Genomic DNA, 230,686 nt, shown 5'->3' on the forward strand with positions numbered 1-230,686 from the left:
CAAATCTCTGTCAGGTCTTTGAAGTTTTAAATAATGCAGGGCCATCTGAGTATAATTATCTATGTTTAAAAGAGCTTTTTTAATTTCAAAGATTTCATCTTTTGAAGAGTTCATATTTTGCAATAAAATATTTATGGAAGTAATAGGCGTTTTTATCTGATGAATCCAAAGAGAAAAATAATCGTTTTGATCGATGAGCATTTTTCTGTTTTCGTAAATGGCACCTTCTCTTTCTAAAAGTATTTTTTTTATTTTGCTTAGTGCAATAATCTGCGATAAAGATAAGTTTTGCATTGAATAGAAGTCTTCATCATTTAAAGATATTTCTCCTGAGTTTATTTCACAGTTTTCTAAAAGATCAAAATAATCCGTATTTTTACGGTAATAAAAAATAAATTTTAATATTACAAAAATAATTAAAATAGAAATACTTAATGAACTTATATAAGATGCGAGCCCTTTTTCGGCATTGCTTAAATATAGGATGAACACTTGCACAAGGATTAAAAGAGAGGGGGTAAATATAAAGAGGAAATTGTCTTTAAAAAAACTTTTTATAATTATGTTTATTTTTAATTTACCGGCTTCCGTGATTTTCATTTAGCTTATATCCTAAACCTTTTTTGTTTTCGATAAAATTAAAAAGTCCGATACCCTCCAGTTTTTTGCGTAGACGGGTAATATTTACCGAGAGGGTATTATCATCTACAAACTGATTGTTTTGCCAGAGTACGTCCATAATTTTTTCTCTCGAAACAAATTCTCCTTGAGCCAAGTAAAGGCATTTTAGAATTTTAATTTCGTTTGCAGTCAATAAAACGGTTTTTTTGTTGTATGCAAGAATGAGGGTGCTCAAATTTAAAACGGTTCCTGCAAAGTTGACTTCATTCATTGAAGCGGTAAATTGATATGTCCGCCTGATAACGGCCTGAATCTTTGCGATGGTTACATCTATGTCAAAGGGCTTTTCGATATAATCATCCCCTCCCATTTGCATAGCCATCACAATATCCATCTTATCGTTGCGGGAAGATAAAAAGATAATGGGAACCTGCGACTTGTTCCTGATTTCGGAACACCAATGATAACCGTTAAAGGCGGGAAGCCCTATATCCATTATGACAAGGGAGGGCGCATAGTCTTCAAACTCTTCCAAAATATTATTAAAATTTTTTGCACAGCGCACATCGAAGCTCCACTGTTCCAAATTCTTTTTTAAACCTAAAGCTATTGTTGAGTCATCTTCTACAATTAAAATTTTTATAAGCTGTTTCATTTGTTTGTTTATGTATTTTTAGGTTCTTGATAAGATAATACGAGAATATTTTTACCAAATACAAGAAGTTGCCTTGCCGAGCGAAAAATATTTTTTGTGTGTATGCAATATGTTGCGAATATAAAAAATATAGTTATAATAATTAAAAAAATCTTCTTTTTCACTGTGAAAAACCTCTTATTTTGTTATGATTTTTGGATAATAGTTTATCCATAAATTACTTCAAGTTTATTGCTAAAAAGTCTCCCCTTGTCTTTTTTGTTGATAACCCAATAAATCTTATACATCTTTCTTTCTCATCTTTCTGCCTCATAATTTTATAATTTTCCTATCAAACGTTTTACAAACATGAGTATGGCTATCATTAAGAAGAAACTCAATGCGAATAATCTGAAAACAGCAGAAAATTTTGTTTCTCCCGAATTAGATGTATATCTCCAGTTGAAATAAGCTTTTGGAATCATTTTTAGATATTTACGATAGCAGATTTATTTTTGCCTGTCAAGCTCTTGATCCCCTACTTGCAAAACTCCCAAAAATATGGTAAATTTAAAGACATTATGACGGAAAAACCGTATAATTATTTCAAGTTGTACTAACAACAGGAGGAAAAAATGAGTATTTCACTCGCATTGTATGCCGTGCTCGGAGGCGGGATTGCAGCCCTAGCCTATGCACTTGTAAGAACCTTATGGATTTATAAACAAAAGGTTTCAGATCAGGCTTTAAAAGAAATTGGAGGCCATATAGCCGATGGGGCTATGGCTTTTTTAAGAAGAGAATATATAACTCTTCTACCTTTCATCGCCATAGTTGCCGTTTTCCTAGCCATAGGAAATAAGGGAGCTCTTAAATTCCAATCTCTTTCATTCTTGCTTGGTGCTCTTGCTTCAATGTCAGCCGGATACATAGGTATGCGCGTTGCAACACAAGCAAACTCACGCACAACACAAGCCGCCAAGGATCAAGGCTTAAACGGAGCTTTAAAAGTTGCTTTTTCAGGCGGAAGCGTTATGGGAATGAGCGTTGTCGGTCTTGCATTTATAGGTCTTTTTATCGTTCTTATTCTCTCTACTTCAATGTTGGGAACTGAAGAAAATACCCTTAAAGATATTATTTTACCCTTAGCAACAGCTTTTTCATTAGGAGCTTCATCTATTGCCCTTTTCTCACGTGTAGGCGGCGGTATTTATACAAAGGCTGCCGACGTAGGAGCCGACCTTGTAGGAAAGGTTGAAGCAGGTATCCCCGAAGATGACCCCCGAAACCCTGCCACTATTGCCGATAATGTAGGTGATAACGTAGGTGACGTTGCAGGTATGGGTGCAGACCTCTTTGAGTCCTTTGTAGGCTCATTGGTAGGTGCTATGATTCTGGGTCTAATCGTAAACACTCCGGATTCTTCTTTAAAGATGAAGATGATGATACTGCCCTTGTTGGTTTCGGTTACAGGCCTTGCTGCTTCATTAATCGGAACTTTCTTTGTAAAGGCAAAACCGGGTTCAAACCCTCAAAAAGCTCTCAACACAGGAACATTCGGTGCCGCAATCGTTGCTACCATCTTTGTTTTCTTCCTAGTCAAATTCATAATGGGTGATGCAACATTTAACGGAACACAAGGCTATTTACATGTCTTTGCTTCTACGGTAATTGGTCTTGCGGCCGGTGTTCTAATAGGTATTATCACGGAATTCTACACAGGCACAGGAAAAAAACCTGTTAAGGGAATCGTAGATGCTTGCGAAACAGGAGCTGCAACCACAATTATTTCCGGGTTAGCCGTAGGTATGAGAAGTGCCTTCCCCGTCATGATTTTAATCGGAGCTTCAATCTTTTCAAGCTTTATGCTCGCAGGCCTTTATGGTGTAGGTATAGCCGCTGTAGGTATGTTGGTAACCTTAGGAATCCAGCTTGCAGTTGATGCTTACGGCCCCATCGCCGACAACGCAGGCGGTCTTGCCGAGATGGCAGAATTCCCCAAGGATGTCCGAAATATCACAGACAGCCTTGATGCTGTAGGAAACACCACGGCCGCTATAGGAAAAGGCTTTGCCATCGGATCAGCTGCTTTGACGGCCATCATCCTCTTTACCTCATTTAAAGAGCAAGCCGGTGTTGCAAGTGTAGATATTACAAACATTAACGTTCTTGTAGGCGTTCTCTTGGGAGGAGTTTTCCCCTTCTTGTTCTCAGCCCTTACAATGTCGGCTGTAGGAAAGGCTGCCCATAAGATGATTGAAGAAGTACGCCGCCAGTTTAAACAGCACCCCGGCATCTTGGAAAATACCGAAAAGCCCGATTACAAGAGATGCGTAGACATCAGTACTCAGGCTGCCTTAAAGGAAATGGTTATCCCCGGCCTTGCCGCAATTATTACACCCATCCTTGTAGGTTTTGCAGGAGGCCCCGCCATGTTAATCGGTCTTTTGACAGGTGTAACGGTTTCCGGCGTTGTATTGGCCGTCTTTATGTCCAATGCGGGCGGTGCATGGGATAATGCAAAGAAAATGATCGAAGGCGGAATCGCAGGCGGAAAGGGTTCACCCTCTCACAAGGCCGCTGTTGTAGGCGACACTGTAGGCGATCCCTTCAAGGATACTTCCGGCCCCTCCATCAATATATTGATTAAGCTTATGTCAATGGTTTCATTGGTTATAGCCCCGATGTTAAAACTATACTGGGGATAAGCTTTTGTTAGGTTTTCGGCAAGCGGAAATCGGATAAACACAAAAAAAGACGGTCTTAAAAATAAGGCCGTCTTTTTTTATTTTAAACAGGTTTTAAAGATCCAGTTTTAAATCCCCATCCTTAATCCAATTTATTTTTCGTAAAAGAAAGGTAAAGAAAAGAGTTAAAACAGCCGGCAGGATAAAGTGTAAAAGAAGAATAGCAAAATAAGTGTCCAAGCCGCCCCTTCCTATAGTTTCCATTGCAGTGATAGTACCGATTTGGCCGACAAGACCGCAGGTTCCCATTCCTGAACCGAGGGGTATATTTTCCATCTTAAAAACAATAGTAGCCAAGGGGCCCAAAAGAGCGGCCGCCAAGGTAGGCGGTATCCATATCTTAGGATTCTTAATTATATTGGGCATATGAAGCATACTTGTGCCTATGCCTACGGCAAAACTTCCGCCTATACCGTTATCCCGATAGCTCATAACTGCAAAGCCTATCATTTGAGCGGCACAGCCTACGGTTGCAGCTCCTCCTGCAAGCCCCCCAAGGGAAAGCATCATGCAGATTGCAGCACTGCTTATAGGCAAGGTAAGAATTACACCTACCAAAACCGAAACGGTAACTCCCATCCAAAAGGGTTGAAGAGTAGTAGCTTCCATTATAATTTGCCCGAGCCATGTCATAAAAGAAGACATTCCGGGGCCGACTAAGGCGGCAATTACGGCTCCCGAAATAATAGTTACCATCGGGGTAACTATGAGATCAATCTTAGTTTCGTGGGAAACGGCTTTTCCAAGCTCGGTACTAATTATCGTTGCTATAAAGGCCCCCACAGGCCCACCCAATTTATTTCCTGCAAAACCTACTATCGTTGCCGAAAAAAGCACAAAGGTATGGGCTTTTAGCGAGTGGGCTATGGCTATACCGATTGCGGCCCCCGTCATATCCCGGCAAATAGGCCAGACGGTTTGAGTTAAAAAAGTAATATTAAGTTTAAGGCCTATGCTGTTTAAAATAGTACCTACTAAGAGAGAAGAAAAAAGCCCCATGGCCATCGCGCTCATTGCGTCAATAAAATAACGCTTAGCCGATATTTCAATGTTTTTTTTAGCCAAAAATGCTTTAAAAGAGTTTTCCATTTAAAATGCTCCCGGAATAAAATAGTGTATTTTTAGAAGAAAAGATATTGGAGAATATGGGGATCGAACCCACGACCTATTGATTGCGAACCAATCGCTCTACCAACTGAGCTAATTCCCCAAAGTTGTAAATAAACTCATCGCAAGAAATTACGGTATCCAATGTTACATCAAATGAAAAAAAAAAGCAATCAGGTATCTTGCTTTTTTCGTTTTTTTCCGTAGAATGATAATTATGAAAAAAAATATATATTTTTTATTCCTTATTACGATTTTTCTTATTTTGACCATGTCATGTGAAACATTTAATTCGGCACAAGGCATAAAAACGTCAAAGGAGCACAAAAGAAAAGCAGATATCTCAATTCCCTTTGATGAATACTTAGCAGAAAGGGTTTGGAGATTGGCCGGATGTTATTTTGAAAACGGACACTATGTACAGCTTGATGCAAATTTGACAGAGTCGCGTATAAATTTTTTTAGCGATGGAAAATTTGAAGCCACAACAGGTATAACGAATTATAAAGGAACATGGAAGCATAAAAAAAATAGAACAGAAAGCCCATTTAGATTTCAAATAACCGAAAAAAAACTTGTAGACCCTTCAAATACTATAGGCAAGGCCTTTGATAAAGCTTTTGAGAAAAATTTAATAAATACCGATATAATTGAAATAAACGAAAACGAAATAAAATTTTATTCTAAAAAAGAAGAGCTTTTACTGAGCTTTGTAAGGCTGTAAAAACCATTTTAGACGGACTCTTCTTCAATATACAAAAAAAACCGTCCTTTCGGACGGTTTTTTTGAGTCTTGTAAAAACTAAAAACCGAATAGGCTCTCTTACGCTAAATTTTTAAGCAAATTCTTTGCCATAGCGATTTATGGCAGCAGCCATGTTATCAAGGCTTACCTGCTCCATTACACCGCCCATTTCCCATGCAACCCTAGGCATACCGTATACAACAGAAGAGGACTCATCTTGTCCTATGGTGCGAGAGCCTTCGCTGTAAAGTTTTGTAATATTTTGAGCTCCGTCCTTTCCCATACCGGTCATGATTATTCCTAGGGCATGGTTTTGGTATTCTTTGGCAACAGATTCAAACAAAACATCAACGCTGGGCTTATGGCCGCTTTGGGGTTCCGTATCTATAACCTTTGCAACTGCAGCAAGGGAGCGCTTTTCTACAACGAGGTGTTTTCCTCCGGGGGCAATAAGAATGCGGCCGGGTTTTATAAGATCTCCGTCTTCCGCTTCTTTTACTTCAAGAGGACAGATTTTATCCAAGCTGGCAGCAAATTCCTTTGTAAATCCGGGAGGCATGTGCTGAACGACAACTATCGGTTGAGGGAGGTCCTTATCAATAGATGCAAAAACTTGACGCAAGGCATTGGGACCTCCGGTAGAAATACCTATGGCAATAATCTGAATATTTCCGGGTTCCCGGTGAGCAATGGGTTTTTCTTCTTTTTGAGGTTCGGGAGCCGATGTTCTAACTGTAGGCTTAGGAAGAGAACTTGTAAAGGATTCTGAAAAAGATTTCCTTGTATCACCGCCTCTTGTACCTGTTTCAATTTGATGACGGCGGCCGTAGGCAAGCAGCATCTTTGAAAGAGTTTCCGAAACGGTATTTAGATTAGCAGATTCGGAGCCGGACGGCTTTGTAATAAAATCGCAGGCTCCAAGCTCCAAACAGTCCATAGTAATCTTCGCCCCTTCTTTTGCAATACTCGACAAAATTACTACAGGAATCTTTATATTTTGCTTTTTAAGTTCTCTTAAAAATTCAATGCCGTTCATTTCAGGCATTTCCAGATCTAAAACTATAACATCCGGGGCAACGCGGTCAAGCTTTTGAAGGGCAAAACGGCCGTTCATTGCCTTATCGGCTATTTTCAGACCGGGAGTGGCATCAACAATCTTACCTATAAGATTTCTCATCAATGCAGAATCATCCACTATTAAAACACGAATATCTTCCATAAAAAACTCCTTTAGAAGAATTATATAAAGCTTTTAGAATCAAAATCCTTTTTGATAAAAGCAGGCCCAATCCGTTTTTAAAAACTTAAATTGAGTCTCCATACCAAAAAGCGATTCGGAATGACCTATAAATAAAAAGGATTTAGGCGACATAGCACGCCAAAACCTATCAATAACTTCTTTTTGAGCAGGCTCATCAAAATAGATCAAAACATTTCGGCAAAATACAAGATCAAAATCGGTATGCTTTGAGTCATGTTTTAAGTTATGATAGTCAAAATTTACCATTTGACTTATATCTTTTTTTACCTGATAGCCGTCATTTAACTTGTCAAAATAAAGCTTCAAATAATCGTCAGGGATTCCTGCAACTCTGGATTCCTGATAAAAACCGGTCTTACCCACAAGAAGACATTTTAAGGATAAGTCTGAAGCTGTAATCTCAGCGGTAAAACCTATAGGAAGATGTTTTTTCATAACCATAGCTATGGTATAAGGCTCCTCTCCTGTTGAACATCCGGCACTCCATATTTTAAGCTTATTCTTTCCTTCAGCTTTTTTTACCTTTACAAGCTCAGGTATAACATAATTTTCCAATGCATCAAAGTGAGGCTGGTTTCTAAAAAACCTTGTAAGGTTTGTTGTAACGGAGTCTAAAAGGCTCTTTTGTTCTTCCGAATCCTTGATAAGCATCGCATAATAATCCGACACATTTTCAAGTTTCTTGTCCCTAAGTTTTTCTTTTAACCTGCTTTCCAAAATAGACCTATTAGTATCCGAAAAAGTAATACCGCTAGCGGTATATATTAAATCGCTGAACATACGGAATTCTTGATCAGTTAAAAAATCTGCCATACTCTAGGCTCCTGTCATCCTTAAATTTAATTTTTAAATATTCTATATAGTCTATGACTTCTACGATATTATGTCAATCGGCAGTCAAAGGCTTTTGACTAAGATTAAAAAAGATAGTATAATAAACTATGAATTTTAAGGAAGCTCAAACTTTTATCATAGCCTCCATTCTTGCTATTATATCATTTTCTTGCAGTTTAAACTATAGTAAAGAGGCACAAAATTTTGAAAAAAAACCGAATTTTGTATTTAAAAATGCAAATTTGGATCAATATGAAGATGACACCTTAAATTTACGTATAAATTTTATGGAATTAGAGATTTATGATTCGGACAGGATATGGGCCGGGAAAAATCTGCGTTTCTTTAAAATAGATAAAAAATCGCTCGGAAACGCCAAGCCGGAGGCAGAACTCAAGGGAAGAGCCGGAATTATCAAAATAGACGAAAAAAATAATCAGTACTTTTTAGGACAAAAGGTTTTTTTTGAGGATTTAAAAGAAGGGCTTATGATTTCGGGAGATGCATTTTTTTGGGATAAAAAAGAAAACCTCCTGTATGGAATAGAAGACGGTCAGGTAACAGTAAAAAGAGGAGATGAACTTTATATAAGCGGATCAGGGTTCATAGCGAACACTCTTTCAAAAGAATTCGAATTTTTAAACTCTATAGAAGGTAAGATTCAGACTAAAACTGAGGAGAATAAAAATGAAGAAAATTCAGACTAAGATTCGGAATCACAAGAGCCTTAGGCTTTTTCCCGTATATTTTCTTATATTCTTTTTTTTAACGGATATTACTGCTCAAACATCAACAATAAGTTTTAAAGCCGATAAGGTAACGGCTGCGGTAGCTGAAAATAAAAAATCGACCAATTTAATAGGAAATGCCGAAGTTAAGGTAGACAGCCTGACAATATCGGCAGACCGTATCGAAATTTTTGGGAAAGACTATAGATATGTAAATGCGACAGGTTCGGTTAAGGGTGAGGACACCGAAAAAGGATACAGCTTTAAGGCAGATTTAATCAATTTTGATAGAAAAACGGATACGGTTACAATGTTCGGAAAACTGGAACTTAAAGACACAAAAAATGATGTCAGTATCACTTCGGAAAATATTGAGTATAAAAAGAAGCAAGAAATAATTATAATGCGCTTTAATGTAAAGATAATAAATAAAGATATAAATTGCAATTCAATGTTTGCTTTGTATAATAGAAAAGAATCAAAGGTAGAATTAACCGGCAGTCCTGTTGTAAAAAAGGGAAAGGACGAATTTAGAGCAGGAAAGATTTCAGTTAACTTGGACACGGAAGATATAACCCTTGACGGCCGAGTCAGAGGCTCTGTAGAGCAGGGAAAGGAAGAAAAAGAAGAGGAAAAACCTAATGTTTGACGAAAAGAGTGTTTTAAAGGTTGAGGGGCTAAATAAATTTTTTAGAAAAAAACATGCCGTAAAGGATGTAAGTTTTTCAATGCATCAGGGAGAAATTGTAGGCCTTTTGGGCCCTAATGGAGCAGGAAAAACTACCACCTTTTATATGATTGTCGGATTTTATAAACCTAATTCCGGCAACATATATTTAGACGGTAACAGAATAACAACCCTGCCTATGTATAAAAGAGCCCACGCAGGAATTTCATATTTACCTCAAGAAGCTTCGGTTTTTAGAAAGCTGACCGTAGAGCAAAATATTTACGCAATTTTGGAAACAAGAAAGGATCTTTCCAAAGAGCAAAAAAAGGAAAAGCTTGAATTTCTTCTTGAAGAATTCGGAATTAAGGCAAACAGAAAACAGCAAGCCTATACCCTCTCCGGAGGAGAAAGAAGGCGTACCGAAATAGCCAGGGCCTTGGCTATTGAGCCTAAGTTTTTGCTTTTAGACGAACCCTTTGCAGGAATCGATCCGATTGCGGTACATGACATTAAAAGCATAGTCCGCATCTTAGCCGATCAGGGCATCGGGATTTTAATAACCGACCACAATGTCAGGGACACCTTGGAGATAACCGACAGGGCCTACATAATAGGCAGCGGAGAAATTGTAGAGCAAGGGTCAAGGGATGAAATTTTAAATTCCGAAATTGCCCGAAAAATATATCTGGGCGAAGAATTCAGAATGTAATTGGAGATGAGATGATAGACTTAATCGTTTTTTTAGGCAATTACGGAAAAAAATACGAAAATACAAGGCATAACGCAGCTTGGGTACTATGCGATTCAATAGAAATAGGCTCAAATGCTATATGGCAGGGTAAATTTAAGGGGCAATATGCAAAACTGCCTTCTTCTATGACCTGCGGAAGGGCAGTGCACATTCTAAAACCTGAAACCTACATGAACCTGTCGGGAGAAAGCGTAATAGCTGCCGCTTCTTTTTTTAGACTAAAACCTGAAAATATTTTAATCGTGCATGATGAGCTGGAATTAAAACCCGGTATTCTCAGCTTTAAGTGGTCAGGCGGTCTTGGGGGGCATAACGGTTTGCGGTCGATAAAATCGGTTTTAAACACGGCAGATTTTTTCCGTCTTAGGATAGGCATAGGCCGGCCCGATTTTTCTTCCCAAGGAGGAGAGGCCTCCCCAGATATTTCAGGCTATGTGCTTTCCCGCTTCGCACAATCCGAATTGGACGTTCTAAAAAGCCAAGTATCCAATGCAAATTCTTTTTTTAAAGAATTATTAGAAGCTGATGAGCCTCAAATTCTTATAAAAAAATGGGCCAAAGTGCCGCCTCCGCAGAGCTAAACTCTTACTTAAGATTTTTTTTATTTTTCCGAAACTAAAATGAGGATGAGTATGAAAAAATCACTATTCTTATTAGTTTTTATTGCTCTTTTTTTTCCAAGAGCTTTTTCGGAAAAAAGCATTGAGCCTGAAGTTTATCAAAAACTCGTAGAGTCTATTGTACGTATTGAAGCTCCTAAAATTAAGGACGGGCATATAATCTTTACTTCAACCGCTAAACGTCATGTAGGTATATCCTTTTCTCATGAAGATTACAAGCATATTCATTCCTTTCAAAAGCTCCCCCAGAGCGAATTATATGAAGGAAAAGAGCCCATCTTATTCTATATTTTTCCGATTCCCGATGAGCTGACTGAAATAAAATACAGACTTGTGATAGACGGGCTTTGGTCATCGGATCCGATAAATAGAAACATAGTTTTCGATCGGATACACAGCATGAGTGTTTCACGTATTGAAGTTCCTTACAAAAAAGAGTATAAAACCGAGGTGAATAATAAAAATTCCGTAAAATTTACCTACTTGGGAGAACCTAAAAAAACTATAAGACTTGCCGGGTCATTTAATAATTGGGACCCCTTTATGTATGATCTTATAGAGGTTTCTCCGGGGAGATATGAATTGAGTTTACATTTACCGCCGGGAACCTGGTTCTATGCTTATTTTTCAGGCGGAACAAGACTTCCTGATAACACAAATAAAAACCATGTTTATACTGTCGATGGACGAATCGCTTCGGTTATAACGGTTCAGTAAAGCGGAGGTTAAGTATGCACGAATATATTATACAAGGCGGATTTCCCGTAAAGGGAACAATAAAGGCAAGCGGAAACAAAAATGCAGCCCTACCCTGTATTGCTGCCGCCATCCTTTCGGAAGAACCCATTATCCTCAAAAACATTCCCGAAATTGAGGATGTGTTTGTAATGCTTCAAGTTTTTGAAGCTCTGGGAGGCCACTACGAAAAACTTGAAAAAAACGTATTTAAGCTACGGATGGAAAAGGTAAAAACGAGCAAGATACCGGAGGATCTTGCATCTAAGATAAGGGCCTCAATTTTATTTGCCGGGCCTCTTTTGGCAAGAACAGGCAAGGCCATTTTGCCTCCTCCGGGAGGAGACGTTATCGGAAGGCGCCGTCTCGACACCCATTTTTTAGCCTTGACGGAATTGGGCGCCAGAGTCGAAACAGATCAAAATTTTTCTTTTATTGCACACAAGCTGATGGGAGAAGATATCTTTTTAGATGAAGCATCAGTTACCGCAACGGAAAATGCTATTATGGCAGCAAGCCTTGCAGAAGGAACTACCATCATATCAAATGCTGCAAGCGAGCCCCATGTTCAAGAACTTTGTAGAATGCTGAATAAGATGGGTGCAAAAATCAGCGGAGTAGGCTCTAATATACTGACCATAGAAGGGGTCGAAAAGCTAGGAGGTACGGAACACCGCATAGGCCCCGACTATATGGAAATAGGCTCTTTTATCGGCCTTGCAGCCGTTACCCGCGGTCAGCTAAAAATTACAGATGTAGAACCGAGAGACATGCGGCCCTTACGTGTAGCCTTCGGCAAGTTGGGCATAGGCTGGACCCTGGAAGGGACAACCCTTACCGTTCCCGATAAGCAAAAGATGCAGGTAAACTGCGATTTAGGCGGAATGATTCCCAAGATCGATGATGCCCCATGGCCCGGTTTTCCGCCTGATCTTACAAGCATCATGACCGTAATTGCAACGCAGGTAGAAGGCACCGTTTTAATCCACGAAAAAATGTTTGAATCCAGAATGTTCTTTGTAGATAAGCTGATCGGAATGGGAGCCCGCATTACATTGTGCGATCCACACCGTGCAGTTATTTCGGGACCAAGCTCCCTCCATGGAGGCGAATTGGTTTCCCCCGATGTAAGAGCAGGCATGGCCATGGTAATAGCCGCCTGCTGTGCCCGAGGGGAAAGCATTATCCGGAACGTCTACCAGATAGAAAGAGGTTATGAGCATTTGGTAGAGCGGCTCAAATCTATAGGCGTAAAAATAGAGCGAAGCGAAAAATAGAAAGCATTTTTATTTTCTATACAAAAACTATTGACCATCCTTGGTTTTTTTTGTAAATTCTCACCTGGCTGTATATCTTTAATCGCAGTGTGCTGCTGTCTTTTTAACAAGATTTTATTCTGTAAGTATATAAAACTTTTCCTTACAGAATAAAATACTAATCTGCACTCACATTAAGCACATTTCAATTATTGAATTTTTTTTATAATATTTAGGAGGATAAATTTATGAATGAAATCAATGGGAAAAAAGTATCCAAAACTCAAGTAATACGCAGATATTCTAATTTAACGATAAGAAGAAAAATAATGATTTCCTTAGTTTCGGTTTTATCAATATTTTTGATTATTACAAGTCTGGTTCTTGTAAAAAAACTGGGAAATGCTTCAAAGCGGAACGCAATTGTAAAATTATATGATTCCAGTAAAAGCCTTGGAGGTTTTGTTGAAACGGTTATAAAGAATGTATACGATACAAATAAAGCCTTAGCAAAAACATTTGAATCGTTCCAAGATATTCCGCCGGAAAACAGAAGACCTTATTTTAATAATTTACAAAAAGAAATTTTAAGAGATTCGGAAAAATTTGTAGATGTATGGACAGTCTGGGAACCTAATGCCCTGGATAAACTTGACTATAAATTTAAAAATACGGAAGGTCATGATAATACCGGAAGATTTATTCCTTATTGGACAAAGATTAGCGGTAAAATTTCAATGGTTCCCCTAACCGAGTATGTAAGCAGTTTTTGGTATGAAATGCCTAAGACCTCACAACATGGTATCTTGATCGAGCCTAATAACTATGAGATCCAAGGGAACATGCTTTATGTAGCAGGTACCGCAATCCCAATACGCGATAAAACAGGAAAAGTCTTAGGAGTTGTAGGAATTGATTACTCTCTCGATTATATGCAGGAAAAACTCTCAAAAGAAATCTTCTTTGAATCAGGCTATGCAATTCTTATCTCAGCTAAAGGAACTGTTCTTGCGCATAAAAACAAAAACCTAATATCAAAAACTCTTCCCGAATTTGAAAACAAAGAAACGGCAGACTTGTTTTTTGATGCAAAGAGGTCTCTTGCTCCATTTTTACTTGAAACTCAAATAAACGGAAATAAGCATCTTGAAGTATTTACGCCTATCAAGATAGGACGTACAAATGAGATATGGTTTGTAGGCACTTCAATACCCGAAAAAGAAATCTATGAAGAAAGCAAAAATTTAATTAAACTTGTTTCAATAATTTTATTGGCAGGTTTTGTTGCATCAATAATCATTCTAACATTTATAATAAACGGAATCACAAAGAGAATTTCAAGCGTAGTTAAGGCCCTCAGAAATATTGCGCAAGGAGACGGGGACTTGACAGCCCGTTTAACAGGAAGGGGTAAGGATGAAATTGCAGATCTATCTCATTCCTTTAATCAAACAATAGAAAAAATAGGCTTTACAGTAAGGAATGTTGCAAACAGTACTTTGGACATGCAAAGGACAGGAGAAGCTCTTGCTGTAAACGTTTTTGAAACAGCAAGCTCAATAAGCCAAATAAGCAAAAATATTTTAAGGGTAAAAGAGCAAGCCGAATCTCAATCGGCAAGCGTGAGCGAAGCTACGGCAAACGTCGAACAAATTCTTCAAACAATAAAACAGTTAGACGGCCGAATTGAAAGTCAGGCTGCAAATGTAGCACAATCATCTTCCGCAATCGAAGAGATGGTTGCTAATATTTCTTCAGTCACAAGAATATTGGATCAAAGCGATTCGGCAATTAAAGAATTGGCAGATGCAACAGTCTACGGAAAAGAAGCCCTTCATCTTTCAAATTCGGTTACGCACAAAATTGCAGAGGAATCAGGAAGTTTGATTGAAGCATCAAATGTAATCCAGCATATTGCCAGCCAGACAAATCTTTTAGCAATGAATGCGGCAATTGAAGCTGCCCATGCAGGAGAAGCAGGAAGAGGTTTTGCAGTAGTCGCAGATGAAATAAGAAAGTTAGCCGAAGAATCCAGTATGCAGGGAAAATCAATATCGTCTGCCCTCAAAAAATTCTCGGAGGAAATTTCCATATTAGCAGCTTCTTCAAAAACAGTAGAACAAAAATTTAATGCAATATTTGAGCTTGCTGAAAATGTAAAATCAATGAGCAGCAGTGTAATGGCTGCAATGCGAGAGCAAGAAAGCGGAAGTCATGAAGTTCTATCGGCAATTCAGGATATAAACAACATAACTGTAGACGTTCAAGAAGGCTCAGGCGAAATGCTTAAGGCCGGTGAAGATGCCGTCAAAGAAATGAACAGGCTTGAGGGATTAACGCAGATCATAAATAACAGCATCCAAGAAATGTCGTCAGGAACAAGCCAAATACAAACCTCCTGTTCTGAAGTAAAGGGTATTTCGCAAAAAAATAAAATGAATATTGAAGCCCTGGCTCAAGAAGTCGGAAAGTTCAAAATATAATTAAAGCTTTAAGTTTTCAGAGCTTGTAGCTCTGAAAACTTTTTCTTTATGAATTTAAGTAAAAATTTTAACCCCTTCCTATTATGCCGAATTTGTGATATTCTGTATCTTCAGCTTAGCAAAAAAGGCTCATTTTAAAGATGCTTAACTTTATTTTTAAGAGAATTTTATACGGTATTCTTACAATGTTCATCGTTGCCAGTATTACCTTTTTTTTAGTGCATATTATTCCGGGCAATCCCATTGAAACCATAGCAGAAAATTTACCTGAAGAAAGGCGTAGTGAACTTTATTCTCAATACGGATACGACAAGCCTCTTTTTATTCAATACATAGTTTTTTGGAAAAATCTTTTGGCTAAGGGCGATTTAGGAACTTCTCTTTATTACAGAGGAAGACTTGTTACCGATGTAATAAAAACCCATGCACCTATTTCGGCAAGGCTGGGACTTCAAGCATTATTTTTCGGCGTTTCAGCAGGTTTAGTGTTCGGAATCTTAGCAGCCGTAAACCGAGGAAAAAAACTAGATTACGGTGTTATACTAATTGCAGTTATAGGTATCTCCATTCCCAACTTTGTGCTGGGACAAATGCTGCAATACTTTTTCGGCATTAAACATAACCTCTTTCCCATTACAGGCTGGGGCAGTTTTAAATATACCGTTCTGCCTTCCTTGGCTTTGGCTATAGGACCTGTCGCAAAATACTCACGATATATGCGTTCCAATTATTTGGATATTATAAATCAAGATTATATTTTAACTGCAAGAGCAAAGGGGGCTTCAAAGGTAAGAATTATAAAAAGCCATATCTTGCGCAATGCCTTTTTGCCTATCATAACCATGCTCGGCCCGCAAATAGCCTTTACCTTCACAGGAACATTTGTCATCGAAAATATTTTTTCGGTTCCCGGACTCGGCTCCTATTTTGTACGCTCAATTTCCGAAAGAGATTATACAATGGTAATGGGACAAACAATTTTTATTTCTTTTTTATATGTAGTATCTCTTATTCTGGTAGACATAGCTTATAACTTACTTGATCCGAGGATTAAGATTCAAACAAAAAATGAGGTTCTTTAAAAATGGATGAGAAAATAATAACGAGCTATGATAATCAAATTAAAGAACTCAATCTAAGTCTATCTGATTTTGAACCGGTTACAAGAACAAAAACAACACTTCAAACAACAAGAGTCAGCATAGGCTTTTGGCAAGATGTGCGGAGGAGATTTAAAAAAAGCAAACGCGCCCTTTTTTCTTGTGCAGTTTTAGGCTTGATTATTTTAATATGTTTATTCGGCCCAATTTTAAGCGGGTATTCTGCCGACAACGGAAACTTAAAAGAAAAAAATCTAAGCCCATCTTTTTCGCATTTTTTTGGAACCGATGAATTGGGCCGAGATATCTTTACAAGGGTATGCAAGGGCGGACGGGTTTCTCTTATAATTGCAATTGTGGGAGCTGCAATCGACATGAGCATAGGCTTAATTTATGGAGGAGCTTCAGCCTATGCAGGCGGAAGAACAGACACAATCATGATGCGTATAGTCGAAATACTTTCAAGCATTCCGTATTTAATTACGGCTATTTTAATTTCTCTTATTTTCGGCAAAGGAATTTTTTCGATTATCATTGCAATGACGATTACAGGCTGGTGTTTTACGGCTCGTCTTGTGCGCGGGCAGGTCTTACAGATAAAAAATCAAGACTTTATTTTGGCAGCACAAGCCTTAGGCACAAGCTCATTTAAAATCATCATAAAACATTTACTTCCAAATACTGTAAGCATTATGATAATAGCCTTAACATTTGATATTCCTTCATTTATTTTTGGAGAAGCCTTTTTATCTTATATAGGCTTAGGCATTCAGCCGCCTTATACGAGCTGGGGCGTTTTAGCTTCGGAAGCTCAAAAGACAATGCTCTTTTATCCTTACCAATTATTTTTTCCTGCCCTTTTTATAAGTCTCACAATTTTATCCTTGCAGATTATAGGCGATGCACTACGGGATGCAATGGATCCTCATTTAAGGAAGTACAAATGAAGCCTATTTTACAAGTTAAAGATTTGGCAGTTACCTTCAAAAATTACGGCGGAACAATTTATGCCGTGAACGGAATTTCTTTTAATCTATACGAAGATGAAACCCTGGTTCTTGTCGGAGAATCGGGCTGCGGAAAAAGCGTTACGGCTCACTCGATTTTAAAACTCCTCCCCGGAAAAAAAACGCGCATACACGAAAAATCACAAATTATTTTTGCAGATAAAAATATCTTGGAATATTCCGAAGAAGAAATGCAACACATAAGAGGAAACGAAATATCCATGATATTTCAAGACCCTTTGAGCTATCTAAACCCTACAATGCCCATAGGCAAACAGGTTATGGAAAGCATTTTAATTCATCAGAAGGTAAGCAAAAAAGAAGCCTTAGAGAGAACTATAAAAATATTAGAGCTGGCTCAAATCCCTGATCCGGAAAAAAGACTCAAGCAATATCCACACGAATTTTCCGGAGGCATGAGGCAAAGGGTTTTAATTTCAATAGCCCTTGCAAGCAATCCTAAAATCTTAATTGCAGATGAGCCGACAACGGCTCTCGATGTAACAATTCAAGCCGAGATCTTGGAGCTGATACAAAAAATTCAAAAAGAAACAAGGACGGCCGTAATGCTTATCACCCACGACCTTGGAATTGCAGCCGAAGTTGCAGACCGCATTCAGGTTATGTATGCAGGAAAAATTATAGAGCGCGGAAAAGCCGAACATATTTTTAAAAATGCCCGACACCCTTACACCAAGGCATTGCTCGCAGCCGTTCCTTCAATCGACCAATTGAAAGAAACAAAACTTTATGCTCCGGAAGGCAATCATCCCGATATGCTTTCTCTTTCAAAAGGCTGCGCCTTTGCCGACAGGTGCGAAAAATGTATGAAGGTTTGCCTTACACATAGGCCTCCCGAAATGAGGGTAAGCGAGGATCATCTTACTTCCTGCTGGCTTCAGCATGATTTTGCAAAAGGAAAAAACAATGGCTGACACTTTTTTAGAAGTTTGCAATTTAAAAAAATACTTCAAATTGGGCCGTAAAGAAATTTTACATGCAGTCGATGATGTAAGCTTTTCGGTAAACCGAGGAGAAACGGTAGGCATAGTAGGCGAATCGGGCTGCGGAAAAACCACTTTGGGCAGAACAGTCCTCGGCCTTTACCGCCCCAACGGGGGAAAAATAATTTTTGACGGAATCGAAATCGGTTCTGCATCAAAAAGAGAATTGCACGCATTTAAAAAAAGAGCTCAAATAATTTTACAGGATCCTTTCGCTTCTTTTAACCCCCGCATGACAATTTCGCAAATTATTTCGGAGGGCATGGAAGCACATAATTTGTATAAAACAAAAAAAGAAAGAGAGGATTCCGTATACTCTCTCCTCGAAACGGTCGGTCTCGTCCCCGAACATGCAAATAGATTTCCTCATGAATTTTCAGGCGGTCAAAGACAAAGGATAGGAATTGCAAGGGCCTTGGCTGTGCAGCCTGACTTTATAGTCTGCGATGAACCGATTTCTTCTCTCGATGTTTCGATCCAAGCCCAGATAATAAATTTATTGATAAGACTTCAGAAAGAATTTAAAATGACCTATCTATTTATTGCACACGATTTATCTATCGTAAAATATATTTCCGATAAGGTAGGCGTTATGTATTCGGGAAAACTTGTAGAGTTTGCAAAAAGTGCAGACCTATATAAAACCCCGCTTCATCCTTATTCACAAGCCTTAATTTCTGCAATTCCAAGTACCGATATAGATGCTCCCATGTCGGCACGGCGTATTCATATTAAGGGAGAAATAAGCAGTGCAATCAATCCGCCCCAAGGCTGCCGATTTTACAAACGCTGCCCAAAAGCCTTTGAAAAATGTAAGTTAATTCAGCCGGAATTAATCGAAACCGAAGAGGGCCATTTTACGGCCTGCCATTTAATTCAAGATTGATTTTATTTTATTATTTTGATATAATCAAAAGATGAACAGCGGTAATAGAGTAAAACTTGTCAGAATTGCCTCCCTTATTTCTCTTATCGGAAACATAATAATATGTATTGCAAAACTTGTAATAGGAATTTATGCAAACAGCCTTTCAGTAATCGGCGACGGACTTGACTCTGCTGCCGATGTTATCATAGCTGTTATGACTCTTGCAGTGAGTTTTATAATAAGCCGGCCTTCGGATAAGGAGCACCCATGGGGTCATCAGCGCGCAGAAACCATGGCCTCACTCATCTTAGCCTTTATAATTACGATCGCAGGCTTTCAGCTCTTTATTACGGCAGGAGGCAAGCTTATAAACGTTTATAAAAATTCCGTTATTCTTCCTATGCCTCACATTCTTGCTATCATAGTTACCCTATCTTCAATAACAATTAAATTGCTATTGGCTTTAAGCCAGCATATTTTAGGCAAAAAGGCCGGCAGCATGATAATTCAAGCCAATGCAAAAAACATGACAAATGACGTAATCCTTTCGGCTTCGGTTTTAACAGGCCTTGCAATTTCCCATTTTTTTAAGGCACCTTTTTTTGACGCAATTACAGCCCTGCTGGTAAGCCTTTGGATTATGAAGTCCGGCATAGAGCTTTTTATGGAACTGAATGTCGAATTGATGGATGGAAACACAAACGATATTTTGTATAAACAATTATTTGAGGCCGTGAATTCGGTTGAAGGAGCTCATAATCCTCACCGTGCAAGAATAAGAAGGATGGCCAGTCTCTTAGATATAGATCTGGATATAGAGGTTGATGCAAAAATGAGCATTTGCGAGGGCCATTGTATAGCAGAAAAGGTAACTTCTGCAATCAAAGCAAAAATAGAAAATGTTTATGATGTGATGGTACACATTGAACCTTATGGAATTCATAACTGTGAGGAAGAAGGATTCGGGCTTTCCGAAAAAGATATAAACAACTAATTTAGCTTTGCTTTCTCTTTTTTCCAAAGGTCAATAAATTCCAGCATATATTGTTGAATATCGCCAAACCATTCCTTTTGAAACTTGCAAGCCTCAACACCCAAATACCTGTAGTGCCAGCTTTCCCATTTATAGCCCGTAATATGTTCCATATCTTTAGGATAAGATAGAGACCAGCCGAATCTCCACGCATTATTAAACATCCATTTACCGGCTGCGGTATCGGCATAAGAATTCGAAATACTGCCGAAATCTACAACAGTACCCAGCTGATGCTGACTTGCCCCGGGAGGTGCTGAAAAAGATAAGGCTTTCTTTTTACCGTATACACGAACATATCTTGCAAAAAGTTTTGATTGATAATTATAAGGTCTATAAGCCGAACTTACCCATATTTTTATTCCATCTTTTTTTGCAGCCTCTGCCATCTTTTGTAAAGGCCGTTCTGCAATTTTTGCCAGATAAATATCGAATCGATCGAGAAGATATTTTCTGTCTTTCATATTGAACAACAATATAACGTTTTTAGGCTTATAAGTATTATCAAGAAGATGCTTTTTATCGACCAAAATCAATTCTCCTTCTTTTTCTGCAGCCAAAACTTTATTTAAGTCTTTAAAAAACTTTTTTTTATTTTTGTTTATTTTATCGCGTATATTTTGCGGAAGAATTTTTGAAAATTCAACATAATTTTTTTTATATACATTTTCATCCGAATCTGTTTTATCATTTGGATAGATGCAAAGTATTAAAATAAAAAAGAAAGAGAGAAAAAAATACTTCTTTAGAGTAGAATGCATACTTTAATATTTATAAAAATTATTTATATCTCATCAACAGAATGGATAATATTGAATACATCCGAAAAACCGGTTGTGTCCAAAGCCATTTTAACATCCTTAGCCGGATTCAATACATACATTTTGTGTCCGTTATCTTCACTATCGTTATGGGCAGACATAAGCACTCCAATTCCTGACGATGACAAGGATGTTACCTTTGATAGATCCAAAATTGTATCATGGTCTTTAATTGCTGAATATACTTTTTTTTCAAAATCACCGGATGTATAAAGATTAACAGTGCCTTCGATAGTTAATAACAAACGTCCGGATACATGCGATTCATTAATAATTAAATTCTCCATAAAACTTCCTTATATATGTTTAAATGTCATAATAGTGATATCATCTTCAATTTCATGGGCAATATAATCCAAAAAAGTTTTATATATTGCATTGGAAATCTCTTTAGCAGACTTAGTCTTATTCGCTGCAATTAAGCGGCGTACTCTATCATTTCCGAATTTATCGCCTTTTAAGTTTTTAGAATCCAGAAGACCGTCAGTCGTAAAGACTATAACATCATTACGGTTCATTGTAATTTTTCTGACCTTTAAGAATGGTCTGATATTTTTTACAAAGCCTAATACCCTTCCCTCTCCCTGTATTTCGATAACATTTTTATAAGAATCAATGTACATCGACATAAGAGGAATACCGCAGTTAAGATAGTATATTGTTGAGCTCTTAAAATCTATAATACCAAAAAGGCCTGCCAGAAATGTTCCTTTAGGAAGATTATTTTTAATAAATGAATTTATCTTTACTACAAGCTCTTTAAAATCGGGAGTTTCCGAAAGATAGGTATGCATAACAGACTTCAAAATAACCATCGACATACTTGCACTCAATCCCTTACCTGAAACGTCTCCTATCAAAAATAAATATCTATCTTCAGACAATCTAATAAAGTCTGTAAAATCGCCTCCCAACTGATGGGCTGAAAAGGCGACCGAATCCACATCAATAACCTTTTTTTCGACGATATCGATATTCTTTTGAATTGCTCCGATAATTTGGTCGGACATTTCTATTTCCCGGTCAAGGATTAGAACTATATCCTGTTTTGCAATATTTCGTAAATAATAAACAACCAAAAAGAAGTAAGAATAAAGACTGTTTAATACATCAAAGTCATATGTAGTATAAGCTTCTTTCCTTTTTTTAGAAGAAATGGAAATAACGCCTATCAGCTTTTGACCTTCACGTACACAAATCAATATTTCGGCATACGTGCTGTTCATAAAGCTGATTAACTCGCTCCTTACACCGAAAAAAGCAGGATTTGTCAAAACTTGAGATCTCATTACAACCTGAATATTTTCATTCAATAAAAATTCAAAGATACGCTGATTAGCATCAAAAGTAGAAGTTACGTTTATTGTCGAATAAACAGGTTCCAATATTTCGCTGTCACTAGTAATCAAAATATTGATAGAGCCGGCATTTAGCTGTTCCAACAAAATATTCGAAAAGTTTTCCATAACTTTTTCACGGCCTTCCGTATAGTCAACCTGTTGCAATTTTTCCTCTATGGCCTTTGCATATTCGGATGTATCTCCCAAGAACCATCTAAATTTTTGAGAAACAAAATTTCTAATAACGAGAAAAACAAGAGCACCTACAATCAACAAAAATATCTGAAGATAAAAATTTCGGACATAGGTAAGAACCCATGAAGCCCAAAATCCTGTTACGGCAGCAAAGACTAAAATAAAAATCAAAAACCTCAATAAGGCAAGGAACAGCTGTTTTCTATCATATACCATTGAGGTTGAAAACCCGAATGAAGTGAAGAAAACTAAAAGCAGATATCCAAGAGGTGTTATGGCTATTGCCCATGAAAAAATAGTAGAAAGATAATATACAAAGCTCCAAATAATTACGCTAAAAAGAAGAGCCATAAAATAAATTATCATCTGCTGCCTGTAGATTTTACTTCCTTCCTTAAAAATTTTATATATAGAAATCAACATGGCCAAAACAGGTACAAACAAAAGGAGGAGCCTTTCAAAGATATCTGCGGCAGGATTTCCCGCTATCATAGTTGACGTGAATTTAAAACCGGATAAGGGATTCCAAAAGAATCCTTTTACAAAGAAAATTGCCAATGAAGCAATTCCTAAATGTAAAATACCATTAAACACTGTAAAAGAAATATTTTTCTTAAGTTCAAAGTGCGGCATTTTAACGGTAAACTGTAAGGTAAAAAATGAAATTAAAACCATACCTATCATGAAAATTTTAGATACAATAAAAACCACACCTGAAAAGTTAAAATATAATGCCAATATCAAGGTCAAAAAGAGCAGGGTCGTTAATACTGTCGTTCCGGCAATCATAAAAAGATCTCTTGCATAAGGCTCTTCTTTAAAAATAAGACTTATAGCCAATATCGTTAAGACAACAAGAAAAAAGAATACAAAAACAATCAGGCCCATAGTTTTTACCCCTTAACCTTAGCACACATTATAGTAATATCATCTCTCATGGACTGATTACCTGCATGAGCATAAGCCATGCCGGCAACTTTTTGCACTATATCATCTGCACTATATTGAACAAAGGATTTTATAGACTCCATGTATGTGCCGGTCTCAGCTAATTCGACACCTTCAGCATTCATAGCCTCAGGAACACCGTCTGTCATCATTAAAATTACGTCCCCCCTATAAAGAGGCCTTTCATGCACTTCTATTTTATCGAACTCAATTATGCCTACAATACTGCAAGTAGATTCAAGCACTTTTACCTTGTAACCGTCCGGAGATTCAGTGAGAATCATAGGATCTTCCATTGAAGCATTAACATATTTTATAGTCATTTTTTCGGTATCAACCAATCCCAAAAATAAAACCGTATATTTATCCAAGAGCCCCATTCGTTTTATTGCGCTGTCCACCGCCAAAACAAGAGCAGGAAGATCTTCTTTATTTTTTGCTATTTTAATTGTATTTACAACAATACCCATAACCAATGCAGCTGAAAGGCCCTTACCGGAAACGTCTCCTACAACTAAGAGGGTCTTATGTTCATCAACCTTGATGGCATCATAATAGTCGCCCGATACGTTTACAAGAGGCTTAAAATAAGCTGCCAACTCAAGCATAGGCATCTCAGGAAGTTTTTGAGGTAAAAAAGCTTTTTGTGTGCCGGCAACCATATTCCATTCCTGACTTAATTCCGAGAAGTATAAAAGCTGTTCAAGAGTAGTAACCCTGTTTTGATAACTCAAAAATTCCGAAAACATGGTATTAAAAATTTCAGGTTCAACCTCGTTAAAATATCCGCAAATAATAAAAAATTGCATTTTTTCTAAGATTACCGCAGCAATACGGGCATTTTTCAGTTTACAATCCTGCATATCTGCATTAAAAAAATAAACTCCGGGCTTGTATTCTGCCGTAATTTCATGGAGAGAGGTAAAAGTTTCGGGAGAGGAAACAAATCTTGAAGTGCTATTGTATAATACTATATTTTCTATAGGATCTACAAGCATTACAGAACAATCGCCTGAATACTCAAGCTCACTTTGTACGGTGTCTATTAAATTTTCGATTGTGTAGCAAAACCTGATTTTTTTTAAAAATTCGGCAAAAATCTTAGTTTTAGGCTTATCGTATGCTCTAGTTTCTATTTTCTTATAAAAGGTACGTATAAGATAGTCTGCAAAGATTGCTACAATGACAAAGACCAAGGCACCTATGATAAAACGGTGAACCTGAGTTATCTCAGGGATCCTTGCCAAGCGGCTTAAAGCCAGAGTCATGTCATTAGCCGAATAAAATTTACCTAAAAACAAAAACCTTGGACTTATAAATATCAAGAAAAGAGCAAAAACACTACCCATCCCGATACTTATTAGAATATTAGAAAGTAATTTGCGTAATTTTATCATTATGACCTCTCCAGCTTAGGAGGTATTATACCATAAAATAAAATAAAGATAAAGTATAAAGTAAAAAAAATTCAAACTGTCTATTTTAAGGCAAATCCTTTAAGGCTATGAGATTCGGATTCTCGTTTTCGCCTTCAAGCTCGGAAATTTCCTGCAAAAGTTTTTTTGACTTTGAAGAAAGCCTTGAAGGAATTTGCACTTGTATTTGAATGTAAAGGTCGCCCTTTCGGCCTATTCCTGTAGGAACTCCTTCGCCCCGGATTCTCAAAAGTTTTCCGTTTTGAGTTCCGGCAGGGATTTTAAGCTTTAAGGTTTTTTCGTCAAGGGATTTGATGTTTATTTCTCCTCCCAAGGCAGCCTGTGTCATCGAAATAGGAACTGCACAGTAGAGATCTATTCCGTTTCTTTCAAAATGAGGATGAGCTTGAACAAAGATAAATACAAAGAGGTCTCCATAGTCTCCTCCCGATTGACCTGCATTTCCCTGACTTGGGATAGTAATGCGTTTTCCGTTTTCGACCCCGGCAGGAATGGTAACGATTATGCGCTGTTTTTTGCGCTCTAAGCCGTTTCCTCCGCATTTTTTACACGGTTTTTCGATTATAGAGCCTTCGCCGCCGCAGGTCGGACATGGCCTCGATATAGAAAAGAAGCCGGTACTTTGACGTACCTGTCCCGTACCCTTACAATCGGGACACATTCTCTTTGAGCTTCCGCTTTCACTTCCGCTGCCGTGACATTCGGCGCATTTTTCGTTGCGGGTATAGCTGAGCTCAGCTTTTTTCCCGTAAACGGCATCAACAAAAGAAATTTGAAGATCATAGCGCAGATTGGATCCGCGGATAGGGCCGGCATGACGGCCTCCGAAACCTGAAGCACGGGCAAAGCCGCCTCCGAATAGATTTTCAAAAATATCGGAAAAGCTTCCGCCGAAGATGTCTTCAAAACCTTGGAAAGCAGAAGGATCATAGCCTCCGCCGCCCGACATTCCGTCTACACCGGCATGGCCGAATTGGTCGTACATGCTGCGCTTTTTTTCGTCTATAAGAATTTCGTAAGCTTCAGTAGCTTCTTTAAATTTTTCTTCTGCTGCCTTATCCCCTTGATTTTTATCGGGATGATATTTGATTGCTAATTTTCGATATGCTTTTTTGATTTCGTCGTTTGAGGCTCTTTTATCTACGCCTAAAACCTCGTAATAGTCTCTTTTAGATGCCGGCACTAAAAACTCCCAGTATAAAAATTTAATAGGCGGAGAAAAGAGAAATTATAAAATCTAAAGTCTCTTTCTCCGCCGTTTCAATTCTTAAAATTTATTTATCATTATCATCATTTACGACTTCATAGTCAACATCATCGGCTGTACCGGTGTTGGGACCTGATCCGGAAGCGCCGTAATTGGGGCTGCCCTGCTGAGCTCCCTGAGCACCAGCGTTGGGGTCTCCTCCTGCCTGAGAGCCCTGCTGCTTGTACATTTCTTCAGCAATCTTATAGGCTGCCTGCTGGAGGCTTTCGGTCTTTGCCTTGATGTCGGCCGTATTATCCGAAGTAAGAGCCTGTCGTAAATCGGCTATTGCAGTTTCAATATTCTGCTTATCGGCAGCTCCTATCTTGTCTCCCATTTCTTTAAGAGTCTTTTCGGTTTGATAAATAAGAGAGTCTGCATTATTCTTTGCCTCAACCTTTTCTCTTTCGAGCTTATCGTTTTCGGCATTGGCTTCAGCCTCTTTAACCATCCTGTCGATTTCGCTCTCGCTTAGGCCGCTGGAGCTTTCGATGCGGATGTGCTGTTCTTTTCCTGTTCCCAGGTCTTTAGCCGAAACGTGAACGATACCGTTTGCGTCAATATCGAAGGTAACTTCAATCTGCGGAACACCGCGGGGTGCCGGAGGAATACCTACGAGGTCAAAGTTGCCGAGAGTTCTGTTCTGGCTGGCCATACCGCGCTCACCCTGCAATACATGGATGGAAACGGCAGTCTGTCCGTCGGCAGCTGTCGAGAAGACCTGACTCTTTCTCGTCGGAATCGTGGTATTTCGGTTGATAAGGGGAGTAAATACGCCGCCCATTGTCTCGATACCCAATGAAAGCGGAGTAACGTCCAAGAGAAGAACATCTTTAACGTCTCCGCCCAAGATACCGCCCTGAATAGCGGCTCCCATTGCTACGGCCTCATCGGGGTTTACGCTCTTAGAGCCTTCTTTACCGAAGATTTCTTTTATAATCTGCAAAATTTTGGGCATTCGGGTTGAACCGCCGACCAAAAGAATTTCATCGATTTTGTCGGGAGTGATGCCTGCATCCTTCAACGCTTTGCGGCAAGGTTCCTTTGTTCTTTCAAAAAGGTCTTCGGTCATCTGCTCGAACTTAGCCCTGGATAGGCTCTTTTGTAAGTGCTTAGGCCCGTTTGCATCGGCTGTGATAAAGGGCAAGTTTATATCGGCATTTGCAACGGAAGAAAGTTCAATCTTTGCCTTTTCGGCAGCTTCGCGCAAGCGCTGTAAGGCCATTCTGTCCTTAGAAAGGTCGATACCGGTATCCTTTTTAAACTCGTCAACGAGCCAGTTTACTATTCGGTTATCGAAGTCGTCACCGCCTAAGTGGGTATCTCCGTTTGTGGATTTTACTTCAAAAACGCCGTCACCCAGTTCAAGGATAGAAATATCGAAGGTTCCTCCTCCGAGGTCATATACGGCGATTGTTTTTTCTTTTTTGGAGTCCTTGTTAAAACCAAAGGCCAAGGAAGCGGCTGTGGGCTCGTTTATAATTCGCTTTACTTCCAAACCGGCGATTTTTCCTGCATCCTTTGTTGCCTGTCTCTGAGCATCATTAAAATAAGCCGGAACTGTAATAACGGCTTCGGTTACGGTTTCGCCGAGATAGTCTTCGGCTGTTTTTTTCATTTTCTGCAAGATAAAGGCGGAAATTTCCTGTGTGGAATAAAGTTTTCCGTCAATATCGATTCTTACATCGTCGCCCTGAGCTACAATTTTGTAGGGAACACGCTTTAACTCGTCTGTGAGTTCATTGTAGCGGTGTCCGATAAAGCGCTTTACCGAGTAAACCGTTCTTTCGGGGTTGGTAATCATTTGGTTTTTTGCAGGCTGTCCTACAACCCTTTCATCTTTTGAGGTAAAGCCTACGATGGACGGAGTTGTTCTTCCGCCTTCAGAGTTCGGTATAACGACAGGCTCGCCGCCTTCCATTACCGATACGCAAGAGTTTGTTGTTCCTAAGTCAATTCCTATAATCTTTCCCATTTTCAATATCTCCTATACCTATTTTTCGTTTGTTTTATCGGCGGATTCGCTTTCTTCCGCCTTTTTTTCATCCTGCTTTTGGGCAGGCATTAAGACCATTACCTTGGAGTGACGGATCACTCTTTCCTTTAGTTTATAGCCCTTTTGGAGCTCTTCTCCTACAACAGCCTCTTTTACATCGGGAGACTGAATCATCGAAACCGCTTCGTGAAGATTCGGGTCAAAGGCTTCTCCCTTTGCGGGGTAATAGCTAAGGCCGTACTTCGAACTCAGCATAGAAACCATTTGGTTTTTTATCATCACAACGCCTTCAACAAAGGCATTGTTTGCGGCTTCTCCGCCTTGATTTTTGCCGGCATTATTACCTGCATCGATAGCTCTGTCAAAATCATCCAGAACCTGTACAAGATCCAAAAGCAGATTGCTGTTTGCATAGTCGATAGCTTCCTGCTTTTCCCTAATCATGCGCTTGCGGTAGTTTTCAAAGTCCGCGGCCTTGCGCAAATACTGATCCTGCCAGTCCTTACATTGAGCTTCCAATTCTTCAAGTTTTTTTGCAAGCTCAGAAGCCTCATCATTTTCCGTTTCTTTTCCGCATGTTTCGCCGGTAGAAGCGTTTTGCTCTGCTTTTTCTTCTTGAGGATTTTCTTTTGAAGCTTCACAACAACATACGGCCCCTTGTTCATCTTTCACGGCAGACTCACCCTTAGGCTGAAGGTCTTTTTCAAGGTCTTCCTTCACCGCCTGTTTGTTTTCGGCCTGCTTTTCATGATTCTTACTCATTTGAACTCCAACAATAGCTATAACTTTATCTTATAAGAAGATACTAATAGAAAAAAAAAGGGTCAAGGGCTTTTCTAAAATCATACCGTATTTTTTAAGATTTTTATTGCAGAACCATGCAAGCACTATTAATTAAAATAATAATTAATCATACATAATACCGAAATAATCCAAATATTGCTTCATTAAATCCTGTCCGGTAAGACAAGTGTCTCTTAAATAACCTCTTTCATTTTTCCACTTTTTAATTCCTCTGTAATAGTAAATTTTTAGTTCTTCAGTAATTATGAAAGGGACAATATTATGTTTAAGACATTCCTTGAACATTATTAATCTTCCAATACGGCCATTACCGTCTTGAAATGGATGAATAGCTTCAAATCGGACATGAAAATCTAAGACGTCATCAAAAGTGATCTTGGCTTTTAAATTGTATTCCGTTAATAATGCTTTCATCTCTGCTGCAACATCCGCAGGTTTTGTAGTTTCATCACCGCCCACTTCGTTTTCCAGCATTTTATAATCCCCAACCTTAAACCATGATTTTCGGCTATCAGTTGTACCGTACTTTAGAACATAATGAAGCTGTTTTATAAAACTTTCTGAAAGTTTCGTATGTGCACCTTCTATTATTAAATCAATACAATGAAAATGATTGACTGTTTCAACAATATCATCAACTCTAACAACGTCATCTGTAACGCCAAGAGTTCTTGTTTCAAAAATGAATCGAGTCTGCTCGTGGGTAAGTTTTGAACCTTCGATGTGATTTGAATTATAAGTAAGGTCAATCTGAATTTTGTGATAAATTCCGCCTTTCAGACCGGCTTCTTTTTCACGTTTAAGAAATGATAAGAGAGTATCTTGTTTTGCTGTATGACGAGTTTTTCGATGAGGCTTTTTTGCATCGGAAGGGATTTTCCATGTTTTACCTTCTAATAGAGCCCCCGCAATTCTACCCTGCAAGCAGTAATTTCTTACACTACGTTCACTGATTTGCCAGCGCTTTGCAGTTTCTTTAACAGATATGTATTTTATCTTATTCATAGGTAATATTATAACACATTATCGGCAATATATAAAGCGGATTTATGTATTTAAATTCAATTTTATTTTGCCGACAATAAAACGGTTTATTTGTACATTTATATTACTTTACCGGCTCAGAGGGCTGTCGTCTAGCATTCGCTTAACCTGCATTTGCGGCTCCTCCGCAATGGCAGGTTGAATATGAGTGTTAGAACTGATTATTTTTTATTTATAAAACAAAACAATGAATTGAAAAGTAAATAATTATATATTCTATATCTTTCAGAATAAAACATATTGATATTTGAAAAATTCATTGATGTACTCATCAAATATAATCTTTTTTCTTTTTCATCATAAAGATATGCATTAAAGGTTGCTGAACTACCTTCCGGGTCACTTCCGAAAGCAATAATATATTTATCGGCTCCACAATTCCATAAAATTCCTTCACGCTCCAACTCTATTGACTGCCAATTATTTGGATGTCTGTTTTTATAATAGCCTTGGTTCATCGCAACATCCAAATCTTCTCTCTTTACTCCATTTTTCTCATAGAAATTAATTGTTATTGAGTTTGTACCACCTCCGTAAATCAGAAAAAATTTATCTTCGGAAGTCTTTTCTTTTTGACTAAAAGAAATTTGATTCCAATCATTATCAAAGAGCAGCATACCGAGTTTATTATTAAACACATTCGCTTCTCTAAAATTGAATAAATTTATATTCTCATCAAATTCCTTATCATCATAATTATATCTCCATACTTCTTTTTCTGATGTCTTTTGTTTTTCTAATTTTGAATCAATTTTCTTTACTATTGCTTTTGAAAATGATGAGTCAATTTTATTGGATTTTATATATTTTTTTAATTGCTGTTGTATCTTGGCATTTCGTGTATTTCTAAAAAAACTTTCAAGTAGTAGACTATTTATCGTTTCTTTTCCAATATTATTTTGATATATTTTATCGAAAGTTAAATCATCTACTACACGTTTGCCGGCATCCCATTCTGAAAGGTAATTCTTCATACTAAAATAAACCTGCATTTCTTCAGTTGACGGAACATAAAAAAAATATTTATTCTTTTCAGAAAACAGGCAATTAACTGAAAAAAATAAAACAATCACCAATACTACTTTTCTCATTCTTTTCTCCTCGCGCCGATAGGCGTCATTCTAACATACATTAAACCCGTCCAAATACTACCTCAAAAAATCATGTTTTTCAAGTCCGTAATTCCATAATTTTAGATTAAATTAAACATTTTTCCACTCTCATATTTCTCCATAGTTTGTAAACCAGATTGCAGCGGCGTTTATCTATGCATTATCTTGGAATTACGACCAATCTGTCGGATCTATTGATGATATCAGCTTCTATCTTATAGATGCTTAAAATATTTTGAGGGGTAAGAACCTCTTGGGGACTGCCTTGGGCAAAGAGTCGGCCGTCTTTCATGGCAAAAAGGTAGTTGCCGTAGCGGGCGGCCTGATTTAAATCGTGGAGAACCAAGACGGCCGTAACGCCCGTTTCCCTGTTTAGACGGTTTACCAGTTCCAAGAATTCTATCTGATGGGCCAAATCCAGATAGGTTGTAGGCTCATCGAATAGAAGAATATCGGGTTCTTGGGCAAGGGACATGGCTATCCAAGCTCTCTGCCTTTCTCCGCCTGAAAGTTTTTCTAAGGTTTTATCGCGCAAGGAAAGGGTATTTGTAAGCCGCATAACTTCTTCTATTATTTTTTTGTCGGAAGATTCAAAACCCTCAAACCATTTTTTCCGCGGATAGCGGCCGAAATAGACCAACTCTTCAACGCTTATATCGTCGGGAGTTCTGTTTTGCTGCAAAAGAATAGAAACCTTTTGGGCTAATCTTTTGGAATCCATTTTTGAGATGTCTTTTTCTTCGATAAAGATTTTGCCGCCGGCAGGTTTTATAATTCCTGCTATGCTTTTTAAAATGGTAGACTTACCGGAAGCATTCGGTCCGATTATCGAAACCACCTGCCCCTTTTTAACCCTCAAGTTTAGGTTTTGAACAACATGCTTTTCTCCGTAGGAAAGGCTTAAATTTTCTATCCTAAGCATGTCCATATTTTAAAACCTCATTTTTAAATTCTTCAAAGCCTTTAATGCCCTCTTCTTTTCCCCGCCTTAGAATTAAGGCCCTTATACCGAGGGTCTCACAGGCGGCGAGCTTTTCTTTTGTACCTCCGGCATCTCCGCTGTCCTTCATAACAACATAGGAGGCTCCGTATTCTTTAAACATAGCTTCATTTAAATTTTGAGAAAAGGGGCCTGTCATGGCAATTATGTCTTGAGTCGTCACTCCTGCATTTTTACATTTTTCGACACTGTCAACCGTGGGTAAAATTCGGTACACAAAGCGGTTTGAAGAACGGCACACCTCAAAATCGGCAAGGGTCTTGGAACCTGTCGTAAAAAAAACAACAGAAGATTTTAATTCTTTTAAAAACGAGCAAAGACCTTCCATATCATCAAAGGTATAAAAATTACTTTGGTCAAAATCGGTTGAGGATTGAGAAGCTCCGCGGGTAAAGCGCAAATATTTTATGTTCAAGTTTTGTGCGGTCTTTTTTGCGTTTTGAGAAACGATGAGGGCATAGGGATGGCTTAAATCGGCAATGAGGCTTATTTTTTCTTCAATGCAAAATTGTTCCATTTGAAGGGCATCCATTCTGCCGATTTTAAGTTTATGGTTTTTAAAAAAATCCCTGCTTTCTTCCGTTGCAACGCTCATTATATAGGGTGCATTTTTTTCCTTTAAAAAGTCTGCAAGGTTTCCGGCCTCGGTCGTTCCGCCTATAATCCAGATCATTTAATCTCGTAACCTCGGGGCGTAATCATTTTTCCGTTTTGGATATAGGTGTTGCTGTTCCCGATGATGATAAGGGTAAACATATCGATCTTCTCATAGTCTATTTTTTGAAGCTCGGTGACAATAACTTCTTCATTATTGCGGCAGGCATTTTTTGCTATGCCCGCAGGCGTTTTAGGAGACCTGAATTTTAAGATTATATTTACGGCTTCTTCGATATAACGGGTGCGAGTTTTAGATTTGGGATTGTAAAGGGCTATTACAAAGTCTCCCTCGGCCGCCAGCTCGAGCCTTTTTTTTATGATCTCGTAATCGGTGAGCCTGTCTGAAAGGCTGATAAGGGCCGTATCATGCATCAGTGGGGCACCCAGCCGTGAAGCCGCGGCAAAGGCTGCGGAAATGCCCGGAACTATTTCGACATTTAAATCGGGAGCAAGTTCCAAGATGGGGCCTGCCATTCCGTAAAGCCCGGCATCTCCAGTGCTTATAATGCTTACGGTTTTTCCTTCTTTTACCTTTGAAACCGCATACTTGCATCTTTCAATTTCGCCTGTCATTCCGGTTTGAAAAATTTCTTTTCCTTCGATAAGGGGTTTTACATATTCAATATAGCCCGAATAGCCTACGATAATTTCGGACTCTTTTAAGGCTTCGACAGCCTGAACCGACATCTGTTCCGGCCCGCCGGGGCCGATACCTACAACAAATAGTTTACTCAATTTTATTTCCTTTAAAATTTATTGGTTATCAAAAGTTTCATATTTCCAGTCTTTTATGGTGCGCTCCTTTTCGTCAAAGGATGAACCGATTAAGACTATTTTTTTACCGCTTGATTTAAAAGGAGAGGCATAGCCTTTTTCCTTTATCTGCGCTATTGCATCTTCCGAGCTTCCGGTCCCATCAAGTTTAAATTCAAAGATATAAATTGTATCTTTAGTGTGCACGATGGAATCAGCTCTTCCGGCGGCACAGTGCACCTCGGTTTCGATAAATTGCCCCATCAGTTTAAAAATTAGGTACACAGCTGTCTGATAATTTTGCTCCCTAAGTTTTAGTTTGTCTTTAGGAAGATTATCGTAGGGAACTCCGGCAATTATGGACTGCATCCTTTCCATAAAGCCGTCTACATTTCCGTTCTTCACATCTTCCGTAAAACGCCAAATGGAAGAGGCTGTTTGATCTGTACGCAAAGAAGTGTAGTCAGGTAAAAGATTTTTAAAAAACCCGTAACGGACCTCATCATTGGGAAAGCCTAATCTGTAAAGGGCAGCCTCCCTTATATATTCTTTAATTGTAAGATAGCCGGACTGAAACAAAATCGGCAGAGGGTTTTTTTTGTCGGCTCGGTAATCGGCAAGGCCGGCTTCGTCAAGTTCAACATTTCCGTCAAGGTCAGGAATATTATAATGAGCATCTTTTAGGTAGTTTACCAAGAATGTGGGCGTTCCCGTTGCAAACCAGTAACTTCCCACATCCTTTGCAGAAAAGGCATTTAAAAGACTAAACGGATTATAAACGCTCTTTCCTTCCTTTGCAAAAAGATATCCGTCATATCTTTTTTTAAGAAGGTTTAAACATTCTTCATAGCTTATTTTTTCTTTGTCGGCTAGTACCTGAATTTCGGGAGAAAAAACGGCCGTCAATTCTTCTTGGGTTATGCCGCAGAGGGCAGAGCAATCTTGGTGAAGGCTTATATCTTGCAAGTTATTTAGGTCGCTAAAAATACTTATCTTGCTGAATTTTGTTACACCTGTTAAAAAGGCAAAGCGTATGTACTTGTCGCAAGTCTTTATAACGGAATAAAAAGATTTTAGAGTGCTGCGGAATTCTTCGTTTAAGGCTTCATTTACTCCCATTGTCTGCAAAAGCGGCTTATCATACTCGTCTACGAGGATAACAACCTGTCTGCCTGTTTTTTCATAGGCTCTCTGGACTATACCCGCAAACCTTTGAGCTAATTCTTCTTCTTGTTTATAAGCTCCATATATTTGTTCAAATTTAGATAAAGCCAGATTTAGATGGCTTTTTAAAGAATTAGGTTCATCATATTTTCCGATATTGAAATCCAAATAAAGAACGGGATATTCTATCCAGGGTTCCGAGTTTTCAACCTTAGCTCTTTCTTCTTCCGCCTTTTCAATGTACAGGCCTTTAAAAAGCTCTTTTTTTCCTAAAAAATAGGCCTCGAGGGTAGAAAGAAAAAGGCTTTTTCCGAAGCGGCGGGGTCGGCTTAAAAAGTAGACTCTATTTGAATTAGTCAGCTTAAAAACAAATTCGGTTTTATCCACATACAAAAATTTATCATTCCGCATGACTTCAAAACTTTGTACGCCTATAGGCAGTTTTCTGTAAAGATTCAATCTTAAACCTCCTCAACCTTAATTATTTACAATTATATAACAAAAACCCCTTATGTACAAGCCGAGGCAAAATCTAAGCATATCTTGAAAGTACACTATTTTGAAGGTATAATATGTACGAGGAGATATTTATGGAATATGAAGGTAGAATTTGCAGACCTCCTATGGAGCGCGCTTCTTTTATGCTTCCGGTAATGGCAGGCTGCTCGTATAATAAGTGTAAGTTTTGTAACTTATTCCGCAGTATAAAGTATAGGGAGCTGCCTCTTTCGCAAATTGAAGAGGAGCTTATACGCGTAAAAAATTTAAACGGGAACCTTTCTAAAATTTTTTTAGGAGACGGAAGCGCCTTTAATTTAAAAACGGAACATCTTTTAAAAATCTTAAATTTAATTCATAAATATTTTCCCGATTGTAATTGCATAAACATGGATGCAACAATCACTGGCATTTTGCAAAAAACCGATGCCGAATTGGAAAGCCTATACACTCACGGAATTAGAACTCTTTATATCGGAATAGAAAGCGGCTTGGAGGATGTGCTTTTATTTATGAATAAGGATCACACAAGGACCGAAGCCGAAAGGGCAATCTCTAAAATACAAGAACACAGCTATTCTTTCGGGGCACACATTATGACGGGCATAGCCGGAAAAGACAGAAGCATAGAAAATGCCGAGGCAACGGCAGAGTTTTTAAATAGAACGAAGCCCATCCGAGTTGTAAATTTTTCTATGTTTCTCCACAAAGAAGTTCCGCTTTATAGTGATATAAGGGCGGGAAAATATGAGGCTGCAAGCGAGACGGAAAATCTTATAGAAGAAAAAAGATTGATCGAGCTTTTAGGAAATGAAACCTGCCCTATTTTTTATGACGGCTTCCATGACTATCTGGAGTTTAGGGTAAGAGGCTATCTTCCTAAGGATAGAGAAAAGATGCTTAAACACATCCAAGCCAAAATCGAAAGCTACAAGCCTCTGCAAAAAGATTACGCCTTTGTAAACGGAGAATGTACCCCCTCTCTCGAAAAATCGGACGGCACAGGCAAGGTGTGGAAAACCGCCTAAGCCGATCAAGCCGTCCGGCTTAGTACATTCTCAATATGTAGGATCTAGCTAAGGGTGTCATCAATCCGTCACGGAGCGCAGCCATTTACCTGACCGGATTCTCCAAAGGCCTAAAAGGGCCTTAAAGGGTTCTTCACTAAAAAGGCAAATATAAATTCCCCATGCAGGAATAGAAGTGTAGATCGATAAGGAATAGGCCAAGGGAATAGAAACACACCACATAACTGCCGTGTCGCAGATTATGCCGAAGCGTGTGTCGCCTCCGGCTCTCAGAATACCGACAAGCATACACATGTTATAGGCTTTTAAGGGATAACAGCAGGCTAAAATTATAAAAAGCTTCATTACGGTCTCTAAGACTATTTTTTCTACATTAAAGAAAATAGGAGTTAAATACGAAATGGGAATTAACATAGCTCCTACAAAAACTGCAACAAAGGGTACAAAGATTGAAACCTTCGCCGCATAAGTTTTTGCCTCATCATAATTTTTTTCTCCGATTTTTTTGCCTATCAAAACGCTGACTCCGTTTCCGAAGCCGATAAAGATAACCCAAGTCAGCATCGAAACGGTGTTTGTGATGTTGTAGGAGGCATAGGCAAAGGTTCCGATTCCTGCAAATATCTTATGGTGAAAGGTGATGCCCAAAGACCATAAGGATTCGTTTATTAAAACGGGCATAACTATCGTAAAATATTGTCTTATAAATTTAAGGTCAAAGTCAAAATGATTTTTGAGCTTTCCGAGTATGGGATATTTCTTTTTCTTTGTTACCGAAAAAAGAATTATAAGCTCTGCAGCCCGGGAAGCAACTGTTGCAATAGCAGCCCCCTTAACTCCGAGGGCAGGAAAACCGAACAAGCCGAAAATTAAAACGGCATTTAAGATTAAGTTTACAAAAAGAGAAACGAGAGTTGCCGCAACCGCTACTCTTACCTTTTCGATAGAGCGCAGGGTAATCATAAAAATAAAGTTCACTGCAAAAGGCAAAAAACAAAAAGCAGAAATACTCAGGTAGTCCACGCCCTTTTCGATTACCGCGGCATCCTTTGAGTAAAGGGATAAAATTTCTTTCGGGAAAATAGTGCAGACCAAGGTAAAGAGGGTGCTGAAAAAAACCGCAACAATTAGTGAGATTGCAAATGTTTTTTGTAAGCCCTTAAAATCTTTTTTGCCCCAAAACTGAGCGGTAAAAACCATTCCGCCCGAACCTATTCCGTATAAAATCAAATTCAATAAAAAGAATAATTGATTGCCGAGACCTACCGCCGCAAGTTCGACAGTGCCGAGCCGGCCTATCATTATGGTGTCTAAAATATTTACAAAGGAGCTTATAAAGTTTTGCAATATTATGGGCACGGCAATTATAAATAAGTTTTTTAAAAAAGATTTATCGGAAAATACCGATTTTAAATTTACAGCCGGTTTTAAATTCGTAGTCATAAGTCTTAAAGCTCCCCTGCATTAAAAATCTAAAATTTCTTTTCGATGTCTTATTCCTAAAAGAGATAAATTTTCTTCAAGGCTGATATTTTGATCATAATTATCTTTTAGATCAATCAAAAATCTGTTCATCGAAAAGTGCTGATAAAGATAAATTTGCGGATTCTTTGTATCGGCATATAGGTTCTTTATTTCATCTGCGTAAGATTGAAATAAGCCGCGGGGTTTAAGTTCGCTGTAACCCACAAGCCAAATCGGGCAGCCCAATTTTTTTTGAACCTCAGCCGTTTTTTGAGCCGTAAAAATCTGAGTCTCTTCATAAAATTTTTTAAAAGAACCGTCCCCGTCTTTTCTTAAAAGAAAATCGAGCTGTTTTGTCTTGGCAGTATGAATGGGCGTTTTGTTTAGGATAATGACATTCTTTCTAAAATCGATTCCGAATGAGGGATTTTTTTTAAAGAAATTATCCGCAATCTTTCCTGCAAGACCGACAAGGTACTTTTGGTTTTTATGCAGCTGCTCATTTTTCCCCGGATTATCGCCTATGACAATGAGCTTAATCTCATCATCTTGACCGATTAACTCCCAAGCGTGATTATACACTATCGGAGTTTCCACAGTATAGGGAGGAGTCTTAGCCGCTCGAGCCGCCTCTTCTTGAAGCTTGGCCAAGCCCTCCTTAAAAAATAAAGCATTTTCTTTTTTAAAAGATTGGGCGGCACAGTTTTCTAAAAAAGGTTCTTTATATTTATATCCCAAAATATCAAGGTAATGAATACATTCGGCTTTATACTCGCTTTTAAATTTACAAAAAGCATTCCACTTATCTTTTTCCATCGGCGGGGTATTATATCAGATTATCGAGGGTTTTGAAAAGAGGCGGTTAATTAGTATATTTTATTTTGTTTGAGCTATTTTTATATCCGCTAAAACCGCTTGATTTGTCAGCTTCTCTTGACCAAAATTTTTCTATATTAAAATTCTTTTCTTCGAGTTTTTTTAGGCAATTTTTTTCTTTTATAAAATCACTTTTAAATTCCCGCCGGGATTTACTGTTTAATAACTCTTTGATATCTTTTATAGATGTAGAAAAAATAAATTCTTCTTCAAGATTACGAATTTGAGGAATCAAGATTACATTAAGATTATTTCCATCTTTTTTCAATATTTCGATATTCTTTTTTATTGTACTTGCAGTAGATGAAATATCCGTATCAAATACGAGAATCACACTCGAATTAACCGGCAAGGTACGTAACAGTGTATGACTTATTCTCTTTTGATGCAAAATTCGAATCTTTCCTGAAATAATATATTTTTCTTTTAAAACCTTGATCGCCTTTGCTTCTGTTTCTCCTTCAACCAAATAAATATATGAATTAAATATCTTCATATAAAACCTCCGCGCAAGAGTCTTCTATTTCAAGAAGCTTTGTGATATCAGGCGAAATATCAAATACATCATTTTTAACGGCATTTCTCAATGACACATCATTTTTTTTGATTTTCTCTTCAGGATGTACAACTTGTATTTTATCGTCTTTTCGTAAAAACATAAAAGAATGAATAGGCAAATTCATTTCTAAAATATCCAAATTATGAGTTGTAAAAAAAAGTTGAGTGTTAGGCTTTAAAAGAGAAATCATCAAACTAAGTATTGTTTGCTCGATATCACTTTGTATAAAAGAAAATTGTTCATCACAGTAGTAAAACTCAAAGACACCTAAATAAATTGCACTAATCAAATAAGAAATATCAAGTCCCGCTTTTGTACCGCTTGATAAAATATTTTTATCAACAATTTGTCCGTTTTGAATAACTACATCTCCATTTTTACTTCTGATAATATAAGCATTTGCAAGTTCAGAACTTGCAATTACTTCGGTAATAGAAGTATCAAGCGTTTTTAAAACAGCGTTTAAAATATCAAGTTTTAATACATCTATATCATTCTCCATGAGATAGGTACTCGACTCATCTTTAGGAAAAGTAAAAAGCCATCCTATATTAGGAATAGCAGATAATTTTTGAATAAAGTCAGTTTGAGCATCCGGATAAGCTTTTTTTAGTTTTTGAACACATGATTCATACGAATCATTTTTTAATATCTTACAATTATAAACATCGAATTCCTGTATTTCTTTTAAAGAGAATTTACAACTGACTCTATATAGATATTCTTCATCAGTTAAAAAATCTATAGAAAAATAAGCAGATTTTGTTTTATCTAAAAAGTCATTCTGTAATAATTCAAATTTTCCTCTTTCAATAAAATTAAAAATATCTTTTAAAGCTTGGCCTAGAGATGTTTTACCGGAAGCATTAGCACCCATAAGTATATTTACCTTTTTATATCTAAAATTGGGCTTTGTTTTTAAATACTCTCCGATAATTGAAGTTTTTACAGGTCTTTTAGGATAGGAAAAATTGACTTTAAAGTCTCCAAAACCGAATAAATTATCCAGTTCTAAATTCATTATTATCATAAACACCTTCCTCTGTATTAATGATTACTTCCAATAATCAGAACTAATATAATTATATTATTTTTTTTGTTTTTGTCAAGTTTATATGTTCTAAATTATATGTCCTCCTCCGCAGCCGAAACCGTTACACCCTCATGTTTAAACTTATCTAAAATTATTTTGCCGCCGAGGAGGAAGGCGGAAGGGGCGGAGACATTGTAAACTCCGATTGTCTTTTTTACAAAGTCTGACTTTTCAAAATTATCTTCGATTTTTTCTATTTGGCTTTCAGAAAAAAAGACCGGGCTTATGTTTAGTTCTTTTGCAAAATCAAGCAAGCCTTTTTCGTTTTGTTTTAATTCTATCGAGGCTATCGCCTTAACGGCCTTTAAATCCTTGTTTATCGAATCAAGGGCAAGCTTTACCGTCTCGGCAACAGTTTCTTTGTCCACACCTTTTTTTAAACCTATCCCAAGGTTTAAATTTTTCGGCACCAAGTGTACCATTGGCAAAGAATCGCTTAAAGCAGATACCGTTTCTCTTTTTTTATTTGAAACGATGATAAGGCCTTCAAGTTTTTTTTCTTCTTTCACGGATTGTAAATTTGAAGTAAATTTTACGGTCGGCAAATTTGAATTAAAATTTTCCTCTTGTAAAACAAAAAGATGGGGATAATTTATAGGAGGCGCCTTATCCTCGGAATAAAAACCTACAGCCTTTCCATCCACCATGAGGGCTGTGATTATTTTTGCATCTTCCATGGACAAGATGGTGTAATTATTTTTTTGAGCAAACAAATCGATAGCTTCTATGTTGCGGCCGTCGGAAGCTGTTGTAATTACACTTGCAGCCCCTATCGCACTTGCAATTTTTTCGGTAAGAGCATTGGCTCCGCCCAAATGCCCCGACAGCAATGAAATTACAAAGCGTCCCATATCATCGATTACAAGCACGGCAGGGTCTTGGGTTTTATCCTGAATATAATCCTTTATCATTCGGACGGCAATACCTGTAGAAGAAATAAAAATAAGGGCATCTCTATTTTTAAAATCATCGGGAATAAGAGAGCGGATTCCGCCGGCTGTTTTTGCATTATAAAAATGCTCGATTTGCGAATCCAAGCCTGATAATTTCTCGCCCAATAAATTTCCTTTTTCGGTAAAGGAATAAACTGCTATTTTTTTCATTTTCCCGCTTTTCTAAATTCGTGAGAAAATTTAGGATTGTAAAGCTGCGACCTTTCATAAGACCCTGCAATAAAATTCCCCACCAAGATTTGAGCCGTTTTGTTTACTCCGGCCTTCTTCACTTTTTGAGCGATATCGCCGAGGGTGCCGGTTATTATTTCTTGATCTTCCCAAGTTGCCTTGTAAATTACCGCAGCAGGAGTCGCCTCATCCTTATAGCCCTTGAGAAGTTCTGCAACTACATTTTCTATATTTTGCACTGATAAAAAAATCGCCATCGAAGCCTTGTGGGCTGCAAGGTCTGCCAGCTTTTCATCTTGAGGAACAGGGGTGCGGCCTTCCATGCGGGTTAAAATAACTGTCTGGCTTACATCGGGAAGGGTAAACTCTTTTTTTATTGCCGCCGCCGCTGCCGTACAAGAGCTGACGCCCGGGACAACCTCGTAGTCTATTCCCAGCTTATCAAGTTCATCCATCTGCTCCCTGATTGCCCCGTAAATTGAAGGGTCTCCGGTGTGGAGCCTCACAATTTGAGCATTGCGGTTTTCTTCCATAACCTTGATAACTTCTTCAAGGGTCATTGAAGCCGAGTTATAGCTTTTGCAATTATGCCTTGCAAACATCAAATGAGCCTTTGAAACCAAAGAGCCTGCATAAATAATAACATCGGCCTTTTCAATCAGCTTGCGTCCTTTTATCGTAATTAAATCAGGATCCCCAGGACCCGCTCCTACAAAATAAACCATAATACTCCTTATAAAATAAACCTTCCTTTTATTGTTTTTAATCGAGAGCATTCTACTATTCTTTAAAGGGCTGTGTCAAGGTAAAAGATATTAGAAGTTTACCCTATCGTCGGCAATTTCTTTGAGGCGCTTATCATGTGAGGTAAAAATAACCGTTTTGGTTTTTAAAATTTTTATAAGTTCTTCTAGTGATTCGGTGTCCAAATTATTTGTAGGCTCATCTAAAATTAAAATACCTTTTGAGTTTAACAAGCTTCGTACAATATCCGTTTTTTTTATTTCTCCGCCTGAAAAATTAGTGTCATCTTTTTCGGCAAAAGTCCTTTCCGCAGGTTTTTCAAGTGAAAATGTTTTAAGCATTTTATTTATTTCGTTTTCAGGGATTTCATTGCCTAATGCGATGTTTTCTTTTATATCCGTATTAAATAAAAGTGAAGTTTGCGGGACATAACCCAGAGCTTCTTTTACCGGATTTGAAAATATGATTTCTCCTGTCTGAGGTTTAAGTTCGCCTGCAAGAATTTTTAAAAAAATACTTTTACCTGTTCCGTTTGCTCCCTCAATTAAAAGTTTATTATCTTTTTTTATTTTAATATCAGGGAATGAAAATTTTCTGCCGTTGATTGTGTAAACAAGATTTTTAGTTTCAAGATTTTCATAGCCTGTTTTAGGCATATTTGAATTATCAAAATTTAAAAAGAAATTTACACGCCCCTTTATAATCTTCATAAACGGAATTATCTGTACCCATTCAATAAGTAATTCTATTATTTGTCCGATAGGGTAAATTAAAAAAAGTGAAGCAGCCAGATTTTCAATGGTGACGGATTTAAACAAAAAAGAAAAACTTATAATAATTAACACTTGTATTGAATATTTACAAAGTCCTAAAATTGCTTTTGAAAGCGAGAGATTTATAATATTTTTTTCGGCATGTTTATTTATATAAGAGCTGTAATTCTTATTATATAATTCTAAAATATTTTCTTTAAGTGAAAATAAAATAAGGGGAATTTTATTGTTTACAATATTTTCTTCAAATGCAATACGGTCATTATTGTAAGCTGCAGAATGGGAGTAGTAAATTCCTTCCAAATGTGAATATAATTTATTAAATAAAATAGGGATTGCCGATACGCAAAACACTGTGAGTAAAAAAATTATATTGGTGCTTTGAATAAAAAGTACGGCAATTAATACGGTTACGACAATCGGTGTAACAATGAGAGTACGCAGTTTTAACCTATATTCGATTAAATCCGATTCAAAAAGCTGTAAAATGCTTCCGCTTCCCGAATTATGTACCTGGCTTATGTCTTTTTGCAAAATCGATTTTAAATTAACTCCATCATGTAAAACGGACTTTTTTAAAAACACCTTTGCACTTAAAAAAGCTGCAAATGGGGAAATAAGAGAAAGCAATAAAATTATAAGCAGGGTTTGTAAAATAATGCCGTCGGCAGAAGTTTTATTATAAATATGAGATACGATAATTCCAACCTGTGCAGAAAAGTAAACAGGTAAAAAAAGAGAGATAATTTGTGAGGCGCTTTCCAATAAAAAACTAGACCAAAATATTTTTACCGTTTTTAAATTCATTTATTTTCTCCGATATTTAATATTTTTGAAAAACAGGATTCAATATCTTTATCGTGTGAAATAACCATAAGGGTATTTTTATATTCCGTTAAGTCTTTTTTTAATGCCGAAATTCCTTGCGCGTCTAAATCATTTGTAGGCTCATCCAGTATAACTATCTTGTTTAACATAAATGCCAAGGGAAGTAAAAGTTTTTTCTTTTCACCGCCTGAAAGATCTTTAATTTTTGTGTACTTGTGTTTTTCAAATTCAAAATCGTAGACTTTAAATTTTTCTTTAAGAGCCTTAATATCGATATTATTTTTTTCGGCAACAGTATTTATAAAGTCTTCAGCCGTTAAAGAAAGCAAAGGAAACTCTTGAGTAAGGTAAATGCAGTTTTTTATAAAACAATTTTCGGAGACCTCTGCGCTGTTTTTACTTCCGGATTCTGTTTCAATTTCTATTATGCCTTCATATTCGATTCCGCAAAAAAGACATTTTATTAAAGATGTTTTACCGATTCCGTTTTCGCCCTTGATTAAAACCTTATCATTTTTATTTATACAAAAAGAAACAGGTTTAAGTTTTTCCTTTAAATAAGAAGGAAGAACATCTTTGTACTCTATTTTTGTAAATTCTGAATTTGATGACTTTATGCCTGTGCTTTTGTTTACAAGATTTTGAAAACGTTTTAAGCTTACGGTAAAATTATTTTTTGCTCCTATAATCGAAAACATCATTACTGCCCGTGAAAAAAAGACGGGCAAAATTGCGGCCGTGCTTATTGCTTCTTGTACCGTTATGATTTCTTTTGTTTTAAAATATGCAATTAAAAGATAGCTTAAAAGCGTAATAATTACTTCCGAAAAGCTGTGTAAAAAATCTTCAAGTTTTGCAAAGAGTTCCGCCTTGTTTCCGAGTTTATAAAATTCGTCCGTTATTTTATAAAAGCGTTTAAAAAACCAAGAGTGTACACGGTATAAATTTATCATTGCATTAAGATTAAAGGCTTCGATAAAATAATTGCTTAATCTTTTTTCAACCTCTCTCGTATCCCAATAAGTTTGCATAAAATATTTACGCAGGATTAAATCGGGAACGATACATAAAAAAGAAATTACCAAAATACAAAAAGCCAAATAAAGATTGGAACTAAAAAGAAAAAATAAAACGGCCCCATATAATATAAGATTGGAAATAAAAATCGGCTTTTCTGTTCCGTAAAACGAAGCAATTATTCTGCTGTCTTTGTTTAAAACGGAATTTACATTTTCGTAAGTATTTTTATTGTTTAAAAATAAGCATGAATCAAGCACCTCATTGCGTAAGTCTTGCATTTTTTCTAAGGTTACCAGCATACGCAGTTTGCGTGCATAAAAGCTGCAAAGGAAGAAAAGAAATGCAACAGCTAAAAACAAATAAATATAAGGAAGCGGTTTATGCAGCGAGGTAAGCAAAGCTGCAATTATTCTTAGTAAGGCATATTCTAAAATAACAGCGAGAGAGGTAAATATAAAATTAGCCGGAGAATGAAGTGCAGGGCTTTTCATTTTTGTAGAGTTATACATAAATTAATGCTTTGTCAACCCCATAGCCGATCTTCCCAAAAATAAAAATAGGACCAAAGATGCAATGCTGTAAATGGAATTTCCTGTAAAAAGCATCCTCCAGCCCGTATTAAAAGGTATTAAAAAGACCGGTGCTATCCCGGCTCCTATTATAATGGGCGAAAACACTGAGGCTATGGCGACGATAGCATTATATATACCCAAATTAGAGGTACGCTTATTTTCGTTTTCGCTGAGCAATACTAAAATCGCAGGAGGAACTAAACCGATAGATATGCCGAATAAAACTGTTCCGATAAACATCCAAGTCATGCTGCCGCTTTCAATTACCAAAATAAGGCAGCCGGCAGTAAACAGTATGCTTCCCAATATAATTTCCGTTCTCGCCTTTAAAAAATTCCATATTGAAAAAACACGCGTAAGCAGGAGAGAGCTTATAAATGTCATCATAATAATATTTATATCCCCTGTTTTTTTGTTGATATTAAATACTATTAAAGATAACAAAGCTGTCAGCATAGAAAAAATAAAATTTATAAAAAACGAAACAGTGAATAATTTTTTCTCGTTCATAAAAAAGATCATCCTTATTTGAGTATAGTAAATATAGTCTGTTCTGTCAATCAATTTATATCCGGGGGAAGACCGCCCGAGTTCATTGATTTTGAAGGAGATTTTCGAATTTGCTTATATCGGAACATCAGCACCTTCTACCCATTTCTTTAGTCTACCAGCCGAATCTATCGCAGATTTTGTATCATTATCATCTACTCATTATTTCTTCTAATACCTAAAAACTCATAAAGCTTAAAAACCCCTTACATAAATATTAAAAATCATGTATAATAAACCATTATGGGAAAAACATTTGTTTTTGTAAACCAAAAAGGCGGGGTCGGAAAGACGACTTCCGTGATTAATTTGGGTGCTTACATCGCACTGGCAGGAAAAAAGACTCTTTTAATAGACTTTGACCCTCAGGGGAATATGTCTTCAGGTGTCGGTATTCAAAAAAAGCGGCCGACCGTTTATGATGCCCTTGCCCAAAAGACCTCAATAAAAAACACCATCTACCCTACTACGGTAAAAAACCTGTCGGCGATCCCGGCTTCAATAGACCTTTCGGGAGCGACAGTAGAACTTGTAGAAGAAGCCGACAGAGAATTCTATCTTAAAAATATTATCGAAAGCGTAAAAAGCGAATACGATTATATCCTAATCGACTGTCCTCCGTCTTTGGGCATTTTAACCTTAAACGGACTCACGGCAGCCGACCAAGTGTATATACCGCTTCAATGCGAATACTTTGCCCTCGAAGGATTAACCCTCCTTTTACAGACCGTTCAAAGAGTACAGCAAAGCCTTAATCCTTCCCTTGAAATAGGCGGAATATTTTTTACCATGTTCGATTCAAGAACAAATCTTGCTCAAGAAGTTGTGCAGCAGGTATCTTCATATTTTAAGGATAAGGTTTTTTCGACCATTGTTCCGAGAAATGTAAGATTATCAGAAGCTCCGTCACATGGAGTGCCGATTTGCAATTATGACGCAAAATGTATGGGAGCAAGAAGTTACGAAAAACTTGCACATGAGGTATTAAACCGTGGCTAAAAAATCGGCATTAGGACGGGGCCTCGATGCCCTATTGGAAGAACAAGCTTCAAATCATGCAGTGCAGGAAACACTGAATATTTCCGAAGATTCGATTATCAATCTTGATCCAAAACTTCTTCAGCCCAATCCGTATCAGCCTCGAAAAACCTTTGATGAAGAAAAAATTATCGAGCTTGCAGAATCAATAAAAGAACACGGAATAATTCAACCGATTGTAGCCGAAAAACATGAGGACAAGGGTTATTTTATAATAGCAGGCGAAAGACGTACAAGAGCCGCCATCAGCTTAGGCTTAGAAACCATTCCGGTAATCCTTCGCAGCTTTGAAGAAAAAAAGAAGCTTGAAGTTGCCCTCATCGAAAATATTCAGCGGGAAGACCTAAACGCAGTCGATGAAGCCCTTGCCTATCAAGAGATTATGGAACTCACCCGCATAAACCAAGAGGAACTTGCAAAGCGTGTCGGTAAAAGCCGGTCGGCAATTACAAACAGTTTAAGAATATTAAAACTGCCCGACGAAATGAAAGATGCTTTGCGGGTAAATAAAATCTCGGCGGGTCATGCACGCTCTCTACTATCCATAGTAAACCCTGCCGATCAAAAAATTCTTTTTACAAGAATTTTAGAATCGGATCTGTCGGTACGCGAAGCCGAATCTATGGCAGCCGATCTTAACTCCGGAATCGGACGCATAACAAAAAAACAAAAAAAGGAAACAACATCTCTTTCCTCCGATGATTTTGAATTAAGAGATATTGAGCAGCAGTTTATAAATTCATTGGGAACAAAGGTGCAAATAAAGGGGAACTTAAAAAAGGGAGTCGTCGAAATATCATACTTTTCAAAAGATGATTTGGATATGTTATATAAAAAGATAAACTCATAGGGGAGGATGGTATGGCAAAAAAAGCAAGCGAAACAAAAAAAACGGAAACTACAAAAAAGGCTAAAACACCGGCAAAAACCGCTGCAAAAAAAACTAAGGCTCCGGCTAAAAAAACTATTTCAGCCTACAAACAATCGGCAGCCGAAAAAAAACTTGCAGCCGAATTAGCGGAACTTACAAAACAGATGAATGCTGAAGGCCTTTTGTTTTTAATAGAACAGGCCCGCGTTCACCTATACAATATGCAGGTGGAAACTCTTGAAGAGGACTTGCAGGCAATAGAAGAAAAAAGAGCAAAGACTGTCAGCGTAAAAAAAACACAGCCTAAAAAAGATTTTAGAATTGAAAGATCAAGTGACGGTTCCGTTTATCACATAATAAGCGGCGGAAAGTGGAAGCTCATTAATGCCGATGAACTTTTCAGCATTTTGAAAATCGTAAATGCAAAACTGGATGACAATGAAATAAGGCTCAATCTTATCCACTGGTTTTTCAAAGAGAGAGGGGATTTTGTTGCAGACCTCGGTCTTGCCGACACTCACGATCCCCGCTGGCTGGAACTTATAAAGCTTTTAAAAACAAATTTTAAGATAAAGATATAATGAGACCTCAATTTAAAGACCTAAAAAAAACTCTTGACAAGCTGGTAATAAAGTACGAAAAGCCGGCCTTTATACCTGCCGATCCGATAAGTATTCCTCACCGTTTTTCTAAAAAAGAAGACATAGAAATTGCAGGTTTTTTTGTTTCTATTTTTGCATGGGGAAACAGAACCGCCATTTTAAAAAGTGCGGATAAACTGATGGAACTTTTACAAAACCGGCCTCATGAATTTTTAACTCAAAGCACTCAGGCTCAGCTAAAAACGATAAGCACTTTTTATCACCGCACCTTAAACGGAGAAGACAGCCTTGCCATAGCAAAGGCTATAAGACGCATTTATTTATCGGGTTCAAATTTTGAGGAACTATTTAAAGCCAAAAATCCGGAAGAACCTTTGATAAACAGGATGAGCCGATTTAGAAAAGAATTTATCAAAAACATGGAGCCCCATAACATAAAGCACATCGCCGACATGGAAGGCGGCTCCGCAGCAAAAAGATTAAACATGTTTTTACGCTGGATGGTAAGATCGAATGATAAGGGAGTTGACTTCGGTTTATGGAAAAGCATTAAACCGTCTGAGCTCTACCTCCCCTTGGACGTTCACTGCGCCCGCAGGGGAAGAGCCCTCGGCCTCTTAACCCGAAAACAAAATGACCGCAAAGCAGTCGAAGAAATTACGGGATGCCTCAAAGAATTTTGTCCCGAAGATCCTGCAAAATACGACTTTGCTCTTTTTGCTCCCGAAGTCGAAAAGGCCTTAGCAGAAAGATAAAAATTCTATCTCCACAAGAATTCGGGATAGTAGCCTTCTTTTACCTTGCTTTCAAGTTCGTTTTTTACAATTTCTCTGTCTTCGGGATAGGTCATTCCGAACCATCTTTCGGTGGTAGTATAAACCTTAACCTTTCCTAAGCCCTTTTTCATCATAGTCCCTACACCTTCAGGCAAGAGACACTCGGCCTTTTCGCTTTCTGCATATTTATGAATAAAGTCTTTGAAATACTCGTTCATAAAATCGAAAATTTTAGGAGAAAAACCGAAGAGGTTCATCGAGACGGTTTCCTTGCCTGAAAACTCAACCTCTTTTCCTTCATGTTCCGAAATAATTTTTTCGACAGGACCAACCTTTTTATATGCGATATCCTTATGCTCGGTGATTCCGATAAGGTAACCGTTTCCAACCTGACAAACCCCTCTTGAAACGGAGCCGGAGCGGCTCAAGGTTTTATCCAAGATGTAACCGACCATAGCATGCTCGGTAGAATCGTTTGACAGGGTTGAAAGGTGGGTAGCTATAGTTTTATAAGCCGAGCGACCGTAATAGTCATCGGCATTTATAACCGCAAAGGGTTCATTTATTTTTAACTCCGCAGACAAAATGGCATGAGCCGTACCCCAAGGTTTTTTCCTGTTGACAGCTCTTTTTATTTGCTCATCAGTCAAAAAACCGTCCATAGATTGGAATACATAATCCGCATTACAGTTGCGCGCAATTCTATTAAAAAAACGTTCTCTAAAATCGTTTTCGATATCTTCTCTAATTATAAAGACAACCTTGCCGAAGCCGTTATTCATTGCATCGTAAACTGCATAATCCAACAAAGTTTCGTCATGCCTTCCAACGGCAGCTATCTGTTTGACTCCTCCATACCTGCTGCCCATTCCGGCAGCTAAGACTAAGAGAGTGGGTTTCATAAATAAACCTCCTAAGATTTTGATTTAGCTAAAATTCAATTAAATCATATAGTATCATATTATTGGAATAAATGAAAGATGTTTTTAAACCTCATTCTCAAATTTTCCCGTACAGTTGACATTATTATCAAAAAAATAATAAAATGATAAATTATCATATATAAAGCGAGAAAAATATGGCTATTATAATAAAGACAACAGGGAAGGCTATCCCCAAAAAGATAATGAACAACAGCGATTTTCCCGCTTCTCTGGATACTTCGGATGAATGGATCAGAAGTCATACAGGGATAGGAAGCCGCTACATAGCTTCCGAAGAGGACACAAGTGCATCCTTGGGAGCGGAGGCCTGTAAACAAGCCCTGCTTAATCAACACAAGGATAAATACAAAACTCTTCTATCAACCGAATCTCAGACCGCAGAAATTTCCGATATAGACTTGATTATTTGTGCTACCGCTACGGCGGAGTATCAAGGCTTCCCATCAAATGCCTGCCTTATTCAAAAAGAGCTGGATGCAAAAAAGGCAGTCTGTTTTGACTTATCGGCAGCTTGTTCCGGATTTTTATACGCAATTGATACGGCGGCCGCCCTTATGGAAAGGCACGGATGGCACTATGCCCTTGTATGCGGATCCGAGGTATTAAGTAAAATCGTAGACTGGTCTGACCGCTCTACCTGCGTCCTTTTCGGAGACGGGGCGGGAGCAGTTCTTCTTGAAAACACCTTCGAAAAAACAAAGGAAGGCATAGGCTCGGTCATCTTAGGTTCAGACGGAACAGGTTACGATGCCCTCTATATGGGAGACTATCTAAAAATGAACGGAAGAACCGTCTACAATTTTGCAGTCGGAGTTATAACCGAAACCGTAAAAAGCCTTCTTCAAAAAGAAAATATGAATATGGAAGATGTAGACCTAGTGGTATGCCATCAAGCCAATGCCAGAATTTTGGAAGCAGCGGCCAAAAGGCTTGGTGCAGACATGAGTAAATTCGTATGTAATATGGAAAACTACGGAAACACCTCCGCAGCTTCAATCCCTATAACCCTTGACGATCTTGTTCTGGACGGAAGGCTTAAAAAAGGAATGACAATTATTACGGCAGGTTTCGGTGCCGGGCTCACATGGGGCGGTGCCGTTATCAGGTTTTAATTGATTTGTGAATAAAGGAAGGATGATGATGAAAAACATATTTTTATTTTCAGGGCAGGGAGCCCAATTTAAGGGTATGGCCCAAGATATCGTTGAAAAATACGGAATTGCAAGGGACATAATTAAAAATATCGGCGATATAACCGGAGAGGACATTGAAGCCCTCCTATGGCACACCGAAAACGAGGTTTTGTCTAGAAGCGACAAGAGCCAGCTTGCAATAATTGCAGTTGAAACAGCTATTCTTGCCGTTTTAAAAGATAAAGGAGTTGCTCCCTCGGCCGTTGCAGGTTTCAGTTTGGGAGAGTTTTCGGCCCTCTATGCTTCAGGCATTTTGAGCTTTGAAGACATGATACGCATAGTCCAAAAACGAGGAGCTATTATGCAAGCCGCCTGCGATAAGATTGCAGCTAAGGCAACAGAGGCTTCAGGCTCCTTGGGCATGTCGGCCATTTTAAAGCTTGATCCGGAAAAGGTAATAGAGCTTTTAAAGCCTCATTCCGATCCCAAGAACGGAATAGTATTTGCAGCCAACATGAATAGTCCGGTTCAAACGGTTATTTCGGGAACGGCGGAAGGCCTCACTCTTGCAGAAGATCTTTGTAAAGAAGCCGGAGCAAAAAGATGTGTCCGACTTGCGGTTGCAGGCCCCTTCCACTCCCCTCTAATGGAAGAAGCGGCAAAGGAATTTGAAGAGGTTTTAAAAAGCTTTGAATTTAAAGACCCCGAAATCCCCATCTTCTCAAACGTTACGGGTAAAAAAGTAAAATCGGGAGAAGAAGCAAGGGCAAATGCAGTCCTTCACCTTACCCACCCCGTTCTCTGGACAAGCGAAGAAAAAGAGATAGCTTCTTTATGTGAAAACCTAAAACCTTGCCGCCTCTTGGAAGCAGGCCCCGGAAATACTTTAAGCAATCTTTGGAGAGACAGCGGCTTTGCATCGGATGAGCTAGCCTGTTCTCCGACAGGAACTTTGGAACAGCTAAATAAAATTATAGAATAGGAAAGGTATAAATATGATGTTATTACAAGGAAAAAAGGCATTGGTAACAGGCTCTTCGAGAGGAATCGGGAAAGAGGTTGTTAGAAGATTTATTGAAGAAGGTGCAGAAGTATGGGGCCTTTGTACAAAGCCCTCAGCAGCCAAATCAGAAATGGAAGCCTTTGCAAAAGAAAAAGGCTCGGTATTTCACGAAATATATGCCGACTGCGGCAATGCGGAAGGCCTTACCGAAACGGTAAAAAAAGCTCTTGAAGAATCGGGAGGCTTTGATGTTCTTGTAAACAATGCAGGAATCACAAGGGATGGCCTTTCATTTAGAATGAAGCTTTCAGACTGGGAAGATGTTTTGCGCGTAAACCTAACAGGTGTTTTTATCGCCTCGCAAATTGTTTCTTCCGATATGATCAGAAAAAGAGCCGGTTCAATCATCAATATGACGAGCATAGTCGGCCTCCACGGTCAGGGCGGACAGGTCAACTATTCCGCAAGTAAGGCAGGCCTCATCGGCTTCACAAAGAGTCTTGCAAAGGAAACGGCAGGCAGGGGCGTACGCGTAAACGCCATAGCTCCCGGCTACATTGAAACCGACATGACAGCCGCCGTAAACGAAGAAATGCGCAAGACCTGGGTCGAAGGCATCCCTTTAAAAAGAGCAGGGCAACCCATAGACATAGCAAACGCCGCAGTCTTTTTAGCTTCGGACTTATCGCTTTACATAACCGCCCAAGTCCTAGGCGTCGATGGAGGATTGGGAGCCTAAGCTACGCCTGCCGTAGAGCATAACCTACGGCGAGTGAAGCTTATAGCCTTCGCCGGTCGAAGCACATAAGCTACGTCAGTCGAAGCCTATAGGCTACGGCCGGCGAAGTGCATAATCTACGGCAGCCGGTCTATCTTCATAGGGGACTCACTCCACGTATGCCAAACAGAACTATATAGGTGATGATGGAATGACAACTTTAATTTAAACATGTAAAAAGTCCCTATCTTGAAAATTTTAATGATTTAATTACAATATACACTATGAAATAGTGGAGATTAAATATGTTATGGAATGAAGAAGTGGAAAAGCATTTTTTCAGAGAAGCGCTAAAATCTTTTGCTTCGCCTGAACAACTTTTTTATAACCTGCAATCGGGTTATTATGCGTATATACCTAAAGATTTTGATTCTGAGGGACAAACACTGCAAAGTAGAAATTCACTTATAGGGCAATTTACGGAAAAATGGTGCAAACAAATTTTTTCTCCTATTGCTGAAGAATTAGGTTTGTATGCGATTAATGGTGTGGTTTGTGAAGAAATTGCGTTGACCAAATCTTCAAGTGCTGATTTGGCTTTTTGTACTAAAAATACCATCACTCAAAAGGCAGAAGATATAAAACTCATTTTTGAAGTAAAAATGAGTATCGTTTCAAATTATAAATTTGAACAACCCGATACTGTAAATTTAATTGGCGATTATAAAAGCCATAAAGGAAATCCATCTCTGCTTAGATCAGATTCAATGTTAAAGGCTATAGGAAAATCGATCAATATTAGAGTTTCCGGTTCAAATGCAAATACTATTCCGATAATTATTTTAGGAAACAGTCCAATAACATCTACATATTCAAAAAAAGTTGATTTCTTAAAGTCAGCCGGAGTTATTCAAGGATTTTACAGCTTAAATCCAAATCCTACAAAATCAGATTTTATTTTTGAATCACCTGAGAAAGGCTTTATAACTATTACTGATGTAAATGAGTTAACAAATTTATGTAAACAGATTTTATCGGAAGAACGGCATTATTTTTCTTCTATGATTTCAAAAAAACAACTTGGCAATATAATAACTATTGCGGCAAAAGAAATTGATAATGTTAAAAAAGGTGAAAAATTCTTAAAATTCTTGCGAGGTTGTAATGAGTAAATCCGGTACTGAAACTAGCAGCTTTGGAGTTAGCGGAAGAATAAATCATGATTCCAGTAAATTTTATGATTCAAAATTATATAAAGAATTAGAAAAAAAAGAACAAATTATTTCTGATATTGAAAATCCTTTTCCGAAAGAATTACTTGATTCAATTATATTAGGCTCGTGTGAAAATATGAATAAAATACCCGATAATTCTTTGCATTTAATGATAACATCTCCTCCCTACAATGTATCAAAAGAATATGACGATGATTTATCATTGGAAGAATATTTGAAACTTCTTGAGAATGCTTTTTCCGAAACATATCGGGTGCTTGTAAATGGCGGAAGAGCTTGTATAAATATTGCAAATTTAGGACGCAAACCTTATATTCCATTATCAGATTATATTTCAAAAATGATGATAGATATAGGTTTTAATATGCGAGGAGAAATTATATGGAATAAGGCGGCAAGTGCCAGTCCTTCAACAGCGTGGGGCAGTTGGCAAAGTGCATCTAACCCCACATTAAGAGATATTCACGAATATATATTAGTTTTTTCAAAAGGAGATTATAAACGCCAACAGTTACAAAAAGAAAACACCATACAGCGTGAAGAATTTATGGAATGGACAAAGTCAATTTGGACAATGAATGCTGAAAGTGCAAAGAGGGTCGGACATCCGGCTCCTTTTCCGATCGAATTACCTTATAGATTGATTCAACTATATTCTTTTAAAAATGATATAGTTTTGGATCCTTTTATGGGCAGCGGAACAACTGCTATAGGAGCTTTAAAATCTCAACGGCATTATATAGGGTATGAAATCAATAATAATTATATAAATTTAGCAAATGAAAGGATTTATCCATACAAAGTTGATAATCAATTGTTTGCATAGTTGTAATTACTTTTTTTACATCTAACACCAGTATTAGCGCTGACAACTTAGAACAAATTTTGTTCAGTTTAAGAAAGAGAGTATACAAAAATTTATGGAGAAGGTTATAGATGAAAACATGAATAAATAAAATGTAAAACTTGCGGTTAAATTAAAAGTTTTTATGGAGGAACGATATGATTGTAAAACCGATGGTTAGGAATAACATTTGTTTAAATGCTCATCCTAAAGGATGCAAAAAGAGTGTAGAGGATCAAATAGAATACACAAAAAAAAGGATTACCGCTGAGGTAAAATCGGGTGCTGCGTCACCGAAAAATGTACTCGTGCTCGGCTGCTCTAACGGCTACGGGCTTGCAAGCCGAATCACGGCAGCCTTCGGCTACGGAGCCGCTACTATAGGCGTTTCCTTTGAAAAGGCCGGAAGCGAAACAAAGTACGGAACCCCCGGCTGGTACAACAACCTGGCCTTTGACGAGGCGGCAAAAAAAGAAGGCCTTTATTCCGTTACTATAGACGGAGATGCCTTTTCCGACGAAATCAAGGCTCAAGTTATTGAAGAAGCAAAAAAGAAGGGAATGAAATTCGACCTCATTGTTTACAGCTTGGCAAGCCCTGTAAGAACAGACCCCGACACAGGCATAATGCACAAGTCGGTCTTAAAACCCTTCGGCAAAACCTTTACAGGCAAGACTGTCGATCCCTTTACGGGAGAACTAAAAGAGATTTCCGCAGAGCCTGCAAGCGATGAAGAAGCTCAAGCCACCGTTAAGGTTATGGGCGGAGAAGATTGGGAGCGCTGGATAAACCGGCTTTCAAAAGAAGGCTTGCTGGAAGAAGGCTGCATCACCATGGCCTATTCTTATATCGGCCCCGAAGCCACCCAAGCCCTCTACCGCAAGGGAACCATAGGTAAGGCTAAAGAACACCTTGAAGCCACAGCTCACCGCTTAAACAAAGAAAACCCGTCAGCACGCGCCTTTGTTTCGGTAAACAAGGGGCTTGTAACAAGGGCAAGTGCAGTAATCCCCGTAATTCCCCTCTACCTAGCTTCCTTATTCAAGGTGATGAAAGAAAAAGGAAACCACGAGGGCTGTATCGAGCAGATTACCCGCCTTTATGCAGAAAGGCTCTACCGCAAAGACGGAACTATCCCTGTCGATGAAGAAAACAGAATCCGTATTGACGACTGGGAGCTTGAAGAAGACGTACAAGGGGAAGTTTCTGCCTTGATGGAAAAGGTAACAAGCGAAAATGCCGAAAGCCTAACCGACCTTGCAGGTTACCGCCACGACTTTTTAGCCTCAAACGGCTTTGATGTCGAAGGCGTCAACTACGAAGCCGAGGTAGAAAGGTTCGACAGGATTTAAATTGAGGAATTATTAATAATTATTAATTATTAATTCTTAATTCATAGATGTTTATGGCAAAAACCGATATTTGTTCTTCGGCACATAAATTACAAGAAGATGCAACTATTAGGAATTTCCGAATAGTCAAACTGAAGGGGATAGGACTGCAGCCCGCTCTGTAAAATACTACGGGCTGCAAATGATTATTGCCGTCGGCTTCTTGGAAAACACCATCAGCGGGTAACTGAAAATTATGGAAGATTATAATAAAGAGTTTAAAATCGACATTCCTAAAAAACATAGTGCACTTAAAGCCGAAATCGTTTCTTTTTTAAACAGCACTGATGGAGAAATTTATCTGGGTGTCGATGACAGCGGAACTATACATTATGATCTCATAAACGAAAAAAAGAAAAAATGGGAAGAAGTTCTTTCAAATTGGATTGTAAATGCTTTTACGCCTGATGTAACGAGCTTGATTTATATTTATCCAAACGAAGCTCCCTTTAGAATCAAAATTTTTAAGGGAAAAGAGAGGCCTTACTTTTATAAAGACGGAGAAGGTTTTAATACAAAGTGTGTATATGTCAGAGTCGGCAGCACAAAAAGGCTTGCAAGCTTTGATGAAATACAAAGAATGATAAGGCAGCATAGTCAAAATGATTACGAGCGCTTGTTATGTCATCGGGATGATTTGACCTTTAATTATATAGAAAATAGATTTAAAGAAAAAAGCGTTCCCTTCGACAAATATGCTCTATCCCTCATGGATAAGGATGGTAAATACAATAATGCCGCCCTCTTATTGAGCGACCAAAATCCCGCTATCAGTAAGTTTGCCGTTTTTCAGGGTACTACGGTTAATGTCTTTTTGGATAAAAAAGAATTTACAGGTTCTATCTTAAAGCAATTAGATGAGGTGCTATATTTTGCAAATTTATCGAACCGCAAAAAAATAACCATTACCGGAAACCCTGAGCGGGATGAGTATTCGGATATTCCGGAAAGAGCTCTCAGAGAAGCTATCGTAAACTGCTATTGCCATAGGGACTGGACCTTGAGCGGAGATATAAAAATAGAATTTTACGATGACAGAGTGCAAATTTTTTCTCCCGGCAGCTTGCCGGACGGATTGACCCTGGAAAACATAAAAATGGGCATGGTTGCTAAAAGGAATAAAATTATAGTGGATACTCTGGATAAGGCTGATGTCATCGAAAATTATGCTTCAGGAGTACGCAGAATATTTGAAGATTATGCCGGCTTTAAAAAACAGCCCGAATATTATATTTCCGATAACGGGGTAATTGTTACCTTGTTTAACCGAAACTATGATGTCCAAAATGACGGTGAAAATGATGTTCAAAATGATGTCCAAAAACTGAGCCCGGAACAAAGAAAAGAAAAAATCATGGAACTGATAAAATCAAATAACAAAATTACAATTGATATGATGAGTTATATGATTAATGTATCAAAACCCACCATTGAGAGGGATATAGCTAAATTAAAGAAAGATAACAAAATTGAATACGTCGGCAGTGCCAAGGACGGATACTGGATTGTAAAAAAACAATGAGTACAGGACAGGTTGTCCACTTACATAATGGAGGACGGTCTACCTACATAATGGTGGACGGTTCACCTGCATAGGGATAGACCGTCTATCTGGGGATAGACATACTACCTACATAATGATAAACTGTCTATCTTACATTGCATATAACGGTTAAAAATAGATAAAAAATAAAACTTTAAGGAGATTTTATGAAAGAAGATTTTATTTTGAAAGTGATAGAACAATTTGAAAAAGGTGATACGGTTTTCTTGCAGATAAGGCAGGACGACAGCGAGCTTGTATTAAAAAAAGAAGGAGCCTTTCCTAAAAAAGAGGTTTCCGTTCAAGGCGGAGCACAGGCTGCCTATCCCATGCCTTTGGCTATGCCGGCAGCTTTCCAAGCAGGTTTTCAGGGCGTGCCTCAGACCGCTCCTTCGGGAGTTCAAGGGGCAGCACCTCAACCGGCAAGCCCTGTTGCAGAAGCTCCGGCCCAAGCGGCCACGGCATCTTCATCGGCCGATCTAATCGAGGTAAAAAGCCCCATCGTCGGAACCTTTTACAGGGCTCCGTCTCCCGATTCTCCGCCCTATGTCGAAAAAGGCGGCACGGTAAAAAAAGGTCAGCCCCTTTGCGTGCTTGAGGCTATGAAGATGATGAACACCCTAGAATGCGAACATGACGGAGTTATCGAAGAAATCTTGGTTTCAAACGGAGAGCTTGTCGAATTCGATCAGGTCTTGTTTAAGATAAAGGCTAAGTAGGAAGGTTCCTATGATTAAAAAAATACTTATCGCCAACAGGGGTGAGATAGCCGTAAGGGTAATCCGCTCCTGCCGCGAAATGGGAATAAAAACCGTCGCCGTTTACTCCACGGCGGACAAGGACTGCCTCCATGTTCTTTTGGCTGATGAGGCTGTCTGCATAGGCCCGCCCCCGTCGGCTAAAAGCTACCTCAACAAGGAAGCCCTTATCACGGCAGCCCTCTGCACTTCCTGCGAGGCCGTTCATCCGGGAGTAGGCTTTTTATCCGAAAACGCAGGTTTCGCCCGCGAAGTAGAAAACGCAGGCCTTTTTTGGATAGGCCCTAAACCCGACACAATCGAAATGCTGGGCGACAAGGTACGGGCCCGCGAAACCGCCGTAAAAAGCGGCCTTCCCGTAACCCCCGGCTCGGACGGAGCCGTAAAAGAATTGGAAGAAGCCAAAAAAACTGCCGAAAAATGCGGTTATCCCGTCATCATCAAGGCGGCTTCAGGCGGCGGCGGAAAGGGAATGCGCATCGTTTATAAGGAATCGGAGTTGCCTGAAAACCTAAAAATCGCTTCCGCGGAAGCCGAGGCCAACTTTGCAGACGGCACGGTTTATATCGAAAAATACCTCGTAGACCCGCGCCATGTCGAACTTCAAATCGTAGGCAACGGAAAGGGAGCCGTTTCCGTCTTAGGCGAAAGAGACTGCTCTGTTCAAAAAAATCATCAAAAGCTGATAGAAGAAAGCCCCTCCCCTGCCGTAAGCGAGGAAATGCGCGAAGCCATGTGTAAGGGGGCTGTCAGCCTCTTTTCTTCCCTTAAATACCGCGGGGCGGGAACAATCGAGTTTCTCGTATCGGGCAACAATTTCTACTTTATGGAAGTAAACGCCCGAATTCAGGTCGAGCACCCCGTTTCGGAGATGATTACAGGCACCGATATAATTGCAGAACAAATCCGCGTTTGTACGGGCGAGAACATGAAGTTTGCCCAAGGCATCCTGCCTACAAAGGGCTGGGCTATCGAGGCCAGAATAAACGCCCGCTCTCCCGGCCTTATCAAAAACTTGATGATTCCCGGCGGAAACGGTGTACGCTTTGACAGCTTTTTATATCAAGGTTACTCGGTAGTTCCGTTTTATGATTCGATGACGGCTAAGCTCATCGTTCACGGAGCCGACAGGGCTAATGCAATTCAAAAACTGCTTTGCGCCCTCGACGAGCTTAAAATCGAAGGCATCACCTGCAATATCGAAGAGCAAAAGATTATACTTAACTCAAAAAAGTTCAAATCCGGTGTTTTTGGTACCGGGCTCTATGAAGAGCTTTTTGGAAGTAAATAAGGAGTATTGAAAAATATGGATTGTCCTAGTTGTAAAGTATCATATGATGAAGAGGTTTTTACAGATAACCTGATGGTCTGCCCTCACTGTAATTGCCATTTACGCATAGAGCCGAGGCAGAGGATTACCTATCTGACAGATGAAAATTCCTTTCAAGAGCTGTATGCAAACTTAAAAACCTGTAACCCCATCGAAATGGAGGGGTATGAAGCAAAGATTTCGGCCGCCGAAGAAAAGGCAGCCTTAAACGAGGCTGTAATTACGGGCTCATGCAAGATTAAGGGGCGGGATGCCCTCCTGGCCCTTATGTCCTTTCACTTTATGGGAGGCTCGATGGGCTCGGTTGTAGGGGAGAAGATTTCGAGGCTCATGTTAAAGGGAGCTGCAGAAAGGATCCCCGTAATTATCTATGCAACCTCAGGAGGAGCCCGAATGCAGGAGGGGCTTTTTTCGCTTATGCAGATGGCCAAGACCTCAAGTGCAGCCGCCGAGTTGGATGAAAAGGGTGTTCCTCTTTTTATAATGCTCTGCGACCCGACCACGGGAGGCGTTACGGCGAGTTTTGCAATGCTCGGCGACATAACGGCAGCAGAGCCGGGAGCCCTCATCGGCTTTGCAGGCCCAAGAGTTATCGAAGGCACCATCCGCCAGCAGCTCCCCGAAGGCTTTCAGCGCGCCGAATTTCAGATGGAAAAGGGCTTTGTGGACTGCATAGTACCGCGTCAAGAACAAAGGCAGTTTTTTGCCCGTATGATTGATGCCCACAGCCTCGGACTAAAAGAAGCCCCTAAGAAGAAAAAGGCCTAAAGTTTTTATGGGAAATGGAGAAAATGTATGAGCAATACGGATCAAACTAATTTATTAAATAACTTAAAAGATATAGCCCAAAAGGCGGGGCTTGATATAAGCGAGGAGCTTGCAAAGATAAATGCTAAACTTGAAAGTTCCACAACCCTTGCAAAAACATGGGAAAGGGTTGAGCTTGCCCGCCACAGCGACAGGCCCAGAACCTTGGACTACATCAATTTGATTTTCGATAATTTTACCGAGCTTCACGGCGACCGCTTTTTCGGCGATGACCCTGCCATGATAGGCGGAATAGGCTTTATCGACGGAATGCCGGTTACAGTAATCGGCACCCAAAAGGGAAGAAACTTGCGCGAAACCATCGACAGGAACGGAGGTATGGCAAACCCCGAAGGCTACCGCAAAGCAATGCGCCTTGCAAAACAGGCCGAAAAGTTCAAAAGACCGATTATAACCTTTATCGACACTCAGGGAGCCTACCCCGGCCTCGGAGCCGAAGAAAGAGGAATCGGAGAAGCCATTGCCTTTAACTTGAGGGAATTCAGCCGCCTAAAAACCCCGGTTATCTGCATAATCATCGGCGAAGGAGGCTCAGGCGGAGCCCTCGGTATAGGAGTCGGCGACAAGATTTACATGCTTGAAAACGCCATCTTCTCGGTTATATCCCCTGAAGGCTGTGCCTCAATCCTATTGAGGGATTCAAGCAGGGCAAAGGATGCCGCCGCCATGCTCAAAATTACCAGCCAAGAGGTTCTCGACTTAAAGGTAATAAACGGCATCATCCCCGAACCCGAAAAAGGAGCCCACACCGATCCGAAACAAACTGCAGAGGCAATCAAGCAGCAAATCCTAAAGGATTTAGCCGACCTTACAAAACGCGACCCCGCCGTTTTGGTAAAATACCGAAGCAAAAAAATAAGAAGCATAGGAAAGTATTCGGAGTAAACTCTTATAGTTCATTTTTAAAATTTTATTAAAAAACCCGTATCGGATTTTATATTCCAATACGGGTTTTATTGTAAATAAGCCTGCTTATAAATTCAGCATATTTACTTATTAAAATAACTTACTTAATCGCCTTTTCAATCATTTCGATGTTTTCATCATTCGAAATAATCTCGAGAGCCTTCATTATGTCATCATAAAGAATACGGTCTTCGGTAACCTTGGAGATATGCTTTCGGATAAGCTTCATCATTTCTCCGGTTCCCTTGCCGTATTTTTTTACTCCCCTTAAATCGCAGGCCTGAGCGGCTGTAAGCCATTCAATAGCAAGAACGTGGCGTACGTTTTTAACGATTTCTGTAATCTTTCGGGCTGCGGTTGTTCCCATACTTACATGGTCTTCCTTGTTTCCCGATGAGGTAATGGAGTCAACACTGGCAGGATGAGCCAATACCTTGTTTTCGGAAACGAGGGAGGCCGCCGTATACTGCGGAATCATAAAGCCTGAATTTACTCCGCCGTTTTCTATTAAGAAGGCAGGCAGTCCTCCGTTTAACTGCGGGTTTACAAGGCGTTCTGTTCTTCTTTCGCTTATGTTTGCAAGTTCGCTTACGGCGATTCCTAAGAAGTCCATGGTAATGGCGATGGGCTGACCGTGGAAGTTTCCGCCTGAGATAACGTCTTTGTTATCGGGGAAGACTAAGGGATTATCGGTTACGGAATTGATTTCTATTTCAAGAACCTTGCGGACATAGGCGATAGCATCGGCACTTGCACCGTGAACCTGAGGAACGCACCTAAGCGTATAGGGGTCTTGAACATCGTTTTCCCTTGTGTTGATGGAAGAGCTGCCTTTTAGCATTTTGAGGATAAAGGCTGCCGTATCCATCTGTCCCTTGTGGGGGCGGGTTTTATGGATTCTGGGGTCGAGGGCGGCTGTAATGCCTCTAAAGGCTTCAAATACCAAGGAAGCACCCATGTTTGCAGCCTTTAAAAGCTGTTCTGCATCATGCAAGGCTAAGGCTCCGATACCGGACATTACGGGAGTACCGTTAATAATACCAAGACCGTCTTTTCCTGAAAGCACAACAGGCTTTAAGCCGGCTTTTGCAAGTGCATCTTTTCCGGCCATCAGCTTACCTTCGTAATAAGCCCTTCCCTCTCCTATCATTACAAGGGCGATATGGGCAAGGTTTGCCAAGTCGCCGCTTGCACCTAAAGAACCTTTTTCGGGTACATAGGGTATTACACCCTTATTGAGCATATCGACTAGGATATCCGGCACTGAAGGAGTTACACCGGAAAAACCGCTTGCATGGGTGTTAAGCCTTAAAAGCATTATAGCACGTACTATGTCTTCGGGGAAGGGATTGCCTACACCGCAGGCATGACTTAAAATTAAGTTCCTCTGCAGGGCACCGTTTTGATCCTTGGTAATCGTTACGGTGGATAATTCTCCAAAACCGGTCGAAATGCCGTAGGTAGGCTTACCGCTTTTTACAATGTCGTCTACAATTTTCTTTGAATCCTTGATTCTTTTTTTTGCATCTGCAGATAGCTTTACTTCCGCTCCATGTCGGGCAACAGCTACAACATCTTCTATTGTCAAACTGCTGCCTGTTACTGTTACAGGTTTTACCTTCATTTTTTGCTCCTTATATTTTTATTTTAAATAAATATCATTTTAAAAGTTTAAATTCTGCAATTACAGGATGATGATCCGAAACTTCAAAATTTAAATCAAGGGTTTTGACTCCGATAATTTCAACATTGGGTGAGCATATAAAACCGTCAATGATAGTTGTATAGTTTTCTCCCTTAACGTAAGGCTGCTCCAGAAGTCTAACAGTCGGTACCGAGCTGTCAAAGCCCCATTTCCATTCCTTACCGATAAAATCGGCAGGAGAATATTCTATCCATTCAAGAAATTTTTCGTGTGTAGTATAAGGCATAAAACGATTTTTTTCTACACCCGGAAAAAGGGAGTTCCAATCGCCGCCTGCAATTACCCAATGCCCCTCATTATAAAATTTTAAAGCGAGGTTTTGTAAAAATTCCATTTCCTGCTTTCTTAGAACTCCGGCCGCATCATAGGCCGAAAGATGCAAGTTTATTATATAAAGATTTTTATTGGGAACATCCGTTTTAATTTCAGAAAACAAAAGGCAGCGCTTTAAGTTGACGGTTTTTAAGGGCCATGAAAATGAACCCGGAAGCTGAAGCCTCTCCGCTTTTTCTATTCCATACTCACTTAAGGTAAAGACGCCGCTTTTGACCCTTCCCAATGGATTTGAAACTGGAACCGGCACAATGAGGGCATCATAGTTTAGAGCAAGAGCTGAATCATAATCGGTAAAAAAATCGGATAGGGCTTTTTTTTGGTTTACATAAAAGCTTCGCTTTGATTTTAAGTCAATTTCTTGGATTAGATTAAAGCTGCAATCTTCTTCTTTTATTATGTTCTTTACCTTTTCAAGGTTTTGCAAAACCGCATCCTTGCTTCGGGCCGTCACATTTTTTCCGCCGTCATAAAAAAAATCGTTTTGAGCATCAAGGCCGCAATAACCTATGTTCCAGTCTAAAATCCGGAAGGTTTCATCAGTCTGTAAAATCGATCTTTTTGCATTCTTGTTTATATCGGCTTTTTCAAGCGGGTTAGGACGATACTCTGATATTGTAACAAAAAGAAAAAAAGCTGCCGTAAAAAAAAGGAGAGTTCCTATAACTGCTAATGGAACAAAAACAAATAATTTTCGTGAGCTCATATTAATTTCACCTCACTGATAATTTATGAACTGTAAAATTATATATTAAAAATGAGTTTTATGCAATGGCAGCCTCAATAAAGAAAAAACTCGTTTTTTCGGAACAACAACCTTGAATTATTGAAAAATATTGTGTATAATATGGGGATGACTATTTACACGGATTTACTGCACCTGTTGCGGATGTTTTCTTTGCGTAGAGACAGCGCTCAAGTGACCTTACAACCTTTTCAAGATTATCTCCACCGCTATGCACGGCATTTTTTGCAGCAAAAACCGGAGTTGGCTGTTCATCTTGAAATTTCTCTCGAAACTCTTTTAAGTGAGCTAAAAAAAATACAGGATGAAGGGGACATCGAAATAACAACAGACAAGTCCAATACAACCATCATCTTTGTTCCATATTTCCATGTAGATAATATATCCCGGCAATATGCAAATCTTGAGCAGCATCCCGACATTCCTTTTCCTCTTTTATCGGATCTGCCTAAGAATTTTCCGGGGAAACTTTTAAAGGCAATAAGCGTCTCAGATGATATAGCAGAGTTAAAACCCGAATCAAAGGAAAATTCTTTTTTATATGCCCTAAACTACAACGGAGATATTCCGGCCCTCATCTTTCCCGGCTCTTACAAAACAGAAAAACTTTTAAGTTTAGCCCTAGATAAGATTAAGCTTTTCTTATCGAAGGATGAAAGCAGGGATTATATGCAAAAGAGGCTCATGGTGGCCAATCCCGGTAAAGAATTTACGGTTAAAACCTTTATTGCAAAAACTATGGCACATAGTGTTAATAGTTTTCAAAATGTTAAAGAATCGGGAGACAACTATATCTTGTGGGGCCAATTATGCGCCTTTATAAAACAGGAATTTGCCAAAAAGAATGAAAAGCTGCCTGACGAGATAGCCTTATTGCAGGCTGCCGGCATTCTGGAGTATTTAAATAATTACTACAGAAACAGGGCTCAAAAAGACATTCAAACGGACACGGCTTTAAAAAATCTCCTTCTGGCTTTTCAAAAATCGCCTTATTATTTTACAATGAAGCAGATAACCCAATTTACCGATTCCAGAGGAGTTCCCCTGCTTGGGCAATACTCTGAAGAAACCTTACAGAATTTTATGAAGGAAAAAACAGGCTCCTCAGAAAAATATATAATTCCGGATATTCTTACCTTTACAAACTCTGCAAATGATAGATTCTATCTGCTTACCGAAAAGGTCGTTCCTCTTTTAATATCCCTCATCAATGAAGCAAGAAAACCGGTCAGGGAGCTATGTATAAAAAGATGGCATGAGATGTTAATGAATTTTGAGCAAGATGACTCAATGAAAAACGACACGGCTTTCAATGAATTATTAAAAGAAATAACCGCTCATTCGGCACCGAATCTATACGGACTTTTAAATGCTTCGTTTATTTTATCGATTATTGCAGATCCCCGCTTAAATGAAATTCAAGCTATGGAAATAAACCGAATTTTTCCGGCAGGTAAACCTGCATCATATAACGAAATTTTAATGCTTAATCGATACGAGATTTTAAGCGATACAAAGATTCTTCTTCCATTCTGGTATACGATTCCTATAATTTCTGCAATAATTGCATTTTTTAAACGCAAGAAAAAGGTAGCTCAGCCTGTACAGCCTGAAAAAAAAGAAACTACCTATAAAAAGCCTAAGCAAAAATTAAAGGATGCTGCAGAAAAAATAAGTACCGAATTTATTCCTGAAGGAATGACAATTGATCAAGCCCTCGAAAAAACTTTAGATGAATGGAATCATACTTTGGGACATCCTGCACGCGAGAATCTGACAGAGGACGTAAATGCATTAATTAGAGATTATTTACGGGGAATAAATAGAACCCTTTCCTTTTCCAGCTTTACCGCCGACAGAGTCAGAGGACTGGCTAAAACTCTGCTGGAGTCTCCGGGGCTTTTAAAAATAAAGGAAAGAAAGGCCTTGCAAGATTATATAGAGCTCTATATCATAAAATTAGTATCGCAGTATTCTTAATTTATGTTGAGTTTTATAACTACAACCAACACCATTTTTTTAAGCATCCTCCTTCAAGCCTTTCCTTTTATGCTTTTGGGAATAGTTATATCTTCAATCCTGCATGTTTTTATTTCGGATAATTTTATCGTCAAAGTTTTTCCGAGCAGGCACGGCCTTGGATTTTTGACTGCCTTATTCGGCGGCCTTGTTTTTCCGGTATGTGAGTGTGCAGCGGTGCCTGTTCTTTCCGGGCTTGTAAAAAAGGGAGTTGCCATGCCTATTGCGGTAACCTTTATGCTTGCGGCCCCTATTTTAAATCCTATTTCGATAATGGCTACCTTATATGCCTTTCCTGAATATCCGATGGCTGCGATATATAGGGTAATCTTTGGGATAGTAACAGCCGCCTCCATCGGAATCTTACTTTTGTTCTATCCTAAAAACGAATATTTGAAGGAAGACATAGAGCATGATTGTTCTTGCAGCTGCGGGGACTCTTGCTGTGCATCTAAAAATTCCGGGCAAAACTCTTTTATTGAAAACCTCAAGGAAATGTTTTTACACAGCGGAACTGAATTTTTTAATGTCGGGCCTTATTTGATATTGGGAGCCTTATTTACATCTCTAATACGAGCCGGAGTACCGAGTAATTTTTTTATAAAGTTTAATGAATCCCATTCTTTGAGCGGAATATTAATTATGATGCTTTTTGCATTTGTTTTTTCTGCATGTTCAACATCGGATGCCTTTATTGCCCGCAGCTTTTATGGCAGTTTTTCACTCTTTTCGATTATGGGTTTTCTTGTATACGGACCTATGATGGATATAAAAAATATCTTCATGCTTTTATCTATTTTTAAAAAACGGTTTGTAATAGAGTTGATGATAATCATAACTGTTATGAATATCATTTTTATAAGTGCAATGGGTTTTATATTTTTATAAATAAAAATTAATAGGCAGGATATGAAAAAAATACTTTTAAATATTTTTCTTGAAAAAATTATACGCTCATTATTATTGTTGGCAGCTTCTATTATTTTTATCTATGCGGTCGCATCAAAAAAAGCCCTCTTGTATGTTCATGTCCGCCACACAGGTATAATTATCTTTTCTGCTATTGTATTTTTTATTATAGGCATTCTTACAATGCGTGATGCTTTTTATTTTCCATATCACACTCATTCAAAAAGGGAATCTCCCTTGTACCTAATAATTTTTTTACTGCCAATTTTGTTTGCTCTCCTTATTCCGTACAAGGTCTTAACTTCAGACTCTCTTGCATTTAACGGAGATATTTTTTCATTTCAAAAGCAAAAAGAAGACACAGGCCCTAATTTCAATTTTAGACCAAGCAGGCTTTTGGAATTGGAAGACGGCTTTGTAGTTATGGATAATGAAACTTTCGGACGCTGGCTGCCTGAACTTTATTTAAATTTGGACTCATGGGTAAATAAGAAGATAAAAATTGAAGGTGCCGTTTGGAAAAATCCGGAAGTTTTAAGTAAAAACGAATTCGCAATAGGAAGGATGTTAATGGTTTGCTGTGCAGCCGATATGCAGCCGGCAGGTCTGGTAGCTCAATGGCTTAAGGCCGATGAGCTAAAAGAAGACGATTGGGTCTGCGTTACAGGAACAATTTCTAAAACAGAATATGAAGGCAGCTTTGAGCCATTAATCATAGTCGATAATATAGAATTTATTCCGCGCCCTGCCTTAGAATATGTCTATCCTTTTTAGATAAGAGTTTTAATCGGCAGCTTTATTTATGACTCTTTAGACCAGTCCGTTTCTTTATCCATTTTTACTAGAACCGATTTTGTAATTTCTGCAATAGATTCTTTTGCATTAACCTTTCTGTTTTTAAAAATACATCTATGGGCAAGAACATAAGGAGCGATTGTTTCAATATCGGTATCTTCAATCCAGTTTCGGCCGTTAGAGAGAGCAACAGTTTTTGCAAGATGCAAAAACTGTAAAGAGGCTCTTGGAGAAGCGCCTAACTCAATATCGGAATGTTCCCGTGTTTTATTGCAAATATCTATTATAGCTTTTTGTAAGGCCTTGTGACAATAAACTTTTTCTTGCTCTTCACGGGAAGCCGCTATATCGCCTGTAGTTATAATGGGATAAAGTTTTGAAAGAGCCGACACGCCGGGATTACCTTGGAGTATTTCGAGAGCAGACTCATCATCAGGATAACCTACCGAAACGGAAAGCATAAAGCGGTCAAGCTGAGCCGGAGGCAAGGGATAGGTTCCAACCGTTTCCACAGGGTTTTGAGTGGCAGCAGTAAAAAAAACATCAGATAGTCTGTAAGTTTGCCTTCCGACAGTAACCTGCTTTTCTTCCATAACTTCAAGAAGGGCGGCTTGTACCTTAGGAGGAGTTCTATTTAATTCGTCAGCCAAAAAAATATCACAAAAAACGGGACCCTTTATAAATTCAAAACTTTGAGTTTGTGCATTAAAAACATCAACACCGGTAATATCATATGGAAGTAAGTCCGGCGTACATTGAATCCTTTTAAAATCGGCAGGATTTCCATAATCCTTTTTTATTAATTTAGCCAAGGCTTTTACCATTGTTGTTTTTCCGACGCCGGGAACATCATCTATAAGAACATGGCCTCCGGTCAAAAATGCAGCAACAAAAAGGCGGATAATCTCATCCTTTCCTTTTACTACTAAGCCTATATTTCTTATAAGCTCATCTATTATATCTTTTGTATTCATATCAAACAGTATAACCGAAAATATAATTTTGTCTATATCAAAAGGTTCTATAAATTAAAAGTAAAAATATCCTTTACAAAAATATTAACGCAGTTTTTAAAATTGGTTTTATCCAAGTTTTCAATCGTAAAATTTTTACTGTAAAGAGTATACCCGTTTTTATCTGCTAACTTAAAAAAAAGAGTTTTGCCGGAGTATGTCAACCTAAGGGAGAATTTAGAATCGCCATCTTCCATAAAACGAGATGATAATATCAATTTTTTCATTTTTTTTGCTGTAATTTTTGTGTTTTCAGTTTTATCTATATCCGCAGTTATTTTTACAGGTAATTTTATATCATATTCTAAAAAGCCGGCAGGATTTAAATCAAAAAGGGATTCCAAATAAAGATAATAAAGTTGTGAAGAGTTTTTTTTCGCGATTTTACTTCCTTGGGCATACAGATCTGCAAGACTATGTTTTTCCCATTCCGAATCCATTTTTGAAATACCTTCATTTAGCAGCTTTAAATCTTCCTCAAGGATTCCCCTGTCGGCAAGATAGATGCCGGCACTTTGCGGAATAAACATGGTTTCTATAGATTCAGCCTTTCTAAGATATTTTAAAGCTTTTTTCCCCTTGCCTTTAAATGCATGATAATAGTAAGTATTTGTATAAAGAGTATTTGTATTGCTGATTAAATCTCCTGTATTGTTTTTCTTATATTCTTTTGCAACCTTTAAAGAATACAATCTAAAAACGGCATCATAATATGTATATTTTAGTTTATAGTTTATCTTATTGTTAAAATTTTTTATCCAATCTAAAAAACCTAATGTTAATCTGGTTTTTTCAAAATTATATTTGCGTATGTATAATGATTTTTTTATGTCATACAGATTGCTTTTAAATTCGTTTACACTCAAACCGTAATTTGAAATCCATGCTTCACTGATATTTTGCAGTTCATTTAAAATATATTGTTCGGCTTTTTCAATATGACCTGTTTTCAAAAATAGATTTATAATGCTTAAAGCCGAAAGAGGCGTTTCATCATCAGCATACGCCGAAAGATATGCAGAAAGGGCCTGCGAAAAATTATTTCTTCTTTCTTCAAGTTCTCCCAGCATCATATAACCAGATGTACGCTCTTCCATATTTAAAGCAGCCTTTGCATCCTCTATTGCATTATCAAACCGATAAAATTGACTTTCTAAAATAGCCTTATTATAATAGTAAACTGATCCCGAATATGTTCTGCTGCCTTGTTCTGCTCCCCTTATTGCCTTTGTATAAAACTCTTTGGATTTCTCATAATCAAACATTTCATTGTATAAAGTTCCTAAAGAGTTATAAACCGATAAGTCTTCTCCATACCGCTTTATGTTATCCAATAAAAAATTTATTCCTTCCTCCGGCCTGTGGCACTTATAACATAACCAGCCGTAATTGGAAGCAGCAAAACGGTCATAAGGGATAAGGCGTAAATAATTTTTAATATAGATCAAGGCTTCTTCATATTTATTTAGCAAAGATGCACAACTTGAAAGATAAAATAAGATACTGCTGTTTTCAGGATTAATTTCTAAGCCTTTTTTTAAGGCCTTATATGCAGGATTATATAATTCTTTATTATGATAAATTTCCCCCAACTTTAAAAACAAACTATCGTTTTGAGGATATTTTTTTATTCCATCTTGCAAAAGAGATAAGGCCCGCTCCCAATTCTCAGCTTCCACTGCCTTTTCGGCCTCAATAACAATGGTTTCTGCGTTTTCTGCAACGACAAAACACGATACAAGACAAAAAGCAAGTAAGAGAATTATTTTTTTTGTTTTGTTTTTTAAAATATTTTTGGCAGTATTTGCATCTTCTATTGTACATTCCGGTGCAAATTTCGCCTTTTGAATAAGCGCATTCATTTCTTTTGTGTCCTCATCGCTCCGTGTCTTTTTCTTAAATAGCTTACCTGCCGTGAGCACGACTCTTCTATTATTCCCTGAAAATTTTAATACAAGATGAGGACGCGCCTTGTAAGCTGCAAGTATCATAATCAAAAAAATAATTATAATAAATCTGAATAAGGATATGTTCTCTTTAAAAAATTGTTTTATATAAGTACTTATGTTTGAAATATCATCTTCCTTTTCGGTGATTTCCGTAATTTTTATTTCACTGCGTTTTTCGAGGATTTCACTTAAAAGAGAATTAAATTCCTCTCCTCCCGCATTCATTCCAAAGTTAATATTTTCTCCTTCGGCAAGCTGAGAAGTTGTAGGATCAAAGCTGACCCATCCGATAAAAGGAAAGAAAACCTCAACCCATGCATGGGCCATGTTTGCCCGTACAGGATAATAATTCATAACTTCAGATTCGGGCTGAACAAAAAATCCTACCGCCACTCTGGCAGGTATTCCTATGCTTCTAAGCATGAGAGCATAAGAAAAGGCAAAGTAAGTACAATATCCTTTTTTTGTTTCAGTCAAAAAATATTTTAGCTGATTACCGTCATGAGCCTTGCCCGGTTTTAGAGAATACCTGAAATCTCCATCCGTAAAATAAAATTGAAGCGCTAAAACTTTATCCAAATAATCTGGAATATCTCCGGTTATTTCTTCAGCTGTTTGATGCACAAGTTTAAAACTTTCTTCATCAATTTTAGTATAAAAATCCAAATCCTCTTTCGACATTCCCTCATCTTCATCCCCTGACGGAAATGCCTCTCCATAAAGATCAGATGCAAAATCAAATATTGCATCGCTAAAGACCTTGTACCCTCCGTTAAATTTTGAACTGTCCCAAATCTCATAAGGAATTACCTGTGTCGGATAATCCATAGCAATAAAGGAAGATGGTGATAGGTTCACAAAAAAATATTCTTGCGCAACTTTTTCACGCATAGAAAAGGCTCTATGCAAAATATCTTTTTGCCCCTTAGGCAGAGAGGTAATTTGAGCCTTTTCGGATGGAGCTTTTTTTTCATAAAAACCTTTTGCAGAATCCCAGCCTGAAAGATACATTCGCCTTAACATGTTGTGAGAAAAATCATTATCAAAATGAGCGACTAAAATAAGGTCACCACTCATTTTAATTTCAGATTGCAATTTTAAATAATCGGAAAAATCAAATCTAAAAAGAGTGGGCTGCAATAAACCTCCATGATTAACCGATGCAGATTCATTATAGTTTTTTAATACAAAGGTCATTATAAAGGCAAAAAACGGTAAAAAAAGCAAAAAAAATGCAAATTGTTTTTTTTCAAAATTAAAAGATAAAAAAATGCGAATCATTTCGATTGCAGAAAAACTAAGTGAAAACAAAACTGCATATATCGGATGGTCAAAAACCGACATTGAAAAATTTCCCTGCCCAAAAAAGAACAAAGCAAATACACTAAATAGAATTATAGGTTCATAACGTCTATATTTTTCTTTTTGACAAAATAAAATAGTCGATACCGAAATAAAAAAAGATTGAATTATCAAAAAAGGAAGAATAACACCCAGCCTTAAATATAGGATATCAAAAGGCTCGGCTGAAATAATTTTTAATAAAAATAAAATAAAAATAAAAAAAATACTAATACTTAATAACAACAAAATAATAGAAGCCGATATCTTTATCCGTTTTTTTTGAAGTTGATAGCACAAATAAATTACAATAACAGCCCAAACAGGAAGAACGAATGAAGGTAAAATTTCAAACAAGTATAATGACGGAATAATACTTAGCATTACCAGCGAGAATATACGTAAAAGAAAATTAAGCTTATATCGAGTAAGCATAAAATCCTCCGCTCTTTAATTCATTTTTTAGAATTTCAATCTTTTCGTTCATTTCTTTTGATAAGCGGTTATATTTTTTTTGGGAAGAGGTATAAAACAAAAAAGAAAACAAACGGTTCTTAGGTACGGTAATTATACTTTCAAGCCCGGTATAAAAAGCACATTCATTTTTATGATCCGAAAAAATTCCAAAAAGTCTTTCTAAAATTTTCTTGCTTGATTGTACAGGCATAAAAAAATAGAGCAAACAAGTTTTTTTGTTTTCTTCATCAATAAAAAAATTCTTTTTTAGTTTAGGCTGAGCTTTATTCATTTTTTTTAGAATCCTAATTTGAGGAATTGAAAAAATTCTTTTTATCGATTCTTCCGCATCTATATCACCCGGATAAACTGTTTCGGTTTCATAAGAGTTTTTTTCGCCATCATAAAAACGGATATTAAAACTTATTCCTTTTTGGTGTAAATAAAAAGCTATCGACGTACTCAAATTAATAAATTCATCGAATCTATTTTTATAAAATACAATATCTTTATTTACAATCGGACTTTCAACATATAGCGTAAAAAAAATTCTCGGCGGCGGAACAAAATCTCCCTGCTTTACATTAAGTTCTTGAGTGTGCGCATACAGCTTCCAGTTAATTTTTCTTATATCATCGCCGGGAAAATACGGGCGCGAATCATAAAGCTCATCAGTCCGTCTCAGATTTATGGTATGAGCCGATGTCTCATTTAGAATTTCGGGAAGTGCAAAGCTTTTTACTTCGGTCATCATCGGATAAATAAAAAGTTGAGGTATGGATTTTTCATTTTTTAAAAGCCGGAATGAAAAAAATCCTGCAAGATCGGAAATTTCGATATACTCCTTTTCCAAAAAAAATCTGCCTCGTTCTTCCTTCGGAAGGGGGAAATGGGCAGCAGTTCTCTTAAGCTTAATATTAAATTTCAATCTTCTGCCTTTTTTATTGTTTAAATCGGATGAAAACTCAAAACCGTAAAATACAAAAACGCCGGGCAAAACAATCGGAAAAAGTTTTTTTCCCTTTCGTTCCTCTAAGGGTAAAATAGAAATAGTTTCATTTTTTAATTCTACTAATGAATCCGCTTTTTGCCATAATAAAACGGAAAGACTAATAAGAATTAAGGAAAGCACAAAATAAAGGCATAAGCAAACACCACAAACAATTGCAAATAATTCGCCTCGAACACCGGCTGCCGTCAGCAAGAGAATTGAAAACACAATATAAATAGCTCCGGAAACCGTCAACCTAAAAACCTTCATCCGAAATATACTATCACTTTTTATAGAAATAATCAATAAAACAAAAAAAAGCCAGGCAGCATCCTACTTTCCCACTTGATCAGCAGTATCATCGGCGTAAGAGAGCTTGACTTCCGTGTTCGGGATGGGAACGGGTATTACCTCTCCACTATGGCCACCTGGCAATAATAAACAAAATAAGGACTTAAAACATTAATAGTTTTAAGTGTACTAAAGATGAGAACGAAGAAGAAAATCATATCTCATTAATGAAAAAAGAAACAATAATATGGTCAAGCCTCACGACTTATTAGTATTGGTCGGCTTAACACATTACTGTGCTTAGACCTCCAACCTATCAACCTTGTAGTGTGCAAGGAGTCTTTAGGAGGGTTAAACCCTCAGGGATACGTAGTCTTGAGGCGGGCTTCCCACTTAGATGCCTTCAGCGGTTATCCCTTCCGAACTTAGCTACCCGGCAATTACCCTTGGCAGGATAACCGGTACACCAGAGGTTCGTCCATTTCGGTCCTCTCGTACTAAAAACAGCTCCTCTCACGTATCCAACGCCCATAGCAGATAGGGACCGAACTGTCTCGCGACGTTCTGAACCCAGCTCACGTACCGCTTTAATTGGCGAACAGCCAAACCCTTGGGACCTGCTTCAGCCCCAGGATGCGATGAGCCGACATCGAGGTGCCAAACATTCCCGTCGATGTGAACTCTTGGGGAATATCAGCCTGTTATCCCCGGAGTACCTTTTATCCGTTAAGTGACGGCGCTTCCACTCGCTACCGCCAGATCATTAAGACCTACTTTCGTATCTGCTTGAGCTGTCACTCTCGCAGTTAAGCCTCCTTGTGCCTTTACACTCGCTGCGCCGATTTCCAACCGGCGTGAGGAGACCTTCGCGCACCTCCGTTACTCTTTAGGAGGCGACCGCCCCAGTCAAACCGCCTGCCTATCACTGTCCCGCTTCCGGTTTCACGGACAGCGGTTAGAAACCTGATTTATCAAGGGTGGTATTTCACATTTCGGCTCCACCCAACCTAACGGTCAAGCTTCATAGCCTCCCACCTATTCTACACATGATAAACCAAGTCCCAATAATAAGTTGCGGTGAAGGTTCACGGGGTCTTTCCGTCTAACTATGGGTAACCGGCTTCTTTACCGGTATATAAATTTCACCGAGTCTCGCGTTGAGACAGTGCCCAGAATCGTTACACCATTCGTGCGGGTCGGAACTTACCCGACAAGGAATTTCGCTACCTTAGGACCGTTATAGTTACGGCCGCCGTTTACCGGGGCTTCAATTCAAAGCTTCACATTGCTGCTAACCTCTCCTCTTAACCTTCCGGCACCGGGCAGGTGTCACCACCTATACGTCCCATTGCTGGTTCGCAGATGGCTGTGTTTTTGATAAACAGTCGCCTGGGCCTGCTTTCTGCCACCTCCACTTTTTATAAAAGGAGGTCACACTTTTTCCGAAGTTACGTGTGCATTTTGCCGAATTCCTTAACGCGAGTTCTCTCGAGCGCCTTAGATTTCTCATCCCATCTACCTGTGTCGGTTTACGGTACGGTCTTTTATAACCTAGCCTTAGACAGTATTTCCCGGCACCTTGATTACGCCCGCTTCGTTCCACCGTAGTGTCCCTCGCTGTCGCAGCTTACCTTGGACGACGGATTTGCCTATCATCCTTTTTAACGGCTCGCTTACTTTGACCGGCATCCGTTAGCCGGCCGGGTTTCACCTCATGCGTCCTGCCATCGAAATTATAAAAGGTATCGGAATATGAACCGATTTCCCATCGACTACGACCTTCGTCCTCGCCTTAGGGGCCGACTTACCCTGGGGAGATTACCTTTACCCAGGAAACCTTAGATTTTCGGCGGGGAGGGATCTCACCTCCCTTTTCGTTACTTATACCTGCATTCTCTCTTCCATCTCCTCCAGAATCCCTCGCGGGTATTCCTTCTTCAGTTAATGGAATGCTCCCCTACCGCCTTACGCATTAATCGCGTAAGACCCGTAGCTTCGGTATACTGCTTAGCCCCGTTACATTATCTGCGCATGGACACTCGACCAGTGAGCTGTTACGCACTCTTTAAAGGAATTGCTGCTTCTAAGCCAACCTCCTGGCTGTCTTTGTATCCACACTTCATTTCACACTCAAGCAGTATTTGGGGACCTTAGCTGACGGTCTGGGCTGTTTCCCTTTTGACTACGAACCTTAGCGCACGCAGTCTCACTCCCATACGTTGATTATCGGCATTCAGAGTTTAACTGGGTTTGGTAGGCTTTGACGCCCCCTAGTCCAACTAGTGCTTTACCTCCGATAATTTTGTATGAGGCTGTCCCTAAAGGCATTTCGGGGAGAACCAGCTATTTCCGGGTTTGATTAGCCTTTCACTCCTAGTCACAAGTCATCCATACCTTTTTTAACAGATTATAGTTCGGTCCTCCACAGCGTTTTACCGCTGCTTCAACCTGCTCATGACTAGATCACTCCGGCTTCGGGTCTACGACATGCAACTATTCGCCCTATTAAGACTCGGTTTCCCTTAGGCTCCGGAACTTCTATTCCTTAACCTCGCTGCATATCGTAACTCGCAGGCTCATTCTACAAAAGGCACGCTACCACCCTTAAAGGGCTGTAACATCTTGTTGGTTTACGGTTTCAGGTTCTATTTCACTCCCCTTACTGGGGTTCTTTTCACCTTTCCCTCACGGTACTTGTTCACTATCGGTAGCTAAGTAGTATTTAGCCTTGGATCGTGGTCGACCCGGTTTCCGACAGGGTTTCTCGTGCCCCGCCGTACTCAGGTACTGCATCAACAAGTCCGATTTATTTCGCTTACGGGGGTTTCACCCTCTTCGCCAGGCTTTCCCAAAACCTTTCTGCTATAAATCGAATTTGTAACTTGTCGGTCCTACGCCGATGCAGCCCTACAACTCCCTCAAAAGGGTTTAGGCTCCTCCAATTTCGCTCGCCGCTACTTTCGGAATCTCTTACTTGATTTCTTTTCCTTGAGTTACTTAGATGGTTCAGTTCACTCAGTATCGCTTTACCTCTCTATTTTATTCAAGAGTGTAATGTCAGTATCACTACTGACGGGTTACCCCATTCGGCTATTTCCGTATCACAGGATGTGTGCTCCTACACGGAACTTTTCGCAGCTTACCACGGCCTTCTTCGCCTCTTAGCTCCATAGGCATTCGCCATAAACCTATATTCGCTTGACCATATTATTGTCCCTTCTTTCTTACTCTTTTCAAAAAGAAGTTTTGTATTTTTTTATTTTTCTTTTACGCCTAAAAGTCTTAAAACTTTTAAACGCCTTCGTTCCCTTCCCTAGTTATGTCAAATATCTGTTCGCCTTTTCTTGATGATTGGGCGAATAAAAACCTTGTCGTTAAACAAGGTATTTTATGGAGATAAGGGGATTCGAACCCCTGACCTACGGCTTGCAAAGCCGCCGCTCTAGCCAGCTGAGCTATATCCCCTCAGTTGCTTATTTATATAAAAAAGAGTTTCAGGAAAGAACGAAAAGGAAGTATCAAATTGTCTTGTGTACTTCAAGACTGATAGAAGGTTAAAAACAACCTTCAAATACCCTTTCTCATAGAAAGGAGGTGATCCAGCCGCACCTTCCGGTACGGCTACCTTGTTACGACTTCACCCTCCTTACCAAACGTACCTTCGGCACCGTCCTCCCTTACGGGTTAGACTAGCGACTTCGGGTACCCTCGACTCGGATGGTGTGACGGGCGGTGTGTACAAGGCCCAGGAACGTATTCACCGCACCGTGCTGATGTGCGATTACTAGCGATTCCAACTTCATGAAGTCGAGTTTCAGACTTCAATCCGGACTACGATTGCTTTTTTGCGTTTTGCTTGACCTCGCGGTGTCGCTTCGATTTGTAGCAACCATTGTAGCACGTGTGTAGCCCTGGACGTAAGGGCCATGATGACTTGACGTCATCCCCACCTTCCTCCGATTTGTCATCGGCAGTTCCGCCAGAGTCCTCAGCTTTACCTGTTAGTAACTGGCAGTAGGGGTTGCGCTCGTTGCGGGACTTAACCCAACACCTCACGGCACGAGCTGACGACAGCCATGCAGCACCTGTCAAGAGCCGTATTGCTACGCTGCCATATCTCTATGTCATTGCTCTTGATGTCAAACCCAGGTAAGGTTTCTCGCGTATCATCGAATTAAACCACATGCTCCACCGCTTGTGTGGGCCCCCGTCAATTCCTTTGAGTTTCACCCTTGCGGGCATACTTCCCAGGCGGTACACTTAATGCGTTTGCGCCGGCACCGAAGCTCTTGCCCCGACACCTAGTGTACATCGTTTACTGTGCGGACTACCAGGGTATCTAATCCTGTTTGCTCCCCGCACCTTCGTATATCAGCGTCAATCATCGGCCAGAAACCCGCCTTCGCCACCGGTGTTCTTCCAAATATCTACAGATTCCACCCCTACACTTGGAATTCCGGTTTCCCCTCCGTGATTCAAGTCAAGCAGTACCCAATGCAGTTTACGAGTTGAGCTCGTAGATTTCACACCGGGCTTACCTAACCGCCTACATACCCTTTACGCCCAATAATTCCGAACAACGCTCGCCCCTTACGTGTTACCGCGGCTGCTGGCACGTAATTAGCCGGGGCTTATTCGCATGACTACCGTCATCTCACAGGCATTCCCTCCTGTGTTTATTCTTCATCTGCAAAAGAATTTTACAACCTTTCGGCCTTCTTCATTCACACGGCGTCGCTCCGTCAGACTTTCGTCCATTGCGGAAGATTCTTAGCTGCTGCCTCCCGTAGGAGTTTGGGCCGTATCTCAGTCCCAATGTGTCCGTTCACCCTCTCAGGCCGGATACCCATCGTTGCCTTGGTGGGCCTTTACCTCACCAACTAGCTAATGGGACGCGGGCCCATCCTGAAGCGGAGCCGTAGCTCCTTTCCTCATTTACCTTTATGTAAATGAGCACATTCGGTATTATCTAATATTTCTACTAGCTATCCCCATCTTCAGGGCAGGTCACCCACGCGTTACTCACCAGTCCGCCACTCTAGGGGAGAGCAAGCTCTCCCTTACCGTTCGACTTGCATGCTTAAGACGCGCCGCCAGCGTTCGTTCTGAGCCAGGATCAAACTCTCCATCATTATTATTTCAATCCGCCCTTAAAGAGCGGTTGATTTCTTAACGTAAGTTTGTCCTTAACATGTTAAGGAATTTGGTAAAAGCTAATCAGCTAGCCTTTACCGGTTATTTTTGATACTTTCCTTACCAAAAGCTTTACGCTTTGGCTATTTTTGTTCTTTCCCTTCCCTCTTAGTTTCAAATATCATTCGCCGGCAACTTGTGAAAGTTGTTTAGCGAGCAAAAAGGAGTATACATTATTTTCTCACTTTTTGTCAAGAGCTTTTTAAAAGTTTTTTTAACTTTTTTTAACCTTTCTGCAAGTTTCTTACCTTGCAAAAATAAAGAGCCTTACCTTCATTCAAAGAGTAAGACCTTCAAAACTTTTCTAGTATTTTCTACAGTTTTCTAAGCTCACCGCCGTAACCGACGGTGAGAGCGAATATAGCCCATTCCGTAACTTTTGTCAAGTACTTTTTATAAGGTTTTTATAGATTTTCTGCGGGTAAATTTATTATCGCAAAGCTTATTTTTCTACTGTTTATCGATACAGCCGCCCCTTTGGCCCTACTTAACATCCTTTTGCATTTGTGATATCATACCGCCTACTTATGGAAAAGAAAAGCAATAAAATATCAAAAGAGGTGTTTTCGACTCTTTTGTATCTTTCCCGTCTTTCTTTGGGAAAAGAAGAAGAAAACCGCTTAGCCGGACAGGTAAATAACTTGGTAGGTTATTTTGAAATTTTGGATAAATTTGCCGACAGTAACTTGGATTCGTCAATGTATGCAAAACACGATGAATCAACCTTACGCTCCGATGAAGTAAAAGAAGGTCTTGCTCAAAAGGACTTAAAAAAGATGACCTCGGAATATATGGACAATTATTTTAGGGTTCCAAAGGTTTTGGGGTCGGGAGCTTAGGAGTTGTTTATGATAACGAATTTAACTTTTACACAATTAAGGGAAAAATTAAAGAATAAAGAACTGTCGTCCCTCGAAATTCTTAGAGCTTTTAAAGCAGAATACGAAGATGATCTAAAAAGCCCCCTTCCTTTAAACGGGTTTATCGAATTTTTTGAAGATGCAGAAGAACATGCAAAAAAGGCGGATGAGCTTATTGCTCAAGGCGTTTCCTTTGATGAAAAGCCTCTTTTAGGCCTGCCCATTGCGGTAAAGGACAATATCTCAATGGCGGGAAAGCTCTGCACCTGCTGCAGCCGCTCATTGCAAGGCTACTATGCTCCATATAATGCGACCGTAATAAACCGATTGGTGGAGGCCGGAGCCGTTTTGATGGGGAGAATAAATATGGATGAACTCGCCATGGGTTCTTCAACCGAATTTTCATGTTACGGCCCATCAAGAAATCCCGTTGACAGGGAAAGAACTCCGGGCGGAAGTTCGGGAGGCTCGGCTGCCGTAGTTGCAGGAAATCAGGCACCTTTTTCTCTCGGAACGGAAACGGGAGGCTCGGTTCGTCTTCCGGCTTCATACTGCGGAATTTACGGCCTTAAACCGACATACGGACTTTTCAGCAGGTACGGGGTAGTAGCCTTCAGCTCTTCCTTAGACCAAGTAGGCCTTTTCGGAAAAGAAGCCGCCGATATAGCCCTCGGCATAGCCGTCATGGCAGGCAAGGACGAAAATGACGAGACTTCGGAAGAAGCCGATTTTTCTTCATTATTAAAACTTTCTTCTTATTCAAAAAAAGAAATCGCCTCATTAAAATTTGCAATCCCCAAGGAATTTTTAAATACGGAAGGCTTGGATAAGGAAGTCAAACAAGTCTTTGATGAGGTATGTGCATGGCTTACCAAGAACGGGGCAAAACTTGAAGAAGTTTCCATTCCTGTTTTGGAAGCCTCAATTCCTACTTATTATACTCTTGCAATCTCGGAGGGAGCGAGCAATCTCTCGCGCATAGACGGCATAAGGTTCGGCCTCCGAAAAGATGCCGGTAAGGGAAATGACGAGCTTTATATTCAAACAAGAAGCGAAGGTTTCGGCCCTGAGGTTAAAAGACGCATTATAACCGGCAACTATGTTCTTTCAAAAGAATTTTCAGGCGACTGTTACGAAAAAAGCTTAAACGTAAGGGCAAAAATAGCTCAAGGCGTAAATGAAGTTTTACAAAAATATGACTTTATAATCTGTCCGACAGCTCCGGCTCCGGCCTTTAAACTTAACGAAAAAGTAGATGATCCTATCGCTATGTACCTTTCGGACCTTTTTACAACCTTTGTAAACCTTGCCCGCATTCCGTCCCTTTCGGTTCCGGCAGGAAAAACAAAGGCAGGACTTCCGGTAGGCATTCAGTTTTGCGGAAAGAAATTTTCGGAAGAGAACATCTTAAAACTTGCAAAGGCCTGGGAGGAAGATCATGCTTAAACACGGCAATTTAGAATACGAAATAATTATCGGCTGCGAAATACACTGCCAACTTTTAACCAAAACAAAGGCTTTTTGTTCTTGCGAAAACCGTTACGGCGGCATTCCGAATACGCGGGTTTGCCCCTCCTGTCTCGGACTTCCGGGAGCCCTCCCCAGAGTAAGCAAGGAATATGTAGAGTTCGGAATTAAGGCAGGATGCGCCCTCGGCTGCAGGATAAATAATTTTTCCAAATTCGACAGAAAACATTATTTTTATCCCGACCTTGTAAAGGGCTATCAGATAACTCAATTTTACACGCCTCTATGCGAAGAAGGCGAAGTCGAAATTAACCTCGCCGCTCAAAATGAGGAGCCTAAATTTAAGAAAGTGAGAATCGAGCGCATCCACTTGGAGGAAGATGTCGGTAAGAGTCTTCATATAGAAGGTTCACACAGCTACATCGATTTTAACCGATCAGGAGTTCCACTAATCGAAATTGTTTCAAAGCCCGATATGTCAACTCCCGATGAGGCTGCCCGCTACATGCAGACAATCAGGGAGATTTTAAAATTCGTCGGCGTTACTGACGGAAACATGGAAGAAGGAGCCCTGCGCTGCGATGCAAACATAAACTTAAAAATCATCGACAACGGCGTAGAGTTTAGAACTCCTATTTCGGAAATAAAAAATATGAACTCCTTTAAGGCTGTAAAGGATGCCTGCACCTATGAGGTTTCCCGCCAATTGGATGAATACACGAGCGAGAACCGAATTGCTTTTAAGCCGGGCTTTAAACGAACCATGGGCTGGGACGAACCTTCAGGGCAGACTGTAATTCAGCGTACAAAAACAATAGCCGAAGACTACCGCTTTATGCCCGAACCGGATTTAAGAGCTCTGGAATTGAGCGATGAGTTTATCAAAGAGGTGAGCGATTCGGTCGGAGAATTACCGGAAGCAAAACGGCTTCGGTTTAAAAAAGAATATCACTTGTCGGAATTCGATGTTCAAACTCTTACCTCGGAAAGAGATTTGGCGGAATGGTTTGAAGAGGCGGCAAAAAAATCTTCTTCTCCCAAAAAATGCGCCAACTGGATTTTGGCTGAAGTTTTGGCTGTTTTAAACGAAACAAACTCTTCTCTCTCCGATTTAAAATTCGGACCCTGTGCTATAGCAGAGCTTGTAAATGTTATTGAAGAAGGAAAAATAACAAGCAAGCAGGCAAAGGATGTTTTTGCCGAGATGATAGCTCTCGGTAAAAAACCGTCTGCCATAATCGCCGAAAAAGGCATGGAACAGGTGAGCGACTCTTCCTTTATCGAAAAAATCGTAGAAGAAGTTTTTGCTGAAAACACCGAAGCCGTCCAAGACTGGAAAAACGGAAAGACCAATGTTGCAGGCTGGCTTATGGGACAGGTTATGAAAAAATCCGGCGGCAAGGCTAACCCTAAACAAGCTGCCGAACTTGTAAACAAAAGACTAGCACAGTGAACTTAAAACCGATACAATAAGCCCTCGCTTCTTAAAAAGTGTTAAGAAGTGCGGGCTTTTTTATTAATCCGCTTCTCTTGCGATTTGGCATTCAAGTTCAATACCTGTCATCAAATAATTATCGTCCATATCGATACTTGCAGTATAGGAATTATAAAATAAGTGATTGCTGTTACTGTGCCACGAAATTAGATAATGTTTATCTGCTTCTATTTGATGAGGTCTTAATATCTTGCGCCCGAATGTTTTTTTCATGGTATCGGTTTTAAGCACAGAAAGCATATCGACCCCGTTTAATTTTATAGATATTTTATTATCTTTTGCTCTTGAAATGTCATCCTTTTTCATCCAAAAATAAATGATGCTGCAATCTTTAAGCGGGGTTTCCTTTTTCATGCTTCCGTAAAATATAAGCCGGGCAATAATTGCATTATTTTTTACTAAAACGGCTTTTGAATAAGGTACCGGTTTCATAGGCCGCCGATGATAACCTTCTGCAACGGATATATCCGGTGAGCCTGAATATTTTTCAAATTCGTTTGAATGGGGGAATTTCATTATGTCTAAAGCCGTTACATGTCCCTTTTCCGTATAAATGTCAAAACCGTCATTCATAAGTTCTTTTATTGCAGTATACCCTAATTTGATTTCGGTATTATTTAAGGTAAAAACCGGAGCTTTTACCGGTAAGCCGATAGCGATATATGCTATTGTGCAAAAGACTAAAAACAATAAAGAGGCAAAAAGCACAACCAACGATTTTCCGGTGCGTTTTCTTGCATTAAAAAAGGCCATAATCGGCACAAGAATTACCGTTCTTGTTAAAACGGCTGTTGCTGAAGGAAATCTGGATCCTTTGTAGATAATTTGTACAACAAAAAGAATTGCTATTATAAACATTAAACCATATACAAGAATTTCGCCTAATCCCAATTTACCGGTTTTTGTATTTTCGTTTACCGGCTCATCAATTAATCTTTTTCCATTACCAAGGGTGTTTTTTAAATTGCGATATAAAAAACAGGTGCAAAAAATAAATGAGATACCTAAAAATGCCATTAGTCCGATATGCAAAAGTCTTCCCATGTTCAAACCTGGTTAATAAATGGTAACCAATACATTGCCGTCAGCTTCGAGCACTTGCTTGTAAAATTCTTTCATATTTTGAAAACAGTCGGTTAATTCCTCTTTTATTTCATCAGCTTCTTCTTCATAATCCCAAATGTTCGGATATAAATCCGCTTTTTTGCATTCTTTCATACTGAAATTATTCATAGCTTTTTCTATATCAAAATTATCGAGAGCTGAAATGATGTCTTTAATTCTTGACTTTTCGGTGTAAGCTATAAAATCTTCTATGCCATCAATAGGAGATACGCCTACAACAGCTTCACTAAGAGGGTCATTTTCTATCGGTTTGCTGCTATCGATACCAGTAAGCACAAAATGAAGTGCATCCCACATCTTATCTATATCCAGCAGCAGTTTTGCTTCTTCATTCCACTCTTCTACATTCTCAAAGATTTCATCTTCTTCCGCATTAAAAGATTTGAGCTGTTTTAAATTCTCATCACTTAAATATTGATAGTTTGCTATCATTCCCATTTTCTTATACCTCCCGTAAGTTTTAAATTTGTTTAAGCTGATTATTTCATTATATCACATTCTTCTTGTTTCTTATGAAATTTGATCCCAATCTTTTCGTTTTTAAAATCAAAAAAGCTTAGGCGGTTTTTTAACACTTGGTATCCGATTACACCGGATACCGGTACTTTGAGCTTAATATCGTCAATATTATGCATAACAGCGGTAACATCACTATATTCACTACCAAGTGCAGTTACCTTTATCTGAACTATTCCGTTTACTTCATCTATTACTTTTAAACTATCTATTCCAAAAGATTTATCAAGAAGACAAGTGTTTGCTCCCGTATCCAATACGAACTGATATACATTATCTAAGACATTAACATCAATCACCGGCAATACTCCCGTTTTCATTTCAAAATACTCCAATCCCTCCGGAGCATCTTCGTCTAATCCAATCTGCAAATTAGCATAGTCAAGTAGTACAGTGTGTTCTCTTATAAGATCAATTCCTATTGTTCCAAGGAAACAAAGATCCGGCTTAATATTTCTAAGCGGTTTTTCAACATAATCCATATCTAATAACAAAACTGAGGTCTTGGGTGCAACCCATTCATGACATCTAATATCACATATACTTTCTACCGCAGAAGCAGTCTTCATTTCATTATCGAACTTGGCAACTTCAATATCTTTTCCTACAAAATCCGGAAAATGAAATTTATTAAGACATGTCTTCATAGCCCCTGTATCAAATGCCATATAACCGTTAATTCCGTTTACAGATACATTAATCAAAATAATGCCGCTTACTACTTCAATCGGTATTCTCATTGTTCTTTCACCTCAAAATTTATAAATTTGCCTGCCTTATGTTTATTTCATTATATCACATTCCGCATATTTTGTTAGTGAGTAAAGCCTAAATATTCATTCTTATAATTACTGCCCTGATATAAAAATTGTGCTGCTTCGGCAAATCGGGATTTGTTAGACAGCTTTGTAGTTTAATTTAGTTTTTAAATTGAACATTAGTTTTCAAAAATGGATTAACCAGTTCCACCCACTCTAAAGGTAGATAAGCTGATAGATATCCATGATTATAACCTTTAGCTTCATAGATGGTACAATTAGGATGCATTTTTTGAAACAGTTTAGCAGATTCTTTAACACAGCTCATTTCTTTTTCACCATAAATATATAAAACCTGTGCTTTGCTTTCTGTAATAGCACATTTAAGTCTATACCCGCCCATATATGTTTGGTACATAGTCACTAATGTTTTAATGGTAATCCTTGGCATATCCTCCATATAATAGTTTTCTATTTCTTCCGGATAGGCCATATTGGGATACATTTTTTTCATTAAACTTAATTGAATTTTACAGGCCGATTTACTAAACATCAGTTTCCCAAATAGTTTTACAATAATTGTACTAATTCGCGCTAATTTTGGCTGAGGAATACAAATACTCCCATCTATTATCGCTTTCTGAGCTATATCACTATCTAATGATAATAACTCAATTGCAATTTGACCACCCAGAGAAACACCGCCTAAGGCAAACAATTTTCCATCACAATTATTTTTTATATAAGCCATGATTTGCTGTGCGGAATTTTCAGTTGAAATATAATTTTTTTGATATTCTTCTCCATGACCATCAAGTGTTGGTAAAATTACATGGAATTCGTCTGATAATATACGAGCTTGCCGAAAATAATTCCACCAGGAATTACCTCCACCGTGTATCAATAATATATGAGGAAAATTTTTATTGCCAAATTCATGAAATATCATATTTCAATACTCCTATAAATTCAAATTTTGTTTGCATATATTAATCAATATTATACCATATTACGGCTTCAATTGGTATTACCATTGTTCTTTCTCTTCAAAATTTATAATTTTTGAAATTTGTCTACTTTATGTTTAATTCATTATAACTGTCTTTTACCCCTTAAAAAATTCTCCGTATATCATAATAGATATTATGAATAAAAATATAAGGCTTAAAAAGAAAATAAACTTTTCCAAGCGTAAGTTGCCTACACTGTGCTTTACTTCGCTGCGGTTTAAAAACCGAGAAAGAAAATAATTTATAGTTGAAAGAATTATATGGCTTATCAATATCACAATTATTTGCACCTTACTGCTTTGCGAGCCGATAAAGGGCAATTTCGATATTAAAGACATTCCGCCTATATAAATTATCATAACATAAAGAAGTCCTAAACCTTGAATCAGTATCATATTTACACCTCACTATGCCCGTATCTATCAAACCATTCTTTTCTGACCTTAATACGGTTTAAAAATATTACCGTCCAATTTCCAATATCTAATTATCGTATCGCCGCCGCATTTTTTGCAGCAAAAATTTTTATATACCGAAAAACCGACTCCGCTTTGTTCTGCAAGCTTTATAATCCGCTCTCTTTCTTCAAGCAAGTTCGGAATATCCGGTACGAGGCAGGCGGAAATTAATTCTTCCGTTCTGTTTTGTAAAAAAGCTTCTTCTGCCATTTTGGGTAAAAGAAGTGAAGCCAAATAAGAATCCGTTTCTTTTTTGCGTATTTCCGAAAAGCCGCAAGACTTACATTGAATACTTGTTAAGATTTTAGGTGTACGGCTTTCCGCAAATATTTTTTCAATATTTATTTTTTTGCCTGCCTTTATCATGTGTGCAATTCCGTAAGAAAGGCATTTAAGACATTCCATCAACTCATTTGCCCACGGTTCAGCGTCATCGTTTATAGTATGATTATTTACCTTGCAAATCCAAATATCATTTATGCTGCCCATTCCTCCATAAGCCATAAGATGATGTTGAACACTGCCTGTGCTTAGGTATTCTTCAATATCGGTTTCAATCCATTTTTTCCAAGCGCAGGATGTTTTGGTAAATAATTGTTTTAAGGATTGCAATGCACAAATATAATATCTGTCATTTTCTTTCTTATAATCTTTTTTATCCTGTAACTTTGACATTGTTCTTTTTACTGATGCTCCTTTTAAGCTTTCCATTTATTTATTATTTCGGTAAAATCGGCAATCATTAAATTGAAATCATAACCGGGTATTTTCTTTTTTTGTTTTTCTGCAATGGTTTTAAGAGCAACTAAAAAATACTCTGCCAGTTTTTCTTTTTGCTGTTGATGTGTTAATTGACCGAATTCTTTTTCAAAATGTATGTCTGCATTTATCTTGCCTGTGTCTGTTTTAAACGGGCCGTATTGAAATCGAGGACGCAAGTAATATCCGTTTTCGGAAATTTCTTTTTTTGTGTATAATTTTTGTAATTCTTTCGCCGCTTCTTGATTTGATAATTTGCGGCCGGTTTCATCGATAATATAATTTGTTTTACAATGAGCATTATCATAATAACTGAAAGAACAATTCAAGAAAATACAATTTACGGCTTTGCCGTATTTTTCGGGACGCATCTTTTTGTTCAATTCGTCCTGAAGTTTTTCCTTAATACTTTCTATAACCGGTTTTGAATTTTCATAACAGTTGGATATCGTACGCACAATCCAAATAGGATTTTTGGGAATCCAATTGCGTTGACTTTCAATTTTTATGTCTTCTATCTTTTCGGTTACGGGGTAATCCCAATACACAGGTTGTTTCTTGTCTTCGCAGTCGGGACCGGGATAATAGGAAGTTCTGCTCTGCTCCATAGTAAAGCCGGCCTTTCTTTTTGACCATACAGCCTCGACAAAACGCAGTTCTCCGAATCTGTTGCAAAAAAAGGTGCGGGGATTACCGTTAAAAAATATTCCTCTGAACGCTTCCACAGGTTCGTGATTTCCCCAGCCGATTACCGCAAGACATTCACAAAGACGCACCGCCTTGTTCCACTCGGATACGCTTTTATAATCCGCATATTTTAAAAACTCTGCAAAAAGTTTTTCGCGCAGTTTTTCAATAGAGGTTTGAGAATTTAAAAAAGCTTCCAATTCCGATAAATCGCTAATTGCATAAATTTCGTTCATATCCGGTTTTCCTATATTCTATTTTTCAGTTCAGCCTATTCATTTATATTTTATCCGTTTATACTGTCATTTTTGATATTATATTTTTCATCCACTGTCATAAAGGCTAAATGCCCCAAATTTTACAGCAGCCTTCATAACAACCGTCATGCTCATTGAAAATAAATATTTTATCGTTAATTATTATTTTGTTCTTCATCCTGCTTTTGAAAACCTGCCTATCCTTTAAATTATACATGATTTTTCAGTATTTTTCTATACTATTGAAAAACATAAAAACAATCATTTTTACACAATAGAAAAAATCTGCTAAAAGTGGTATAATTTGTTAAAAGGGCTTTTTACATGGCAAAAGAAATAAATACTTTAAAAGAATTTTTAGAAAGCGAAATCTATTCGGAATTGATTAGGCTTACAAATCCGGCAAGAATTGAAGAAAAAATCAGGGATATTGAAATTTCCCGATTACATGACCGGTTAAAACAACGCCAATTTTTATTGAAGGGTTTTACTTGCAAATTATCTACGGAAAAAGAATTGACTGAGTGGTATTTGCATTTAATCGAAGAAAATAAAAGCGATATTATTCTTTGGACAAAAGAATTTTGGAAGTACAGCGAGGGCACACCGGAAGAATATCCTGACGGCGAATTTCCTCCGGGAGAAGAACTTGGTGAAGATGAAAAATCAAAAGTCCGTTCGGTTGGCAAATATACAAAATCATGTTTAGCAATGTATATGGCTGAATTCGAGATATTAAAAAATCATCCTGAAATTCTACCCGATTATTATAAAAGACTGAGGATTCCGGGAGCCGTTAAATATGCAAAAGAAATGAAAAAACTCTTTGCTCGAACATTCGGAGAAGAGTAGTTTTTATAGGATTTGCTAATCCTTGCAAAAAGTTTTTATGGAGGTAGAAAATGGCACGATATGAAATAGGTGCAATTTACGAAATAGAGGCAGGTGAAAAATCCTATTATGCCCGTCTATTAAATTGCGATGTATACGGAATATTTGAGCCCATCACCGGCGAATTATCTGAAAAAGTATTTGAAAACACTCCGTACCGGCTGTATATTTCTACCGGCAGTTATGCGGTAAAAAGAGGCTTTTGGGAAAAACTTTTTCCCTCGCCCGATAAAACGGATATTGAGCGCTGGGCCTGCCCTGAGCATTTGGTTGTGTTCACACCTTGGGATATTGAGGGAGCTCTCAGCCGCCTCAATTCATTTGACCGATACGGGCATACGGAAATCCTTGATAAAAAAACGTATATTGAATGTCTTAAACAGGGCCTTATTTCAATCATTCAACCCATGTACGAAAAAATCCCGCAGTTCCTAAACAATTATTATGATGATTGGCCCGAAAGTGAAATTTACAGCGACGTTTTAATCGGAGGCGGAACCGAGGAACACAGGCAAAAACAAATCAGCAATTTAAAGAAGATGGGTTTTGATGTTGCGAAATATAAAATTGATAGGGGATAAAAGAAAAGGAAAAATTATATGTATGATCAAATTGTATCGCGGCTGAAATGGTATAAACAAAGAGTTGAAGAGCTCGGCGGTTATACAACAGAATTAATCATTGAAAAACCTGCAGCCGAAAAAGAAATTTCAGAGCTTGAAAAAAAATTAGGATGCAGCCTGCCTAAAGATTTTAAAAAGGTGCTGCTCGAATTTTCTTCTCATTTAGAATTTTATTGGAATATTTATGATGAAGAAAAAGAAATTTTAAAACTACCTGAAGAGTTGAGCAATGCTTTTTCAGGCAATCTGCACTTCGGCTTAAAACTCCTTCCAGCTTTTGAAGAGTCAAGAAAGGATTGGATTAAAATTTGCTATCCCGATTACGATAATCCGTATGATAGAATCTATCATAATAAACTCAGCTTTTATGAAGTGGGTAACGGGGATTTGCTTGCAATTGATCTGGAAAAAGAAAGTTATGGAAATATTGTTTATTTAAGCCATGATGGAGATGAGATGCATGGATATGTAATGGCTCATTCTTTTATAGAGCTTTTGGAAGAGTGGACAAAACTCGGCTGCGTTGGAGGTGAATGCTGGCAGTGGGAGGCTTTTACCAATAATAAAACCGGCCCGATTGACAGCGAATGTGCAAATGCAAAATTATGGTTAAGAACAATTGGGAAATAAATGATAAAAACAGGTAAACTTATGTTAAAAGCATATCCGTTAATATTGGAAAATACACAGTTTGTAAACCATGGTATAATCGGAATATATCCGCTAAAAGATAAAATAGCGGTTGTTCATTGTGCTTTCCGTCATGTTGATGAAGAGAAAAATAATGAAGAAAAGTGTTTACAAAGTTATATCTTGCTTGATATTTTTTCAAAAGATTTTACCAAACATAGCAAGACACATCTTATATATCATCAAGAAGGAATTTTTAGTAAAACGGATGCGGCCTGTTATATTGAAAGTGATAAATTCTTATTGAATACTAAAAAATATAAAGGCTTTGCGCCTTCCATAGCAAAGCTGATAGAAATATCCGATACTAATCTTATTGAACTCGAAGAATCACCTGAACCTATTGATAAAATATATAATGACAGTAAAACATATCATTTCGGCGAATACGAAATATATATGTTCTCAAAATCTATAATGGCATGCAGAAACATAAAATCAAAAGAAATAGTATGGAAACTGAAATTAGGTTCATATCTTTATACTGAAGTGAAAGAAGAAAAAAGTATATTGTATTTTGGAACGGCAGGAAACGGCGGAAAGTTTTTTGCGGTGAATATGCATGACGGCAGTCTTCTTTATAGTTATAAAACAGGCGGAACAGAAAACTTCATACAATATAAGAATTATATCTTACTTGCCGATATAAAAAATAAACCGATATTATTAAATAAAAAAAACGGCATGGAATTTAAAAAAATAGATTTCGGTAATTTTCAAATAACAGCATACCAACAAATGATTGTGATTGAAGATACATTATATGCTATAGCTTTTTCTGAAGATACGGTTTATGCAGTATGTGCGGATTTACTATAATTTAAAAAAAGCTAATTAAAAGATGCTGCATAAAAACAGCACAAATAATAAGGAGAATAAAATGCTTACACTGAAAGAACTAATCAAAAATCAAAAAGATTTTACGGAAGACTTCTTTGCGGAAGTATCGGATAAACTATGGGAAATCGGAGGAGTAGAAGAAATTAAAAATCAAACCGATGAGGATTTATTTCTTTTTCATATTGCCGTTAACATCATAGGAAATTGGAAGGGCGACGGTTGGTGGGAATTTATCTGCAATTACCCGCAGCTTATCCGTTATGTACCGGACACATTGGCGGCATTAAAATTATCCGATATGAAAACCGCCTTTGAAAACGTTATAAAATGTTTTCCTGAAAATACGGTCTTTGAAGATTCGGCTGTCTATGTCGATACGGTCAATTTTCTTCAAAATGTCAGATTCAAAATACGCGATGCATATTTAAACTCTATTCCCTCAGATAGAAGAAAAGAAATGTCCGAGGCTTTGCATAAAAGTATTGACGACCTTGAATCATTGACGGATAAACGCTGGGGATATGAGGCAATAAACGGCGGCTGGTCGGATGTGATTGATTTTATTAAAGAAAGAAAGGAACACATGTAATGAACTATATCGGAGAATTAACAACAGACGGTTATGGAATGGCGATTATTCCTACCGATTTACTTTCGGAATATTTAACTTTAAAAAAATGCAAGGCGAAAAAGCTTTTAAGCTACCTACAGAAGAATTTCGATCTTTTTCAGGAACTTGTAGAAAAGGCTAAACTGATTCCTTTTTACCGTATCAATGCTTTTGAATATCATATATTCGCTTCAATAAATGAAGAAACTGTCATCCCCGAAGGATTTAAAGAAGTGTGCAGATTTGAAAAACTTTATTTGGAAGTTGGAGAATTAAATAAAATTTGCTTTTCATGCTTCGATGATTTGAACTATGATTTTGAAAATATTAAAAAGCATATTATTGAGCGCACGGAATATATTAAAACCGGCCCTGAGGAAATTATTGAGCCTTATAATTATCGTTTATGTTTTGATATACCCACAGGCAGGTATGAGTTTGATCTTATAGGCTTGGAAAAAATAGAGAAGACTGAGAGGGAAAGTAAAAACTACGGCTATGCTTTTGTGTTCAGAAAGAACGAGGAAGCTGTGAATGAGAACATGGCTAAGTGCAACAATGAAGATGATATTTATAAATTTAATGTACCGAGAGAATAAGTTATAAGGAGAATTTATGAACAAAATAATAAGTGAGAGAATCGCTAAATTGGGTGGCAAATGTGCCTTCGAAACTGGGAACTTGCTGAGCAATATGAGAAGCATTAGCTTCACTAAAAGTTTTCTTATGAAAGATTTTAGCGATTACTTAGAAGATGATTTACTCCATAGAATAAAGGAGGAGGGAATAATACCGGAAGAGGAAATTCCATACCCAAGAATACAATACAAAACCGAGATTTTTACTCCTTTCACAAAGGGGACTGCCAGTTACGATGAATACTCCACTTTTATTGATAAAGATTATGTAAGTTCTGTCATTCCTTGCAGTGAATTAGAGTTTTTAATCATAGGTGACTCCAACTCCTATCCCAATTATTACTTTATATGTTTAAGCGATAATGATTTTAGCAATCCAAAGGTATATACCACGGATCATGAGGTATATTTTAGAGAGATTGAAGAGTTTGGACGTTTTTCTGACTTTCTGGATTTATTTCTCTTGGACGAGGAGTATAAAGAAGAAATGAAGAGGCTGATAGAATAGCAATTTATGGTAATAATTATGTGAAGAAGATTATGTGTAAGTATTGTGATGATATAGATAAAGCTTTTATTAATGCAAAGGCAGATCCGCATAAGAGTTTTATGCCTCTATATGAATTTCTCTTGAAAAACTCGAAGAAGAGTATTTAGAAGTTTATGCAGGCGACTGCAAGTTTCGCGAAATCTTAAAGATAATAGGCGAGGAACGGCATTATACAGTCTGTTTTTACTTGCAATGTATAGAGTGCAAAGTGTTCTATTTCTTTGGTAATTGCATTAGGGGTGTTCCTATTTATAAAAAAATGGAGAAAATATCGGAAAAAGAACTTACTAATATGCTTTGGGGAGATGAAGGCACATACTTTAAGAATGCGCATTCGGAGTGATAGTGATTATAGAAAATTTACTTAGTTTTGGGAAGAATATTTCGCATCACTTTGTATTGTCATTTGGGGATTTGTTTGCGTTTGGAAAGGTATTAAGGTTTCAGCGAAAGAGAAAGAAATGCAAGTATTCTTGAACGATAAGAGCAATACTATACTAGTTTTCTAAGAAAAAATTATAAGAAAGGCGAAGTACCAATAAGCATATATTATCAAAAGAATAATCCTGATCGCTTTGTAATAAAGGAAATGTCGGAGCTAAAATATCTAAAAAGAGAAAAATGGATTGTGCCTACTATTGAAATTTTTCTTATTTTAGTAGGTATAGGAATTATGTATCATCGTTTAATAATGGTTATGTGATATAAATCCTATCTTATTAAGTTAATTTTACTAACAACCAATAAATTAAGGAGAATTTATGAACAAAATAATAACTGATGGAATTACGAGAAGAAAACACTAACTATTGACATTTATTTGTCGATATGTTTTACTAACTAATACATGGAGGAAAGAACATGAAAGAAATTCAACATAAGTATTTCGGTATTTTAAACCTTGAAACCGATGACGATGTATCGGTAATTTGGGAGAAAGAAATTAATGGAATTCAAGTTTGGCTGTGGTATAGTAATAGCGGAGAAGTGCCGGATGTTTTGCTGGATAGCTATGCACAATTTCTTGTAGATTTAGACGAGAAAATCAAGGAAGGCCGCCGTGCTATTATCGAATACTTAAACAATGACAGGCACTATATTGACTTTCATATCGAAGAGTTGGACTTAGATGACTTACCAAGCGATACAACTGATTTTGCAAATCAAATGAGCATAACGAATCTGGGTTTGTGGATAAATAATACTCCGCACATCACAATGGATTTTATGATTAATCCGGATTTAAGCGACGAGATACTATGCGTGAAGTTCGGCAAAGATGCGAAAATAATCGACATTGCATGGGAAAGCTGAGGATAGGGAAAATAATTATCCAAAACACAAATTATGAGTAAAAAATGTCTTTATATTGCTGAAACATCAATTCCGCTTAGCCTATGTGATGATAATGCAATTATTTCTTATCAAGAACATAAAATAGAAATTGTGGAGATGATTTTATGTCCCAAAGTGATTATTTTCAAAACGCTATGGAATATATCCTAAAAAACTTAAGAGAGTAATATAGATTTTGTGTTTCAAAAAAAACCGCCTTTGTTTTCTGTATAAAAATTTAATGATATGATGAGTTAGCGAAATCAACAAAATTAGATTTTTTTGGAGGTAAAGGTATGACATCAAGTTATGAAAGAAAAAAATTAAACGAAAACGATAAAACTCTTAAACAAGACATGAGTCAAATTGCCGACCTTCCCGGTATGGTTTTTGTGATTCATTTACTTATGGAAGAAAAATGTAAAGCGCCTGAAAAAAAGCTTATGCATAAAATTATGGCCAAGCATTTAGGCGAAACGGATTGCTTTTGCTATGATAGTAATATGGCAGGCTTTGCTCCAAAAAAATATTCCGTGTACTTTGAAAAAGAAAAACTGAATGCTCATCCTCAGCTTATCATTATGAACTGTTCTGAAATTGAAAAACCGATTATGGATGATATTGCCGCAAAGCAATTATGGAATTGTCCGAACGGCGAAGAAATTCTGAAGACATGTAAATATCAAGTATTGGCAACGGATATGTTGGCTGCCGGTTTAGGTTATAAAGAAAGAGCGGAAATGCTGGTGCATTATGTTGAAGCATTAGTAAACATTTATCCGTCCTGCAAGGCAGTCGTTTTTGAAACATCTAAAAAAATGCTGACCAGGGAAGAGATTCTGAACTGCAATTTACCCGAAGAAACACGCTTTATTCATTATGCGGTAAATATTCGTTTTTTTAATATTCAAGGAACAAATGACATGCTGATTGACTCGCTCGGCATGAGTACACTCTTTTTACCGGATATTCAATATCATTTTCACGGCTTAAATCCGAATGATATTGTAAACCATGCATATAATGTTTTATCCTACATTTACGATAATGATAATCCGATAGCAGACGGGAATACAATCGCAGGTCTTACAGGCGACAAAATGAATCCCGATATAAAATGGGAGGTTCAATATGAAGATTCTCTTATACAGCCGATAAGAGAAGTTATAGATATTAATACAGGCGAATACGCTTCCGGAAATCGGTAGTGAGGAAATTAAGTATTACGAAGAGAGGAGAATTAAAATGTGCAAAGAGTGTGATGATATAGATACAGCTTTTAAAAATGCACAAGAAAACCCTCATAAAAGTTTTATGCCGATCTATGAACTTCTGTTAAGCAAGATTGAAAATAAACAGCTGAAAATTTATGCAGGAGACTGTAAGTTTAAAGATATGCTTAAAATTATAGATGAAGAGCTTCATTTTACTGTCTGCTTTTATTTGCAATGTCCGGCTTGCGGAATATTTTATTTTTTTGGAGTTTGCATTAGAGGAGCTCCGGTTTATAAAAAATTGGAAAACATAACGAAAAAAGAGATAGAAAATATTATTTGGGGGAAGGAAGGAACATTTTTTAAAACAGATTATTGTTGAGGCATGATATAAGTTTACCCGAATGAGATGCAATGCAACTGCTAAAACGATGAAAAATTTTTAGCTAAATAGCAGAAAAAAATATAGCCAAAAGCAGGAAATAATTATTGCCAAAACGCCGAAAAAATGACATAATATATGTAGAGGTAAAGCTTAATGAAAAAATATAGAGCCCGCATAGTAGACGGTATGTTAAAAGACAAACTTGAAGCAAAAGGAGCTGTTGTTATTGAAGGCCCTAAGTGGTGTGGAAAAACAACAACCGCAATGCAAGTTGCAGGTAGTGTATTAAGAATGGATGAACCCAGCAAAAGGGAAACAAATATTCAAATGTCTGAAATAGATCCCGGAAGATTGCTAAAAGGTGACACCCCAAGACTTATTGATGAATGGCAGATAGCACCAAAACTATGGGATGCAACAAGATATGAGATTGATACAAGAGGCGAAGAAGGTCAATTTATACTTACAGGTTCGGCAGTACCAATAGAATCAAGAGAAATAACTCATTCGGGAACAGGCCGCTTTACATGGTTAATGATGAGGCCTATGTCTTTATATGAATCAGAAGATTCAACAGGAGCAGTAAGCCTACACAAACTTTTTAACAATACTGATAGCATAAAAGGAATAAATGATTTAGATATAGACCGCTTGGCTTTTTTAATTTGCAGAGGCGGGTGGCCCCATGCCATTGGAATGAAGGAAAAAGCAGCATTACTACAAGCTGAAGATTACTATGAAGCAGTTATCAAATCAGATATTAATAGAGCAGATGGTGTGAGCAAGAATTCGGAAAGAGTAAAAAGACTGATGAGGTCTTTTGCAAGAAATCAAGGAACACAAATTGCCAACACTATGCTGAAGAATGATATGATTTCAAATGATACAGAATCTTTGAATGAAGATACCATTGCATCCTATATTAATGCACTAAAAAACATTTTCGTAGTCGAAGATATGCCTGCATGGAATCCTAATCTAAGATCAAAAACATCAATCAGAACTTCTGATACGAGATACTATGTAGACCCATCAATAGCATCCGCTTCTCTTGGAATTGGACCAAAAGATTTGACTAATGATTTAAACACAATGGGGCTGTTATTTGAAACACTGTGTGTAAGAGACCTTCGAGTATATGCAGAAAGTATTGGAGGTAATGTTTTACATTATAGGGATAAATCAGGTTTGGAATGTGATACGGTAATTCATCTCAAAAATGGAAGATATGGTTTAGCAGAAATTAAACTGGGAGGACAAAAATTGATTGAAGATGCAGCAAAAAATTTAAAATCATTATCAAATAAAATTGATACATCAAAAATGCCTGCACCATCCTTTTTGATGATCATTATTGGAATAGGTGAGTTTGCATATAAGCGGGAGGATGGTATTTTTATAGTGCCTATAGGATGCTTGAAAAATTAATAACAGGATATGAGTCAGATTCCACAAAAAAATTAGAATCAATAAAAATTCTTGAACTGATCAAATTGGAAAGATTCAATCATCTGTTGACTATGAATTAGAGATAAAAAATTTTAATGATTTTTCAAATATCTAATTTATAACGTTAATAGTTTCAGTTGAATAGACCATCATTATTGTGGTATGATATGGCATCAAAAGAACTGCTTGTTCCAAAAACCTAAAAGGAAAAAATTGATGAATATAAAACGCATAAACAGATACGATGACAAAAGATTTTCAAAGACCGTATTGTTTCAGCATGGTGCTTATGAGATTGACGGCGAACCGTACGAAGTTGAGATTATAGATTCGGAATGTGCAGTTATTCGAGGAAAAGACTCCGGAAAATATTTATCCTTAGCTCAAGAATTTTGTTTTCATGCTCCCCACATTTCGCGGTTTGTAAACTCTTATAGAACAACAATCTTAGAGCTTCCTCAACAGGAACAATTTGACCTTGAGTTGAATTTAGTTCAACCTTCACAGTTTTATGTGAGCAGTCAAAAACTTCAGGCGGTAAACTCTTTTATTAAAAAAGCGGAAGATATTGTCATTCCTGTAATTCGGATAAAAGATCGTTATGTTTCACTGGATGGACATACCCGCTTATATCTGGCATATAAACAAAAATGGGAAAAAGTTCGTGCCGTAATCACCGAAACGGATGAGTGGATTTGGCGATTTGTTAGAGAGGCAGAAAAAAGAGGTGTTTACCGCCCGTCGGATTTAAAGTTGATATCTCAAGAAGAATATGAAATATGTTGGAATGCTTTCTGCGACAAAATATTCAGTATAAAATCATAAATTACAATTTACAAAGATAGATTAGTAGCTGAACGGGAGAATATTAAAATCAAAACAACAACTTTCATAATCTTATTTTCCGCAGTCTCCTTTTCCAAAATTACCTTCAACATTTTTGTAGAATATTCTGCATTTTTCTTTTGTAAATGCTTGGATAATACCGTCTGAAGCCCACAAAAGAGGGTGCTGAAAATTCTTTTCCTCAAATTCAATATCGCTGCGATAAAATGTATTTGGGTGTAATTTTTTCTCATCTTCAACTGTCATTCGGTACGGCCACGGGTAGTGATGTCCGAAACTTCTTTTGCAAACATTGCAATTCCCATTATTCAATACGACGTAAGAAACCTTGCCCTGATACTCTATCCGTATCGACTTTGACCTTTCAACATCAAAGTGCATAGTATACATAAATTTGCAAATATAGTACCCGCACGATTTTTCAAACGGAATAAGCTCAATTCCTTGCATATTGTATGTATGATATATATCATAAAACCGCTGACTTGCAATGAATACACCATCTAAAGTATCAAAGAAAAATTTCTTTTTTCGTATTTTAACTATCTTTGCCGCTTGTAAAATTGCTTCATCACGGTTTAATACCATCTTACACGCTTCGCAATAATCTATTTTTATTTTATCGTCCATACCTAAATACAGATTCTGCTCATCGCTGTCTCCATATATGCTGCAATAGTTTATCATTAATTTTCTCTCCAAAAGCCGTACATCCATTTTTCGTAATTGAGCGGATATATTTCATGTGCTTGATTTAGCAAAAACTGTATTTTTTCTTTTCGTTTATTTTGTGCAGCTCCGGCTTTTAAGCTATCTATTCCTTCAATTAATCTTTGTGCTTCTCCCTTTAATTTATGCCACTTACTCCAGTCTTTATCCGACATTTTTTCAGACTTTTCTTTTAAGACATCTAAGTGCAAAAATTTTTCTGCCAGTTTAATTTGACAATTTTTTCTTTGCATACTTTTACAAAATTTAAATGTAAAAAGTTTTTCTCTATCAGTTTTTTTACATGTTCTTTTACTGTGATAACAAGGCTTTCTCTGTCATATTGGCTTCTGTATATTTCAGGACAAAAAGGAGCTGTCCGCAAAATCCGGTGTTCCTGTTTCTTTTTGTCGAAGTAGTAGATTCCCTGCCATAATATTTCTCCATACGATCTCCACGGGATTTTTTTATTTTGTAATATATAAATCATTGTTTTCCTCCATAAAATTATTTTTACTACACAAAAAACTTCAGTAAAATGTTTTCTGTTTTATTCTATATTCAATGACTGTATAACATCCACTCATGCCGTTTTTATTACTTTGTCTTTTAATTAAACTCTTCCATCAATTTTTGATAATACTTTTCTAATTGTTTTATATTTCGCGCTCGTTTCAAAGAATCGGCATCGTTTTTATCTGTATAGGCAAGCCATTTATCATATAGTCCCCTTAAAACTTTGTGTCCTTCTTCCGTTAAATCGAGATTCGTATATAAGAGTTTTATTATTCTGCCATCTCTGTCGAAAGGATTTTCTTTTATTAAGTTTTTTTCATAAGCAAAATTAAGAAATGTAAGATGTTCCTCATATAACTTATATATTGTTTCAGGATAGCCTCTATAACTTTGAAAGAAAAATGCGATATCAAATACAACTTCTTTGAGAAAATATAATTCATGGTAGATGTAATTTATTATTTTTTCGAGTTTATCTTTGTCTTCAAGATTATCAATTTCAATAAATTGATAATAGCCCCAGTCAAATAAATTTACCGGTTTAAAACCAGGTAATACGGTTTCCGGGTTTTTAAAAGTCGGAGCATAAAGAACATATAACTTTTCCTCATAAAGAACACCGACTCTCTTTCCTGATACTAGTACAATATACTCTCCAAAAAGAGATTCCAATGAAAAGTTGTTTATCCCTTTGCATTGCTTTTCCATGTACTTAGCAAATTTTTTTGTTGTCATTTATTACCTCCTATAACGTAATCAATCGAACATACCTTGCAGTTCCCCTTAAATAGTTTTAATTCTTCTGCAGGCAATTTATATTTCTCCGTAATTACCCCACGTCATTTTTTTATTTTGTAATATATAAATCATTTTTTTCTCCTGAAGTTTTTTCGATTCATTTTTATCCGTGCCAAGCATAATACATTCCTTGAGAAGCAGCGCGGTTAATATTTTTACTGTTCATCCAAGTATAAGTTTCTTTTATCCATTGTTTTCCTTGTTCGTGTAAATATTTATTTACGGTTTCATTTTTGTAATCATAATGGTCATAAAAATATTTTTCTATATTCTCTCTTGTTTGTTCAATATAAGCTGCAATGGAATTTTTTTCATCACTTGAAATATTCGGATAAAGATCTTCAATAATTTCAATGATGTGCTTGCGGAAATTTTCTCCAAATTCCAGTGAGGCATTATAAACTGAATTTAAAATTTCTTCATTCATACAGCAGCTCTCTTTTTTATTTCTATCAATGTGAACACTCCTAAAATTAATTATATTTTCATTATGCATTGCGGTTATTCATAAATGCAGCCGGCATTTTGTAAGTTATGTTTGAGTTCTTGTTTTATCCAGCCTGTTTTTTCGTTTTCCAATAGGCTTTTTATTTTTTCCGTATAGCGGTAAAATTTCAATTTGTTCAGTTCCTTAACGGCAAAACCATATAGGTCATTATCATCCAAAAGAATTCCCAATACATTTGCAATAGCCGGTATGTCTGAAAAATAATGTAATAACATTACAAAACTTTCCCTGCCCTTGCGGTACTTCTTCGTTTGAACTATCGTTAAAATTTCTTGTAAAAGCAAATCGCTTCTCTTATCTTTTTTCATCTTAGCAATTTCCGTACGTATTTTTGCTCCAATCATCCATATTTCCGTTTCAAAGACCATTCTCTCCGGCATATTTTTAAACAAAGTTTTTTCTTTATAATTATTTTTTTCAAAAAGTTTTTCACAATAATTTAAAATATAGTCTTTCTTATTAAAGGCAGCAACAATATCAAATCTGTTTGATGACATAATCTTTTTCTCCTTGGTTTCTAAATTATGGTTTCGTTTTTCAGTGCATTATTTTGGTAAAACTTGATTCTCTTTTTCCATAAAATATGTAAATGCGCATTCTTCAATTTCACCGCATTTATTTATCAAATTTCCTTTTTCATCGTAGATTTTGTATGATACCTGTTTACCACCTAAAGAAGCTGCTCCATCTAATCCAAGAAGTAATGTGTAATAATTATCTGTCATAACCGAATTTACAAGTTCATATAAATCATCTTTACTGATTCCGGCTTGCATTAAATTCTTTATTTTTCCTGCAACTACTGTGGAATTTTGATTGAAATATTCATTCAAAATAGTTTCTTTTTCTTTATAACAAAGTTTTACAAATTCTTCTCCATTCATTTTTCAACTCCTAAAAATTTTTAGTCATCTAATTTATTCAAAATTAATTATACCACATTTTTCCATATTTTGTTAGTCGGCAAACTAAAAAACAATTTTAGATACTTATAAAAAACCGGCAGATGTGGTATAATTGGAAAACTATGGAAAAATATAAAATTGCGCATTTTGGAACATTTGATGTATCGGAGTTAGATCCTGAAATAATAGCTATCTACAACAATGATTTAGAAGAATTAAAAAATTTATTGGGGAAAAAAATAAATAAAATTATCCGAATTAAAAATAAGTATGGAGAAGATTTTACAGCCCTCGAAATGGCATTGTACTTAAATAAAAAGGATATTATTCATTACCTACTTGAACATAACGCATCAAATAAGGGTAAATCACACCCAAAACCTATTGAAATTGCCGTGCGCTTTTGTGAACCTGAAACGGTTGCTCTTTTTGAAAAAGATTTAGAAAGTTTAGCTGATGAGAAAAAAGCCGAACTTTTTCAAGAAATATTTTGGGGAGAAAATAAAACAGCCAATATTGATGCTTTGGAAAAAATGGGAGTTACTATTGCCGAATATGGAGGCTTATTGTTAAGGCTTTTGGCTTCCGAAAATAATTTAGAAATGGTTCAGATGTTTTTAGAAAAAGGAGCCGATATAAATTATCATAAACCGGACATGATTTTTCCTTATGCAAACACACCGGTTTTAGAAGCTGCAAGAGGGAATCATTTTAAAATGGTTCAGTTTTTGGTTGAAAAAGGAGCAGATATTACTATCAAAGATAAATACGGAGATAGACCTTATTCCGTTGCTGTCCAGAATGGTAACAATGAAATGGCCGAATTTTTAGCCAAGCATGAACCTAGCGAATTTCACATTCTTGAGAATAAGAATATTGCTCTTAAGAGTTATAAGTTACCTAAAAAAATGATTGATTTTCTTCAAGGTGATAATCTTGTAATCAATATGCCTCATTCCGAATATTCGAAATTTATTCGTTTTTATTCTTATGGGGATACGATTGAGATGACATGGAAAAATAAAAAAGTACTTTCACTTGCAGCAAAAATAGATAATTACGATCTGCTTCTTGTTTGGTATCCTGCTAAAAAAATGATTTACGTAATCGACTATGAACACGAAACATTCACACCGCTTGCAACATGGGAAGAGTTTTATTTGAATACGGAAAAATATATTTCCGCTTATTTGAATGGAGAGTGTGAGTAAGTTTTTATAAATATTACTTATAGATGAAAAATTGACAAATTAGAAGTGGTTAGCTGATCCTTTTATTTACGCAACAAGTTCAACATATTATCGACTTTTAGTATGCTGTTACTAACATTAATCAAAGTATAGCCGTCAGGATGCTCGATAATATCTCTCACTGCGAATTTGCCGAGATTGCCGAACTTCATCTTAAGCTTTTCGCCTGTTTTGAAATTCCAAAATTGAGCAAGGTCATAGTTTTTGTCGGCAACTCCTATTACGGCGAGCCATTCGTCATTCAGTTTGCTGATATAGTTATATACTTTCGGATTCATTTTTTCCAATTCAAAAGTACGCGATAAGTTACCTGTCGTGATATCAATTTCTTTAATAAATCCTCTATGAATATACACAAACTTATTCTTTTCGAAAGAAGCTGCTCCGCAGTTGATAGGTTCGTCCAGCTCAAATAGAGGTTTAAGTTCAGGGATTCTCTCCGTTTTTTCGGAAAACGAACCGCTGCTTTTTTTCTCTTTATATTCAAGAGAAAGGAAATATCCGTTTGCAAAGACATAGCGCTTTCCGTCAGACATTTCAATTAATTCCGGATAAAACTCATCGCGTGCAGGCTGTTCCTTTTTTGGTGTTTCCCAAAGTTTGCGGCATTCTCTTCCGCCGTGAGCAGCATCTTGAATTATCCACGCCTTATTTTCATAAAGTATAACTACATCATCACCTATCCAAACAGGAACGGAAAGCTCATCTAAATAATCCTCGCACTTAACATCTTCCCAGCTATCCATATCGAAAGGATCAGCAGTTATTTTAATCGTTCCCCAATATTTACCCTTCCTATTTTCATCTACACTGACATTTCTAAACCCGGCACAATAAAGTTTATGCTCAGAAGAATAATCATAATAATGTATTCCGGCAGGCAGATACTTCAGTGATATACTTTTCTCTTTAGGAGGGAAAGTTTGCAAGTCTAAAAACACATAATTTCCGCCGATATAGATGGATTCAGCCATATTATCTATATCTCTTATCCAGCCGCCTTCTGCTACGGAAAATGGGTAGGTGAATGTCTTCACATCTTCCACGCGATAGAGTTCATACGGCAAACGATTTGCCAATTTTAGAAGCCGTGCAGGCTCACCCCATTTCTTCCGCGATTGCTTATATTGAGTCAATCTCATTTTTTTGGTTTTTGCATCTTTTTCAAATATTGCACTATTATCCTTGCGGCAAATATAAAGACAAATGCGGTCACTGTCCTCATATATTTCATACAAAACTAAATCGTAACGACTTAACTCCTGCCCAATAGCCGGAAGAAACTCTTCAGCATCTTCTACAGAATAGTTTTCTATCAGTTTAATAAAATCTTCGTTTTCAAATATACTTTTATAATCAGGAAAATGCATAGTTAATTGATAAACGGCTTCATCTATCTCTTCTTTCCAATCAATAAAAGCGCAATGATGTTCAATAAATGTTTCTGCATGTGCCATTTATTTTCTCCTTTATTTATTTTTTAAATGCTCCCGCTTCATTATATACACAAATAAAACCATTAGTCCATCTTTTATAAGTTAGCGCAATTACACAAGGCAATTTCTTTCAAGCCTCTATCGTAAAGTGAGGTAAGGCAAAATTCGCCTAAGATGTTTTCGAGTTTGTGTTTTGACATTCCTCTTGGGAAGGTAATGTCGGAATATTCATGTGTACTGAGTGAAAAAACTTTTTGCTTGCCTTTCCAATCATCGGTTTTAAAAAGAGGAGTCATTATCACATATTGAGAATCAGTAAAGCATCCGTTGATGCCGCCTTTTTTACCGTCTTTTTTTAAGTCATCTGATTCGATAAGTTTTTTGATTATTTTCCCATCTTCGGAAATTCTTGCAAGGGCATAATAATTCATTCCCCACTTATTAACCGATGTTTGGCTGTCGCCCGGAATAAAGGCATAGATTTCTTTATCCGATATTTTAATGCTGTCTATTTTAGGTGCGTCTACACAGCTGTCATCTTGATGTGTAAATGCCTTTTTATCTATTGTAGAAAAACATTTCCATTCGGCAGATTTTGCAGCAACATCAAATTCCAAAAGAGCGAAACACCTTGCGTCCCCGCAATAAAATTCGTTTTCAAAGCAAACGGGAATTGTCTTGCTGTCGGATATATTTTGAAAACATCTCTGTTGAGCTTTTTCCGGTACAATGCTTCCTCTTAGCTGTGAATTATTTTTTATCGGAATTATTTCAGGCAACGAATGAATGCCGGAGTAATACCGCAGCTCTTTTGCCGAAATGATAAGTCCGAAACTTGCACCATATCGAAAAAGCACAGGATAATCTCTGCTTGATGTTTGTTCATGTTCAATCGGAATCTTTTTTATTCCATCGGAAGAAAGCACAAGGAGGTAATATTTATCCCAATCGCTCTTCAGCCCTGTAGTTAGAATTACCGCAGTTCCGTCCGGCAACAAAACAGAGCCGTGTACAAACGAAAACTCACTATCCAATTCCCATTTTTTCAATAAACTTAATTTTAGGTTGTTCATTGTTTTATCTCCTTTTGTTTAATTTATAGAGCACCTCTAAAAACCTATTTATTATTTTAAGTGCTTTTTTATAAATTGTCTAGTGTAAAACTTGGATTATTTATCTTAGTTCAACATTTTCATTATCATATTTTGCAACCTCAATGGCATCAAGCAATATGTCATAAGCTTGTCCTGAAAATGTTACAGCATTTGTATAAAGATTAAATTAGGCGAAAGCCGCATCCTATTTAATACCTAAATCTAACATTACTTTTTGATAATTTATATCTTCAATTTCATCGTACAACCTTGTTTCTATCAAATAATTTTTAACTTTTTCTGACAACATAATTATCTACTTATTGTTTAATTATTTTACTTTTTGCTTTCGCTGTGTAACCTTTTTACTGCAAGGGTCGCTGTGAAATAAGATGTTAGGCATTTGTGTTCTCGGTTTATTTCCTACGATTAAAATTTGCAGGCAAGGGTTTGATGATTTACTTCATCGGTATATTCCGCTTTCCAGTAATGTACGTCATTGACTTCGGTATATGTTATTCCGGGTATGTTTTTTTGTACGGGAGTCAAAAAAGGTTTTTCAAGGAATACAAACAAATGAGACGATTCGGTTTTAGAAAATCCGCCTGTTGCCGTTTCTGCAATGGTATTGCCTGCATGTAATTCCAATTGCAATCTTTTTTTTAAATCATCACTTAATAACATTATATGAGCCTTATTTACCATAGGTTCTCCTTTTCAGTTTGTAATTCTTCATTAAGCATTCACAACCCATTCTTTTTATTCTTCCGGTAAAGCATCGGAAAAAACTTCTCTAATAGTTCATCATACTAATTTCCTTATATTTTTATGTCATTCCAAAATTATGTCCGGTTAAATTTTTGAAATACATTGTTTTGTTTGCGGTCTATATACAAGGCAATTTCTGCAAATTTTGTATCTTTTAATTTGGCAAATTCTTCACGATAAGTTGTTAATACTTCAAAAGAATAATAATAAAAACTATAAAATAGATTACCGGGGAAAACATTTTCTTCCTCGTACCGGAGTAAATCATCTTCTTCATTATAAATTTCAGACCATAGATATTCTTCTTTTAACATATCTTCAAAAAGAGGCAAGGGTTCAGGATGTTCCAGTACTTCTCCATCGCAACAGCATTCAGCTATTACATCAAAAATTTCGAGAAGCCTCTCCACTATATAATCTGCATTTATGTTTGCTTCAGTTTGATTTAATGCTTTAATAAAAATTCTTCCAAGAAATACAAGAGCAAACGGAGTTGCATACCATAGAGTACTTTGATGTTCAATGTTTATTGAAATTTCATCTAATGCTTTTTCTATTTTATCCGATTCCTGCATATTATCCAATACTTCAAAATATTGAGGAAACAGAGTTGCTCTTGCATAAGTTGTAGGAAGACGATTCCAAGGAACATCATCTATTTTTAAGTTGTGAATATAAGAATTATTTTTCATATTACAGATTATATTTTTCAATTAACTCCATCAACACATAGGCAGTGTCAATTTCTTCTGAAAGTAAATCGTCAAACTCTTCTTCAAGTTCATCCTGCATATCGCAAATCCATGATAAAAATTCTTTTGCTTTTTCATAGTTTTGATGAATAAAATAATATTCACCCAAAATACATTTTGCAGATACCACACTGGCAAGATCATCATCCATTTCGATAACCTTATTCAAAGTTTCCAAGGCTTCATCATACAATTTCTTGTTTAGTTGAAGCAATCCTTTTTTTAGGTATAATTCTCCGTTCATATTTATCTCCTGCTAAAATAAGCATCTTATGTCTATTCTATCATTTTTTATTGATTTTTGCAAGCTCTGTAATTATATTGTCAAGTGTTTTTGATACTAAATTAAAGCCGGCTTTTTTTGCGGCTGCCGGGGCTTTTTCTAATGCAAGTGATACGGCATCCTTTAAAGCTGCTGCATCTTTTAGTGAAATAAGACTTTCCTTTGCCGCGGTATTCTCCAAATAATCCGTAATAGTTCTATCGTCATTCAAAAGTGAAAAGCAATTGCAAATCATTATGCCGATATGAGAAAGTGTTATATAATCGTGTTTTTTCTGCATAAGTTCTATGATTATCGGCCAAACTTCGGAAGTTTTCTTTAAGTACCAAAGCAGACTTGCTGCGGCCTGTCTTACTGAAGCATCTTGGTGTACCAAAAATAATTCTCCGAGTTTGCAAGCTTTTATTTTGAATTCCATGTTTTCTTTTTTTTGGATAAAGGTTTCAGAATTTTTTACTAAATGAGCTGAATCAATATAACGCTCACAATACATTTTTATCAAAAATAAATATTCCCATAACAGCTTCGGATCTTTTTCGGATTGTATTACTTCAAACAGCTTTGTATAATTAGCAGCTTCTGAAAACCAATCCCTTATCGGATATGTATTTTTCGTGCCGACTTCCAAACAAGAGGCTTGTCTTAAAAACCTTATTCCTTTTGTTCTCATACTAATATCGTTGCTTTGAGCTTGCAGTAATGCTTCATCTAATGCTTCTTTTGAATATTTTATCATATTCTTTTTTATACCTCCACTAAACTTTTAAGAACAATTTCTTTAAATAGTTTGCAGTCAAAATTGCAGCCTGAGGCTTTAAGTTTTTTTTCGATCAGTTCTCCTAAGTTTATCAATAAATTTTCCATAATCAAAATAAATTTATTTTTTATCGGAAGAAGAGGTTCTAAATTCCAATAATTTTTGTCGATACAAAACTCCGCCGTATATTCTTTTTTTGTACTGGAATACCGGCTTACGCTAATGCCGGTTTTTTCACAATAAGAGGAAACATCTCCGCCGATATACACACTGATTTTTATCTTATTAAGACCTTCAAAAAAAGATTTTTCAAAATGTTCTTTTAAAGATTTTCTCATCTTTATTATCAATGAATGAATGATTTTTGCTCCGTCAACCTCAGCCGTAATTTCTCCGCCGATTGCAGCACTCAAAAAAAATTCCATATATTGCTCGATATCATTTTCTTTTATTTTTAAGTTTAAACACCACAGCAATAATCAAGACGCATACCCAAAGGCTCACTTCGGTTATACCTATCGTGATTAAGGCGCCTTTAACCTCAGCACCGCCGCTGCCCTTGCCGTAAACTAAATACCACCACAGTGCGGAAACGGCAATCGAAACGGACAAAACTATTGCAGAGGCAATTCTGCCTTTTTTTGTCATCAGTCCGTTAGGGTTTTCTTTCGTTGCAAATTTCTTTGTGCCTATTGTTACCAATAAAAACAATCCTAATAAAAAAGGAGTTGCTAAGACCGCCATTTCAGGCGTTATTCCTATTCCCATATTTTCCCACCTCGTTTTTATTTTATCATTTTTTACCACTCTTCAAAATTTTGTTCAATGAGATGCTCAAATGAACAGGCAATAACCCTCTTTTTTTCTATATCAAGGTCAAATAAAACAACGCTTCCGTCAGCTTCAATCGCTATCGGATTCCCTGAACCGTCATCTGCAATCACAAGACTTGTATTTATTTCAGGGAACAATTTTATATCATTAAATAATTTCCTGGCATAACGGGTTAATTCAATAATTGTTTCTTTGCCTATGGATTCTCCATTTTCAAAAGCGTGTATCGCCAAACCCGCATAAGCTCCTCCGAAAAGTTTTATAAATTCCTTATAGTCCTCATCGAGCTTTATATTAAGTTCTTGTTCGGCAGCGGTAATTTGCTCAATATCGGCAGGCTTTCCCCTTAGTGACGGGTGTCTATCGAAAAATATTTGCAGCCGTTTTATCAATTTTTGTTCCATACCTTACTCCATAGGCAATTCAAGATAATACTTTGTGAGCACTTTGAAAACACTGTCAAAAAAATAAAGAGAAAGAACAACAATTATAGGAATGATGATAAGCTCAATGTAATATAGTTTAACCGAAATTGTATTTTGTTGAAAAATTTTTATTTTTCTTGTGAGCCGGCCAATAGCTAAAAAAAGGTTTGTTATTATAAATGCTATTAAAAATCTATACCCTTCGATAACAACATCAAAAGAAAATCTAAGAGCTTTGGCACCAGGCCATTTGCTTGGAAAATAGTACCCGATGATATACACCGCAATATTCAGCGTGATGTAGTTCAAAAAAGTTTTAAAATATCTATTTTCAATTTTGGGAAATAAATCCGGAAGTCCGCCCCAAAGGGGGGCCGAATCATTATATCTTCTTTGTTTTATCAACATGAAAAACCGCGTAATCAGCAGTATATCGGCTGTAAAAACTAAGAGAGTAAAAATTACCATTACTGTTGTAGTTACAATTTTATTCATGTTAATTTCTAAAGATATGCGGAAAATTCGCTGTAAAAACTTCCTGTTCTTTGGGAGAAAGATTCTCGAAGTCTTTATTTATTCTTGCAAATATCTTTTTTGCAAGTTCATTTTCCGGGGCATATCTTGCAAGATACTCAACTATTAAAGAACCCGCTTCAGGTTTATTTTTTGAGCTTTTGATTGTTTTAAAACCGTACTCAGCTGCATAAGGAACAGCCTTGCCGTCCGGTTTGTGATTGAAGGCAACAACTGCGTACCACTTTGCTTTGAAATCTTGATTTAACAAGAGGCTCGCCAAATATTTATTTTCAGTCCCCTCGGCTAAGTAAGCGATAGTTAAAACACATGCACCCTGCACATCTAAGTTTTTATAAGCGGCAACTTCTTTTAAATATTGAATTGCCTTCTGCGTTCCTAGCATACGCAGAGCTAAAACAGCCCAATAAATTTCGTATTTATTACGCTTCATTTTAAGGCAATTAATCATAGTCTCTTCGGTGAAAGGCATTTTTTCATTATGAAAATATTCCGAAATTGCACCCGTTTCATCTATTTCGTCTAATGTCCAATTTGGAAAAAGCGTTGTCTTCATTTATTTTTTCCTCCTCTCAATTTTATATGATACGGCTAATGAAATATTGTGCAGCTCACATCTGCTTTGCTTTTCTGTATCAGGCCATTGGATCGGTCCTTGAAAATATTTACATCCTGCACAGCTAAGCCCGATGCTATCCCAGCGCGAAGAATATGAAAATATATCTTTTATTTTTGACATAATTTTTCTATTTCATCTTGCAATTTTTGATCCCATTCAAATTCCATATTGAATGAACCGTCAGCGTTTAAATAAAAAACAGCTTTATTCCATTTAGCTTTTCCGCCTTCTGTCATTATTTTGTACAAATCTTTTATGTCTCTCATATTTTTAAAACTGTCAACTAAGGCTATGTTGCCGGCTGTGCCGTCCGGTTTTTTATATTGCAAAAAGCATTTTACCGCCCCTATATATTCAATCTGCAAAACAGCATTAACCCATTTTTCTTTAATCGAGTCGGAAATCCGTTGTCCAATCCTCTTATAGATTTCATTTATCATACCAAGGCCTCCTTTTTTAATTATATCATAGTATTTGATTTTTGATAAGTTTATTTAAAAATAAATTTTCCCATTAATCAGAGGGGAGTTCTTAATAGAACCTCTCGTAATCTATTAGTTAATTCTTCAGATGCTAGACACTCTATCGGCATTAGATTATCTAAAGCAGGGATTCTTCTTTCAATCCAATTAATGCTATCATTGTAGAATAAATAGTAAGCAACATAAGCTATATCATCATTGTTTTTTAGTTTTCTTTTTAGTTTATCTAAAATAGATTTGTCTGTATTAAACCCGGCAGAGGCAACTTCTTTTTTGGCTATTTCCACGAAATTATCCCAAACATCATCACCGGAGTAGTACTGTTCTAAATTCATGACTTTATACCCAAATCTTCTTTTGAAAACCAAACATTACCGCATTCTCCGCAGCCTCAAAACTTTTCATCTTCGGTATCAATATAAGTTACAATTCCTTCCTGACAAATCGGAGCCACTGAACTATCCAAAAAAGAACGATAGAAAATCTTCAACTTGCTTTGTGCTTAAGCATTGCGAGAGAATGCCTTCTGTATCATCAATAAAGTTTTCTAAAGGCTCTTCGTCATCATCGCTTGTGTTAAATTTATATTTTTCTTCTTCCAGCTTCATACATTCGGATAAAAGAAAAAAGAAATCGGCAAGAGAAGAGCTTAAATGAAAGAACTGTCTTTTATCGACAGAACCATACACTCCTCCATTTTTTCTGTCAAAGTAAACAGCATCATCATTTCTATTTGCAAATACAACCCAATCTTTATTCCACTTTGTATCATCGTTTTGCCGCTGTCCTTCTTTATTAAGAATTATGTACCAGCCTTCCTGAGCTCTATCAAGTTTTATCTTAGGTTGAATGGTAAGAAAGAATTCTCCTCCGATTATTAACACATTATCGAAAGACGTTAAAGAGTAAAACTGATCCAACTCATCTGTGCATTCGGTATTTTTCACGGCATCATCAATGACGGAAAAATTTCCCAGATCGGTTTTATTTCTGCCGAACACATTATTAAATTTTGTTAGTGCTTCTTTTAATTTCATAATATATATCCTTTTTTTAATTATATCACAGTTTTCGTTCTTTGATAAGCTTATCCAAATATAATTTATCTACACTGAGCCATTCAATGCTTGTTTTGCCATTTTTATAATTGCGATATTGGAAGATCATTTCATCCCTTGTTTGAAATAATGCATTCACGCCACAGCTATTTTTTAATTCATCTATCGTATAATCGATAATAAGTTCATCAATTAGTTCAAGTTTGGATAAATCAAAAGCATAGCATTTTCCTTCAGTTGTACAAAATATTCCGAAACTATCATTGATTTTTTGGATATTGGATAATGAATCTTTTTTAAATAGTGAATATGTTTTCTCGAGGATTTGTGTAAAATCGGAAGATGAAATTTTAATAAAGTTTGAGCTGTAAAAATCTGCAAACAAAGCATACTTATCGAAGCTAAACATATAGGATAAATTCTCCGGGAACTTATATATTACCTTCAGCTCATTATTGTTTAATTCTATGCAATAATCTTGAGAACCGTCCTGTCCTGCTGTAAAAGATATTATTATACGATTTTCTTCATTTAAGCCTGCAAAATCTATTTCAGAATCACTAAATTCATCTTCTAATTTTATAGAAGTAATCTTATTTAAAGTTTCATTGAATACCATTATGCGTATGCAATTTTCGTCTATTCTCTTTGCCGCCCAAGTGATCTTACTTGTATGAGGTGACTGATAGATGACATCAGTTTGGATATTTAATTTTTTTTCAATCTCGGGATCAGGTTTTCTATTGAGGTCTTCTAAAAAATAACCTTTGCTCTTATTATAGTATTTAATATAAATCATAGTTTAATATTTTATCTCCGTCTGATTTAGAAAAAGTGAAAAACTATTCATAATATCGACCTGTTTCAAGAACTTGAAAAGTATTAGGCAATGGATTTTCAGAAAAAGGTAGTATCTCTTTATATTTATTTTTGGATACTACTTTTTCAAAAAAGTCATATAAATCGTTCGCCGCTTTCAAAAAGCCGGTTCCTCTAAAATCAGTGATATAAATGTTCATCTCATCTTTTAACTCGTTACTTGTAATATCCCAAAACAAATAATGTCCATTTTCGCTCATTCCAAATGGAAATAGATTCTTTAAATCTTGATATTTTAAATCCGGTTCCATATCGAACCATAATTTTTCTTCATTATCCAAAACATCTTGATATGTCGAAATAATTTCTTTACTTCTCAAAAAAATTGAATCAGGATAATTATCCATTGGAATATAAATTATAAAAAGCCCGGATGATAATCCATAACCATATCTTTCAACAAAAGAAATATAAGAAGAAGGAAATTTCCTTCCATTTTTAAAAGTAAAACTTTTAAGAACAGATAGATCTCCATTTGTAATTATGTTGCTATTTTTTATTAAACCGAAGTCCATATTATTCTTTATATCTGTATCTATTATACGCTAATTCGGTTTCGGTATCAAGGTGTTGTCCTTGGCAAAGGAAAGGATAATCACTTCAAAACAGAGTAAAAGACTAAATATTTTCAGAGATAAAATGACTCAAATCATTTTCAATAAATGAATTAAATGATTTATTTATAATATGTATTTGATTTTTCCCTATATCATGCAAATATACAGAAGTTTCATGAGGTATGATATATAACTCATCCCCATCACTATTCAACCATAATTCCCCAAATTTAATATATTCCTTCCGTAATTCTAACATATCAAAATCAATAAGAATTCCTTCCATTTTTAATTGCGAAATACAATAAAAAAATGCAATCACATCACTATGTAATAATTTATAAAAGAATGATGAGGTTAATTTTTCTTCGGTTAAATTATTTTCCACAACATCATTTTTCAGTAAGTGTTTTTTTATTACGGTAAACAAGTTAGGGTAACTTTGCTTCAATTTGGTAAATTTCAAGTCAAAATCAATAATATCAACTTTGTCATAGTTCAAGGAGATATCATCTATTTGCTTTCGCCATCCTTCCATATAATTGACTTGTGAATTTTCGTTATAAGATTGATTTATAGATTTTAAGTATTCACGAGCCGCATTTTGAGATATTAGAGCGGCACCCATTAAACCTTGTGGCATCTTAGGTTTTATCTTTAAATACCACCGCGGCGGCAAAAATTGTTTTGCAAATTTTTCATTTTGTTTCCACCAATCAATCCATTCTTCGGGTAGGAATAGTCCTTCAGATAAATGTTTTAGCCCGTTTATTATATTATTTGTTTCCATGTTCTAATCCTCATCTGTTTCGTAACTGCCGACGAAGACAAATTTTTCGGGGTTGTTTTTAATGTAGGTTATCAGTTTATCGTCAAATTCATCGTGATTATAATAGAACCTATCATGCTTATCCAAAAAATCATTAAGAGCTTCTTCATCTTTTTCTTCCGCTTCTGAAAGCATATCCCAGCGCTGCTTCCTATCAAAAGAAATTGAGCCGCCGAAAAATTCTATCACTTCCAAGAAGTTCTTATATAAATCATCAATGCCAAAAAGCTTAAGACCTTCCAAGGCGTCTTGCCACACAATACCTGTGGAGTTGAAAAAAAACTGATGATGACCGCCGTTATCGGTTTCCACCGTATACCACTGCAAGGCTAATAAGTAACGCTGCTCCAAAGTAAAATCTTTAGCCGATTTTAGATATTCTTCATGCGTTCCGTAAATATTTACGGTGTACCACATAGGGTCAATGAGCCGATAAAGGTCAATTTCTTCTCCCATTTCTTTAATAACTTCTATCGTTAGATTTTCATTAATTATTTTCATTTTTTAAGCTCCTTATCCTTCTATATTCGCACTATCGAGTTTTCCGTCAAGATTTCCGTACACACAGATAATGTGCCCGAAAAACATATCATCATCATGCAGGTAAACAATAAAATTATTTTTTGGCTCGAGAACAATACTCGAAAGTTCAACCCGGTCGAAGAAGTCTTTTTTAGTAATTTCGGGAGTCTCCTTCTCCTGCCAATCATTTGCCAAGCCGGTAAGCTGTTCTGCTGCAAATTTTTTTATTCTGTTTAGCCACTCATCGAAATTTTTTGTTGCGGCTTTATAAGCACTCAAAATATTTTTTAATTCTTCCAAATCTTCCGTTTCTACATTCAGGTCAATATCTTCATCCTTATACTTTATTGCACCTTCGAACCAGTCATATTCTTTATTCAGAACAAAATAAAAATCCTCATCTTCATAGATAACTTCGGTATTATATTCTTTTAGAATTTTGTCAAATCTTTTATCTTTCACGCCCTCTTCTAAGACTTCTACGAGCATAAAAAGATGTTTATATCTCGAAGAAGAGCCGGGCTTTTGCGGGCGCACCTTCACTCGGAAGGCAGTTTGAGGTTTAAAATAATATTTCCAATCCCGATCTTCTACAAGCCACTCTAAGCGTATCGATTCGGAATGAAGTGAATTATCCGCAAGATCGATGAATGCTAAAGGACGATTTGACGGCGCCCACATATCGCCAAATTTAAATGCTCCGCCGGTTTTAGTTTCGATAAGCACTAAGATCTCTTTTTCTTCATTAAGAAATTTTGATTCAAACTGTTCTTTTGTACTTATGTTTTCTATCATAGTTCCTCCATAGATAAAGTTTTTTTACATTATCGCCCTTTAAGTATACAAGCTTTTATGCTTTTTGTAAACTCAGGTTTGTGGGCAGGTTTTTATATAATATAACTTGACAAGAGTATATACATTGAATAGTTCCGGTTAATAAACCGATTTGTACAATCTTTTCAATATGTTTTCAAGTTTTTTGCCGTAGTTTGGGTCTGCCGCCCAAGTTCCGGCAAGCCCGTAAATTGTAGGAGCCTTTCCCTTAGGATTAACATATTTATACCGCGGATCGGCTAGAGTGCGGACAAGAGGCTTGGATGCAGCATATGCCTTTAGGTGCTGAACATGGGCTAAAACTCCCGTCTTCTCGGTTGGAAAACTTTCTCCTTTTTTCCCTTCTCCGATTGAACCAAGGCCGCAAAAATTATTCATCTCCTCGCTTACCAAACCTCCGAAGCGTAAAAAACCTGTTTCCAAGCACATTTGCGAAAAAGCAATATCCGAATTTATTCCTTCAGCCTCAGACTCTTCTATATAAAATTGAGCAAGGCGCCTTACCTTCGCCTTATCGGCCTTGGGATTTTGGCTCATAAAAAAGGCGGTTAAATCCTCAGCCGAACATCTGCCCCGGCTTTCGATTAGATGAGGAGGACTTATAAACAAACTCAAACATGAAAAAAACAAAAAAGATAAACCAAAAATTAAAATATAAAAAATCCGCTTTTTCATAACTAGAGTTTCGGAAAAAATAAATCAGACTTGAATTTTCTATTGAACAAGTTTCTTTTTAATGATATTATACCGCCCCTGTAAAAGTTTTTATGGAAGAAAAAATGATTAAGGTTCAAAATATTTGCAAAACATACAAGGTCGCAAAAAGAAATAAGGGCTTAAAGGAAGCAGCAAAGGCTCTTTTTAAGAGGGACTATGAATATATAAAAGCCTTAAACGATATTTCTTTTACGATTAATGAAGGAGAAACCGTAGGTTACATAGGCCCCAATGGTGCAGGAAAGAGCTCTACTATAAAAGTTCTTTGCGGTATTCTTACACCGGACTCCGGCACTTGCGAAATTGCAGGCCTTGTTCCATGGAAAAAACGAGTTGAATATGTAAAAAACATCGGCGTAGTTTTCGGACAGAGAACTCAGCTGTGGTGGGACATTCCCGTTATAGATTCCTTTGAGCTTTTAAAGGATATTTATTCCGTGCCTCAAAATCTTTTTCAAAATAATTTGGAAGAATTGATAAGTCTTTTAGATTTAAAAGAAATTATAAAAACTCCTGCCCGCCAACTTTCCCTAGGCCAAAGGATGAAGTGTGAAATTGCGGCCTCTCTTTTGCACAGCCCAAAAATTCTTTTTTTGGATGAGCCGACAATAGGGCTTGACGCTCTTTCAAAATTGACGGTAAGAAAATTTATTTCGGAACTGAATAAAAAAAATAAAACAACAATTATTTTAACCACCCACGATATGCAGGATATTGAAGCAATTACCGAGCGTATAATCTTAATAGACAAGGGAAAAATTCTTTTGGACGGAACCTTAAAAGACATCAAAAAAGAAAACCTCTCTTTGGATGAAAGCCTCGCCGAGTTTTATAAAGAAAATTGCTAAAAAGGCTTTTACGGTTTATGAAAAAATATCTTTCTTTTTTTAAAATAAGATTTATAGCAAACTTACAGTACAGGGCTGCCGCCCTTGCAGGCATTTCGACTCAATTTGCATGGGGCTGCTTAACTATTATTTTATTCAAAGCCTTTTATGAAACCTCACCTCAAAATTTTCCTATGGGCTTTTCAGCCTTTGTTTCCTATATCTGGATGCAGCAAGCCTTCTTAGCATTTTTTGCAATGTGGACCTTCGAGGGCGACATAACGGACTCTATTGTTTCAGGCTCCATTGTTTACCAAATGTCCAAACCCATCGAAATATACACTCTCTGGTTTACCCGCTCGGTTGCATTAAGACTTGCAAGAGGACTTTTAAGATGCTTCCCCGTTTTAATAATTGCCGCAATTTTACCCATGCCCTACCGACTCGTAATGCCTGACCTTATTACGTTTTTAATATTTATAGCCTCCATGATTTTAGGCCTTTGTACGGCAGCAGCCTTTACCTGCCTCATATACGTGCTTTGTTTTTTTACGGTTTCTCCAAGAGGGCTTCAAATAGTATTTTTATCGGCTTCCGAAATGTTAATGGGGCAGGTAATTCCCATTCCTTTTTTCCCCGAAACAATAAAAAAGATTTTAGAATTGTCTCCCTTCACAGGAATTCAAAATATTCCTTTAAGAATTTTTTCTTACGATATTTCATCTAAAGATGCAGGTAAAAAAATAATCCTGCAAGTATTCTGGCTCATCGTTTTATTTATATCGGGGAAACTTATTGCAAAGGCGGCAGAAAAAAAACTGGTGGTGCAAGGAGGTTAAATTAAAATTTTAAGATAGGTATGAACGGTTTAAAACTTTATTTTAGATATATAGGTATTCTTTTAAAAAGCACAATGCAATATAAGCTTTCGTTTTTTTTATCGTGTTTGGGGCAGTTTCTTTTAACCTGCAACAGCGTCTTTGCTCTTTATTTTTTATTTGCGCGCTTTCAGTCGATAAAAGGATTTTCCTTTGCCGAAGTTATTTTTTGTTATTCAATAATGCAGTTGAGCTTTGCCATTACCGAAAGCTATGCACGAGGCTTTGATTCATTTTCTACACTGATTATAAACGGAGACTTTGACAGACTTCTTTTGCGTCCCCGAAATTTACCCCTTCAAGTACTGGGAAGTAAATTCGAATTTTCAAGAATAGGAAGACTTATCATAACCGTTGTTTTATTTTTTTACGGCATAAGATTCGGAAATATAGATTGGTCTTTTTTAAAGGTGTTTACAATTATATCAATGCTCTTAGGAGGCATAGCTGTATTTTCAGGTCTTTTTTTAATCTATGCAGCTATTTCTTTTTTTACCATACAAAGTCTTGAGTTTATGAATATCTTTACCGATGGAGCCAGAACATTTGCCTCATATCCCGTTTCAATATACGGAAACAAAATTTTACGCTTTTGCACATTTATAATTCCTTATGCTCTTTTTCAATACTATCCTCTTTTGTTTTTATTCGATAAATATGAAAACCCTGCCCTCGCCTTTTTACCTCTTCTTTCATTTTTATTTTTAATTCCTGCCTATCTTTTTTGGCGGTTCGGCGTATCAAAATATAAGTCTACCGGCTCGTAAAAACATAAGACTTATTTATTCCTATTTTATAAATTTTCTCCATTATAATTTTTTCCATGTATCTCTTGCACAAACATCTAGTAAAAATAAAAAAAATAATGTATAATCGGCTTTATCAACTCTTAAATGTATATTCAATAAACATCAATTATAAATAGTTCTTAAAATAGCACATGAAAGGAGCCGCATATGTTAGGTGAAAATATTCATCAAAAGGAAAAAAGACGGTTTTCTATTTTAGGAAAGTTGATTTTCTTTTTTGGTTTGTTAATCCTGATTGGAGGATTTACAATGGGAGCCTCTGCTTTATTTATAGCAAAAAAGGCTTTAATGGAAAAAATTGAAAAAGCTCTCATAATGAAGGCAACGGATACGGCTGAAATTATCGACGGAAGGATCAATAATTTTTTACAGCTTTTAGAAGGTCTTGCACGTATCCCGGCTCTTCGCGATTCTAAACTTACTTTTTATGAGAAAGTAAAGGCATTACAAAAAGATGCCGAGCGGAATAAAACGATAGAATACTTTGGGATTTCAGATAAGAATGGTATAAGATACTCTATCGATGGAAGTTCATTTTTTGTCGGCGATCGGGAATGGTATAAGGAAGCTATAGCAGGCAGAAATTTCATTTCTGAACCTATCGGAAACCGTAAAACAGGCCATTTAGAAATTATACTCTCCGTACCTATTTATGATGATGAACAAAATATTTTAGGCGTATTTAGCGCCGGTGTTAACGGATTAGCGCTTAGTGATCTAATCGATGATATTGTAATAGGAGAAACCGGCGGTTGTTATATTATAGGCGCTTCGGGAACAACAATTGCCGACAAAGACAGGCAAATAGTTGAAGATCAAGAGAACAGTATTAAAAGCGCTGAGTCCGAACCGGAACTTAAAAGCATCGCCGATTTTGAACAAAAGGTCTTATCATCCTCCGGAGCCGGTTTAGGCAAATTTACATATGAAGGCGAAAAAGAAATCGCAGCTTATTCTCCTATGAAAACAACAAAATGGAAGATAATAGTCAGTGCTCCGGTCGGCGAACTTACACGCAGTCTTAAGCTTTTAAAAATCACAGTGAGACTTATCGGTATAACCATATTAATCGTATCCATTATTCTTACAGCTGTTATAGCCCTTACAATAGTAAAACCAATTATATCAGCAGTTAAAGCTCTTAAAAATATTGCAGATGGAGACGGCGATCTAACGGTACGCTTGCCCATCAAACGAAATGATGAAATAACTGATCTATCAAAATACTTTAACAGAACGATTGAAAAAATAGGAAACTCAATAAAGACAGTCGGTTCAGGAACTCAGGAAATGGAGCAGATAGGAAATGAACTTGCGAGTAACATGACTGAAACGGCAAGTGCAATACATCAAATAAGTACAAACATAGAAGGGGTGAAACAACAAGCCCTTACACAGGCAGCGAGTGTTACAGAAACTTCTGCAACCATTGAGCAGATTATTAAAACCATCACACAATTAAACGGAATGATAGAATCTCAGGCTGTAAGTGTAGCCGAGTCTTCATCGGCAATAGAACAAATGGTCGGTAACATAAGCTCAATAACTCAGACGCTTATAAAAACGGATGAAGCCATCAAAAATCTTGCAGGAGCTACAGCTGAAGGAAAAGAAACTCTTTCAGCATCAAATACGGTAACGCAAAAAATTTCGGAAGAATCGGGCGGCCTTTTAGAAGCTTCAAGCGTAATCCAGCATATTGCAAGTCAGACAAATCTGCTTGCGATGAATGCGGCAATTGAAGCAGCTCATGCCGGGGAAGCGGGAAAAGGTTTTGCAGTTGTTGCAGACGAAATTAGAAAACTTGCAGAAGAATCCAGCTCACAAGGAAAAACGATAACTTCAACCTTAAAAATTTTAAGTAAAGAGATTGAAAACCTTTCCACATCTTCAAAATTAGCTGAAGAAAAATTTGACAGTATCTTTGCCCTATCAGAACAAGTAAAACAGATGAGTGAAACTCTGATGCTTGCAATGAAAGAGCAAGAAAACGGAGGCCGTGAAGTTTTAACGGCGATTCACGATATCAATTTAATCACATCGCGTGTAAATGATGGTTCGGCCGAAATGTTGGAAGGCGGAAAAAACATCGCTGTTGAAATGCAAAAACTTGACGATCTTACCAGAGTCATTACCGCAAGTATGAATGAAATGGCAGCAGGAGCATTTCAAATAAATGAAGCGACCCAAGAAGTCAATAGCATCTCTCAAAAAATAAAGAAAATATAAGCAGCCTTGTAAGCGAGGTCGAAAAATTTAAAATCTAAAAATCGAGAGGAATAAAATTTTAATTTTATTCCTCTTTTTTATTATTACCTCTTTTCCTTAAAATATTTTAAAAGTTTTAGATGTAAATTATTTCTTCTTTGCCTCATATTCGGGAAGGCCGATAAAATACGGCCCTTGTTTTTTTCGGCAATAAGTTTAAACTGTTCCTGTATTTTTTCATAAGCGGAATATCGATCCTGTTTTAATTTTTCGCGGAGCAGATTAAAACTTTCTGCAATATTGCTTTCGCTTATCCTTTCATGTATATCAAGAGTTTCAAGATGTGCATAAAAATTCTCCGTCAGACTCTTAATATGTAAGAGAGCATCATGAAGTCCGATTAGAGCTTTAAGCGTAAAAATAAAATCGGCAATAAAAATAAAAAGCAAAACTTTTGAAATAATCAGAATAAACAAATCGGGTATTTGATTTACATACTTTGAAATAAAAGGATTTATAATATACATTAAAGCAAGCCCCAATATTCCAAAGAGAGTCGAATTAAGAGCACAAACTCGTCCGTTAATATTAAGTTTATACTTTGAATAATCCCACCAAAGTGTATCAAATAAATATTCTAAAATAAAACTTGCAGCATATTCAAGAGAGCTTGTTAAAATAACGGCAGCAAAAAACAAAGCTATAGGATACGGGATTAAATTTTTCAACGAAAAAATTGAAATCAACGCTCCAAACCCGTATATTGGGCATACAGGTCCGTAAAGCATTCCGCGGTTTAACACAAGTTTCTTTTGTAAAAGAGAGCAATAGGCTACTTCGCAAAGCCACCCGATAAAACTGTAAATACCAAAATATAAAATCAAATAATCCAATGACATATTAGTATTTTATCATAGATAAAGGGAAATAACCATTGAAAGTTTAAAATATATTGACAAATGATATTATATATAGTATCATATAAATATGGCTGGTGTGGAGAAAATAATTGAAAAAATGCGAAATCAACCTAATGGAATAAGAATTCAAGAGGCCGACAGAGTGCTTGAATATATAGGTTATAGGTTTGATCGCCAAAAAGGTTCGCATAGGCAATATATAAATGCACAAGGGGATGTGATAACTGTAAAATCAGAAAATCCATTAAAAGCATGCTATGTAAAAGATATTTTAAAAAGAATATAGGAGGTACTTATGCAAATAAAAGATTATTTAAATTTACCGTATTCAATTATCATAAAAAAAATACATGATGAGAGCGGTTTATATTATTATGCACAAGTCAAAGAATTGGATGGTTGTCAAAGCTCAGGAGAAACATTAGAAGAAGTGTATGAAAATATATATGAAGCAATGGAGGGGTGGATTGAATCAAAACTCGAAAACGGTTTTGCGATACCCATGCCTCAAGACGAAAATAATTATAGCGGCAAATTCCTTTTAAGAATTCCTAAATCTTTACACAAAGAACTAGCTTTAAATGCAGAACATGAAGGTGTTTCCCTAAACCAATACGTCCTCTATAAACTATCTTAAAATTTAAAAAACCTCATTTTTTTTCTACCCTCAAAATTAAGTTATCTTGCCTTAGCGCCTTCCGCGAGGCAGCGCAGCCTATTGTGGATACCGAAATTTTAAGAAGGCTTTCTATTTTTATGTTTTTTAAAATTTCCAATTCTTTTTTGTTTGCGGGGAAGCAAAATTCTTTTCCGTTTATTTCCAAAAACTCATCTTGGGATAAGGGCTTTTTTCTGACGAGGCTGATTGTCCACAAGTTTGTTTTGCTTAAGTCTTTTGACATTTTTAAGCTTAGTTCAAGCTCCGTACAAATAAAATGAGAAGAATAATAATCCTTTCCCGTAAAGCGGTATAATTTTTTTGTAAATGGAATTTCGTTTATTTTATCTTTTAATTCAGTAATAGAATCCTGAGGAATATCTAAATTTAATTCTTTACAAAGTTTTTGCGCGCCCTTTTGAGAAGGAGCCTTTGATTTAAAAAAGCTCCCGATTTTTTTTAGGACCTCAGCTTCAAAAGCAACTACCGAACCGTCTCCCTTAGGGCCGATGTTTAAAAGATAATTTCCGCCCATAGCTCTTACTTTTATAAGACTTTCAATGAGCTCTTGAGCTTTTTTGTTTTTATCGCCCCGCCTTTGCCATGAGCGGTATCCCCATGTCTCATGGTAAATTGAAGCCGGAGTTTGCCAAGGAACATTTAAACTTTTATCGGGAAGTCTATTATCCCCCATGGTACAAAAATCTCCGCAGTCATTCCATATTCTTCCGTTGATCATCATATCGGGTTGAAGTTTCTGGGCAAGGGCTCTAACCTCTTCGCTTTGCTTTTTTGTCGGGAAACCCATATCCATCCAAAGCTCACAAAGCGGGCCGTAATTTGTAAACAACTCAGTCAGCTGCTCCAAATTAAATCTTTGATGTTTGGGCGGAATTTTATCGCTATTATGATCGCTTATCGGAAGAGCGAATTCACAATCCCAATCTATCCAAGAAAAATAAAGCCCGAACTTTAAACCGTTTTTTTTGCAAGCTTGCGAAAGCTCTAAAATCAAATCCCGCTTTGCAGGTGTCTTTACCGAATTATAATTTGTAGTCTTTGTGTTAAAAAGACAAAAACCGTCATGGTGCTTTGCCGTGATAATAATGTATTTCATCCCCGCAGTCTTTGCGAGAATGCATATTTTTTCCGCATCAAAATTCTTACAGGTAAATTTATTTTGCAAGGACTTATATTCTTCTTTGGGTATTTTACCGTGACTTAAAATCTGCTCACTGTAACCGCGCTTTACCGGCTCCCCCTTCCAAACGCCTCCGCATAAAGAATAAAGTCCATAATGAATAAACATTCCAAAACCTAATTTTTGCCATTGTGTAATTTTATCCGGTTTCATAATATTGAGTATATAGGATAGAATAAGAGATTTCAAGTGAGCAAAAATAGACTTAAAACAACAAAAATTTAACATCTGCGTAACATCCGTTACCGCCTCCTATTCGTAAAATATATATAATTTACTTAAACCTTTAAATGGATTTGGCAATCCATTTAAAAAAGTTTTATAGGAGGATGCCATGAACGCTATGTTTTGTTTTCAATGTCAAGAGACATTTAAAAATTCAGGCTGCATAAGGGTCGGCGTATGCGGAAAAAATCCCTTAGTTGCAGGATTACAGGATTTTCTCATCTGGGTAACAAAAAAACTTTCCAAGATAACGTCGTATATGAGAGAAAACGGGATTAAGGTTGAAAAAGAAATTAACCACATCGTAAGCACAAACCTTTTTGTTACAATAACCAATGCAAATTTTGATGAAAAAGCAATTAACAACAGAATAAATATTACTCTTAAAGCAATCCATGATTTGCATAGTTCTTTAAACCGCCCCTTTGATCCGGAGATTGAAGTGTATATTGACTCGGATATACCGAAAAGACTGGGCAAGGCCATTACAATAGGCGTTTTGCAGACAAAAGATCCCGATAAGCGTTCCTTAAAAGAACTTATTATCTATGGTCTAAAGGGGCTATGTGCCTATGTAAAACATGCTAACGCCTTAGGCTATGAAGATGAAGAAGTTGATGCCTTTATTCAAAAAACGCTTTCAATGCTCATAGATGAAAATTTGAGTGTTGATGAACTTATTTCTCTTACCTTAAAGACAGGAGAAGCCGGAGTTAAGGGAATGGCTCTGTTGGATAGCGCCAACACAGGCAGCTACGGCAATCCCGAAATAACCGAAGTTTCAATCGGGGTAAGAAATAATCCGGGGATACTTGTATCGGGACATGATCTAAAAGATATCGAAATGCTTCTTGAGCAAACCGAGGGTACAGGTATTGATGTTTATACTCATTCCGAAATGCTTCCCGCAAATTATTATCCAAAATTAAAAAAATACACGCATCTTGCAGGTAATTACGGCAACTCTTGGGCAAAGCAGGTTTCGGAATTTGAAAGTTTTAACGGCCCCATTCTGATGACAACCAACTGTATAATTCCTACAAAGGCTTCATACTTATCAAGAATGTATACGACAAATGCAGCAGGTCATCCAGGCTGTGTTCATATTGAAGCCGATGAAAACGGGTATAAGGATTTTTCCGAAATTATAAAAAAGGCAAAATCCTGCCAACCTCCAAAAGAAATTGAAACCGGAAAAATTGTCGGAGGTTTTGCTCACGCCCAAGTTTTTGCCCTTGCCGATAAAATTGTCGAGGCAGTAAAAAACGGAGATATTAGGAAGTTTATAGTTATGGGAGGCTGCGACGGCAGACACACAACGCGATCTTATTATACGGACTTTGCAGAAGCTCTTCCGAAAAATACCGTCATCCTGACGGCAGGCTGTGCAAAATACAGGTATAATAAACTAAATCTTGGAGATATAAACGGAATTCCAAGGGTATTGGATGCAGGACAATGCAATGATTCTTATTCCCTTGCCCTTATAGCTCTTAAGTTGAAGGAAATATTTAACCTAAGCGATATTAATGATTTACCGATAATTTTTAATATAGCATGGTATGAACAAAAAGCCGTTATAGTACTCTTGGCCCTATTGTTCTTAGGCGTAAAAAACATACACCTTGGGCCTACTATTCCCGGCTTCCTTTCACCCAACGTAAAGGATGTTTTAATAAGCAAATTCGGATTATCGGGAATCTCTTCAATAGAAGATGATATAAAACATTTTTTCGGTTAGAAACATAATCGGGAGGACAGGCTAAGGGCTTTTATTGATAAGCCCTTAGCTAAAGTCTTCGAGTTTATCAAGGTTGACAATGATGGTATCTTTTTCGATTTTTAAAAGCCCATCTTTTTGCATGCTCATAAGCTCGCGGGATAAAGATGGCCGAGGAACTGCTAAGTATTCGGCCATAGCCTCCCTGTTTAGGTTTAGCTCAACCTTTGAACTTCCTTCAGCCTGCTGCAATAAATAGAGGGCTATCTTTTGACGAAGACTGAATGAAGAAAAGATAAGAAGCTTTTGGTTTAAAAAATAAGCCTTATGAGCTAAAATATTTAATAGGTTCTTTAGAACCTTAAAATGAGTTTCGGAGTACGCTCCGGCACCAAAGACCCCTTCTATGGGGAGACAAAGAATTTCGGCATCGCTTATAACTCGGCATGAGTAATCGTAAACAGCCGAGTCTAAAAGAGCATAGACTTCGGCAAAAACCGTACCGGGTTTTTCAAAGCGGTTCATGATGAGTCTTTTTCCGTCGGCAGTGCTTTTTTCGATTTGAACGGATCCCGATTTTAAAACAAAGATAAAAGCGGGAGTATCGCCTTCAAAAAAGATAAAAGAATCTTTTTTGAAGCTGCGGGTTTTGGCATTGATGCTTTTTAAATATCTTTCCGCCTCTTGGCCGGGAATATTTTTAAAAATAGGATTCATACTTTAAATTTCGGGTTATTTTAATTTTAACTTGATTATAGATCGGAGGATTATAATGAATAAATATTTTAATATGGATGAAAGTGTTTTTGATATTACCGAACGCTTTCCTGAAACGATAAGATACTTGGCAGAAAAAGGTTTTACACCTCTTACCAATCCCCTTATGCGCAAAATAATGGGGAAAAAGATAAGTCTTGAAAAAGCCCTTTTAACCAAGAATCTTGATATCGGCTTGTGCGAAAAAGAGCTTATTGAAGTTATCGAACAAAATAAAAATATCGGTTTTGCCGAAATAGATTCAAGCTTAGAAAAGAAAAACGCACAAAACACCGGTTATGATGACGGCAAAAAAAATATAAGAATTGAGGGAGTTCTTCCATGTCCTATAAGAATCCCCTTGCTTGAAGCCTTTAAAGAATTTCATTCCAAGTATATTGAAGAAAATAAAGATGGGCTTGAAAAACAAAACTATAAAATCAGCTATGATCTTCGTTCCGCAAACCTCGGAATCGACTGGATAATAAAAGAAGCTCAAACAGGAAAAAAGGAAAACCTCCCCGATATTCTCCTTTCTGCAGGGTTTGAGCTTTTTTTCGACAAAAAACTAATGGGCTCCTTTATCGAAAACAAGGACTTTCACTGTTCAATAGAAAAAATGAATAAGGACTTTTGCAACGATTATATCGATCTTAGAGACAGCAAAAAAAATTATGCAATTATAGGAGTCGTTCCTGCGGTAATGATTGTAAATACCGCAATGCTAAAGGGAAGAAAAATCCCTGAAACTTGGGAAGATCTCCTTGCGCCCGAATTTGAAAACTCGGCAGCAATACCTTTCAGCGATTTAGACCTCTTTAATTCGGTCATCCTAAATATCTACAGCCGTTTTGGAGATGAAGGCATAAAAAAATTAGGCAGGGCATGCAGCACTTCCCTTCATCCGGCACAAATGGTAAAGGGCAAGGCTTCTCTTATTTTAAAAGGCCCTAAGCCGGCAGCAAATGAACCGCCGGCCGTAAATATAAGCCCCTACTTTTTTTCTAAGATGATAAAAGAAGACTCGGCATTAAAAACCGTCTGGCCCAAAGACGGAGCTATAACAGCTCCTATTTTTATGCTTGTCAAAAAAGAAAACGAAGCTTTAACAAAGGCCTTTGCAGACTTCTTTCTTTCAGAAAAAACAGGAAAGGTATTTTCGGAAAGCGGGTTTTTCCCGTCGACAAATCCCGATGTGGATAACCGTTTAAGTGAAGATAAAAAATTCTCTTGGGTAGGCTGGGATTTTATTTACCAAAACGACATAGGTTCTCTTTTAGAAAAAATCAAAAAAGATTTTGAAATAGCAGCAGGAAAAATTTAATGAACTTAATAATATTTTCAGGCCCGCCCTCGTCGGGCAAAACGAGCGTAATCTTAAAAACAATTGAAGCTCTAAAAAAACAAAATATAAAAACGGGGGCAGTAAAATTCGACTGCCTTTATACTGATGATGACCTTTTATATCAAAAGGCCGGAGTTCCCGTTCAAAAAGGAATCTCCGGCTCCCTATGTCCCGATCACTTCTTTGTGTCAAACATAGAGGAGGCCGTGCAATGGGGAATCAAGGAAGGGCTTGACCTTTTGGTAAGCGAGTCCGCAGGGCTTTGTAACCGTTGTTCCCCCTATATAAAAAATATTTTAGGTATCTGCGTAATCGATAACCTGTCGGGGATAAATACGCCGAAAAAAATAGGCCCTCTTTTAAAGTCCGCCGACATTGTAGTTATCACAAAGGGAGACATCGTTTCTCAGGCAGAGAGGGAAGTTTTTGCGGCAAGGGTAAATGCCGTAAATCCTAGGGCAGTCATCATGCATGTAAACGGTCTTACGGGCCAAGGCGCCTTTGAGCTCAGCACCCTTTTAACGGATAAGGCCGAAGATATTTCTACAGTACAAGGCATGGAGCTGCGCTTTCCCATGCCTGCCGCCCTTTGCTCTTATTGTTTGGGTGAAACAAGAATAGGAGAAAATTTCCAGATGGGAAATATCCGCAAGATGAAAATTGCCGAGGAATAGGGGGGGGAAGAAAATGAACAATGAATTTTATTTAAATGATGAAAATACAGAGGTTAAAAAACTTTCTGAAAAATCGATTCAAGATATTTTAAGCGAATACCCTTTTATTGAAGATTTTATAAATGAAAACCGCTTGATTGAAATAGGTATTTTAAAAAACAAAGAGCAAACTTTAAAAGAATTTTTACAATCTCTTTCAGACGAGCTTTGCGAAGAGGAGGCCGTAAACAGGGAAGAACTGTACGATGCCTTTTTTGAATATATAATTCAAATGAGGGCCTTTTTAAATTTGGAAGATGCAAACGAGGTTAAAAGCCTTACAATTCTCCCGGGAACAAATAAGTCGGGAGAGGCGGAAACCTTTGATGAGCTTACCCTCTATACTTCTCAAATTATTTCGATTGTGGGCCCTACAGGTTCAGGAAAGTCAAGGCTCCTAGCCGATATCGAATGGACAGCTCAAGGGGACACACCCACAAGCCGCAGCATCTTGATTAACGGAAAAACGCCGGATAAAACAATCCGTTTTTCGGTAAACAATAAACTTGTAGCCCAGCTTTCGCAAAACATGAACTTTGTAATGGATTTGTCTGTCAAGGAATTTATCGAGCTCCATGCGGAAAGCCGGCTCATCCAAAACAAAGAAGGTGCGGTAAAAAATATCATAGAGGCGGCAAACAATCTTGCAGGCGAAAAATTTAATTTGGATACGCCGATAACGGCCTTGAGCGGAGGACAGTCGAGGGCTCTTATGATTGCAGATACGGCTATTTTAAGCTCCTCTCCCATCGTCCTCATAGACGAAATAGAAAACGCAGGTATTGACCGTAAAAAAGCCTTGGAACTCTTGGTTTCAAAGGAAAAAATTGTTTTAATGGCTACCCATGACCCGGCCCTTGCCCTCTATGCAGATAAACGCATAGTTATCAAAAACGGAGGGATAGCCGCTGTTATAGAAACTTCAAAAAAAGAAAAAGAAATTCTAACAGAACTTGAACTTATGGATTCAAAAATTCAAAACATGAGAGCTAGGCTAAGGGCAGGAGAAGAGCTTGGGCTTACAGGCAAGGCAAGAATATAGATTAATGTCTACTTTTGAGATGGACGCTAGATATAAGGGTTTTTCTGAAGGCCTAAAGCAAAAATCAATAGAAACGGCTAAACTTATGAAAAACAGAGGTTATCCGATTTCTGAAATTTTATTAATGACCGGTCTTCCCGAAGCTGAGATTGAGGAACTGTAGATTAGGGGCTCCGCCCCTAAGAACCCCTCGTCTTTACAAAGGCGAGGATAATTTAACCGCAAGGGGCAAATGTAAAATCGGCAGTTTCGAGCCTGTAAATAATCATTTCTTATTATCATCACATCTTCATTATGAGTATTATTACATTCTTTACAAAGTGGAACTATGTATATGGTTTTACTTTTCAATTTACCATCTTTATCACATTTGTACACATGTGATCCGCATTTATTATCATCATCAAGCTTATTATCGCAATTAGCATTTGAACAATATGTAGGACAGTTTTTTCCTGTATATTGTTCCCATTTTTCAATCATAGATTCTTTCTGTGCTTTACGATTCCAATTTTTAACATAAGGCATTTTAATTTTTCTCCTTTAATCATTTTCTTCTAAACCGCCCTATGGACGGTTTAAAAAGTTAAATAGTTAATGCAGCACCGCCACGGACGGCGGGGGTTCTATTCTTGCGAGTTTTTTGCGAAGCAAAAATACTCGAAGCTTAAAAATGTACACGGATGTACATTTTTAAGCGGCTCAAGGGCCGGCAAGCCAAGCGGATGCCAAGATTGTTGTTCCTGTTGTCAGGACTGTTGTTGTTCCGGTAGCCTACAGTGCAGTTGTTCGCGTTGTTGTTCCAGCTGCCGCCGCGTTTAACACGGTTAGAGCCTGATGCGACACCTTATAAGGTCCATACCGTTTTTTAGCCAAAAAAATTTAGAACCGCTAAAGCGGCTTACACAGTGCAGGTCAATCTTATTTTCAAAAATTTACTGCAACCACACCACACATTTTGCCTGTTCGGTTTCACCGCTTCGGGCGGCTTACGCTGCGCCCTCAGCTGCTCAACCTCTCCGGCAAAATGTGTGAACTTAGGGCCGGCAAGCCAAGCGGATGCCAAGATCGCTGAACCTGAGGTAAGGACTGTCGCTGTACCGGTAGCCTACAGTGCAGTTGAACGCGAAGCCGTCCCAGCTGCCGCCGCGTTTAACACGGATAGAGCCTGAAGCTGGGCCAGGATAGTCTTGAGGGAAAGAGTCCCCGGTATGGATATCGGCCTGCCAATCCCAGCACCACTCCATTACATTTCCTGCGATGTCGTAAAGGCCATAATAATTAGGCTTTTTCTTTTTAACTTCATGGGTCTTTAGATCCGAATCTCCACCGTCATAATTTGAATACCAAGCATATTCTATTAACCTATCCTTTTGATTTGTATTAGGCCATATATATTTTTTTCCTCCCTTAGCAGCCCACTCCCATTCTGCCTCCGTCGGAAGCCTAAAGCCGTTCTTACTCATATCTAGTTCAGCCTTATTCCAATCAGCATTATCGGTTGTGGGAATTTGATCAAAGGTAAGAGTATCAAAATCAACAGGACTTCCTCCAACTTTTACCGTATAGCAAGGTTCAAGATTAAGCTTTAGGCTGAGCTTATTACAAAAGGCTATTGCATGGTACCAGTTGATGTTTTCTACAGGACGCCTTTGTTGTACCTCTCCGGATGCAGGATTAGATTTAAAAACACTGGGATTTTTATCCATAACTTTGTTCCACAACTCCTGCGTTACCTCAGTTTCTCCTATGCTGTAGGCTGAAAGCTGTATATCATGTAATCCATTATTATAGATATACTCTGCTCCCAGCTGATTCCCGGCACCGCTTACAGCCTTTATAGACTTCATCACAAAAGTTACACCTTCCACAGTGTAAGCCTTTCCGGGAGTATTAGGAATTACTTCGGAAGATTGACTTCCGCCTGATTTTCCCTGACCTGTAGGACAACCGGTTAATAAGCCGATAAAAAGTCCCGCAGCCAACAACAATGCAGTAATAGATACTGCCCGATTTAAGACCTTAGTCTTAAGTTTGAAATTAGTGTTCTTCATAACTAATTTTCTCCTTATTAAATAATAAATTCTATTTTGCATTTTATAGTTGCTATAATAAAAAATATTATAACAGCTGCAAAAATAATGCCGTAAAATAATAAAAGAGTTTTTGAAAAAGTCGAACATACCCAACTATTTTTACCGGTGTTAAATACAGAAGCATTCATATCAAAATCTGTATTATCCTCTTTTCTTACTTTATTGTATAAAGCCCTATACATTCTTTCTTGACTGAGGAAAAATCCGTCCAAGGCCCAAAGTCCGATAATTAGAATAAATACAGGAAAACAATATAAAAACCTTATTTCTTGTTTCGACAACAAGGTTATACCTGCTGTAGCAATGGCAATAGCCCATCCTTTTATCATAAATGAACACTTTGCCATACGAGTTATAACTCCCTGTATAAACTCCAAATGTTTTTCTTTAGCAGTGCTCATGGGTTTTTAATAAAACCTCCTCTTTTATTTTTAACTATATCCAGTAATTTATCTAAAGCTTTTCTACCTTTAATATTTTTTCCTTTGCAAGTATCAAGCCATGTCTCTAAATCACTAAAAGTGAGATTTCGAAAATTAGAAAAATCAGTATCAAAAAGCACTTTAACGCTTTCATCATACCTTTCTGCACTTTCCATAATTTTACTGTGCATAATATTACTAATGGATATTTCACTGTATATCCATGGAGACAAAGTTTGATGGTTATTGTTTATAGTAGAATTTTTACTTTTTATAAAAAACAAGGCTTTACACCTGTTAATCATTTTAAATAAAGCAACATTTAAAATAGCAGAACTTTTAATAATATTATCATTAAAACAGCCACAATCATCATATTTTGTAATTATATCTGCTAATATGCGATAGTGTTCCCAAACATCAGCGTCAATAAAACATTCTAGATCAAATGTTGTTTCTATCAAATTTTTTAATGCACGAGCAATCTCTAAATCATTGTGAGAGTGTGATATAAAAATATCAGCTCTAATTTCTGGAAACCATTCTTTCTCTATATCTGCTGAACTTATTTGGAAATTTTCACCATCACCTTTTAATATTTTATTGAATTTAGCTATTAATCTGCTCATATCTTCATTCACTTTATTAGGTTCTTTGGGATCTGTATTTTTTAAAAATTTTACTAATGATAATGACTTATCCGTCATTATATCTAATAAAAATTTTTCTTTCATGTTAATCCTTTCCCTCACTTAGAGGGTTTATAATTTTTGAGTTTTAAGCTCAACTATAATTCTACACTTATCCCAAAGGATAAGAGCTCCCGTCTTTTCAATTTATCTTGTATGTTAATCATTCATTTCCAAATCATAGCTGTTTTCCTCCTTTTAAATAGGATAAATTTATACAAAAAACCGCAGAGCCGAATAAATCCGGCCCTGCGGTCTTTAGATTGAGAAAAATAAGTATTAGCAGCTTTGATTAGAGATATTTTACTTAATAGAGAAATTGGGGGGGGGGGGGGGGTAAACCTAGGCTAACATTTTTATGCACATAATCGGCACACAAAAAATTACAATGAGAAAAACCGAATTTTAAGCCTAAGTAAGATTTTACTCTCATACCTATTATTATACTCCAAAATATATAAAAAATCAACTAATTTTCCTAAAATTACTTTTTACGCGTTTTTTAATTTTTCCCAAAGCTCTGAAATTTTTTGGATGATCACTTCCTTTTCGGCCTTGCCTAAAGTGTAAGCATCGGAAAGTTTTTTTAACTCAGGCAAGTCTTCTCTAAAAATTTCAAACTTCGATAGGGGCAGGGCCTTTGCATCGTACTCAATACAAAGGCTTCCTGTCCTCTCATTCCTTTCAATTTTGCGCACAGCCTTATGAGAAGATACAGCCCTTTCAAAAGCTTCAAAAATATCCCTATCCTTTATCATCTCGCCCCTGAGCCTTATATGCCCGGGAAAAAAACTAGAAACGGTCATTATAATATTTTCCTCTGTTAAACACTTTTATCAAGCGGTTCTTCATAGCTTCTCATAGCCGATATCCCTATGGCCACGGTCGATCCGTTATGGACTAAGGCCGCTGTAGCCGGAGGAATTGAGCCCGCAAGTTCCCCTGCGATGAGAGTAGAGTTAATACCGATAATCGCCCTATTGTTTCCATTGATTCTTTTGATCAAGCCCCTTGCTATACGCCTTAAAATAGGTAAGGCCCTTAGCCCGTCATCCGGAAGGAGAATATCTGCAGTTTCTCCGGCTATGGAAGAAGCCTGCCCCATTGCAATTCCTACATCGGCTTCCGAAAGGGCAGGCGAATCGTTTATACCGTCGCCGACCATGACAACGGTTTTACCTTCTCTTTTTAGCTTCTTTATAAAATCGGCCTTTGTGTCGGGCAGAGCCTGCGCATGGTAGCGGTCAATACCGGTTTTTTTGGCTATGCTGCGGGCAGTCTGAGGCCCGTCCCCCGTAAGCATAATTATATTTTTTATACCCAGCCTATGAAGTTCCGAAACAACCTCCTTGGCTTCAGGGCGTAAGGGGTCTTCTATGGCTATAATCCCCGCAAGCTCCTTTCCTACAGATAAATAAAGCTGGGAGCATCCTGTCTGTGCCAAATCCTCTATAGCTCTTTCGGCCTCTTCAGTTTTTGGAATACCCTCATCATCGAATATAAAATGAGCACTTCCTATACGAAGTTCCTCCCCGTTCAAGGTTGAGGCAAGACCATGGGCTAAAATATAAGAAACCTTTGTATGATCTTCCCTGTGTTCGATTCCCCTATTTTCAGCTTCCCGAACAACCGCCCTTGCAAGGGAGTGAGGAAAATGCTCTTCAAGGCAGGCGGCTATTTTAAGCACCTCATGTTCCGCCCTGCCTCCGAAGGTAACGATTTTTTTAACGGAGGGCTGGGATTCGGTGAGAGTTCCGGTCTTATCAAAGACAATCGTATCGGCACGGGCGAAGTCCTCTAAAAACTTTCCGCCCTTTACGGTAATACCGTGCTCGGCACAGTTTTTCATGGCCGAAAGCACACAAACAGGGGCTGATAGCTTCATCGCGCAAGAATAGTCTACAAGAAGGGTCGAGGCAGCTTTTGCAAAGTTACGGGTAAAGGCATAGGTCAGCCCTGCAAGCAGGAAGTTATAAAAAACAAGCCTGTCAGCTGTTCTTTCAGCCCTTATCTGTGAAGCAGCCTTTAGGGATTGAGAGCGGTCAATCATATCTGCAATCTTGCTGACTCTGGTTTCCCTGCCGCAAGCCCTTACACAGACATGAATCTCTCCCTCCTCAACAACGGTAGAAGCAAAAACCGTATCTCCCGGAATCTTGTGCACAGGCAAGCCCTCGCCCGTCATCGAAGCCTGATTAACCGAAGCTTCCCCGGCTACGACCGTTCCGTCGGCAGGAATAACGGAGCCTATCCTAAGAACAACCGTGTCCCCGGCTTGAAGAAGATTGGCCGATATTTCCGTTTCATTTCCGTCCCGTAAGACATGTACTATTTCCTTTGTGTTCAAAAAACTTTGAGCTAAATTCTCATAGGACTTGCGCCTTGTATAATCTTCCAAGATTTCGCCCATCTCCAGCATCATGGCAATGGTGCCGGCCGTATTTAAATCTCCGCTTGCATAAGCCAGTGAAAGGGCTGTTGCATCAAGGGTCTCGGCACAAAAAGGCTTACCGTCAGCAAAGGCTCTTATTCCGGTTCTTACACGCGGCATAATTGAATAAAGGGCTAGGATTTTTCTAACAGGAAAGGGCAAAAGTTTACGGATAAAAAATTCTGCAAGCAGGCCGGCCAAAGAAACAGCTAAGCTCTGCGTTACAACAGGCTCATCAATACTGGTCAATAATTCTTCATTTTCAAGATAGGAAGAATTGAGAGCTCTGATATAAGAAAGAGCTTCTTCTTCGCTTATGCCTGAATATTCAATTAAAATACTTCCTGAAACCGGATTTACGTTTATAGAAATTACGCCTTCCTGTAAGGACACAAGAGTCTCCACAAGGACAGCTTGTTTGCGGCTTAAACCTTTTCGTTTATACCTTAAACGTAAACGCCCCGGAAGGCGGTGAGCTATATAGAAATTCATAAAGATTTTGATAGATAAAAGATCAAGTCTACTTTGCTTCTGCTGCTTCTTTATTGTATGCAGCTTCTGCCATTATATCTTGAGCGTCTTCTTTTACGGTTTCAACAAAGGCAGCAGCATCTTCTTTTAATTTTAAGCCTGCCCCTATTACCTTGGCACAAGCCTTTTTAAAATTAGCGTTCCGAGCCAAAAGAACTGCGGCTCCGCCTGCAGCAACACCGAGTGCAAAAGCTCCCCATCTAGTCATATAAACCTCCGTAATTAATAGCCGTATTCTATCATTTTTTTGTGATATTTACAAGCCTACAGAAGAAGACTCGACACCTTCCTCATCTTCCTTGTCAAAAAGCTGAGGGGTCTTCTCTTCTGCAATTATTGCATCAAATTCTTCGTTCTCTATGGTTTCTTTTTCTAAAAGAGTTACGGCTATCTTTTCTAAAAGATGCTTTTTGTCGTTAAGCATTTTTATAACAACCTCGTAGCGGGTATTGATTATCTTTGCGATTTCTTCATCAATGTACTGCTGGGTTGTTTCTGCATATTCGCGAACCAATTGCGGTTCATTGTCTCCTAGGTAGCCTGCCCCCCTCTTGCTTAAAGCGACGTTTTTAAACTTAGAGCTCATACCGTAGTCGGTAATAATGCTTCGGGCAATGTCGGTTGCACGGGAAAGGTCGTTTGCAGCTCCGGTAGAAACCATATTGAATTTTACCTGTTCGGCAGCCCGTCCTCCTAAGAGAACATCTATTTCGGCCAAAAGCTGCTTTTCGGTAACAATGTGTTTATCGTCCTCAGGAATATGGAAAGTATAGCCCAAGGTGGAAGTTCCCCGCGGAACAATCGTAACCTTATGAACCTTGTCTGCACCCTCGGTAAAGCTGCCCACAATGGCGTGGCCGGTTTCGTGATAGGCAATTACCCTCCGCTCTTCTTCGCGGATTACTCGGGATTTTTTCTGTAAGCCTATCATAGCCTTTTCGACAGCCTCATCCAAGTCGGTCATTATGACGGTCTTTCTCTTGCCTCTTACAGCCAAAAGAGCCGCTTCGTTGATGATATTTGCAAGGTCGGCACCCGAACAGCCTGCCGTAATGCGGGCGATTGAAGCAAGATCAGCCGAGGCATCTAATTTTACGTTTTCTGCATGGAGTTTAAGAATCTGCTCCCTACCCTTAACATCCGGGCGGTCAACTACAACCTGCCTGTCAAAGCGGCCGGGACGCAAAAGAGCCGGATCCAAAACATCGGGGCGGTTGGTGGCGGCTAAAAGAATCAAGCCGGTCTTATTGTCAAAGCCGTCCATCTCAACCAAGAGTTGATTGAGGGTCTGCTCACGCTCATCGTTTGAGCTGTAAGAATTATGGCGCGACTTTCCGATGGCATCCAATTCGTCTATAAAGATAATACAGGGGGCTTTTTCGCGAGCCTGCCTAAAAAGGTCACGCACACGGGAAGCTCCTACACCGACAAACATCTCGACAAAGTCGGAACCGCTTATCCTAAAGAAGGGAACTCCTGCTTCCCCTGCGACTGCCCGTGCAAGAAGGGTTTTTCCCGTTCCGGGAGGGCCTACCAAAAGAACGCCCCGCGGAATCTTTCCGCCTATTTCGGTATATTTTTGCGGATATTTTAAGAAGTCTACAACTTCCATTAATTCTTCTTTGGCCTCATCTACACCTGCAACATCCTTAAAGCGGGTTTCGACTTTTCCCTCGTCTATTGCGGCACTTCTAGCCTGCCCGGGAGAAAAAATACTTCCGCCCAAACCGCCCATACCCTTGGTCATCCGCCTCATAATGGCACGCCAAACAAGAAATATTAAAAGGAAGGGAAGCACCCATTGTAAAAGAAGCTCAACGAGGTAGCTTTTTTCTTTGGGCTTTATGTGATAAACCACATGATGCTCGTCCAAGAGCTGTAAAAACTCAGAGGTGTAAATACCGACAGTCGTATATTCATTATTACTTTTTTGTACCGATAAAAACGAAAAAAGGGACGTATTGGAAGGCTCTTCATCCTGTATGCTTGTGTATCCCGTAAAATAAACAGGGCCTAAAACAACTTTTTTTATCTGTCCCGAAGTAATTCTATCTTTAAATTCCGAAAAAGGAATAAGAGCAGAACTATTGAGAACCATTAACTGATTAATTAAGATAAAAATGACAACTACAAGGGGCGCTAAAAGCCATAAAGAAAAAAAAGGCTTTTTGGGAGCCTTTTTATCGTCTCCGTCGGAATCCGGCCCGAAGTTAAAAAAATTAAAGGGATCATTTTGGTTTTTATCGTCGTTATTTTTACTCATACATTCTCCAATATATCTTACTATAATACACAAAAAATAAGAAAAAGTCGATAGGAAAGCAAATTTATATTGGGATTAAGAGCCTTTTTACTCTTGCTTGACAAAAAGATAAGGCGGCTATATAATTAACAGAGCCGGCAGAGGGAGAAACTTTATGAAAAAAAAGACAAAGCACATATTTTCTACAAAAAACTTTTATAAACATCCCATAACAATGCTTATAACGATTCTTGCAATCACTTTATTTTTCGGTCTTCAGATAATAAGGCTGAATTTTGATAATAATAACTTCCGCTTCATCCCTAAAAATGACCCGTCCCGCATAAGTGCAAAAAAGATTGCGGATATTTTTGGGGAAGATGTTCCGATTTTAATAGGCATAGAGCGCCGTTTTTCTACCATTGTAGACAAAGAATTTTTAGATGAAATACGAAGGCTGGATGAAAAGCTAAAAGAAATTGATTTGGTAAAAAACACGGTCTTGATAACTGACACAACTCACATAGATATAGGCGAGGAAGGAATTGTAAGTGAACCGATTATACCTGCCGATTTTTTAGGTACGGAAGAAGAAATTAAGGCCGTTAAACACAAGCTCCGCAGTTGGGACATGTATGAAAGAAGCCTTGTTTCTGAAGATTTACATGCAACTCAAATCCTTGTTTTTCTTAATATAACGAATGAAGAAAGCGGCTCTCCCGCAACTATTGCTGCCTGCCGTAAAATTATGAAACTGACAGAGGCTTGGAATTTTCCCGATTCAAAAATTTATTTAACCGGAGCCCCTATTTTTAACGAGATAGTAAATGAGGCGACAGCCCATGATTTAAGCTTTTTGGTCCCTCTGGTTATCATCGTTGTTTTGGGAGTCCTATTTCTTTCTTTTAGAAGGTTTACCGGTGTTTTTCTGCCGTTATTGACGGTTATATGTTCCGTAATCTGGTCGCTCGGAGCTATGGCTCTTTTTAATGTTCCCTTATCGATTCTTTCTACAATTTTACCGATTATTTTGATTGCCGTAGGTTCGGCTTATGGAATCCATGTTATCAACCACTACTATGATGAAGTCGTTCAAGATGATTCTATTTCAAAGGAAGAACATAAAAGGCAGGTCGTAAAGGCCTTAAGCGAGGTTATAAGGCCGGTTTTTTTAGCAGCCCTTACAACATTCGCAGGCTTTGTTTCCTTTTGCTTTACCTCCGTTGTTCCTATTTTCGAGTTCGGTATCTTTGCAAGCTTCGGCGTAGCAGCGGCCTTTTTAATATCCATAACCTTAATACCCGGTATTTTAATATTGCGGGGACCGAAAAAGCCTTCAATGCGATGGGCAAACAAAAAAGATAATACCGGGGGCTTGGACCGCGGTATAGCAAACACCTTTGTTCTTATTGTAGAACATTACCGCTCGGTAATTCTTTTTGCAGGGCTTATAGTTATTCTTTCAGGACTTGGACTAAAAAAACTTGTTATCGATAACGTGTTAATGGAGTACTTTGACAAGGATGTAGCAGTCATTCAATCCGATGTATTTATGCGTAAACAATTCGGCGGTTCAAAGCTCCTTGAAATGGTAATTAAGGCTAAGGACGGATCCGCTGTTTTACGTCCGGATATTTTAAAAGCAATCGACGATCTTTCCTTTTTCTTGGAAGAAGAAATTGATGATGTAGGAAAGGTTACTTCTATTGTGCCCTTAATTAAGCGCTTAAATCAGGTTTACAATGCAGATGAGTCCCCCGATGGAATAAAAGCCGCAGATATAAATGAGGCGGAGGCTTCAGACGATTTCGGCAGTTTTGAAGACTTCGGCGACTTTGAAAATTTTGAAGAAAACTCAGATGACGCTGATACTCAAGTTGCAGAAAATGATTCTAAAACTAAAAAGCAATACAGCCAAGAAGAAATTATGGCTATGCTGAACGAAGCAGCAAACAAAAGAGCAAAAAAGAATCTTTCTGCCGAAGAGTTGGTTTACGAATTAGAAAAAAAATTAAACTACAAGGGCCTTGCCTACTATGAAATTCCAGCAGATCCTAAAAAATACGGAAAAAATTCTCAAGAAGAGCTTTCAGCCTTAATGCAAAACTATCTGATTCTTTTAGGAAAAAACACGGAAGGCTTTTTAGATAATAACACCGATCCTAAAACATTAAAAGTAAACATCCAGCTCCGTACCGTAGGACAACAGGATACTGACAGGGTTCTGGAAGAAATTAACGAATTTGTACGCCTCAAATTTCCTGAAGATATAATCGCTGAAACAGGCGGCTTCGTATTGGTCGAAAAAACCTTAAACAAACTCGTAGTAGAATCCCAGCTTATTTCGGTAGGAGTCTCCTTATTTATAGTTTTTGTAATTCTTTCAATCTATTACAGATCGGCCTTTGCAGGTCTCTTCGGCATCCTTCCTTTGGCACTATCAATTTTAATTAATTTCGGAATAATGGGAACCTTGGGAATAAAGCTCAATATCGGTACCGCAATGGTGGCAAGCTTTGCAATAGGAATAGGAGTTGATTACACCATCCACTTCTTGGCAGCCTATCATAAATGCTTTCTAAAAACAAAGGGCAGCGGGCAATTTTTATATCTAACCTTTTTAGGGTCGGGAAAGGCTATCCTATTCAATGCGGTTTCGGTTGGTGCAGGTTTTGCAGTTTTAATGCTCTCAAAATTTAACATGCTTTCGGAGCTTGGTTTCTTAATTGCCCTGATAATGATAACCAGCTCCCTAGGCAGCTTGACTATTCTCCCTGTTTTATTAAATTTAGTGAAACCAAAGTTTATAAGAAAACTTTTACCTGTAGATATAAAGGAATTAAAAAACGAATATCCTTTTAATGAAGAAAAAGATACGGAGGAAGTATGAAAAAACTTACTTTAAGTTTAATTTTTGCTATCGGATTTTGCAGTTTAGTTTTTGCCCAAAGTGCAGAAGAAATCGCAGCTAAAACAAAGACAAAAAACACGGCATCTTCTCTTGGCTCGGAATCAAGCTTGGATATGCAGTCCGACGGAAAAACCCTTTCAACCTTGGAGATTAGGCAATATTCTTCTTTGGATAAAAACGGGTTACAAAGAATGTTTGTCGAAATAAGAAACCCGCCCTCTTATAGAGGTTCAAGATTTTTAATGATTGAAAAAGCCGACGGCTCAACCGACCAGAGAATGTATTTGGCCCAAACAAAAAAGGTCCAAAAGATATCGGCCCAAGGAAGTGCCGATGAGTCCTTTATGGGTTCGGACTTTTCAAATAACGATATTTCGTTTATGGAGAGGGACACAAAGCTCGATAATTTTAAAATCTTAGGCGAGGAAGAATATAACGGCAAGCCTGTTTATCTTATAGAGTCTACGCCCAAGGATAAAAACTACACGTATTCAAAAACTTTAATGCGCATCACAAAGGATAAAAATCTCTTACTCAAGGCAGAATTTTATCAAGGTTCTCAGCTTGTAAAGACTCTTGAACTTTACGATTATAAGGAGGTAAACGGAATAATGACAGCCCATAAAACAAAGCTGTCCACCGTCAAAACGAATACCTCCACCGTTATCACCATAAAAAGAATAGAATACGGCATGAAGATACCCGATTATGTTTTTACGCAAAAGTTCTTGGAAACAGGCAAAAAATAAATTATTTAAGAGGCCTTAAAAAATCTGATTTTTTAAGGCCTCAATCATAAGGTGCTGTACAATATGAAAAAGTTTTTTTTTACGTTAATTTTTATCCTTTCGATAAGTTCATTGATTTTTAGCGAAGAAGACGGTTTAGGAGATTTCGGCTTTGATGATGAAGAGAACGGCTCTGAATCAAGTGTATTCAGCATAGATTTCGGCGGAGCTTTTTATACAGGAACGGAAGTCTTCTTTGATGCCTTTAAAAACCCTGAAAGCTATAAGTTTCCCTTTCCGCTTTGGGGCCGCCTTCATTTGGAAGCTAAGTCGCCCCTTGCAGAAGCCTATGCCTCGGTAAACTTAAACGCCAAGACCATTGCCGCCGGAATGGGCGAACAGGCCGAATTCTTTCCCAAACCTCTTTTCCCCGGATGGATTGATGAGGCCTATGTGCAAGCCCTTATAGGGCCCGTAGTCTTCGGAGGAGGAATCAAAAAAGTAAACTGGGGAAGAGCTAATTTTTTCAGCGTTTTGGATATAGTGAATCCCAAAGACTACAGCGAACCATACGAATTCTATCCAGAAAAAATAAAAAAATCGGCCCCTATGTTTTTTCTTTCGGCTTACTTACCTAAGGACATGAAACTAGAATTTGTATATCTCCCGGTTTTTGAAGCCGATGAATTTGATCTCGACGGCCGATGGCAAAAAAACATCTTCGCAAACCTTACGCGTAACTTGCCTTCTCCTGCGGATAACACAGCCTTGCTTGAGGCAAAGAAAAAACTTTTTTTGCAAAGCCCAACGGCAAACACTCTGAACTATGCCCAAGGAGGCTTGCGTTATACTCTTAACATCGGCGGTAAGCACGACCTAGGTTTCCAGTATTTTACGGGCTTTTTCCATGAGCCTAATTTTAAATCGGAACACAAACTTTCAGATTATACCGAAGGAGAATTTAAAAAGGCGTTTGAGAAGGCTCAGCTCATATACAACCGCTATCACCAAATCGGAGCAGACTATGAAGTAATGTTCGGAAAACTCACAGTACAGACCGAATTTGCCGCAAATATCAGCTCTGACCTAAAAGGAAACAATCCCGATATATATAATCCTAACCTTGCATGGAATTTAGGGATTTTATACACTCTTCCTAAAAATATAAACTTGAGACTTCAAGCAGCCGAAACTATACGGCTTTTAAATTCGGGAATAAATCAAGACAAGCTCAGCCTTGATACGGAAAAAGGAAGGCCTATCACCGATACACGCCTTCTTTTAAACCTTTCTCAAACCTTGGTACGAGGCTCTCTCGAATGGAAACTCAACGCTCTTGTCGGAATAGAAGATGCTGATTTTATGATAAACCCCGAACTTTCGTGGCTCATAGGCACCATCGGCTTTGACCTAGGTCTCGGCTTTTTCGGCGGCAAAAAAACCGGTAAATTGGGCCGTTACCAAAACAATCATTTTATAAAGATAAGTATAGGGTACGAGTTTTAGAAAATTTAAAAATTTTATAAATTGTAGTATTTTATCGTAAAATATGCTAAAATAATTTTAAAGGAGAAAGTATGCCGTATATCGCTTTGGAAAAAAAGATAAATAACTTGACGCTAGAGCAACAGCAGTCTGTTTTTGATTATGTAAATTTTCTTTTATATCAAAATGCAGCTGCAAAAAATCAAAAAAATATACGCAGACATCCCGGCGGTCTTGAAGGCAAATTTTACATGGCAGAAGATTTTGATGAAACTCCGGAATGCTTTAAGGATTATATTTGATGTACTTGCTGGATACACATACACTGCTCTGGTTTTTAAGAAATTCTCCTCAGCTATCAAAAAAAGTACTTGAACTAATTACTACAGAAAATAGGATTTATGCCAGCATTGTCTCATTATGGGAAATCGCAATAAAGAAAAGTATCGGAAAACTCGAATTTGAACATTCCATAGAAAAAATAGCGGATTTATGTTATGAGAAAGATATTTCACTATTACAAATTCGGCCCAAACACTTTGACAAAATAATAGAGCTCCCCAATATCCATAATGATCCTTTTGACCGCTTGATTATTTCACAGGCAATCATCGAAAATTTGGTAATTATTACAAAAGACACAATCATTCCTAAATATCATGTAGAAACTATCTGGTAATTAAAATATTTAATAGATTATTTCCGCCTTGCTTTCTCCCCATATTTTTTGTATATTTTGTGGAGCATTAAAATAATGGAGGTCATTATGTTGGTTAAAGAAGAAGTCGAAAAAGGCATAGCCTTGGTAAGGCCTTATTTGCAGGCTGACGGCGGAGATATAGAGCTTGATTCTGTTGATGAAAACGGAAAGGTTTATGTTAAGTTAAAGGGTGCCTGCGGCTCATGTCCTATGGCCATCTACACGCTCAAGATGGGCGTTGAAGAACAGCTTAAGGACATGTTCCCCGAAGTTACCGAGGTAGTCGCAGTTTAAAGTTTTAGAGCGGTTAAGCTATTATTGCCTCCAGAGCAATTTCCATCATGGTTTTAAAGGTAGTTTGCCGCTCCTCGGCACTTGTCTGCTCATGGGTAACAACATTATCCGAAATAGTAAGAACGGCAAGGGCCTGTCTTTTGTACTTAGCCGCAAGGGTATAAAGCTCGGCCGCTTCCATTTCTACAGCCAAAACCCCGTACGCAGCCCACATCTTCCATGTTTCAAGATCATCATAAAAAACATCGGAACTTGCAATCGACCCGACCAAGGGATTGACACCCATCTTTTGGGCATGGTCATAGGCGTTTTTCAGCAGCTTCCAGTCGGCGGTGGGAGCATAGTGGCAGCCCCTAAAACGGTGCGTATTAATTCCGGAATCGGTAGAGGCCGACATAGCCAAAACTACATCCCTCAAACCTATATCCTTTTGCAAGGCTCCGGCAGTTCCGATACGGATAGCTTTTTGTACCCCGTACTCGCTAAACAGTTCATTTGCGTAGATTGAAAAAGAAGGCTGACCCATTCCTGTTCCCTGAACAGAAACCCTTACTCCCTTATAGGTTCCGGTAAAGCCCAACATCCCCCTCACCTTGTTATAACATTGAGGGTTTTCCAAAAAATTGTTTGCAACGAATTCGGCCCTCAGAGGGTCCCCCGGTAAAAGAATTTTATCGGCAATTTCGCCTTGTTTTGCAGCTATATGAATACTCATACTTACCTCCGTTGTATAAGTATACCCTATTCAAACCTAAAGTGCAAGGCAAGGATTTTATTATGCAAAAACGAAGGTATAATATGTTAGAAAACCGCATAATATGCAAAAAAAGAGTAAAAAATATAATTTTTTTCGTTAAAACTATTGACATTTATTTTAAAATTAAGTATATTACCTTCACACACAGAAGATACACACTATTATTCTATTCACAAGCAGCCCTTTCTCCTCCTTTTCGGGCTGCTTTCTTTTTTTTAAAGACACTCGAGGTATAATCAAAAGATTGACAAAAAAAAAACTTTTATGTATACTTCCATCGAAATCTGAGGCAACAAGGGAGAGTCATTATGCAAAAAATTAAAGCTTTTTTTCATCAACAAAACCTAAGACGAAAAGCGGCAAGGTTGGCAGGACGAATCGAAATTGTTCTATCCTTTGCAATGCTTATTGGAATTTTAATTCTTTCTATCGAAATTTTCTTTGATCTAAAAGAAATGGTATTTGCATTCATTTATAGTAACAAAATTCCTTCATTTTCCGAATTCTTATCATTAATATTTTCTCTTGTAATCGGTCTTGAATTTGTAAACATGCTTATAAAGCATACCCCCGGAAGTGCCCTTGAAGTTGTCCTTTATACCATTGCACGAAAAATTATAGCCGATCACGGCAGTATGCTTGATGCTCTTTTGGGTGTTGTAGCCATTGCAGCCTTGTTTGCCGTAAAAAAATACCTCAATGAAGGCGGAGAATATGGAGCCGGGAATGAATGCGATTATATAGTAAACGGCGGAACAAGTATCCATGAGATAAACCATAGGCTGGACTCGGATTTTGATGAGGCATATGGAAATACTGTTGCAGGTTATGTATTTAACTATCTTAAACAGCAGGGACGTTCTCCTCATCTCGGCTTAGAGGTTGATATTGGAGAATATAAATTTGTAATCCATGAAATGGATAACGACCTGATAAGATATATTAAAATTCTTCCTATAAAAGAACATAAAAATTGAGTTTTTAGCAGTAATTGACAAAAATTACAAAAAGTAGTAAAGTATTTTGTATGAAAAATCAAAATGCCCCCACAAAAAAAACAATCGTTAATAAGGTTGCTTTTAAAATATTTGTACCCTTGTTTTGCATAGCTCTTTTTATGCTTGTAACCATAGTCATCATATTAAACTTGTCCAAAAAATCTTACAATATGTTTTTTGAAAAGGTTGAAACTCAGCTTTTGTATGACAAATTTAAGCAGGAAATGAAGTCTGCCACAGAAATCGCAGTCAATTTGATAGAAGGCATTTATGCCCGAACGGATATCGGCGAAGAAGAAAAACTTGCCCTTTCGGCAGAAATTGTTAGAAATTTAAGATTCGGGACAGACGGATATTATTATGCCTATCAAAACGGAACGGGTCTATGCAGAATTCACGGTTCCAATAAAAATTTGGAAGGAACCAGCCTATGGGATTTACAAAATCCGCAAAAAACTCAGTACATTGTGCGTGAGCTGGATGCAGTAGCTAAAAATAATACCGTATTTTTAGAATTCTATTGGTCAAAGCCGGATGCCCCGGCCGGAGAAGTTTTTCCCAAGCTTGGGACAGCAATGAGAATTAAAAATACCGATATGTGGATAGGTACAGGCTGCTATATAGATACAATAGACAGAGATAAGCAGATTTTTGCAGAGCAATTTGAAAATGAAACTCAAAAAGTCTTTATTATATCTTTATGGGTATTCAGTGCTTGTCTTTTAACCTTACTGATTGCTGCGGCTATTCTTGTAGGACGTATAAGTAAGCCTCTTGAAAAGACATCTACAGCTCTAAGAAATATAGCAGAAGGAGACGGCGATCTAAGAGTTTCTTTACCGGTAAGCGGAAAAGATGAAATAAGCGATATAGCTCTTTACTTTAACCAAACAATCGAAAAAATAGCATTTTCACTTAAATCAGTTTCATACAATACCCGCGAAATGCAGTCGATCGGAGAAGAGCTTGCAACAAACATGGCCCAAACAGCCAGTTCAATAAATGAAATAAGTGCCAATATTGAAGGCGTAAAGCAGCAAACCTTGAATCAAGCCTCAAGCGTAAACAAAACGGCAGAAACTATAGATAATATAATAAACTCTATCCAACGTTTAAACGAGAATATTGAAACTCAGGCAAGACATATCGCTCAATCCTCTTCTGCAGTTGAAGAGATGACGGCAAACATTGCCTCAGTTGCAACTACTTTGGGGAAAAATAATACCCTGATAAAAACCGTATACGAACAAACAAAAAAAGGAAAAGAAGGAGCGGCCGGAGCAAATGCTGTAGTAGCGCAAATGGCAGAACAGTCTGCCTCTCTTCTTGAAGCAAGTCAAATCATCCAAAACATAGCAAGCCAAACAAACCTTTTGGCTATGAATGCGGCTATTGAAGCAGCCCACGCAGGAGAAAGCGGTAAGGGTTTTGCAGTAGTTGCCGATGAAATTCGAAAACTCGCCGAAGAATCGAACATGCAGGGAAAGCAAATCGGTGAGGTTATAAAGGAATCAACCCGCATAATTGAAAATTTAACGATTGCAGGAGCCGGAGCAGAAAAAGCCTTTGCACAAGTTTATGATCTTGTAAAAGAAATCGCACAACAAGAGGATATGATATTAGCCGCCATGCAGGAACAAGAAGCAGGAAGCCGGGAGGTTCTGGCTGCAATAAAAAATATAAATGAAATAACAGAATCCGTAAAGGGAAGCTCTGAGGATATGTTTACAGGCGGAGAACAGGTTGCAGAAGAGATGAACAGACTTGACAGCCTAACCAGAATAATCACAGACAGCATGAACGAAATGGTTTTAGGCTCAGTTCAAATAAACAATGCAGTACAAGAAGTAAATGAAATAACCAAGCAAAACAAATACCGCATTGATGCCTTATCCGAAGAAGTAAATAAATTCAAGATAGACTAAGCCTAGTTATTCGGACTTAAATAAATAGCCTCAGAGTTGTTTAAGTGAGGGAAGGAAACTTGCTTGCGGTCATTTGTATGCCCGTTAAATAAGATGGTGATACTGTCATTGGATGTTATAAAAACGACATGAGATTCTTTTGTAAGACAGATAAAACCGCCCTCACTTGCAGCAGAATAATTTGTTGCATAAAATAAATTATTCTTCTGCATATAGGTTGTTACGCCGCTATTTTCATATCGCGGACTCCCTGTTCTGATCCAAATAAGGCTTTCAGGATACCAAGCAGCCGTCGGCGAAATTCCGCCGGCATAGATACATTGAGAAACAAAATTTGCACAATCATTGTCATATATTTTGTACTCAGGATTCCAAACGGATATATCGCTTGACAGATTTAAAGGATTGGATGTATATTTATTTGAATAGCCGACGGCAGCCGCATTATTGTAATCAACCTTTTTTGAATTTGTTTTAACATGATACTTTATAAAATCAAAACCGTTTTGCATAAGCACCTCAGAGTCCGGAGACCTTAAAGAAAAAGCGTCTATTTTTGTATGATAGGTTGCTATTTCAATTTTTATATTTTCAAAATTGTTTTTTTCGGTAAATGTTATTTTAAAAATATTGTTTTCAATTTGTTTTTTACCTATATACTTTTTTAATTCCGTAGTTCTTTTGTTGTATTGGCGTAAGGCATTTTTACTGTCTTTAAAATTTTCAACAGCTTTTTTCATGCCTGCAACAAATGGCAGTTGATAAACCGAATTAAACTTCAATTTTTTTTCTATCGAAACAAAATAGAATTTTTCATTTGAACCATAGTCTTCATCATCAGGTATATAATCGTAAACGGAAACATTTAGAATATCATAATAGGTTGAATATAAACTTTCAGCATATTTTTTAAAAAAAATTTCTTCTTTTGAATTTTCTTTTTTAGGTTTTGCCTTTATATTTACATCATGTTTACTTGAGTCTGATTTTCCTTCTTTAAATTCTTTTATTATCGGATATAGTTTAAAAATTGCAACTATCCAAAGTATAATTATAAAGAGAATAAAAAGAAGTTTAGCCTTGTTTGTTTTTTTTCCCATGAGATAAAACTAAATTACTCTTCTTCTTTTTTATCAAGAACCTGAAATGTTTTCATAGATGCATCGAGCATTTCCAAAATTTCAGGCTCAACATCATTAGATAAGGTAGCAGCACATATATAAAGAATATTGTTATGCTTAAACAAATAAAAATAATGTTTTACAGAATCTTTCGCTTCATGAAATTCCATTATAAGTTTTCGGCATTCCAAATTATAATTACTTTCAAATTTTTCTTGTGTTATTACTGTAGAATCGGAGGCCGGGTCATCAGGATTTTTTTGATCGGATAAATATTCATTAGCGACATCATCCATTGAACCTGAAACCTCTTCAGAAATAAAAATCATATTTTGATTTTGACCGTTTGCCGATTCTCCGTATATTATCTTATACTTCAGCCCGGGATAAGTCATTGTTTCCCAACCGTCCGGCATCTCAAAGGTAAAATCCTTAAATTCATCCGTATAGTAATCTTGCGAAGATAAATAAGTCATAAGTATAAAAATAAAAAAAAGTGTCGATAAGAATTTTTTCATAGATCGGCTCCTAAGGTAAAGCATCGACTAAAACTATACAAAAGATGAGAAAAAATGTCAACCTAAAGAAAAAGGCTGTTGCATCTTATAAATTACAAGGTTATTAAAACTGAGCCCCCTTTAACTTATCTGTGCTTTGCAGTATAATTGACACCGTCCTAAAACATTTATGGAGGTTTTTGTGGATATTTTAGATAAGCTAAGGGGCGGCGTCATTATGGACGTAACCAACCCCGAACAGGCAAAGATTGCAGAAGATGCAGGAGCCGTTGCAGTCATGGCCCTCGAAAGAATTCCCGCCGATATACGGGCGGCAGGAGGGGTCTCAAGAATGAGCGATCCTAAGATGATCAAAGAAATCATAAAGGCTGTAAAAATTCCTGTTATGGCAAAGGTCAGAATCGGTCACTTTGTAGAAGCTTCAATTTTGGAAGCTATCGGTATCGATTTTATTGATGAATCCGAAGTTCTATCTCCGGCAGACGAGGTTTATCATGTAGATAAAAACAAATTTAAGGTACCCTTTGTCTGCGGTGCCCGCAATTTGGGAGAAGCCTTGCGAAGAATTCAAGAAGGAGCAAAGATGATCCGCACAAAGGGTGAGGCCGGGACCGGAGACGTTATTCAGGCTGTAAAGCACATGCGCCAAATTCAAAGCGAGATGAGGCAGCTGACAACTTTAAGAGAAGATGAACTCTATGTTGCGGCTAAGAATTTCCAAGTTCCCTATGCCCTTGTAGAATATGTACATAAGCACGGTAAGCTCCCCGTTCCTAACTTTTCGGCAGGCGGAGTTGCAACTCCCGCAGATGCAGCTTTGATGGTTCACCTCGGTGCTGACGGCGTTTTTGTCGGAAGCGGAATTTTTAAATCGGGAGATCCTGCAAAAAGAGCAGCAGCCATTGTAAAAGCCGTAAAGAATTACGATAATCCTGCAATCTTAGCAGAGGTTTCAGAAAACTTAGGCTCTGCTATGGTAGGAATCAACGAAGAAGAAATAAAAGTTATAATGAGCGAAAGAGGCGTTTAAACCGCTTTATTCAATGTTAAAAAAAAGGTGTTTAATGAGCTCTTAGACTCACTAAACACCTTTTTTCATTTTATAAGATGCGGACTCCGCCGGAGCTTTTAAATTCAAAGAATTCGGGACTATCCCCGGTTTTTTCAAAATACCTTTTATGTACCTCAAGATAGAATTCGTCCATCGTCTCTTTTTTTACCAAGGCAAGAATAAAGCAGCCCTCAGTATTTCCGATCAACTTTGCTCCTCGGCAGCCGCTTTGAATAATGGCGGTTTCAAAAAGAATGTTTTGTTCGGTGCTCATCAGCTCAAAATCATCCCTCATCGAAATATGGGATTCGCAAAGAAGTTTTCCCAAAAGATCCATGTCGCCGTTTTTTAGGGCTTTTACAGCCTTAGATACTCTTGCGTTTTCGGTAATGCAATGCTTTACTCTCCGCAATATCGTCTTATCAAAAAAGCTCGGTTTATAGTAAGTATAATCTGCCTCGGTTATTTCGCAAAGGTGATCCAAGTCCAATTTTTTTTGCAAAATATGCAAACCCTCTTCACACTCCATGTAGCGGATATTGGAGGATGCCCTATAAGCTTCCCTGTTTGAGCGGGTACCGATTAGTACGATTCCGTATTCTCCTAAATTTAATGGAAGACTTAAAAAAGAAAGATCCCTAGAGTCAAACAAGTTAATAGTCTCTTGTTTTGCCGAAAAAGACGATATCTGATTTGACAGTCCCCTCTTTGTGTTTAAGACCTCATGTTCAGCTTCCAGACACAAAGAGGCTATAGTTTTAAAATTTTCTTTAAGCTTAAACAAGGATAAAAGGCCTGTGCAAAAACCTGCTTCAAAGGCCGGTAATGAGGTCTGCCTTGTCTTAAAGCGAACCTTATCGAAAACTAAGATGTCAAATCCGCTCAAAGGATTTTCAAAATGCTTATTAATTTTTTGTACAGTCAAAAGAATGATATCGAATATTAAATTTGCTGAACCTTCTTCTTGCACGATGTCCGGCTTTTGATTTTTTTCTGCTTGTCCGCTTATAAGGCCTTCAAATTTTTTGTTCAGCAACAGATCCGTAAAAGAAATTTTATCCGTATTATTTTTTTTAATAAAAAAATAAATAGACTTATTGAAGCATAAGTTTAAAACATTTCCGCCGTTATAATCCAGCTCTTCCCCCATGAGGGTCAAACTGACAGGAGAGGCTATTAAAATTCCTTCTTCGGGTGAAGCACCGTAGATCTCATCAAAAAGCTTTTTAAGCTCAAGTTTTAATTCGCCTTCGCCCATATCTTCCAAATTCTTTATATCCACATTAAAATTCATACAACACCTCTCTTTCATTATCGGCAAGAAACTTATTAACCCAAAAGCCATTGTCTTTTTTTAAAAAAAAGATTATTCTCAATCTCATGGCAAATCCCAAACTTTTTAGAACAATCGACAGGGCTGTTTTTGATTACACGATGATAGAAGAAGGAGATCGTATTTTGCTTGCTGCTTCGGGCGGAAAGGACTCTACAGCCTTGGCCGAATATTTTTCGATGCGCTTAAAACGGCCCTCTCCTAGATTTGAAGTTCACGCTATGCACATTGCAACCGATGTAGCTCCGCCGTTTTCCTCTGAGCTTATAAAAATGTTTGAAAACTGGAACATTCCGCTCACCGTAAAAACCGTTTCGGTTTTGGGAAGATTAAAACCCAACGAAAAGATGAATTGCTGGTGGTGCTCGACCCAAAGGCGTACCGAGCTGAATAAATTTGCCATGGAGGCCGGCTTTAATAAGATAGCCTTGGGCCATCATCTGGACGATATTTTGGAAACCCTTTTGATGAATTCTTTGGAAAAGGGAATTTTATCTACAATGCCCCCTGTCTTAAAATTCGAAAAATATCCGGTTACCATGATAAGGCCCCTCTGTCTTGCAGACCTCCCCATGATTATCCGCCATGCGGACCAGGCCGGCTATATCTGCTCTACCTGTACCTGCAATTTTCAAGAAAACTCCGCCCGAAAAACAGCCCGCTCAAGACTTGACAGGCTGACCGGCGGCTCTTACAAATTAAAAATAAACCTTTTTAATTCCCTAAAAAATATCTTACCCGAATATTTACCGTAAAATGTTTATACTTGTAAAAATATCCGGCCTATGATAAACTTATAGTTATGGAATATGTCATTAAAATAAACTGGGATAACGAAGCCGGAGTATGGATAGCAACAAGTGATGATGTGAGAGGGCTTGTGCTTGAAAGCGGTTCGATCGATGCCCTCATGGAGAGGGTACGATATGCCGTGCCTGAGCTCCTCCAAGAAAATAATCAGCTTCCCCATGATCAAACCACATTGCACTTTTGTGCCGAAAAATCCGAACGGATGTACGCGTAATGGCTCAGTATGAAAAAATTGTGAGAGAAATCTTGCGTAAAAACGGATGCAGTTTTGTAAGACACGGCAAGGGTGACCATGACATTTGGTATAGTCCGATAAGCGATTGCCGTTTTACTGTTGACTCAAAAATAAAATCACGGCATACCGCTAATGCCATTATGAAGCAAAGCGGTATAGACCATAAGTTTTAATCTTTATATAAAGCTAGCGTATATCATCTCTCAACAAGGGCATACTCATACAGCGGGGGCCGCCTCGGCCGCGGGAAAGTTCGCCGCAGGGCATTTCGAGGACTTTTAAGCCCTTCTTGTTTAAGATTTCGTTTGTAACATCGTTTCTTTCATAGACGACTATTGTACCGGGGCTTATGCAGAGGGTGTTGGAGCCATCGTTCCACTGTTCGCGCTCGGCTGCAATCTTGTCTCCGCCTGCACATTGGATGAGCTCAATTTTTCCGGCACCGGTATATTTTTCAAGCACCTTTTCTAAGGTAGAATCAATCTGCTTTACATTGAGCTCACCCTTTTTTGCTCCTTTAGTAATTTCAAAAACTCTTAAGGGGCCAAGGATTCCGGGGTGGATGGTGAACTTATCAAAGTCTATCTGAGTAAATACCGTATCCAAGTGCATAAAGGCTCTTATTGCCGGAATCTGAAAGGCAAGGATGGTCTTTATGGGAGAAGACTCATCATCAAAAATATTGTTTGCGATAGAGTCTATGGCATTTGCAGATGTACGCTGAGAAAGGCCGATAGCCAGCACTTCTTTCCCGATATTTAAGATGTCTCCGCCTTCAATGCTGGGGGCATCGTAGCGGTTATAGAATTTTTTTACTTTTCCTGCATATTCCGGATGATGCTCAAAGATATATTCACCGTAAATAGTTTCGCGGCATCTGGTTACAGAGTACATCTTGTTTAAGCTGACTCCGTTTCCTATACATGCAAAGGGGTCGCGGGTAAAGTAAAGGTTAGGCATAGGATTTATAAGCATAGAGCCCGAGTCCAAAACATAGTGGGCAAGAGAGTGGGTATTCTTAAAGGGTATCTCGTTTGCATTTACCCCCTCCATTGTTTTTAGGATAAGCTCTTTCGGATCCTTTATTGCATTAAGAAAATCATAGATCATTTTTTGATAATATTCGGAATATACATCAGCTTCGTTAATGTACTGCTTTATAAATTTTTCGCGGATTTCCGCACTTTGAGAAACAGCCTCAGCAGCCAGGTCTTCAAGATATACGACCTGAACTCCGTTTTTAGATAAAATATCGGCAAAGGCATCATGCTCTTTTTGGGCCATTTTCAAAAACGGAATATCATCGAACAATAATTCGTCAAGTTTATCGGGAGTAAGATTTAAAAGTTCCTTTCCGGGACGGTGCAGGAGCACCTTTTTTAGTTTTCCTATTTCGCTTGTAACATTTATGACAGCCATGCAATTCTCCTTGCTTTAATAATAGTCTGATAATCTAAGGCTGATTGTACAGGATAAGGGGAAAGAATTCAATAGGGAAATGAAAAATGCCGAAGGCCGAATTGCCCTTTGTACTTCGACATTCACACTTTGCTCTTCGCCATTCGTACTTCGTACTTCGTCACTCGCACTTTCCACTTCGTCATTTGCCATTTCATTGAGTTTATGCTATAATACTGACTATAAAAGGGGAGAAACTTATGAATTATTTTTACCTGTTATTTTTGCTTCTTGTGTTTCCTTTAAGTTTGCTGCTAAGGGCTCTTACATTTAAACCTAAAAAACTAAATAAGATTATTATCGAAGATATCGATATGGACTTTGACAAGGCTATAAGCCGTTTTGCGGGGATGATAAAGATTCCGACAGTGTCTCACGCCGATGTAAGCCTTGAAGACCCTGCCGTTTTTAAAAAATTTCAAGACTATCTTAACGAGGCCTACCCTCTGGTAACCAAAACCTGTCCGCGGCGAATCTTAGGGCCTAAGGGGCTTCTCTATCATTGGAAGGGAAAGAGCTCCGAAAAGGCTTCGGTTTTTATGGCCCATTATGATGTAGTTCCCGTAAATCGGGAAGGCTGGAGCCGGGATCCCTTCGGGGCAGAAATTATAGATAATGTACTTTGGGGGCGCGGTACCTTGGACACTAAGTGCACCCTCTGCGGTGTAATGGAAGCTGCCGAGTATCTCCTTTCAAAGGGGTTTGTACCCGAGCACGATATTTATCTTTCCTTTTCGGGGGATGAGGAGCCGCACGGCCCAAGCTGTCCTGCAATAGTCGAAGAGCTTAAAAAAGAAAACATAAAAATAGACTTCGTTCTCGATGAAGGAGGGGCCGTAGTTGAAGGTGTCTTACCCGGCATTAAAGAAAGGTTTGCCGTAATCGGTATAGGAGAAAAGGGACAGATGGATGTGGAGCTTTCGATGGAAAGTAAGGGCGGGCACGCCTCAACACCTCCCCGGCACACAATAGTAGGAGAGCTCTCTCAGACTGTTTGCAACATAGAAAACAATCCACTCCCCATGCATGTAACGCCTCCCGTTTCGGCCATGTTCGATGTCCTCGGCCGTCATGCAGGCCTTGGGATGAGGTTAGTCTTTGCAAACCTAAAAGTTTTTTACCCGCTTTTTAATCTGCTTACCAAAAAAACAGGCGGGGAATTAAACGCAATGCTCCGCACAACAACGGCCGTAACAAAGATGTCCGGCTCCGATGCCTTTAACGTTATTCCGCCTAAGGCAAGCATAGGAATCAATATCCGCTATCTGGCCGAAGACGGAAGAGAGAATATTGTTTCTCATTTTAAAAGAGTAATAAAAAATGAAGACGTAAAGATAGAGGTAAAATATGATGAGGAACCAAGCCGCTATTCAAAAATAGATTGCCCCGAATTTGAACTTTTAAGCGATGCAATCAGGCAAACTTGGGAAGACGCTCTTGTAACGCCGTATCTTATGATGGCCTGCTCGGATTCCCGCCATTACTCAAGAATCTCGGACAAGGTATACCGTTTTTCTGCGATGCACTTAACAAAGGAAGAAAGAGGCTTGATTCACGGCAATGATGAAAGAATACGCCTGGACGAGTTTAAACGCACCCTTGCCTTTTTTGTACGCATAATGAATAAATTTTAACTTGACTGTAGACAAAAATAGTGTTATCTTTTATTTATGCATATAAACAAAAGGCGGTAAATATTATGAACGAAAAAATTACAAAGGCTTTAAACGAGCAGATTAACAAGGAAATGGAATCGGCTTATTTGTATTTAGGAATGGCTGTACATTTTGAAGCAGAGGCTCTTCCGGGTTTTGCCCATTGGATGCAGGAACAAGCTAAAGAAGAAATGGAACATGCTCTTAAAATATACAGATATTTATTTGAAATTGGAGCAAAGCCGGTTTTAGGAGCCATCGGTGCCCAGAGTACCAAATACGGAAAACCTATAGATGTAATCAAAAAGGTTTTGGAACATGAAAAATTCGTAACCGCTTCAATCACAAGCCTTTACGAGCTGGCCCTTGCCGAAAAAGATTATAAAACTCAAAGCTTTTTGACATGGTTTATAAATGAGCAGGTAGAAGAAGAAGCCAATGTTTCGGCCATCTTAGACAAATTCAAATATGTAGACAACAACGCAGGCCTTATGATTCTTGATAAAGAACTGGGCGAAAGAGCCTAAATTTTAAGAACACAAAAAAACCGGCTCGCTTGAGGCCGGTTTTTTTATTATAAAAGGTACGCTGTTTAAAATTAGCTTTTTAAAATTTACTTGCCGGTAACTATTGCGATACCGCTGCTTGCACCTATTCTTGAACAGCCCAAGCCGATGTAGGTTTCCGCATCTTCGCGGGTACGCACTCCGCCCGAAGCCTTTATCTTCGTATCTTTTTTTAAGTACTTTTTAAACAGTTTTATATCTTCAACTGAGGCCCCGCGAGATCCGTAGCCTGTCGAGGTTTTTATAAAATCCGCTCCGGCCTTTTCGATGATTGCACAAATATCCGCGATGTTTTTTTCTTCAAGATAGCAGGTTTCTACAATCACTTTAAGAAGAGCTTTTTTTTCATGGCAAGCCTTTGTAACGGCGCTCACCTCATTTTGAGTATACTCCAAATCTCCTTCCAAAAGCTTTCCGACATTAATAACCATGTCTATCTCTTCAGCACCGGCTTCGATTGCCTTTTTAGCTTCTTCTACCTTTACCTCTGTTGAAGAAGTTCCAAAAGGAAAAGAAATAACGCTGCACACTTTTACATCCGAATCTTTCAGCTCCTTGCTCACTAACGAAACATTGCAAGGATTTACACAAACGGAAGCAAAATGATATTCCTTTGCTTCGTTACAAATTTTAATTATATCCTTTTCTGAAGCTGTCGGTTTAAGAAGGGTGTGATCTATATATTTATTTAATTCCATATTTAAACTCCTATCTGTTAAGAATAATATATATTTGGCCTTTTGTCCAGCTCTTGCGCTGTCAAAATTTTATTCGATTTGTTCTATCAGCTTATTGATTTTTCCTATACAGGCAGAAGCGAACCCCTTATCAGGAAGCTGAGATGCGACTATCCGCAGATAACCTAAAACATCCTTTAAGGTCTTATCGGCAGAAGTTTTAGGTTCTATTGTTTTTTTCAAAGCGCCTCTTACATTTAAGAGAATCATCCTGCGTTTTAATCCTACATCTCCGGACAACTTATTTATAACATATTCCATTTGAATACGTTCATTACTGATAAGAAAATCTTTCAGCTCGACAGAAGGAAGATTATCCAATAAATCGCGTAAATAGACAAAGAGTCTAACTATTTCATAGCTTTCGATAATATCCAACTCTTCTTCAAATTGAGGAGATTTTTTTAAGCCGTGAGGCAAAATTGAAAAAGAAGGTTTTTCAGAAGCTTCATTTACAATTTCATCGATAGTCTCAGAGGTGTCCAAATCATCATCAAAGGAAGAAGGAATAAGAGAGTCCGGGGCAGAAAAAGCAGGATCCAAAAAAGCATCATCTTCAATATCATTACCCTCAGCAAAAATACCGGCTTCATCAAAAGTATTGTCGTCTTCAAAGACAGTCTCATCCATATCTTCATCTTCAGCACTTAGATCCATCTCATCAAAGGCCGGAACATCAGAAGCTTGGGGAGGTTTTCTGCCTAAGGGGCTTTCAGCCGCCGGCTTAGAGCTATCTTTCGAACCTAACCCTGTTTCCGGTTCTTTTACAAATTCCGGTTCTGTTTCAAATTCTTCAGTTCTTTCAATTTCGTCATCTTCAAAAATAGGGCTATCAGGTTCAGCTGAAACGGGTTTCCCGGACTTTGCTTCAGAGTTGATATCTTGGGGATAATCAGGTTCAGGTAAACCGGATTGGTGCTGAGGCTGATACGGAGCCGGCTCATTTGGGGGCTGATAAGGCGGAGATTGAGGAGGAGCGGCATCTGTTCCAGAAGCTGCATCTTTTACAGATGCAGCTTCTTTTGCCGGCATATCTTCTTTTTCTGAAGTATCTTGAAGTTGAAACTCTTCCTCAGGTATATCGTTTTTGCGGTTTCTGTTGGGCCCCGGCTTACCGAGTTCAAGGGGATCATACTCGGCACCAATATCCGGACTATCGTCAATCGGAGCATCAACATAGACCAAATTATCTAATGAGTCTTCATCTTCTCCTCGGTCAAAAACTTCATCATCAGCCAACTCCATCAAATCATCAAAAGGCATTTCCAAGTCAGGCATATCCTCAAAGCTTTCGCTGAGAGTTATTTCATCATCATCTTCAAAATTAAGGTCTCCCACATCTTTTAGATCCGATTCAGGGCTTATATCAAGCTCTTCTTGAGGAAGTTTAAGTTTATCAAGATTTTTATTAAGAATACCGTCATCTCCGTATGACCTAACTGCATCTTCATATAGCTGCACAGATTTAGATAAGCTGCCTATATCATCATTTTCTACCTTATCGGTTTGAATATCAACAATTTCATTTGCAAGCCTAACAGCCTCGAAAGTATTTCCTTCCTTTTTGTTAAGCTCCAAAATCGCCGCAAGGGCTTCAGTGTTTTTTGAATCATTTTTTATTATCTTGTTATATTCATGCTTGGCCAAATCATACATTTTCATTTGTTCATAGGCCCTTCCTAGTTTTAGCCTAGCGGGAATTTCTTGGGGTTTTTCATTTAGATATTTGATAAGCTCATTAGCCGCTTCTTTATATTTATCGTTATGAAAATAAAGATCAGCCAATTCCTCTCTCATATTTATTTCGCTTGGAGATAATTGCAGTAAGTGCTCAAAAATAAGCTCTGCTTTTTTAGTGTCCCCTAAAACAGAATAAAGCTTGCCCTGCATTTTAAGAACATCTTTATCTCCCTTAATTTCTTTACTTAAATGATTTAATATTTCTTTTGCTTTTGCATAATCTTCAAGCATCAAACACACTTCTGCCGTGCTCAACAAAAGCTCTTTATTATCAGGATGTTTCTCTTTATTATTTATCAAAATATTATAAGCATCAAAATATCTTTTTTGAGCTTTAAGCATATCGGAATATCCGAGTACCGCAGGCAAAAAGCTTTCATTCAAAGAAACGGCTTTTTTATAAAAATCTTCTGCATATTTATCTTCATGAATTTTTTCATAAAGCTTCGCTAGCTTTGTAAAATTTTCTTCCGATTGACTTGTTGATTCTATAATCATTTTATATGTTTCAATGGCTTTTTCGAATTCTCCCATTTCTACATAACAATCAGCAATAGCCGTAAGGGCTTCATACCAATTAGGCTTTGTTTTTATGGCAGTTTGATATGAATTAATAGCTTCTTTATAAAGCTTTTGTTCCTTATACAGTTCTGCAAGATTAAAATTCAAAAAGGGATGATTTGGATCTACTTTTAAACCCATCTTATAAGTTTCCAGAGCCTTAGGATAATCTTTGCACAAAAAGTATACGCTTGCTAAGTGGTTATATGCAAGGGCATCATCAGGCTTCATATCCAGCACATCGGTAAAGCATTGTATTGCATGTTTATAATCGCCGTTTTGTTTATATGTATTGCCTAGGTTATAAAGAGTTGTTTCGTTTTTAGTATCTATAGCCCTTGCCTTTTCCAATATAACTACAGATTCATTAAACATATTAAGCCGGCGGTAGATAACCCCCATGTTATTTAAAATATCCAAATTATTAGGCTTGAGCGAATTTAATTCTTTGTATACATCCAAACCTTTTTTCATGTCGCCTGATCGGACATAAAGTTTTCCCAAAAGACTTTTTAATTGATAATATTCGTCAGGTGTATTTTTTTGTTTTTTAAATTGATTTAATAAAATTTTTTCTGCAAATTCATAGTCACGAGATAAAATAGCTGAATTAGCCTGCTCAATTATTATGTTCAAATTACTCGGCATTTTTTCCTTCCTTTTTACTTTGCAGAGGCCGAGCCCATGCCTCTTTTGATGTATCCCCGGCATGCTCTCCGTTCTCTTCATCATAAGCGGCTATCGCAAAAAAGTATAGTTTGCCGTTTTTTAAATTTTCTATTTTATAGCTTGTCACATTTCCTACATCAATGGGCGAATTTTCTCCGAAGTATTCCCCCTTTTTATTTCCAAAATAAATCAGATATCCTTTTACATCCGTATCTATAGAAGGAGACCAAGATAATTCAACAGATGAGTTCCCGGCTCTTGCAATCACCTTTGACGGAGGAAGAGGAAGGTTATCTTTTTCATACTCCAAAGAAAATGAATGAATCAGCGGGGATTTAAGACCTTCCGCATCGGGATAAATATCACAGGCAATTTGAAAAAAAAGTCCGGCAACATTTTTTATTGCCTCATTCGGTTTAATACTTTTCCATTCAGGATAGCTTCCGTTCCAATTAAAAGGACTGTCGGCAGCCCTGATAAAAAATTCAACATCAGTTTGTTCAGGTGTTTCATATGCAGCCTTTAACAAAAGAGGCCGGGATTTATTTCCTCCGGTGTCGATTATATTGGTTTCTATGCGGCCGCCGTCTTGAGGATACTTTTCAAACAAGGAAGATATTTCCCAAGGCATTCCGAATTGAGAAAAAAAGTTTGTAACCTTTAGTTCATCAAGTAAGCCGGAATAGTTTAATCCGATCAGTACATCCGATGATGCACCCAATGCCGAATAAAGCACCTGCTTACTTTCCCTTCCGGTATCAGTCATGTAAACAATGGCTTCGGATTTGCCGTTCATTCTGTATTCCAAAAGACCCGTATTTTCATCATAGGTAATAAGGTGATGACTCCAAATTTCGGGAATGATATTTGATCTTCCAGAAAGCCGGACATCCAGTCCCTTATTGTTTTTGTCCTGCCAAATATTTAAAAAAGACCATTCAAGCTTATTATTAAAAATACTTGCCGCTATATTTTGATACATTGTTTTTCGTCCGTCAACCAAGGAAGTCCACCAACGTAAAATCGTGCTTCCGCTTTCCGTTGTCTGAGGGCATAGCCAAAATTCTATAGTAAAGGATTTTAAAATTTTACTTCCTGCAAAAAAAGAAGTCTTTGAAGGTTTTAATGTCAAACTTTCATTATTGGAATTATAATGAAAAAGAGCCGCACCCTCTCCAATTTTCGCCCTTTCGGCACCAAGATAAATAATTGACGAATTCGCAACAGTATAATTTCCTGTTTCTTCAATTGTGTCCTTAAAATCGAAGCTAAGGTACATATCCGTAGTTTCGGTAATATGTTGGGAAGCGGATGTCAAACCCAAAGATTGCAGTCCGAATTTTCCGTTTCTTTGTTCTATATTGCGGGAATAGACAAGATTATTCCAACCCAATTTTCCGCCGAAATTTAAGACTGCATCTTCAGAAAAAGCGGAAATTAAGAGAATATTAAAAAAAATAAGGCTCAGGGCAGAGCTTTTTCGCAAATTTAGTTTAAATTTACACATAATCTGCACTTATTATCGGCAAAAAAGCCCCATACATCAAGACTATCTTTCTATTTTATTTTAAACGTAAACCTAACAATGGCCTATAAATTCTTTAAACAAGTCCAATGAGGGCTTATGAACGGCAGCCGTCATTTCCGGATGAAATTGAACGCCCATTATAAAACAGTCTCCCGTATACTCGATAGCTTCAACAATGCCGTCGGGAGCATAGGCTGTAATCTTAAAATCCTTTGCAAGAGTTTTTACTGCCTGATGATGATAAGAGTTTACCATATCTTCTTTGCCGAAAACTTTTTGCATAACAGAATTATCTTCGATTTTGATAGAATGGGTGCGTTCCTGAGGGCGGGTATCTTGGTCATGCTTTATCTGAATATTTCTTTTGATAAGAGATAAATCCTGATAGAGAGAACCGCCGAAGGCAACATTTAGAAGCTGCATTCCTCTGCATATCCCTAAGATAGGCTTTTTTAGAGCCCTAGCTGCTTTAATGAGTTTCAGTTCGTAGATATCCCGTTTGGGAAGAATTTCCCCAAGGCAAGAAAGAGGCTCTTCATTAAAAAAATGGGGTTCAACATCGTAGCCGCCCATAATTATGATGCCTGAAAGATTTTCGATCTGCTGCCGGACAGCTTCTTCGTCATTGATGATAGGAAGCATTAGCGGAACACCGCCCGCAGCAAGCACTGCATTGACGTAGTCTGTATTAGTGTACATTCTTTCATAACCGGCAAACAATCCGGCAGAAGGCTCGTAAAGGCAGCTGCCCGTTATCCCGATAATAGGTTTTTTCATACGGTTCTCTCCTTTTTAGTTAAATTTAAACCGAGCCATAATACACTTTCTTTTTATATTTTGTCAATGGAACGAGAAAAATTTATAGAATACCCCCGCTACTTTAAAAGTTTTTTTATTTTTTTACCGTAACGGTCTTTTAAAGAAGAATAGATATAATTTTCGCCTATCTTTGCGGCAGTTGCAATCTTTATGATGGATTTTTTAAGATATTTTATTTTTACCGACCTGTAGATAAATAAGCTCAAATTGATTACCGCAATTATTACACAAACAACAAGAATCGCACAAAAAATATCATTCAAGCAAGCAATACCACCTAAAACAATTATCACAATAGGAATAATAATCCATACAAAAAAATGAAAAAAGCCTGCTTTTTTTAGCATTTTATTTAATGATTTCATATCTTCTATACCATATTGAAATAACAGATCTATAATCAATTTAATGCCGTAAGCGTCTTCTTTTGTTTCAGCAAAGAAGTCCTTATTTTCTTGTTTATCGGAATCTTTTCTAAAATCTTCTTGCGAGCCCTCCTCATATTTTGTTTTTATTATATAGGGTTCGGCCAGCTGCAGATATTTTTTTAAGCGGCCGACAATTTCTTCACCGGCATAGGCAAAAGAATTCTTATTGCAATAGGCATAAAATTCTCTTATAAATTTATTTACATCTATATTTTTGTTCCTTGCCGACATCTCGAACATTCTATATAAGAGTTCGCTGTATATCTTTTCATTTACATGTTTAAATCCGCTTAAATCCAAAAAAATTGCTTTTTGATAAAAGCCGTAAAAAGTCTTTTCCGAATTTTTAATTTTCTTCAATATCTGAGTATCAAGTTCAATGATGTATTTTATGGGATCATATTTATCCAATATATCCTGCTTTAAGCCTACATTATTCGCAAGCTCCAATTCATACTCGATATGATTATCAATAGATTGCAGCACTTGAACCAATTTAGCGGTATATGAATTTAAAACATTTTCAGAATAGTTTTTGTTCATACCCGAAAATTTTTCTTTTATCTTGGTAAAGAAATTTCCCATAATAAACCCTCTTTCCCGTATCAGCGGATTAAATTACTCTTTTTTAAGAAAATTGAGTATAGCATAAAATTATATCTTGTTCAATTAAGTTATTGTTCTAAAAAACGTACTTTTTTCTTGACAGCATATATTGCTTATGGTATACTACATATAATATTATATTGAATATATTATTATTTAGAAAAGAGAGGTTATTTATGTTTAAGGGAGCATTGTATTATTTTGCTATGTGCTGGCGATATGACAAGCGTTTTCCGGTTGTTATTTTATTAAAAGAGATTTTAAATGCCGTAAAAACGGTGATGACGGTAGTGTTGCCCAAATTTATTATTGACGCTTTGTTTACAACACAAAATAAAGAAGAAGCGGTTAAGTTTCTTGTCATATACGCCGGAATCTTATTTGCGATAAGCCTTATAACGGCCGTTTTAAACCGCTCTGCAAGTATTTTAAAAAGCATATCCTTTCAGCGTTTTCAAGCCGATATAGGAAAAAAATTAATGCAGGTAGATTATGAACGGCTTGAAACTCCCGAATTTTTAAACTTAAAAAAGAAGGCTGACCAATATGCATATTCCGGAGGTTATGGGTTCGCAGCTCTTTTAGATGAAGCAATAGGTTTATTCGGTAAAGTGCTCACCTTCGCAGGCCTTGTTTCCGTTATTGCAATGTTAAGTCCTTGGCTTGTACTTGCAGTCATCATAATTACAGCTCTTAACTCTTTGGTCTTTGCAAAAACAAATAAACATGGAATAAAATACCGCATGGAGCAATCCGTGCAGGAAAGGCGCATCGGCTACTATTCCGAAAAGATGGAAGATTTTCAATACGGAAAAGAAATCCGCACCTATAATTTAGCTCCGTGGTTTTTAGAAAAATACGATAAACAAATTGAAGTACTCGGAAAATTTTATAACAATGTAGCCAACACCCGCTTTATAAGCGGAGCCTTTAATTCTTTTACCTTTGTTGCTCAACTAATCATAAGTTATTTTTTTGTAATTAGGCAAACATTAGACTCAACGCTTTCGGTAGGAAATTTCACAATGTATCTTGCAGCCGTAAATTCTTTCGCCTCGATACTATCCGAAATTATAAAAACCGTCGTTCAGCTTTCACAGTTCAATACTTATTTTGCCGCTTTTAAAGAATATATGAATATGCCGTCCATGGAAAATGCAAAAGGAGAAAAACCTATTTTATCCGAAAACTTCGATATCGAATTTCAAAATGTTTCTTTTAAATACGGTACAAGCGAAAAGTTTGCCTTACAAAACGTAAACGTTAAATTTAATTCCAAAGAACGGATTGCAATCATCGGAGAAAACGGTGCAGGTAAATCAACATTTGTAAAACTTTTAATGCGCCTTTATGAACCGACCGAAGGCAAAATTTTAATTAACGGTATCGACATAAAAGAAATAGATTATAATCACTATCAAACTTGGTTTGCAGCAGTCTTCCAAGACTTTAAACTTTTTTCTTTCAGCATAAAAGAAAATATTACATTCGGGAACGATAAAACCGAATCAGATAAAAAGCGTTTAGAAAACATCGTTTCGGCATCGGGCTTAAAAGAAGTTACCGATAAATTGGATAAGGGCTTGGAAACCTTGGTGTACCGAGACTTTGATGATGCAGGCTTTACCCCCTCAGGCGGAGAAGGGCAAAAGATTGCAATAGCCAGAGCTGCATACAAAAACGCTCCGATAGTCATTTTAGATGAACCGACCGCCGCCCTCGACCCAAAAGCCGAGAACAAAATCTACGAGCAGTTCGATTCTTTTTTTGCAGATAAGTGCTCCCTGTATATTTCGCACAGAATGGCGGTTACAAAATTTTCGGATAGGACCATCGTATTCGACAATGCTCACATTGTCCAAGACGGAAACCACGAAACTCTTATAAACCAAGAAGGCAAATACAAGGAGCTTTACAGCTTACAGGCTAAGTATTATACGGATGAAGCTTACAACGTATAAACCCCATCCAGTTTTTCTTTTATTTCGGATTCAAAGTGATGGCTGATCATTATTACAGTTAAATCGGGATTTTCTATCAGTCTCTTTTCAATCTCTAGGGCATTTTCTTTATCGAGAGAGGAAGTGCCCTCATCTATTAAAAGAATTATATTAAGTCAAATTTTAAAATATTTAATAAAATATTTTAAAATTCTTATATTTTTAGTTAAAATTATTGTATTTTTCAATTTTAATATAGATATTTTAATAAATTCTCTTGACAAAGTGAGAAGTTTTTATTATCATAGAATTAAAGTTTTTATTGGATTACGATAAACAGTTCGGCAGAAATTCAGCCTCTCTGTTTATCTTCGAGTTTTGTGCAAAGCACAAAACTCGTGTTATTGTATGTAGTTTTGCAAAAGCAAAACTACTTGAAAAAACTTTTTTCAGGATTTAATAATCCTTGCAAAAAGTTTTTATAGGAGTAAATATGACAGAGGTTATGGGAACCTGCCCCGTATGCGGCGGGACTTTTACCGTTTCAGAGCTGCATTGCACAAAATGCAACAGTTCTTTAAAGGGAGAGTTCGATCTATGCGAATTTTGCCGCCTCACAAAGGAGCAAAAATATTTTGTAAAGATGTTTTTAAAAAACAGAGGCAGCATACGCGATATGGAAAAAGAATTAGGCATTTCTTACCCGACGGTGCGGAACAAGATAGAAGAAATCAATGCAGCACTGGGCTTATCCGATGGCAGCCTTCCGTCCGTTAATGTTTCTGAAGTTTTAAAAAGAATAAAGGCCGGAGAGTTATCGGTTGATTCCGCAGTTTCATTTTTAACGGGCCAATCCGAAGAAGATAAAATTTAGAAGAACAGTAACAAACAGTTCAGTTTTAACTACAAGGAGATTTTATGGAAAACGAAAAACTTGAAATTTTAAACATGATTAGGGACAAGGCAATCACACCCGAAGAAGGACTTAAACTTTTAGATGCTATTCAAAAAGAAAACGTTAAATTTGTTTTTGAAGAGGCTAAACAAAAAAAAGACAGTGAGACTATAGTAATAAGCACAAAGATCCCTTCTAAAATTAAAATTCCGGAAAGTGATTTGACGAAATTTTTAGAAGAAGCCGGTTTAGAAAATCCTATAAATGAAAGCAAACAGAAAAATAATATCGACATAACAATTCAAACACCGGACGGCAAAACAAAATTGTTTAATTTGTAGGAAGGAATTGGGTACACATTATTTTTAGGCCTCTATTTCTAATGACTCTTGACAAATTGAATAAAATTGAATATATTTGAAGAGGAGGGAAATAAATGCAAAAGACAATTACCATGCGAATAGATAATGCTATATACGATATATTTAAAAAAGCAGCCGAAGGACAAAAACGCACTATTTCAAATTATATGGAATATGCAGCATTAAACTATACCATCAATGAATCCGTAGTTGATGACGAAGAAATGCAGGAAATACTCGAATTTGAAAAAGACTTAAAAAAAGGCTTATCGGACATATCGGCAGGAAGGTATAAAGTAATTGGCTAACTATAAAATTGCAGAAACCTCGACTTTTGAGAAAAAAATAAAATCAAAAAAGTATGAATTTTTATATCAAAAAATCAAAAATTATGTTTACCCGCTATTAAGAAAAAATCCGCATTTTGGGCCTAACATAAAAAAATTAAAAGGCATTTATAAAGACATATACCGCTTTAGATTAGGAAACTTCCGTCTTTTTTATAAAATAGAGGAAGAAAAAGTTATTGTATTTATTATTGATATAGAAGCCAGAAAAGATGCTTATAAATAGAAACTGAATTACTCAATGAGAGCTGCCTACATCTACATCCATCTTTGTATCATATCAAAAACTTGTTTTTTTGCTTCTTCTTTCTCTTCTTCCGTATCCGAAAAAAGAACAGCCGGACTTATGTTCAGAGGATGACAAATTTTTAAAAGAGTATCAAGACTCGGCGTTCTTTTGCCGGTTTCAATATAGTTGATCATATTTTGAGAAATATCTGCCCTCAAAGCCAATTCCAACTGAGATAGACCGGCTTTTTCCCTTTTCTTGCGAAGTCTTTTGATAACAAGGCTCTGTTGTTCTCTTAAAAACACACTCATTCATAATATTTTAACTAAATATAGTATTGACACAATGAAATATAGTATGATATAGTTATGAATATAGTTATATCAACCCTTCGAGCGGAACATATTAAAAATAAAATATATATTTACGAGATTTGTAAAAATAATTTTCTTTTCATGAACGGAAAGATTTTATTTGACAGCGTCACAGATAAATTTAAATGGTTTTTTGCAAATGAAAACCCTTGTGTTTTATAGCGGTCCTCACTTTTGTGTAATTCTCGTGTTTTGTTTAAAATAAAAAAATAATTTTTAGTTTTTAAAAGGTGTGGAAAACAAAAGTCTGTTTTAGTGTTTCAAGCTAATAAAAAGAATTGTTGAGCAGTAGTGTTAAATTTAAAAATATTTTACAAAATGGCGTTAAGTTTCGTAAAATAAAAATCATTTTTTAAGTATTTGTGTTCAAACTCCCATCACAAAACAACAATTCATCGCCAGGTATAAAAGGATTATTTTGTAACTTTGCACATTCACGAAAAGACTGTAATAGTATACCTGAAGAACCTGTAAACAAATCATTTGAAATTTTATAAAGTTCATCACCAGTAAACCCAGTCAGATTGTCTATTTCAACATAGTGGAAATTCAATAAGTCCAATAAATAATCAATATGCGAATTTAAGTTTTCCATACCAAGAATCATTTTACAATCTTGCAAAAATGAAATTATACCACTACAACCTCTCAAATATCCAGGATATAAAATAAAAGTAGTTTTGGATGCTTCTATCATTTCACAGATTAGATTTAAATACTTTGGCAATTTAGTGATTTTATAAAATCTAATCAAAACACATCCTATCCCTGCAAGGCCATTATGAATATATGGAGAATACACCGGAGGCTCCATCCCTATAGGTCTGCTATTTATAGACAAGAAACCATTTTCATTAACTAATAAACGACTCAAATCACTTTCTAAAGCTGAAACAGCTAATAAAAGTTTTTCTTTATCTTTTGTTTGCAAATATAACAATAATAAAGAATAAGCGATACCTGAACAACCTCTTGTAAAACCAGAATAACAATCGCCTTCTGAATCTTCCCAGACAAGCATATCATCTTTTTTTATAGCAGAAGTAATAATTTTTTTAGCATATTCTTCAGCAAATTTCAAATACAAAATATCATCACTTTCTTTATAAAAAATTAAATTAACAATAAGGTTACCCGAAAGGCCATAAGCAAAATCATAAATATTATGTGGTCTTTCTAAATTTACCCTTTCCAAAACAATTTTGGCTTCTTTCCTAAATCCGAGCTTTAGCAATACATACGCAATACCTGACAATCCAATATATAATCCATTGGAAAATAAAGTAGGTCTCTTATAAAAATCAGCCATAAATTTTGTAACAATAAAATTATACTGCTCTGAATCTTCACATTTCAACAGTTTTTCATAATAACTTATAGAATAAACCATACCAAACATGCCATAGCCAAAGCTGTATTCATTTGTATTTATAGATTGCGGATCTGATGCTAATGGACTTTTACCATCTATAAACAATTGGATATTATTAAGTATTGATTTATATAATAAATCATAATTAATTGTTTTTTTTATTTTATTAGTAAAAACTTTATTTTCAATTTTATTTTTGCATTTTAAATCTTTTAAAACATCTTTTGTATTTTTATATTTAAATTTTATTAATTTATATATTAAATTTAACAGCTCAACAGGCACGTCAGTTTTATCATAACAAATACTTAAAAACTCTAAAATTTTTTCTTCACATAACTCATATAATGGGTTATAAGGAGCTATACAATACATAAGAACTAAAGCAACTTTATACAATTCAATTTCATATGGATTCGGCGTACATTTCTTGTCTTTTAATTCCAAAAGAATTTCGTATTCAGATGATGTCCGTTGAACAGCCGAAATATAACTATTATCCAGTCCGCTGTTTTTTCTAGCTTCTTTTATTATATAAACAAAACCATTTCTCTCTCCCTTATATACTCCTCCTTGTGCAGAAAAATGCAGGCATGATTTTATAAGATATTTTTTTAACAAAACAGAATCTTTATTATTAGAAATAGTGTCATATTTTTTATCACTAACCCAATCAGGTACTTTATAATAGGGCAGTCGCTCATCTATCACTAAATTATTTTCGTTATCAATGATTTTAGTTGCTAGAGTCCCATAATTATCTCGAAAGGTAATAGGATTTATCTCACCATATCGATAAAATAAGATTTTAGAATCTTTATAACATTTATCTGACAATATATATGGACCATCATATTCTTTTAAAATAAAATAAAGTTTTTCAATAATATCATCAAAACTTTTTGTTTAGGATACATGACAATATACTTACCACTACTAGCTCTATTTATATTTTTTGAATTAAGATGCACATAATTATTTAAATTAGAAGCAAATTTAAATGATATTTCATTTTCAAAAGCAAATTTTGATACTTTTTTAAGTACCTCTATATGATTATCTAACGTTGCAGATATATGAATTTTCCAACCTGATATATCTTTCTCTTCGCCAAAGTCAATATATGTCCATGGAAATTTTCCCATAGAAGAATGATGTTTAGTGCATACTATCTCACTAAGAACTGAATAATAATAATCATTTTTATTCAATTTATGATAAGCTTTTATGTCATAATATAATTTATTTTTCCATATATAATTTAAATGATTAATTTCTGCTAAATCTCTCATTTCAAATCCTACTTACCTCTTATTTATACCATTGCTGCTGAGTTTTAAATAACTTGCTATACTCTGTATCTTTAAGCATTAAGTCATCATGCTTGCCGCTTTCAATAATTTCGCCGTTATCCATTAAAAGGATTTTATCGGCTCTAGTTGCAATCCCGATTCTGTGGCTTATAATAATTTTTATACTATGAGTTTTATCATCAAGCATGCTGTTAAGTAAATCCATTTCAAGCAGCGGATCTATTGCCGAAGTAGGCTCATCAAAAATAATGATACTTGCATCTTTGAAAAGACCTCTTTCAATAGCAAGTTTTTGCCATTGTCCCATAGACAAGTCAACTCCGCCAAATTCTCTTGAAAGCATTGCATTTTGTTTATCAGGTAAGGTGTCTGAAAGTTGCTCTACCGCTTGCGAAATTTTATTTACCGATTTAGTTACATCTGCCACATTAATATTTTCTTCCAAGCTCAGGTTATAGCGATTAAAATTTTGAAAAACTGCGGAGCTGTTTTTTTGCAACAGCAAATGAGCTTCTTCAGATGCGTTTTTTGATTCATTTATTATAATCTCACCTGAAGCGGGTTGATACAGCCCCAGCAATATTTTTGAAAGCGTTGACTTTCCGCTGCCGTTTTTTCCTACGATACAAATAGTTTCACCTGCATTTATTTCAAGGTTCAGCGATTTAAGGGCTTTTTTCTTGCTATTAGGATATGAAAAAGAAATATCAGTAAGGCGTATTTTTTTAATTTCCATTTTCTCGGTTTTATTTTTATTAGAAGTTTCTTTAGCCATAACTGCATGAAAAAAATTCATTCCCGTGTAAGAATCTGCAAGACCGGCAATATGATAATTAAACAATTCCTTAAAATGCGAAAACAATAAATTAACACTTGCAATAACCGCAACAATAGTCCCCGCTTTTATTGAACCAGCTTTTGAAAGACAATAAACAACAACAAAAATACTTATGAATCCTAAAAATTGAGATGCATTCGTTATAATCCCAATCCAAGTTAATTTTTTTATTTCCTTCGTTTTATACCTTTTAAATAATTTTGCCGACGAATTAAATTTCTCAATAAAAAAATTAAAAAGTGCCAGATGTCTACTTTCCTTAAAAAAAACTTTATCGGTGATACACGATCCATACTTATTCATTTGCCTTCTGTACATTGCCGACTTATCTTCACTTTCACTTTTATATTTATTTTTAAAAACATAAGTAAACATGGTTGGGATAAAAGCTCCTAAAACAACAATTAAAAGAAGCGGATTTATCGAAGCCATATAAAATGCTACCAGAAGAACATAAACAACATTTTGTGCAATAATAAGTTCAAGATTAATAAGACCGTCAATTGAACTATCTAAACCGTTTTTTGCTTTATCTAAGGAATCAAGAAAATCCGGCTTTTCAAATTCAAGTACATCAAACGAAGCCGCTTTATTAAAAAAATCGATTTTCAGTTTTCCTGTAACAAGCATTCTTTGCTTATCAAGATAATAATTTAAAATTGCATTTGAAAATTCTTGCAACAAAATAATTAAAGAAAAAATGCCAAAAACATACAAAACGGTATTTTTTACTGCTGATGAATTTAACAGGGTTAAACTTTCTGTAAGTTTTCCAATAAAAAATATATATCCAAAAGCTAATAAGGCATCAAAAACACACAAAGTAACGCAAAATAAAAACAAAGCTTTTTTAGCTTTAATCATTCTTGCAATTTCATAAAATAAAATTTTTATAAAAGATTTTTTCATACATACCATCCTTTTTGCGCTTCGTACATTTCTTTATATAAACCATCTACTCTTTCAAGTTCATCATGACGGCCCTTTTGAACAACAGCACCATTAGATAATACTAATATTTCATCTGCAAGTTTTGCAGCTCCAAGTCTATGTGTAATGAGTATAGAAGATTTTCCGGAAATAAATTTTAAAAAGTTATTATAGACTTTTGACTCTGCATCAGGGTCAAGAGAAGCGGTCGGCTCATCTAAAATATAATAGCTGCCCGTTGAAAATAAACTTCGTAATAAAGCAATTTTTTGCCACTCACCAATAGACATGTTTATATTATTTTTACTAAGATAGCCTAAATCCGTGTCCAAGCCCTTTTCAAACTTTGCAATATCAAAGGAAAGCTCTTTCATTTGATTCAAAATTTCTTTATCAAAAAACGAATCTTCAGATGAAGAGCTATTCATTGAAGTGTTATCAAAAATAATATTCTCTCGTAAAGTTATTTCATATTTTGCAAAATCTTGAAACGCAACCGAAAACAGCTTATTAAAATCTTGTATGTCTTTTATATTTACACCGTTAATTAGAATTTCACCGGAATAATTTTTATAAAGACCTAAAAGTAATTTCGTTATTGTTGTCTTTCCCGCTCCATTTTCTCCCACCAATGCGTAAGACTTCCCACCTTCAAGTTTAAAGTTTAAGTTTTTAAGAATCTCTTTTTCCGTTTCAGGATACGTAAAAGAAACATTCTTAAATTCTATATCAATATTTTCAGGGAAATCGGTGTATATTTTCTTTTCACTATTTTTCAATTCAAAATCGGTTTCTTGAATTTCTTCAGATAAATTTTCAAAATTAGAAATTGTTTTAAGAAAAACATTTGTCTTGGCTATTTCATGAATTGATTGCGTTAAGTTCCATGAAATAGCAGAACTCATTATTAAAAGTTCATTTGAAACTGCGGAAAAAGAACCTATCGATAATGTTCCCTTGATAACATTGAGCAGCATAAAAAACATCATACCTAAAAATGAAACGGTAATGAGTCCTGAAGTAAGTTTGATTCCTGCATAACTTTTCCTTTTTACTGACAAGAAAACATCCGTCGCCTCATTGTATGATGTAATCCATCTTTGTTCAAAATACCGTATATAATTAAAAAGCGTTCTTTCTTCAGCATATTCCTTATCGGTAAGAATTTTTTCATAGTCATCCATACGGCGGCTTATTTTTTGAAATTGAGCAAAAGCCTCATAATCATCTTTTCCTGTTTTTAACGATACCATTACAACCGGTATAAGTAATATGAACATAACTAAAGCCATCATCGGGGAAAACATCATAAGATAAACGGCTACTGAAAATATTTTTAAAAGCAATTCTAAGAAAACAAGATAAAAACTGAAACCGAAAACAAGTATACTAGGTACACCGGCTTTTACCTCTTTTATTAAATCGTTCGTAGCAGGATTTTCGATATGTTCATACTTTAATCGTGAAATCTTTTCTATATTTACAGAACGAAGTTTAATTTGCAAATTCAGCGACAACCGGGAAATAAAATTATTTAAAAAATTTTGACTGAAATAACTAAGCAACGCAACAACAATAAACACAGGAATGATAGATATCAGATTAGTATTTTTTCCGGCAATGCCATCAATAAATTTTGAATATACACTTATATATGCAAAAGGAATAAGACCTAAAGCGATTCTCAGTAATATTATCGTTATCGGCAAAATTTTACCTGCACCGGATACATAGCCGTACAGTTTTTTGAAATGAGAAAAATAAGATACATGTTTCATACCATTTATTTAGATAAACACCTCATTATTAAAAAACACTTATTTTTAATAAAATAAGACTAATCAATTCATCTGAAAATTGAACACTATTATAAAAATTTTTCGTTTCTCTTTTCAGAAATCAAAGAAATAGCTATACAAAATATTTAAGGAAACCCTCTAAAAACATCAGTTTTTAGAGATGCCCTAAATTCTGTATAGCTATAAAGCCATGCATCACTTGTCGCCGTCAGGATCCAGACCACTGTTGCAACTATGATGGCCGCATGAGCCCCAACTGATAGCAAAAACAACTGAATCATCATTTTTTGCATCCAGCTTTTGTAATTCCAATAGCTTATCCATAAAAGTGCATCCTTAAATATAAATGTCTTTGAATTATACTATAATTTCTAAATGAATGTCAAATCTTTTTTGCATTTATATATTTTCAACTTTTGAACAGATAATTGATAATAAGTCTAATACAAAAATATTTGTCCGACATGTATTTTTAAATATTTAATACATTCCGAATTGATGAGCTGCTTTTAAAAAATCCCTTCGCGCTCTTTGCGCCCCTTGCGGTTAAATACCTAACCTTCACTCTCCTGCAGCCTAAGTCTTTCAATTGATTTTTTCCCGCCTTTATGATAAACTCTCAATCGATTAAAGGATTGAATAATTAATGAAAGAAAAAAAAGAAATTTTTATGCTTTTACATCAAGATGCGGCATCTCCTGCAAGGACGGGAGTTTTGGATCTGCCTCACGGGAAGGTGCTTACTCCGGCTTTTATGCCTGTGGGAACGGCGGCTACAGTAAAGGCGATGACAAAGGACGACTTAGACGAAATCGGCTTTGAAATTATTTTAGCCAATACATACCATCTTTTTTTACGGCCGGGAATCGAAGTAATAAAGGCGGCCGGAGGCTTACACGGCTTTTCAGGCTGGGAAAAAAACTTTTTAACCGACTCCGGGGGCTTTCAAGTTTTTTCGCTCTCGCAGCTGCGAAAAATTACCGAAGAAGGCGTAAAATTCCAAAGCCACATAGACGGGAGCCGTCAATTTTTAAGCCCGGAAATTGCGGTAGATTTACAGACGGGCTTTAACAGCGACATTCAGATGCAGCTGGACATCTGCTCAGCTTTCGGGATAAGCAAAACCCAAACCCTTGCCGACCTAAAAATAACCATGAACTGGCTGGACAGAGCCTTTGCAGCCTGGCACAATACTCCCGATGAATATGACGGAGCCCTCTTTCCTATCGTGCAAGGCGGTTTTTTTGAAGACCTAAGACTTCAAAGCCTTGAAGCCATTTTAAAACATGAGCCGCGAGGCATTGCCATAGGAGGCCTTTCGATAGGAGAACCCAAAGACCTCTATCAAGAATATTTAAGCTTTACGGCAAAGCACATTCCTAAAAATAAGCCCCTCTATGTAATGGGAATAGGAACCCCCGATTATATTCTCGAGGCGGTAAAAAACGGAGTCGATATTTTTGATTGCGTCTTGCCCTCAAGGAATGCAAGAAACGGAAACCTCTTTACCCATGAAGGAGCCATCTCGATTAAGCGCAAAGAATACGAGTTCGACTTTAACCCGATCGATTCTCAATGCAAGTGTAAGGTCTGCCGACAATATACAAGGGCCTATTTGCGGCATTTATTTAGAACAAAAGAAATTTTATACTCAATGCTTGCAACCTATCACAACTTAGCTTTTTTATATAGTATGATACAGGACATAAGAGAGGCCGTTCAAAACGATTCTTTTAACGATTACTATAAAAACTTTTTAAAGAAATACGAAAATCGTTAGTGTTTTGTAAGGATAAAACCGAACCCGTAGCATGGAGGATAATTTATGAAAAACCTAAAAAAAGAATTACACTTTTTTTTAAAACTCAGCGTACTCAGTTTCTTACTTATTTTCAGTTTAACGCTTAAACTTGGAGCCCAAGAAGCGGCTCAGCCTCCTTCAGAAAATACGGAAACCACTCAAGAAAAGACAGAAGATAAAACTAATGACAAAAAAAAGAAAAAAGAAGTATCTGAATTTGAAGAAAAAAGAGACACAATCCTTTACGGTACAGGCGACGATATCTTAGAACTTATAAAAAGGCTAAAAAGCGATGAAGATGACCGTTTCGATGCAGATTTACAGAAAGTATTTGCCGAGACCAAAATTCCGGCAATCAGGGATGCCTTATTTGCTTACTTTGCCGAAAAAAAGAATGATTGCTTAAAATCCGATGCCCTCATGGTCTTAGAAAACAAAGAAGACTTTCCTCAAGAAACAGTCCGCTCGGCGATTTCTTATATCAGAGAGCTTGAGATATATGAAGGAATAGATTTTTTACGGCAAATACTAAAAGATGAAGAAAGCGGACACAGAGACCTTTGTATTTCTGCTATCGGAAAGATAGGCAAACCGGAAGATGCGGTTTTTCTTACAGAGCTTTTTGACTCCGAGGCCTCCGATGACGAAAAAAAATCTTTAATAATAAAACAAAACATAATGTTTGCATTGGAAGAACTTCATACGCCTGAAATATGGGATTTTTTAATCCGGGTTGCTGAAGACACCGATGAAAATGCCATTATAAGGGGTGCAGCCGTTTCTGCCCTAGGAAAGATAGGCGATGAAAGAGCTATTCCCATTTTATCAGAAATTTTTGAAGACAAGGATCCGATTTTAAGAACTGCTGCGATAAAGGGTATTGCCGGCTTTAAGGATGCTAAGGCTAAAAACATCATCATTCAAGCCTTTAAAGATTCTTACTATAAGGTAAGACTTCAAGCTATCCAGTCGGCAAAGGAAGAAAAGGCGGAGGATGCCGTTCCGTTTATCTTATACCGTGCAAAAAAAGATCCTGAAAATACGGTCCGCTTGGCAGCTGTAGAAGCTCTTTCTTATTTTAACAACGCGGAAGCAAATGAATGGCTTGTAGATGCTTTTAATGAAGAAAAGACAGGCTTATCCCTCCGTTTGAAAATTGCCGAAAGCCTTTTAAAAAATAACTTTGATGTCATTTACGAGGATGTAAAGACGGCTGCACTAAAAGCTATTTCTGACAAGAAACAAAATAAATTTTCCGCAGAACTCGGCAAGACTATTTCAACAGTTGAAAATAAGGGAACAGCTCCGATAGCCGAAGCCTATCTAAATCATAAGGATCCGATTTTTAAGAGCATAGGGCTCGACATGTTTAAACGGAATAGATATCCTGAGTTGATACCCCTTGTTTCCGCGATTGCCGAAGATGAAAAAAACGGAGCTTTAAGCCGAAGGGCTAAGGACCTCTTGCATGCAGGCCCTACGGAAAGCAAAGCCGGAGAGACCTCCGGTAATACAAGTACCCCTCAAGACAAGCAAACAGGCAAGTAAAGATGGCAAACCGCTCTTGGTCTTCCGAAGCCCTTGTTCTTTCGTTAAAGACATTCGGCGAAGGACACAGAAACGCCCTACTCCTCTTACCCGATACGGAACACTCCTGCAAGCTGGTAGATGCGGCCGTCTTCGGCGGGCCTAAGAGCAAACTGCGAAGTATGGTAATTCCCTACCACACCGGAGAAGTTTGGATTTATTCAAACCCAATAAAAAATTCAAACAAGATAAGCGACTTTAAGGTAAGCGACTACCGCATAGGCCTCAGCGATAACCTGACCCGCATTTGGTGTGCAGCCTTTGCTGCCGAATTGGCCGTAAAACTTAAGGGCAACATCGACTGGCAAATCATCAATTCCTTTTTGACGGGGCTTGCAGTTTCTTCCGAAAACGAATGCCGAAAAGCCTTGCTCCGTTTTTTGTGGAGGGTAATTTCTTTATCGGGTCTTGCCCCGGATATGGAACATTGCTGCCGCTGCGGAGTAAGGACTTCGGGTGCAGAATCGAAAACCGATGCTCTCACCACAAATGCGGAAGATTTTTCTTACAGCGTAAAAAACTTCTTTTTCGTTCCGCATGAAGATTCTTGCGTTTGCGAGGTCTGCCTCGATAAACACGAGCCGGCATTTCCCCTTTCAGGCGAAAGCCTTTTATACCTCTTCGCAGTTCAAAATCTTATCCCAAAAATATCGAGAGGATTAAACCTCTCGGAACAAGCCTACGCCGAACTAAAAGATTTTTTATTCTATCTTATAAGGCTCGCAGCAGGTTCAAATTTTAAAACCCTTGAATCCTGTAATTTTCTGTTGTAATCCGGGCTGATTTTAAAACTCATTTTGCAAACACAAACAAAACGCAAAAAAATTACGTTTCAAACGTAAATGAAACGCAAAAAAATACGTTGTATTTGCGTTTGTTATAAAGAAGGCAGCGGTAGAGGCACAAAATATTATTTATAATTTCTTTTTAAAAAATTACTATTTCTTTCATCTATCTCGTACAATAATATTGAGAGGTGAAAATGGAAAATCAAAATTTAAAAGAAACAGAAGAGCTTTACCGATGGGATGATACTCCGGACGATCTTTATTGCCCCTTTGTATGCGAAACCGACAATCCCGAATACAGTTTAGAAAAAACCGAGGATGCCGTTGCGGTTTGTGCAAAAAACGTTTTTGGGATTCCGTCGTTATATCCTTGGCAGAGGCTTGCAATAGCCAATATCTTGGATGCGGTTCATGCAGCCGAAGCCCGCATTGAAGCGGAACAAATTGAGATTGAAAAGAAAAACGGGGAAGTTTCGGATTCGGACAAGGATGCAAAAACAAAATTGCTCCAAAAGATTACCGCAAATACCGAAGAAGAAAAACTTACTGAGCTCTATGATGAGGACGGAATTATGAGAGGAAGGCAAATTATTCTCCTACCGACAGGAGCAGGAAAGTCTTTGTGCTTTCAAGTTCCGGCCCTCTTGTTGGACGGTCCTACCGTAATCATCTATCCTCTTTTAGCCCTTATGAGCGACCAGTTTAGGCGCATGGCGGAGGGAGGACTTGAGCCTGTTATCTTTAAGGGCGGGCAAACTAAAGAAGAAAGAGATGCCCAGCTTGCCCGCATGGAAGGAAGCGGCGGAAAGCCTCCTGCAAAGCTCATAATTGCAAACCCCGAGGTTCTTTCAGCCGGGAATCTAATCGACAGGATTGCGGCCTGCAATGTGGTTCACTTGGCGATAGATGAGGCTCACTGCGTTACCGAATGGGGAGACAGTTTTAGACCGGCCTATCTTGAACTTACAAACATAATCAAAAAGCTTCATCCTTACGCCGTTTCAGCCTTTACCGCAACGGCGAGCCCGCCTGTCTTACAGCGCATTGCCGAGATTCTTTTTGAAGGAAGGGCTCATTTGGTCCGAGGCGAATCGGACAGAACAAATATAATTTATTTTGTAAGGCATTGCAGGGTAAAAAATCCGGCCCTTCTTGAGGAAGTAAAAAAAAGAAAAAGGCCCATGGTTATTTTTTGCTCAAGCCGGAAAGGAACCGAGCAGACGGCTTCTTTTTTGCGTCTTAACTTAAACGACGAAAATATAAGGTTTTATCACGCAGGTCTCGAAAGAGAAGAAAAAGCCGAAACCGAAAAATGGTTCCATGCACATAAAAGCGGCATACTAATATGTACTTGTGCTTGGGGGATGGGAGTCGACAAGAAGGATGTTAAAACCGTAATCCACATGGATCCCTCTCCGACTGCAGAAGCCTATATTCAAGAGGCAGGAAGAGGCGGGCGAGACGGGAGCATAGCCGAGGCTGTTCTTTTATGGTCTCCTGCCGATAAAAAGCGGATAGAGCTTTTGCCCGAAAAACAGCGTCTTAGGGCCGGGGTTCTTAAAGACTTTGCTGAAAGCGGAAAATGCCGAAGAGCAGTTCTATTAAAGGCTCTCGGCGAAACAAGGGCAGAGGCTTCTAACCCCGATGAAGAGGTAATCGCCTGTTCAGGCTGCGATATTTGCAGCAAGACGGCAGTTCAATATCCCGAAGACGAAAGGCTTTTTATAAGGTTCATAAAAGCAAACAAAAGAATTTTTACTCAAAATGAAGCTATCGATTTTTTTTCTTCGAAGAAGGAATTTTGGGAAGCAGGGGATGTAAAGCGTTTAAGTGAAGACTTAATTAAAGAGGGGCTTATCAAAAAGTTGAAAAGCCCCCTTTGGTACGATAAGCTTACCGTTTGATTTAAGGCTTAACTTAGGCCGGCTTTTAACGCCTGCTTTAAAAGCCGAGTTTAAAAACTTTCTTCCAAGCGGGCAAAGTAAGCCTTGGGATAAGCACAGGCAGGGCATTTTTCGGGAGCGTTTTTGCTGACCACGATAAAACCGCAGTTTAAGCACTTCCATGTTGTCGGGCTTTCTTGTACCCACATGGAATTCTCCTCGATCCTTTTGATAAAGGCTTCATACCTTTCTGCATGGTACTTTTCGGCAACAGCGATACTGTCCATAACGGCAGCGATTAGGGGGAAGCCTTCTTCCCTTGCTGTCTTAGCAAACTCAGGATACATGTGCTGCCATTCGTGGTTTTCACCGGCCGCTGCCTGCTTTAGGTTTTCCAAGGTTGTGCCGACTACACCGGCAGGAGCCGTAGCCGAAACGGTAACATCTCCGCCTTCTAAAAAATTAAAGAGGCGCTTTGCATGTTCCCTTTCCTGCTCTGCGGTTTCGATAAAGATTCTTGCAATTTGCACAAAACCTTCTTTTTCGGCTGCGCTTGCCCAAAATGTGTACTTGTTACGAGCCTGAGACTCCCCGATAAAGGCCGAAAGAATATTTTGTTCGGTCTTTGTTCCTTTTAATGATTGCATACTCTTCTCCTATGCTTTAAGTATAAACCTATTTTTAAAATAATAAAAGGGGGCGAGGAAAATTTCGTCTTATTTAGTATCGGCTTTCCAAATACCCCGCCACTCGCCTTCAGGCTTTTGTGAAATAAGGAGTTTACATTTTTCTGCATAGTGTTTTGAAGGAGGATCGGATTCTTCATTTTGAGCAAAAATATTTAAGGCTTCTTTAAAGTTTCCGGCATAGAATTCTTTTAATCCTTTGTCAAAAGAATCAAGCAAGGCTTTTTTTTCGTTATAAGTTTTTTCGTCCATGATTTCATAAACGACTACGGGTTCGGATTTTCCCACAACTGCCGCACGGGCAAGCTCTCTAAATTTTAAACCTGCGCCGCTTTCTTCGGCCTGTTTTTTTGCTGCCTCCGCACACATTGTGTAAGTACCGAATTGCTTGTTTAAGCCTTCCAAGCGGGCTGCCAAGTTTACTGAGTCCCCCAACATCGTATAATCGAAGCGGCTTACCGAGCCCATGTTGCCCACAATGGCAAAGCCCGTATTAAGCCCTATGCGCATTTTAAAGGGCCTTCCTTCAGCCCTCTTTTCAAACTCGGCACGCCTTTCTTCAAGTTTTTTTTGACAAGCCCAAGCCGCTTCTAAGGCAGAACGGGCATGATGCTCCACCCTTGCAGGTGCATTCCAAAAAGCGATAATAGCATCGCCTTCATACTTGTCGATTGTTCCGCCCGAGTCCAAAATAATTTTACTCATGTCCGAAAGATAATCGTTCAAAAGTTCGGTAAGGGCCTCAGGACTTAAACTTTCCGAGATTGAAGTAAAACCTTGCAAGTCCGAAAAAAAGATGGATATTTCTTTACGTTCACCGCCTAATTTTAATTGAGACGGATCGGCAATCAGCTGTTCGATAACGGCAGGACTTAGATATTGCTTAAAGGCATTTTTTAGGTAACGCCTCTGTTTGCCTTCAACGATATAACTAACTGCAAGAGAGCTTACAAAGGACAAAACCATTCCGGCAAGCACAGAGGCTGTAGGAACGGAAATCCCGAAACGGAATAAAAGATAAGAAATAAAAATATAAAAAATAACTAAGCACACAAAACTTGCAGCATTCACCGTTAAAGACACAGCCCTTGATTTTATCTTTTCAGAAAAAATTTCAGGCAAGCCTGAAAGAATAATACAAATTAAAATAATTAAGGCATTAATCAAAAAGCCGGTTTTTACAATCCTATTACCCGAAAGAATATTATCTAAAAGAGTTATGTGAATACCTACCCCGGGATAAGAAGCGGAAATGGGAGTCTGACAAATATCGAAAAGACCGGGAGCATAAAGCCCGAAAAAAACATACATGTCTTCAAAATCTTCAGGATGAAGCTCGCTTTCCCTGCCTGCCCTTATATCGGCTTGAGCCTTTAAAATATCGCCTGCACTATAAGGCAAATAATCATCAATACTTTTTGTAAAGCGGAGATTAAGCTCATCAGGAAGGCCATCATCTTCATTCCCTCCCACAAAATAAGAGGCTATTCCCAAGGTAGGAATCTTATAATCTTTCCATGGATAAAATAGGCGGGCCCTTCTTATCGTTCCATCAGGATCGGGAAGACTATTTACATTTCCTATACGCTTGGCGGATGAGGCAATTTCATCTATGGGGAAGATGGCAGGCGGGAGCTTGATAAAATCGTGTTTACTTAAAGAGGAACCATCAATCGGCTCAGGCTTAGGAGCCGCAACAGGCCATTCTTGAGTGTTTCCTTGAACCACATCAAAAAAAACGGTTTGAATAACTATGCCGCTTTCTCTTGAAGAGTCTGCAAATTTTTTATCATCGGCTTCCCCATAGGAAGAAGGCTCAGTAAAGAGCATATCGAAAGCTACAGACTTCGCTCCTCCGCTTGAAAAAAAATCCGTTATCTCGGCATAAGCTTCACGAGGCCACGGCCACTTCCAGCCTCGTTCGGATGCGGCATAGTTTAAACTTTTTTGATCTACCAAAACCAAAACAATCTCATCGGAAGAAGAAAAATAAGAAGCAGTCTTGTTCATTCTATCATCATAAAAAAAGTGTTCTGCCCGGCTAAAAATTCCTAAATAGGTAAAAAGCATCAATATGACAAAAATCGGAACGGAAATAAAAAACAGCCTTCGTATTTTCTTCATAGACTTTTTCCCTATTTTAGTTTGTTTCTTTTATAGCGCTTGAGTCTCGCGGAACGGTTATAGTTGCCGGCAAGTTTTTTTGCTTCCATTTCTACATATTTTATACGCGAATCGGCTGAAGGGTGAGTTTTGCCGAAACCTCGATGATCGTTCTTTTGTTTCTCGCCCATAATTTTAAGCATTTCGGTCATGGCATTGGGATCATATCCTGCTTTTGCCATTAGCCTGACGGCAAAACGGTCTGCCGCGTATTCCTGAGTTTTAGAATAACCGGAGTTTACCAAGGTTGTTAAGATTTCTTTTGATGCATCTTCTAAGAATTTAATAGCTTCTTTATTTTTTTCTCCAAGAAGCATTGTCCCCGTGCTTTCTATAGCTGCCCCGGTAAGTCTATTTGTTTTAATGGCTCCTATACCATGCTTTAACTGAATGTGACCAAGTTCATGAGCTATAACACCTGCAAGGGCATCCTCGGAATCCGTACAAGCCAACAGACCCTTTGTCACCAGCACATGTCCTCCGGGTGTTGCGAAGGCGTTTATTTCATCCGTATCCAATATCGCAACATGATAGCCGTTATAAGATTCAGGCACATCAGAATTTAGTACCAAAGTCATACAAATCAAGTTCAAATAGTTTTCCAGCTGCTTATTACGGTAAAGTCTATAATTGCTTAAAATGACGGCAGCCACTTCACGGCCTATATAATACTCCTCTTCATTTTGAATAGGCTTTGAGGCTTCAGCGATAGGAGCTGCAGCATCAACAACATTTTTTGTAAAGGCAAGAGGATCATCTAAACTTCCCAATAGGGCACAAGATAGAACAATTACCGAAATAAAAATTATAATTAAAAATAGTCCGAATTTCTTTTTCATTATTCACCATCCTTCAATAAGCCTTCTTTGATAAAAAACTGTAAATCCTTTGGATTCACCTTTATGCTTTCGACAATGCCAACCGCTGCATAATTTTTTTTACCCGAAGACGAAAACTCCGAGCCGGAACCCTCCGTTAGACCTTTTCCTGCAAGAGCCAATTCCTTTGCCTCTGCCGAAGTTCTTTTATCAAAAGAGCCGACTATTTTTTTCTTTGTAAGATTTGCCTTAGGCAGCCAGCCTACAAGGTTCGGATTTGAAACCGGAGAAACTCTCATCCATTTTCCTTTTTCTTCTAAAAGATATACCTGCTCCCCATACCTAACCCGTACAACATTTTTAGCAAAAAAACCTGCATCCGATTTTATCCAGGTTTCTTTTACATTCACGTATAATTTTTTAGAGGATTTTTCGGCCGTCAGTACTCCTAAAACAACAAAAAACATAAACAAACATAATATCTTAGATTTTTTCATAAGTACCCCTTTAGTAAAGATAATATCACAAAAAAAGCCCCTTGTCCAGTTTTTAATTTTTGCCTGTTGCAAGATTTTTTGAATTTTGATATAATTACCCGTTAAGGTTATCATTGATTTGAAGACTTGTCTAACATCTTAAATCATTATTTTTTTATAGATTATAAACCTTAAGGAGTATGATTATGCACAAAATACTTGAGAAACGGCAATATTCGCCTGAGGTTTTTTATTTGCGCGTTGAAGCACCGGAAATTGCAAAAAACAGACATCCGGGACAGTTTGTAATCGTTCAAATAGATACCAATTTCGGAGAAAGAGTCCCCCTCACCATTGCCGATGCAAATGCCGAAGAAGGCTGGATTGCCCTCGTTATTCAGGCTGTAGGAGCTACAACCATCAAGCTTTGCGATAAAAATGTAGGCGATTCTATTGCTGCAATTTTAGGCCCTCTTGGACGTCCCTCGCACATAACAAAGTGCGGAACGGTAGCCTGCGTATGCGGAGGTATAGGTGTTGCCCCAATGTATCCGATCGCAAAAGCTTTTAAAGAAGCAGGAAACAAACTCATAGTTATCATCGGAGCAAGAAACAAGGACCTCATCGTATTTGAAGATGAGATGAAGGCAATCGCTGACGAGCTCATCATTACAACCGATGACGGTTCCTATGGAAGAAAGGCTTTGGTAACCGCTCCCTTAAAAGAAATCTGTGAAAGTCAAACTCCTCCCGATGAGGTTTTTGCTATCGGACCGCCCATAATGATGAAATTCTGTGCCGAAACCACCCGTCCCTTCGGAATAAAAACAACGGTTTCGCTTAACACAATCATGATTGACGGAACAGGAATGTGCGGCGGCTGCCGTGTAACCGTAGACAATCAAATCAAGTTCGTATGTGTTGACGGACCCGAATTCGATGCCCACAAGGTCGACTTCGATAATATGATGATGAGAATGAAGGCCTTCCGCGGACGCGAAGATCAGGATAGGCATAAGTGCAAGTCCGGTATTTTTAATTAAGGAGCGGAACAAATATGGAAAATACAAATCAAACATGTCATAAACACATAACACATGAGGAGCTTTCAGAACAAGCTAAAAAACTCTGGGCAGACTTAAAAGATAAGACTCTAAGCCCCAAAGAAAGAACTCAGATTCCTATTCAGGAAATGCCGGCCCTCGATCCTCATGAAAGAGCCTCGTTAATGAATGAGGTTGCCATGGGCTACACCGATGAACAAGCCCGAATTGAAGCAGAGCGATGTTTAAACTGTAAAAACCGCCCCTGCGTAAAGGGCTGCCCCGTAGGTGTTCCTATTCCGGAATTTATTTCTGAAATTCAAAAAGGCGATTATAAAAAAGCCGTCGATATTATAAAGACAACAAACCTCCTTCCTGCAATATGCGGACGCGTTTGTCCCCAAGAAAAGCAGTGCCAAGCCTTTTGTACAATAGGCAAGATGCTCAAGTCCCCTGAACAGGCTGTAGCAATCGGCCGTCTTGAGCGCTTTGTTGCCGACTGGGAAAGAAACAATAATAAGATTACCGTGCCCGAGGTTGCTCCCGAAACGGGAAAAAAGGTTGCCATTATCGGCTCAGGCCCTGCAGGTCTTACCGTTGCAGCCGATGTACGCCGAGAAGGTCACACAGTAACAGTCTTTGAAGCCTTCCACAAAACAGGAGGCGTTATGGTTTACGGCATTCCCGAATTCCGCTTGCCGAAAGAAATCGTTGCAAAGGAAGTTGAAAACCTCGAAAAAATGGGAGTTGAGTTTAAAACAAACTTCTTGGTAGGAAGAACCGAAACCCTTGAGCAGCTTTTAAAAGAAGACGGATATGATGCCGCCTTTATCGGAACAGGTGCGGGCTTGCCTAAGTTTATGGGAATTGAAGGCGAAAACCTCATAGGTGTTTTTAGTGCAAACGAGTATTTGACGCGTGCCAATCTTATGAAGGCCTATGATGCCAGTCATTCAGATACCCCTCTTTATCAGGCTGAAACTCTGGCCGTAATCGGAGGCGGAAACGTAGCTATGGATGCCGCCAGAATGGGCTACCGTCTCGGCTGTAAAAAAGTTTACTGTATTTACCGCCGAACCCGTGCCGAAATGCCTGCCCGAATCGAAGAAGTAGCCCACGCCGAGGAAGAAGGCGTAGAGTTCTGCTTCCTTCAAAACCCCACAAAAATCATCGGCGATGAAGAAGGAAAGGTTTGTGCAATCGAAGTTTTAGACTATGAGTTGGGCGAACCCGATGAGTCCGGAAGAAGAAAGCCTGTGGCAAAACCCGGCACAGAGCACCAAATAAAGGTAGATGCCGTAATCGTTGCTCTCGGAAACGATTCCAACCCCCTAATGGCTCAAACAAGTCATGGGTTGGAAGTTACCAAAAAAGGCAATATCGTTGTCGATGAAAACCAAAAAACATCGATTGAAGGCGTTTGGGCCGGAGGCGATATCGTTCTCGGTGCCGCTACCGTAATCCTCGCAATGGGTGAAGGCCGAAAAGCCGCCGCTGCAATCAACGATTATTTAAAGACAAAATAAGTTTTTTACTTTAAACCGATAAAAAAGCCGTCCTAAGTTCAAGATTCTTAGGGCGGTTTTTTTGTTATTATAAGCTTTCCGTCTTCCATTCCCCGATAGTCCTTTCTTCTTCATCAAAGCTTGAACCTATCAGGATTATTTTTTTGCCTTCTGCCTTAAATTGTTCGGCATAGCCCTTCTCTTTTATTTGAGCTATTGCTTCTTCTGCCGAGCCTGAACTCATAAGCTTAAACTCAAAGATGTATATAGAATCTTTAGTATGCACTATACAGTCGGCTCTGCCCTTTGCACAGTGGATTTCCGTTTGCACAAATTGCCCCATCAGTTTAAAGATTAAATATACGGCCGTCTGATAGTTTTGCTCCCTCAGCCTTAGCTTATCCTTAGGCAGATTATCGTAAGGTACTCCTGCAATTATCGCCTGCATTCTCTCCATAAACTCATCTACATTTCCCGCCCTTATATCTTCCACAAACTTCCATATGGAAGATGCTGTTTCATCAGGCCGAAGCGAAGAATACGATGGAAATAGATTCTTTAAAAAGCCGTAACGCACCTCGTCATTTGGAAAGCCCAATCGGTAGATATTTGCATCTTCTATGTATTCTTTTATCGTTAAATAGCCCGATTGAAAAAGTATCGGTATCGGATCTTTCGTATCAGCTCTATATTCATTCAGCATCGATTCGTCAAGTTCTACCTTTCCGTCTAAATTCGGAATATTATAATAAGCATCTTTTAGATAATTTACCAAAAAGGTCGGTGTTCCGGTCGCAAACCAATAGTTGCCTAAGTCCTTTGCAGAAAAAGCACTTAAAACACTAAACGGATTATATACACTTACTCCTTCTTTTGTAAATACATATCCGTCATACTTCTTTTTTAATTCCGATAAGATTTGTTCAAAGTTTTTTTTCTTCCTTTCACCTAAAACTTTTATCTCAGGTTCAAAGTTGACTTTTAGCTCTTCATCGGTTATACCGCAAATATCGCTGTACTCTGTTATCATACTTATGTCTTGTAAGTTATTTAAGTCGCTGAATATGCTTACCTTGCTGAACTTTGTCACTCCCGTTAAAAAGGCAAAGCGTATTGCATGGTCGCAAGTTTTTATTACCGAATAAAAGGCCTTGAGGGTGTTGCGGTATTCTTCGTTTAGTGCCTCGTTTACACCCATTGTTTGCAAAAGAGGCTTATCGTACTCGTCTACTAAAATAACTACTTGACGGCCGGTTTTTTCATATAAGGTTGTAACTATAGATTTAAATCTATCTTCAATACTTCCGGATGTTTTTGTGATACCATAAAGTTTTTCCCAGTCATCTAAGTGTAAATTTATAATAGTTAGAAGAGCTTCTTCATTCTTATAATATTTTGTATTAAAGTCCAAATAAAGTACAGGATATTCTATCCAAGCTTCAGTCTTTTCGATTTCGGCTCGTTTTTCTTCGGCCTTTTCGATGTACAGGCCTGTAAATAGTTCTTTTTGACCTAAAAAGTAAGACCTCAAGGTTGAGAGAAAGAGGCTTTTACCGAAGCGGCGCGGACGGCTCAAAAAGTATACACGGTTGGAGTGTGCAAGTTTAAACAAAAAGGGTGTTTTATCGACATAGAGAAATTTATCGTTACGCATTACCTCAAAGCTCTGCACGCCTATAGGTATCTTACGCGAAAAATCAAAATCCATATTAAGCCTCCTTAAAGATGATTATAACATAAAAAGAGGTGATTATTCAATGTTTGGATAATTATTTTAGGACACAAAAAAACCCGCCTTACGACGGGTTTTAAAATTACACTACGTATAGATTAGTAGATAAGCTTGAGGCTTAATACAAAGGTACCGTTGTGCATCTTATGATTTAAAGGAGTCTTAATCATGTATTGATTTGTGAAACCGCCTTCATATGTATCAGCATCAACCTTACCTTGGTTCCAAGCAGCTGTAACTAAAACTTTTTCTATGGGCTGGAATTCTACACCTAACTTATAAGCCATACCTAAATAAAGCTTATCAATTGCTTTGTCAGGATCACTAGCATAAGTATCGCCATGCTGTTTATAATGGTTGGTTTCTGCGTAGAATTCGGCATAAGGCTTTATCCACATTGAGTCAGTAAGGTTATGTTTGTAAGAAACACCTAAATTAAGACCAAGCGGAAGAGAACCATATTTTGTTCTTCGCAAGGCGTTTACAGCCGCTTGTGCTGTCTCTGAAGCCTGAAGATTAGTGTATTCTACCGGGTTGGTTGCAATATAGTTAGCTTCAGTTTGACCGGGGTTAGCTTTTAACCAAGCAGCGAGTGCATCATCATAGATTTTTTTTAGGGAATCATAAGCATTAGCTAAGGCAAAATTGGCCTTTCTCATTGCCTCAGGAATATCCGCACTATTTCGCTTTGCCAAAAGGTCATAAGCATTAATAGTAACATGGAAAGCTAAACCATCAACAAAACCGGTACCTTTCTTTGCTTCTTCATCGGAAACAAATCCGAGGTGAGCCGCCATATTGGCACCATAATCCTTCCATTTTGTAGGATCATTACCGGCAAAATCATAACCTTGATATTTAGTACCTGTTCCGCAAAGATAGAGTCCGGCATCTACCCATTTATAACCTACGCTTAAACCTGCATCCCAACCGAGTGTTTCTTGAAGTTCACCTTTATTGTCCCTATAAGTTACACCTGTAACGCCATCAAAACCTAGTTTAACCGTCATCTCTTCGATGGGTTCCGATTTAAATGCAACACCGAAGTTTACCATACCGGATTTTTTATCTTTTCCGCCTATGTTATCAGGAGAATTACCGGCATTGTAACCATAGTCACCGGGACCTTCCAAGGGAGTTTTATCAGAAAACTTTCCGAGAGTAGCATTTAGAGTTGCCTCTACACCGAGGTACTTCTCAACGGGCTGCATAGAAAAATCCAAACCGAAAGCATATTTACTGTCTTTTTCTCTGCGTTTTCTGTCGTTTCCATCCGAAGCTTTCTGGTGCCAGCTTCCGTTTGATCCGAGTTTAAGACCTACATCAAGTCCCATAAGATCGGCTTTTTTATAACCAATCTTTGTTCCCCAGCCGGTAAAAGCAGGATTGAACCAGCCCTTACCTTGATCACCATCGTCAGCATTTATCGGGTCCCAGCCTAATGCTTTATTGGCTTTGAAATCGGGCTTGCCATAAACGGTCATATAGGCACCATAGAAATGTAAAACAGCCTTTACAGACACTGCTTTTCCACTTTCTGTCCAGCCCGTTGCTACCGGAGTAGCTTTAAAAGAAACATCTGCATAAACATCAGCTTCTTTGCTAGCACTTCCACCTGCAAAATCTTGTCGCTTGAAGAAAGGAAGCCTAACCTGGAAATTGTTAGTGTTATAAAAACCATGGGTAGCAACGGCATGATTGTCAGCACCGCCTTTAGTATAATCGGTTTCAGAACCGGCACCAAAATCAATACCCCAGCTTAAAGTAGCACTACCTCTTACTTCAGGCTCTACCTGGGCAAAAGCAACTCCGCCCACGAGTACCAAAATCATCAAAATTGACAGAATTTTTTTCATAAAAAATTCCTCCTTGTTATTTGTTTGAGTCGATTATACCATAGTCAATTTTTAGTGTCAAGCAAAAAGACAAAAAAGTTACACAAAATACAAAAAAATTATGATTTTTTTATGAAATTTTCATGTTTTTCTATAAATTTTTTCGGTTTTTTACGATTTTTTTTATTTTGCGGCTGTTTTTTAAATAATTTGTATAAACATAACGGAAGCTCGGCGAAAGGAGGTTTCACCTTCCCCTTAAATTATAACTTTTCGATTTCTTCGATAGAAAGGCCGGTTCCTTCAGCTATTTTTTCAATATCTATACCGAGCTTTTTAAATATCGAGGCCGTTTCAAGCTTTGTTTGGTAAGAACCTTCTTCAAGCCCCTGCTGATAGCCTTCACTTATACATGATGCCCTGTCGTTTTCATATTTCATGCGGGAGTCGTATAGCCATTTTTCTTTCGGGCTCATTTCCATTACTATAATTTTATCATTTGCTTTTGCCATTACTTTAGAAGTTTCTGCCAACATTTTTCTTACCTCCCTGTCATCGGTTTCAATAAATTTCAGCCATTTTAATAAACGCTTCGTTTTATTATCTTTACATTGAGATTCTTTTAAGATTTTAGCTTTTTCAAGGTTTAGTATATGAATCTCAAGTTTTGAAACTAAAGGCTCTTTTGTCTCTTGTTCAAGAATAAAATATCGATTGTGCAGACGCTTATTTTTATTAAAGCCTTTCCCTATCAAGTTTATTGTAATACACTTTGGAAGTTTTGTATAGTCTTGACCTTGTTTTACACCTTCATTGTACATCTTAGACCAATAATACAAGGTTCTTTCAGGAAAATCAAAATGCCATCTGTTTTGAATCTCAATATCAATAAAAGTTCCGTCTTTTAATCTTAGTTTTATATCCAAGATACCTAACTTTTCACTTAAAAGCTCCTTATGAAACTCCTTATCCAAGAGTTCCAAGCCGGCGATGGTCTCAGGCGGAATGTCTAAAATGCACTCCAATAAATCTTGCAGGATATCCTTGTTTTCGTCCACTCCGAACACTCTCTTAAAAGCATAGTCGTTGCGGAGGGTAATGTTAAAAAGTTTTTCCACTTTTACCTCTCATAAATTATTTGAAAGAAGAAAATTTTTTTTCCTTTCATAATTATTGTAGAGGTTATTTGAATCTAAGAGTAAAATTTAAAAAAAAGAATTAACATTTTGTTAAATAAGCCGTAGGTTTTTCCCTTCCCCTTAAATTATAACTTTTCGATTTCTTCGATAGAAAGGCCGGTTCCTTCAGCAAAGGCGATTCTGCTTGCTTCTTCTCTTTGTACTGCTATATCCGTATCATAATCATATTCTGCTACTAACATATTTATTACCCCCTCTTTTGAAAATAAACGGGCATCTCCTGTGTCGCTACGTAAAATGAGCTCGACGTATACCCGATACGCCTCCGCTTTATTTTTACTAGCTTCCTTGAATCTGCTCCGCCTATTTTCAAAAAGGCTGATTCTTATAGGGCTTCTACTTCTTCAATATTTAAACCTGTAGCTTTTGCGATAGCTTCTATGGCAAAACCCATTTCTGTTAAGTTTTTTGCCGTTTCAAGGGCTTTTTGGTAAGAACCGTCTGCAAATCCGCGCTCAATGCCTTGTTCGATACCTCGCTCAATACCCTCAGCAAAGGCTATTTCTCTTTCTTCGGCGCGTTGTACGGCTATATCGGTTTCATAATCATATTCAGCTAATAACATGTTTAATACCTCCTTGGTCTTGCGTTTTAAATATTCACGCAAAATATTGTTTTGTATACATTCTTCAACAGCCTTTTCAAAACCGTTTTTCGGATTTATCTCTTTCCATTTCCTTACCGTTTCTACAAATATACTGTATTCTTTCATCGTTTTACAGTTTTCCAATACAGGATGTCTATTGTTCCGGTTTATGTTTATTACCTTAACGGTCAACTCAAGATTAGGCTCTGTTGCTTTTTCGATAAAAGCATCAGATAGTTTCAGTGTTTTATCGGAAGGATAATCTTCTTCTCCATTATAAAATACATAGAATTCAGGTGTTGGAATATATAGGAGTTTACGGCTGTATTTTTCTTTTGATTCAAAGAGGGTTTCATAAAGGCGGCTTACATATTCAAGGCAGCGCAAAGGCATATTAGGATTGATAGTAGACTGATGCTCTGCAAGGACTATGATTTTATTATCTACAAGGTAAGACACATCATTATAAAATGACATATATAAAACCTGATCAAGCCTGACATTTTTCAGCTGTTCCGTATCTTTAAGTGAAGCACCATGCAAGGCGTTATAAAGAGATAAAAAATTTTCTTTTGCTTTTTCATCTTCTGCAAAAAGGTCTACAAAAATCGAATCTTTGTATTTTCTGCTTGAAGTACTCATAACCGTTTCCCTCACCTATTGTATTATATCATAGATTATCAGCTTTTTAAAGTATCCCTTGCTTTTAATCTCAACTAAAGAGCCGTCCTAAAACTCTGGTAATAATGCCGGATTCCAAAGCTATTGCAAGCCGGCGTAGCAATATTGCAAGCCCTTTGGCAGCGCAAGAACAACCGGCACAGCTTCAAGGTCAAAAGGGATGGAAAAAAAAACCGCTCTGAACGGGGGTTTTCCCCTTCCTCTTAAATTATAACTTTTCGATTTCTTCGATAGAAAGGCCGGTTCCTTCAGCTATTTTTTCAATATCTATACCGAGTTTTTTAAATATCGAAGCCGTTTCAAGCTTTGTTTGGTAAGCTCCTTGCTGATAACCTTCACTTATACATGAGGCCCTGTCGTTTTCATATTTCATGCGGGAGTCGTATAGCCATTTTTCTTTCGGGCTCATTTCCATTACTATAATTTTATCATTTGCTTTTGCCATTACTTTAGAAGTTTCTGCCAACATTTTTCTTACCTCCCTGTCATCGGTTTCAATAAATTTCAGCCATTTTAATAAACGCTTCGTTTTATTATCTTTACATTGAGATTCTTTTAATAGTCTGGCCTTTTCAAGGTTCAGTATATGAATCTCAAGTTTTGAAACTAAAGGCTCTTTTGTCTCTTGTTCAAGAATAAAATATCGATTGTGCAGACGCTTATTTTTATTAAAGCCTTTCCCTATCAAGTTTATTGTAATACACTTTGGAAGTTTTGTATAGTCTTGACCTTGTTTTACACCTTCATTGTACATCTTAGACCAATAATACAAGGTTCTTTCAGGAAAATCAAAATGCCATCTGTTTTGAATCTCAATATCAATAAAAGTTCCGTCTTTTAATCTTAGTTTTATATCCAAGATACCTAACTTTTCACTTAAAAGCTCCTTATGAAACTCCTTATCCAAAAGCTCTAAACCGGCGATGGTCTCAGGCGGAATGTCTAAAATACATTCCAATAAGTCTTGCAGGATATCCTTGTTTTCGTCCACTCCGAAGACTCTCTTAAAAGCGTAGTCGTTACGGAGGGTAATGTTAAAAAGTTTTTCCATTTTTGCCTCTCATAAATTATTTGAAAGAAGAAAAATTTCCCCTCTTTCATAATTATTGTAGAGGTTATTTGAATCTAAGAGTAAAATTTAAAAAAAAAGAATTAACATTTTGTTAAAGCTTCCCTTGCTTTTAATCTCAACTAAAGAGCCGTCCTAAAACTTTGTAAAAAACCGGGTCCTTAGGGCAGAGCCCTAAGCAGCGCGAGCGGACAGGATGTCCGTTGTTTGCACTTCGAGAGTTTGCGCTTGATGCAAACTCTAAGGTGAAAAATGTACAAGGATGTACATTTTTCACCGGGCATAGGGGAGGGTACAACCAACGAAGTTTCGAGGTAAAACACCTTTCTCCGAAAAAGGGGTTTTCTTCCCCTAAACCATTCTATTGACAAAAACCTTTTAGTATGTAAACTATTATCTATGATAAAGGCTTTAGATAATATCCTTAGATGGATAAAAAAGATTTATATTCATCCTAATACGGTAAAAATAGCATCTCTTATAATTCTTGCAGAACTTATGATTTTGCCTTTTAGTATGACTAAAATGGACTTGTTTAATACCTCTCAAAAGGCGGTAAATCTTTACCCTATGACGGTTTTGTTTTCGGACTTTGTACAAAGAGGTTTAAACTCTTTTTATGTAAGCAGTCTCTTGCTGTTTTTATTGCCTATAGCATTTATAATTATCTTTATATCTATTTTTCAAATAAAAATATCCTCAAAGGTTGTTTATTTTTCGGCCTTAGTACCTATAAGCCTTTATATTGCTGCCTCGGTTTCCGGTGTGAATTTATTTGCAAACACCCCCCGATGGTTCTATTCCCTAAGTTCTCTTACATATTTTGCCTTTTTTACGGCCATTGTCTTTCATGCTTTCTTGATAGCACACGGCATAATTTCCATAAAAAGACAAAACGGATCATATATGGAGTATAAACGCCTTCTAAAAGAAGAAGAAGAGAAGAAAGAGCTGTTAAACAAACGAATAGCCGAAAAATTAAAAAAACAAAAAGAAAAGTCCTTAAAAACTAATTCCGAACCCATAAAGGAAGAGGCGCTTTCTGTAGACAAGCTATTAAAACAATACATAAACCGCTTTAAAAACAGAAAAAAAAGGTCTCATATAAAAATAAAAATTACAATAGTTATTCTTTTTACCATATTGGTGATTCTTTCAACATTTATTTACACAGATTTAAGAAACTATAATATGCTTCTCACCCAAAATGTCAACACAACAGGAAAAAATCAGGCCGAGCAGGTTGCGGCCATATACAGCTTTTCGGATGGGCTTCATGCTAAAATCAGCGCCTTCCTCGAAGGAATACGAAAGACCAATCTGTCTTCGCCCTTCCCTTTTCAAAGGGTCGATATAATAACCACAAGCAATAAACAACATATTTTTCTTGAAGAAATCGATGAGTCTACAGAGCTGCCCTTTTTTGATGTATTTTCTTATACCACAGCCGCAGGGCAGGTAAGGCTAATTCCGGAAGAAGAAAAAAGCATAAGTCCTGAGGATGCAGCCCTTTATATAAAACACTTCAAAAATGAAGCTACGGTAAGCACACCTATTTACAAGGACGAGAAGGGAACCTGCCTTTATATCTATCCTGTAACCTTCACCAGAAAGGAGGGCCAGAGACTTGTAGGCTTTTCAGTTGTTACATATCTTAAAGAAATTCTAGACCGCCCTTATTTTCAGGCAAAGGTCTTTGTGTTTTCAATTTCGGCCGTGTTTTTCTATGCATCTATAATCATCGTTCTTTTTTTGGCGGACTTTATTGCAAATCCCATTATATTCTTATGCGGAAATATACGAAAAACTGCAAATATTTTAAGCGGTATGATTTCGAGCAGCGCGGCAATCGAACCGGACCGTCTTATTTTTGAAGAAAACGTCAAGACCCATGACGAAATAAAAACCCTTTCAGTAGAGCTAAAAAATATTATCTCGCTTATCCGCGGAATTTTACCCTATGTGTCTTTTCATACTATTCAAAATGCAGAAAAAAATCTCTCAAGTAAAAGTACTACCAGAGATCTCTGCTTTTTGTTTACCGACATACGCGGGTTTACAAGCATGTGCGAAAACATGCAGCCGCGAGAAGTCATCAATATTTTAAACCGCTATCTCGATATCGAAACGAAGATAATCTTCGAAAACGGAGGAGATGTGGATAAGTACGTCGGTGATGAAATTATGGCTTTTTTCTCGGGGCCTAAAAAAGAAATTAACGCATGTAAGGCCGCTATGGAAATACGAAAGGCAATGAGACGGGAACAAAAGGCAGCTTTGAAGGAAGGCACGGCTCTGGTTTCGATAGGAATAGGTATTAATTCGGGACCCGTGGTATTCGGACCTGTAGGTTCCAAAACGCGCAAAGATTTTACATCGATAGGCGACACCGTAAACCTTGCGGCCCGGCTTGAAGGAGCAAACAAAGAATACGGCTCAAAGTCGATTATCTCGGAAGAGGTTTATAAAAATTTAAGCAAAGAGTTTATTTGCCGAGAACTCGATTTTGTTGCAGTTAAGGGAAAAACGGAAGCCGTCCGTATTTATGAAATTCTTCAGCCGACAGAAAAACTTACAACCGAAAAACTTTATGATATAAAAAAATTATTTGAAACAGGGCTCTCCTATTATAGAAAAAGAAAATGGAAGCAGGCCGAAAAATATTTTTCGGAATGTGCCGAAAAGTATAATGATGCACCCTCCAAGGTATTTTTAAGAAGGGTTGCCCACTATCAAGTTTCTCCGCCGAAACCAAGATGGAGCGGTGTGTTTGTAATGAATGTAAAATAAAATCGGCAAAATTTAAACCGAAAAGGAGTTTTTATGGAATTTAAACAACTTGAAATATTTATCAAACTGGTAGAAAATTTAAGTTTTTCTACCACTGCAAGCGAGCTGAACATATCTCAGCCTACAGTCAGCCTTACCTTAAAGCAGCTTGAAGAAGAGCTTGATACCCCCCTCTTTTTGCGCTCTACACGAGAGCTAAAATTGACCGATGCAGGGAATAGTCTTTACGGGGAAGCAAAAACTATTCTCGCTGAAAGAGATAAAATAATAGAAAAATTTATACATCCTGAAAGAAAGGTTATAACTATCGGAGCCTCGACAATTCCTGCCGGCTATCTTCTTCCTTCCATAGTGAGGGAGTTTAAAAAGAAGCATCCCGATATTTATATAAAGGTTGAAGAAAAAAACAGCCTTGAAACAATAAAAAAAGTATCGTTAAATACCGTCGATATAGGCATCGTCGGAATGAAGGTAGAAGATGAAAATTGCGAATTCCTTCCCATTTATAAGGATGAATTTGTATTTATAAGTGCAAACAATGCTTATTATCAAAAGCTAAAAAAATCCAATCCCGATTTAAAACGAATTGCCGAAGAACCATTTATTATCAGAGAAGCAGGGTCTGCCGTAAAGCAAAATATGGAGCTTATTTTAAAATCTCAAAAGATAGATTTAAACTCGATAAATATAAGCGCCTCGATAAACGACACAGAGGTCATAAAGCAATTAACGGCAGAGGGCCTGGGCACTTCTTTTATATCAAGAATAGCTGTTGCCGATATGGTAAAAAATAAAAAGCTCATAGCCTTTGAACTGGGAGATGTTCCCCACCAATACCGCAATATCTATCTTGTATGGAACAAAAAAATAAACTATGCAAGCCATATCAAAGACTTTTTAAACTGCACGGAATGTTTTAAAGTAAGAAACGAGCTTAATAATTTTGAAGAGAATTAAAAGGACTTAGCGGATAAAATATAATTTATAAAAAAGGCCTCCGTTTTACCGGAGGCCAAAAGTCTATGGAACAATTAAGACTTATTTTTTTACTTTACAAAAACAATTTATTATATATAATAATAAATATCAAAAATTATTTATATATCTTTTAACACAATTCACTTATTTTGTCAATATAAAATAGCGATAAAATTTTATATATTTATGCACTCATCCACTTGTAAATTTTTATAATAAATATTAATATATTGTAATAAATATAAACTTTTACACTTAACATATTTTGGAGCATAATTATGAACGATTTGCCTAAGGGCTTTGACAGCTTGGCTGAAGCCCAACAAAAAAAATTTATAGCTTTAAAAAATTTAAAAGATGCCGGAGGCAAGATTATAGGACTTTATTGCTCCTATGTACCTACCGAGCTTGTGTATGCAGCGGGGGCCGTGCCCGTTTCCTTATGCGCAACGAGCGAAAAGCCGATAAGTGCTGCTGAAAGGGATTTGCCCAAAAACCTATGCCCCCTTATAAAGGCTTCTTACGGACACGCCGTCACCGACACCTGCCCCTTCTTCTATTTTTCGGATTTTATCGTTGGAGAAACCACCTGCGACGGTAAAAAAAAGATGTTCGAGCTTTTAAACGATATAAAGCCTACCCATGTAATGCATCTGCCTCAAAACAACCTCGATCCCAAGGCCTACCCCTTTTGGGCAGACGAGGTAAAAAAACTAAAGGAAAGAATCGAAGAATTTTATAACATAACTATAACCGATGATGATTTAAGGAAGGCTATCAAGGACTGCAATCAGGAGCGGAGAAACCTTGTAAACTTCTTTGAGCTTTCGGCCTTGGACCCTTCTCCTGTTTCAGGCTTGGAACAGTTTAATGTAAAGGAAGCCTTCGGTTTTCAATACGATATAAATCAAAAAAATGCCGAAATAGTAAAACGCACAGAGGAATTAAAAGAGTATTGGGAAAAGAATTTAAAGGGCACAAAGGATGAGCGTCCGAGAATTTTGGTTACGGGCTGTCCCTTGGGAGGCGTAAAAGAAAAATATTGGCACAGATTGAAAAACTGGGAGCCGTAATAGTCGGTTATGACAGCTGTTCGGGTTTACGCACCCACATGGAATTCGTAGATGAAGACCCCGCAAGGGATCCGATTGAGGCTATTGCCGAAAAGTATCTTAAAACAAACTGCTCGGTTATGAGTCCCAACCCCGGAAGGCTAAAGGACTTGGATTATCTTATAGACCACTATAAGGCCGATGCAGTAATCGAATGTACCTTGGTTGCCTGCCACACCTTCAACCTTGAAGCTCATACGGTCGGAAAACACATCATAGAAAAAGGACTTCCCTATATTCACATAGAATCGGATTATTCGCAAGAAGATGCGGGACAATTTGCAACAAGACTTGAAGCCTTTTTGGAAGTTGTTTCAGAAAGGAAAAAATTAAAATGAATTATATAATTACCTTTGCAACTACAACAGCAGCAATTCAATGCGACTCAATGATAAAGGCTGACCCTATAAATGCAAAACTTATTCCTATCCCGGGATTTTTAAAAGCCGGCTGCGGTTTTGCCTGCCTTTTTCAAAATGTACAAAAAGAAGAAGTTGAAAACTGGATAAGCAAAAATGGTATAAGTTATGAGGAACTGCTTGAGGTAAGGTATGAAGATAAAAATATAATACCGGCCTAACTATGATAATATACAGGCTCCTATTGCTCCGGCAAAGGCACCCAAGTTGTCGGATAAGACGGGAGCCTCAAGTTTTTTTGAAATTTCTTCTATTACATAACTGTTTGAACTAAAGCCGCCTGTTAAAAAATATACATCGGAGCGCGGTTTTCTGTTTGCAAGCGAAACGACCTTTGAGACTATTTGATTTATAACGCCTCTTGCTATATCCTCGCGGGGACTGCCCTTTCCCATGAGGGATGTTACCTCGGACTCGACAAAGACGGTGCATACAGAAGAAAGGCTTAAATCGTTTCCCTGTGCTGCGTACTCGCTTATTTCCTGTAAACTTAAGCCAAGCCTGTTTGCCATGAGTTCCAAAAATTTACCGGTACCGGCCGAACACTTATCGTTCATAATAAAGTCAATTACAAGGCCGTCTTTTACAACGATGACCTTTGTATCCTGCCCGCCGATGTCGATTACGGTTACATCCTTTTTTGCCAAAAAGTGGGCTCCCTTTCCGTGGCAGGAAATTTCGGTTAAGGTTTTGTCTGCAAAGGGAACGCTTACTCTTCCGTAACCTGTAGCGGTTATTTTGAAGTCTTCATTTTGTAGAGTTTCCTTAACCCAATCTAAGACAGCCTCTCCCGTTTCTTTGCTGTTCCATCCGCTAGGTATACGGTTTTTGTAAAGAATGTTTTTTTTATCTTCATCCATTATAACGGTCTTGGTTGCCGTCGAGCCGATATCTATACCTATGTAGTGCATACTCTTCTCCCATACCTAATAGATACTTATTCTTTCTCCAAAATGCTCTCTAAATTTTTTATAAGAGCATCTACGGTATCCCTGCTGCTGTAGGCAATAAAGTTTGTTGTTATGGAATTTTCAAAAAAGATTTTTTTTAGTTCTTCCATATAAATGCCTGGAATCCGGGGGTAATTTATATTTTTAATTTTTGTAAAATCTTTTATTGATGATATCTCTCCGCCCCAATCTTCCGAGCTGCATGAAAAGTTAATGCCGCAGCTGGGGCTTCCATCAATACCGGCTACAGCCAAAAGTCTGCAGCCGTTATTGATGTACTCGCTTACCTCATCCAATGTTTTATTTATCATGGAGCGGCATGCTTTTCTGTAATTAATATTATCGAACTGTTCGCGAACATGTCCCCACCGTCTCAGCCCATAAACCTCCGTTTCGGGGCAGTCCATTTGAATTATCCCTATCTTATTTTTTATAAGCCAAGAAAATAAGGCTTCCATACTTTCCCTCTCACTTTCTGAACGGACCTGACTGTGAGGATTTAAAAGGCAATGGCTCAATAATATTATATTTTTCATGTTTTTACTTCTTTTGGAAATTCTTTTTTGCTTCTTCTCTTTCCCTTGTTGCATTTTCTTGAGCATCCTTTAAGGCTTGATCAAGAGTCTTTTTACCTGCAACAACTTCTTCCAGGGCTTTTTGCATATTTGCATGAATTGCATAGCCGTTTAAGCCCTTGGGATCCTGATAAGCATAGGGGAACATATTTGATGCAATTCTCTTGCTGGGATCTTCATTGTCTAAAAAGGCTTGGAATTCTTTTGAATTCAACGCTGCATTTGTTAATGGAAGATAACCGCTCTTCTTTCCCCATGCAACCTGAGTATCAGTTTCAAACCAAAATTTCATAAACTCAAAGGCTGCTCGTTTTGTTTCTTCAGAAACCGTATTAAACATTGTTATGTCTGTTCCTGAGTAGAGGGCGGCAGCTTTCTTTCCTTTCGGAAGTTCGGCAACCTTCCATTTTACTCCGGTAGCAGCGCAAGCTTCTTTCATTTTAGGAAGATTGGAAGACGAGGCAAAACCGATAAAGGCCTCCCCCCTCGACATCGGGCCTGTGATATAGCCTTCTTCAAATTCGATCTTAGCGGTTTTATCGTTTATCATCGAGAGGATAAATTCGTAAGCTTCTTTTACTTCCGGCGTGTCAATTAAAACGGCATCCTTTTCTTCATCATAAATATGACCTCCGGCCTGCTCTACCCAAAAGCTAAAATCGATACCGACACTCTTATTGAACACAAGCCCGACCTTTCCGTCTCCGGTCAATTTTTTTGCGGCAGCTTTTAGCTCGTCCCAAGTTTTAGGAACTGCTATTCCCTTTTCTTTTAGAACATCTTCGTTGTAATACATTAAGTATGCTCCCTTGTTAAAGGGAAGAGAGTGGTGTATGCCGTTCCAGATTCCGTTATCCCTTAAACCTTCGGGAATATCGTTCCAGATTTTTTTGTCAAATCCGTATTTCGGATCATCAATCCTCGGATTTAAATTTTCGACAAGATCGTTTAGAACATAGGCGGTAAGCCTGTTACAATAGATCATCGAAAGAGCCGGAAGAGAATTGGCCTGAGCCGCTCCGTTTAATTTTTCAAAAAGCTCTCTGTAGTGGCCTTGGAATACGGGCTTGACTTCAATGTTTTGATGAGTTTCATTGAACTTTTTTACCAAAGCTTCAAGAATCTCACCGTTTGCACCGTTCATTGCATGCCAAAATTCAAGAGTTTGCTTTTCTTTTGGAACATGGACATTAGCACTTGCAGAAATAGATTCCGATTTGCTTTCGGCTTTTGAGTCATTGCCTGAACAAGAAAGCACTGAAGACATTATCGATAAAATCAATAAGCCGGCAGCCATAAAATTAAAATACCTTTTCATCTGTATCTCCTTATCCTTTTATACCATTTTTGCTAAAACTCTCTATCAAGTGTTTTTGCAAAACCAAGTATACAATAATAACAGGCACAATCACCATCGATGAATATGCCATCAAATAATTATAATTAGGCCCTGCTTCTGTCATAAATGTAGTAAGGCCTACCGGAAGAGTTCTTTTTTCCGGCTGATTTATCATTAGAAGCGGCCACAAAAATTCGTTCCAGCTGTGTATTATTCTTAAAAGAGCTATGCTGATTAGGGCCGGCTTAGAATAAGGCACGGCAATCTTCCATAAATATTTAAAATCGCTGCACCCGTCTATCTTTGCAGAATAGTAAAGCTCTTTAGGTATATCTAAAAAATATTGCCTAAGCATAAAAATAGAAAAAGCCGATGCAATCCAAGGGACATATAAGGCATGAAGGGTATTTATCAATTTTAATTTTGTAAGAGTAACAAAATTGGATGTTAATAAAACCTCGCTTGGAATCATCATAGTAGATACTATAAGAACAAACAGAATGTCACGGCCCTTAAATTTAACGTGGGTAAAAGCAAAGGCGGCTAAGATTGTGGTAATCAAGGTTCCCGCAGTTACCATAAAAGAAACAAAGAGGCTGTTAAAAAAATAAGCCCTGAACGGAACCTTTTCAAAAACGAATTTATAATTTTCCCAATGATATTTTGACAAAATAAATTGAGGAGGCAATTTATAAATGGCAGCGGAATCATTTAAGGAGGTAACAAGCATCCAAATAAACGGAATTAATGAAAGAAGAGCTCCTAAGATGATAATTGAAAAAGCCGCAGCATATAAAACTTTTTTCATACCCTGCTTCCTCCCAATCCGAGACGCTTGTTAATAAGTCTGCTTACAAAAAAACCTAAAACCGTTAAACTTAAAATTAAAAGAAATAAAATAAAAGAAGCCGCAGCGGATACTCCGTAAGAAAATTGATTTACAAGTTTATCGTAAATATAATATACAATGGTCAAACACGAATCGACAGGGCCTGCAGAGCGATGAAACAAGGCATAAACTTCAGAAAAGGTTTTAAAGGAACCTATTAAAGAAGTAATAAAAACAAAGAATATCATCGGAAAAAGCAGAGGCAGGGTAATTGTAAAAAATATTTTTATACTTGAAGCTCCATCCAATTTTGCGGCTGCATAATACTCTTCAGGGATATTACGCAAGCCCGTTAAAATAATTAAAATATTGTATCCTAAGGTTTTCCAAATACATAAAATTATAAGAGCCGTCATAGAATAATCGGGATCGGTCAGCCAACTTACTGCATCAATTCCAAACAAACTTAAAAGATAGTTTAAAAGCCCGAAGCGCGAATGAAAGATCCATCTAAAGACAACAGCCACTGCAACCGTGCTTGTAATAAAGGGCAGAAAATAAATATTGCGGATCAGGGAATTTATTTTTGTATTTTTAACCAAAAATACCGAAACTAAAATAGAAAGCCCCAAAGAAAACGGAACTATAATAGAAACAAATTTTAAAGTATTTAAACTTGCAAGGATAAACTGCGGGTCATTAAAAAGAGAGGCGTAATTTTCAAATCCGTATTCATAGGCTATGTGTTTAAAATAATTATAGCGGGTATAAAAGCTCATTAAAAAAACTTTTACGGCAGGATATAGGCTGAAGGTTGAAAGAATGAGTAAGGCCGGAAGCAAATACAAATAAGCCGAAACGGAGTTAGCTTTTTTCATGATTCAGTCCTATAGTTCAATGCCATTCTATTCCCGTTTTCATTAAAGATAAGAATTTTGTTTTTTAAAAATTCCAAACCGATTTTGTTTCCTGTATGTAAATTTAATTCAGGTGAAACATATAACTTAAATTCTTTGTTGGTGCATAAACAAGTTAGAATCTCGTCCTTTCCCATATTTTCCTTTAAAGATATGGAGGCATAAAAATCGGGCTTTTCATTATTTATTCGGATATCTTCCGGTCTTATTGCAATAAAAATATTCTTTAGATCCTCAACTTCACTGCCTATAGGAATATTACAATCAAGATCTTTTATTTTTAAAATTTTATTTTCTATGCAGGCTTCAAAAATATTTATCTCTATCATTCCGATAAATTTAGCTGCAAATAAATTAACGGGCTCTCTGTATATCTCGTTAGGACTTCCGAATTGCTGAACCTCTCCTTTTTTTAGCAAAAGAATTTTATCCGAAATAGCGGAAGCTTCTTCTTGGTCATGAGTGACAAAGATTGTAGTTATTCCGAGCTCTTTTTGAATTCGCTTAATTTCTTCTCTGGTCTGAACTCTTAATTTTTTATCGAGATTTGATAAGGGTTCATCCATCAAAAGCACATCAGGATTTTTTATCAAGGCCCGGCCTATTGCAACCCTCTGCTGCTCCCCGCCTGAAAGGGCTCCCGGTTTTTTTGTCAATAAATTTTGAACCTCCAAAAAATTTGCAATCTTGTTTACCCTTTCCTTAATTTCAGTCTTGGGTCTTTTTTTTATCTTTAAAGGAAAGGCTATGTTATCAAAAGCTGTCATGTGAGGATAAAGCGCATAGTTTTGAAAGACCATGCCGATATTGCGCTTATCAACGGGAATTTTACCGATATCTTTATCATCAAAGCAAATAGTTCCTTCCGTTTGCTCGATAAGGCCTGCTATCATTTTTAATATGGTAGTTTTTCCGCAGCCTGAGGGACCTAAAAAAGAAACAAGTTCCCCGTCTTCTATTGTGAGGTTTACATCTTTTACGGCAAAATCATTGCCTTCTTCAAAGCGCTTTGTCAAATTTTTTAGTGTTATTTTCATACTATTTTAATGATGCTTAAGCATGGTAAATCTTATGTACAGTATATAGAAGAAGAATAAAAAGTCAATAGATATATTATAAAATTTATGAATTTATTAAAATTTATATTTGGATAAGCATCCTAAGAAAATATCAATTTACTCCGTCTGGTATTTTTCCGGCTTAAGTTACTTTATACAAAATTGTGTCTTTATAATTTTAAGTCTTCTGACTCAAAAGAGGAGTTAAATAAACTTATGGCCTTTGCCGAAAACATTGGCCGGTAATAGACACAATCGTAAACCTGCTGGAACATACAAGCAAACCGGAGGATTTGTGCTGCTGTTGCGGATAGACACTAAAAAAAGATAATGTATTCCATTAAATTCTGAAGCACTTAAATTTTTTTTGGTGCTTTTTTATCGTTAAAAAATTATAAATATATTGACAAAGACAGGGTTTTATTGTACCTTATTTATAGATAATAAATTATCTATAAATAAATATTTTAATAGGAGTCCTCTATGAAAGGTTTTGCAATGATAAAAATGGGAGAAACAGGCTGGATTGAAAAAGAAAACCCTGTTTGCGGCCCTCTTGATGCAATTTGTAAACCGCTTGCACTTGCTCCGTGTACTTCTGATGTACACACCGTATGGGAGGGTGCTATAGGCGAGAGACATAACATGATTTTGGGACATGAAGGCTGCGGCGAGATCGTCGAAGTCGGTTCCTTAGTAAAAGATTTTAAACCCGGAGATAAGGTCTTGGTTCCTGCTATCACACCGGATTGGAACTCGTTAGAGGCACAAGGCGGATATTCAATGCATTCCGGAGGAATGCTTTCAGGCTGGAAGTTTTCAAATTTCAAAGATGGGGTATTCGGTGAATATTTTCATGTAAATGATGCCGACGGAAATCTTGCCCTCATCCCGGAAGGGGTTAAAATTGAACACGCCCCGATGCTTTCTGATATGGTTCCTACCGGTTTCCATGGAGCCGAGCTGGCTGATATACAATACGGGGATTCCGTACTCATTATAGGAATAGGCCCTGTAGGACTTATGTCGGTTGCCGGTGCAGCTTTGAGAGGTGCATCCAGAATTTATGCAGTCGGCACCCGCCCTGCCTGTATCGAAGCGGCAAAATTTTACGGTGCGACTGATATTATAAGCTATAAAAATGGACCAATTGATGAACAAATTCACGAGCTCACACATGGAAAAGGCGTGGACAAGGTAATAATTGCCGGAGGTACAGTTGATACCTTTGAAGAAGCTATAAAAGCCATGAAACCGGGCGGAAAAATAGGGAACGTAAATTATCTCGGTTCAGGTGTATCCGTTAAAATTCCCCGTATTGAATGGGGTGTCGGTATGGGACATAAGCAGATTAACGGAGGTTTGATGCCAGGCGGAAGGCTACGCATGGAAAAGCTTAGCAGTCTAGTATCTGTCGGAAAACTCGACCTGTCAAGGTTAATCACTCATAAATTCCAAGGCTTTGAAAATGTTGAAAAGGCTCTTTACCTTATGAAAGATAAGCCTGCAGACTTGATAAAGCCTGTAGTTATTATCTAAAACATTTCCTGAGTTTTTATTAAAAGGCTGCCCAAGACAGGCGGCCTTTTTTCACACAGAATTAAACTGTAAAAGATTAGAGGTGCCAGATGAAAATTTTAGTTATTTCTGGTTTTTTAGGAGCAGGTAAAACGACATTTATTCAAACCCTTTCAGAAAAAACCGGTAAAACTTTTGCCGTTATGGAAAATGAGTACGGCAGCACAGGAATAGACGGAAATATCTTAAAACAGGATAGATTAAAGGTTTGGGAATTAACGGAAGGCTGCATTTGTTGTTCTCTAAAATCGGATTTTGCTTCTTCAATTTTGACTATTGCAAATACGGCCGATCCCGAATATTTGGTAGTGGAGCCTACAGGAGTTGGACTTTTAAGTGCCGTAATGAATAATATTTCTAAGATAGAATATGAACGTATAAGACTGTTGGAGCCTATAACCATTGTGGATGTTCATTGTGTTGACTCTTATTTAAAAGAGTTTAGAGAATTGTATACCGATCAAATAAAAAATGCTTCGCAAATCATTCTTTCAAAAACTGAAACTGTGTCAGAAAACGAGATCAGCTGTATTGTTAGAATTTTAAGAGACCTAAACCCTCAGGCTAAGATTACCTCAGAGCCTTATAATACTCAAAAACCGGAATGGTGGAATAGCTTCTTTGAAAATTTATATAATAAAAATAAAGCAGAACTAGCGGCTGAACCGATGCATAGTTCCGATTTGGAAAATACAGGCTTTGACAATATTAGGATAAACAGTGTAAACGAATTATTGGAAGTACTTGCAGCCCTTATGTACGGTTTTTTTGGAACTGTTTTCAGGGCTAAAGGCTATGTACCTATCAGCGGACAATGGACTAAATTTGATGTAGTCAACAAACAATATAGAGTCAGCCTTTGCAATAAGATGCCCGAATCCAAGGTTATAGTAATAGGCCGTAACTTAGACTATGGCCTGCTGAGAACAGCCTTTAATGTGAACCCTGAAATAGATATATTATAAAATTTATATATATATCTATTTTTTATATATATTGACTATTTTAGCTTTTTGGTGTAACTTATCGGTAATTATTTTTATGGAGGGCAAAATGAAAAAGATTATTTTTGCTGCACTGTTTTTATTACTTGCAAGTACTCTTGTATTTGCAGCCGGTTTTTCTGAAAAGGAATCAAAAGATTTTTCGGGCAGAACCTTAAATGTGGTTACAACAAGTGCTTACAAGGAACTCTTTGATGCCTTTACTGCAAAAACAAAGGTAAAAGTCGAGTTTCTTTCGATGTCGAGCGGAGAGGTTTTGGCAAGAACAAGGGCCGAGGGCAAACCTATGTACGATGTCTGGTTCGGAGGCGGAATTGATGCCTTTATGTCAGCAAAGGAAGAGGGCTTTTTAGAAAACTATGTTTCTCCCAACTCAAAGGATATTCCTGCCAAATATAAGGATCCGGACGGAGCTTGGATTGCAAAAGGAATCACGGTTGTAGGTTTTATTGGAAACAAGGATGTCTTAGCCGAAAAAAATCTTCCCATGCCAAAAACTTGGGCTGAGCTCGCAGATCCAAAATACAAGGGCGAGGTTATTATGAGCGATCCTTCAATTTCGGGTACGAATTACGGCGCTGTAAAGGGCTTACTCGATCTTTTCGGTGAAGAAAATGGTTGGGCATATTTTGAAAAATTAAATGCAAATATTCCCTTTTTAGGTAAGAGAGGAAAGGACCCTCAAGAAAAAACCGCTCAAGGCGAATTTGCCGTAGGTATTATTCCTGCTGATGAAAAAGCTTTCAAACTTGCTGACGATAAAAACCTGATTGTGGTATATCCGGATGACGGAATCCCGTGGGTACTGGAAGGAACCGCTATCTTTAAGGGCCGCCAGAACCTAGACATAGCAAAGGCCTTTATAGACTTTATTCTTACAAAGGAAGCTCAGGAAATTATTGCAAGATATGATGGAAAAGATTCCGCCCAACTTGTAAAACCCGGTGTTAAGGGGCTATCATTGGGCTTGCCGAAAGATAAGCTTATAAAGGAAGATTTAAGCACCTTCGGAAAAGACAGGCAAAGAATCTTATACAAGTTTGCTTCGCTAAGACCTAAAAACTAAAGAAAAAAAACAATCACCGGTTTAATATAAAAATCGGTGATTAGTTTTTTAGTATACATTATAAATTTTATCCGTTAAAATAATCGAAACACAATTCTTAGTTTTGATATATTGTTTTTCACTTTCATTATGAGAGATATAAAAAACGGTTTTGCCTTTTTCAACCTTATCAAAAAGTATATCTATGAGGTGTTTTTTATTTTTCATATCCAAGTGAGCGGAAATTTCATCAATAAGATAAATATCTTTATTAGAAAATTCAATACGCAATAGCTCAATTAATAATTTTTCACCGGAACTCAAATTTTCTGAAGCCCAGTCAAATTTTCTTTTAAAGCCTCCCAATTGTTTTACTATATCCTGTATTTTTTCACTTTTACAATTAATTATTAAATCTTTATCAATATTAGAGGATAGCATAATATTTTCCAAAACCGTTCCTGAAATAATTAAGGCTTCAGGACTATGATACGAAACAGAAAAATTTATATTATCCTTACGGAGAATCGTTTTACTTTCTTCCTGCGTATTTATTTTTATATTTAGAATTCCTGCAAAATTTTTAAGCAAACTTGATTTACCTATTCCGTTAGCCCCTTCAATTAAATAAAATGCAGGCTTATTAAAATAGAGTTCATATTCACTTTTTGAAAATAAAATGCCGTTTTCAGCCGTATTTTCTTTATACCCATTTAAAAATAAAAATATTTTTTGTATTGAGGCTCTTTTTGAGCTTATAAGAATAATGGAATTCAAGATATTTGAAACGGGAGCAAAGATATTGCCAATCATCAATTGAATAGCTAAAAAGCCGCCTATTGAAGGAGCGGCAGATTTGTTTTCAATCACAAAAAAGAAGGCTGCAATTACTTGTGTAAGGATGGTAATAAGTCTTAAAATATTTTTCCCAAACTGTTCGGCTCTTGCAGCTTGCACGGAAATACTATAAAACCCCTTATTAAGCACACCGAATTCTTTTTGCATATATTCATTGTGTTTATTTGCATAAATATAAGAATATCGCTCATGGATATAAACAATAAAATCCTGTTTTTCTTTTAATTTCTCTCTGCTTATTTTACTAAGTACCGAATTCTTTTTTGAAATAACCAAGGCTATTATAATATTTGTAAAAGAAGCTATTATACATAATAAAAATATATTTAAAGATTCTATTTTAATATAGCGTAAAGCAAAAGTTAAAAATAAAATTTCCACAATTAACTTAGGATAAAATTGCGTTATATATGCGAAAAAAGAATTTATATCATTATTCAAAAGTGTAATAATTTCTCCCGATGAATAACTTATACTTTTGACAGGTTTCTCCGTTTGATATTTATAAAATACCGTATCGGATATAAAATAATATATTTTTTCAAGTAAACGAGTTAAAACCGAAATAGACAATATACAAAAGATAAAATCACAACAGAAAAAATTATGAGAAAGAGATAATCAGATAATTTAATATTCGGCAAATTAAACAGTTTATCTATAAATTGTTTAACCATAATAGGTTCAAAATAAATAAGTAAATTTTGCAAACCTAATAGGATAAATATCCATAGATCATAAAAATATATTTTTTTATAAAATAGTTTTGCTCGATGCATAGCGTTTATTCTTTATTTTACGGTTTTTTATTATAAAAACTTACTGAATATATGTCAATATCGGTATCACATAATTGTCAACAGCCTTGTTGTCAGGTTAAGCAGTTTTTAGATTTTCCACGAGTTTAAGATATAACCTTATTCTTACTTATATCTTCTTACAACAGTGATGGCAAGGCCTAACCAGTTTTCTGTTCAGCGTATGGGCTTTTTTGTTTGCTTCTTCATAGGTTACAAACGGCCCCACCAACGCCCATTTTTATCTCCCAGTGTTCCACGGCCGGTGCCTTCACCGTGATTACAAAATTGGCATGTTCCATAATGAATTATGGCTTTATCAGATGCTACCCAATTTTCATAGATATAAAAGGCCATAGTTTTTCTCTCCTTGCAATTTACAAAATGAGTATAGCTGTCCCGTAAGCTAAAAATCGCTCAAGCATATATTTATATTAAGTCAAAACCTAGAATCTGTCAAGCCTGAGTAAAACGGGTTTCCTGTATCAATCACCTAAAATTTATTCCATATCATATACTAGTAAATTTATTAAAAATAATATAGACTTATAGGATAATTTAATGAAACAGCAACAGCTTAAAAGAAATTATAACGGCCTTATAGACTATATCCTCATATTAAGCTTAATTTTAGGTATTTTTATATTTATAGCCCTGCCTTTTTTTTATGTATTTAAAGAAAGCCTTGTTATAAATGGACACCTTAGCTTTGAGCTTTTTGAAGATGTGTTTAAAAATCATCTTCATCTTTTAAAAAATTCCTTATCGGTAGGACTTTATACGACGGTTTTAACGGCAATCGCAGGGATAAGCACAGCCTTGTTTTCTTATATGATGCCTAAAAAAATAAAACGCCTGATTTTTTTAATTTTAGCTGTAACGATGATAAGCCCGCCCTTTGTAACAGCCCTCAGTTATATAAACCTCTTTGGAAGGAGAGGCCTTGTTTCTTATTATCTTTTAGGTATTTCAAAAAGTCCGTACGGAATTACCGGCATTGTGCTGATGCAGTCTTTAAGTAATTTTTCTTTAGCGGCTTTAATCTTAATCGGGTTTTTAAATAATTTGGATAGATCTCAATTGGATAGTGCCCGCAACCTCGGAGCAAAGACAAACCGCCTGATTATCGATATAATTCTTCCCTTTCTTTTTCCTGCAATCAAATCGGTTATGCTCTTAACTTTTTTGCGAAGTTTGTCGGATTTCGGAACTCCTGCAATCATAGGAGGCTCTTTTAATGTGCTTGCAACCGAAAGCTATTTTGCAGTAATAGCTCAAGGCAACTTAGGTAAGGCTTCCGCAATAAATGTGCTTCTTTTAATTCCTGCAATTATTATTTTTATTCTTTATCAAAAAAGTTTTAAAAATATTTCCATCTCTTCACACGGTACGGCCACGTCAGAGATTGAAATAAAAAGGCAGGGAATTCTTTTTTATCTTATAAGCATAATTGCCGTTTTCTTTTTATTATGGATAAGCATTCAATATTCTTCCATTATATTATCCGCATTTACAAAAATGAAAAAAGGGAAAATGATTTTTACCTTTGCAAATATTTTAGAAACAAGAGATCATATTACAAGCACAGTTATAAGGAGCATAGTCTACAGTCTTATCGCTGCAGGCGGAGGAAGCATAATCGGTTTGCTTATCGCTTATTATAAACAAATAAGAAAAATAAAGTTAATGCAGGCTGTAGATTTTGTTGCAACTCTTCCCTATATAATTCCGGGAACTTTTTTCGGACTCGGTTATTTATTGGCCTTTAATTCAAAACCATTAATGCTGACAGGAACGGCAGCGATAGTTGTTTTAAATATACTATTTAAACAGCTGCCATTTTCTACAAAGATAGGGAATGCGGCAATGGAAGAAATAAACATCGACACTTTAAATTCGATCAGAGATTTAGGCGGTAAAAGAATGAACGAGATTACCGATGCAGTTATTCCGTTAAGTAAAAATGCACTTGGAGTTTCTTTTATAAACGGATTTACAACTACGATGACAACAATAGGCTCAATTATTTTTTTGGTATATCCGAGTCAAAAAGTTTTAACCCTTGTTATGTTCGATGTAATTCAAAGCGGGTATTACGAAATAGGTTCCGTCATTGCCTTGCTTATAATTATAATTTGTTTAATTGTAAATTTAATTTACTTTTTAGTTTTAAAGAAAAAATAATTTTTAAAACAAACGGAGGCTTTATGTATCTTGAATTGAAAAACTTAACAAAAACATATAAAGAAAAAAATGCAGTAAAAAATATCAGTTTCAATCTTGAAAAAGGAAAACTCCTCTGTCTTTTAGGTCCTTCCGGCTGCGGAAAAAGTACGGTGCTAAAATCGATAGGAGGCTTTTTAAAACCAGACAGCGGAAAAATAATTCTTGACGGTAAAGAAATTACAAATGAACTGCCTGAAAATAGAAATGTTTCTACGGTCTTTCAATCTTACGGACTTTTTCCTCACATGAATGTTTTATCGAATATTATTTACGGTTTAAAATTTAAAAAAATGACTAAGAGTGAGCGTATAGAAGCCGGAATGAAGATGATAAAAACAATGGGCTTATCGGGTTATGAAAAAAAACATATAAGCGAACTTTCCGGCGGAGAACAGCAGAGGGTCGCCCTTGCGCGCAGTTTGATTATAAAACCCAAACTTCTTTTATTGGATGAGCCCTTGAGCAATTTGGATGCAAAATTAAGAATCAATATGCGTAAAGAGATAAAACAAATTCAAAAAGAGTTTAATATTACCACAATCTTTGTTACCCATGATCAAAGCGAAGCCTTTGAAATTGCCGACAAAATTATTTTGATGAACAATGGAGAAATTATTCAGGAAGGAACAGCCGAAGCTCTTTATAATAAACCTGCAAATGAATTTGCTCTTGACTTTATCGGTGCAAACAATAAAATAGAAAACTCATATATCAGGCCCGAAAAAATAAGGGTATTTAAATCCTTACCGGAAGATGAAGACTCTACCGGCTTTCAAACAGCCGAAATAACAAATATTATTTTTAAGGGTGAGATGCTGGAACTTTTTCTTAAAACTGAAAAAGAAGAATTAAAGGCTTTTGTTTTAAATAACGATTGTAATTATCAAAAAAATGAAAAAGTTTACATCACTTATATTAAGGAGAATTTAAATTGAAGATACTTCACTGCCTTGCACAATTACCGATGAAAACAGGAAGCGGGGTTTATTTTAGCACCCTCGTCGAAGGAATGATAAAGAAAGGGCATAAAAACGCCGTTCTTTATGGAACACAACTTCCCTTTGCCGAAAAAACTTTTAATGAGTCCCTGCCGGAAAATTTACAAGGAAGGGTAAAAGAATATCCTGTTAAATTTTTATCCGCTTATGTGCAAGAAGAAAAAACCGTTTTTAATGCAGACATCCCTTTTCCGATTGCAGGAATGAGCGACATAATGCCCTATACCTCAACAGTTTATTCCGAAATGAGCGATGAGATGTATCAAAAATGGATTTCGGTTTTTGAAAAAAATCTTCTCCGCATAAAAGAAGAATTTAATCCCGATGCCATTATAAGCCATCATCTTTTTATCTTAACCTCTTTGGTAAAAAAAATATTTCCCGACAAAAAAATAATAGGCATAAGTCACGGCACGGACATAAGACAGATTAAAAAAAATCCTTGGATAAAAGAAAGGTATGTACGCAATTTAGATAAGCTTGATCTATATTTTACGGTGAGCCCTAAGGATATTTCAGAAGTGCAAACTATTTTTTCGGCAAACCTTGAAAAAATTAAATTGGCGAGCGGAGGCTTTAATCCCGATATTTTTAACGATAAGGATAGACATATCTTTGACGGAACATTCAGGCTTTGCTATGCAGGAAAGATATCTGATTCAAAGGGAGTATTTGAACTTGCAAAAACCCTTCCGCTTATTTTAACAAAATATCCTAATACGGAATTGACTCTGATAGGAAATACAACCGAAGAACAAAAAAAACTTCTTTTAAAAAATGCAGACTACAGCGAAAATTTAAAAATAGTAAATGCTTCATCCCAAATATGTATGTGTAAAATTTTAAAACAAAACGATATTTTTATTTTACCGTCGTATTATGAGGCGTTGGGCTTAGTAGCAGTTGAAGCCTTAGCCTGCAGCCTTTTTACGGTTACGACAGAAATTGAAGGACTTATAAACCTCCTCGGCGAAAAAATCAACACAAGCGGCCTTATCGAATTTGTAAAACTTCCAAGAATCTACGATGTGGATAAGGCTTACGAAGAAGATAAACCCGCCTTTGTCGAAGCCCTTGCCGAAAAAATAATGCTTCAAATGGAAAGACTTAAATCTCAAAAAGATTTTTATTCCCCTGTCGCAGAAGAAATAAAAAAACATTCTTGGGAGAGCATCATAGATAGGGTTGAAAAAGATATTAAGGATATGTAATAAAAAACCGAAGCCCTTTTCACAGAGCTTCGGTTAATTTTTATCGGTGAAGATTATTTTAAAATCTTCCAGTTTGTAATTGTTACTTCATAATCGCTGATTGAAGGATCGTTCGGCTTAAACTCATAAGCTTCAGACCTTTCGGTTGTAAGTTCTCCTGTAAAATAATTTACAATGGCTTGCTGAGTCCCCTTAAAATAGTACATTTTTCCACTGTGTTCAATAGCCAAAAGCCACTTATCTGATATTACAAAGGCAGGGTGATGAACCTTTTCCTTGGCAGTTCCATTAGTGTTGAGCGTTTCCTTTGATTCAACAAAAAAATCATTATCGGGATTCTGTTTGCTTGGAACATAAAACCTAAGTTTTGCCTTTTCAATATTGGGAATCTGTGCGATATTCTCTCCCTTTATTGTAATATTAAAATATCGGCTACGCTTTGCCATGGGAAATATATCTTCTGATGGTAATTCTTTTTTTTCATCAACACCAAAATCAATTAAAGAAGCCTCTTCAAGCTTATCTGTAAGACTTGCACGACCTCCATCCATCTTTAACCATTTAAAAGGTTTAGCCCAGTACTTAAAGCGTTCTCCTACATAGAATCCGAGATAGTATTTTCCTGGAAATATCCGTCCGTGTTTGTTTGGATCAAAATTTGGGAAGGGGCCTCCTTTATGCAAATATAACTCCTTTATCGGGCTATATTGATTATTTTCAAGCCTTGCTCCAAAGGGGATTCCTAGCTCATATTTAAAATTGGAGGAATTAAAGTCCGTACCTTCTTTAAATAGGCGGGCAAACAAAAAATCATTATCATAGTAATAGTTAGAACCTCGAATCATTAAATCTGCGTTCGTTATGCTAAGTTCGGCATATGGTCTATTTACTATTAAATCTTTTGACTCAGTACCGTTAAGCTCAATCCTTTCGGCATTTTCTTTGTCAAGTTTTTTATCATACCAGAATTCATATCCATGATAGGTATCGATATGTGTTAATTTTATATAATAGGAGCCCTGCGGTAGATGTTTAAAAGAAAAGTCCTTATTTAAGGATAGGCTTAAAAAAGGAGTCTCTTTTTGATCCTTATATAATTCAACCGTACCTATGTGTCCCAAATAGTCTCCATAGATGTCATTGACTTTTAAGTTAAGCACGGACTGAGCTGTATCAGGATATGCTATATTGATGGTTTCCTCGCCCATGTTAAACCTTATCTTTTGACCATCCGCTTTATTTAAAGAGAATTTATCCCTTTCAGACATCCAAAGCTCAGGTGATGTAGCTGCAACTGTAGCATGTTTCTCTGGCTCATGCTTTATGTTTACAAAATATTCACGAGCTAAAACTGTGTTGCCGTTAGGAATTCGTACAGGTTTTCCGTCCTCTTTATTCTTCAAAAAAAATACATTATAATGGCCTCCATAGGGAGGGGGAGCATATTGTATCTTTACATCAGGATACCACAAATCATAGTTGGCTTCTGAAGATTCAATAGTCATAATACAGCTATCATCAAAATCATCTCCAATCTGTTTGCCCATCCAGAACTCGTTGAGATAGATATGCTCATTTTTTTCAGAGAGATATCCTTCAAGGTACTTAAATGCAAATTTATGTCCAAGGGGCATAAAAGCATTAAAATTTACTGTCTTCTTATCTTCAAAGGCTCTTATTGTATATAAAATTTGGCCTTTAGGGTCTGTAAATTCTATTTTACTTACATAATATCTTCCAACATCTTCAAACTTATAGGGTGTTTCAAAACTTGAGTTATCTGCCTTGTGCTTCATGGTAAAATTAACTATTTTAGCTTGGGGATATTTAAAGGTATATGTTACATCTTCACTTCCGTTACCTTCATAGGTTATAACACTTGCCTCATCTTTAGAAAAAACAGCCGTTCCGCCGTCTTTATAGTAACATCTTAAAATAATAGGTTCAGTTGATTGACTTGAAGCATAGGTTTTATATTCAAGTATACGCTTTTCCCCTAAAAAAACATCACTCAAGCTTATATCTTTATAATCATTAATTATATCTTTCATGGATGAGCCATCATGTTGTTGCAAAATGCCCTGTATATCCCTTGGGATGATAGGGTTGAATTAGTTTTATGCCCTCTAAATTTACCTTACAAGCTTCTTCTTCCTTTATTGTTACTGTATAGGCTGGATTTTCAGGCGTATGTCCTGCTTCTTCTTTAAGCCAAAGGTCATAATATTCGGTTTTATTTTCATTAATGCCCTCATAAGAAAACTTGACATAATAAGAACCCTGATCAGTTAAGTATTCCATTGTGGGATTCATAGAAGATTTTTTACCTATGTTAAAACTTTGCTTAGCAAGAAGCTCTTTTTTGTCGTTTAAGATGGAAACCGTATATTTTACATCTTTCGGATTAGTAGGGCTAAATGTGCGTTTTGGCATCTGGACGCTAAGAACAGATTTTTTTAAAATTGTGATAAGCCCCAGATCAGCACCTTTTTCATCGGTAATATTAATAATATTAGCATCAAAGCTGCTTTTGCCGTTATACCACTGTATAAAGGGCCCAAGAGAATTAGGAGTAGCTGATGTTCCTGTAAATTTTATAAGGTATTTTCCTTTTTCCAGATTTTTAAATTCAAATGAACCATCCGTAACTTTCGAAATAGTAAATTTAATATTTTTCCAGTATTCTCCATCTTCTTTGTACAGCTCAACACCTGCAATTAAGGGATTTCCATCATATTTGAGAGAGCCTTTTATTACACCCTTTTCCGCCGGTTTAATCGTTACATCATTTCCGCCGCTGTTTTGCTCGGGAGTCTTGTTTTGACTTAAACCTGTAGGACAAGCACTAAAAAATAATAAAATTAAAGTGCCTAACAATAAAAAAGTTAAGATTTTTTATACATAAAATTTACCTCCAAAAATAAAATATTTAGATTAAAAAACACACAATATAGTTAAAAAGATTAAAAAATCTAAATTTGACGATTATTATCATAAAAAAATACTATTTTGTCTAGTGGTCTTTATCAATTTTCAAAAAATTGTTTTTTGTTCAGATGTTTTTTAGAATACTCAGCTCGTATTTCAGGGTTAATTTGCTTTACCTATTGCATAATATATATATATATATATATAATAAGTATGTTACTGATTTACAGAAGATATGGTGTATATAAAACAGGAGACAAAAATGTACTTCATATTAATTTTTATTCTTAAAACCATCCAAACGGCAGTGTCAACAGGTATTTTGTATTTTTTTGGGTTCGCTATTGATAAATTTACAAACGATCCTTCGCCTGAAAAAATTAAACTCATTATATTCTATGCTCTGCTTGAAATAATTTTTGTAGTCATTCATCACCTATGTCAACGAGGCGTATTTTTTATGCGCAAGAAATTTGCTCTTTTTTATAGTCAAAATCTTTCAGACGCTATTTTTGACATTCCTCCTGAAGATTTTTTAAACCATGGAACGGATTATTATTTTACCGCATTTAAAGATCAAATACCTAAAATACAAACCTCATATTTACTTGGACGCATTAATATCGCTTCAAGTTTTGTAGGAATTTTGTTGACGGTCTTTGTTTTGGTATCATTCCATTTTAGTTTACCGATTATTATGCTCTCGTCTTTTATAATCGGTAAACTAGTTACAAAAATCATTGAGCCTCACATCGATAAAATCTCTTCTAAAGAAATTACTCTACAAGAAGAATATAACGCCAAAACAAGCGAAAATCAAAAAGGTCTGCCGTTTTATATTCTAAACGGAAAAAGAAATTTGCTTTTTACCCGTCAAGTAAGTGCAAATAATAAATTTGAAAATCAAAGCTGCAAAATAGAAATTAAGAAAACGATTTTTGAATGGATAATGATTTTAACTTCAATGTTTTTAGCGACAGCCGGATTAGCATTTGCAATTTTTTTATTTACAAAAAACAAAATAACAATAGGTATGTTGAGCTCTACAATTTTATATATGAATATTTTTTCGCAAAAACTTGAAGGGTTGCTTAATCTTTTTATTGAAGTGCGTTACGGAAAAACAAGCAAAGGAAAAATAGACGGAATCATAAAAAGTAAAAAAAATAAAATTTTATCGGCGGAGGAGTTTCAGACGCTTAAATTCAAAGATATTTCGTTTTCATATAATACAAAAGACGGAGAAAATATTTCCGTTTTAAAAAATATAAACTTACAAATCAACAAGGGCGATAAAATACTATTAACGGGAAAAAGCGGCAGCGGAAAATCTACTTTGATCAAACTTGCCTTAAATTTATTAAAACCCGATACAGGTAAAATGTATTTTAACGGCAAGGAAACTTCAGACAACGAATATCCGCCGTTTTATTTTATCAATCAAAGTTTTCATCTTTTTAAAACGTCGATTGAAGATAATATTTTCTTTGGAGATAAAAAACAAAAAGAACCTTATGAATTTGCACGGCTTGAAAAATTTTATGATAACGATATAACTGCGTTAGATACTGACGGAATGCAAATATCTGGAGGAGAAAAAGAACGCACCGCCTTAGCTCGAGTTTTTGCAGGTTCATATAAAAATATAATTATGGATGAAACCTTTGCAGGTCTTGACTTTGAAAATTATAAATTTATTCAAAACAAATTTTTGGATGACAAGGAATTGACATATATTGAAATTTCTCATCGTGAAATTGATACCGAAAAATTTGATTATATATTTAATCTGGAGGAAGGAAAATTAAATGTTAAAACTATTAAAGAAAAATAAATTTCTATTTAGTATAACCTTTGTACTGGTTGCAATAACGGCATTTTTAGATACTTATTCATCAAAAATCTTACAAATTACTATTGATAAAACTATTGAAGGAAACGGAAAAATTGAATATGTTTTTATATTTGCCGCATTCGGTTTTCTTGCAGGACTAATAATATTTATAGAAAACTTAGCCGAAACTAAACTGCGAAAAGATTGCAGATTGATACTTAGAAACAATATTGCGCATTATATGGCTTGCGAAAACAGAATTGAGCATCATCAGGATAAAACAAAATACTATGAACTTTTTATAAACTCTTGTGATTATTTTTCATCTGAAGCAATTTGTAATCTAATGGATAGTCTTTATAATATAAATGCAATTATGTTTGGTCTTGTAACGATGTATTTTATTTTTCCGCCGTTTATTATTTTTTGTTTTGTTTCAATGTCTTGTTCATTTTTAATGTTTAAAAAAATCGATCCGAAACTTGATGAACTTTCAAATACATTTATAGAAAAACGATCAGGTTATTATAATTACATTCAAGATATTTTAACGGGGCATTTTACGATTTTTATTAACCGTGCAAAAAAATATTTTGTAAAACGCACAAAAAAAGAATTTGAAAATTATGAAAACTACCGCTATAAGTATAATGCAAATAGAGACTTGCTTTTGGATATTGTGAATTTCCCCGACCTTGTTATAAGCGTTTTGATGATTATCTTCTTATTCTATTTTATTTTAAAAGGAAAAACGACACTCGGCTCGCTTGCTGCCGTACTCGGTTTAAATGCACTTATTTCAAGCAGTTTTGAAAATTTATTCTATAATATTATTTCGATCCGTTCAGGCCTTTTAATTTTGGATAAAAAATATTTTGAAATTAAAAACCCTCTTTCAGAAACTAAGATACCTAAAAATCCCCTCACTTCCATAGAAATAAAAAATCTTAATTTTTCTTATGGGGATAATCATGTTTTTACCGATTTTAACATATCGCTTAAAAACGGGTTTTACTATTTGCAGGCCGAAAGCGGAAAGGGAAAGTCAACCCTCATAAAACTTATTACAAAAGAATTACCTGCCCCTGACAATTCTATTTTTATTAACGGTAAAGATATCAATTCTTATACTGAAGATGAGCTTATCAATGAAATTTCATATATTCCTCAAGAAAATTTTATTATTAATGGAACCATAGAAGAAAATCTTTTTGCTCCCATTGCAGAAAAACAAAAAGAACTTGATCTTGTCTGCGCCTTACCCCTTGCAAATACTTTGCATAAAAAAGGAGGATTAGATGAAAAAAGCATTTCGGGAGGTGAAACCCGAAGGCTTAACCTTGCCCGAAACCTTGATTTATCAAAGAGCCTTATCATATTGGATGAGCCTTTTAAAAACGTAGAACGCGAAATTTACAAAAAAATAGAGCACAACCTTTTGCAAATAACCGATAAAATTATTATTGCCGTTACCCATGAAAAGATTGAAGATAAAAACGCCGCTGTGATAAGTATTTAATTCTCATCATAGAAGGTAACTATTTTATCCATCAGTTTTTTATCAAGTTCAAAAAATCGCTTTTTGTCCAAGTTTTTTTTAAAATAATCGGCAACATCCATATAGGAGTTATGTCCGCCGCCGCCCAAACCGTGAGCTATTATTATAAGCCCCTTATAATTGCTATCTTCTTTATAATATTTATACGCAGTAAGTTTTTGTCCTTTATTTGAAGTAAAAAAATATTGCTTTAGTTTCAAACCTTCAAATTCTTCTATCTGCCGTTTCATATGAGAAGCAGTTGTATACCTTTCAGAAAAAATATCTTTATACATAAAGTAAGCAATGCCCATCGGCACAATAAAAAAGATAAGCAGCACAAGAGCTGTTATCAATAAAATCAATTTTTTCTTTCCTCCCATACAAAATACTCCTTAAACTATTATTGAGTAGTTATTTAAAAGAAGGCTTAAAAGGCTCTTCTCTTTTGTTTCCTTCATCGGCAGCCATATAGGTAAGAAGTTCCTTGTAAATTTTTTTTGCTTTTTCAAAGATTTCGGAGGCGGTTTCATTGCCGATACGGGTTGCGTATTCGGAAGCAGCTTTCGCTCCGTTTTTTTGATATGTCCTTGTAAGTTCCTTATCTTTTTTGTACTGCTCTTTGATAAGTTTATCTTCATATGAGCTCCAGAGCTTTCTTATATTCTTGCCGAATTTTTCTCGATCGAGTGCAGAAAAAACGTTGATAGCCCTCATTGTCCAATAAAAAGAATCGGGATTAAATTCTCCGTCATCTACCTTGTAAGAAGAAATTGTATCATTTATATTTCCATGGAACGGAAGGTACACCGAATGTTCGGCGTTAGCCATTGCAAGCCAAATTATACCGCCCACAGCCTTGGGAAGATTCGGCTTTAGTTGAAGAATGTGACATTCCATTGAAGTAGGATCTCCGATCGGGCGTATGTCATCCTCGACATTGGCATCCAGCTCAGTTCCCTCATAGCGGTATCTTTGTAATTCCATAACATCCTTTATACCGATTTTTTTATCCGGTTTTCTCCAAAGCGAAAAAACATCTTGGCCATGTTCTACTTTTTTTGAAGGCGAAAGTTTATTTTGGCCGCCCCATATTCTATCTCTTTCATAATCGCCTATCTCATCGGCATAGGTAAGGGCAACATGGAATTTTCCCTCATATTCTTCATAAAATCCTTTTTGCTGCGGAAGAGAAATTAAATTCCTAGAAGCAATTACATCCGGGCTGTTTACATCAACATAGCCCAATAAAAAATGGTTGGGTATAACTGCATAAGAATCATCGGGAACCTTGACTGCCGCATACTGATGGCCGGATAAAATTTCCATATACCATATTTCTTTGTCATCTGCAAAGAATAAAATATTTCCTTCAGCTGATCCGTATTTATCTATTATGGAGGCTGTCCGTTCAACAGCTTCACGCGCAGTTTTTGCATAAGGGAGAACAACGGTAGTAATAGAGGCCTCAGATATTCCGCCTGAAACAAGGGGGTCGTACTTTTGGGCTGAAGCTCCGGGATTGGCCGAAACTGTAGCACTCATTGCAAGCCCGTATTCGTTAAAGCCTGCGGCATCATAGATTCCTCCGCCTTGGTCGGCATCGCAGATTGCTGTGTACTTATAACTTATTTTCGGAAGCGCTATTTTAAAACCTGACGGATCTTCAAAAATAAGAGCTTCTTTATTTTCTTTACGGGGATAAACCTTAAAAAGCTTATTTTTTGCTCCTTCCAAATCTTCCGTTCTTGCTATAATGCGGCTTCCGTCTGCAGTAGCATTTTTTCCTGCAACAAAACCTGTACATGCAAAAAGAGGTGAAGTCTTTACCAACATTAATAAAACAATAAAAATAAGAGCTTTTTTCATAAATTCCTCCACAGCTTATTATAGTATGTTTTTTTATCGGTATCAAGCTTTAATTGAAGTTATCGGCAAAATATTTCTTTTACCTTTTCTTTAAATTTATTGCCGCGGTCGAATTCGTTTTTGAACATACCGAAGGAGGCAGCTCCCGGCGACAGGATTACAATGTCGCCCGCTTCCAAATTTTCTTTTAATGAAAGCAAAAGAGAATCCAAACCGTCAAAGGGGCCTTTATATTCAACCGATTTTTCTTTAAGTAAAGGAATTAAAAGATCCGTTCCTGTGCCTGCAAGAAGATAGATGCTTTTAGTCAGCTTTGCTTTTTCGGCAAGCGGAATAAAATTTAAATTTTTATTTGTTCCGCCGCAAATTAAGATCGGCGGTTTATCAAAAGCTTCTATGGCAGCGGCAGAAGCTTCAGGAATTGTTGCCGCCGTATCGTTATAAAATTTTATTCCGTTTTTTTCATAAAAGAATTCCAAGCGATGCTCAATTCCCGAATACTCGTCCATAAATTTACGGATAATCTCGGATTGATCTTTTATTCCTTTTTCTTTTAAATTTTCTGCCTGATGAAATTTTTGGTAAAGCAAAAGAGCGAGACCAGCATTCAAAACATTTTGTTTAAGTTTAAGCCCGGGAACTTTTGCATCTTTTGAAAGTAATAGCCTTTCTTCATCATTTAAATTGCAGACGCCTTCTTGCCGGTTATTAAAAAAAACGCCTCGGCATTCTTCAGGCAAATTTTTCTCGCTGTACCAAAAAACATTTGCTCTTGTTTCTTCTGCAAAAATTTTACCCCACCCGTCATCAAAGTTACAGATTAGATAATCCGCTTCATCCATATTTTCATAGATGATTTTTTTGTCGGCAACATATTTTTCCATTGTGCCGTACCAATTTAAGTGATCGGGCATTATGGGCGTAATAATCGCAGCCTTTGGTTTAAGAAGACCCTTGGTTTTTAAATCGGCAAGCTGCCAGCTGGAAAGCTCCAGCACCACGGGAGTATTCTGCGCAGTTTCTTCAAAAAAACTTAAAGGGCTGACCGTAATGTTCCCGCCCAAAAAAGCATTGTACCCTAATTTTTTAAGCCCGTAATAAAGGGCGCTTACCGTGGAGGACTTTCCCTTGCTCCCCGTTACTGCCAAAATCGGAGCCTTTGAAATAGCGAGAAAAACGGAAATATCCGATTCTATTTGTTTTGCAGCTTCCAAAAAAACATTCCCTTCAAGTTTTACACCGGGGTTTTTAATAACAAGATCGGCCTCTTTAAAATCTTCTATTCTGTGTTCTCCGAGCACAAATCTTATATTTGCAAAGGAGGATAATTTTTCGATTGAAGGTCTTAGCTCTTCAGAAGTTTTTAAATCGGTTACGGTAACCTCGGCTCCGTACCGGGCAAAAAATCGGGCAGCCGCAACCCCGCCGCCGTTGAGCCCTAAGCCCATAACGGTTACTTTTTTATTCTTTATATTTTCTAAGCTTATTTGCATGACGGATATTATAACAAAAAATTTTAGGAAGTTCCAGATGATGAAGAATTGCAGTAACAAACAATATGGTATGGAAAATATTAGATAGATCCGATCTTGCTATTTTTTAAAAACCCGTACAAACAAAATCTTTTTATCATGCAGCTCAGCTTACTCTATCGGGTATTATAGCATAGAAAGAGGGGATTGTCGATTGATGGGAATTTGGTAATTATCAGTCATAGGGTAGTATAAATTTTAATAATTTTGTGCTATATTTTATTGGGTGGTTTTGAATATGGCAAAAAAGCATACGCAAGTTGATGATATAATCGAAACAATGCAAAAAAATGGAGGATATGCAACGCTTGCTTATCTCAATCAAAATGTTGATACACGCACTTGGAAAACAAAAACACCGTTTGAAAGTATCCGTTGCTATTTACAAAGACGCGATGAGTTTTTTAAAATTCAACCTGGACTTTGGGCACTAGCTAATTATCGTGAGTCAGTTTTGAAAAAATTTCAAATCAAGGAAAATGAAAAAGACCGGATTGAAACTTTTACGCACTCATATTATCAAGGTTTGATTGTAGATATTGGAAACATGAAAAATCTGAAAACATATGTTCCTGCACAAGATAAAAATAAATTATTTCTTGATAAGAAACTTGGCCAAGTATCAACAATGACTGATATTCCTGAATTTACATATCCAAAAATTACAAACAGAGCTAAAACAATTGATACAATATGGTTCAATGAGCGTGAAATGCCGACTGCATTCTATGAAGTTGAACATTCTACAAACATAATTAATTCTTTGAATAAATTTTTTGAACTGCAAGATTTCAGAGCAAGATTTTGCATTGTTGCGGACAAGAAACGCAAGAATGAATTTGATGACAAAATTAGCCGGTCAATTTACAGACCAATAAAACCTCTTGTAAATTTCGTCGACTACGAAACACTTGCAAGTCAACATTCAAAAATGGCGGAACTATTTAAAGATCCAATGATACTATAAGAAAATCGTTTAATAGAACATGAAATAGGCTACTACAACCTTAGTTTTTTATGCCCTCAAACACTAGACTATATGAAACAATCGTTTCCGTAAAATTCACGAAAATCATATTGACAGTCTACAAAAATCATTTATTATGAATAAAGCCTATAAGCATTTTTTATGTCTATGGCTGCTTTAGCCCTTGTGTCGGCCATGACAGCGTTGTAGCACCTTTTCGGCTAAGTTTTTGGGCAAAAACCGTTGAGATGAATTTAAAAAGAGTTTTTCTTATCATATCGATATTGGTGCTGATGCTTTTGTTAAAAGGAGGAAAACTTACAGGAAAAAAATAGGCTCTCAATGGCGTTTTACCGAAAAAGATCTTGAACCGCTCTTTTCGGATAAAAGTTTTCTCGATAAAAAAAATACTGATGAAAAACGGAGATTAGAAGAATTTTTAAAAAAAGATTACATTGAAAAGCCTGAAATTTTTTCAATCTTATGCTACCCGTATAGCAAAGATTTTAAACTACAAGAATTAATGAAAAAAATAAATGAAAATATTGAGAAAGCAAGTAAATGTCGATTTTATTTTGTGTCAACAGAAAACACTTTTAAATTTTTTTTGGAAGGAGATATTGAATCGGTAATTAACTTACAAAAAATAATAAATGAACACTTTAAAAATGAATAACAAAACCTATCTTTCCACCGCCCTTGCATTACACACCCTAAGCCTGTATAATCTTTGATTGTTATGGATAAGGTTGAAAATAAAAACAAATCTCTCGTAAAAAGCGGATCAAAACTTTCTCTTTTGGTTTTTGGGTCAAGAATTTTAGGGCTTGTCCGCCAGATGACGATGTCTCATTTTTTGGGAACGGGGCCCTTGGCGGATGCCTTTGCTACAGCCTTTATGCTGCCCAACCTATTTAGGAGGCTCTTTGCCGAAAACAGCATAACCGTTGCTTTTATTCCGACCTTTAATGCCTACCTGAAAAAGCACAAGGATGCGGAAGAATCCGAAAGCACAAAGACAGAAATAAACGAGTTTTTAAGTTCTATTTTTACCCTTGTAAGCTTTGCAACTGCCGTTGTTGTAATACTGGGCATTGTGCTCTCTCCCCTGATAGTAAAAATCTTTTTTGAAAACATCGCAGATTATGATTCTACCGTTTTTTTAACGCGGATAATGTTTCCGTATTTATTTTTAATTTCCGTTGCAGCTTTTTTTCAAGGCATCTTAAACGGAGTAAAGATTTTTGCCCCCTCAGGTTTTACGCCTATTTTGTTCAACATAATCGTCATAAGTTCAACATATCTTTTTGCAAAACCCTTCGGAGATCCTGCTGTTGCAATGTCCTACGGTGTTGTTGCAGGAGGTCTTGTTCAGGCTGTTTTTCAGCTTCCCTTTGTTCTAAAGACAGGCTTTAGTTTTAAATTCACAAGCCTTGCAAAAACCCTTTCAAATCCGGGAACAAAAAAAGTGCTTGCCCTTATCGGCCCTACCATAATCGGCATGGCCGCCTATCAGATAAACGACTTGGTTTCCACCTCGCTTGCAACCTCGGCAGGGCTTGGAATAGCTTCGAGCTTACAATACTCTTTGCGCTTGCAAGAGCTTTTACTCGGAATCTTCGCAGTTTCGATAGGCACGGTAATTCTCCCTGAAATGTCGGCTCTGGCCTTACGCAAAGATTGGGAAGCCTTTCAAACAGTATTATTGCAGGCAATAAAGGTGATAGCCCTAATCACAATACCGGCAACCTTTTTCTCCCTTTTATCGGGAGAAAATTTAATTATCCTCATTTATAAGAGCAATAAATTCGATGATACTTCGGTAAAATTAACATTGGGAATTTTTAACTTTCACATAATCGGACTTTTTGCAATCGCTGCAAACAGAATCATCGCACCGGCTTTTTATGCCCAAAGCGATTCAAAGTCGCCGACAATCGCAGGAATAATCTGCTTTGCCGTAAATATCCTGCTTGCCCTCATCTTGGTAGGTCCCATGGGCGGAAACGGAGTAGCCCTCGCCCTGACAATAGCTTCATTTATAAACACGGTCATCCTTTTATTCTTCTTAAAAAATAACAATGCCCTGGATGTAAAAAGACTCATCTTTCCGGCTCTTTTATTTATAATGAAAATATTTGCCTTTTCGATTATTGCTTCAATTCCGCTTTATTTTTTGAAAGATAAGATTTATTCTCCGTTTACTTCATTCGGAAAGCTTATCGGACAGGGAGTTCCGCTTTTTATTTCTTTTATTATTTTTGCGGGGCTTGGGGCCGGTCTTTTGCTTATAACAAAAGACCGAACCGCCGGCATAATTTTAAACCGCTTTAAAAAATCTTAAAGATTGCTAAAAAGCGTAAACTAGCCGGCCAAGCCTATGGTAATACCAATTATCATTATATTGAAAAAATCAATAAATAAGGAGCCGACTATAGGAACGACAAAGAAGGCTATCTTTGAATAGCCGTATTTTTCGCATATAGAGCCCATATTAGCCATGGCGTTAGGGGTTGCGGCAAAACCGAAACCGATGTGTCCCGCCGTAATAACTGCGGCATCGTAATCTCCGCCCATAACCTTAAAGGTAACAAAGCGTGTGTAAAAATACAAAAGAACGATTTGAGCGCTTAAAATAATCATCAGAGGAACAGCCAAACTTACAAGCTGCCAAAGTTTTAACGAAACAAGGGCGAGAGCCAAAAACATATTCAAAGAAATATTTCCGAGTGCATCAATTTCATCCATATTAATCTTGAATTTTTTTGAAGTATCTGCAATGTTTCTGATAACGGCAGCACAAATCATCGCCCCGATATAAATAGGGAATTTAAATTTGGGCGACAAAGAATTAAGATAATTGGTAACAAAAAGACCAAAACCTGAGGCCAGAACTAAAAGCATAAATGACATTAACAGCTTTTCACTGCTAAGATGCTTTTCGGAGCTGGTTGTCGAGTTATCGACTTCACCTTTTGCGGAAGCTTTGTGGATAACTTCTTCTTGAACGGTTACGACTTCTTGAGCTTCTTCTCTGCCTTTTGTAGGGTTAAAGAAAAGCCTTTTTATAAAGCTCGGATGAACGGCTTCTATTTTTTTAACGACTTTTGTTGTTTTTATAATATTACCCGATTCATCGATCCTTACGCTTTCATTGGCATTTGAAGGCTGTAAGCCGTATTTTTTTATCAGGCGGTCTCCGACCGGGCCGCCTAAGATGGAGCTTATCAAAGAGCCGAAGGTGGGAACGGCTACTGCGAGGGATAAGGCTCCCAAGGTGCTTTCGGGATCAACAATCGGTGCAAAGGAGGCCGCTGTACCGAAACCGCCCGTAAAGGATGTTGAACCCAGCATGACGGCGAGCATCGGAGAAAAGTTTATCAGCCTTGCAACTCCTTGAGCTACAACATTTTGCAAAATTGCAAAAACTACAGCCACAGCCAAAAAGACAAAAACTTTTTTCCCGCCGTCTCTTAAAATCGAAAACCCTGCATTGTAGCCCACAGAGGTAAAAAACATTACCATCCAATAGGTTTGCAGGGTTGTGTCAAATTCGAAGTCGAGTACCTTTGCTGCGTGAAGTGCTAACGAAATCAGCGCAAACAAAAAGCCGCCCACTATCGGGGCAGGTATACAATACTTTTGAAAAAACTCGAACTTCGCCTTAATGAATCGTCCGACCAGCAACCAAGCGATTGCAAAGCCGAGCGACTGGTACATATTCATACGAATTACCATAACTCCTCTCCTTTTGCGTGCGTCTAACGCAATTCGGGATGCAAGTGTGAGTATAGGCCTTTTATGTGAATATGTCAATCTGTTGATATAAGTTCCTTTTCATTTTTGTCTTCTTTTTTGGGCAGCGGAACGGAAGATCGAGTTTCTTCTATAGAAACTTGAATTGCCTTGACAGTTAGGTCAATATGGTGAGTTAGTATCTTTGTTTTATACCTTCCTGTCAGGCTTTTTATAAATGTCTTTTTCATCACACCTTAAACTTTCCTACTTCTGCCGAAAGGTTTTCAATACTGAGTTTATTCTTTTGGCTTATATTGTTTACATCTTGTACAGCGTTGGTGATTTGTACGGCACCAGAAGCCATTTCGTTCATACTGTCAGTTATAATTCGTGTAAGTTCATCCAGCTTTCTCATTTCACCGGCTACAGTTTCTCCTCCCTTGAGCATCTCGGCAGAACCGTCATTTACTTGAGTAGTAACCATATTGATGTCGCGAATAGCGGTAAGAACTTCTTTACTGCCGTTTTCTTGCTCCCGCATAGCATTTATCAAATTTTGACTCATTATCTTGACTTGATCAGACAAATTAAAAATAATGTTAAATTTTTCTTCCGCCGTTTTTGCAGAAGCAGAAAGCGTTTCAATTTCTCCAGAGAGAATTTTAAGAGTTGAAGTGATGGTTTTTCCTTGAGTACTTGATTCTTCTGCAAGTTTTCTAATTTCATCAGCAACAACCGCAAAGCCTTTTCCTGCCTCTCCTGCGTGGGCAGCTTCAATGGCGGCGTTCATAGCAAGTAAGTTTGTTTGGCTTGCGATATGCTGAATTACATTAGAAGCTTCCAAAAGACTTCCTGATTCTTCAGCAACTTTTTGAGTTACCTCATTAGAAGTAACAATTGTATTTTTTCCGTCAGCTGTAGCACTTGCAAGGGTTTTAATCACATCATTTGTTTTATCGAGTGT

At 37.2% G+C, this 230,686-nt stretch carries 213 protein-coding genes, 2 tRNA genes, 3 rRNA genes and 3 pseudogenes (2 of these 221 only partly in view); 99 read left to right on the forward strand and 122 right to left on the reverse strand.

Features of this window, described 5'->3' with window-relative positions:
* Together E4O07_RS10380 and E4O07_RS10385 are read right to left on the reverse strand one after the other, a co-directional pair.
* On the reverse strand, positions 1 to 600 hold the 5' portion of the coding sequence (locus E4O07_RS10380; RefSeq protein ID WP_253685520.1) for a sensor histidine kinase. It extends 474 nt beyond the left edge of the window; only the first 600 of its 1,074 coding nucleotides appear in the window; the start codon lies at positions 598 to 600; its stop codon lies off the left edge, out of view.
* Positions 578 to 1,276, reverse strand: a complete 699-nt coding sequence (locus E4O07_RS10385) for a response regulator transcription factor (protein ID WP_253685522.1) — start codon at positions 1,274 to 1,276, stop codon at positions 578 to 580. The genes E4O07_RS10380 and E4O07_RS10385 overlap by 23 nt, the downstream gene beginning before the upstream one ends.
* Positions 1,277 to 1,890: 614 nt before the next feature.
* On the opposite strand from E4O07_RS10385, the gene E4O07_RS10390 reads away from it, so the two are divergent.
* Positions 1,891 to 3,963, forward strand: a complete 2,073-nt coding sequence (locus E4O07_RS10390) for a sodium-translocating pyrophosphatase (protein ID WP_253685523.1) — start codon at positions 1,891 to 1,893, stop codon at positions 3,961 to 3,963.
* Positions 3,964 to 4,056: 93 nt separating this feature from the next.
* On the opposite strand, the gene E4O07_RS10395 is transcribed toward E4O07_RS10390, so the two are convergent.
* Together E4O07_RS10395 and E4O07_RS10400 are read right to left on the reverse strand one after the other, a co-directional pair.
* The gene (locus E4O07_RS10395; RefSeq protein WP_253685525.1) at positions 4,057 to 5,091 is read right to left on the reverse strand and encodes a PTS sugar transporter subunit IIC; all 1,035 of its coding nucleotides are present in this window, start codon (positions 5,089 to 5,091) and stop codon (positions 4,057 to 4,059) included.
* Positions 5,092 to 5,139: 48 nt separating this feature from the next.
* A tRNA-Ala gene (locus tag E4O07_RS10400) sits at positions 5,140 to 5,212 on the reverse strand.
* A 114-nt stretch (positions 5,213 to 5,326) separates the two neighbouring features.
* Between E4O07_RS10400 and E4O07_RS10405 the strand changes: the two genes are divergently transcribed.
* The gene (locus E4O07_RS10405; protein WP_253685527.1) at positions 5,327 to 5,833 is read left to right on the forward strand and encodes a hypothetical protein; all 507 of its coding nucleotides are present in this window, start codon (positions 5,327 to 5,329) and stop codon (positions 5,831 to 5,833) included.
* A 112-nt stretch (positions 5,834 to 5,945) separates the two neighbouring features.
* On the opposite strand, the gene E4O07_RS10410 is transcribed toward E4O07_RS10405, so the two are convergent.
* Positions 5,946 to 7,073 (reverse strand): protein-glutamate methylesterase/protein-glutamine glutaminase, encoded by a 1,128-nt coding sequence (locus E4O07_RS10410; protein WP_253685529.1) that lies wholly within the window; start codon positions 7,071 to 7,073, stop codon positions 5,946 to 5,948.
* A gap of 39 nt (positions 7,074 to 7,112) precedes the next feature.
* Entirely contained in the window at positions 7,113 to 7,928 is an 816-nt protein-coding gene (locus tag E4O07_RS10415; RefSeq protein ID WP_253685531.1) for a CheR family methyltransferase, read from the reverse strand.
* A gap of 128 nt (positions 7,929 to 8,056) precedes the next feature.
* Here E4O07_RS10415 and E4O07_RS10420 point away from each other — a divergent pair, with 128 nt between their 5' ends.
* The 12 genes from E4O07_RS10420 (at position 8,057) to E4O07_RS10475 (ending at position 20,165) form a co-directional block, all read left to right on the forward strand.
* A complete protein-coding gene (locus E4O07_RS10420) occupies positions 8,057 to 8,656 on the forward strand; it encodes an LptA/OstA family protein (protein ID WP_253685533.1) in 600 nt (199 codons plus the stop codon).
* Positions 8,637 to 9,326, forward strand: a complete 690-nt coding sequence (locus E4O07_RS10425; RefSeq protein ID WP_253685535.1) for an LptA/OstA family protein — start codon at positions 8,637 to 8,639, stop codon at positions 9,324 to 9,326. The genes E4O07_RS10420 and E4O07_RS10425 overlap by 20 nt, the downstream gene beginning before the upstream one ends.
* Entirely contained in the window at positions 9,319 to 10,056 is a 738-nt protein-coding gene (gene lptB, locus E4O07_RS10430) for an LPS export ABC transporter ATP-binding protein (protein WP_253685537.1), read from the forward strand. Before E4O07_RS10425 ends, lptB begins: the two co-directional genes overlap by 8 nt.
* Before the next feature lie 11 nt (positions 10,057 to 10,067).
* Positions 10,068 to 10,679 (forward strand): aminoacyl-tRNA hydrolase, encoded by a 612-nt coding sequence (pth, locus tag E4O07_RS10435; RefSeq protein WP_253685539.1) that lies wholly within the window; start codon positions 10,068 to 10,070, stop codon positions 10,677 to 10,679.
* A gap of 51 nt (positions 10,680 to 10,730) precedes the next feature.
* Positions 10,731 to 11,435 (forward strand): early set domain-containing protein, encoded by a 705-nt coding sequence (locus E4O07_RS10440; protein ID WP_253685541.1) that lies wholly within the window; start codon positions 10,731 to 10,733, stop codon positions 11,433 to 11,435.
* 14 nt (positions 11,436 to 11,449) lie between these two features.
* Entirely contained in the window at positions 11,450 to 12,730 is a 1,281-nt protein-coding gene (gene murA, locus E4O07_RS10445) for a UDP-N-acetylglucosamine 1-carboxyvinyltransferase (protein WP_253685543.1), read from the forward strand.
* Between the two features lie 227 nt (positions 12,731 to 12,957).
* Positions 12,958 to 15,192 (forward strand): methyl-accepting chemotaxis protein, encoded by a 2,235-nt coding sequence (locus E4O07_RS10450; RefSeq protein WP_253685545.1) that lies wholly within the window; start codon positions 12,958 to 12,960, stop codon positions 15,190 to 15,192.
* Between the two features lie 140 nt (positions 15,193 to 15,332).
* Positions 15,333 to 16,274 (forward strand): ABC transporter permease, encoded by a 942-nt coding sequence (locus tag E4O07_RS10455; protein WP_253685547.1) that lies wholly within the window; start codon positions 15,333 to 15,335, stop codon positions 16,272 to 16,274.
* A gap of 2 nt (positions 16,275 to 16,276) precedes the next feature.
* Complete coding sequence (locus tag E4O07_RS10460) at positions 16,277 to 17,239, forward strand: ABC transporter permease (RefSeq protein ID WP_253685549.1); 963 nt, start codon at positions 16,277 to 16,279, stop codon at positions 17,237 to 17,239.
* Positions 17,236 to 18,234, forward strand: coding sequence for an ABC transporter ATP-binding protein (locus E4O07_RS10465; RefSeq protein ID WP_253685551.1), 999 nt, complete (start codon positions 17,236 to 17,238; stop codon positions 18,232 to 18,234). Before E4O07_RS10460 ends, E4O07_RS10465 begins: the two co-directional genes overlap by 4 nt.
* Positions 18,227 to 19,189 carry an ABC transporter ATP-binding protein gene (locus E4O07_RS10470; protein WP_253685553.1) on the forward strand — a complete coding sequence of 321 codons (963 nt, stop codon included), beginning with the start codon at positions 18,227 to 18,229 and terminating at the stop codon, positions 19,187 to 19,189. Before E4O07_RS10465 ends, E4O07_RS10470 begins: the two co-directional genes overlap by 8 nt.
* 31 nt (positions 19,190 to 19,220) lie before the next feature.
* Positions 19,221 to 20,165: a cation diffusion facilitator family transporter gene (locus E4O07_RS10475; RefSeq protein ID WP_253685555.1), complete on the forward strand. Its 945-nt coding sequence runs from the start codon at positions 19,221 to 19,223 to the stop codon at positions 20,163 to 20,165.
* On the opposite strand, the gene E4O07_RS10480 is transcribed toward E4O07_RS10475, so the two are convergent.
* The 13 genes from E4O07_RS10480 to E4O07_RS10540 form a co-directional block, all read right to left on the reverse strand.
* A complete protein-coding gene (locus tag E4O07_RS10480; protein WP_253685557.1) occupies positions 20,162 to 20,965 on the reverse strand; it encodes a M15 family metallopeptidase in 804 nt (267 codons plus the stop codon). The genes E4O07_RS10475 and E4O07_RS10480 overlap by 4 nt on opposite strands.
* A gap of 23 nt (positions 20,966 to 20,988) precedes the next feature.
* Positions 20,989 to 21,270, reverse strand: coding sequence for an STAS domain-containing protein (locus E4O07_RS10485; RefSeq protein WP_253685559.1), 282 nt, complete (start codon positions 21,268 to 21,270; stop codon positions 20,989 to 20,991).
* 51 nt (positions 21,271 to 21,321) lie between these two features.
* Positions 21,322 to 23,448, reverse strand: a complete 2,127-nt coding sequence (locus tag E4O07_RS10490) for a PP2C family protein-serine/threonine phosphatase (RefSeq protein WP_253685561.1) — start codon at positions 23,446 to 23,448, stop codon at positions 21,322 to 21,324.
* A gap of 5 nt (positions 23,449 to 23,453) precedes the next feature.
* Positions 23,454 to 24,905 carry a PP2C family protein-serine/threonine phosphatase gene (locus E4O07_RS10495; RefSeq protein WP_253685563.1) on the reverse strand — a complete coding sequence of 484 codons (1,452 nt, stop codon included), beginning with the start codon at positions 24,903 to 24,905 and terminating at the stop codon, positions 23,454 to 23,456.
* 85 nt (positions 24,906 to 24,990) lie between these two features.
* A complete protein-coding gene (gene dnaJ, locus E4O07_RS10500; protein WP_253685565.1) occupies positions 24,991 to 26,127 on the reverse strand; it encodes a molecular chaperone DnaJ in 1,137 nt (378 codons plus the stop codon).
* A 91-nt stretch (positions 26,128 to 26,218) separates the two neighbouring features.
* A complete protein-coding gene (gene dnaK / locus E4O07_RS10505; protein ID WP_253685567.1) occupies positions 26,219 to 28,165 on the reverse strand; it encodes a molecular chaperone DnaK in 1,947 nt (648 codons plus the stop codon).
* 18 nt (positions 28,166 to 28,183) lie between these two features.
* Positions 28,184 to 28,948 (reverse strand): nucleotide exchange factor GrpE, encoded by a 765-nt coding sequence (locus tag E4O07_RS10510; protein ID WP_253685569.1) that lies wholly within the window; start codon positions 28,946 to 28,948, stop codon positions 28,184 to 28,186.
* 144 nt (positions 28,949 to 29,092) lie between these two features.
* A complete protein-coding gene (locus E4O07_RS10515) occupies positions 29,093 to 29,995 on the reverse strand; it encodes a Fic family protein (protein WP_253685571.1) in 903 nt (300 codons plus the stop codon).
* A gap of 200 nt (positions 29,996 to 30,195) precedes the next feature.
* The gene (locus E4O07_RS10520; RefSeq protein ID WP_253677452.1) at positions 30,196 to 31,125 is read right to left on the reverse strand and encodes a hypothetical protein; all 930 of its coding nucleotides are present in this window, start codon (positions 31,123 to 31,125) and stop codon (positions 30,196 to 30,198) included.
* Between the two features lie 181 nt (positions 31,126 to 31,306).
* Positions 31,307 to 32,074, reverse strand: coding sequence for an ABC transporter ATP-binding protein (locus E4O07_RS10525; protein WP_371921923.1), 768 nt, complete (start codon positions 32,072 to 32,074; stop codon positions 31,307 to 31,309).
* Positions 32,061 to 32,819 carry a precorrin-6A reductase gene (cobK, locus tag E4O07_RS10530; RefSeq protein WP_253685575.1) on the reverse strand — a complete coding sequence of 253 codons (759 nt, stop codon included), beginning with the start codon at positions 32,817 to 32,819 and terminating at the stop codon, positions 32,061 to 32,063. The genes E4O07_RS10525 and cobK overlap by 14 nt, the downstream gene beginning before the upstream one ends.
* Positions 32,816 to 33,538, reverse strand: coding sequence for a precorrin-3B C(17)-methyltransferase (gene cobJ, locus E4O07_RS10535; protein WP_253685577.1), 723 nt, complete (start codon positions 33,536 to 33,538; stop codon positions 32,816 to 32,818). The genes cobK and cobJ overlap by 4 nt, the downstream gene beginning before the upstream one ends.
* Before the next feature lie 18 nt (positions 33,539 to 33,556).
* Complete coding sequence (locus E4O07_RS10540) at positions 33,557 to 35,179, reverse strand: ATP-binding protein (RefSeq protein ID WP_253685579.1); 1,623 nt, start codon at positions 35,177 to 35,179, stop codon at positions 33,557 to 33,559.
* A 131-nt stretch (positions 35,180 to 35,310) separates the two neighbouring features.
* Here E4O07_RS10540 and E4O07_RS10545 point away from each other — a divergent pair, with 131 nt between their 5' ends.
* Positions 35,311 to 36,246 carry a radical SAM protein gene (locus E4O07_RS10545; protein WP_253685581.1) on the forward strand — a complete coding sequence of 312 codons (936 nt, stop codon included), beginning with the start codon at positions 35,311 to 35,313 and terminating at the stop codon, positions 36,244 to 36,246.
* A gap of 60 nt (positions 36,247 to 36,306) precedes the next feature.
* Here the strand turns inward: E4O07_RS10545 and E4O07_RS10550 are convergent, their stop codons facing one another.
* From E4O07_RS10550 to E4O07_RS10590, 9 genes are all read right to left on the reverse strand, one after another.
* A complete protein-coding gene (locus tag E4O07_RS10550) occupies positions 36,307 to 37,689 on the reverse strand; it encodes an MATE family efflux transporter (RefSeq protein ID WP_253685583.1) in 1,383 nt (460 codons plus the stop codon).
* Between the two features lie 21 nt (positions 37,690 to 37,710).
* Positions 37,711 to 38,526, reverse strand: coding sequence for a hypothetical protein (locus tag E4O07_RS10555; RefSeq protein ID WP_253685585.1), 816 nt, complete (start codon positions 38,524 to 38,526; stop codon positions 37,711 to 37,713).
* 46 nt (positions 38,527 to 38,572) lie between these two features.
* Positions 38,573 to 39,082, reverse strand: coding sequence for a hypothetical protein (locus E4O07_RS10560; RefSeq protein ID WP_253685587.1), 510 nt, complete (start codon positions 39,080 to 39,082; stop codon positions 38,573 to 38,575).
* Positions 39,069 to 40,175 carry an ATP-binding protein gene (locus tag E4O07_RS10565; RefSeq protein WP_253685589.1) on the reverse strand — a complete coding sequence of 369 codons (1,107 nt, stop codon included), beginning with the start codon at positions 40,173 to 40,175 and terminating at the stop codon, positions 39,069 to 39,071. The genes E4O07_RS10560 and E4O07_RS10565 overlap by 14 nt, the downstream gene beginning before the upstream one ends.
* Positions 40,176 to 40,270: 95 nt before the next feature.
* On the reverse strand, positions 40,271 to 41,341 hold the full coding sequence (gene cbiG / locus E4O07_RS10570) for a cobalt-precorrin 5A hydrolase (RefSeq protein ID WP_253685591.1): 1,071 nt from the start codon (positions 41,339 to 41,341) through the stop codon (positions 40,271 to 40,273).
* Positions 41,338 to 42,087 carry a precorrin-4 C(11)-methyltransferase gene (gene cobM, locus E4O07_RS10575; protein WP_253685593.1) on the reverse strand — a complete coding sequence of 250 codons (750 nt, stop codon included), beginning with the start codon at positions 42,085 to 42,087 and terminating at the stop codon, positions 41,338 to 41,340. The genes cbiG and cobM overlap by 4 nt, the downstream gene beginning before the upstream one ends.
* Before the next feature lie 90 nt (positions 42,088 to 42,177).
* Positions 42,178 to 43,686: an ATP-binding cassette domain-containing protein gene (locus E4O07_RS10580; protein ID WP_253685595.1), complete on the reverse strand. Its 1,509-nt coding sequence runs from the start codon at positions 43,684 to 43,686 to the stop codon at positions 42,178 to 42,180.
* Positions 43,683 to 45,218 (reverse strand): ATP-binding cassette domain-containing protein, encoded by a 1,536-nt coding sequence (locus tag E4O07_RS10585; RefSeq protein WP_253685597.1) that lies wholly within the window; start codon positions 45,216 to 45,218, stop codon positions 43,683 to 43,685. Before E4O07_RS10585 ends, E4O07_RS10580 begins: the two co-directional genes overlap by 4 nt.
* A gap of 21 nt (positions 45,219 to 45,239) precedes the next feature.
* On the reverse strand, positions 45,240 to 45,809 hold the full coding sequence (locus tag E4O07_RS10590) for an MFS transporter (protein WP_253685599.1): 570 nt from the start codon (positions 45,807 to 45,809) through the stop codon (positions 45,240 to 45,242).
* 282 nt (positions 45,810 to 46,091) lie between these two features.
* Between E4O07_RS10590 and E4O07_RS10595 the strand changes: the two genes are divergently transcribed.
* From E4O07_RS10595 to E4O07_RS10610, 4 genes are read left to right on the forward strand one after another with little or no spacing between them, the layout of a single operon-like run.
* Positions 46,092 to 46,847: a ParA family protein gene (locus E4O07_RS10595; protein WP_253685601.1), complete on the forward strand. Its 756-nt coding sequence runs from the start codon at positions 46,092 to 46,094 to the stop codon at positions 46,845 to 46,847.
* Entirely contained in the window at positions 46,840 to 47,736 is an 897-nt protein-coding gene (locus tag E4O07_RS10600; protein WP_253685603.1) for a ParB/RepB/Spo0J family partition protein, read from the forward strand. The genes E4O07_RS10595 and E4O07_RS10600 overlap by 8 nt, the downstream gene beginning before the upstream one ends.
* Before the next feature lie 11 nt (positions 47,737 to 47,747).
* On the forward strand, positions 47,748 to 48,338 hold the full coding sequence (locus E4O07_RS10605) for a hypothetical protein (protein ID WP_253685605.1): 591 nt from the start codon (positions 47,748 to 47,750) through the stop codon (positions 48,336 to 48,338).
* Positions 48,338 to 49,114, forward strand: a complete 777-nt coding sequence (locus tag E4O07_RS10610) for a TIGR02757 family protein (protein WP_253685607.1) — start codon at positions 48,338 to 48,340, stop codon at positions 49,112 to 49,114. The genes E4O07_RS10605 and E4O07_RS10610 overlap by 1 nt, the downstream gene beginning before the upstream one ends.
* 5 nt (positions 49,115 to 49,119) lie before the next feature.
* Here the strand turns inward: E4O07_RS10610 and E4O07_RS10615 are convergent, their stop codons facing one another.
* Complete coding sequence (locus E4O07_RS10615; RefSeq protein WP_253685609.1) at positions 49,120 to 50,037, reverse strand: nucleotidyltransferase family protein; 918 nt, start codon at positions 50,035 to 50,037, stop codon at positions 49,120 to 49,122.
* Positions 50,038 to 50,213: 176 nt separating this feature from the next.
* On the opposite strand from E4O07_RS10615, the gene E4O07_RS10620 reads away from it, so the two are divergent.
* The 11 genes from E4O07_RS10620 to E4O07_RS10670 all read left to right on the forward strand — a co-directional run bounded on the left by E4O07_RS10620 (position 50,214) and on the right by E4O07_RS10670 (position 61,747).
* Complete coding sequence (locus tag E4O07_RS10620; RefSeq protein ID WP_253685611.1) at positions 50,214 to 51,191, forward strand: beta-ketoacyl-ACP synthase III; 978 nt, start codon at positions 50,214 to 50,216, stop codon at positions 51,189 to 51,191.
* Positions 51,192 to 51,219: 28 nt separating this feature from the next.
* Complete coding sequence (locus E4O07_RS10625; RefSeq protein WP_253688141.1) at positions 51,220 to 52,194, forward strand: ACP S-malonyltransferase; 975 nt, start codon at positions 51,220 to 51,222, stop codon at positions 52,192 to 52,194.
* Positions 52,195 to 52,210: 16 nt separating this feature from the next.
* Complete coding sequence (fabG, locus tag E4O07_RS10630; protein ID WP_253688142.1) at positions 52,211 to 52,954, forward strand: 3-oxoacyl-[acyl-carrier-protein] reductase; 744 nt, start codon at positions 52,211 to 52,213, stop codon at positions 52,952 to 52,954.
* A gap of 284 nt (positions 52,955 to 53,238) precedes the next feature.
* Positions 53,239 to 54,105: a hypothetical protein gene (locus E4O07_RS10635; protein WP_253685613.1), complete on the forward strand. Its 867-nt coding sequence runs from the start codon at positions 53,239 to 53,241 to the stop codon at positions 54,103 to 54,105.
* The gene (locus E4O07_RS10640) at positions 54,098 to 54,994 is read left to right on the forward strand and encodes a DNA-methyltransferase (protein WP_253685615.1); all 897 of its coding nucleotides are present in this window, start codon (positions 54,098 to 54,100) and stop codon (positions 54,992 to 54,994) included. The genes E4O07_RS10635 and E4O07_RS10640 overlap by 8 nt, the downstream gene beginning before the upstream one ends.
* 176 nt (positions 54,995 to 55,170) lie before the next feature.
* The gene (gene fabV, locus E4O07_RS10645; protein ID WP_253685617.1) at positions 55,171 to 56,364 is read left to right on the forward strand and encodes an enoyl-ACP reductase FabV; all 1,194 of its coding nucleotides are present in this window, start codon (positions 55,171 to 55,173) and stop codon (positions 56,362 to 56,364) included.
* Positions 56,365 to 56,599: 235 nt separating this feature from the next.
* Positions 56,600 to 57,925, forward strand: coding sequence for an ATP-binding protein (locus tag E4O07_RS10650; RefSeq protein WP_253685619.1), 1,326 nt, complete (start codon positions 56,600 to 56,602; stop codon positions 57,923 to 57,925).
* Positions 57,926 to 58,113: 188 nt separating this feature from the next.
* Entirely contained in the window at positions 58,114 to 58,665 is a 552-nt protein-coding gene (gene accB, locus E4O07_RS10655) for an acetyl-CoA carboxylase biotin carboxyl carrier protein (RefSeq protein WP_253685621.1), read from the forward strand.
* Positions 58,666 to 58,675: 10 nt separating this feature from the next.
* Positions 58,676 to 59,995, forward strand: a complete 1,320-nt coding sequence (locus tag E4O07_RS10660; protein WP_253685623.1) for an acetyl-CoA carboxylase biotin carboxylase subunit — start codon at positions 58,676 to 58,678, stop codon at positions 59,993 to 59,995.
* Positions 59,996 to 60,010: 15 nt separating this feature from the next.
* Complete coding sequence (gene accD / locus E4O07_RS10665) at positions 60,011 to 60,802, forward strand: acetyl-CoA carboxylase, carboxyltransferase subunit beta (RefSeq protein ID WP_253685625.1); 792 nt, start codon at positions 60,011 to 60,013, stop codon at positions 60,800 to 60,802.
* 27 nt (positions 60,803 to 60,829) lie between these two features.
* Entirely contained in the window at positions 60,830 to 61,747 is a 918-nt protein-coding gene (locus E4O07_RS10670) for an acetyl-CoA carboxylase carboxyltransferase subunit alpha (RefSeq protein WP_253685627.1), read from the forward strand.
* A gap of 121 nt (positions 61,748 to 61,868) precedes the next feature.
* Here the strand turns inward: E4O07_RS10670 and hutH are convergent, their stop codons facing one another.
* Positions 61,869 to 63,392: a histidine ammonia-lyase gene (hutH, locus tag E4O07_RS10675; RefSeq protein ID WP_253685629.1), complete on the reverse strand. Its 1,524-nt coding sequence runs from the start codon at positions 63,390 to 63,392 to the stop codon at positions 61,869 to 61,871.
* A 34-nt stretch (positions 63,393 to 63,426) separates the two neighbouring features.
* Positions 63,427 to 64,512 (reverse strand): endonuclease/exonuclease/phosphatase family protein, encoded by a 1,086-nt coding sequence (locus E4O07_RS10680; protein WP_253685631.1) that lies wholly within the window; start codon positions 64,510 to 64,512, stop codon positions 63,427 to 63,429.
* 141 nt (positions 64,513 to 64,653) lie between these two features.
* On the opposite strand from E4O07_RS10680, the gene E4O07_RS10685 reads away from it, so the two are divergent.
* Genes E4O07_RS10685 through E4O07_RS10695 form a run of 3 tightly spaced genes read left to right on the forward strand, consistent with a single transcriptional unit; the run spans position 64,654 to position 68,253 of the window.
* On the forward strand, positions 64,654 to 66,531 hold the full coding sequence (locus tag E4O07_RS10685; RefSeq protein WP_371921924.1) for a hypothetical protein: 1,878 nt from the start codon (positions 64,654 to 64,656) through the stop codon (positions 66,529 to 66,531).
* A 3-nt stretch (positions 66,532 to 66,534) separates the two neighbouring features.
* Entirely contained in the window at positions 66,535 to 67,458 is a 924-nt protein-coding gene (locus tag E4O07_RS10690; RefSeq protein ID WP_253685635.1) for a permease, read from the forward strand.
* A 21-nt stretch (positions 67,459 to 67,479) separates the two neighbouring features.
* On the forward strand, positions 67,480 to 68,253 hold the full coding sequence (locus E4O07_RS10695) for a TIGR03943 family putative permease subunit (protein ID WP_253685637.1): 774 nt from the start codon (positions 67,480 to 67,482) through the stop codon (positions 68,251 to 68,253).
* Positions 68,254 to 68,279: 26 nt separating this feature from the next.
* Here E4O07_RS10695 and E4O07_RS10700 read toward each other — a convergent pair whose 3' ends face one another.
* From E4O07_RS10700 to E4O07_RS10730, 7 genes are all read right to left on the reverse strand, one after another.
* Complete coding sequence (locus E4O07_RS10700; RefSeq protein ID WP_253685639.1) at positions 68,280 to 69,248, reverse strand: AAA family ATPase; 969 nt, start codon at positions 69,246 to 69,248, stop codon at positions 68,280 to 68,282.
* Between the two features lie 47 nt (positions 69,249 to 69,295).
* Complete coding sequence (locus E4O07_RS10705; protein ID WP_253685640.1) at positions 69,296 to 73,012, reverse strand: transglutaminase domain-containing protein; 3,717 nt, start codon at positions 73,010 to 73,012, stop codon at positions 69,296 to 69,298.
* Positions 72,996 to 74,294: a DUF58 domain-containing protein gene (locus E4O07_RS10710; RefSeq protein WP_253685642.1), complete on the reverse strand. Its 1,299-nt coding sequence runs from the start codon at positions 74,292 to 74,294 to the stop codon at positions 72,996 to 72,998. The genes E4O07_RS10705 and E4O07_RS10710 overlap by 17 nt, the downstream gene beginning before the upstream one ends.
* A gap of 50 nt (positions 74,295 to 74,344) precedes the next feature.
* A 5S ribosomal RNA gene (gene rrf, locus E4O07_RS10715) occupies positions 74,345 to 74,456 on the reverse strand.
* Between the two features lie 106 nt (positions 74,457 to 74,562).
* Positions 74,563 to 77,519 (reverse strand): 23S ribosomal RNA (locus E4O07_RS10720).
* Positions 77,520 to 77,706: 187 nt separating this feature from the next.
* Positions 77,707 to 77,780: transfer RNA gene (locus tag E4O07_RS10725), tRNA-Ala, on the reverse strand.
* Between the two features lie 122 nt (positions 77,781 to 77,902).
* A 16S ribosomal RNA gene (locus E4O07_RS10730) occupies positions 77,903 to 79,447 on the reverse strand.
* Together the 16S, 23S and 5S rRNA genes with 1 tRNA gene alongside form the textbook arrangement of a ribosomal RNA operon.
* A gap of 588 nt (positions 79,448 to 80,035) precedes the next feature.
* Here E4O07_RS10730 and gatC point away from each other — a divergent pair.
* The 3 genes from gatC to gatB are packed head-to-tail and all read left to right on the forward strand — an operon-like array spanning position 80,036 to position 83,288.
* Positions 80,036 to 80,347: an Asp-tRNA(Asn)/Glu-tRNA(Gln) amidotransferase subunit GatC gene (gene gatC / locus E4O07_RS10735; protein WP_253685644.1), complete on the forward strand. Its 312-nt coding sequence runs from the start codon at positions 80,036 to 80,038 to the stop codon at positions 80,345 to 80,347.
* Positions 80,348 to 80,356: 9 nt separating this feature from the next.
* Complete coding sequence (gene gatA, locus E4O07_RS10740) at positions 80,357 to 81,814, forward strand: Asp-tRNA(Asn)/Glu-tRNA(Gln) amidotransferase subunit GatA (protein ID WP_253685646.1); 1,458 nt, start codon at positions 80,357 to 80,359, stop codon at positions 81,812 to 81,814.
* Positions 81,807 to 83,288, forward strand: coding sequence for an Asp-tRNA(Asn)/Glu-tRNA(Gln) amidotransferase subunit GatB (gene gatB / locus E4O07_RS10745; RefSeq protein ID WP_253685648.1), 1,482 nt, complete (start codon positions 81,807 to 81,809; stop codon positions 83,286 to 83,288). Before gatA ends, gatB begins: the two co-directional genes overlap by 8 nt.
* A 63-nt stretch (positions 83,289 to 83,351) precedes the next feature.
* On the opposite strand, the gene E4O07_RS10750 is transcribed toward gatB, so the two are convergent.
* The 7 genes from E4O07_RS10750 to E4O07_RS10780 all read right to left on the reverse strand — a co-directional run bounded on the left by E4O07_RS10750 (position 83,352) and on the right by E4O07_RS10780 (position 88,879).
* Positions 83,352 to 84,374 carry a hypothetical protein gene (locus E4O07_RS10750; RefSeq protein WP_253685650.1) on the reverse strand — a complete coding sequence of 341 codons (1,023 nt, stop codon included), beginning with the start codon at positions 84,372 to 84,374 and terminating at the stop codon, positions 83,352 to 83,354.
* A gap of 12 nt (positions 84,375 to 84,386) precedes the next feature.
* Entirely contained in the window at positions 84,387 to 84,893 is a 507-nt protein-coding gene (locus E4O07_RS10755; protein WP_253685652.1) for a YfbM family protein, read from the reverse strand.
* Between the two features lie 41 nt (positions 84,894 to 84,934).
* Entirely contained in the window at positions 84,935 to 85,711 is a 777-nt protein-coding gene (locus E4O07_RS10760) for a hypothetical protein (protein ID WP_253685654.1), read from the reverse strand.
* 178 nt (positions 85,712 to 85,889) lie between these two features.
* A complete protein-coding gene (locus E4O07_RS10765; protein WP_253685656.1) occupies positions 85,890 to 86,678 on the reverse strand; it encodes an alpha/beta fold hydrolase in 789 nt (262 codons plus the stop codon).
* A 156-nt stretch (positions 86,679 to 86,834) separates the two neighbouring features.
* The gene (locus E4O07_RS10770; protein ID WP_253685658.1) at positions 86,835 to 87,134 is read right to left on the reverse strand and encodes a hypothetical protein; all 300 of its coding nucleotides are present in this window, start codon (positions 87,132 to 87,134) and stop codon (positions 86,835 to 86,837) included.
* Between the two features lie 48 nt (positions 87,135 to 87,182).
* Positions 87,183 to 87,872, reverse strand: a complete 690-nt coding sequence (locus E4O07_RS10775) for a DUF6966 domain-containing protein (protein WP_371921976.1) — start codon at positions 87,870 to 87,872, stop codon at positions 87,183 to 87,185.
* 23 nt (positions 87,873 to 87,895) lie between these two features.
* Positions 87,896 to 88,879, reverse strand: coding sequence for a hypothetical protein (locus tag E4O07_RS10780; RefSeq protein ID WP_253685662.1), 984 nt, complete (start codon positions 88,877 to 88,879; stop codon positions 87,896 to 87,898).
* Positions 88,880 to 89,224: 345 nt separating this feature from the next.
* Between E4O07_RS10780 and E4O07_RS10785 the strand changes: the two genes are divergently transcribed.
* The 12 genes from E4O07_RS10785 to E4O07_RS10840 all read left to right on the forward strand — a co-directional run bounded on the left by E4O07_RS10785 (position 89,225) and on the right by E4O07_RS10840 (position 98,950).
* Positions 89,225 to 89,752 (forward strand): hypothetical protein, encoded by a 528-nt coding sequence (locus E4O07_RS10785; RefSeq protein WP_253685664.1) that lies wholly within the window; start codon positions 89,225 to 89,227, stop codon positions 89,750 to 89,752.
* A 50-nt stretch (positions 89,753 to 89,802) separates the two neighbouring features.
* On the forward strand, positions 89,803 to 90,372 hold the full coding sequence (locus tag E4O07_RS10790) for a hypothetical protein (RefSeq protein ID WP_253685666.1): 570 nt from the start codon (positions 89,803 to 89,805) through the stop codon (positions 90,370 to 90,372).
* An 18-nt stretch (positions 90,373 to 90,390) separates the two neighbouring features.
* Positions 90,391 to 91,044, forward strand: coding sequence for an SMI1/KNR4 family protein (locus tag E4O07_RS10795; RefSeq protein ID WP_253685668.1), 654 nt, complete (start codon positions 90,391 to 90,393; stop codon positions 91,042 to 91,044).
* On the forward strand, positions 91,045 to 91,923 hold the full coding sequence (locus E4O07_RS10800) for a hypothetical protein (RefSeq protein ID WP_253685670.1): 879 nt from the start codon (positions 91,045 to 91,047) through the stop codon (positions 91,921 to 91,923).
* Positions 91,924 to 91,984: 61 nt separating this feature from the next.
* Positions 91,985 to 92,533: a hypothetical protein gene (locus tag E4O07_RS10805; RefSeq protein ID WP_253685672.1), complete on the forward strand. Its 549-nt coding sequence runs from the start codon at positions 91,985 to 91,987 to the stop codon at positions 92,531 to 92,533.
* On the forward strand, positions 92,533 to 93,153 hold the full coding sequence (locus E4O07_RS10810) for a hypothetical protein (protein WP_253685674.1): 621 nt from the start codon (positions 92,533 to 92,535) through the stop codon (positions 93,151 to 93,153). The genes E4O07_RS10805 and E4O07_RS10810 overlap by 1 nt, the downstream gene beginning before the upstream one ends.
* A 16-nt stretch (positions 93,154 to 93,169) precedes the next feature.
* A complete protein-coding gene (locus tag E4O07_RS10815) occupies positions 93,170 to 93,700 on the forward strand; it encodes a hypothetical protein (RefSeq protein WP_253685676.1) in 531 nt (176 codons plus the stop codon).
* A 903-nt stretch (positions 93,701 to 94,603) separates the two neighbouring features.
* Positions 94,604 to 95,056 (forward strand): DUF2004 domain-containing protein, encoded by a 453-nt coding sequence (locus E4O07_RS10820; protein ID WP_253685678.1) that lies wholly within the window; start codon positions 94,604 to 94,606, stop codon positions 95,054 to 95,056.
* Positions 95,057 to 95,373: 317 nt separating this feature from the next.
* Positions 95,374 to 96,285 carry a DUF4261 domain-containing protein gene (locus E4O07_RS10825; RefSeq protein WP_253685680.1) on the forward strand — a complete coding sequence of 304 codons (912 nt, stop codon included), beginning with the start codon at positions 95,374 to 95,376 and terminating at the stop codon, positions 96,283 to 96,285.
* A gap of 37 nt (positions 96,286 to 96,322) precedes the next feature.
* Positions 96,323 to 96,673, forward strand: coding sequence for a hypothetical protein (locus tag E4O07_RS10830; RefSeq protein ID WP_253685682.1), 351 nt, complete (start codon positions 96,323 to 96,325; stop codon positions 96,671 to 96,673).
* A gap of 156 nt (positions 96,674 to 96,829) precedes the next feature.
* Positions 96,830 to 98,104, forward strand: coding sequence for an ATP-binding protein (locus E4O07_RS10835; RefSeq protein WP_253685684.1), 1,275 nt, complete (start codon positions 96,830 to 96,832; stop codon positions 98,102 to 98,104).
* Positions 98,105 to 98,341: 237 nt separating this feature from the next.
* Complete coding sequence (locus E4O07_RS10840; protein ID WP_253685686.1) at positions 98,342 to 98,950, forward strand: hypothetical protein; 609 nt, start codon at positions 98,342 to 98,344, stop codon at positions 98,948 to 98,950.
* Between the two features lie 72 nt (positions 98,951 to 99,022).
* Here E4O07_RS10840 and E4O07_RS10845 read toward each other — a convergent pair whose 3' ends face one another.
* The 7 genes from E4O07_RS10845 to E4O07_RS10875 form a co-directional block, all read right to left on the reverse strand.
* On the reverse strand, positions 99,023 to 99,658 hold the full coding sequence (locus tag E4O07_RS10845) for a hypothetical protein (RefSeq protein ID WP_253685688.1): 636 nt from the start codon (positions 99,656 to 99,658) through the stop codon (positions 99,023 to 99,025).
* Positions 99,658 to 99,891 (reverse strand): hypothetical protein, encoded by a 234-nt coding sequence (locus E4O07_RS10850; RefSeq protein ID WP_253685690.1) that lies wholly within the window; start codon positions 99,889 to 99,891, stop codon positions 99,658 to 99,660. The genes E4O07_RS10845 and E4O07_RS10850 overlap by 1 nt, the downstream gene beginning before the upstream one ends.
* Positions 99,882 to 100,169, reverse strand: coding sequence for a hypothetical protein (locus E4O07_RS10855; protein ID WP_253685692.1), 288 nt, complete (start codon positions 100,167 to 100,169; stop codon positions 99,882 to 99,884). Before E4O07_RS10855 ends, E4O07_RS10850 begins: the two co-directional genes overlap by 10 nt.
* 119 nt (positions 100,170 to 100,288) lie before the next feature.
* Complete coding sequence (locus tag E4O07_RS10860; RefSeq protein WP_253685693.1) at positions 100,289 to 100,930, reverse strand: hypothetical protein; 642 nt, start codon at positions 100,928 to 100,930, stop codon at positions 100,289 to 100,291.
* A 166-nt stretch (positions 100,931 to 101,096) separates the two neighbouring features.
* The gene (locus E4O07_RS10865) at positions 101,097 to 101,420 is read right to left on the reverse strand and encodes a hypothetical protein (protein WP_253685695.1); all 324 of its coding nucleotides are present in this window, start codon (positions 101,418 to 101,420) and stop codon (positions 101,097 to 101,099) included.
* A gap of 74 nt (positions 101,421 to 101,494) precedes the next feature.
* The gene (locus tag E4O07_RS10870) at positions 101,495 to 101,998 is read right to left on the reverse strand and encodes a hypothetical protein (protein ID WP_253685697.1); all 504 of its coding nucleotides are present in this window, start codon (positions 101,996 to 101,998) and stop codon (positions 101,495 to 101,497) included.
* Positions 101,999 to 102,046: 48 nt separating this feature from the next.
* The gene (locus tag E4O07_RS10875; protein ID WP_253685699.1) at positions 102,047 to 102,385 is read right to left on the reverse strand and encodes a hypothetical protein; all 339 of its coding nucleotides are present in this window, start codon (positions 102,383 to 102,385) and stop codon (positions 102,047 to 102,049) included.
* Between the two features lie 143 nt (positions 102,386 to 102,528).
* On the opposite strand from E4O07_RS10875, the gene E4O07_RS10880 reads away from it, so the two are divergent.
* Positions 102,529 to 103,617 carry an ankyrin repeat domain-containing protein gene (locus E4O07_RS10880; protein ID WP_253685701.1) on the forward strand — a complete coding sequence of 363 codons (1,089 nt, stop codon included), beginning with the start codon at positions 102,529 to 102,531 and terminating at the stop codon, positions 103,615 to 103,617.
* 62 nt (positions 103,618 to 103,679) lie between these two features.
* On the opposite strand, the gene E4O07_RS10885 is transcribed toward E4O07_RS10880, so the two are convergent.
* The 20 genes from E4O07_RS10885 to E4O07_RS10980 form a co-directional block, all read right to left on the reverse strand.
* On the reverse strand, positions 103,680 to 105,113 hold the full coding sequence (locus tag E4O07_RS10885) for a DUF6630 family protein (protein ID WP_253685703.1): 1,434 nt from the start codon (positions 105,111 to 105,113) through the stop codon (positions 103,680 to 103,682).
* 74 nt (positions 105,114 to 105,187) lie between these two features.
* Positions 105,188 to 106,165 (reverse strand): hypothetical protein, encoded by a 978-nt coding sequence (locus tag E4O07_RS10890; RefSeq protein ID WP_253685705.1) that lies wholly within the window; start codon positions 106,163 to 106,165, stop codon positions 105,188 to 105,190.
* Positions 106,166 to 106,615: 450 nt separating this feature from the next.
* Positions 106,616 to 106,891, reverse strand: coding sequence for a hypothetical protein (locus E4O07_RS10895; RefSeq protein ID WP_253685707.1), 276 nt, complete (start codon positions 106,889 to 106,891; stop codon positions 106,616 to 106,618).
* A 137-nt stretch (positions 106,892 to 107,028) separates the two neighbouring features.
* On the reverse strand, positions 107,029 to 107,646 hold the full coding sequence (locus tag E4O07_RS10900; RefSeq protein WP_253685709.1) for a hypothetical protein: 618 nt from the start codon (positions 107,644 to 107,646) through the stop codon (positions 107,029 to 107,031).
* A gap of 1 nt (position 107,647) precedes the next feature.
* Positions 107,648 to 107,950 carry a tetratricopeptide repeat protein gene (locus E4O07_RS10905; RefSeq protein ID WP_253685711.1) on the reverse strand — a complete coding sequence of 101 codons (303 nt, stop codon included), beginning with the start codon at positions 107,948 to 107,950 and terminating at the stop codon, positions 107,648 to 107,650.
* A gap of 40 nt (positions 107,951 to 107,990) precedes the next feature.
* Positions 107,991 to 108,725, reverse strand: coding sequence for a hypothetical protein (locus E4O07_RS10910; protein ID WP_253685713.1), 735 nt, complete (start codon positions 108,723 to 108,725; stop codon positions 107,991 to 107,993).
* 8 nt (positions 108,726 to 108,733) lie between these two features.
* Complete coding sequence (locus E4O07_RS10915; RefSeq protein WP_253685715.1) at positions 108,734 to 109,171, reverse strand: Imm12 family immunity protein; 438 nt, start codon at positions 109,169 to 109,171, stop codon at positions 108,734 to 108,736.
* A 13-nt stretch (positions 109,172 to 109,184) separates the two neighbouring features.
* Positions 109,185 to 109,514: a hypothetical protein gene (locus E4O07_RS10920; RefSeq protein WP_253685717.1), complete on the reverse strand. Its 330-nt coding sequence runs from the start codon at positions 109,512 to 109,514 to the stop codon at positions 109,185 to 109,187.
* Positions 109,515 to 109,546: 32 nt separating this feature from the next.
* Complete coding sequence (locus E4O07_RS10925; RefSeq protein WP_253685719.1) at positions 109,547 to 109,984, reverse strand: SMI1/KNR4 family protein; 438 nt, start codon at positions 109,982 to 109,984, stop codon at positions 109,547 to 109,549.
* A gap of 3 nt (positions 109,985 to 109,987) precedes the next feature.
* Positions 109,988 to 110,500: a hypothetical protein gene (locus E4O07_RS10930; protein WP_253685721.1), complete on the reverse strand. Its 513-nt coding sequence runs from the start codon at positions 110,498 to 110,500 to the stop codon at positions 109,988 to 109,990.
* A 1-nt stretch (position 110,501) separates the two neighbouring features.
* Complete coding sequence (locus E4O07_RS10935; RefSeq protein WP_253685723.1) at positions 110,502 to 111,095, reverse strand: HEAT repeat domain-containing protein; 594 nt, start codon at positions 111,093 to 111,095, stop codon at positions 110,502 to 110,504.
* A gap of 170 nt (positions 111,096 to 111,265) precedes the next feature.
* On the reverse strand, positions 111,266 to 111,598 hold the full coding sequence (locus E4O07_RS10940) for a hypothetical protein (protein WP_253685725.1): 333 nt from the start codon (positions 111,596 to 111,598) through the stop codon (positions 111,266 to 111,268).
* Between the two features lie 77 nt (positions 111,599 to 111,675).
* Positions 111,676 to 111,975 carry a hypothetical protein gene (locus E4O07_RS10945; RefSeq protein ID WP_253685727.1) on the reverse strand — a complete coding sequence of 100 codons (300 nt, stop codon included), beginning with the start codon at positions 111,973 to 111,975 and terminating at the stop codon, positions 111,676 to 111,678.
* A gap of 123 nt (positions 111,976 to 112,098) precedes the next feature.
* Positions 112,099 to 112,677 (reverse strand): hypothetical protein, encoded by a 579-nt coding sequence (locus tag E4O07_RS10950; protein ID WP_253685729.1) that lies wholly within the window; start codon positions 112,675 to 112,677, stop codon positions 112,099 to 112,101.
* Positions 112,678 to 112,702: 25 nt separating this feature from the next.
* Positions 112,703 to 113,497: a hypothetical protein gene (locus E4O07_RS10955; RefSeq protein ID WP_253685731.1), complete on the reverse strand. Its 795-nt coding sequence runs from the start codon at positions 113,495 to 113,497 to the stop codon at positions 112,703 to 112,705.
* Between the two features lie 43 nt (positions 113,498 to 113,540).
* Positions 113,541 to 114,092: an SMI1/KNR4 family protein gene (locus tag E4O07_RS10960; RefSeq protein WP_253685733.1), complete on the reverse strand. Its 552-nt coding sequence runs from the start codon at positions 114,090 to 114,092 to the stop codon at positions 113,541 to 113,543.
* A gap of 103 nt (positions 114,093 to 114,195) precedes the next feature.
* Positions 114,196 to 114,924: a hypothetical protein gene (locus E4O07_RS10965; RefSeq protein WP_253685735.1), complete on the reverse strand. Its 729-nt coding sequence runs from the start codon at positions 114,922 to 114,924 to the stop codon at positions 114,196 to 114,198.
* A gap of 3 nt (positions 114,925 to 114,927) precedes the next feature.
* Positions 114,928 to 115,464 carry a DMP19 family protein gene (locus E4O07_RS10970; RefSeq protein ID WP_253685737.1) on the reverse strand — a complete coding sequence of 179 codons (537 nt, stop codon included), beginning with the start codon at positions 115,462 to 115,464 and terminating at the stop codon, positions 114,928 to 114,930.
* A gap of 12 nt (positions 115,465 to 115,476) precedes the next feature.
* Complete coding sequence (locus E4O07_RS10975) at positions 115,477 to 116,280, reverse strand: DUF2262 domain-containing protein (RefSeq protein WP_253685739.1); 804 nt, start codon at positions 116,278 to 116,280, stop codon at positions 115,477 to 115,479.
* Between the two features lie 138 nt (positions 116,281 to 116,418).
* Positions 116,419 to 116,994 carry a glucosaminidase domain-containing protein gene (locus E4O07_RS10980; protein WP_253685741.1) on the reverse strand — a complete coding sequence of 192 codons (576 nt, stop codon included), beginning with the start codon at positions 116,992 to 116,994 and terminating at the stop codon, positions 116,419 to 116,421.
* Between the two features lie 104 nt (positions 116,995 to 117,098).
* Here E4O07_RS10980 and E4O07_RS10985 point away from each other — a divergent pair, with 104 nt between their 5' ends.
* The 4 genes and pseudogenes from E4O07_RS10985 (at position 117,099) to E4O07_RS11000 (ending at position 121,817) form a co-directional block, all read left to right on the forward strand.
* Positions 117,099 to 117,884: an ABC transporter ATP-binding protein gene (locus tag E4O07_RS10985; RefSeq protein ID WP_371921977.1), complete on the forward strand. Its 786-nt coding sequence runs from the start codon at positions 117,099 to 117,101 to the stop codon at positions 117,882 to 117,884.
* A gap of 17 nt (positions 117,885 to 117,901) precedes the next feature.
* Positions 117,902 to 118,702, forward strand: a complete 801-nt coding sequence (locus E4O07_RS10990) for an ABC transporter permease (RefSeq protein ID WP_253685745.1) — start codon at positions 117,902 to 117,904, stop codon at positions 118,700 to 118,702.
* 20 nt (positions 118,703 to 118,722) lie between these two features.
* A complete protein-coding gene (locus tag E4O07_RS10995; protein ID WP_253685747.1) occupies positions 118,723 to 119,508 on the forward strand; it encodes an ABC transporter permease in 786 nt (261 codons plus the stop codon).
* A 189-nt stretch (positions 119,509 to 119,697) separates the two neighbouring features.
* A pseudogene (locus tag E4O07_RS11000) lies at positions 119,698 to 121,817 on the forward strand (methyl-accepting chemotaxis protein).
* Positions 121,818 to 121,862: 45 nt separating this feature from the next.
* On the opposite strand, the gene E4O07_RS11005 reads toward E4O07_RS11000, so the two are convergent.
* On the reverse strand, positions 121,863 to 122,657 hold the full coding sequence (locus tag E4O07_RS11005) for a putative ABC transporter permease (protein WP_253685749.1): 795 nt from the start codon (positions 122,655 to 122,657) through the stop codon (positions 121,863 to 121,865).
* 88 nt (positions 122,658 to 122,745) lie between these two features.
* Between E4O07_RS11005 and E4O07_RS11010 the strand changes: the two genes are divergently transcribed.
* Positions 122,746 to 122,964, forward strand: coding sequence for a type II toxin-antitoxin system HicA family toxin (locus E4O07_RS11010; RefSeq protein ID WP_253685751.1), 219 nt, complete (start codon positions 122,746 to 122,748; stop codon positions 122,962 to 122,964).
* Positions 122,965 to 122,973: 9 nt separating this feature from the next.
* A complete protein-coding gene (locus tag E4O07_RS11015) occupies positions 122,974 to 123,315 on the forward strand; it encodes a type II toxin-antitoxin system HicB family antitoxin (RefSeq protein ID WP_253685753.1) in 342 nt (113 codons plus the stop codon).
* Positions 123,316 to 123,328: 13 nt separating this feature from the next.
* Here the strand turns inward: E4O07_RS11015 and E4O07_RS11020 are convergent, their stop codons facing one another.
* Complete coding sequence (locus E4O07_RS11020) at positions 123,329 to 124,765, reverse strand: alpha-L-fucosidase (RefSeq protein ID WP_371921925.1); 1,437 nt, start codon at positions 124,763 to 124,765, stop codon at positions 123,329 to 123,331.
* A gap of 106 nt (positions 124,766 to 124,871) precedes the next feature.
* Here E4O07_RS11020 and hcp point away from each other — a divergent pair, with 106 nt between their 5' ends.
* Positions 124,872 to 126,503, forward strand: coding sequence for a hydroxylamine reductase (hcp, locus tag E4O07_RS11025; protein WP_253685757.1), 1,632 nt, complete (start codon positions 124,872 to 124,874; stop codon positions 126,501 to 126,503).
* Positions 126,504 to 126,548: 45 nt separating this feature from the next.
* On the opposite strand, the gene E4O07_RS11030 is transcribed toward hcp, so the two are convergent.
* Entirely contained in the window at positions 126,549 to 127,199 is a 651-nt protein-coding gene (locus E4O07_RS11030; RefSeq protein WP_253685759.1) for a Crp/Fnr family transcriptional regulator, read from the reverse strand.
* 55 nt (positions 127,200 to 127,254) lie between these two features.
* Between E4O07_RS11030 and E4O07_RS11035 the strand changes: the two genes are divergently transcribed.
* The 4 genes and pseudogenes from E4O07_RS11035 to E4O07_RS11050 form a co-directional block, all read left to right on the forward strand.
* Complete coding sequence (locus E4O07_RS11035; RefSeq protein ID WP_253685761.1) at positions 127,255 to 128,562, forward strand: ABC transporter substrate-binding protein; 1,308 nt, start codon at positions 127,255 to 127,257, stop codon at positions 128,560 to 128,562.
* Positions 128,562 to 129,257, forward strand: a complete 696-nt coding sequence (locus tag E4O07_RS11040) for a GTP-binding protein (protein ID WP_253685763.1) — start codon at positions 128,562 to 128,564, stop codon at positions 129,255 to 129,257. The genes E4O07_RS11035 and E4O07_RS11040 overlap by 1 nt, the downstream gene beginning before the upstream one ends.
* Before the next feature lie 13 nt (positions 129,258 to 129,270).
* A complete protein-coding gene (locus E4O07_RS11045) occupies positions 129,271 to 130,338 on the forward strand; it encodes an ATP-binding cassette domain-containing protein (protein ID WP_253685765.1) in 1,068 nt (355 codons plus the stop codon).
* Positions 130,319 to 130,501 (forward strand): annotated as a pseudogene (locus E4O07_RS11050) (hypothetical protein); the annotation flags it as partial. The gene E4O07_RS11045 and the pseudogene E4O07_RS11050, both read left to right, overlap by 20 nt.
* 874 nt (positions 130,502 to 131,375) lie before the next feature.
* Here E4O07_RS11050 and E4O07_RS11060 read toward each other — a convergent pair.
* From E4O07_RS11060 to ftsH, 7 genes are all read right to left on the reverse strand, one after another.
* Positions 131,376 to 132,392 carry a formylglycine-generating enzyme family protein gene (locus tag E4O07_RS11060; protein ID WP_253685769.1) on the reverse strand — a complete coding sequence of 339 codons (1,017 nt, stop codon included), beginning with the start codon at positions 132,390 to 132,392 and terminating at the stop codon, positions 131,376 to 131,378.
* Positions 132,393 to 132,409: 17 nt separating this feature from the next.
* A complete protein-coding gene (locus E4O07_RS11065; protein ID WP_253685771.1) occupies positions 132,410 to 132,835 on the reverse strand; it encodes a hypothetical protein in 426 nt (141 codons plus the stop codon).
* Positions 132,832 to 133,590, reverse strand: coding sequence for a hypothetical protein (locus tag E4O07_RS11070; RefSeq protein WP_253685773.1), 759 nt, complete (start codon positions 133,588 to 133,590; stop codon positions 132,832 to 132,834). Before E4O07_RS11070 ends, E4O07_RS11065 begins: the two co-directional genes overlap by 4 nt.
* 446 nt (positions 133,591 to 134,036) lie before the next feature.
* Positions 134,037 to 134,351 carry a hypothetical protein gene (locus E4O07_RS11075; protein WP_253685775.1) on the reverse strand — a complete coding sequence of 105 codons (315 nt, stop codon included), beginning with the start codon at positions 134,349 to 134,351 and terminating at the stop codon, positions 134,037 to 134,039.
* Positions 134,352 to 134,368: 17 nt separating this feature from the next.
* Complete coding sequence (locus tag E4O07_RS11080; protein ID WP_253685777.1) at positions 134,369 to 136,468, reverse strand: heavy metal translocating P-type ATPase; 2,100 nt, start codon at positions 136,466 to 136,468, stop codon at positions 134,369 to 134,371.
* Between the two features lie 28 nt (positions 136,469 to 136,496).
* Positions 136,497 to 136,715: a DUF6110 family protein gene (locus tag E4O07_RS11085; protein ID WP_253685779.1), complete on the reverse strand. Its 219-nt coding sequence runs from the start codon at positions 136,713 to 136,715 to the stop codon at positions 136,497 to 136,499.
* 48 nt (positions 136,716 to 136,763) lie between these two features.
* Entirely contained in the window at positions 136,764 to 138,770 is a 2,007-nt protein-coding gene (gene ftsH, locus E4O07_RS11090; protein ID WP_253685781.1) for an ATP-dependent zinc metalloprotease FtsH, read from the reverse strand.
* Positions 138,771 to 138,924: 154 nt separating this feature from the next.
* Between ftsH and E4O07_RS11095 the strand changes: the two genes are divergently transcribed.
* From E4O07_RS11095 to E4O07_RS11120, 6 genes are all read left to right on the forward strand, one after another.
* Positions 138,925 to 141,639 carry an efflux RND transporter permease subunit gene (locus tag E4O07_RS11095; RefSeq protein WP_253685783.1) on the forward strand — a complete coding sequence of 905 codons (2,715 nt, stop codon included), beginning with the start codon at positions 138,925 to 138,927 and terminating at the stop codon, positions 141,637 to 141,639.
* Positions 141,636 to 142,409: an outer membrane lipoprotein-sorting protein gene (locus tag E4O07_RS11100; RefSeq protein WP_253685785.1), complete on the forward strand. Its 774-nt coding sequence runs from the start codon at positions 141,636 to 141,638 to the stop codon at positions 142,407 to 142,409. The genes E4O07_RS11095 and E4O07_RS11100 overlap by 4 nt, the downstream gene beginning before the upstream one ends.
* Positions 142,410 to 142,472: 63 nt before the next feature.
* On the forward strand, positions 142,473 to 143,894 hold the full coding sequence (locus tag E4O07_RS11105; RefSeq protein ID WP_253685787.1) for a hypothetical protein: 1,422 nt from the start codon (positions 142,473 to 142,475) through the stop codon (positions 143,892 to 143,894).
* Positions 143,895 to 143,965: 71 nt separating this feature from the next.
* Positions 143,966 to 144,175, forward strand: coding sequence for a DUF2281 domain-containing protein (locus tag E4O07_RS11110; RefSeq protein ID WP_253685789.1), 210 nt, complete (start codon positions 143,966 to 143,968; stop codon positions 144,173 to 144,175).
* Positions 144,175 to 144,552: a type II toxin-antitoxin system VapC family toxin gene (locus E4O07_RS11115; RefSeq protein ID WP_253685791.1), complete on the forward strand. Its 378-nt coding sequence runs from the start codon at positions 144,175 to 144,177 to the stop codon at positions 144,550 to 144,552. The genes E4O07_RS11110 and E4O07_RS11115 overlap by 1 nt, the downstream gene beginning before the upstream one ends.
* Positions 144,553 to 144,639: 87 nt before the next feature.
* Complete coding sequence (locus tag E4O07_RS11120) at positions 144,640 to 144,867, forward strand: NifU family protein (protein WP_253685793.1); 228 nt, start codon at positions 144,640 to 144,642, stop codon at positions 144,865 to 144,867.
* Positions 144,868 to 144,880: 13 nt separating this feature from the next.
* Here the strand turns inward: E4O07_RS11120 and deoD are convergent, their stop codons facing one another.
* The gene (gene deoD, locus E4O07_RS11125) at positions 144,881 to 145,582 is read right to left on the reverse strand and encodes a purine-nucleoside phosphorylase (protein ID WP_253685795.1); all 702 of its coding nucleotides are present in this window, start codon (positions 145,580 to 145,582) and stop codon (positions 144,881 to 144,883) included.
* A 350-nt stretch (positions 145,583 to 145,932) separates the two neighbouring features.
* On the opposite strand from deoD, the gene E4O07_RS11130 reads away from it, so the two are divergent.
* Together E4O07_RS11130 and E4O07_RS11135 are read left to right on the forward strand one after the other, a co-directional pair.
* Complete coding sequence (locus tag E4O07_RS11130; protein ID WP_253685797.1) at positions 145,933 to 146,601, forward strand: HlyC/CorC family transporter associated domain-containing protein; 669 nt, start codon at positions 145,933 to 145,935, stop codon at positions 146,599 to 146,601.
* Between the two features lie 50 nt (positions 146,602 to 146,651).
* Positions 146,652 to 148,547, forward strand: a complete 1,896-nt coding sequence (locus E4O07_RS11135) for a methyl-accepting chemotaxis protein (protein ID WP_253685799.1) — start codon at positions 146,652 to 146,654, stop codon at positions 148,545 to 148,547.
* 2 nt (positions 148,548 to 148,549) lie between these two features.
* On the opposite strand, the gene E4O07_RS11140 is transcribed toward E4O07_RS11135, so the two are convergent.
* Positions 148,550 to 149,647: an amidase domain-containing protein gene (locus E4O07_RS11140; RefSeq protein ID WP_253685801.1), complete on the reverse strand. Its 1,098-nt coding sequence runs from the start codon at positions 149,645 to 149,647 to the stop codon at positions 148,550 to 148,552.
* A 14-nt stretch (positions 149,648 to 149,661) separates the two neighbouring features.
* On the reverse strand, positions 149,662 to 150,186 hold the full coding sequence (locus E4O07_RS11145) for a PsbP-related protein (protein WP_253685803.1): 525 nt from the start codon (positions 150,184 to 150,186) through the stop codon (positions 149,662 to 149,664).
* Between the two features lie 169 nt (positions 150,187 to 150,355).
* Between E4O07_RS11145 and pdxS the strand changes: the two genes are divergently transcribed.
* Complete coding sequence (gene pdxS / locus E4O07_RS11150) at positions 150,356 to 151,216, forward strand: pyridoxal 5'-phosphate synthase lyase subunit PdxS (RefSeq protein WP_253677535.1); 861 nt, start codon at positions 150,356 to 150,358, stop codon at positions 151,214 to 151,216.
* Positions 151,217 to 151,286: 70 nt separating this feature from the next.
* Here the strand turns inward: pdxS and E4O07_RS11155 are convergent, their stop codons facing one another.
* Positions 151,287 to 152,531, reverse strand: coding sequence for a galactokinase (locus tag E4O07_RS11155; RefSeq protein WP_253685805.1), 1,245 nt, complete (start codon positions 152,529 to 152,531; stop codon positions 151,287 to 151,289).
* Positions 152,532 to 152,617: 86 nt separating this feature from the next.
* On the opposite strand from E4O07_RS11155, the gene E4O07_RS11160 reads away from it, so the two are divergent.
* From E4O07_RS11160 to E4O07_RS11170, 3 genes are read left to right on the forward strand one after another with little or no spacing between them, the layout of a single operon-like run.
* The gene (locus tag E4O07_RS11160; RefSeq protein WP_253685807.1) at positions 152,618 to 153,325 is read left to right on the forward strand and encodes a tRNA 2-thiocytidine biosynthesis TtcA family protein; all 708 of its coding nucleotides are present in this window, start codon (positions 152,618 to 152,620) and stop codon (positions 153,323 to 153,325) included.
* 47 nt (positions 153,326 to 153,372) lie between these two features.
* The gene (locus tag E4O07_RS11165; protein WP_253677538.1) at positions 153,373 to 153,594 is read left to right on the forward strand and encodes a DUF1902 domain-containing protein; all 222 of its coding nucleotides are present in this window, start codon (positions 153,373 to 153,375) and stop codon (positions 153,592 to 153,594) included.
* Positions 153,594 to 153,788 carry a type II toxin-antitoxin system HicA family toxin gene (locus E4O07_RS11170; protein WP_253677539.1) on the forward strand — a complete coding sequence of 65 codons (195 nt, stop codon included), beginning with the start codon at positions 153,594 to 153,596 and terminating at the stop codon, positions 153,786 to 153,788. Before E4O07_RS11165 ends, E4O07_RS11170 begins: the two co-directional genes overlap by 1 nt.
* Before the next feature lie 13 nt (positions 153,789 to 153,801).
* Here E4O07_RS11170 and arcA read toward each other — a convergent pair whose 3' ends face one another.
* A complete protein-coding gene (gene arcA / locus E4O07_RS11175) occupies positions 153,802 to 155,034 on the reverse strand; it encodes an arginine deiminase (protein ID WP_253685809.1) in 1,233 nt (410 codons plus the stop codon).
* Between the two features lie 239 nt (positions 155,035 to 155,273).
* Here arcA and E4O07_RS11180 point away from each other — a divergent pair, with 239 nt between their 5' ends.
* Positions 155,274 to 156,707 (forward strand): M20 family peptidase, encoded by a 1,434-nt coding sequence (locus E4O07_RS11180; protein WP_253685811.1) that lies wholly within the window; start codon positions 155,274 to 155,276, stop codon positions 156,705 to 156,707.
* A 65-nt stretch (positions 156,708 to 156,772) separates the two neighbouring features.
* Positions 156,773 to 157,255 (forward strand): ferritin, encoded by a 483-nt coding sequence (locus tag E4O07_RS11185; protein ID WP_253685813.1) that lies wholly within the window; start codon positions 156,773 to 156,775, stop codon positions 157,253 to 157,255.
* Positions 157,256 to 157,341: 86 nt separating this feature from the next.
* Here E4O07_RS11185 and deoC read toward each other — a convergent pair whose 3' ends face one another.
* From deoC to E4O07_RS11210, 5 genes are all read right to left on the reverse strand, one after another.
* Positions 157,342 to 157,992, reverse strand: coding sequence for a deoxyribose-phosphate aldolase (gene deoC / locus E4O07_RS11190; protein WP_253685815.1), 651 nt, complete (start codon positions 157,990 to 157,992; stop codon positions 157,342 to 157,344).
* Between the two features lie 69 nt (positions 157,993 to 158,061).
* The gene (locus E4O07_RS11195; protein WP_253685817.1) at positions 158,062 to 160,980 is read right to left on the reverse strand and encodes a tetratricopeptide repeat protein; all 2,919 of its coding nucleotides are present in this window, start codon (positions 160,978 to 160,980) and stop codon (positions 158,062 to 158,064) included.
* Positions 160,970 to 162,517: a fibronectin type III domain-containing protein gene (locus tag E4O07_RS11200; RefSeq protein ID WP_253685819.1), complete on the reverse strand. Its 1,548-nt coding sequence runs from the start codon at positions 162,515 to 162,517 to the stop codon at positions 160,970 to 160,972. Before E4O07_RS11200 ends, E4O07_RS11195 begins: the two co-directional genes overlap by 11 nt.
* A gap of 63 nt (positions 162,518 to 162,580) precedes the next feature.
* Positions 162,581 to 163,306 carry a gamma-glutamyl-gamma-aminobutyrate hydrolase family protein gene (locus E4O07_RS11205; RefSeq protein WP_253685821.1) on the reverse strand — a complete coding sequence of 242 codons (726 nt, stop codon included), beginning with the start codon at positions 163,304 to 163,306 and terminating at the stop codon, positions 162,581 to 162,583.
* A 98-nt stretch (positions 163,307 to 163,404) separates the two neighbouring features.
* On the reverse strand, positions 163,405 to 164,361 hold the full coding sequence (locus E4O07_RS11210; RefSeq protein ID WP_253685823.1) for a hypothetical protein: 957 nt from the start codon (positions 164,359 to 164,361) through the stop codon (positions 163,405 to 163,407).
* 197 nt (positions 164,362 to 164,558) lie between these two features.
* Between E4O07_RS11210 and E4O07_RS11215 the strand changes: the two genes are divergently transcribed.
* The 5 genes from E4O07_RS11215 to E4O07_RS11235 all read left to right on the forward strand — a co-directional run bounded on the left by E4O07_RS11215 (position 164,559) and on the right by E4O07_RS11235 (position 168,152).
* Positions 164,559 to 166,343: an ABC transporter ATP-binding protein gene (locus E4O07_RS11215; RefSeq protein ID WP_371921978.1), complete on the forward strand. Its 1,785-nt coding sequence runs from the start codon at positions 164,559 to 164,561 to the stop codon at positions 166,341 to 166,343.
* A 472-nt stretch (positions 166,344 to 166,815) separates the two neighbouring features.
* Positions 166,816 to 167,196, forward strand: a complete 381-nt coding sequence (locus E4O07_RS11220) for a DUF2089 domain-containing protein (protein WP_253685827.1) — start codon at positions 166,816 to 166,818, stop codon at positions 167,194 to 167,196.
* 44 nt (positions 167,197 to 167,240) lie between these two features.
* The gene (locus E4O07_RS11225; RefSeq protein ID WP_253685829.1) at positions 167,241 to 167,558 is read left to right on the forward strand and encodes an SHOCT-like domain-containing protein; all 318 of its coding nucleotides are present in this window, start codon (positions 167,241 to 167,243) and stop codon (positions 167,556 to 167,558) included.
* A 95-nt stretch (positions 167,559 to 167,653) separates the two neighbouring features.
* On the forward strand, positions 167,654 to 167,887 hold the full coding sequence (locus E4O07_RS11230; RefSeq protein WP_253685831.1) for a CopG family transcriptional regulator: 234 nt from the start codon (positions 167,654 to 167,656) through the stop codon (positions 167,885 to 167,887).
* Complete coding sequence (locus E4O07_RS11235; RefSeq protein ID WP_253685833.1) at positions 167,880 to 168,152, forward strand: type II toxin-antitoxin system RelE family toxin; 273 nt, start codon at positions 167,880 to 167,882, stop codon at positions 168,150 to 168,152. The genes E4O07_RS11230 and E4O07_RS11235 overlap by 8 nt, the downstream gene beginning before the upstream one ends.
* 32 nt (positions 168,153 to 168,184) lie before the next feature.
* On the opposite strand, the gene E4O07_RS11240 is transcribed toward E4O07_RS11235, so the two are convergent.
* The 6 genes from E4O07_RS11240 to E4O07_RS13425 all read right to left on the reverse strand — a co-directional run bounded on the left by E4O07_RS11240 (position 168,185) and on the right by E4O07_RS13425 (position 175,105).
* A complete protein-coding gene (locus E4O07_RS11240) occupies positions 168,185 to 168,466 on the reverse strand; it encodes a helix-turn-helix domain-containing protein (protein ID WP_253685835.1) in 282 nt (93 codons plus the stop codon).
* Positions 168,467 to 168,881: 415 nt separating this feature from the next.
* Entirely contained in the window at positions 168,882 to 170,738 is a 1,857-nt protein-coding gene (locus E4O07_RS11245; RefSeq protein WP_253685837.1) for a lanthionine synthetase C family protein, read from the reverse strand.
* Between the two features lie 23 nt (positions 170,739 to 170,761).
* Positions 170,762 to 171,193 carry a class III lanthionine synthetase LanKC N-terminal domain-containing protein gene (locus E4O07_RS11250; RefSeq protein WP_253685839.1) on the reverse strand — a complete coding sequence of 144 codons (432 nt, stop codon included), beginning with the start codon at positions 171,191 to 171,193 and terminating at the stop codon, positions 170,762 to 170,764.
* Positions 171,194 to 171,212: 19 nt separating this feature from the next.
* Positions 171,213 to 172,961 carry an ATP-binding cassette domain-containing protein gene (locus E4O07_RS11255; protein WP_253685841.1) on the reverse strand — a complete coding sequence of 583 codons (1,749 nt, stop codon included), beginning with the start codon at positions 172,959 to 172,961 and terminating at the stop codon, positions 171,213 to 171,215.
* Positions 172,958 to 174,760 (reverse strand): ABC transporter ATP-binding protein, encoded by a 1,803-nt coding sequence (locus tag E4O07_RS11260; RefSeq protein ID WP_253685843.1) that lies wholly within the window; start codon positions 174,758 to 174,760, stop codon positions 172,958 to 172,960. The genes E4O07_RS11255 and E4O07_RS11260 overlap by 4 nt, the downstream gene beginning before the upstream one ends.
* 216 nt (positions 174,761 to 174,976) lie before the next feature.
* Positions 174,977 to 175,105, reverse strand: a complete 129-nt coding sequence (locus tag E4O07_RS13425) for a hypothetical protein (RefSeq protein ID WP_256487864.1) — start codon at positions 175,103 to 175,105, stop codon at positions 174,977 to 174,979.
* A gap of 322 nt (positions 175,106 to 175,427) precedes the next feature.
* Here E4O07_RS13425 and tgt point away from each other — a divergent pair, with 322 nt between their 5' ends.
* The 4 genes from tgt to E4O07_RS11280 all read left to right on the forward strand — a co-directional run bounded on the left by tgt (position 175,428) and on the right by E4O07_RS11280 (position 180,861).
* Positions 175,428 to 176,561 (forward strand): tRNA guanosine(34) transglycosylase Tgt, encoded by a 1,134-nt coding sequence (gene tgt, locus E4O07_RS11265; protein WP_253685845.1) that lies wholly within the window; start codon positions 175,428 to 175,430, stop codon positions 176,559 to 176,561.
* 45 nt (positions 176,562 to 176,606) lie between these two features.
* The gene (locus tag E4O07_RS11270) at positions 176,607 to 178,130 is read left to right on the forward strand and encodes a HEAT repeat domain-containing protein (protein ID WP_253685847.1); all 1,524 of its coding nucleotides are present in this window, start codon (positions 176,607 to 176,609) and stop codon (positions 178,128 to 178,130) included.
* Between the two features lie 2 nt (positions 178,131 to 178,132).
* Complete coding sequence (locus E4O07_RS11275) at positions 178,133 to 178,942, forward strand: DNA repair protein RecO (RefSeq protein ID WP_253685849.1); 810 nt, start codon at positions 178,133 to 178,135, stop codon at positions 178,940 to 178,942.
* Between the two features lie 209 nt (positions 178,943 to 179,151).
* Positions 179,152 to 180,861, forward strand: coding sequence for a RecQ family ATP-dependent DNA helicase (locus E4O07_RS11280; protein WP_253685851.1), 1,710 nt, complete (start codon positions 179,152 to 179,154; stop codon positions 180,859 to 180,861).
* Between the two features lie 50 nt (positions 180,862 to 180,911).
* Here the strand turns inward: E4O07_RS11280 and rbr are convergent, their stop codons facing one another.
* The 4 genes from rbr to E4O07_RS11300 form a co-directional block, all read right to left on the reverse strand.
* Complete coding sequence (gene rbr / locus E4O07_RS11285; RefSeq protein ID WP_253685853.1) at positions 180,912 to 181,487, reverse strand: rubrerythrin; 576 nt, start codon at positions 181,485 to 181,487, stop codon at positions 180,912 to 180,914.
* 69 nt (positions 181,488 to 181,556) lie between these two features.
* Complete coding sequence (locus tag E4O07_RS11290; RefSeq protein ID WP_253685855.1) at positions 181,557 to 183,650, reverse strand: CHASE2 domain-containing protein; 2,094 nt, start codon at positions 183,648 to 183,650, stop codon at positions 181,557 to 181,559.
* An 11-nt stretch (positions 183,651 to 183,661) separates the two neighbouring features.
* Positions 183,662 to 184,528: a M48 family metalloprotease gene (locus tag E4O07_RS11295; RefSeq protein WP_253685882.1), complete on the reverse strand. Its 867-nt coding sequence runs from the start codon at positions 184,526 to 184,528 to the stop codon at positions 183,662 to 183,664.
* Positions 184,528 to 185,004, reverse strand: coding sequence for a hypothetical protein (locus E4O07_RS11300; protein ID WP_253685884.1), 477 nt, complete (start codon positions 185,002 to 185,004; stop codon positions 184,528 to 184,530). Before E4O07_RS11300 ends, E4O07_RS11295 begins: the two co-directional genes overlap by 1 nt.
* A gap of 185 nt (positions 185,005 to 185,189) precedes the next feature.
* On the opposite strand from E4O07_RS11300, the gene E4O07_RS11305 reads away from it, so the two are divergent.
* Positions 185,190 to 186,026 (forward strand): sulfide/dihydroorotate dehydrogenase-like FAD/NAD-binding protein, encoded by an 837-nt coding sequence (locus E4O07_RS11305; RefSeq protein WP_253685886.1) that lies wholly within the window; start codon positions 185,190 to 185,192, stop codon positions 186,024 to 186,026.
* 14 nt (positions 186,027 to 186,040) lie between these two features.
* Entirely contained in the window at positions 186,041 to 187,552 is a 1,512-nt protein-coding gene (gene gltA, locus E4O07_RS11310; protein ID WP_253685888.1) for an NADPH-dependent glutamate synthase, read from the forward strand.
* A 67-nt stretch (positions 187,553 to 187,619) separates the two neighbouring features.
* Here the strand turns inward: gltA and E4O07_RS11315 are convergent, their stop codons facing one another.
* The 5 genes from E4O07_RS11315 to E4O07_RS11335 form a co-directional block, all read right to left on the reverse strand.
* Positions 187,620 to 189,239, reverse strand: coding sequence for an ATP-binding protein (locus E4O07_RS11315; protein WP_253685890.1), 1,620 nt, complete (start codon positions 189,237 to 189,239; stop codon positions 187,620 to 187,622).
* A 122-nt stretch (positions 189,240 to 189,361) separates the two neighbouring features.
* Positions 189,362 to 191,119 (reverse strand): major outer sheath protein Msp, encoded by a 1,758-nt coding sequence (locus tag E4O07_RS11320; RefSeq protein ID WP_253685892.1) that lies wholly within the window; start codon positions 191,117 to 191,119, stop codon positions 189,362 to 189,364.
* Between the two features lie 242 nt (positions 191,120 to 191,361).
* Positions 191,362 to 192,216, reverse strand: coding sequence for an Rpn family recombination-promoting nuclease/putative transposase (locus E4O07_RS11325; RefSeq protein ID WP_253685894.1), 855 nt, complete (start codon positions 192,214 to 192,216; stop codon positions 191,362 to 191,364).
* 406 nt (positions 192,217 to 192,622) lie between these two features.
* Entirely contained in the window at positions 192,623 to 193,525 is a 903-nt protein-coding gene (locus tag E4O07_RS11330) for an Rpn family recombination-promoting nuclease/putative transposase (protein WP_253685896.1), read from the reverse strand.
* Between the two features lie 247 nt (positions 193,526 to 193,772).
* Complete coding sequence (locus E4O07_RS11335) at positions 193,773 to 194,615, reverse strand: Rpn family recombination-promoting nuclease/putative transposase (protein ID WP_253685898.1); 843 nt, start codon at positions 194,613 to 194,615, stop codon at positions 193,773 to 193,775.
* A gap of 417 nt (positions 194,616 to 195,032) precedes the next feature.
* Here E4O07_RS11335 and E4O07_RS11340 point away from each other — a divergent pair, with 417 nt between their 5' ends.
* The 4 genes and pseudogenes from E4O07_RS11340 (at position 195,033) to E4O07_RS11355 (ending at position 200,093) form a co-directional block, all read left to right on the forward strand.
* Positions 195,033 to 197,423 carry an adenylate/guanylate cyclase domain-containing protein gene (locus E4O07_RS11340; protein ID WP_253685900.1) on the forward strand — a complete coding sequence of 797 codons (2,391 nt, stop codon included), beginning with the start codon at positions 195,033 to 195,035 and terminating at the stop codon, positions 197,421 to 197,423.
* A 33-nt stretch (positions 197,424 to 197,456) separates the two neighbouring features.
* Positions 197,457 to 198,380: a selenium metabolism-associated LysR family transcriptional regulator gene (locus E4O07_RS11345; RefSeq protein WP_253685902.1), complete on the forward strand. Its 924-nt coding sequence runs from the start codon at positions 197,457 to 197,459 to the stop codon at positions 198,378 to 198,380.
* Between the two features lie 299 nt (positions 198,381 to 198,679).
* Positions 198,680 to 199,851: pseudogene (locus E4O07_RS11350) on the forward strand (double-cubane-cluster-containing anaerobic reductase).
* The gene (locus tag E4O07_RS11355) at positions 199,848 to 200,093 is read left to right on the forward strand and encodes a putative Se/S carrier protein (protein ID WP_253685904.1); all 246 of its coding nucleotides are present in this window, start codon (positions 199,848 to 199,850) and stop codon (positions 200,091 to 200,093) included. Before E4O07_RS11350 ends, E4O07_RS11355 begins: the two are co-directional and overlap by 4 nt.
* On the opposite strand, the gene E4O07_RS11360 is transcribed toward E4O07_RS11355, so the two are convergent.
* From E4O07_RS11360 to E4O07_RS11385, 6 genes are read right to left on the reverse strand one after another with little or no spacing between them, the layout of a single operon-like run.
* Complete coding sequence (locus E4O07_RS11360; RefSeq protein ID WP_253730561.1) at positions 200,094 to 200,843, reverse strand: acyl-CoA dehydratase activase; 750 nt, start codon at positions 200,841 to 200,843, stop codon at positions 200,094 to 200,096.
* Positions 200,844 to 200,869: 26 nt separating this feature from the next.
* Complete coding sequence (locus E4O07_RS11365) at positions 200,870 to 201,418, reverse strand: CD3072 family TudS-related putative desulfidase (RefSeq protein WP_253685908.1); 549 nt, start codon at positions 201,416 to 201,418, stop codon at positions 200,870 to 200,872.
* Positions 201,419 to 201,422: 4 nt separating this feature from the next.
* Positions 201,423 to 202,775 carry an ABC transporter substrate-binding protein gene (locus E4O07_RS11370; RefSeq protein ID WP_253685910.1) on the reverse strand — a complete coding sequence of 451 codons (1,353 nt, stop codon included), beginning with the start codon at positions 202,773 to 202,775 and terminating at the stop codon, positions 201,423 to 201,425.
* A gap of 10 nt (positions 202,776 to 202,785) precedes the next feature.
* Positions 202,786 to 203,604, reverse strand: coding sequence for a carbohydrate ABC transporter permease (locus E4O07_RS11375; RefSeq protein ID WP_253685912.1), 819 nt, complete (start codon positions 203,602 to 203,604; stop codon positions 202,786 to 202,788).
* Entirely contained in the window at positions 203,601 to 204,503 is a 903-nt protein-coding gene (locus E4O07_RS11380; protein WP_253685914.1) for a carbohydrate ABC transporter permease, read from the reverse strand. The genes E4O07_RS11375 and E4O07_RS11380 overlap by 4 nt, the downstream gene beginning before the upstream one ends.
* Entirely contained in the window at positions 204,500 to 205,579 is a 1,080-nt protein-coding gene (locus E4O07_RS11385; protein WP_253685916.1) for an ABC transporter ATP-binding protein, read from the reverse strand. The genes E4O07_RS11380 and E4O07_RS11385 overlap by 4 nt, the downstream gene beginning before the upstream one ends.
* 504 nt (positions 205,580 to 206,083) lie before the next feature.
* Here E4O07_RS11385 and E4O07_RS11390 point away from each other — a divergent pair.
* The 3 genes from E4O07_RS11390 (at position 206,084) to E4O07_RS11400 (ending at position 209,248) form a co-directional block, all read left to right on the forward strand.
* Positions 206,084 to 207,139 (forward strand): NAD(P)-dependent alcohol dehydrogenase, encoded by a 1,056-nt coding sequence (locus E4O07_RS11390; protein WP_253685918.1) that lies wholly within the window; start codon positions 206,084 to 206,086, stop codon positions 207,137 to 207,139.
* 89 nt (positions 207,140 to 207,228) lie between these two features.
* Complete coding sequence (locus E4O07_RS11395) at positions 207,229 to 208,143, forward strand: CobW family GTP-binding protein (protein ID WP_253685920.1); 915 nt, start codon at positions 207,229 to 207,231, stop codon at positions 208,141 to 208,143.
* A gap of 88 nt (positions 208,144 to 208,231) precedes the next feature.
* The gene (locus E4O07_RS11400) at positions 208,232 to 209,248 is read left to right on the forward strand and encodes an ABC transporter substrate-binding protein (RefSeq protein WP_253685922.1); all 1,017 of its coding nucleotides are present in this window, start codon (positions 208,232 to 208,234) and stop codon (positions 209,246 to 209,248) included.
* Positions 209,249 to 209,296: 48 nt separating this feature from the next.
* Here E4O07_RS11400 and E4O07_RS11405 read toward each other — a convergent pair whose 3' ends face one another.
* Complete coding sequence (locus E4O07_RS11405; RefSeq protein WP_371921926.1) at positions 209,297 to 210,658, reverse strand: ATP-binding cassette domain-containing protein; 1,362 nt, start codon at positions 210,656 to 210,658, stop codon at positions 209,297 to 209,299.
* A 785-nt stretch (positions 210,659 to 211,443) separates the two neighbouring features.
* Between E4O07_RS11405 and E4O07_RS11410 the strand changes: the two genes are divergently transcribed.
* From E4O07_RS11410 to E4O07_RS11420, 3 genes are read left to right on the forward strand one after another with little or no spacing between them, the layout of a single operon-like run.
* Positions 211,444 to 213,066, forward strand: coding sequence for an ABC transporter permease (locus E4O07_RS11410; protein WP_253685926.1), 1,623 nt, complete (start codon positions 211,444 to 211,446; stop codon positions 213,064 to 213,066).
* A 23-nt stretch (positions 213,067 to 213,089) separates the two neighbouring features.
* A complete protein-coding gene (locus tag E4O07_RS11415) occupies positions 213,090 to 214,043 on the forward strand; it encodes an ABC transporter ATP-binding protein (protein WP_253685928.1) in 954 nt (317 codons plus the stop codon).
* Positions 214,040 to 215,317 (forward strand): glycosyltransferase family 4 protein, encoded by a 1,278-nt coding sequence (locus tag E4O07_RS11420; protein ID WP_253685930.1) that lies wholly within the window; start codon positions 214,040 to 214,042, stop codon positions 215,315 to 215,317. Before E4O07_RS11415 ends, E4O07_RS11420 begins: the two co-directional genes overlap by 4 nt.
* Positions 215,318 to 215,370: 53 nt before the next feature.
* On the opposite strand, the gene E4O07_RS11425 is transcribed toward E4O07_RS11420, so the two are convergent.
* Complete coding sequence (locus E4O07_RS11425) at positions 215,371 to 217,368, reverse strand: hypothetical protein (protein WP_253685932.1); 1,998 nt, start codon at positions 217,366 to 217,368, stop codon at positions 215,371 to 215,373.
* A gap of 10 nt (positions 217,369 to 217,378) precedes the next feature.
* Positions 217,379 to 218,194 (reverse strand): prealbumin-like fold domain-containing protein, encoded by an 816-nt coding sequence (locus E4O07_RS11430; protein WP_253685934.1) that lies wholly within the window; start codon positions 218,192 to 218,194, stop codon positions 217,379 to 217,381.
* Between the two features lie 313 nt (positions 218,195 to 218,507).
* Here E4O07_RS11430 and E4O07_RS11435 point away from each other — a divergent pair, with 313 nt between their 5' ends.
* Together E4O07_RS11435 and E4O07_RS11440 are read left to right on the forward strand one after the other, a co-directional pair.
* Positions 218,508 to 220,079 carry an ATP-binding cassette domain-containing protein gene (locus tag E4O07_RS11435; RefSeq protein WP_253685936.1) on the forward strand — a complete coding sequence of 524 codons (1,572 nt, stop codon included), beginning with the start codon at positions 218,508 to 218,510 and terminating at the stop codon, positions 220,077 to 220,079.
* Positions 220,054 to 221,598 (forward strand): ATP-binding cassette domain-containing protein, encoded by a 1,545-nt coding sequence (locus E4O07_RS11440; RefSeq protein ID WP_253685938.1) that lies wholly within the window; start codon positions 220,054 to 220,056, stop codon positions 221,596 to 221,598. The genes E4O07_RS11435 and E4O07_RS11440 overlap by 26 nt, the downstream gene beginning before the upstream one ends.
* Here the strand turns inward: E4O07_RS11440 and E4O07_RS11445 are convergent.
* From E4O07_RS11445 to murD, 3 genes are read right to left on the reverse strand one after another with little or no spacing between them, the layout of a single operon-like run.
* Positions 221,595 to 221,999 (reverse strand): hypothetical protein, encoded by a 405-nt coding sequence (locus tag E4O07_RS11445; RefSeq protein ID WP_253685940.1) that lies wholly within the window; start codon positions 221,997 to 221,999, stop codon positions 221,595 to 221,597. The two genes, E4O07_RS11440 and E4O07_RS11445, sit on opposite strands and share 4 nt — an antisense overlap.
* Before the next feature lie 31 nt (positions 222,000 to 222,030).
* Positions 222,031 to 223,485: a C69 family dipeptidase gene (locus tag E4O07_RS11450; RefSeq protein WP_253685942.1), complete on the reverse strand. Its 1,455-nt coding sequence runs from the start codon at positions 223,483 to 223,485 to the stop codon at positions 222,031 to 222,033.
* Positions 223,486 to 223,544: 59 nt separating this feature from the next.
* A complete protein-coding gene (gene murD, locus E4O07_RS11455; RefSeq protein ID WP_253685944.1) occupies positions 223,545 to 224,978 on the reverse strand; it encodes a UDP-N-acetylmuramoyl-L-alanine--D-glutamate ligase in 1,434 nt (477 codons plus the stop codon).
* Positions 224,979 to 225,255: 277 nt separating this feature from the next.
* Between murD and E4O07_RS11460 the strand changes: the two genes are divergently transcribed.
* Both E4O07_RS11460 and murJ read left to right on the forward strand, forming a co-directional pair.
* Positions 225,256 to 225,984, forward strand: coding sequence for a hypothetical protein (locus E4O07_RS11460; protein WP_253685946.1), 729 nt, complete (start codon positions 225,256 to 225,258; stop codon positions 225,982 to 225,984).
* Between the two features lie 739 nt (positions 225,985 to 226,723).
* Entirely contained in the window at positions 226,724 to 228,328 is a 1,605-nt protein-coding gene (murJ, locus tag E4O07_RS11465) for a murein biosynthesis integral membrane protein MurJ (protein WP_253685948.1), read from the forward strand.
* A 20-nt stretch (positions 228,329 to 228,348) separates the two neighbouring features.
* Here the strand turns inward: murJ and E4O07_RS11470 are convergent, their stop codons facing one another.
* From E4O07_RS11470 to E4O07_RS11480, 3 genes are all read right to left on the reverse strand, one after another.
* The gene (locus E4O07_RS11470; protein WP_253685950.1) at positions 228,349 to 229,722 is read right to left on the reverse strand and encodes a sodium/glutamate symporter; all 1,374 of its coding nucleotides are present in this window, start codon (positions 229,720 to 229,722) and stop codon (positions 228,349 to 228,351) included.
* A gap of 74 nt (positions 229,723 to 229,796) precedes the next feature.
* On the reverse strand, positions 229,797 to 229,970 hold the full coding sequence (locus tag E4O07_RS11475) for a hypothetical protein (RefSeq protein WP_253685952.1): 174 nt from the start codon (positions 229,968 to 229,970) through the stop codon (positions 229,797 to 229,799).
* Positions 229,970 to 230,686, reverse strand: the final stretch of a protein-coding gene (locus E4O07_RS11480) for a methyl-accepting chemotaxis protein (protein ID WP_253685954.1). 1,386 nt of this gene lie beyond the right edge of the window; 717 of the gene's 2,103 nt are visible here — the last part of the coding sequence; its start codon lies off the right edge, out of view; it ends in the stop codon at positions 229,970 to 229,972. The genes E4O07_RS11475 and E4O07_RS11480 overlap by 1 nt, the downstream gene beginning before the upstream one ends.

It is taken from the genome of Treponema sp. OMZ 798 (genome assembly GCF_024181385.1).
Taxonomy (GTDB): domain Bacteria; phylum Spirochaetota; class Spirochaetia; order Treponematales; family Treponemataceae; genus Treponema_B.

What these genes read in the sequence shown, in the direction of transcription:
- E4O07_RS10385 (WP_253685522.1), bottom strand. Translation starts at nt 1,276, where the DNA reads ATGAAACAGCTTATAAAAATTTTAATTGTAGAAGATGACTCAACAATA.
- E4O07_RS10390 (WP_253685523.1), top strand. Translation starts at nt 1,891, where the DNA reads ATGAGTATTTCACTCGCATTGTATGCCGTGCTCGGAGGCGGGATTGCA.
- E4O07_RS10395 (WP_253685525.1), bottom strand. Translation starts at nt 5,091, where the DNA reads ATGGAAAACTCTTTTAAAGCATTTTTGGCTAAAAAAAACATTGAAATA.
- E4O07_RS10405 (WP_253685527.1), top strand. Translation starts at nt 5,327, where the DNA reads ATGAAAAAAAATATATATTTTTTATTCCTTATTACGATTTTTCTTATT.
- E4O07_RS10410 (WP_253685529.1), bottom strand. Translation starts at nt 7,073, where the DNA reads ATGGAAGATATTCGTGTTTTAATAGTGGATGATTCTGCATTGATGAGA.
- E4O07_RS10415 (WP_253685531.1), bottom strand. Translation starts at nt 7,928, where the DNA reads ATGGCAGATTTTTTAACTGATCAAGAATTCCGTATGTTCAGCGATTTA.
- E4O07_RS10420 (WP_253685533.1), top strand. Translation starts at nt 8,057, where the DNA reads ATGAATTTTAAGGAAGCTCAAACTTTTATCATAGCCTCCATTCTTGCT.
- E4O07_RS10425 (WP_253685535.1), top strand. Translation starts at nt 8,637, where the DNA reads ATGAAGAAAATTCAGACTAAGATTCGGAATCACAAGAGCCTTAGGCTT.
- lptB (WP_253685537.1), top strand. Translation starts at nt 9,319, where the DNA reads ATGTTTGACGAAAAGAGTGTTTTAAAGGTTGAGGGGCTAAATAAATTT.
- pth (WP_253685539.1), top strand. Translation starts at nt 10,068, where the DNA reads ATGATAGACTTAATCGTTTTTTTAGGCAATTACGGAAAAAAATACGAA.
- E4O07_RS10440 (WP_253685541.1), top strand. Translation starts at nt 10,731, where the DNA reads ATGAAAAAATCACTATTCTTATTAGTTTTTATTGCTCTTTTTTTTCCA.
- murA (WP_253685543.1), top strand. Translation starts at nt 11,450, where the DNA reads ATGCACGAATATATTATACAAGGCGGATTTCCCGTAAAGGGAACAATA.
- E4O07_RS10450 (WP_253685545.1), top strand. Translation starts at nt 12,958, where the DNA reads ATGAATGAAATCAATGGGAAAAAAGTATCCAAAACTCAAGTAATACGC.
- E4O07_RS10455 (WP_253685547.1), top strand. Translation starts at nt 15,333, where the DNA reads ATGCTTAACTTTATTTTTAAGAGAATTTTATACGGTATTCTTACAATG.
- E4O07_RS10460 (WP_253685549.1), top strand. Translation starts at nt 16,277, where the DNA reads ATGGATGAGAAAATAATAACGAGCTATGATAATCAAATTAAAGAACTC.
- E4O07_RS10465 (WP_253685551.1), top strand. Translation starts at nt 17,236, where the DNA reads ATGAAGCCTATTTTACAAGTTAAAGATTTGGCAGTTACCTTCAAAAAT.
- E4O07_RS10470 (WP_253685553.1), top strand. Translation starts at nt 18,227, where the DNA reads ATGGCTGACACTTTTTTAGAAGTTTGCAATTTAAAAAAATACTTCAAA.
- E4O07_RS10475 (WP_253685555.1), top strand. Translation starts at nt 19,221, where the DNA reads ATGAACAGCGGTAATAGAGTAAAACTTGTCAGAATTGCCTCCCTTATT.
- E4O07_RS10480 (WP_253685557.1), bottom strand. Translation starts at nt 20,965, where the DNA reads ATGCATTCTACTCTAAAGAAGTATTTTTTTCTCTCTTTCTTTTTTATT.
- E4O07_RS10490 (WP_253685561.1), bottom strand. Translation starts at nt 23,448, where the DNA reads ATGGGCCTGATTGTTTTTGTATTCTTTTTTCTTGTTGTCTTAACGATA.
- E4O07_RS10495 (WP_253685563.1), bottom strand. Translation starts at nt 24,905, where the DNA reads ATGATAAAATTACGCAAATTACTTTCTAATATTCTAATAAGTATCGGG.
- dnaK (WP_253685567.1), bottom strand. Translation starts at nt 28,165, where the DNA reads ATGGGAAAGATTATAGGAATTGACTTAGGAACAACAAACTCTTGCGTA.
- E4O07_RS10510 (WP_253685569.1), bottom strand. Translation starts at nt 28,948, where the DNA reads ATGAGTAAGAATCATGAAAAGCAGGCCGAAAACAAACAGGCGGTGAAG.
- E4O07_RS10515 (WP_253685571.1), bottom strand. Translation starts at nt 29,995, where the DNA reads ATGAATAAGATAAAATACATATCTGTTAAAGAAACTGCAAAGCGCTGG.
- E4O07_RS10520 (WP_253677452.1), bottom strand. Translation starts at nt 31,125, where the DNA reads ATGAGAAAAGTAGTATTGGTGATTGTTTTATTTTTTTCAGTTAATTGC.
- E4O07_RS10525 (WP_371921923.1), bottom strand. Translation starts at nt 32,074, where the DNA reads ATGGACATGCTTAGGATAGAAAATTTAAGCCTTTCCTACGGAGAAAAG.
- cobK (WP_253685575.1), bottom strand. Translation starts at nt 32,819, where the DNA reads ATGATCTGGATTATAGGCGGAACGACCGAGGCCGGAAACCTTGCAGAC.
- E4O07_RS10545 (WP_253685581.1), top strand. Translation starts at nt 35,311, where the DNA reads ATGGAATATGAAGGTAGAATTTGCAGACCTCCTATGGAGCGCGCTTCT.
- E4O07_RS10550 (WP_253685583.1), bottom strand. Translation starts at nt 37,689, where the DNA reads ATGACTACGAATTTAAAACCGGCTGTAAATTTAAAATCGGTATTTTCC.
- E4O07_RS10555 (WP_253685585.1), bottom strand. Translation starts at nt 38,526, where the DNA reads ATGGAAAAAGATAAGTGGAATGCTTTTTGTAAATTTAAAAGCGAGTAT.
- E4O07_RS10560 (WP_253685587.1), bottom strand. Translation starts at nt 39,082, where the DNA reads ATGAAGATATTTAATTCATATATTTATTTGGTTGAAGGAGAAACAGAA.
- E4O07_RS10565 (WP_253685589.1), bottom strand. Translation starts at nt 40,175, where the DNA reads ATGATAATAATGAATTTAGAACTGGATAATTTATTCGGTTTTGGAGAC.
- cbiG (WP_253685591.1), bottom strand. Translation starts at nt 41,341, where the DNA reads ATGAAAAAAATAGCAGTTTATTCCTTTACCGAAAAAGGAAATTTATTG.
- cobM (WP_253685593.1), bottom strand. Translation starts at nt 42,087, where the DNA reads ATGGTTTATTTTGTAGGAGCGGGTCCTGGGGATCCTGATTTAATTACG.
- E4O07_RS10580 (WP_253685595.1), bottom strand. Translation starts at nt 43,686, where the DNA reads ATGAATTTAAAAACGGTAAAAATATTTTGGTCTAGTTTTTTATTGGAA.
- E4O07_RS10585 (WP_253685597.1), bottom strand. Translation starts at nt 45,218, where the DNA reads ATGAAAAGCCCTGCACTTCATTCTCCGGCTAATTTTATATTTACCTCT.
- E4O07_RS10590 (WP_253685599.1), bottom strand. Translation starts at nt 45,809, where the DNA reads ATGAACGAGAAAAAATTATTCACTGTTTCGTTTTTTATAAATTTTATT.
- E4O07_RS10595 (WP_253685601.1), top strand. Translation starts at nt 46,092, where the DNA reads ATGGGAAAAACATTTGTTTTTGTAAACCAAAAAGGCGGGGTCGGAAAG.
- E4O07_RS10605 (WP_253685605.1), top strand. Translation starts at nt 47,748, where the DNA reads ATGGCAAAAAAAGCAAGCGAAACAAAAAAAACGGAAACTACAAAAAAG.
- E4O07_RS10610 (WP_253685607.1), top strand. Translation starts at nt 48,338, where the DNA reads ATGAGACCTCAATTTAAAGACCTAAAAAAAACTCTTGACAAGCTGGTA.
- E4O07_RS10615 (WP_253685609.1), bottom strand. Translation starts at nt 50,037, where the DNA reads ATGAAACCCACTCTCTTAGTCTTAGCTGCCGGAATGGGCAGCAGGTAT.
- E4O07_RS10620 (WP_253685611.1), top strand. Translation starts at nt 50,214, where the DNA reads ATGGCTATTATAATAAAGACAACAGGGAAGGCTATCCCCAAAAAGATA.
- E4O07_RS10625 (WP_253688141.1), top strand. Translation starts at nt 51,220, where the DNA reads ATGAAAAACATATTTTTATTTTCAGGGCAGGGAGCCCAATTTAAGGGT.
- fabG (WP_253688142.1), top strand. Translation starts at nt 52,211, where the DNA reads ATGTTATTACAAGGAAAAAAGGCATTGGTAACAGGCTCTTCGAGAGGA.
- E4O07_RS10635 (WP_253685613.1), top strand. Translation starts at nt 53,239, where the DNA reads ATGTTATGGAATGAAGAAGTGGAAAAGCATTTTTTCAGAGAAGCGCTA.
- E4O07_RS10640 (WP_253685615.1), top strand. Translation starts at nt 54,098, where the DNA reads ATGAGTAAATCCGGTACTGAAACTAGCAGCTTTGGAGTTAGCGGAAGA.
- fabV (WP_253685617.1), top strand. Translation starts at nt 55,171, where the DNA reads ATGATTGTAAAACCGATGGTTAGGAATAACATTTGTTTAAATGCTCAT.
- E4O07_RS10650 (WP_253685619.1), top strand. Translation starts at nt 56,600, where the DNA reads ATGGAAGATTATAATAAAGAGTTTAAAATCGACATTCCTAAAAAACAT.
- accB (WP_253685621.1), top strand. Translation starts at nt 58,114, where the DNA reads ATGAAAGAAGATTTTATTTTGAAAGTGATAGAACAATTTGAAAAAGGT.
- E4O07_RS10660 (WP_253685623.1), top strand. Translation starts at nt 58,676, where the DNA reads ATGATTAAAAAAATACTTATCGCCAACAGGGGTGAGATAGCCGTAAGG.
- accD (WP_253685625.1), top strand. Translation starts at nt 60,011, where the DNA reads ATGGATTGTCCTAGTTGTAAAGTATCATATGATGAAGAGGTTTTTACA.
- E4O07_RS10670 (WP_253685627.1), top strand. Translation starts at nt 60,830, where the DNA reads ATGAGCAATACGGATCAAACTAATTTATTAAATAACTTAAAAGATATA.
- hutH (WP_253685629.1), bottom strand. Translation starts at nt 63,392, where the DNA reads ATGAAGGTAAAACCTGTAACAGTAACAGGCAGCAGTTTGACAATAGAA.
- E4O07_RS10680 (WP_253685631.1), bottom strand. Translation starts at nt 64,512, where the DNA reads ATGAGCTCACGAAAATTATTTGTTTTTGTTCCATTAGCAGTTATAGGA.
- E4O07_RS10685 (WP_371921924.1), top strand. Translation starts at nt 64,654, where the DNA reads ATGGGGATGACTATTTACACGGATTTACTGCACCTGTTGCGGATGTTT.
- E4O07_RS10690 (WP_253685635.1), top strand. Translation starts at nt 66,535, where the DNA reads ATGTTGAGTTTTATAACTACAACCAACACCATTTTTTTAAGCATCCTC.
- E4O07_RS10695 (WP_253685637.1), top strand. Translation starts at nt 67,480, where the DNA reads ATGAAAAAAATACTTTTAAATATTTTTCTTGAAAAAATTATACGCTCA.
- E4O07_RS10700 (WP_253685639.1), bottom strand. Translation starts at nt 69,248, where the DNA reads ATGAATACAAAAGATATAATAGATGAGCTTATAAGAAATATAGGCTTA.
- E4O07_RS10705 (WP_253685640.1), bottom strand. Translation starts at nt 73,012, where the DNA reads ATGCTTACTCGATATAAGCTTAATTTTCTTTTACGTATATTCTCGCTG.
- E4O07_RS10710 (WP_253685642.1), bottom strand. Translation starts at nt 74,294, where the DNA reads ATGAAGGTTTTTAGGTTGACGGTTTCCGGAGCTATTTATATTGTGTTT.
- gatC (WP_253685644.1), top strand. Translation starts at nt 80,036, where the DNA reads ATGGAAAAGAAAAGCAATAAAATATCAAAAGAGGTGTTTTCGACTCTT.
- gatA (WP_253685646.1), top strand. Translation starts at nt 80,357, where the DNA reads ATGATAACGAATTTAACTTTTACACAATTAAGGGAAAAATTAAAGAAT.
- gatB (WP_253685648.1), top strand. Translation starts at nt 81,807, where the DNA reads ATGCTTAAACACGGCAATTTAGAATACGAAATAATTATCGGCTGCGAA.
- E4O07_RS10750 (WP_253685650.1), bottom strand. Translation starts at nt 84,374, where the DNA reads ATGGGAAGACTTTTGCATATCGGACTAATGGCATTTTTAGGTATCTCA.
- E4O07_RS10755 (WP_253685652.1), bottom strand. Translation starts at nt 84,893, where the DNA reads ATGGGAATGATAGCAAACTATCAATATTTAAGTGATGAGAATTTAAAA.
- E4O07_RS10760 (WP_253685654.1), bottom strand. Translation starts at nt 85,711, where the DNA reads ATGAGAATACCGATTGAAGTAGTAAGCGGCATTATTTTGATTAATGTA.
- E4O07_RS10765 (WP_253685656.1), bottom strand. Translation starts at nt 86,678, where the DNA reads ATGATATTTCATGAATTTGGCAATAAAAATTTTCCTCATATATTATTG.
- E4O07_RS10770 (WP_253685658.1), bottom strand. Translation starts at nt 87,134, where the DNA reads ATGATACTGATTCAAGGTTTAGGACTTCTTTATGTTATGATAATTTAT.
- E4O07_RS10775 (WP_371921976.1), bottom strand. Translation starts at nt 87,872, where the DNA reads ATGTCAAAGTTACAGGATAAAAAAGATTATAAGAAAGAAAATGACAGA.
- E4O07_RS10780 (WP_253685662.1), bottom strand. Translation starts at nt 88,879, where the DNA reads ATGAACGAAATTTATGCAATTAGCGATTTATCGGAATTGGAAGCTTTT.
- E4O07_RS10785 (WP_253685664.1), top strand. Translation starts at nt 89,225, where the DNA reads ATGGCAAAAGAAATAAATACTTTAAAAGAATTTTTAGAAAGCGAAATC.
- E4O07_RS10790 (WP_253685666.1), top strand. Translation starts at nt 89,803, where the DNA reads ATGGCACGATATGAAATAGGTGCAATTTACGAAATAGAGGCAGGTGAA.
- E4O07_RS10795 (WP_253685668.1), top strand. Translation starts at nt 90,391, where the DNA reads ATGTATGATCAAATTGTATCGCGGCTGAAATGGTATAAACAAAGAGTT.
- E4O07_RS10800 (WP_253685670.1), top strand. Translation starts at nt 91,045, where the DNA reads ATGATAAAAACAGGTAAACTTATGTTAAAAGCATATCCGTTAATATTG.
- E4O07_RS10805 (WP_253685672.1), top strand. Translation starts at nt 91,985, where the DNA reads ATGCTTACACTGAAAGAACTAATCAAAAATCAAAAAGATTTTACGGAA.
- E4O07_RS10810 (WP_253685674.1), top strand. Translation starts at nt 92,533, where the DNA reads ATGAACTATATCGGAGAATTAACAACAGACGGTTATGGAATGGCGATT.
- E4O07_RS10815 (WP_253685676.1), top strand. Translation starts at nt 93,170, where the DNA reads ATGAACAAAATAATAAGTGAGAGAATCGCTAAATTGGGTGGCAAATGT.
- E4O07_RS10820 (WP_253685678.1), top strand. Translation starts at nt 94,604, where the DNA reads ATGAAAGAAATTCAACATAAGTATTTCGGTATTTTAAACCTTGAAACC.
- E4O07_RS10825 (WP_253685680.1), top strand. Translation starts at nt 95,374, where the DNA reads ATGACATCAAGTTATGAAAGAAAAAAATTAAACGAAAACGATAAAACT.
- E4O07_RS10830 (WP_253685682.1), top strand. Translation starts at nt 96,323, where the DNA reads ATGTGCAAAGAGTGTGATGATATAGATACAGCTTTTAAAAATGCACAA.
- E4O07_RS10835 (WP_253685684.1), top strand. Translation starts at nt 96,830, where the DNA reads ATGAAAAAATATAGAGCCCGCATAGTAGACGGTATGTTAAAAGACAAA.
- E4O07_RS10840 (WP_253685686.1), top strand. Translation starts at nt 98,342, where the DNA reads ATGAATATAAAACGCATAAACAGATACGATGACAAAAGATTTTCAAAG.
- E4O07_RS10845 (WP_253685688.1), bottom strand. Translation starts at nt 99,658, where the DNA reads ATGATAAACTATTGCAGCATATATGGAGACAGCGATGAGCAGAATCTG.
- E4O07_RS10855 (WP_253685692.1), bottom strand. Translation starts at nt 100,169, where the DNA reads ATGATTTATATATTACAAAATAAAAAAATCCCGTGGAGATCGTATGGA.
- E4O07_RS10860 (WP_253685693.1), bottom strand. Translation starts at nt 100,930, where the DNA reads ATGACAACAAAAAAATTTGCTAAGTACATGGAAAAGCAATGCAAAGGG.
- E4O07_RS10865 (WP_253685695.1), bottom strand. Translation starts at nt 101,420, where the DNA reads ATGAATGAAGAAATTTTAAATTCAGTTTATAATGCCTCACTGGAATTT.
- E4O07_RS10870 (WP_253685697.1), bottom strand. Translation starts at nt 101,998, where the DNA reads ATGTCATCAAACAGATTTGATATTGTTGCTGCCTTTAATAAGAAAGAC.
- E4O07_RS10875 (WP_253685699.1), bottom strand. Translation starts at nt 102,385, where the DNA reads ATGAATGGAGAAGAATTTGTAAAACTTTGTTATAAAGAAAAAGAAACT.
- E4O07_RS10880 (WP_253685701.1), top strand. Translation starts at nt 102,529, where the DNA reads ATGGAAAAATATAAAATTGCGCATTTTGGAACATTTGATGTATCGGAG.
- E4O07_RS10885 (WP_253685703.1), bottom strand. Translation starts at nt 105,113, where the DNA reads ATGGCACATGCAGAAACATTTATTGAACATCATTGCGCTTTTATTGAT.
- E4O07_RS10890 (WP_253685705.1), bottom strand. Translation starts at nt 106,165, where the DNA reads ATGAACAACCTAAAATTAAGTTTATTGAAAAAATGGGAATTGGATAGT.
- E4O07_RS10895 (WP_253685707.1), bottom strand. Translation starts at nt 106,891, where the DNA reads ATGGTAAATAAGGCTCATATAATGTTATTAAGTGATGATTTAAAAAAA.
- E4O07_RS10900 (WP_253685709.1), bottom strand. Translation starts at nt 107,646, where the DNA reads ATGAAAAATAATTCTTATATTCACAACTTAAAAATAGATGATGTTCCT.
- E4O07_RS10905 (WP_253685711.1), bottom strand. Translation starts at nt 107,950, where the DNA reads ATGAACGGAGAATTATACCTAAAAAAAGGATTGCTTCAACTAAACAAG.
- E4O07_RS10910 (WP_253685713.1), bottom strand. Translation starts at nt 108,725, where the DNA reads ATGATAAAATATTCAAAAGAAGCATTAGATGAAGCATTACTGCAAGCT.
- E4O07_RS10915 (WP_253685715.1), bottom strand. Translation starts at nt 109,171, where the DNA reads ATGGAATTTTTTTTGAGTGCTGCAATCGGCGGAGAAATTACGGCTGAG.
- E4O07_RS10920 (WP_253685717.1), bottom strand. Translation starts at nt 109,514, where the DNA reads ATGGGAATAGGAATAACGCCTGAAATGGCGGTCTTAGCAACTCCTTTT.
- E4O07_RS10925 (WP_253685719.1), bottom strand. Translation starts at nt 109,984, where the DNA reads ATGGAACAAAAATTGATAAAACGGCTGCAAATATTTTTCGATAGACAC.
- E4O07_RS10930 (WP_253685721.1), bottom strand. Translation starts at nt 110,500, where the DNA reads ATGAATAAAATTGTAACTACAACAGTAATGGTAATTTTTACTCTCTTA.
- E4O07_RS10935 (WP_253685723.1), bottom strand. Translation starts at nt 111,095, where the DNA reads ATGAAGACAACGCTTTTTCCAAATTGGACATTAGACGAAATAGATGAA.
- E4O07_RS10940 (WP_253685725.1), bottom strand. Translation starts at nt 111,598, where the DNA reads ATGATAAATGAAATCTATAAGAGGATTGGACAACGGATTTCCGACTCG.
- E4O07_RS10945 (WP_253685727.1), bottom strand. Translation starts at nt 111,975, where the DNA reads ATGAATTTAGAACAGTACTACTCCGGTGATGATGTTTGGGATAATTTC.
- E4O07_RS10950 (WP_253685729.1), bottom strand. Translation starts at nt 112,677, where the DNA reads ATGAAATTAAAAGAAGCACTAACAAAATTTAATAATGTGTTCGGCAGA.
- E4O07_RS10955 (WP_253685731.1), bottom strand. Translation starts at nt 113,497, where the DNA reads ATGATTTATATTAAATACTATAATAAGAGCAAAGGTTATTTTTTAGAA.
- E4O07_RS10960 (WP_253685733.1), bottom strand. Translation starts at nt 114,092, where the DNA reads ATGGACTTCGGTTTAATAAAAAATAGCAACATAATTACAAATGGAGAT.
- E4O07_RS10965 (WP_253685735.1), bottom strand. Translation starts at nt 114,924, where the DNA reads ATGGAAACAAATAATATAATAAACGGGCTAAAACATTTATCTGAAGGA.
- E4O07_RS10970 (WP_253685737.1), bottom strand. Translation starts at nt 115,464, where the DNA reads ATGAAAATAATTAATGAAAATCTAACGATAGAAGTTATTAAAGAAATG.
- E4O07_RS10975 (WP_253685739.1), bottom strand. Translation starts at nt 116,280, where the DNA reads ATGATAGAAAACATAAGTACAAAAGAACAGTTTGAATCAAAATTTCTT.
- E4O07_RS10980 (WP_253685741.1), bottom strand. Translation starts at nt 116,994, where the DNA reads ATGAAAAAGCGGATTTTTTATATTTTAATTTTTGGTTTATCTTTTTTG.
- E4O07_RS10985 (WP_371921977.1), top strand. Translation starts at nt 117,099, where the DNA reads ATGATTAAGGTTCAAAATATTTGCAAAACATACAAGGTCGCAAAAAGA.
- E4O07_RS10990 (WP_253685745.1), top strand. Translation starts at nt 117,902, where the DNA reads ATGAAAAAATATCTTTCTTTTTTTAAAATAAGATTTATAGCAAACTTA.
- E4O07_RS10995 (WP_253685747.1), top strand. Translation starts at nt 118,723, where the DNA reads ATGAACGGTTTAAAACTTTATTTTAGATATATAGGTATTCTTTTAAAA.
- E4O07_RS11005 (WP_253685749.1), bottom strand. Translation starts at nt 122,657, where the DNA reads ATGTCATTGGATTATTTGATTTTATATTTTGGTATTTACAGTTTTATC.
- E4O07_RS11010 (WP_253685751.1), top strand. Translation starts at nt 122,746, where the DNA reads ATGGCTGGTGTGGAGAAAATAATTGAAAAAATGCGAAATCAACCTAAT.
- E4O07_RS11015 (WP_253685753.1), top strand. Translation starts at nt 122,974, where the DNA reads ATGCAAATAAAAGATTATTTAAATTTACCGTATTCAATTATCATAAAA.
- E4O07_RS11020 (WP_371921925.1), bottom strand. Translation starts at nt 124,765, where the DNA reads ATGTTAAATTTTTGTTGTTTTAAGTCTATTTTTGCTCACTTGAAATCT.
- hcp (WP_253685757.1), top strand. Translation starts at nt 124,872, where the DNA reads ATGAACGCTATGTTTTGTTTTCAATGTCAAGAGACATTTAAAAATTCA.
- E4O07_RS11030 (WP_253685759.1), bottom strand. Translation starts at nt 127,199, where the DNA reads ATGAATCCTATTTTTAAAAATATTCCCGGCCAAGAGGCGGAAAGATAT.
- E4O07_RS11035 (WP_253685761.1), top strand. Translation starts at nt 127,255, where the DNA reads ATGAATAAATATTTTAATATGGATGAAAGTGTTTTTGATATTACCGAA.
- E4O07_RS11040 (WP_253685763.1), top strand. Translation starts at nt 128,562, where the DNA reads ATGAACTTAATAATATTTTCAGGCCCGCCCTCGTCGGGCAAAACGAGC.
- E4O07_RS11045 (WP_253685765.1), top strand. Translation starts at nt 129,271, where the DNA reads ATGAACAATGAATTTTATTTAAATGATGAAAATACAGAGGTTAAAAAA.
- E4O07_RS11060 (WP_253685769.1), bottom strand. Translation starts at nt 132,392, where the DNA reads ATGAAGAACACTAATTTCAAACTTAAGACTAAGGTCTTAAATCGGGCA.
- E4O07_RS11065 (WP_253685771.1), bottom strand. Translation starts at nt 132,835, where the DNA reads ATGAGCACTGCTAAAGAAAAACATTTGGAGTTTATACAGGGAGTTATA.
- E4O07_RS11070 (WP_253685773.1), bottom strand. Translation starts at nt 133,590, where the DNA reads ATGAAAGAAAAATTTTTATTAGATATAATGACGGATAAGTCATTATCA.
- E4O07_RS11075 (WP_253685775.1), bottom strand. Translation starts at nt 134,351, where the DNA reads ATGACCGTTTCTAGTTTTTTTCCCGGGCATATAAGGCTCAGGGGCGAG.
- E4O07_RS11080 (WP_253685777.1), bottom strand. Translation starts at nt 136,468, where the DNA reads ATGAATTTCTATATAGCTCACCGCCTTCCGGGGCGTTTACGTTTAAGG.
- E4O07_RS11085 (WP_253685779.1), bottom strand. Translation starts at nt 136,715, where the DNA reads ATGACTAGATGGGGAGCTTTTGCACTCGGTGTTGCTGCAGGCGGAGCC.
- ftsH (WP_253685781.1), bottom strand. Translation starts at nt 138,770, where the DNA reads ATGAGTAAAAATAACGACGATAAAAACCAAAATGATCCCTTTAATTTT.
- E4O07_RS11095 (WP_253685783.1), top strand. Translation starts at nt 138,925, where the DNA reads ATGAAAAAAAAGACAAAGCACATATTTTCTACAAAAAACTTTTATAAA.
- E4O07_RS11100 (WP_253685785.1), top strand. Translation starts at nt 141,636, where the DNA reads ATGAAAAAACTTACTTTAAGTTTAATTTTTGCTATCGGATTTTGCAGT.
- E4O07_RS11105 (WP_253685787.1), top strand. Translation starts at nt 142,473, where the DNA reads ATGAAAAAGTTTTTTTTTACGTTAATTTTTATCCTTTCGATAAGTTCA.
- E4O07_RS11110 (WP_253685789.1), top strand. Translation starts at nt 143,966, where the DNA reads ATGCCGTATATCGCTTTGGAAAAAAAGATAAATAACTTGACGCTAGAG.
- E4O07_RS11115 (WP_253685791.1), top strand. Translation starts at nt 144,175, where the DNA reads ATGTACTTGCTGGATACACATACACTGCTCTGGTTTTTAAGAAATTCT.
- E4O07_RS11120 (WP_253685793.1), top strand. Translation starts at nt 144,640, where the DNA reads ATGTTGGTTAAAGAAGAAGTCGAAAAAGGCATAGCCTTGGTAAGGCCT.
- deoD (WP_253685795.1), bottom strand. Translation starts at nt 145,582, where the DNA reads ATGAGTATTCATATAGCTGCAAAACAAGGCGAAATTGCCGATAAAATT.
- E4O07_RS11130 (WP_253685797.1), top strand. Translation starts at nt 145,933, where the DNA reads ATGCAAAAAATTAAAGCTTTTTTTCATCAACAAAACCTAAGACGAAAA.
- E4O07_RS11135 (WP_253685799.1), top strand. Translation starts at nt 146,652, where the DNA reads ATGAAAAATCAAAATGCCCCCACAAAAAAAACAATCGTTAATAAGGTT.
- E4O07_RS11140 (WP_253685801.1), bottom strand. Translation starts at nt 149,647, where the DNA reads ATGGGAAAAAAAACAAACAAGGCTAAACTTCTTTTTATTCTCTTTATA.
- E4O07_RS11145 (WP_253685803.1), bottom strand. Translation starts at nt 150,186, where the DNA reads ATGAAAAAATTCTTATCGACACTTTTTTTTATTTTTATACTTATGACT.
- pdxS (WP_253677535.1), top strand. Translation starts at nt 150,356, where the DNA reads ATGGAGGTTTTTGTGGATATTTTAGATAAGCTAAGGGGCGGCGTCATT.
- E4O07_RS11155 (WP_253685805.1), bottom strand. Translation starts at nt 152,531, where the DNA reads ATGAATTTTAATGTGGATATAAAGAATTTGGAAGATATGGGCGAAGGC.
- E4O07_RS11160 (WP_253685807.1), top strand. Translation starts at nt 152,618, where the DNA reads ATGGCAAATCCCAAACTTTTTAGAACAATCGACAGGGCTGTTTTTGAT.
- E4O07_RS11165 (WP_253677538.1), top strand. Translation starts at nt 153,373, where the DNA reads ATGGAATATGTCATTAAAATAAACTGGGATAACGAAGCCGGAGTATGG.
- E4O07_RS11170 (WP_253677539.1), top strand. Translation starts at nt 153,594, where the DNA reads ATGGCTCAGTATGAAAAAATTGTGAGAGAAATCTTGCGTAAAAACGGA.
- arcA (WP_253685809.1), bottom strand. Translation starts at nt 155,034, where the DNA reads ATGGCTGTCATAAATGTTACAAGCGAAATAGGAAAACTAAAAAAGGTG.
- E4O07_RS11180 (WP_253685811.1), top strand. Translation starts at nt 155,274, where the DNA reads ATGAATTATTTTTACCTGTTATTTTTGCTTCTTGTGTTTCCTTTAAGT.
- E4O07_RS11185 (WP_253685813.1), top strand. Translation starts at nt 156,773, where the DNA reads ATGAACGAAAAAATTACAAAGGCTTTAAACGAGCAGATTAACAAGGAA.
- deoC (WP_253685815.1), bottom strand. Translation starts at nt 157,992, where the DNA reads ATGGAATTAAATAAATATATAGATCACACCCTTCTTAAACCGACAGCT.
- E4O07_RS11195 (WP_253685817.1), bottom strand. Translation starts at nt 160,980, where the DNA reads ATGCCGAGTAATTTGAACATAATAATTGAGCAGGCTAATTCAGCTATT.
- E4O07_RS11205 (WP_253685821.1), bottom strand. Translation starts at nt 163,306, where the DNA reads ATGAAAAAACCTATTATCGGGATAACGGGCAGCTGCCTTTACGAGCCT.
- E4O07_RS11210 (WP_253685823.1), bottom strand. Translation starts at nt 164,361, where the DNA reads ATGGGAAATTTCTTTACCAAGATAAAAGAAAAATTTTCGGGTATGAAC.
- E4O07_RS11215 (WP_371921978.1), top strand. Translation starts at nt 164,559, where the DNA reads ATGTTTAAGGGAGCATTGTATTATTTTGCTATGTGCTGGCGATATGAC.
- E4O07_RS11220 (WP_253685827.1), top strand. Translation starts at nt 166,816, where the DNA reads ATGACAGAGGTTATGGGAACCTGCCCCGTATGCGGCGGGACTTTTACC.
- E4O07_RS11225 (WP_253685829.1), top strand. Translation starts at nt 167,241, where the DNA reads ATGGAAAACGAAAAACTTGAAATTTTAAACATGATTAGGGACAAGGCA.
- E4O07_RS11230 (WP_253685831.1), top strand. Translation starts at nt 167,654, where the DNA reads ATGCAAAAGACAATTACCATGCGAATAGATAATGCTATATACGATATA.
- E4O07_RS11240 (WP_253685835.1), bottom strand. Translation starts at nt 168,466, where the DNA reads ATGAGTGTGTTTTTAAGAGAACAACAGAGCCTTGTTATCAAAAGACTT.
- E4O07_RS11250 (WP_253685839.1), bottom strand. Translation starts at nt 171,193, where the DNA reads ATGAGAGATTTAGCAGAAATTAATCATTTAAATTATATATGGAAAAAT.
- E4O07_RS11255 (WP_253685841.1), bottom strand. Translation starts at nt 172,961, where the DNA reads ATGAAAAAATCTTTTATAAAAATTTTATTTTATGAAATTGCAAGAATG.
- E4O07_RS11260 (WP_253685843.1), bottom strand. Translation starts at nt 174,760, where the DNA reads ATGAAACATGTATCTTATTTTTCTCATTTCAAAAAACTGTACGGCTAT.
- E4O07_RS13425 (WP_256487864.1), bottom strand. Translation starts at nt 175,105, where the DNA reads ATGGATAAGCTATTGGAATTACAAAAGCTGGATGCAAAAAATGATGAT.
- tgt (WP_253685845.1), top strand. Translation starts at nt 175,428, where the DNA reads ATGAAAGAAAAAAAAGAAATTTTTATGCTTTTACATCAAGATGCGGCA.
- E4O07_RS11270 (WP_253685847.1), top strand. Translation starts at nt 176,607, where the DNA reads ATGAAAAACCTAAAAAAAGAATTACACTTTTTTTTAAAACTCAGCGTA.
- E4O07_RS11275 (WP_253685849.1), top strand. Translation starts at nt 178,133, where the DNA reads ATGGCAAACCGCTCTTGGTCTTCCGAAGCCCTTGTTCTTTCGTTAAAG.
- E4O07_RS11280 (WP_253685851.1), top strand. Translation starts at nt 179,152, where the DNA reads ATGGAAAATCAAAATTTAAAAGAAACAGAAGAGCTTTACCGATGGGAT.
- rbr (WP_253685853.1), bottom strand. Translation starts at nt 181,487, where the DNA reads ATGCAATCATTAAAAGGAACAAAGACCGAACAAAATATTCTTTCGGCC.
- E4O07_RS11290 (WP_253685855.1), bottom strand. Translation starts at nt 183,650, where the DNA reads ATGAAGAAAATACGAAGGCTGTTTTTTATTTCCGTTCCGATTTTTGTC.
- E4O07_RS11295 (WP_253685882.1), bottom strand. Translation starts at nt 184,528, where the DNA reads ATGAAAAAGAAATTCGGACTATTTTTAATTATAATTTTTATTTCGGTA.
- E4O07_RS11300 (WP_253685884.1), bottom strand. Translation starts at nt 185,004, where the DNA reads ATGAAAAAATCTAAGATATTATGTTTGTTTATGTTTTTTGTTGTTTTA.
- E4O07_RS11305 (WP_253685886.1), top strand. Translation starts at nt 185,190, where the DNA reads ATGCACAAAATACTTGAGAAACGGCAATATTCGCCTGAGGTTTTTTAT.
- gltA (WP_253685888.1), top strand. Translation starts at nt 186,041, where the DNA reads ATGGAAAATACAAATCAAACATGTCATAAACACATAACACATGAGGAG.
- E4O07_RS11315 (WP_253685890.1), bottom strand. Translation starts at nt 189,239, where the DNA reads ATGGATTTTGATTTTTCGCGTAAGATACCTATAGGCGTGCAGAGCTTT.
- E4O07_RS11320 (WP_253685892.1), bottom strand. Translation starts at nt 191,119, where the DNA reads ATGAAAAAAATTCTGTCAATTTTGATGATTTTGGTACTCGTGGGCGGA.
- E4O07_RS11330 (WP_253685896.1), bottom strand. Translation starts at nt 193,525, where the DNA reads ATGAGTACTTCAAGCAGAAAATACAAAGATTCGATTTTTGTAGACCTT.
- E4O07_RS11335 (WP_253685898.1), bottom strand. Translation starts at nt 194,615, where the DNA reads ATGGAAAAACTTTTTAACATTACCCTCCGTAACGACTACGCTTTTAAG.
- E4O07_RS11340 (WP_253685900.1), top strand. Translation starts at nt 195,033, where the DNA reads ATGATAAAGGCTTTAGATAATATCCTTAGATGGATAAAAAAGATTTAT.
- E4O07_RS11345 (WP_253685902.1), top strand. Translation starts at nt 197,457, where the DNA reads ATGGAATTTAAACAACTTGAAATATTTATCAAACTGGTAGAAAATTTA.
- E4O07_RS11355 (WP_253685904.1), top strand. Translation starts at nt 199,848, where the DNA reads ATGAATTATATAATTACCTTTGCAACTACAACAGCAGCAATTCAATGC.
- E4O07_RS11360 (WP_253730561.1), bottom strand. Translation starts at nt 200,843, where the DNA reads ATGCACTACATAGGTATAGATATCGGCTCGACGGCAACCAAGACCGTT.
- E4O07_RS11365 (WP_253685908.1), bottom strand. Translation starts at nt 201,418, where the DNA reads ATGAAAAATATAATATTATTGAGCCATTGCCTTTTAAATCCTCACAGT.
- E4O07_RS11370 (WP_253685910.1), bottom strand. Translation starts at nt 202,775, where the DNA reads ATGAAAAGGTATTTTAATTTTATGGCTGCCGGCTTATTGATTTTATCG.
- E4O07_RS11375 (WP_253685912.1), bottom strand. Translation starts at nt 203,604, where the DNA reads ATGAAAAAAGTTTTATATGCTGCGGCTTTTTCAATTATCATCTTAGGA.
- E4O07_RS11380 (WP_253685914.1), bottom strand. Translation starts at nt 204,503, where the DNA reads ATGAAAAAAGCTAACTCCGTTTCGGCTTATTTGTATTTGCTTCCGGCC.
- E4O07_RS11385 (WP_253685916.1), bottom strand. Translation starts at nt 205,579, where the DNA reads ATGAAAATAACACTAAAAAATTTGACAAAGCGCTTTGAAGAAGGCAAT.
- E4O07_RS11390 (WP_253685918.1), top strand. Translation starts at nt 206,084, where the DNA reads ATGAAAGGTTTTGCAATGATAAAAATGGGAGAAACAGGCTGGATTGAA.
- E4O07_RS11395 (WP_253685920.1), top strand. Translation starts at nt 207,229, where the DNA reads ATGAAAATTTTAGTTATTTCTGGTTTTTTAGGAGCAGGTAAAACGACA.
- E4O07_RS11400 (WP_253685922.1), top strand. Translation starts at nt 208,232, where the DNA reads ATGAAAAAGATTATTTTTGCTGCACTGTTTTTATTACTTGCAAGTACT.
- E4O07_RS11410 (WP_253685926.1), top strand. Translation starts at nt 211,444, where the DNA reads ATGAAACAGCAACAGCTTAAAAGAAATTATAACGGCCTTATAGACTAT.
- E4O07_RS11415 (WP_253685928.1), top strand. Translation starts at nt 213,090, where the DNA reads ATGTATCTTGAATTGAAAAACTTAACAAAAACATATAAAGAAAAAAAT.
- E4O07_RS11425 (WP_253685932.1), bottom strand. Translation starts at nt 217,368, where the DNA reads ATGAAAGATATAATTAATGATTATAAAGATATAAGCTTGAGTGATGTT.
- E4O07_RS11435 (WP_253685936.1), top strand. Translation starts at nt 218,508, where the DNA reads ATGTACTTCATATTAATTTTTATTCTTAAAACCATCCAAACGGCAGTG.
- E4O07_RS11440 (WP_253685938.1), top strand. Translation starts at nt 220,054, where the DNA reads ATGTTAAAACTATTAAAGAAAAATAAATTTCTATTTAGTATAACCTTT.
- E4O07_RS11445 (WP_253685940.1), bottom strand. Translation starts at nt 221,999, where the DNA reads ATGGGAGGAAAGAAAAAATTGATTTTATTGATAACAGCTCTTGTGCTG.
- E4O07_RS11450 (WP_253685942.1), bottom strand. Translation starts at nt 223,485, where the DNA reads ATGAAAAAAGCTCTTATTTTTATTGTTTTATTAATGTTGGTAAAGACT.
- murD (WP_253685944.1), bottom strand. Translation starts at nt 224,978, where the DNA reads ATGCAAATAAGCTTAGAAAATATAAAGAATAAAAAAGTAACCGTTATG.
- E4O07_RS11460 (WP_253685946.1), top strand. Translation starts at nt 225,256, where the DNA reads ATGGCAAAAAAGCATACGCAAGTTGATGATATAATCGAAACAATGCAA.
- murJ (WP_253685948.1), top strand. Translation starts at nt 226,724, where the DNA reads ATGGATAAGGTTGAAAATAAAAACAAATCTCTCGTAAAAAGCGGATCA.
- E4O07_RS11470 (WP_253685950.1), bottom strand. Translation starts at nt 229,722, where the DNA reads ATGGTAATTCGTATGAATATGTACCAGTCGCTCGGCTTTGCAATCGCT.
- E4O07_RS11475 (WP_253685952.1), bottom strand. Translation starts at nt 229,970, where the DNA reads ATGAAAAAGACATTTATAAAAAGCCTGACAGGAAGGTATAAAACAAAG.